Source organism: Streptomyces albireticuli (assembly GCF_002192455.1).
Lineage (GTDB): Bacteria > Actinomycetota > Actinomycetes > Streptomycetales > Streptomycetaceae > Streptomyces > Streptomyces albireticuli_B.
In genome coordinates this window covers 6871560-7102245 of the sequence record NZ_CP021744.1, presented here as the reverse complement: position 1 = coordinate 7102245, position 230686 = coordinate 6871560, and the positions used below count along the sequence as shown (strand labels likewise).

Sequence of the window (230686 nt, the reverse complement as noted above, 5' to 3'; positions counted from 1 at the left end):
GCCTGCGCGGCCTCGGCGTCCGCTTCACCCAGGAGCCCATGGAGATGGGCGCCGTCACCACGGCCGTCTTCGACGACACCTGCGGCAACCTGATCCAGATCGCCACACAGCCGCAGTAGGCGTCCGCCCTGGCACGAGGGCCCGGCCACCACGGCCGGGCCCTCGCCCGTCCCGGCCCTGACCCCGGTCTCCCGAAATTTTTTCGTCCGCCCGTCACATTCCTCCTTCGCCGTGGGTCATAGAGGCAGAGACCTGGGAGAGCACCTCCCGGGCGGACGCATTGGAGATGGTGAAGATGACCGTGGCGAGCACCCCCGTTCTGGTCACCGGCGGCACGGGCACGCTCGGCCGCCTCGTCGTGCCCCTCCTGCGGGAGGCCGGTCGCACCGTGCGGGTACTCAGCCGGCGTGGCGGCGATCCTGCTGACGGTGTCGAGCACGTGGCCGCCGACCTGCGCAAGGGCGAGGGAATCGACGCCGCGCTCAGCGGGGTCGACACCGTCCTGCACCTCGCGGGCGGCCCCAAGGGCGACGACGAGGCCACGCGACACCTGGTGCGGGCCGCGCAAGCCGCCGGTGTGAATCACTTGGTGTACATCTCGGTCATCGGGGCGGACAAGCTGCCGCTGGGCTACTTCAGGGCCAAGCTGGGCGCGGAGCGGGCAATATCGGACTCCGGGATTCCGTGGACGACGCTGCGGGCCGCCCAGTTCCACGACCTGGCCCTGACGGTCGTGGAGAAGATGGCGAAGCTGCCGGTGGTACCCGCCCCGGGCGGGCTCCGCTGGCAGCCGGTCGACGCGCGCGACGTCGCCGTACGCCTCGTGGAACTGGCCCTCGGCCGCCCGGCCGGCCTCGTGCCCGACCTCACCGGGCCGAAGGTGTACGGCCTGGACGACCTGAGCCGCGGCTATCTGGAGGCGCGCGGCAAGCACCGGATGACGCTGCCCGTCCGGATGCCGGGAAAGGTCGGCCGCGCCTACCGCGCGGGCGAGAACCTGACTCTGGAAGGCGCCTCGGTCGGACAGCGGACCTGGGAGGACTTCCTCGCCGAGCGGGTGGCAGCGGCCTAGTCGCGCGAGCGCCGGGGCCGGCGGGCGTCCGGGAGGTCAGTTCTTCGGGCTCTTCGGGCTCTTCAGGGTTTCAGGCCGTAGAAGTGCATCGGCGAGTTCGGCCTGAAGCCGATGCGGGGGTACACCGGCGCCCCCGCCGCCGTCGCGTGCAGGGTGGCACGTGTCAGGCCGGTGGCCCGGGCGCCCTCGTACAGGGCCTTGCGCGTCACCGCCTCTCCGTAGCCCCGGCGCTCCCATTCCGGGGCCGTGGCGACGAGCGCGACGAAGAGCCGGCCTTCCGCCTCCACCGCCCCGGCGCACGTCACCGGGACCCCGTCCCGTACGCCCAGGTAGGCATGCACCTGCTTCCTCCACAGCGTGGACCCGAGGAGCCCGTCGCGGCCGTCCTCCAGCGCGAATCCGTAAGCCCGCGAGTTCAGGTCCGCGTACGCCTGTAGCTGTTCGTCCGTGGTCACGCGCACGAAGGTCAGATCGGGGTGGGACGGCTCGGGGAGGGGAAGGAAGTCGCCGGCCATCCCGGTGCCGGGGAAGGCGTGGTCGAGGCCCGCCTTCTCCGCCGCCGCCGGCATTCCCGCGCGTGCCTCGTCGCTGAGGAGGTCCTCGAAGAGCCACAGGAACCCGGGGTGTTCCTTCGCGCGCATGATGTCCGCCGCCTGGCACAGGCGTTGCTCGAAGAGCGCCGTGTCCGCGTCGACATCGGTCAACGTGACGCAGTTCCAGAAGGCGAACCGGCAGTCGGCCCAGCGGACGGCGATTCCGGGAAGGTCCCGCACATCCGCGTCCGCGTCACGGTCGAGGACCATGGCCCGCCAGACCACGGCGAGCTGCTCCATCGATTCGATCGACTCCGTACGTTCCGTCATCAGACCTCCTGAACAGTGAAGTTATGCGAAAGTCTCCGCCGGCAGAGTCGAAAGAGCCGACCTGGAACAGCGTCAGTCCGGTCGCGTTACGGACCACACAGGACAGCCAAGTCACCTTATCCGACGGACCCTGAGTACCGTTCTTCAACTCTCCGTCTGCACAGCACTACTGAGACACCCATCCGGATCATGGCTGGGCCGGTCCGGCCCCCTCAGGTGGGCGATGCCCCGGTCCAGAGCGGCTTCCAGGTGGTCCAGGCCGCCCGTTGTCAGCAGGATCATCACGCCGCCCTGAACCCCGGCGAGAAGGGCGGCGGCCTCGCGGTCGGCGTCCAGTCCGGGGGGTATCTCGCCGATACCCTGCATATGGCGGATGCCCGAGGCGAGTTGGTCCTGCCACCGCTTCAGGAGTTCACAAGCCACGGCCCGCGCGGCCTCCGTGGCCGCTCCGATCCGGGACATGGCCGTGTGCAGCGGGCAGTTCTCGCCTTGCGCGCGGTAGCGCGCGACGACCTTGTCCCGCCACTGCCACCACGCGGCCCAGCTGGTCAGAGAACCCAGCTCCGGCTGCTGGTCCGCGATGACCCGGTCCGCCTCGTGGCGGGCCACGGCCAGCAGCAGTTCGTCCTTCCCGCTGGGGAAGTAGTGGAACAACTGGCTCTTGCTGGTCGCCGTGCGAGCCATCACATCCTCCAGCCGCAGGGAGAACACGCCCTGGTCGCGTATCTCCTCGGCGGCTCCCTCGACGATGCGCTGCTTGGTGGCGGCGCCCTTACGGGTCAAGGACACAGATCCTCCCGGTGTGAGTTGTCCCGCCCCTTGAACGCGAAGGGTACGCGGGACGGCGTGGGCCATGGCCGGTCAGGGCAGGAGGAGCAGCTTCCCGGTGGTCCCGCGCGACTCGATGTCCGCGTGGGCCTGTGCCGCGTCCGCCAGGACGTAGCGGCCGCCGATGCGCGGGGTGAGCTGCCCGCCGAGTACCAGGTCGAAGATCTCTCCGGTGCGGTGGAACAGGGCCTCGCGGGTGGGCACGTGGTGGTGCATCACCGGGTACGTCAGAAAGATGCTGTTGGGCAGGTCGGTCGGCCGGAGGGCCGGAACGCCCATGAAAGGGCCGTAGTACGCGTGCACCCCGTGCGGGCGCAGGGCGAGCTGTGAGGAGTGGAACGTCTCGGTGCCACCGCCGTCGTAGACGAAGTCCGCTCGGACAGGGCATGTTGGGTACCTGTTCAAGGCTGGCGTAACCCGGAAAAACCTCAGCCGCCGGCCTTTAGCAGTCACCCCAGACTTCTCCGTTGTGCGGCACCAGCCCCCGTCACACAGAAGGGGGGAGCTGTCCGCGTACCCATTCAGGGTCGGGGTTGACATGCGGCCGGCCCGCCACGACGACGGTCGGCACGGTCTCATTGCCCTCGTTGGCCGCCCTCACCACTGCCGCACCAGCCGGGTCGCGCCATATGTCGACCCAGTGCGCCTGGCGCGCGCTGCGGCCCAGCCGGATGCGCAGTCGCAGGCAGTACTTGCAGCCGGACCGCCAGAAGACGACCGGCCGGCCATCGACGGCGCTGCGGCGCTGCGCCTCCAGCGCACCGATCGGCCTCGGGAAGGCCAGGGGCGAGTTCACACCTGCGAGCGCCACGAACAGCGGCAGGATCGCTGCGGCCGCACCGGGGATCCCACTGAAGATCAGCCCGGCCGCAACGACTGAGCCGCAGAGCACAAGCAGTATCGGCAAGATCCAAGCACGTGTCATGAAGACCTAGGCTAACGATGGGACGAAGCACCCCTCGGACCGGGCTGCCCGCTGCTCACCTGGGCGTTCACCGTACGCCGGAGTGGTGCTCGGCCGCGGCGGTGAAGGCCTCGGCGCCTCAAGCTCACCGGCGGCCCACCGGGGCACCGACGCGGCATCGGCGGCCAGGACCCGCACTGTGCGTGCAGCGCCGGCTCCGGCCGAGTCCTCGGCGGCGGTGACATCCGGCGGCGATTCTCCCGCAAAGGACGCAAATCAGACCGTACGCTGCTCGATGTGACCGTACACGCTGACGAAGCGCCGCCGCCCCGGCGATGCGCGAGCGACGACGCGGCCGCCCGGTGTCGGGAACAGTGGGCGGGTGGGTCGGATGACCGCTGAAGCCCCCAGCCATGTCTACTACTTCGCGGTCGGAACGGGCGTGTGGCGTGGCACGTTCACGTTCCGGGTCACCTCGTGGCGGCGGTTCCTGGGGGCCCGGGGCCTTGGCGGGCTGAACCGGTTGCTCGTCGTCGCGATGTGCGGAACGCGGCTGGTCACCGGTGCGTCCCGGCTGGACTCGACGATCGTCGCGAGGCCGGACGCGGGCGACTTCGGCGAGGCCGACAACACGGTCAGGCTCTCCGCATTCGGTGTCCCCCTGTACCTGCTGCGGGAGCGCTACGTCCTGGACCCCGACGGCACCAGGGTCACCGTCCACGCCCACGAGCGGTTCGGACCCCTCCCGCGCGTCATGACGCGCACCTTCGCCTACCCCGCGGAGATCCGCGAGGCGGGCATGGCGTCCACGTACCACATGCCGCTGCTGGGGACGGCCTGGACCGCGACCTACCACGTGGGGGCCGACCGGCGCAGTCTCGCCGGGGAGCTGGTGTGCGACTGGGCGCGCGCGACGGAGCGGGCCCGGCGGGTGACCGGGGGTGGCGGCGGGACGGAAGGCCCCGAGTGACGACGCCCGGCGTCCCCTCCCCCGCCGAGAAGGTCGAGCGTGTCGCCCGCGAACTCGCGCTCCGCGTCGGGAGGTACGACGCGGAGCGCGACCACCGCGCCACGTTCGCCTACACCTACTACCGGCTCACCACCAGCCTGACCACGGCGCTGCGGACGGGCACCCCGCCGTTCGCGGAGCCGGACTGGGTGGCCGATCTGTCCGTCTCGCTGGCGTCGGCCTACTTCTCGGCGATGGACGCCACCGACACATGGCTGGCGGCGTTCCCCCGGAGCGGCGGCGAGGTCGCGCCGGGGGACCTCCCGGATGCCGTGCCACCGCCCTGGCGCGACGTCTACGCCGCCTCGTCCGTACGGCACTCCTACGTCCTGGAGGAGGTGCTCTTCTCGATGATGGCGCACATGTCCTACGACCTGCCCCTCGCGCTGCGGTCACTGGACGCCCGCGCGGGGAACCACCGGCACATCGGCGACTTCCACCGCATGAACGACCTGCTCGCCACGTGCGTCGACGAGGTCCAGGACGATCTGGCCGCCCGGTACTGCCGCGGCCTGCGCTCCCTGGACCGGCTGTTCACCCGCGACGACGAACTCTTCACGAACTACGGGATCCGCATGGCGCGCGGCCTGGCGTGGTTCAACTCCGACCGGCTCAGGGAGCCGACGTCGGCCGACGCCGCGACGGCGTCCATCAGCAGGTCCACGGCCGCCTTCATCACCCGCATCCGCTTCCCCGGCGACTGGAAACTCCGCGCAGTCTCCCGCCTGCTGCGCCTGCTGATCCCTCCCCGCCGGCAATGGCCCGCGCCGGGCACGCCGATCGGCTGATCAGGGAAAGTCGCCCAGAGCGGCCTGATGCGCTGTCAGCGTCGCAGTGAGACGCCGCCATGGCACCACCTGAGGAGGCGCCCCGGACGGTCCAGGGACGTCCAGGCTCTTCGGCCCATCAGGGCTGATCAACGAGGAGGCCGGTTCGTTCGGCGAGGAGGGCCGCCCGGAGGCGTCGCTGCACCCCGAGCTTGCGGAGCACGGCTCGTACGTGGTCCTGGACCGTGCCCAGGTGCAGTTGACGGCCGATGTCCGTGTTGGGCAGCCCCTGAGCGTGCAGGACCAGGACTTGCCGCTCCCGGGGCGAGAGCCGGCCGAGGGCGACGGTGGCCGCGGTCCGGCCGGCGTCCGAGAGGAAGGCGCTGACGACCGGTGCGCTGACGTCAGCGGACATCATGGGTCCATTCCTGCGCGAGGAAGCGCACCAAGGGGGCGAGGCGGTCGGGCGGCGTGTCCTTGCGTACGTACCCGGCCGCGCCCGCGGCCAGCGCCGTGGCCACGCGTTCGGGGGTGCTGGAGGCAGAGAGGACGCGGACGGCCGGGCACTCGGTCGACGAGGGAAGCCCCCCTGGCGTTCATGATCCACTTCGTGGTTGTCTCTGCCTCAGTGCCCCTTGAGGAGAGAAGGAACGACCATGAGACACCTCGTCCGCACCCTGGCCCTGACCGGAGCGACCGCCGCGACCGCCGCTCTGACGCTGCTCACCGCCCCCACCGCCCAGGCCGCGCCGTCCGACGGGCCGGCGTGCGTCACGGCCGCCGGGACGAAGTCCTTCGGGCGCGGCGAGATATCGATGTGCCCGCAGAGCGACGGCACCACGCGGGTCACCGGCTGGATCGAGGACCTGCTGCCCGGCAAGGGCTGGGGCGGCGCACCGGACGGGCGCTGCGCGGGCTGGTGGATCGAGATGGGCGCGAAGGGCGGCATGGTCGGCCCGCTGGTCTGCCCGCACTTCACGAGTTCGCACGAGACGACGTACAAGTTCGACTACACCTTCAAGCCCGCCGCTCCGGTGACAGGCGCGAGGCTGAACGCTTTCACGGCCTGACACGACCCGATGCCCGGGGCGGCGGCGAGGACCTGCTGCCCGGAGTCACCGCTGTCAGGATCCGCCTTCGCCTCCCGCGCCGAGTCTGTGGTCGAGTGCGGCACGGGCGGCCGGGCAGTTCCCGCGGATGACGTCGAGGAAGGCGTCCAGCACCGGGGAGCGTTCCCGGGTGGCGAAGGACAGGACCAGATCGGGCAGCGGCGTGCGCGGGGTCACCTCGCAGAACCACGTGCCACGTCGCGGGACCGACAGCATGCGGGAGGGCCCCAGGCCCACGCCCACACCACAGGCGGCGAGGCCGATGATCGTGTGGATGTCCCTCGCGACGCTCGCGCCGGCAAGGGCCGGGGAGTCCTTGCCCAGCAGGGTGCGCAGGGTCATGAGGGCGGTGGGCTCGTCCTCGGCCGGCGCCACGATCAGCTGCTGGCACCGCAGTTGGTCCACGCTCACCGACGGCCGACCGGCGAAGGGGTGCGTGCTGCTCACGACCGCGACCAGGTGGTCGTGCCCGATCGGCACGGACACCAGATGCTCGGTCCCGGTACCCCGTGGCCGGCCGAGGGTGATCGCCACGTCCAGTTCACCGGCGACGAGCGCGGCCGTGCTGCGGCTGGTCGCCATCTCGTGCAGCTCCAGCCGCACCGCGGGCCGTTCCCGGCCGAACCGGCAGAGGACGTCAGGCAGGGGTTCGAGCAGCGCCGAGGCGATGAATCCCAGGCGTAGCCGCCCCGTTTCGCCGCGCGCGGCCCGGGCCGCGTCGACCGAGGCGGCCGTGATCTCGTCGAGCGCCCTGCGCGCCCGGGCGAGGAACGCCGCGCCCGCGGCCGTGGGGAACACCCCCTGACGGGTGCGGTCGAACAACCGGGCGCCCACCTCGCGTTCCAGGTCGGCGATCTGCTTGGACAGCGGAGGCTGCGCGATGCCCAGGGCACCGGCGGCCCGGCCGAAGTGCCCGTGCTCGGCGAGAGCCAGGGCGTACCGCAAGTGCCGCGCCTCCATGCCACCCCTTCCGGCGATATCCCCTGAGTATCGCGGATCACCTTGTCAGATCTTTCACTGGATGACAGGGGCGCGGGTCACATGCAATTGCGGTCATGACCAAGTTCTCCCCCGCCCGCACCGTCCTCGTCCTCGTGCACGGCGCCTGGCACGGTTCCGGGCAGTGGGCGGCCACACAGCGCGCGCTCGCCGGAGCCGGCACCGCGAGCGTGGCCGTCGACCTGCCCGGTCACGGCTTCGACGCACCCCTGCCCACCGGATACCTCCTGCCCGGCCAGCCGGGCCTGTCGACCGAGAGGTCCCCGCTCGCCACCGTGACGATGGACGACTGCGCCGAGGCCGTGCTCCGCACGCTGCGTCAGGTCCGCCCGCACTACCGTCGTGTCGTGCTCGTGGCGCACAGCGCGGGCGGCGGCCCCGCGTCACTGGCCGCCGAACGGGCACCCGAACTCGTCGACGCCCTCGTCTACCTGTCGGCCTTCGTCCCCGCCGGACGGCCGCGGTTCTCCGACTACGTCGAGTCGCCCGAGAACGCCACGGCACGAGGACAGGGCCTCACCGTCGGCGACCCCGGGAAGCTGGGTGCCGTGCGGATCAACCCGTTCTCACCTGACCCCGCCTACGTCGAGGAACTGCGCCGGACCCATTACCAGGACACCCCGCCGGACCGCTTCGCCCGCTGGCGTTCGGCGCTGAGCACCGACCTGCCGCTGACGCTCGTCACCACGCCGGTCACGCTGACGTCCCCGCGGTGGGGACGGATACCCCGGACCTTCCTGCGCTGCGCGGACGACCGGGCGCTGACACCGGCCGTGCAGGACCTCATGGTCAGGGAAGCCGACCGGGCCGTGCCCGGCGAACCGTTCACCGTACGCACCCTCCCCGGCAGCCACACCCCGTTCGCCACCCGGCCCGACGAACTCGCCGCCGCCCTGCTGCCGTGAGCAGCGGGCCTCGCACCTTGCCGGGCGGCTTCTAGCCTCATCGGCCCGGTGCCGGCCGCCCGTCCGCGGACCCCGCACGGCCGCCGCACACCCGTCGACCGCACGCCATGACGGCGTGCGGTCGACGGTCGCTGCCCGGCCGTGTGTGTTCTGCCGACCGCGGTCAGTAGAACATGAACGTCGGGTACAGCCCGTTGAGGTACTGCGTGATGACCTCACCGGCACCGATCCCACCGCCGTTGGCGGCGTTGGCCACGTCGTAGACCGACCCGTAGTTGCCCATCCAGTGCCAGGTCTTGGGGGCGGCCTGGGCCCTGCTGCACTGCCTGAGCGCGATGCCTTCCTCGGCGGTGAGGACGGCGTCGTTCGCCGGCTTGTCGCAGACCGCTCGCGGGGTCTTGGGGGTGCTCGACACCGGGTCGTCCGCGGCGGCCGCCGGGGCCGCCAGGCCGATCAGCAGGGCAATGGGGGCCGCTGCGAGGGTGAGGGTTCGATGACGGTTCATGGTGACCTCCATGAGGGGATCAGATGTTCGACAAGCGCCCATCTGGACCCACAACCGTACGAGCGACCTTCGCCCCCGTCGCACCGGATGCACCATTCGAGTGACGACTGCCGCGCTGAGCAGCGAGAACATCCCGACACCCCCTCGGCATCACGCTTCCGCTCGACGTCCGCCCAGCAGCCCCGGCATAGCGTTCACCCTCACATCATTGCAACGAAACAGCGATTGACGTTGCGTTAGACATCAGATCATTGCAATGATTTCATGCCTCTGACCTGCATGAATGATGTTTGTGTGCAACGAAGATGTTGCTGGTTCCTTGAACGCAACGTAGCTTTTGCGTTGTCGGAAACGCCGACCGGAACCGAAGGAAGTCATCATGCAGAAGTTCGCCACCGCCGCCCCGATCGCCGCCGTCCTGGACATCCCCGCCGGGCGCATCCGCTTCATCGCCGCCGACCGGGCCGACACCACGGTCGAGGTCCTTCCGGCGGACGTCTCCAACGGCCGTGACGTGAAGGCCGCGGAGCAGGTCGAGGTCGTGTTCGCCGACGGTGTCCTGCGGGTGGAGGGTGCGCCGGTGAGGAACCGGGTCCTGGGTGGTTCGGGGTCGGTCGAGGTGACGGTGCAGCTGCCCGCCGGTTCCCGCGTCGAGGCGAAGGCGGCCGCGGCCGAGTTCCGGGGTGTCGGGCGGCTCGGCGACGTCGCCTTCGAGGGCGCGCAGGGCTCGGTGAAGATCGACGAGGCCGCGAGCGCCCGCCTCACGCTCCTGGCGGGCGACGTCGTGGTCGGCCGCCTGGGCGGCGACGCGCAGGTCAGCACCCAGAAGGGCGACATCCGTATCGCCGAGGCCGTCCGTGGCACGGTCGAACTGCGCACCGAGGCCGGCGGGATCTCGATCGACGCCGCCCGGGGCGTCTCCGCCTCCCTCGACGCAGGCACCACCTACGGCCGCATCCACAACGCCCTTCAGAACGCCGGGGGCGCCGCCGGCCTGACCATCCACGCGACCACCGCCTACGGCGACATCACCGCCCGCAGCCTGTAAATCCGCCCGCAGCCCGTACAGAACGTAGAGGAACACCACATGAGCACCACTCAGCACTACCAGGCGGCGGAGCAGCTCCTCCGCCGCCCCGCCCGCCCCGGCGAGCTCGTCATGGGCGACAAGGTCCGGCCGCAGTGGATCGACGGAGGCGCGCGCTTCTGGTACGGGGTGAGCAACGGCGTCGGAAGGCGGTTCGTGCTCGTCGACCCGGCGGAGGGCACCCGGGAGCCGGCCTTCGACCACACTCTTCTCGCCGCCGCACTGGCCGCCGCCTCCGGACAGCGGGTCGACCCCGAGGCCCTGCCGTTCCTGGCCGTCGAACTGGTGGGGGACGCCGTGGAGTTCCACGCGTTCGGCGAGTACTGGCGCTGCCGTCTGGACGGCTACGCCTGCGAGCGGGCCGGGTTCACGCCGCCGGGCAACCCGCTGGAGGTGCCCTCGCCCGACAAGAAGGTCGCGGTGTCCCGGCGCGGGTACGACCTGTGGGCACGCTCGCTGTCCGACGGCCGCGAGTGGCCGCTGACCACCGACGGCGAGCCCGGTCACCGGTACGGCTCCGGCCCCGACTGCACGAGCAACGGCACCCTGCTGCGCAAGATCGGCCTGCCGCACCTGCCGCCCGCGGTGGCCTGGTCGCCCGACTCGACGAAGGTGCTGGCGCACCGGACCGACGAGCGCGACGTCCGGCGGACACACCTCGTGGAGGCCGGGCCCGCCGACGGCGGCGCGCCCCTCCCGCGCACCCAGCGGTACGCCTACGCGGGGGACGAGCACATGCCGCTGGCCGAGCTGGTGGTGCTGGACGTCGCCGAGGACACGGTGGTCCGCGCGCGGGCCGAGCCGCTGCTCATGCCGATGATGTCGCCGATCACGAGCAAGTGGGCGTGGTGGGCCCCGGACGGCTCGGCGGTGTACTACCTGGGCCGGCCGCGCGACTCGCGCACACTCACCCTCCACCGGCTGGACCCGGCCACCGGTGAGGTCACCACGGTGCTGAGCGAGAGCGGGGCCACCCGTGTCGAGCCCAACCCCTGGATGTACGAGCCGCCGATCGTGCGCGTGCTGGACGGCGAGGTGCTGTGGTACTCGCAGCGGGACGGCTGGGGTCACCTCTACCGGTACGACCTGCGCACCGGCGCGCTGCTCGGGCAGGTCACCTCCGGCCCGTGGACGGTGCGGCAGATCCTGCGCGTCGACGAGGCCGAGCGGATGGTGTACTTCACCGCCACCGGGCTGGTCGACGAGGATCCGTACCGGCGCACGGTGTGCCGGGCCGGTCTGGACGGCTCCGGCTTCGCCAGGGTCACGGACGACGAACTGGACCACGTCGTCACCGTGCCGGAAGGCCAGGAGTACTTCATCGACTCCGCGTCCACCGTCGGCACCCCGCCGGTGACGACGGTCCGTGACTGGACCGGGCGGGTGCTGGTCGAGCTGGAGCGCGCCGACATCGGCAAGCTCACGGCCACCGGCTGGACGCCGCCGGAGCGGTTCCGCGTCAAGGCCGCCGACGGGGTGACGGACATCTACGGGGTGCTGTACCGGCCGCACGGCTTCGACCCCGCACGGCGCTACCCGGTGGTGGACAACGTCTACCCCGGCCCGCAGGTCAACCGGGTCGCCCCGTGCTTCGACCCCGGTGGAATGGGCCTCGACGCGGAACCCCTCGCGGCGCTGGGCTTCGTGGTGATAGCGGTCGACGGCCGAGGCACCCCGGGGCGGAGCAAGTCCTTCCATGATGCCTCCTACGGTCACTTGGCCGACGCGGGCGGCCTGGCCGACCACGTCGCGGCGCTGCGGCAGCTGGCCAGGACCCGGCCGTGGATGGACCTGGACCGGGTGGGCGCGTTCGGCCACTCCGGAGGCGGGTTCGCCGCCGCGCGGGCGATGCTGGACTTCCCCAAGGTGTACAAGGCCGGAGTCGCCCTTTCCGGCTCGCACGACGCCCCCTGCTTCAACCTGGGCTTCGTGGAGACCTACGACGGCGCCGGCAATCCGGAGGCCTGGGCCCGTACGTCCAACGTGGACCTCGCGGACCGGCTGGCGGGCAGGCTGCTGCTCGTCCACGGCGGGATGGACGACCAGGTGCACCCGGACCAGACGCTGCGGCTGGCCGACCGGTTCATCGCCGCCGACAAGGACTTCGAGCTGCTCATCGTCCCCGGCGCCGAGCACACGTTCATCGACTGCCTGGCCTACGTCCGCAAGCGCTGCTGGGACTTCCTGGTGCGCGAACTGATGGGCACTCAGCCGCCTGCCTACCGCCCCGCCCCCATCGCCATCGGCCCCGAGCTGCTCGGCGAGCTGTTCGCCTGAGCGCGCCGCCGGCCGGTGGGCCGTGCCGGCGGGCTCGCGCCGGAGCCTGCCGTCACGCCAGTCCCGCGAGGGCGGCGGCCAGAGGCGCCGGATCGGCGGGCCCCAGGTGCGGGGCGCGCAGGGAGCGGACGTCGAACCGGTTGCCGGGAGTCGCCGCGTCGGCCTCCTTTATCATCCGGTCCTGGAGGGCGAGCGGGATGCTGCGGTCGAGGGTGAAGCGCAGGTAACTGCGGGGTACGCGGCCCCACGTCGCCGGGTGGCCGCGGGCGTCGTCACGGATGAGCGAGGCCGATTCGTCCGGCTCGAAGGTGTTGAGCGCGTTGCGGAAGGCCGTGTCGCTGTAGTCCGCCGCGAAGGCGGCCTTCGCCTTGGCGACGAAGCCGGCGTCCGCCGAACGCCAGTTGTTACGGAGCACACCGGTTCGCTCGGGATCGCCGACGCTCGGGATGGTGGGGAGCAGCGTCGCCCTCCCCTCCGGCACCAGGAAGCAGTCGAGGACGCTGCGTATCCGGACGCAGCAGAACGCCGACAGGTACACCAGCCGGGCTATCGCGTCGGGCACCTGATTGCCCACTCTGGTGATCGTGGCGCCGCCCATGCTGTGGCCGACCAGGACGACCGGGCCCTGCCGGGCGAGGCGGCGCACGACGCCCGCGACGTGGCGGGCGTTGTCCTCAAGGGACGTCCTGGAGAGGACGGGTGACGGCGCGTTCGTGAACGCGGCCAGGTCCTGCGGTGCCTGGTAGGAGGGCGGGAAGTTCGCCTGTGCTCCGTGGCCGGGGAGGTCGACGGCGAGCGCGCGGTGGCCCTCCAGGGTGAGGGCGGCGATCAACGGGGCGAAGGCGTAGGCGTTGCTGTTGGCACCGTGCACGAGGAGGAAGGTGGGCCGCTTCCCGTGCGCGCCGCTTTCCTTCCCGACGCGCGCGCCGAGCAGACCGCCCGCGGCGGCGCCCGTACCGGCCGCGGCGGCCACCGCCCCGGCCCCCCGCAACAGCCGCCGCCGGCCGACTCCACGGGCCGGGGCGCACTCGGACGCCCCGCTGGGCGGGGAGGCGTTCACCGGCTCAGGCACGGGCTCGCCGTTCCGCGCCGCGCACGGCCTGCGCCCAGCCGAGGAGTACCGCGCCGACGGCGCCGACCGCCAGATCGGTCCACTGCGGCAGTCCCGCGCCCCTGAGGATGCCGGCCACGCCGAAGCCGGTGCTCCACAGCGCCTCGGTGAGGGCCGATCCGAAGCCCTGCACGAAGAGGATCGCTCCCAGGAGCCAGCGGGTGCGCTGCCAACCGCTGGGGGTGTGCTGCCTCGTGCGCGTCACGGTCATGCCGTTTCCTCCGGTCGTCCGTCAGGGATTCGATACGCTCGTATCGATACGAAAGTATCACTAGAATCGGAGGCATGCCCAGACAGGTGGATTACGACAGCCGGCGGCGTCAGATCGTGGCGGCGGCCTTCGCCCTCGTCAGCGAAGAGGGACTTGAGGGGATGACGATGCGCGACGTCGCGGCCCGGGCCGGTGTCTCGGTCGGAGCCGTACAGCGCTGCTTCACCGGCAAGGAAGAGCTGATGGCCTCCGTCGTGGAGGACATGAACGAGCGGGTCAGCGCCCGCGTGCAGGGCTGGATCGCGGACTCCGCCGACCCTGACTCGGCCACGACGATGCTGCGGCACACACTCGCCGGCATCATGCCGCACGACGGGACGACCCTGGCGGAGAACCGGGCCTGGCTCGCCTTCGCCGCCCACGCGGCCGTCACCCCCGCCCTGGCGGCCGTCCAGCGCGAACAGTACGACGGACTCGCGGAACTCGTCGCCCTGCTGCTCCGCACGGCGCAGGCGTCCGGCGACGTCCGCTCCGACGCCGACACCGACGGGGAGGCGGACGCCCTGATCGCCCTCGCCGACGGACTCAGCATGCAGGTCCTGATGGGCCGCCGCACCCCGGATGCCGCCCTGGCGACGCTCGACCGGCGACTCGCGGCGCTCAGGGCCGCCGCGCGGTGACCCGAGCACGGTGTCCGGCCGGAAGAACACCGGACCCGGACGAACACCGAGGACGCACACCGAAGGCGCATGACCGGGCGTCCCCTCCCGGGTTGATACGTGGGCGAGGAAGCGTAGCGTAGTAAGTACTGGGCGGCGACCCGACCGTTGCTCGGAGCAGCGTCGAAGGCCGCCGTGTCAGTACGGGACGACACAGCGTAGAGCCGATGCGCGCGATGTGCCGGGGGCCTGTCGAAGATGCTCGGGACCTGTTGAGAGCTTGCCCTCGCTGCGTGAGGCACCCCATAGCCGATCTCCAGGGACAACTCCCCGCACGGCCCCCGCTTTGCAGGGCGTCTCCTGCGGTGCTCCGGTGCGGGCCGCGGAGGCCCTCCCATGGAGGAGGGAGATCATGGCTGAATACGAGACCTACTGTGCGAGAGCCGACGAGGGGCGTGCCCGCTCACTCGCCTCGAGCACGTCGCCGTACACGATCGAGGTGGAGTTCCTCGGCGGTCTGAACCAGGCGCAGAAGGCCGCGTTCACCACCGCGGCGGACCGCTGGGTCAAGGTCATCGTCGGAGATCTGCCGGACGTGAACGTCAACGGCAGGATCATCGACGACCTCTTGATCCAGGCCGAGGGCTCGGCCATCGACGGACCGGGAGTCATCCTGGGTCAGGCGGGACCGGGCTTCCTCAGGCCGCCCGGTGGACCCGGGGAATTCCTTCCCGCGACGGGCATCATGTCCTTCGACAAGGACGACCTGGCCAGCATGCAGGCCAACGGGACACTGGTGGATGTGATCACCCATGAGATGGGGCACGTCATCGGCCTCATCACCTCACCCGCCCGGAAGAAGGGGCTGGTCAAGGGCATCGGTGGCGACAATCCCATCTTCCGCGGCCAGCAGGCCCAGGAGGAGTACCGGAGGCTGAGGGACGCGGACGAGCTCAAGCCGGTACCGGTGGAGAACGAAGGGGAGCCGGGCACCCGCGACGCGCACTGGCGGGAGAAGGTGTTCGCCAACGAGCTGATGACCGGCTTCGTCAAGCAAGCGCCCAATCCGCTGAGCCGTCTGTCGGTGGGGGCCCTGCAAGACCTCGGCTACGTGGTGGACCTGGAGGCCGCCGACGACTACAGCATGCCCAGCCTCCTGGCACTGGCCGAGGAGGGCGAGCTGCGGACGCACATCGCCCCCATCGACGTCGGCATCGTGCTGCCCACCATCCCGACCGTGCTGCCCTCGGACAGCCTGGTCACCGCGGCATGAGGGAAGCTCACCGATGAGCCGTGAGCGAAAGCGTCACGCGAGGAACGGGCGCGGGACCGCGCCGGAAGAAGGAGAACCGTACGTGGTCCTGCGGCCGGACGTCACCGTCCTGGGCGCCGAGGCGCTCGTCCCCCGTGACAACGTCGTACGGCCCGCGCCCAACCGGTTCGACCACGTCCTCGAACAGGACCAGCCGTACTGGTTCGACCGGGCCGAGCCGCACCCGCGACCCGACGGGACCCTGACCGCGGGAACACCCGTGGTCGTCCTCCGGGAGGAGGGCGAGCGGTGCCGAGTGGTCACCGGCAGCGGCCTGTACGTGTCGGTCGACCGTGCGAGCGTGGGGAGACTGCCTCACGAGGACGTGGGGAGGCCGCCTCACGAGGAGGGGTGACGCGACGTCGGACGGCCGGGGCGTCACACTCCGTCCGTTGGCGGCCGGCATCTCCTCGACTTACTGTGAAAACAGCTGTGGCGGCTGTGCATCGCGCTCTTCCCGGGCCGCGCAAAGGACGCCCCCGAGCGGATCCGCCGCTGGAAGGGTGGGTGTTCCCATGGCCTCCGTCTATGTCTCATGGTGGAACGTGGAGAACCTCTTCGACGAGGAGAACTCCCCACGGCGCAGCGAGAAACTCGCCCGCGTCCTGGCCGGCGACCTGCGGGGCTGGACGCCGGAGCTACGGGACCGGAAGATCAGCCGGCTGGCGTCGGTGATCGCGAAGATGAACGACGGCCAGGGCCCGGACCTGCTGGGCGTGTGCGAGATCGAGAACGAATTCGTCATGCGTGGCCTGATCGACGCGATCACGGTGCTGCTGCCGAACCGTTCCTACGACGTGGCGCATGCCGACACCTCGGACCAGCGGGGCATCGACGTCGCGTTCATCTTCGACTCGACGCTCTTCACGGCGCCCGCCGACGAACAGTTCCAGCACGTGGTGATGCGCCGCACCGGAACCCGGGAGCTCTTCCAGGTGAATTTCCGGACCGCTGACGGAGTCACATGGGCGGTGTTCGGCAACCACTGGCCCTCGCGCCGAGGCGGGCACCTGGAGTCGGAGGGGTACCGTGCGGTGGCCGGCGAGACGCTCTCCTTCTTCCACGAGCGGGTCCTGGAAGTACACGGCGTGAAGACCCCGGTGCTGGCCATGGGCGACTTCAACGACGAGCCGTTCGACGTCTCGCTGACGCGCCACGCGCTCAGCACACGTCAGCGCGCGAAGGTCATGAACGCCACCGAGGCGCCGCTGCTGTGGAACCTGATGTGGCCGGTGGAGGGCGTCGACGAACGCCGCGCCGAAGCCGGTGAGGCGGACGTCCGGCTGCCCTCGGGCACCCTGTACTTCGACGGCTTCGCCAACGTCTTCGACCAGTTCCTGGTCAACAAGAACATGCTCAAGGCCAACTCCGCCCTGCGTGCCGATCCGGACTCCGTTCACATCGTCACGCAGCCGCCCGACATGATCAGTACGGGGAAGTACCCCGAACCCGTGATCTTCGGCGGCATGGGGAAGCCGGTCAACAGGGACGGCTACTCCGACCATTACCCCATCGGCATGCGGGTTCACCTCGCCTGAGGCCCACCCCCCGCCCGCGGGATCACGTCCATCCGGATGTCGTCGGCCGCCCAGAGCACGAACCGCTCGACCGGGGTCACCACGTGTCCCGGCGCGGGCCGGAACCGGAAGCGCTTGAGCAGCAGGGCCAGGACCAGCTCGGCCTCGGCCATGGCCAGGCCGGCGCCCTCGCAACCGCGCGGCCCGATGCCGAAGGGGACGTACGCCAGCCTCGGCCGCCCGGCCTCCTCTTCCGGGGTGAAACGCTCGGGGACGAACTTCTCCGGCTCGGGCCAGTGGTCGGGGTTCATGTGGACGGCCCGGAACGGATAGAAGATCGTCGTCCCGGCCGGGATCTCGTAGTCGCCCACGACGACGGCCTCGGTGGCCTCCCGCGCCCCGTACGGGCCGGGCGGGTACAGCCGCATCGACTCCTTGAGGACCATGTCGAGGTAGGTGAGGCGCCGCAGGTCGGCGTACGCGGGCGCCGCACGGTCACCGAGCACGCGGTCCAGCTCGTCGGTGACGCGTTCCGCCACCTCGGGGTGGCGGCCCAGCAGGTGCAGCGTCCATGAGACGGCCACTCCGGTCGTGTGGTGGGCGGCCAGCATCGTCACCATGACGGTGTCACGGATCCGCGCGGGTCTTTCACCGGCCTCGATGAGCGCCCCGATGAGATCGCTCCGGTCCGTGCGGCCGCCGGGCCGGTGGGCCGCGACCACCTGGTCGACCGTCGCACGCAGCAAGGCCAGGGCCTCCTCCGCCCGCCGGGCCCGTTCCTCCCGCGTGCCCGGGACCGGCACCTGGTACAGCCGTCCCAGATGTTCGGTGAGCACGTCCTCGAACGCGGTGACGACGCCGTCCGGGTCCGTCACGTCACCGCCCATGGCGTACTCGCAGATCATCCGCAGGGACAGCCCGGTGAGGTCCTTCTGCAACTCGACGGGCCCGCGGCCGGCCTGTTCGGCCCAGCGGTCGGCGAGCGCTGTCGCCAGCGTGGTGAACCGCGGGAAGTGCCGCTCGTGGGAGGGCCGCCCGGCCAGCACCGACAGCAACAGCCGCCGCCAGGGGGTGTGCTCGTCGGCCGGCAGCACCTGGAGGTTGCCCGCCTCGCACAGCGGGTCCAGGAACTGGAACAGCCGCTCCGGCCGCTTGTCGATGCCGGCCGTGGCCTCCAGCAGCACGGGGTCGGCGATCGACACGGCCGTCTCCGCGCCCGGGAGCTGGAAGCGCACGACGGGCCCGTACTCGGCGTGCAGCCGCAACTGGTAGTGGTGGAGCCCGCCCGCCGCCGCGACGGCGCCGGTCCCGCCGTCCTCCTGGGGCTCGGGTCCGGGAATGTCCATGACCGTTCCTCCTCGCTGACAGCCCGGCGCGCAGGGCGACGACCGATGTCTCCCTGTGCACAACGACGGCCGGGCGCCGTGCGTGCCGGGCCCGTCGGCCGTTCCACCGTGCCGCGGCCGGGGGACCGCCGTCACCACACCACCCCAGGTGCAAAGCGGCCTCGGCCGCCGCGCCCCGGCCGGGGGAACGGGGGCGCCATCTGATCGTTTCCGTCAGCAACGCAAGTCCCGGATCGGGTGACCGACCACGCCAGGGTGAATCGCACAAACGCCGACCGGGCCCCGGCCCAGGATCTGCGGGCCGATTGACGGCGGCTCGAATTTCCGCGCGACGGAACGCCCCCTGGGGGCCGTGACGCCCCCGATCGGGGGTCGTTTTCCCGATCACTCGTCCGATCAGCACGTCAACGAGGAGGCGCGGTGCATCACCATCACGACCGTCACGAGAAGGCTCCGGAGGCGCCCTTGCGGTTCGAACACGCGGGATCCGCACGGACCGGCCGGACCGGCAAAACGACCTCCACGGGCAGGTGGGCATGAGTCTCCCGCCGCCTTCCGTCTGCCGCGTCGAGGTGATGGTCCTGCTGCACCGCGACGACGGCCGCGTCCTCCTGCGGCGCCGGCCCAGGGACCTCTACGGCGACGGGCCGCTCGTCCCGCCCACCGGACACCTCGCCTCGGGCGAGAGCGTCGTGGACACGGCGCTGCGCGAGGTCGTCCACGGGACGGGTGCCCGGGTACGCCGGCAGGATCTGGAGTTCTGCCACCTCATCCACCACCGCTCACCCACCGGGCTCGGCCGACTGGGCGTGATCTTCACCGCGCAGCAGTGGTCGGGCCGGCCGCACGGTGCGGCGTCCGGGGAGGGCCCGGCGCTGGTGTGGGCCGACCCGGCGCGCCCGCCCGCGGACTGCCCGCCGTACGCCGCCACCGTGCTGTCCCGGCTCCCCTCCGGCGCACTGCTGTCCACCCACGGCTGGAACAAGGAAACCGGAGGCACGGTATGACGCGGCGGACCACCGGCACACCGACCGGGCACGGGGCGCCGCGGGGTTCGGCGTCGGAACAGCTGCTGTTCGGCGGGCCACTGCTGTACGACAACGGCTGGGCCAGGCACGAGACGGCCTACTTCGACATGTCGCTGTGGGCGATGGCGAGGACCCTGCCGCGCCTGGTGCGTTCGACCGTACGCCTGGCCTGGCGGGCCGACCGCCGCGCGCTGAAGGTCGTGGGCGCCTCCGAGCTGGCCCGGGGTGCGGGCCAGGCGGTGGGACTCGTCGCGGTCAACAGCGTCCTGACCGCCGTCCTCGCCGCCGGGGGCATCGAGCACCGCCTGCGCGCCGCCGTCCCCGCGCTGATCGTGGTCACGCTCGCCGGGATGGTCAGCGCGCTGGCGACGTCGGCCTCGACGTCGGGCACCGGCCGGCTGGAGCCGAAGGTCGAACGGGTGGCGACCGAGCTGTACCTGGAACGGGTGGTCCGGGTCGAGCTGTCGGCGATCGAGGACGCGGACTTCCACCGGCTGCTGGACTCGGCCCAGTACGGGGCGGCCGCGTCACGGCGCATGATCGGCTACTGCACCGGCGTCATCGGCTCCCTGGTGTCCTTCGCCGCCGCGGCCGGTGTGCTCACCGTCCTCCACCCGGTGCTGCTGCCGCTCCTCGCCCTGACGACCGTGCCCCGCTCCTGGGCCGCCCTGCGGAACTCCCGGACCCGCTACGCGAGTTATCTGCGCTGGGTGCAGCACTCGCGGGCCGGGAGACTGCTGAGCCAGACCCTGATGCGCACCGGGCCCGCTCCGGAGATCCGTGTCCACGGTGTCGGCCCGTTCCTCGTGGAGCACTTCCGCAGCATGTCGGAGGACTCCGAGGCCGAGCAGTCCCGGCTGGCCGACAGCGCCGCCCGCGTCCGCCTGATCGCCTCCGTCCTCACCGGGGCCGCCGTGGTCGTGACCTACCTCGCCCTGATGGGGCTGCTGGTGGCCGGGGTGATGGACCTGTCGGTCGCGGGCACGGCCGTCCTGGCCACCCGGACCGGCGGACAGAGCCTGGCCACCCTCGTCCTCCAGGTCAACAACCTCTACGAGGAGTCCTGCTACGTGATGGATCTCGAGCGCCTCTACGAGGAGTCGGCCGAGCGCGCCATCCCCGAGGGCGGGCTCCCCGTGCCTCGTACACCGTCCCTGATCCGCTTCGAGAACGTCACCTTCCACTACCCGGACGACGACGCCGCGGACGCCGGCACCCTGCGGGAGCCCGAGCGGCCGGCCCTCAAGGGCGTGTCCCTCGACATCCCGATGGGCAAGATCGTGGCCTTCGTCGGGGAGAACGGCTCCGGCAAGACGACCGTGTCCAAACTGCTGGCCGGTCTCTACCAGCCGGACGACGGTCACATCCTGTGGGACGGGGTGCCCGCCGGGGACCTGGACCGGGAGCAGTTGTTCTCCCGGATCGGGATGGTCAGCCAGGACTTCCACCGGTGGCCCTTCACCTGCCGCATGAACGTGGCCATCGGCCGCACCGACCGCCCCCTGGACGAGAAGGCACTGGAAGCGGCGGCCGCCGACGCGGGCGCCGACAAGGTCGTCGAGGAACTGCCGCGCGGCTGGGACACCCTCCTGTCCAAGGGCTACAAAGGCGGACACCAGATCTCCGGCGGCCAGTGGCAGCGCCTGGGCATCGCCCGCGCCCGCTACCGGGACGCGCGGATCCTCATCGTCGACGAGCCGACCTCGGCCCTGGACGCACGGGCCGAGCTGGAGGTCTTCGAGCAGATCCGCGAACTCGCCGACGGCGGCCGCACGGTCGTCCTGATCACCCACCGGCTCGCCTCCGTACGGCACGCCGACGTCATCCACGTCCTGCACCGAGGTGAATTGTGTGAGAGCGGCACCTTCGAGAGCCTGCTGAGCACCCAGGGGATGTTCCACGAGCTGTACGAGCTCCAGCGGCGCCAGTTCCAGGACGCCCCCGTGCCGGGGCCGCGCCGGCCCGGCGAGGTGAGGAAGAGCGGCGGGCAGCTCTGACCGGAGCCCTGGCGGGAGGCTCCCTGCGACGGCATCGAGCCTCCCGCCGCTACGGGAACGGGCGGTCCGTCGAGGTCACAGCCGCACCTGGACGACGCCGAAGCAGGCTCCGCTGGCCAGGCCGATCAGTCCCACCAGGTCCCCCGGCTCCACCCGCTCGGACTCCTGGGCCGCGACCAGTTGCAGGGGCAGGGAGGCGGCTCCGCAGTTGCCGTGCTCGGCCACGGTGGCCAGGCAGCGGTCGGCGGGCAGGCAGAGCTTGGCCGACGTGTCGAGGAACTGGGGCATCGATATCTGGTGGAAGGCGATGAACGCGCTCGCGCGGACCGCCTCCATCTCGCGGTGCGCGAAGACCTCCAGCGCGAGGGGCAGGACGTCGAACGCGTCGTGCAGCAGGCTGCCGTTGAGCCGGACGGTGGTGTGCTCGTCGTCGGTGGAGCGGCCGTGCAGCGAGCCGCCCCCGGCCAGGGTGCAGGCTTCCCAGGCCGTGGAGTCCCCGCCGAAGGCCAGGGAGAGCACGCCGGGGTCGCGTTCCCCCGCGGGGCCGGCGGTCAGGACGAGGGCGGCGCCGGCGTCGGAGACGGTGTAGCCGGGCATGGCCCGCAGGAGTGCCTCGTGGTCGGGCAGGCGCCAGCGGGTGGTTTCCGTGAGCGTCTCGCCACAGGCGATCAGCACGGTGCGGTACCGGCCCACGGCGATGAAGGCGCATGCCGTCTCCACCGCGTTGAGCACGCTGTTGCAGGCGTTCTTGATGTCGAACACCGGGCAGACGAGGCCGAGTTTGGCGGCCACGATGTGCGCGGTCGCCGGTTCGAGGAGGTCGTGGCTGGTGGCGGCGAACAGCAGCAGGTCGACGTCGTCGGTGCCGGCACCCGCCGCTTCCAGCGCCTTGGCGGCGGCCGCCACCGCGAGGTCGGACGCCTGGACGCCCTCGTCGCGCACATGGACCCCGCGCACTCCGGTGAGGTCTTCCAGCAGCCCGACGGGAGGGACGTAGGCCCCGCCCGAGGCCGCGATCCGCTCCCGGATGGCGGCCATGGTCCGGTAGCGGGGCGGCAGGTGGACCGCTGCCGCCGCCAGACGGGCACGCCGGGTGTCAGACACGGCATCACCGTAGCCATTCCAAAGGTCAATTCAAGCTTCAAGCAGGTCAGTTCACTATATAGAGCTACAATTCGAGTGATCAGTAAAGATGTTGGGCATTCCTCCCGTGCCCCATCGGAGCGGTGCGGATCCTGCGGGGGGAATGGTGCATGTCATGGGACAGCGTGACCGCGCGGTGGCTGTGGTGGGTGCGGGCCTGCGGCTGCCCGGTGGGATCACCGACCTGGCCGGGCTGTGGGCGGCCCTGACCGAGGGCCGCGACCTGGTCGGCGAGGTCCCGGCGGACCGCTTCGACAAGACCCGCTTCGTGGACCCGGGGACCGTGCGCGCCGGGCGGAGCTACACGGCCGCCGGCGGGTTCCTCGACGACGTGGCGCGCTTCGACCCGGGCTACTTCGGCATCGCGCCCAAAGAGGCCCTGTTCGTCGACCCGCAGCAGCGGCTGCTGCTGGAGATGGCGGCCGAGGCGCTGGACGACGCCGGGATCCCCGCCGAGTCCCTCGCCGGCTCGGACACCTGCGTCTACATCGGCGTCTCCGACCCGGCCTACGGCCAGTTCGTCATGCTCCAGGAGAACCACACCAGCCCCTACGCCATGAGCGGCGGCACCCTGTCGATCGCCGCGAACCGCCTGTCGTACTGCTTCGACCTGCGCGGGCCGAGCATGGCGGTCGACACCGCCTGCTCCTCGGCCCTGGTGGCCCTCGACCGGGCCTGCCGGACGCTGCTGGACGGCACCAGCCGCACCGCCCTGGCCGGCGGGGTCAACGTGCTGGTCGGGCCCTACGCCTTCGCCGGCTTCTCGCACGCGGGCATGCTGTCGCGGCGCGGCCGGTGCGCGGCCTTCTCCGCCGACGCCGACGGCTTCGTGCGCGCCGAGGGCGGGGGCGTCGTCGTCCTCAAGCCGCTGGCCGACGCGCTGGCCGACGGCGACCGGATCCACGCGGTGATCGCCGGCACGGGCACCAACTGCGACGGCCGCACCCAGGGCATGGCCCTGCCCAGTTCCCACGCCCAGGAGGCGCTGCTGCGCGCGGTGTACGAGAGGGCGGGGGTGGAGCCGGACGACCTGGTGTACTTCGAGGCGCACGGCACGGGCACCCCGGCCGGTGACCCGGCGGAGGCGGCCGCCATCGGGCGCGCCCTGGGGCGGCGGCGGACGCGGGGGCCGCTGCCCATCGGCTCGGTCAAGTCCAACGTGGGCCACCTGGAACCGGCCGCCGGGATGCCGGGCCTGCTCAAGGCGCTGCTGGTGCTGCGGCACGGTACGGCCCCGGCGACGCTGCACGCCCGTCCGCTGAACCCCGCCATCGACTTCGCGGGGCTCGGCCTCGCCCCCACCGTCGAGCCCATCGGGCTGGACGTGGGCGAGCGGGCCGCGGTGGGCGTCAACTCCTTCGGTTTCGGCGGGGCCAACGCCCACGCCGTGCTCACCCCGCCGCCCGCCCCGCCGGAGGGCCACCGGCCGCGCACCGGGGCCACCCTGCCGGTGGTGGTCTCGGCCCGTTCGGCCGCGGCGCTGCGGGAGCTGGCCGGGCGGATCTCGGCCCGGTTGCGCGAGGCCGCCCCCGAGGAGTTCTACGACCTGGCCCGCACCAGCACGCTGCGCCGCAGCGCGCACCCGCACCGCGCGGCCGTCCTCGCCGACGGGCCGGAGCGTGCGGCGGAGGAGTTCGGCCGGCTCCTCGCCGGGACGCCCGCCGCCGGGGCGCTGGCGCGTACGGCCGACCGCTCCACGGTGGCCTACGTCTTCTCCGGCAACGCCTCGCAATGGCCGGGCATGGCCGCGGATCTGCTGGCCGCCGACGCCGTCTTCCGGGCCGCCGTGGAGGAGGCGGACGCCGCCCTGGTCCCGCACCTGGGCTGGTCGGTGGCGCGGGAGCTGGCCGCGCCGGACCCGGCGGCCTGGCGGCGCACCGAGATCGCCCAGCCCGTCCTGTTCGCCGTGCAGACCGGCCTGGCCGCGCTGTTCGCCGCGCAGGGGCTGCGTCCCTCGGCGGTGACCGGGCACAGCGTCGGTGAGGTGGCCGCCGCCCATGTGGCCGGAGCGCTGACCCTGGACGACGCGGCCCGGGTGATCGCCGAACGAAGCCGCGCCCAGGGGGTGACGGCGGGGTCCGGCCGGATGGCGGCCGTCGGGCTGTCCGAGGCGGAGGCCCTCGGGGCGCTGGCCCGTTACGAGGGTGCGCTGGAGCTGGCCGGGATCAACAGCGACCGGGACGTCACCGTCGCGGGCGACCCGCGGGCCCTGGCCGCCCTGGGCGCCGAACTGGGCGCCCGGGACGTCTTCTTCCGCGAGCTGGACCTCGACCACGCCTTCCACAGCCGGGCCATGGACCCGATCGCGGACCCGCTGCGTGCCGCGCTGGCCGGGCTGGCCCCGGCCGCGGCCCGGGTGCCGTTCGTCTCGACCGTCACCGGCACCCCGCTGCCGGGGGACGCGCTGACCGCCGGCTACTGGTGGCGCAACGTACGCGAGCCGGTCCGCTTCGCCGCGGCCGTCGCCCACGTCGTCGCGGAACACGCGGGCATCCTCCTGGAGATCGGCCCGCACCCGGTGCTCCGGCCCTATCTGCGGCGCGCCGGCGCCGCCTACGTCCCCACCCTGCGCCGGGCCGGCGACGGGCCGCGGGAAGTGGCCGCGGCCGTCGCCGAGCTGATCGCCACGGGTGCGGCCGTGGACTGGCCGGCGCACTTCCCCGTCCCGGGCCGGGTGGCCGACCTGCCGGCCTACCCGTGGCAGCGCGAGCGGTACTGGCACGGGGCCCCGCAGGACATGGTCGTGCGCACCAGCGGCACCGGCCGGCTCGACCATCCGCTGCTGGGCGAGCGGCTCCCGGCCCCCCACGCGCTGTGGGAGAGCGCCGTCGAGCCGCAGCTGACGCCCTGGCTGGGCGACCACCGGATCGCGCGGACGGTGCTGATGCCGGCCGCCGGGTACCTGGAGATGGCCCTGTCGGCCGGGCGACTGGCGCTGGGCCGCCCGGCGGAGGTGCGGCATCTTCAGATCTTCCGGCCACTGGCCCTGGGCTGGCCCGACCCGGAGGGCGTGCGCCTCCAGACGGCCGTGACCCCGGCCGACGGCGCGCTGACCATCAGCAGCGGCCAGGGCCGCGGCGACGCGTGCGAGCCGGTCGTACGGGCCGAGGTCCGCACCCTGCTCGGGGCGGCCCCCGCACCGCTGGACCCGGAGGCGCTGCGCGCGCGGTGCCCCCGTACGGTCGCCGCCGCGGACTTCTACCGCACCTGCCACCGCGTCGGCCTCGGTGTCGGACCGGCGTTCCAGCTGCTGGGCGAGGTGCACGTGGGCGAGGGCGAGCTGCTGGCCTCCTACCGGCACGAGGAGCCCGGCGCCCCGTACACCGTCCACCCCGTGGTGCTGGACGGCCCGCTCCAGGCCACGGTCGCGCTGGTCGAGGAGTGGATGGACAGCGGCCGGGCCTACCTGCCCTCGGTGTTCGGCGCGGTGCGGGTCTGGCGCACCCCCGCGCCGACGGGCTTCGCGCACCTGCGCCAACGCGCCCGCACCGAGAACGAGTTCTGCTGGGACATCACCTACGCCGACGAGGACGGCACCGTCACGGCACAGATCGAGGGCTGCCGCACCCGCCGGATGGACAACACCGACCACACACCGGTGACCGTCCAGCGCACCGTCCTGCGCGCCGCACCGCTCCCCCTGTCGCCCGCCGCCCCCTCCCCGCTGCCGCCGCCCGCCGCTCTGCTGGCGGCCGTCGAGGACCGCGTCTCCGCCGCGCGTGCGGCGCTGCGCGAGAGCGGCCACGACCGCTGCGCCGCCGCGACCGAGGAGGCCGGGGCCCACTGCTGGGCGGCCGCCCTCGCCGGGCTGCTCACCGACCCGGCCGCCACCTTCACCCCGGGCGAGCTCGTCGCCGGGGGGCTGCGGCCCCAGCACCGGCGGCTGGTCCGCCTGATGCTCCCGCTCGTGGCGCGCCACGGGCTGGCCGAGCCCGTGGACGGCGGCCGGTGGCGGCTCACCCGCACCGTGCCGCGCCCGGGCGAGCTGCTGCGGAGGCTGGTGGAGGACCACCCGGCCTGCGCCGCCGAAACCGTCCTGGTCAACCGGCAGCTGCGCCACCTGCCCGAAGTGCTGCGCGGCACCACCGCGGCGGCGGAACTCCTGCCTCCCGGGGACCCCATGGTCGAGCAGCTCCACGCGACCGCGCCCGCCCGCCGCTTCACCCACCGCGTCGCCATGGCGCTCGTGGCCGAGACCGTCCGGCGGTGGCCCGGGGACCGCCCGCTGCGGGTGCTGGAGGCCGGCGTCGGCACCCATGCCCTCACCGCGGCCCTGCTGCCCCTGCTCCCGGCCGACCGCACCCGTTTCACCTGCACCGATGCCACGGCGGCCGGTTTCGCCCGGGCCGGGCACCGCTTCGCCGCCCATGACTTCGTCGACCACCGCGTCCTCGCCCTGGACAGCGACCCGCTCTCCCAGGGCTTCCCCGACGGCGGCTTCGACCTGGTCGTCGCCGGGGACGCGCTGCACACCGCCACCGATCTGACGGCCACGCTGGGGCACGTCCGCAGCCTCCTCTCCCCCGGTGGTCTGCTGCTCGCCACCGAGCCGCACGACACCTGGCGTACGGCCCTCGTCCTCGGGGCGGCCGAGGCGTTCTGGCAGCGCGGCGACCACGCGCTGCGCCCGGAGAACCGGCTGCTCGCCCGGGAGAGGTGGCTGCCGCTGCTGGCCACGTGCGGCTTCACGGGCGCGGTCCGTACGGGTGTCGAGGACCGCTCCGTCCTGCTGGCGTCCGCCGACCGTCCGCCGGCGGACGGACCCGCGCCACCCGCGCCGGATCCGGGCGCCGCCTGGCTCGTCGCGACCGAGGGCCGCGACGAGGTCCCCCTCGCCCGGGCACTGGCCGAGCTGCTCGGCGACGCCCCTGTCGTCGCCGCCCCCGAGGACCCGGCCGCCTGGGACGCCGCCCTGCCCTCCGGGGATGCCGCGCCCGGCGTCGTCCTGTTGCTCTCCACGGACGCCTCCGCGGAGGCGGTCGCCCTGACGACCCGTCGCGCCGCCGTCCTTCGCGCGCTGAGCGCCGCCCGCTCCGGGGAGATCGGCGGGGTGTGGCTGGTCACCCGTCCCAGCGGGCTGTTCCCCGCGCCCGAGCGCCCCGCCCACCCGGCCGATGCCGCGGTGTGGGGCGCCGCCCGTGTCCTGGCCAACGAGCGCCCCGGCCTGTCCCTGCGCCGGATCTCCCTGGACCGCTCCGGCGCCCCTGCCGCGGACGCCCGCCGGCTGGCCCACGAGCTGCTCGCGCCGGGCGACGAGGACGAGATCGTCCTCACCCGGGGCGGCCGCTTCGTCCCCCGCCAGCTCCAGCGCCCGGCCGACCGTCCGGACGCCGTTCCCGGCCCCGCCTCGTACGTCCTGGAGGTGCGCGACCCCGGGCTCTCCCGCCGGCTCGTCTGGCGCCGGACCGCCTTGCCGCGGCCGGGCCCCGGCCAGATCCTCGTCGAGGTCCGGGCCGTCGGCCTCAACTACCGCGACCCGATGCGGGCCAACGGGCTGCTGCCGCCCGAGGCCGTCGAAGGCACCCCGCTCAGCCGCGGGCTGGGCACCGACTGCGCGGGCGTCGTCCGCGCCACGGGACCCGGGGTCACCACGCTCACGCCGGGTGACCGGGTGCTCGGGCCGATGCCCGCGTCACTGGCCTCGCACACCGTCACGCCGGCCGCCACGTCACTGCGCCTCCCGGACGGCATGAGCTACGCCGAGGCCGCGACCTTCCCGGTGGCGTTCCTGACCGTCCACCACACCCTCGCCGAGCAGGCCCGGACCTTCCCCGGAGAGACGGTCCTGGTGCACGGCAGTGCCGGGGCGGTGGGCCTGGCCGTCCTCCAGAGCGCCCGGCTTCTGGGCCTCCACGTCATCGCCACCGCGGGCACCGAGGCCAAGCGCGATCTGCTGCGCACCCTCGGCGCGGCCCACGTACTGGACTCGCGCAGCCTGGACTTCGTCCCACGGGTGCGGGAGCTGACCGGGGGCCGGGGCGTCGACATCGTCGTCAACTCCCTCAGCGGGGAGGCCATCGCGCACGGACTCGGCCTGTTGCGCCCCAACGGCCGCTTCATCGAGCTCGGCAAACGCGACATCTTCCTCAACAATCCGCTTCTGCTGCGCCCCTTCCACCACAGCCTCACCTTTCTCGGCTTCAACCTCGACAGTGTCATGTTCGACCCTCTGCGGTGCCCGCCCCTGCTGCGGGAGGTCGCGGACCGGATCGTCCGCGGCACCTACCGCCCGCTCCTCCACACCGTCCACCCCGCCGCCCGCGTGGACGAGGCGTTCCGGCTGCTCCAGCACTCGCAGCACACCGGCAAGGTGGTCGTCGCCTTCGACCCGCTGGACGAGCCCGTGCCCGTCGAGCCCGCCCTCGCCGTCCCCCTCCTGGACCCGGACGGCACCTACCTCGTCACCGGCGGGCTCGGCGGCTTCGGCGCCGCCACGGCCGGGTGGCTCGCCGACCGGGGCGCCCGGCACCTCGCGCTGGTCTCCCGGCGCGGGGCGGACGCGCCGGAGGCGGCCGAGACCCTCGCCCGGCTGGCCGAGCGCGGCGCCGATGCCACCGCCTACGCCGCCGACGTCACCGACGGGACGGCCATGCGGCGCGTCGTCGAGGCCGTCGACGCCACCGGGCACCGCCTGCGCGGCATCGTCCACTGCGCCATGCACCTCGACGACGCCCTGCTGGCCGACCTCTCCGACGAACGGTTCGCCGCCGTCCTCTCCCCCAAGATCGCCGGAGCGGACGTCCTGGAGCGCCTCACCGCCGACCGCGGTCCGGACGTCGGCCTGTTCCTGCTGTACTCCTCGGTCGTCGCGAGCATCGGCAACCCCGGACAGGCCCCTTACGCCGCCGCGAACGCCTACCTGGAGGCCCTGGCCCGCGCCCGCCGCCACGCCGGCCGCCCGGGCACCGCGATCGCCTGGGGCCCGATCTCCGGAACGGGGTACGTCGCCCGCAACGACCTGGGCGCCTCCATGGCCCACCTCGGCTTCGAACCCCTGGCTCCCACCGAGGCGTTCGCCGCCGCGGACCACCTCGTCGCCACGGGCACCGACGTCTCCGGCGTCGGCCGCTACCGCTGGGGCCGCGCCCGCCGTGCCCTCCCGGCCCTTGCGGCGCCGCGCTACGCCGCCCTCGTCCCGGCCGGTGCCGCGGAATCGGACGACTCGCGCGAAGAGTTCCTGCGCCACCTGGCCACGCTGTCCCCCGAGGATGCCGTGCACGCCGTCACGGAGGCCCTGACCCGCGTCTTCGCCACCGTCCTGCGCGCCGACCCGGCGGAGCTGGACGCGGACCGCCGGCTGGAGGAGTTCGGCCTGGACTCCCTGATGAGCACCGAATTCCTCCTGCGCACCCGCGAACATTTCGGCGTCCAGCTGTCCCCCACCGAACTCATCGGCGGCCCCCGCACGCTGGCGCAGTTCGCACGGCTGGTCCACGAGCGGCTGGGGGCGACCGGTACAGCGGACTGACCCTGGGCCTATGGCCGGGCGCGGAGGGGGAGTTGACGGCGTGCGTATGGTGGAGGGGAAACGCATCAACGCCCGCCCCGGGCTGTGAGCCGGGCGGGCCGGACGGGGGAAGAAAGGTGCGTGCCCGATGTCGATCGGGCTCCTCTCCACGATCGCCGCCGTGTTCTACGGGAGCACGGTCTCGGTCCTCGCTCTCACCGCGACCTTCGCCCGGCGCGGCGCGCTGCGGCGTGAGGCGCGCAGCACTCTTGCCGTTCTGGTGCCGGGGAGGGCGGATCCGCCGACCGGCAGCCAATAGGGCATCTGCTCACCTGTCGCGCATGCGGCGTGGGTCACGTCGGCGAGCCGCCCGCCCCCCGACCCCGCGTCTCTGTCGCCGGGGACGGGGCGGCCGCACGGTGCCGCCCGGTTCCCAGCGGACAGGAACATCGCGGACTATTTGCCGCGCACCTTGCGGCCCTTCGGCGGCTCGCATTCCTTCGCGGCCGCGATGAAGGGCTTGAGCGCGTCATGGAGCTTATTCAGCGAATCGGGCCCGAGCTCGATCTGGTAATACTGGACAGACGGGATCAATCTGGGCTCGAATTCGCTGCTTCCGTCCTCGTCATTCTTCGCGGCCCCGACGCGCACCTCCATACCCGGGACCGCGAACGTGTGCAGATGGACGTCCCCGGTCACGGTCGGGTCGAGATCGTCGTAAGCTTCGACCTTGACCCATGCGTCCTGGGTGATGGACTGGTCCCCTACCGTCAATGTTCTGCCTCCCTTCCGCACACCCGGCTCACCTTGCCGCGATTCGTCTACCTCAATAAACCTGGTGCCCATCAGCGCCCCTTCTCAAGAAGGACCAAAGCCTAACCGCTGCTGGGGAGTTGCACTCAATCGGGACGAGGCCGGGAGCGACGCGACGAACGGCCGGGCCCGCCTGCCGGCCGGCCGCATTCCCGGGTGCTCAGCAGTAGAGGCTGCCGCCCGGAGCCGCACCCAGCATCTGGGCGAATCGCTGGTAGCTGTTCACCCGGCTCTGCACCTGGGCGGGGTTGCGCCCGTCGCACTCCGCGGCGCCGTTGATGCTGCGGATGGTCTCCCCGAATCCACGGCTGTTGACCATCGCGTCGTGCGGCGTCATGGTGCCGGGACCGCGCTGGGTGTTCCAGTACCACAGGGCGGTTTTCCAGGAGACGGCCGCGTCGGTCTGGACGAGCGACGGGTTGTTCAGCAGGTTGATTCCGAGGGCGTCGCCCGCGGCCTTGTAGTTGAAGTTCCAGCTGAGCTGGAGCGGACCTCGGCCGTAATAGGCGGACTGGCCGGCCGGGCAGCCGTAGGGCTGGTTCCGGTCGCAGTAGTGGGGATAGTTCGCCGTGTTCTGCTCCACGATGTGGACCAGGCCCCCGGTCTCGTGGTCGACGTTGGCCAGGAAGGCCGCGGCCTCCTGCCGCTTGACCTGGTCACTGCCGGTGCCGGCGAATCCCGGGTACGCGGCCAGCGCCGCGATCAGCCCGTTGTACGTGTAGAAGGAGTTCCGCCCCGGGAACATCTGCTGGAACTGGGCCTCCGTCACGGGGAACTTCCCGGTCCCCGGGTTCCCGCCGCCCTGACAGGTGTACGGATCCCAGTACCACGTGCTGATGAGCGGGTCGTAGCCGGGATTGTCGTGCTCGGCGACGTAGTACTTACCGTCCGTGTACCGGACGACCGTGCCCGCCGGATACCAGGTTCCGGCCGTCCAGTTGGAAGCGTTGTCGCACGGGCCGGCGGCACTCGCCGTGCCGGTCGGTACGAGGAGGGCCGTACCGACCAGAGCCAGTACGGCCAGCAGCAAGGTGACGAAGCGGTTTCTTTTCACGGCGGCTCCTGTGGGGTCGGATCGCTGAGGTGACACTCGCTCGCTGAAAGCACGACGGGGCCGGCGGAAGACGCCTGCGGCCGTCGCTCTTGCGCAGTGAATAACTCTTCAACTTCGTTGTCAACGACATGTGTCATGGGCGGCCGAACCAGGCGCATTTGCCAACCGATTCCGGACAACTGTCGCGGCGAGGACTTGCGTCGATGTCCTCCCGCATGGCACTCATGGACCGAAAGCCGGACGCGTGCCGAAGAATTGCCGCCGTCCTTCGACTTCCTGACCGGCGAGCCGCGACGGCTCCCTGATGCCGGTTTCCGGGGCGCTCACTCCACTGGGTCCGTGGAGTACATCCGCCCGCCCACCACCCCTGAATGAGGAGAGACCAATGCGTGGAATCAGAGCTGTGCGCTCCGCGGCTGTCGTCCTGGCCGCCGCGGCCACCGGAATTGCCGTCGCCGCCGGACCGGCGGCCGCCGACGTTCCGATCGGCCAGCCGATGAACGGAAAGATGACCTACTACACCGACAAGGGATACGGCGCCTGCGGAACGGCCATCGACGCGGACTCCCAGGACCTGGTCGCGGTCTCGCCCTCGTGGTGGACCTCCGCCAATCCCAACAACGACCCTCTTTGCAAGGGCATATCAATCGAGGTCAGCTACAACGGCAAGACCATCAGGGTGCCGGTCAGGGACAAGTGCCTCTCCTGCGACCGCACCCACATCGACCTCGGCCGGCCGGCCTTCCAGAAACTGGCACCGCTCGACAGGGGCGTGGTCAACGGCATCACCTGGAAGTTCGTGCGCTGAGCCCCGGGTCCGTCGAGCCCCGGGCTCGCGCACCCGAACGCCGCTCGCGCCGAGAACACCGCTTATCCGTTGATTCCGCGTTCATCACCTCTTGACTGGACGCATCTACGGTCGCGTCATGAATGCCACCCTATTCCGCAACTCCCCCAGAAGGGGGCAAACACCACATAGATCCCGTGCAGGGCTCGTCGCCGTGCTCATGGCCGCCGTACTGCTGACCGGCGGGACGGAGGCGTCCGCCTTCGCCGCGCCGGCCGTCACGAAGCCGGCCCCGGCGACGGGCCTACGCATGGGTACCGACGGCCAGGACATGCCCGTGAGGCCGCTCCCCGAACGTACGGCCAAAGCGCTGCGGAACAGCGGGCCGAGCCCGCGCGTGGCAGCCGCGGCAGGGCCTGTCGACGCCCTTCAGGCGCTCGTCGACATCATCGGCTACCTGATCAAGCTCTTCGACAACCACAAGGCCAAGGACCAGGGCGCCTTCGTCCAGGGCATGATCAATGACTCGTGCGCGATGGTCCAGGGCCACTACAACGTACTGATGGTCAAGGAGGACGCCTCCTACGAACCCCGCTTCAACGGGGTGCGCTGGGAGGGCCGGCTGCACTACAACGCGTCCGGCTCCGCCACGTATCACTACTGGATCTTCGAATCCGGCACCTTCCGTCTGAAGAGCGACGGCGGATGGCGCAACTGGGGCTTCTGCGGGCACTACAACAGTGACGCCTCCGGCGTCACCTTCCAGCAGGAGCCCGGGAACAGCGTGAAGAAGCTGGACCAGCAGAGCAAGTGCGTCGACGTGCAGTCCAGCTCCACCAACAACGGCACCCCGATCCAGATGCACGACTGCAACGCCACCAACGCCCAGTGGTGGTACCGGGACGGAGCCGCGCTCAAGGTCGCCGGACTCGGCAACAAGTGCCTGGACGCGGGCGGAGGCGGCTGGACCGACAAGGTACAGCTGTGGGACTGCAACGGGACCGCGCCCCAGCAGTGGGACTACGTCGGCAACGGCTCCCTGCGCAACCGCAAATGGAACTACTGCCTGGACATCCCCAACGGGGACACCGCCAACGGCACCCGGCTCCAGCTGTGGCAGTGCAACGACACTTCCTCCCAGCAGTTCACCCTGCCTTAGCCGAAGACGAGACGAAGATGACGATCACAGCAGTCCGGCCCGCCGCGCGCTTCGCGCTGCTCGCCTGCACGACACTCGCCCTCGGCTTCGGCGGTGCCCTCCCGGCGCAGGCCGCGCCCGCCGGCCCGACGACCGCGACGCGCGCCGCCGCCGCGGACGACGAGGTGAACATCACCCAGGGGCAGCCCGGCTGGGGGCTCGACCAACGGCTGCGCGACCTCCACCAGCAGAACAGATCCAAGAGCCGGGGCGACTACGTCGGGAGTCTGATCAACGGCCTGGGCCCGGCCCTGAACGGCCACTACAACCTGCTCGTGACGGTCTCCGACGCCCGCTTCACACACGACCTCACCGGGTTCAAGTTCCGGGCACTGGTACGGAAGTCGAACGGCGTCTACTACAACGTCTGGGTATTCGACTCGGGCACCTTCCGGCTCCAGAGCGACGGCGGCTGGGCCAACTGGGGTCTCTACGGCCGCTGGGATCAGTCGGACGGAAACCTCACCTTCCACCGGGCGTCCGGCGGTGAGATCCGGGGCAAGGACGGCAAGTGCCTGGACATCGCCCATTCCCGGGCGGAGAACGGCACGGCCGTCCAGACCTACGACTGCAACAACAGCAACGCCCAGTGGTGGCGCCACGAAGGCTCGGCGCTGCGCGCCGGTGACCTGGGCAACTGGTGCCTGGACGCGGCGGGCGCGGCCACCGGCGCCCAGGCCCAGCTCTGGGCGTGCAACGGCACGCCGCCTCAGCAGTGGGCCTACGAGCAGGGTCAGCTGCGGAACGCCCAGTGGGGATACTGCCTGGACGTGCCCAACGGCAATACGGCCAACGGAAGCCGGCTCCAGATGTACCAGTGCAACGGGACCGACTCCCAGCGGTTCACGATCCCCGGGGACTGACCGCCCCGCCGGTGCCGGACCTGACCACGGGACCGCACGCGAACCTGCTGACCGAGTACTCGGTCAGCAGGCGCCGGTCCAGGCGGTGAGTGCGCCGGCCCTGTCGGCGTGGAGATCGCGGGGATCGGTCGCGCGGGTGGCCCAGGCGATGTGCCCGTCGGGCCGGATGAGGATCTCGCTCACGTCCGTCAGGTCCGGGTGGTCGCCGTGCCCCTGCGCGTCGACGCCGCGGGCACGGGCGGACGAGGCCGGGGTGGCGGCGGTGTGCGGGGGCTGCCCGCCGCCCAGGCCGAGCAGCACGAATCTGCCGTCGCGCAGCAACTCGTGGACCCGGGTCGGGCCCGCCGCCGTGGTGAGGCCGATGTCGGGCATGCGCCGGCCGCTGAGCGGATCGGCGTCCGGGGCGGTGGGGGGATAGACGGTGTCGAGGGCCGAGATGCGGCCGGCCAGGTGCCGGTTGACGTCCTCGATGTCCAGGAGCGTGTCGAGGAGCTCGCACAGGTGCCTCGCGGGGTCCGCGTACTGCTCGGTGAGGGGAAGTTCGACCAACAGGGTCTGGGCGCGGGTGCCGGTGGTGACGGCGTGTCCGACCGGGTGACGCTCGGCGTGGTAGGTGTCCAGCAGGCCGGGTGGTGCCCAGCCGCGAACCGTGGCGGCGAGTTTCCAGCCGAGGTTCATGGCGTCCTGGAGTCCGGTGTTCAGCCCCTGGGCGCCGACCGGGAAATGGATGTGCGCGGCGTCGCCGGCCAGCAGGACACGGCCGCTCCGGTACCGGGCGGCGAGGCGGGTGGTGTTGCCGAAGCGCGACAACCACCGCGGGTCGCCGATGCCGCAGTCGCTTCCGCACACGCGCACCAGTGAGGAGCGGAACTCCTCCGGCGTCACCGGCTCGGTGGAGGGCACCCGGATCCGGCGCGGGTCCATGACCACGTACCGGGTCAGCCCGGCCTCCAGGCGGGAGACGAGCACGCCGTTCCGCCGGGCCCGCTCATTGTGCGCGTGGTCGGCGACGGCGAAGTCCCCGACCACCGCGGTCATCGTCTCCCGCGTCCCCGGGAAGCCGATTCCGGCCGCCTGCCGGACGAAGCTGCGCCCGCCGTCGCAGCCGACCACGTACGCGGAACGGATCACGACGGGTCCGCCCGGGCCGGACACCTCGGTCTCGACTCCCCCGGCGTACTGCCGGAGGGCGACGGCCTCGTGTCCGCGACGGATCTCCACGCCCAGCTCCCGGGCCCTTTCGGCCAGCAGTGCCTCGGTCCGGGCCTGCGCGAGAAGCAGGGCGTAGGGGTGCCGGGTGTCGAGCGCGGTGAAGTCGAGCGGCCTCTTGAGACTGACGGCGAACTGCCAGCCCGGCACCGTACGGCCCGCGGCCAGGAAACGGCCGGCCAGCCCGCGCATGTCCATCAGCTCGATGCTGCGGGGGTGGAGGTTGAGCGCCCGTGACTCCCGGTGCGGCTTCGGGCGCTTGTCGATCACCAGGGTCCGTACGCTCGCGAGGGCCAGTTCGCACGCCAGCAGCAGCCCCGTCGGGCCGGCGCCCACGACGAGGACGCCGGTGTCCATGTCCGAGCCGGGGAACGTCACGCCCCCACCTTTCGGGGCGGGCCTCTCTCCGTCAAGGCGCCCTGCGGAAAGGGGAGTTCCCCGGATTGGCCGGGCGTGGGCTAGGCGGCGCCGCCGTGGCGTACTGGAATGTCGGAGGTCCGGCGGAAAGCCGTGGGAGGAGTCCGCTTGTGATCCACATGACCGAGACCCTGGCCGTGCAGACTGTCGAAGGGTTCCTCACGCCCGACGAGACCACCGAGCTCACCAAGGTGCTGGACGAGCACCTGGCGGCCACCGGCTGGGTTCCCGCGCGCCCCAGCCAGGGACTCACCCCGCCCGAGGCCGCGCAGGCCGTGATGGACGCCGGCCTGAAGCGCGCCCTGCCCGCCATCCGCCGGGCGTTCCCCTCCGCCACGGGCGTCGAACCGTGGCTGTACCACGACCTCAAGCCCGGTGACGAGATCCGTCCGCACGTCCACGGCGTGGGCGACCCGCGGGCCCGGCCGCAGCGGATCGCCCGGGTCGGCTTCGATCTCCAGGACGCCCGGCGTGGCGGTGAGTTCTACCTCGACACCTGCTCCGCCGACGCCCTCTGGAGTGACGTCACCGCGACGGGCAGCGACTACGCGCCCGGGACACGGTTCGTCCACGAGATCACCGCCCGCACCGGCCCGGTGAGACTGGCCGACACCCCGCACACCCGTTGGACGTGCGGCCCACCGCCCGGAACGACCGTCATCTACGGCATCCAGCTCGTCCACGGGGTCCGGCGGGTCGAGGAGGGCAGGGTACGCAAGCTCATCACCACTCTCCTGGCGTGAGCCCGCGCGGCATGGCGCGCGAGGGTCACGACGGCGTCCGGTTGCCCTGCCGGAGACCTCGCAGGCCCCGGTCCAGCTGAACGGCCGCCTCGTCGGCGGCGCTGTTCAGCAGTGTGCCGGGAGGCAGGGCCCGCAGCCAGGCGCGCGCCGCGTCTCCGAGGCGTTCGGGGACCTTGAGCACCGGCCGGTGGAACCCACGGACGCACGGCCCGGGGTTGAGCGGGCTGCCCGGGAAACACAGCAGTTCGGTGCCGTGCGGCGCGGGCGGCAGCGCCGCCCCGTTGGGCACCGGCAGTTCGAGCGCGACCCGGTCGGCCCTGGGGTCGCGAGGGGTCCGGCCGAGGGCGGCCCGCGCGTACGCCTCGTGCGGGTCACAGCCCGTACTCGCCCAGCTCATGTTGGACACGCCGCTGAGACGGCCGTTCACTTCGATCACCTTCAGCCGGCCGTCGTCCGTGACAGCGAAGTCGATCTGCCAGGGCCCCCAGGGCCCGAAGGCCTCCGTCATGTCGGCGACCGTCGCGGCCAGCTCACCCCGTGCACGGACGGGCAGCGCCGCGGGGGCGACCCTCACCCGTCGGCCCGGGTCGCAGTCACTGCCGAGACGGCCCAGGGAAGCCACCGGCCACGCCACCGTGGAGGACGGACCGGACAGGAACTCGACCGCGAACTCCTCCCCCACGACGGCCTCCTGGACCAGCACCGGATACGTCACCTCGGCGCCCGCCCGGCCGAGACCCGCCCCGTCCTCCGCGTAGTGGCGCCCCGAGCCGAACTCACTCCGTGCCTCCTTGACCAGGACAGGGAAGCCGAGCTCCTCCGCGGCCGCCTGCGATGCCCCGGCTTCCTCGCACACCACACCCCGGGGCACAGGCCATCCCCGCTCCCCCGCGAGCCGGTGCAGCGCCGCCTTGTCACTGGCCAGCCGCGCGAACGCCGCCGCGTGCACGGGCATACGACATCCCGTCCCCCGCACCCGCGGGGCGGCGTGCGCGTAGACGGGCAGGAACTGTTCCTGCCCGTGGCACCCCATGTTGGGCAAGGCGACATCGGCCCGGCAGGCGTCCAGCAGCCGCAGCAATTCATGCCCGTCCAAGACGGAGGGCAGCTCGGCGCACGTCACCTCGGGGCCGAGGAACGGGGCGGGATCGGCGCACCCCAGCACGGTGACCTCCGCACCACCGCGGCTGAGCGGCGCCACCACCCGGTCCGCACGAAACTCCCCCAGGACCACTACGCGCACCATCCACACCACCCCATCGGTATGCCGGACACCGCCTCGGCAGGCTCACGCATCCAGCTTCCTCCATCACCACGCCCTTGGGTCTGTCCCCCGGGGGCTCAACGTTCCACCCAGCGCGGTGTGTACGTGCGATCCCGGAGCGGGCTCCAGGTTCCAGCGGGTGGCAAGGGTGGCCAGGGCGAGGACGGTTTCGACGGTGACGCCGCCTTGACGTTCCTCGGCCGGGCAGCGCTGTCCTCGCCAGGTCACGGAGTGGTGAACAGAAGGGCGGTGTTGTGGCCGCCGAAGCCGTACGAGCAGCTGATGGCCGCGGACATGGTCGCCTTCCGGATGCCGTGGGCGACGATGTCGAGTTCGCGGTCGTTTCCCTGGTGCGTGAAGTTGGCGGTGGGCGGGATGGCCTGGTGGCGCAGCGCCAGGACGGTGTACGCGGCCTCCACGGCGCCGGCGGCTCCCAGCGTATGCCCGATCACGCTCTTGGGCCGCGGTGACCGGTGGCGGGCGGCCGGCGAAGGCTTCGTTGAGGGCAGCGGCCTCCGCGGCGTCGTTGAGCCGGGTGGATGTGCCGTGCGCGTTGATGTGCCCGATGTCCTGGGGTGCGCAGCCGGCGTCCCGGAGTGCGGAGTGCAGCGCCCGGACGATGCCGGAGCCGTCCGGGCGGGGGACGAGGGGATGGTGGGCGTCGGTGGACATGCCACAGCCGCGCAGCAGTGCCAGGGGGCGCCTGCCGCGGTCGTTCGCGCACGGCCCTGACCCGCGCGTTCTTCCGTGCGGCCGGACAGGACGCGCGATCGGGGAACGCGAGATGCACGGAACCGGCCTGCCCAGGGTCGGCCTTTCATCGTGGCGGGAGGCTCCCCGGGCCCGCCCCTCCGGCCGACCACGATGTGGTACCCGATCTCTCCCCTGCACCGTCGCGGGGCCGCTCGCGCGGCGTGGCGCCGGCTGGTCCATACGGTGCGGTCCCCGGGTGAGGGCGTGTCGTTGCCACGTCCGGCGCGTTGCCCCCAACGGACACCCGATCCCGGCCCTCGCCGGCCGCTGTTCGCTTCGGAGCCTTTTGTGAAGATCCCTCTCGCACGTCTCGCCGCTCTCGTGGCCTTGCCGCTGGCGGTGGTGGTGCCCGCGTCGGTGTCCGCGCAGGAGGCCGACCCGGTCCTGCCGCCTCTGCAACTGCGTGGCGGTACCCCGTTCGCGTACTGCCTGACCGATACCGCGGCCGAAGCCCTGCGCGGAGCCGGTTTCACCTTCGATGCGGTGGCCCCCGCCACCCTGGGGACCGAGAACGGCCACCAGTGCATGAAGGCGACCTTGGAAAACGGCCAGATCAACACCGATCTGACGGGCCTGACCGGGTCGGCGAAGGGCGGCTTCGCTCTCCGGAAGGGCGGCAAACGAGCCGAGTTCGCGGCCCTTCAGCTCCGCATGAAGCTCGACCGGACCGGGACGATCACCGCCGAACACCTCGGCAAGAGGATCGACACCCTCACCACCTCCGGCGAGGGGATCAAGACGTCCCTGACCCGGGTCAGCGCGGAGAACACCCCGGTGAACCTGGCACCGGCCGCCGCGGACGCGCTCACCGCCGAATTCGGCACCAGCCCCCTCTCCGCCGGCCAACAGCTCTTCTCCGGCACAGCCGGCTTCGACGTCCTCCAAGGCGTCACAGGCCTCCCCACCGGTAAGTAGTGCCGCCACCCCGACGCCTCCGGCATACCCGGGCGTGACGGCGGATCCGTCCGACCCCGCTCACACGGGCCGCAGCAGCACCCCACTGTCGAGCTCTCCGGCCACTCCTTGCCGGGCTTCGCTCGGAACAGGTCGACGTGGGAGAGGCCGACCAGCCAGGAGCCGGGCAACTTCGCCTTGAACGCCCGCCCCTTGACTCGGCCGGCGCCCCGATTCCAGCCACGCTGCCATGCGCGTCGGCGGCGAAGGTCATGTCGGACGTCGGCGCCGACCAGGTCAGGTGCCGCGAACCACACGCCGGGAACAGGGGAGCGCTGCCGCGCCACATCTCCTGCCGGGCCGGACCGGATACACGGCCAGTTACCGCCCCATGTGACAGGCTGGCCGATTCTCAAGCCATGATGTTGCCGGGACGTTAACACAGGGACAGGATCACTGATCGTATCGACCTGATCACTGATCCAGGAGCCGAGAAGTGATACGCCGAACCGCTCTCCGAACCCTCACCACCGTCGCGGTGACCGCGGCCCTCGCCCTGCCCCTCGCCCAGGGGGCCCGAGCAGCCACCCCGGACCCGCCCGCCCCGGCGACCGCTGCCACCGCTGCCACGATCAACGCGGGCGACGACAACCCCTTCCGCTGGATGGAACTGGACGGCCTGCGGGCCGACTTCCGGTTCATGTGTCCCGCGGGCCACTGCGTGGGCTTCTGGTCCCTGGTCCTGACGGACGACGTCGCGCAGCAGAAGTTCAGGGGCGGCGAATTCTTCGTCTACGCCCCGGCCACCGGTGAGTTCAGCTTCTTCCTCGACACGGACATCGCCGTGCGCACGGTCGTTCACCCCGGCCAGGTCCGCCTGGTCGACACCGACTTCATGCGCTCCCACCCGCGCGTCGAGGTCCGCTACGGCGACCCCGACCGCCCGGACCGGGCCCGCGTCGTCGCCTCGGCGACGACCCTGATGTAGCGGGCCGGCGGCCCCGCCCGACCCGGCGGCAGAGGCGTTCCCCGCCCGCCCGGCGGCCACCACGGCCATGGCCGGTGACGACCGCACCGCCGTCACCGTCCCGCATTCACCGCATCTTCTTCCGCCTCGCGACAGCGGCCTTCCTGCCGCCGGCGCGGCGCCGCAGGACGGCGCGGCCAACGCCGTGAACGGCACCGCCTCACAACAACCCCCTTCAACGCGTCGTGCTCTCGCATGCCCTCGTTCGACGAGGCTTCACCACAAGGGAGTTAGTGATTTCCATGTACAAACGTCCGAGATTTCTCACCTTCGCCGCCGCGGGTGCGGTCATATGCACCGCTGGATTCACACCGTCGGTCAGCCAGGCCGCCGGCGGCGGCGACGTGGTGACTAAGGGGTCCTACGCCGAAACCCACGGCCTGACCGCGGATGACATCAAGAACATCAACGCGCTGAACGAAAGGGCCATGGCTGTCGGTCAGCCCGACAAGCCTCCGACGGAAACACCTCCGAGCGCCGGCCCGCCCTCCCGGACCCCTGACTCGGACGACGACAGGGAAACCCCTCCCGCCGAGCCGCTCGACAGGATGCCTGACGCGTACCGGGCCTACGGAGGCAGGGCCACCACGGTCGTCAACAACTACATACGCAAGTGGCAGCAGGTCTACAGTCACCGCGACGGCAAGAAACAGCAAATGACCGAAGAGCAGCGGGAAATGCTGTCCTACGGCTGCGTCGGCGTCACCTGGGTGAATTCGGGACTCTACCCGACGAACAGATTGGCGTTCGCGTCCTTCGACGAGAACAAGTACAAGAACGATCTGACGAACACCAGCCCCCGGCCCGGTGAAACGCGGGCGGAGTTCGAGGGTCGCATCGCCAAGGGCAGCTTCGACGAGAGGAAGGGCTTCAAGCGGGCGCGTGATGTGGCGTCCGTCATGAACAAGGCCCTGGAGAACGCCCACGACGAGGGAACCTACATCAGCAACCTCAAGGCAGACCTCACGAACAAGAATGACGCCCTGCTTCACGAGGACAGCCGCTCGAACTTCTACTCGGCGCTGAGGAACACACCGTCCTTCAGGGAAAGGGACGGAGGCAACTACGACCCGTCCAAGATGAAGGCGGTGATCTACTCGAAGCACTTCTGGAGCGGACAGGACCAGCGGGGCTCCTCCGACAAGAGAAAGTACGGCGACGCGGAAGCCTTCCGCCCCGACCAGGGTACCGGCCTGGTCGACATGTCCAGGGACAGAAACATTCCGCGCAGTCCGACCAGTCCTGGCGAAGGCTGGGTCAACTTCGACTACGGCTGGTTCGGGGCTCAGACAGAAGCCGATGCCGACAAGACCACCTGGACCCATGGCGACCACTATCACGCACCCAATAGCGACCTGGGTCCCATGCACGTACACGAGAGCAAGTTCCGGAACTGGTCCGCCGGGTACGCTGACTTCGACCGTGGGGCCTACGTGATCACGTTCATACCCAAGAGCTGGAACACCGCCCCCGGCAAGGTGGAGCAAGGCTGGCCGTAAACTCCGGCTGGAGGTGGGGAACAGCTCCATACCCAGAGAGCCTTCACCTCCGAGCGATCGCCCCCTTTGCCGGGCGTACCAGCAGCGAATCCCCGGTGGGCGAAGCCGGGGATTCGCCGCGCCGAGCGGGGGTTCGCCGTGCCGAGCGGTGGTTCGCCGTCTGACGCACTCGCCCATGTATCGGTACGGCGCGTTCGAGGGGCCGCGACTACGGGTTCCCTCTTCTCGCTCACGCCCAGCCACGCGACCCGACGGCTCGGAGCCCAGCGGTGGCCCGCGCCCAAGTCCCACCCGGCCTCGGCGACGGCGTCGTCCTCGTCGAAGGCGACCTCGCCCCGCTCCAGGGCGGGGACCACAGCCTCATGCGGGCTCGGGCCAGGTCGCAGAAGGCGAATGGCTCAGCAATCTCGGTTGAGATCGGCCCGGCTATCAGAGACATTACGTCGTTGGGCCGAGGGCATGGCGAAGACCCGGGTCGACTTCCGCTCGGGCCCCGCCCGCCCCTTCGCCTGGATCACCGCACATTGACTGAACAGGAGCCACCCGTGGCTGACACTCGGCAGACCACCCCCGACGCTCGTGTCGAGGATCGAACCAGGCAGGGCGATCCGGATCGGTCCGCGGCCTTCGACGACGCGGCGATACGCCAGGCGCGCAACTCCGCCGCGTTCTGGGCCGCGACCGCAGACTCCCGCGGCCACGAGGTGATCCGCCGGCGCGGCTTCCTCGCCGTGCTCGGCGGCGAGCGTGCCGGGACACGTGTCCTGCTTCAGGAACCCGACCCCGCCGCGCACGAGCTCGCCGAGCTGACCGAGCTGGCCGGCCGGTCGACCGGACCGGTGGATGTCGAGGATCCCTTCAGTTCCACCGACCTGAGTCACCTGGGCATGCGCAACTGGCAGATGCCGATCATGGTGCGCCCGCCCGGCCCTGTCCCCGCACCCGCGATGGAGGTGATCCGGGCCCGGCGGACGCACGAGCTGCGGACCGCCGAGCAGATCGTGATCGAGGGCTTCGAGCTGACCAGGTTCACCCCCTACCGTCCCGGCGAGATGTTCCCCACGACACTGACCGAGCAGCCGGGCGTGGACGTCTTTCTCGCCGTCCTCGACGGCGAGGCGGTCGGAGCCGGTGTCACCGCCGTCCACGACGGGGTCGGCAGCCACTACTGGGTCGGCACGTCATCGGCACACCGCTCCCGCGGCGCCGGGCGGGCGGTCATGCTCGGCTCGCTCGCGCCCATGGCGGACCTTCCGGTGACACTCACCGCCTCACGGCTCGGACAGCCGCTGTACGAGTCGCTGGGCTTCACCGCCGTCACCTCGTCGACCTGGTGGTCTTCACAGTGACCACCGCCGAGGCGTGACTTGGCGCCCGCTCGCGGCGGCCTGCGCTCCGGTCGCTCGCCGCCGCGACAACGGGTAACCGCACTGACATCCGGGCGACTAGGCCGTACGAGGTACCTCTTATCACTCGCACGCTCCCCTGCCCTTCGCATCAGTAGCTTGGTGAGTACATGCCTGAATGGGGGGCATCGTCGGTTCGGGAGGGGCGTGTCATGCGCAGATTTTCCGTTGTCGCGGCAGCAGTCGCGGGAGCCATCGGCCTGACCCTGGGAAGCACCGCTGTGGCGGAGCAGCCACGGGCACGGCCGGCTGAGCGTTATCTGAACCTCCACCAGTGCGTCTACGTCGGCAGCGGCGGGCACTACACGAACGTGCTGCCGAACACGGCAAATACCGCCTTCAACACGGGCACCAACGCCTCCAGCACACCGGACACCGCACTCTCCTGCGGCCCGGGGGGCGGGGGCTGGAGCCCGGCGCCCGCCAACTCCGCGGTGAAGGCCTTCGATCTCACCGCCGGCCGGTACCTGAACGTCCATCAGTGCGTCTACTTCTCTGCCGGTCAGCACTACACAGCCGTGCTCCCGAACACCCCGAACGTCAACTTCAACACCGGCACCAACGTCTCCAACAGCGCCGACACGAAGCTGAACTGCGCTTCGGGCGGGGGCGGCTGGCGGCTTCTCCTGGCCAACTCCGCCGTCGAGTCGTTCGAACTCGCCGACAACCGGTACCTCAATCTGCACCAGTGCGTATGGACTTCGAGCGGGATGTACTACATGGGCCTCCTGCCCAACACCCCCAACGCCAACTTCAACACCGGCACCAACGCGTCACGCACGGCCGACACCGCGCTGTCCTGCCGTGCCGGCGGCGGAGGCTGGACTCTCGACCGCAGCAACTCGGCATATCGCCCCCTGGGCAGTTGAACCCGGTCCGGCGAGATCGCCGGATGCCGCCGGCAATGCCATGACCTCAGAGTGCCCAGCCCTGGGGGCGCGTCCGATCGGGAGCCACGGGCTTGGGCCACCGCCGGGAACCACCGCGGCACCACAGCCCGTGCCGGCGGCGGCCCCCGGCCCGCTTCCCGGAATCAGGGTCAGTGCCGCGCCGGCTGCGTCGCGCCGCAGAACTCGGCCTTGACCACGTCCTCCAGATCGGCGTCCCCCCAGTCGCCGTTGGCGTTGAACACCGCGGTGTGGCGGCCGTCGGGCGAGGACGCGGCCACGGAGAGGGAGCCGTTGACGCTGCCGCCGTGCTCCCAGATGTACCCGCCGCACGGCAGGGTGGTCCGGTAGAGACCCAGCCCGTAGGCCACGCCTTCCCCGGCCTCCTTCGCCGGCACCGGTACCGCGGCCAGGAGATCCTGCTGCTGTTTCCTGGGGAGCAGCTCACCGCCCAGCAGCGCACCGTAGAAGCGGTTGAGGTCCCCCACCGTGGAGATGACCTCCCCTGCCGACCAGATCCAGGAGGGATTGAGCTCGGTGGTGTCCCAGATCCTGGCACCCGGGCCACCATGGAGATCGCTGTACGCGCGGCCGTGCGGGCCGGGTATCTGCGGTGAGGTGCCCGGCAGAGAGGTGGCGCGCATGCCGAGCGGGCGCACGATGCGCCGTTCCACCTCACTCTCGTACGAGGCGCCGGTCACCTTCTCGATGACCATGCCCGCGAGGACGTAGTTGGTGTTGGAGTACTTCCAGTCCGTGCCGGGCTCGAAGGCCGGCGGGTGGGCGACGGCCGTGGCGACGAGGCCGGCGGGCTTGAAGATGTCGTACCGGTGCTCGGGCCAGTCGGTGGTGCCTATCCGCTCGAAGAACGCGTCGTCGAGGTAGTCGGACAGGCCACTGGTGTGGTTGAGCACCTGACGGAGTGTGATCCGGCTCCCGTCGTTGCCGTTGCCATGGACCACGCCGGGCAGGTGGCGCTCGATGCTGTCGTCGAGGCTCAGCCTGCCCTCGGACTCCAGTTGGAGAAGGACCACCGCGGTGAACGCCTTGGTGATGCTGCCGATGCGGAAACGGTCCTCGGGCAGCCGCTTGCGTCCGGTGTCGCGGTCCGCGACTCCCGCGGAGCCGTTCCATGTCCCGCCGGCGTCCCGTACCTGCCCGAGCACGCCGGGAATACCGGTCCGGACATGGGCCTCCAGTGCCCTCTGGGCGGCGGGGTGCCCGGGGCGAGAGGTGCCCGTGTCCGCGGAGGCCGTGGTCGTCAGCACTGTCGTGGTCATCATGGCGGCTGTCGCCACGGCGACCAGCGCCTTCCGCAGCGTTCTCGTTGCCATCCCGCTTCTCCTCATCCGTTTCCAACATGCCGGCAGACACCTCAACCAGTCACTAAGGTAAAGCTGACCTAAGTCGCGAATGTGACGGTGTGTTCGGGAACACACCGGGTCGGCGCTGCCCCTGGCCGGGCCGGGGTATCACGTCAGGGCAGCAGAGAAGTAGACGCCTTGGGGCGGGTCCGGTGGGTCTCCTGTTCCCAAGTACATGGGGCGGCTACCTGAGGTCGAGATAGCTGCTGGAGGGAGGGCTGTACTCGTTCGAGGGGTTTGGCTGCTCAACCCTGTTCGCTCACGCTTACGTTGGGGAATCGTGGTGTCCCGTCATTCCACTGGGAACAGGAGGAATCTTGACGTTATCGCGTACGCGGCGGGCGCTGGTTCTTGCCGGGCTGCTCGCGGCGCTGGCCTCCGTCGCACCGAGTTCAGGCGCCGTGGGCCGGGCCGCCGAACCCACGAAACGCGCCGCGGTCGGTCCGTTCCAGGTACGGAACCAGGGCACGGGCCGCTGCATGGGCATGCCGGCGGGCGACGACCGGATGCGGGTGTGGAACTGCACCAGCGAGCCGTACCAGCTCTGGGACCTGATCGCCGACGGCCGTGGCGCCTACCACATGGTCACTCGCAGGGACGGCCGTTGCCTGGCCGGCTATGCCCAAGGGCCCAGTGGCTGGGCGACGTGGCTGAGCGACTGCGACAGATCGTTCACCAACGTGGATCAGCTCTGGTACGTGGACCCCGCCCACAGCGCCGACCCCGCCCGGATCGCCAACCTCTTCGGCCGCGTCCTCGAACCCGACCGCGGATGGGGTGGGGCCAACGAATCCCCGGTGGTGACCAATGACAACCAGGGACTGCCCCATCAGAAATGGCCCCTGATCTACGGGCCGTGACACCGGCACGACTCCTGCCTGGGGTCTGCTCCCAAGGACTGTTGAGCGGGCCATCAGCGGAGCCGGGGCCGCTCGTTTACTTGCGCGCGGTCGGTCCCGGCAACGGAAGGTCCGCGGACGTTCCGAGGAGCTGGACACTGCCGCGCACGACGAGGTCGTCGAGGTCCAGGTGTGGGCGGATGACGCAGGAAGCCGGCGAGCCGCGGTGTCTGGATGGTCGCAAGGGGCCAGGGGCGCCCGAACCACTGGCCCCTGGTGCGTCACACCGGCAGAAGTTGCCACTGGCGAGTGCGGTGGCCGCCTTCCGCCCCGTGCTGCTTGATCGCCGCGCGGGCGTTGGTGTCGACCTGCAGGAACAGGCCGCTGTTCCTGTTCGCGATCTCGTACGCCCGCGGGGCAGCGTCGGTCTCGGATCCCACCGGGATCAGCTTCCACTGCTGGTGGCGCGCTTCGTCACCCTCGTAGGTGCCTTGCGTGACCACAGCGCCCGCCGCCTCCTGCGCTCCGGCGATCTCCAGGACCTTGCCGCTGCGCAGGTTCTCGAACTTGTAGAAGACTTCGCCGTTCTCCTGGCCCACCACGACCAGCCGCCACCGCTGGTAGCCCCTCGGGGCAGCGAGGAGCTGGTGGATCTCGGCCCCGTCCTTGGTGGACTCACGCGCGACCCCCATCCGCAACCTGCTGCGGACATTGGCCCAGGAGACCACCGTGCCCGAATCTGGCAGCCCGGCCGTCCTCACCGGGGTGGTGTTCTCGTCACCGGTGGGTGCTTCGGAGGCAGTACTCATCGTCTTCCCTTCACCGACTGCTACTTAAGGTTGCCGACCAGCTCCATAAGGTCACAGGCGTATTGGGTGGGCAAGATCACTTTCAGCTGGTCTTGCCGTGAACGTGTGACGAGATCCGGGTGATTCTTCTTGGCCCGCGGCAGCTCGGTGCGACGGTGCGTGCGCCGCTCGGGCTCATCGGCACAGATTTCGACTCGGCACCTCATCCCGTTCCTGCGGTGCGCGCCTGGGCCGGGCCTACGAGGCCGACCTCAGGCAAGACGATCCGGGCAAGGCGCTTCTTCGGCTCGGAAGTCCTGCCGTTGTGGTTGCTGAAGGCCGGGCTCCACGCCACCGGCACCTGGTCCGGTGGCGAGGGCGTCATCGGCGTCTACGAGGTCACCCGCGAGGAACCGGCCGCGCTCCAGTGCTGGTGAGGGTGCTTCGTGGCTGGTCAGATGTGAGCGCGGAGGAAATCCCGGACCTCGGTGTGGGTCATCGCCCCCGCGCCGCGTGCCGCCACCGCACCGTCCTTGAGCAGGACGACGGACGGTGCCCCGGTGACGCCGTACCGCTTGGTCGCCTCCGGGCACCGGGTGATGTCGATCTTGACGGCTGTCAGGAGATTCGCGTACTCCTCGGCGATCCGACCCACGACAAGGTCCATCGCCCGGCATGCCTCGATCGCCTTCGGCCACGTCCCGGAGAAGTAGGCGAGGACCGGGCCTTCGCTCATCCTGAAGACAAAGTTGACCTCCTCGTCCTCCAGTGGCTGATGAACGCGCCGTGGCATCGGAGCTCCTGACCTCGTGATCGACTTATCGGGCCACCATCATCGCCTGTGACACGCGCGTGGCACGCCAACCACTGCAAGCAGATCACCGGACAGCACGAGCCCTGCGGCGGGAGACACCGCCTCGCACCGATCGCGACCCGGCTCACCGCTTGGGCGGGCCCGCGCGTCCCGGTCGGGTGGCTCGGGGGCGATGAGTTCGCCCTGAGCCTCGTGCATCGCCGCCGGGGCAAGACGATCGAGACCCTCCGCGCGCCGGCCCTGGCATGGCCGGCTCCTGTCACACACGGGGGCCGGCAGATACCGGCCTGCCCGCCGCCTGCCGCTGGTCGCCCGCAGAGTCCGCTGCCGCGAACCGCCCACCGGCGCCGACCGGCTGACCGGCCGCCACCGGGATCCGGACGGCGCGCCGCCCCGCACCGAGTGGGCACAGCCCGGCCTTTCCATCTGGAGCACTCCGATGCCCAGGCCCTCGCCGCGACGACCCCCACACGTCACAGCTCGGGCCCTGGAGGCCCCACCGAGGACCTGGTCGCGCAGGTCCTCCAGCCACTTCCCGGCCTGCGGCCGTGACCACTCGCCCGGGGTCCCCGATGAGCAGCACCCGACGCGACATCGACCACGCCCTGTCCTGCCCGGACACGATTCCGGCTCCCGGCACCCGCTGGGGCACTGCCGTAGTCGATGCCGGGGGGGGAACCACAGATGCCGGCCGTGTGCCCTGCGGCTCAGGTGGCCGGAGGCGTCGCTGCCGGCGTGACCGGCAGTCAGCCGCGATCGGGGGCCGCACTACGGCCGGCCTGGCGTTGTGCGGCGAGACGTTCGGGCGAGCAGATCGCGGCGAACCCCGCCGTCCGCCCCCGGCAACCCGCGGCCGGCACCTGCTCGACGCGGCCTCGGCCCAAGCAGCTCACCGACACCATCCTGCGGGTGTGCGGCGCCGGCCGGGACCGGGTGCGGACTCTCGGCGTACAGCGACTCCGGCGTGAGATGACCGTCGACCTTGCTGAACTCCCACTCGACCGTCTCGTGGACCGCCGCCGGTGCCCCCTCCTCGAACGTGGTCACGAACCTGCCCCGGCGCAGGTCGGCTGCTTGCTCACGCAGGGAGTCCAGGCCGGGCGCGGGCTGCCTGGCCGAGCGGGGCTACTGGCCTCACACCCCGCCCCGGAGTGTGGTCCCTCAGCACATGGGCCCCGCGAAGTCAGCACCGAACCAGCACGGGCTCCCAGCCCGCATGGGACCTGCTGTTCAACCCTGGTCAACCCGCCGGCCGGTGGCCTCGCCGTCCCCCAGCCCCGTGCCTTGGTCGGCACGTTCCCGGATCACTTCTCCAGCCGGGACAGGTCGGGGGCACGGGCGCCCGCCGCTTCCGGGACCGCCTCGGTGATAGCCCGCACCTCTTCGGCGGACAGCCGTAGGTCGAGAGCCAGGACGTTCTCCTCCAGGTGTCCGCCTCGGCGCACGCCCGGAATGGGGATGACGGTGTCCCCCTGAGCCAGCACCCAGGCGAGGGCCAGCTGAGCCGGTGTGCAGCCGACACTCGCGGCGAGCGTCCGTACCCGTTCGGCCAGAGCGAGGTTGGTCGCGAGGTTCGCTCCCTGGAAGCGGGGCTGGTCGCGTCGGATGTCGTCGGCTGCCAGGGTGTGCACGGACGTGACAGCGCCGGTGAGGAGTCCACGGCCGAGTGGCGCGTACGGAACGAGAGCGACCCCCAACTTCCTGGCAGCGGGCAGGATGTCCTCTTCCAGGCCACGGGTGAACAGTGAGTACTCACTCTGCAAGGCGGCGATGGGCCCCGCCGCACACGCCCTGCGCAAGGTCCGGGAACTCACCTCCGACAGACCGAGATACCGGACCTTGCCCTCGGCCACGAGTTCCGTCATGCCGCCGACGGTCTCTTCGATCGGCACGTCCGGATCGCGCCGGTGCAGGTAGAACAGGTCCAGGTGGTCCACGCCCAGGCGGCGCAGCGATGCTTCGCAGGCCCGTCCGGCGTATTCCGGCGTCGAGTCGACCCGCCGGTCCTTGGGGCCTGGGCCGCGTACGACGCCGAACTTGGTGGCGAGGAAGGCGGTCTCGCGGCGGCCGGCTACGGCCCGGCCGACGAGCTTTTCGTTGGTGTACGGGCCGTACATGTCGGCCGTGTCGAGGAAGGTGACGCCGAGGTCCAGGGCCTTACGGATGGTGGCGATCGACTCGGCCTCGTCGGCGGCCCCGTAGAACTCCGACATGCCCATGCAGCCCAGGCCCATCGCTGATACCCATGGGCCGTCTCGGCCTAACCGTCTCACCGGCATCCGCCCTGGCCCCCTCGGTCTCCCGGTGTCAGCGTAATATCCGGCCGGATGCCGGCGGAGGGCCTGTTTCCGCCTACTGCCGGGCCGTCGCCCGCTCCTACCCTCGGCCCATGTTCCGAGACGCCGCGAACGGCTGGACGCAGCGGACCTTCACCTCCCCCGCGGACTTCCGGCTGCCGTACCAACGTGATCACGCGGCACTGGCCCGTCGGATACGTGAGGCGCTTCTCGACGGTCCCGGCTTCACCGTGGTGACCGGTACCCCCGTCGCATCCCTGGGTACCGCCGACGCGCAACGCTTCAGCGAGGCGATGCTCCGCCACCTCGGCGAGCCGCTACCGCAGGGCCATGGCACGGACACCGCCCTTGCCTGGCTGGTACGGGACGAAGGGGTCTCGGCGCACACGGACGACCGCCGGTTCCACGAGAACGCCTACACCTCCAAGTCGCGCGGCTACCTCCACCCGCACAACGACCAGGCGGTCAGGCCCTTCGGCCAGGACCCGGACTGGATCGCCCTTCTCACCCACCGCAGAGCCGCGCAGGGCGGCGCCTCCGTCCTGGTCGACGGCTGGACGGTGCATCACGTTCTGCGGGAGGAGTTCCCCGGCGAGCTCTCCCTGCTGAGCACCCCCTTCGCGTTCGACCGGCGCCATGTCACGCCGCCGGGGAAACCCTCGGTCGTCCGGGCACCGGTCTTCGACGTACGCGCCGACGGCCGCGTCCATGTCCGGTGCAACGCCAAACGGCTCGAAACCGCCGCCGAGCTGACCGGCAAACCCCTGTCACCCGCGAGACGCACGGCTGTCGACGCCCTCAAACAGGTCGTCGCCCGCCCGGAGCTGGGCCTCACGATCCTGCTGGAGGAGGGCGACTGCCTGATCACCGACGACCGCAGGATCCTGCACGGCCGTACCGCATACGAGGACCACAGTGACGTCACCCGACGACGCTGCCTGATTCGCGTCATGCTCCGTCGGCACGGCCTGGTCAACAAGGAATTCCGTGCCGGGGAGAAGAGAAGATGAACCTGGGGCCCCAGTGCGTGTCCGCGCCGATGGCACATCTGTAGCCGGCGCCGGACCACGCGGACGGTCGGAACTGTGACGGCGCGTCAACGTGCCCGCCGGGGGCGGAGCGGCGCCGTGCGGCCGCCCCGCCCCCGACGGCGGAGTTACCCGTGCTCTCCGGGCGTCCGGGCAGACGCGTTGTCAGCGCTTGAGCCCACCACTGGCGATGTCGTCGATTTTGTAGGTGAGGCCGACGACGTCCTTCTCGTGCATCTCAGGCGCGAGCGCGTAACGGTTCGCATCGAAAGTACCGTTGCGGATTCCCTTCTGAATCCGCGCGAGCTCCGCCTTGGCCTTGCTCAAGTGCTTCCCGGTCTGTTCGATCAGGGCCTTCCGGTCAGTCGCAGGCTTGGCCGGTGCGGTGCGGTGCGCTTGGGGACAGGCTTGGAAGCGGGCTCGGATGCCGCCTGAGCGGCGCCGGCGCCGAGGACGACGATGAACGCGCCCGCGCCGAGGGCGACGGCTGCGCGGGCGCCCGTGCGGGCCTTACGGATGGTTGTCTGCTTGGACACAAGTCTCCTTGATACTGGTGGCTGTTCGGCTCATAAGACCTGGTCGACGGTGAAGTCGAGCGAGGTCGCCGGAATCGGGATCGACATTACGATCGCAAGAGGACACAGGGTGTCCCATTGAACGGGCGGGCGAGTGCGCCGTGCCATGTCGCGCAGGTGGGAGAGGACTTCGGGGCCGGGACGTGCTCGACCGCGGCGCCGGCCGCCGTGGCCGTGGTGACCGTTCCCCGCACGTCGGTGACCAGGAACGACGGCATCATGTAGGCGGCGCCACCCGGGCCGGAGGCGTGGTCGTACATGCCGCCCGAGGGGAACGGGTTGCCGGTGAAGACGTTGTCGTACGGCTTGCCGCCGGCGCTGTCGTCCTTAGGCGGGATGTCAGGCCGTGGTGACGGGAGTCGAGGGGGTCCGCTCCTGGTCGGCGTCGGGTTCCGACGGGCGGACCTCGCGGGGCAGGGCGAACATCAGCAGCAGGGCGGCGGTGACGAGCCCGGCGACGTACAGGACGGTCTCGCCGACCGTGTCGGTGTAGGTGCGGGCATTGGCCTGCGCTCCTGCCTGCCGCAGGGCGTCGGCGACGCGCGGGTCCGTCTGCGCGGAGGTCAGGGCTGGAGCGGTGCAGCCGGCCGGGGTGCTGCCGGGGTCGGTCCGGGAGGTGCGGTCCCGGTGGCACCGGGTGAAGGCGGTCACCGTGCGGTCGGTCTGGTCGGGGGTGAGGGAGGTGGCGGCCAGGTCCTTGCGGAGCCGGTCGGTGACGTCCTCGTTCGCGGCGTGGCCGGGGAGCAGGCCGAAGAAGACGACGGCGACCAGCGCCGCTCCGAAGGCGCTGCCGAGCTGCCCGGCCGTGGCGGTGACGCCGGAGGCGGAGCCCGCGTCGCGGGCGGGGACGTCGGTGAGGACGGTGTCGGTCAGCGGGGCGACGATCATTCCCATGCCGAGTCCGAGAACGGCCATGGGCCAGGCCATCTGCCAGTACCCGATGGAGGGGCCCGCCGCGCCGGTCTGCCAGGCGAAGAGCAGCAGCCCGACGGCCATCAGGACGGCGCCGGCCTGGAGGACCGTACGGCCGAACTTCGGTACGAGCGCGCCCATGGCCAGGCCGGCGCCGAGCATGACGGCGGCGGAGAAGGGCAGTCCGGCGAGTCCCGCGCGCAGCGCGCTGTACCCGAGGCCGATCTGGAGGTAGAGCATCCAGGCCAGGAAGAACACGCTCAGGCTCAGCGTGATCAGCAGCTGCACGCCGATGCCCCCGCTGAAGCTGCGGGCCGCGAACAGGCCGGTGGGCATCAGCGGGCTGTCGTCGCAGCGCGTTTTGGCCCGCTGGTGTGCGACGAAGACGGCGAGCACGGCGGCGCCCGCGGCCATCATCACGAAGCCCCATACCGGCCAGTCCAGGGAACGGCCCTCGGTGAGCGGGTAGATGACCATCAGCAGGCCCAGCGCGGCCAGGCCCATGCCGATGAGGTCCAGGCGTGGCGGCCGCTCGGCCTTCGACTCGCCCATCGCGCGGGCCGCGATCAGCAGGGCGGTCAGGCCGATGGGCAGGTTGATCAGGAAGATCGGCCGCCAGGACAGGCCGAAGAGGTCGGCCTGGACGAGGACGCCGCCGAGGACCGGGCCCAGGATGGTGCCGACGGCGGTGATCGCGCCGTGGATGCCGAAGACCTTGGCCCGCTCGCCCTTGGGGAAGGCGACGTGCACGGTGGCCAGGACCTGCGGCACCATCAGGCCCGCCATCGCGCCTTGGGCGACGCGGGAGGCGATGAGCATGGGTGCGTTGACGGCTAGGCCGCACAGCAGTGAGGCCGCGGTGAACCCGGCGATGCCCAGCAGGAACAGGCGCTTGCGGCCGAAGATGTCACCGAGTCGTCCGCCGGTGATCAGCAGCAGGGCGAAGGTCAGCGCGTATCCGGCGATCGTCCACTGCACGGCGGTGCAGGAGGCGCCGAGGTCCTCCTGGAGGTGGGGGATGGCGACGTTGACGATGGTGACGTCGATGACGTCCATCAGGGTGCCGGCCAGCAGGGCGGTCAGGGCGAGCCAGCGGCGGGGATCCGGGGGTGCGTGGGAAGTGGCAGGGGAATTCATCGGGATGCTCCTGAAACGGGGTGGTGCGGTGCCGGGCCGGCGGCCGGTGCGGGGAGCGGAGTCCCCGCACCGGCCGGTCGGCTCAGCCGGTGCAGCAGTTCATCTCCCAGATCACGCCGAAGCGGTCCTGGACGATGCCGTAGACCGCGCCCCAGGGCTTGGGCTCCAGCGCCTCGTACACGGTGCCGCCCTCGGCGAGCTTGCCGAACGCCGCCTTCTGCTCGGCGAGGTCGGTGTGCTGGAGGCCGATGTGCAGGTTGTTGCCCGTGACCGGGCCGTTCTTGGCGGTCGGGTCACCGAAGCGGTCGGCGACGTTCAGGCCGCTGCCGTCGGGGAACCGCAGCGCGGAGTAGACGACGGTACGGTCCATGCCCGGCACGTCCGCCAGACCGGGGAGGTGCGAGGCAAGCATGCGGCGGTCGGTGAGCTCCTCGGCGCCGAGGGCGTCCACGTAGAAGGCGAGGGCGCCGAGCGCGTCGTCGCAGTAGATCATCGGGGTGGTGAAAAAGGTCTGCTCGGCCATGACTGTCTCCAGGTGGTGTCGGGAGGGGGACGCACGGGCCCGGCGGGCTCCGTGGCGATGAAAAAGACGTTAGGCCGCTAATAGGTCAATTCATGGCCTATTACGCGAAACGGCTGGTAGGTGGCCTGGCAGGCAGGCAATAGGCCAGGAAACGTCCTATTGGGATGGAAGGCTCCCGGGCATGAGTGACACCCCCGGCCGCCTGCTGCGGCTGCTCTCCCTGTTGCAGTCCCCGCGCGAATGGCCCGGCCACGAACTCGCCGAGCGCCTCGGCGTCAGCCCGCGCACGATCCGCCGCGACATCGACCGCCTGCGCGAGCTCGGCTACCCCGTGCACGCCACGCAGGGCAACACCGGCGGATACCGGCTCACCGCCGGCGCCGCCATACCGCCTCTCCTCCTGGACGACGACGAGGCCGTGGCCATCGCCATCGGCCTGCGCACGGCCGCCGCGGGCTCGGTCACCGGCATCGAGGAGACCTCCGTACGGGCCCTGGCCAAGCTGGAACAGGTGCTCCCCTCGCGCCTGCGCCGCCGCGTCACCGTGCTCCAGGAGGCCGCGGTCGCCGTCCCGCAGGGCGGCCCGAGCGCCGACGCCGAACACCTCGCCCTCCTCGCGGCCGCCTGTGTCACCCACGAGAAGGTCCGCTTCACCTACCGCGCCGCGAGCGGGCAGGAGACCCGCCGCCTGGCCGAGCCCCACAGCCTCGTCGCCGCCGGCCGCCGCTGGTACCTGGTCGCCCACGACTGCGACCGCGCCGACTGGCGTACGTTCCGGCTCGACCGCCTCGCCGACCCGCTGCGCACCGGCGCCCGCGTACCGCCGCGTGAACTGCCCGGCGGTGTGAACGCCGCCACCTGGGTGGCCGGCACGCTCAGCGGCACCGCCGGCCACCGCGCCCTGCTCCTCGTCCACGCACCGGCCGAGCAGGTCGCCGACCGCGTCCCGGCCACGCTCGGCGTCGTCGAGCCGGTCGGCGACGGCACTTGCCGGCTGCTGACCGGCGCGGACTCCCTGGAGTACCTCGCCTACCGCGTCGCCGTCCTCGGCTTCGACTTCGACGTCCTCGACCCGCCCGAACTCGGCTCACACCTGCGGACCTTGGGGGAACGCGTGCTGCGCGCCGCGCATACCGCCGAGCAGGCGGGAGACGCCAGGTGAACAGCCGACCGGGGCTCTTCGACGTGGCCGAGGTCATGCCGCCACCCACACCGGCCCCCGGATTCCAGGGCATCACCTTCCACGAACAGCGCGCCCGCACCCTGCTCAACAAGATCCCCGGGGCCCGCCCCGGCGGCATGGCGTGGACCCTCAATCCCTACCGCGGCTGCACCCACGCCTGCACCTACTGCTTCGCCCGCGACGGCCACGCCCGCCTCGGCTTCGACACCGGAGGAGGCTTCGACACCCAGGTCGTCGTCAAGACCAACGCCGCCGACGTCCTGCGCCGCGAACTGCGCGGCGGCAAGACCGGCGACGACTGGGTCATGGTCGGCACCTCCACCGACTGCTACCAGCGCGCCGAAGGCCACTACCGATTGATGCCCGGCATCCTGGGCGCGCTCGCGGAATACCGCGTCAACTTCACCACCACGACCAAGAGCGCCCTCCTGCGCCGCGACATCCCCCTCTACGCCGAAGCCGCGCGCGTCGCCAAGGTCCTGGTCATGACCTCGCTCGGCTCGCTCGACGAGCGCGTGTGGCGCGCCTTCGAACCCGGCGCCGCCCCACCGCGCGCCCGCCTCGCCACCATCGCCGCCCTGCGCGCGGCCGGTGTCCCCGCCGGGGTTCTCATCGCCCCGGTCATCCCCCACGCCGGCGACCGCCCCGCCGACCTCGACGCGCTCGTCGACGCCTGCGCCGAGGCCGGGGCCGTCACCGTCTACCCCGACATCATGCGGATCAGCCCCGGCGCCCGCGACTGGTTCCTCGACCGGTCCGCCGCCCACCTGCCGCCCCACCTCCACCAGCGCCTGGCCGCCTCGTACGCCGGCAGCCGCGCCATGCCCGCGTCGTACGTCCGCGAGGTCACGGCCCACCTCCACGCCCGCGCCGCCCTCCACGGACTGCCGCGCTGGGAGGACTACGTACGCGAGGCCGGCCGCCACACCGCGGACAGCGAAAACCCCCGCCTCCGGAACCGCTGAACGGTTCCGGAGGCGGGGGAATCAGCTGATCAGCCCTGCTTCAGATAGCAGTTGGACTCCCAGATCACGCCGTAGCGGTCCTGGACGATGCCGAAGACGGTGCCCCAGAACTTCTCCTCCAGCGGCTCCATGATCCTCCCGCCCTCGGCGAGCTTGCCGAACTCCGCCTTCTGGACGGCCGTGTCGGTGTGCTGGAGACCGACGTGCACGTTGTTGCCGACGACCGCGCCGCCGTCCTTCGCGTAGACACCCTCGTCGGACAGCTCGGCCACGTTCAGGCCGCTGCCGTCGGCGAACTGCAGCTTGGAGTACACCACCGTACGGTCCGCGCCGGGGACCTTGTCCATGCCCGGAACCTGCGACAGCAGCATCGTGCGCTCGGCGATCTCCTCGACGCCGAAGACCTCCCGGTAGAACGCGACGGCCTCGTAGCTGCTGTTGACGTACAGCATCGTGGTGAACCGCTGCATCGTTTCCTTCTGGGCCATGACTGGCTCCTTTCCTTGCCGGCAAAGCCGTTGATCACGGGGTCGGCAGGGAGGCTTCCCTGCGACACAACCCACGCTAGATGCCCAATAGGTCAGCAAATGTCCTATTGACTCCCGTCGGTGGACCCGCCAGAGCCACCCATTGACGCGGGCGATACGGATGGCACCGGCCCGGGCACGGAGTGGCGGGGGGGGATGCGACCTCATCGGGACCGCTACCGGCTCGTGAGGCTCGCGGACCGGGACGAGTCAACCGGGAAGCCGTGTCGGGCAGGGGGCGGTCGGTGGCGCGGCGCCTTGCGCGTGGCTCCGGTGCGCCCGCCAAGTGCTCTGGTGTGGTGTCCGGGGGTGGGTTCTGCTTGCTGTAGAGGTGGGCGTCCGGGTCCTGGCAGTGGTGCGGAGCCCGGCTGCGCCGACGGTGCGGGCGAGTCCTGTGCCGCACCTGACGACCGGCGAGGAGACCAGATGGCCACTGAGATCACCATCCCGAGGATCGACGTCCCCTTCGCCCCCTCGCGGACGAACCCATCGGAAGGCCGGCTGTACCCCGCCACGCTGGACTGGGCCCGCCGCTTCGGTCTGGTGACCACCGAAACAGCCGCGGGGCGCCTGAGGAGGTACCAGGTCGATGTGATGGTCTCCTACTACGCTCCCACCGTCGACGGCTGGCCCGCGCTGCGGCTGTTCACCGACTGGATGACCTGGGCAGCCCTGTTCGAAGACCAGATCGACGAAGCCACCGCGGGTCTGCGCCCCGGCCCCCTGGCCCCGGTACTGGACGACTTCCGCGCCGTCCTCCTCGACGAGTCCGGCTCCCGGGCCCGGCCGAACCCCGCCACGGAGGCCTTGGCCGACCTGTGGCGGCGCACCGCAGGTGACAGCCCGCCGTCATGGCGCCGGCGCTTCTACGAGCACATGTCCGAGGCGTTCCGCTGCCAGCTGCGCGCCTCGGTCCACCGGGCCACTCGAACACCGATGGACGTCGCCACCTGTAGGGAACTCCGCGGCAAGCTCGGCTGGGTCGCGTTCGCCCATGACCTTCAGCACCACACCCACCGCGTATGGCTCCCCGACACCGTGTATTGCAGCACCACGTATCAGACGCTGCTGTGGAGTGCGGCCGACGTCATCATGTGGACCAACGACCTCGTCAGCTACCCCAAGGAAGCGGCTTCCGGGGAGACGAGCAACCTGGCGCTCGCCCTTCAGACCCAGCGCCGTCTTGCCCCCCAGCAGGCGGTGGACCACGTCCACCGCCTGATCACCGACAGGATCCAGGATTTCCTCAAGGCCGGCCGGGAACTGCCCGGTCTTGCCCGTTCACTGCACCTGTCCGACGACGACCGGTCTGTTGCCGAGCAGTGCCTCGCGCACCTGCGCTCGCTCATCCGCGGATCCCATGACTGGCACATGAACTGCGAGCGATACCGCCCTGACAACGGTGCCGCAGCGGACCAGCACGCTTTCGACGACCTCTTCGGGGTCGCCCCCGATGACGCCAAAGACCCGACGTCGCCGTAACGACGCTCGTGTCGGGCGGATCCGCTTGCAGAGGGACTTCGCTGTAGGTGGCTGTAGGTGGCCCTTCGATGCCGTCATGAACCCCTTGGTCACGGCGATGGTTCGGGCCTTTGTCTGTTGATGCGATGTCAGATGTGGCCCGCTCCACGGGTGTCGTGATTTCGGTGACCCTCTCCGGTTGCTTGTCCGGTCAGCGCGAGGGCCGTGCGCTGAAGTACGGGCACAAGGGGGCGCAGGCAGTGCAGAGTCTTTCCGAGCCATAGTGCGGCTTCCTGCGGCGGGTACGTGGTGAGGTAGGTGTGGGCATCGCCGAGGGCGTCGGCGGCCTGGGCAGCGAATGCGTGGCCGTGGCTCCGAGCCGCGGCTGCCAGTCCGTGTACGGCGTAGCCGGTTTCCTCGGTGGTGGAGCCGTGCAGCCCCCATCCGCCGTCCGGGTTCTGTGTGGCCAGCAGGCTCTTCGCCGCCTGCGTGCACAGAGGTGCCGCCAGGGGGTGACCGATCCCCGCCGTGATCCGGGCCAGTTCACCGTGCGCGTAGGTCGGGGACAGGTGCCATTTGCACAGCGTCCGGCCTTCGGTAACCGCGTGGGTCAGCCAGCGCAGGACCTGCGTGAGACGGTCGTAGCGCCCGTCGAGGGCGAGGACGGCCGCCACGTGGATGTTGGTGCTGATCGAGGCGTCGTGCTCGAAGAGGAATGTGCGGTAGCACCCCTGGGAGGGTGCGTAGAGCACGTCGAGTCCCGTGGAGTCGGGAACCTGCCGGCCCATGGTCCGTGCGGCCAGCATGGCGCAGGCGGTGCTGTCGGCATCACCCGGGATGGTGAGCCCTACCCCGAGCGTGCCGACGGGGCACAGCAGACCGGAGGGGTGGCCCAGATCCTGACAGAGCATGTCCAGGGCTGCCGGATCCGAGCCGGGAGCGGCCTCCGGTGCGTGTTCGAACATGAGGGTCCACGCGGTGGTGAAGTGGGGGACCCGGTCCAGGTAGCCGACGGGGACAGGGCTGGTGTGCAGGTAGTGACGCAGCCGGTCGATGCGCTCGGGTGCCACTGTCTTGCCGCGGCGTTGCGCTTCGAGGAAGAAGAGAGCCGACGCACCGGGCGCGTTGGAGACGGAGCCGTTGGGCGCCTGAAAGGCTTCCAGGAAGGCACCGGCATCGATGTCCTCGTCACCGTAGACGCGTTCGGCGCAGTAGCCGGCGATGGACCGGCTCGGGTCGAGGAAATGGTCCCAGGCGCGCATCCGGCGCCATTTGAGGCGCTCACGGTCGATCACGGTGCGCACGGGCCCGGGGTGCGGGGGTACCGGCCATCCGCGGTGGGCGCAGAACCGGTCCAGAGCGTCCACCAGGGCGCCGAAGGTCAGGGTCTCCAGTACACCGGTGGGATCCGGGGGAACCAGGGTGGCCAGCGCCGAGAGGGCGGGCTCGGCCAGGGAGTGCTGGCCCGCGTGGTGCAGGGCGAGGGCGGCGGCGTAGGTCGAGAGGTAGGCGTCGTACCAGTTGACCCGGGGTGAGGCACCCCAGGTGGTAGGGGTCGTGCGGTGCTCGGTGAGCCATTGCACGCACCGGGGCTGCTGCGGCCCGTCGACCAGGGACACCGCGGCAATGTCATACACCGAAGGGGACAGCTCATCTGGTTGAGGAAACGTACCCGCCATGGTTCCTCCAGGAGTGGGGGGTCGGGCGTCTGTGGTGGCACTGCCGCGGAACCAGCGGATCTTCAGCTCGTCACTGCGGCTTCTCCCTGTTCGCCGGGCTGCTGATGCCGGTGGTCGTCCGGGCGATGGCGCACATCCGCAGCCCGCTGGGGTTCAGGGTCGGGCCGCCGATGGTGGGGCGGACACGCGTACCGGGCAGGGGTCGCAGGCGCCAACGGGTGGCGATGGTGGCCAGGGCGAGCACCATCTCGGAGGTGACGAACCGCTCGCCGATGCACTTGCGGGCTCCGCCGCCGAAGGGGATGTACGCCTCGCGCCTCGGCGGTCGGGGGTTTTCGGGTGCCCACCGGTCGGGGTCGAAGCGTTCGGGGTCGGGGTAAAGATCCGCGCGGTGGTGGAGGAGGTAGGGGCTGTAGACGATGGTCGTCCCGGCGGGGACGGGGTATCGGTCCAGGTGGGTGTCGGCCGTGCAGGTACGGGTGACACCCCAGGCGGAAGGCCACAGGCGCAGGGTCTCGGTGAGGATGCGGCCGGTCAGCTCCAGACGGGGCAGGTCGGCATGGGTGGCCGGGCGGCCGCCGAGGACGGCGTCGACCTCGGCATGCAGCCGTCTCTCGGTCTCGGGGTGCTGTCCCAGCAGGTGCAGCGCCCACGCCAGAGTGGAGGCGGCCGTCTCCGTCGCACCGAGAAAGAACGTGACGATCTGATCAATGACCTCGGTGTCGGTCAGCCGCTGTTCGGCGGGGCCGGGGACGGGGTCCTGGGCAGTCAGGAGCATCGACAGCAGATCTCCGTGGTCGGTGCCGGCGGCTTGGCGTTCGGAGACGAGGCGATGGAGTAGGCGGGGCAGGCGGGCCCGTGCCTGGTGGTAGCGGCGGTTGCCGAGGGTGGGCAGCCGGTCCATCGGAGGCGGTGTCGCCATCCGCACGGTCAAACCGCTGACAAGGGTGTTGAGGTCGCTGAGGGCTTGGGTGAGCAGGTCAGGCGGCACCGTCGTCGAGAACAGGGTGTCGACCGTGATCCTGACGGTGAGTTCCTGTAGGACGGCCAGCACGTCGAGGATCTGGCCGTCCTGCCAGGAACCGGTCGTCTCGGCGGCCCGGGCGGCGGCGGCCCGGGCGTAACCGGGGAGCCGGGCGGGGTGGAAGGCGGGCTGGAGAAGACGCCGCTGACGGCGGTGGTCACCGTACGGACAGGTAGCCAGGCCGTTGCCGGCGAACTCCCGGAGCCGTTCATAGACCGGTCCGCCTTTGTCGAAGGTCCGGTCATCGCGCAGGACATCGCAGGTGAGGTCCGGGTCGCAGACCACGAGCGCCCGCAGCGGGCCGAGGCGGACCTGTACGAGGTCCCCGCGTGCGGGCAGACGGGCCAGGAACCCAAGGGGGTCGCGCAGCAGCGGCACGAGATGCCCCAGCAGCGGTAACCCCTTGGCCGGCGTGGGGAACGGACTGGAGTTCATCATGTCGGCTCCGGGAGACTGAACCTGCTGAAGGGGTCCGGTGACGGCGACGTCCAGGGTTGGCGACCTCGGCGGCGAAGCGCGGGAAACAATCCGCTCCGGCTGCTTGTTCGGTATGGGCGGTGCGAAAGGGCGTGGTCGCAGCATGGCGGAGCAAGAGTCTCCTGACGGCCGGAAGACCCAGGTGCCGGAGGCAGGTTCATGAGGCCCTCGCGGTGGCGGCATCGGCGAGCTTCCTCAGACGGGCGGTGGCATGGGGTGGGAAGGGCGCGGTCTCCAGCGCGCACAGGGCCTGTGCCCGGAGGGTGCCGATCATTTCCTCCACCGCGTCCCGAGCGCCGGTGGCGGTGAGCAGCTCACGGATACGGTCGCCCCCGGCGTCATCCAGGCAGGGGGCGCCGAGCAGGGTGCGCAGGACGCTTCGCCGGCCGGCGTCGGCGCGCTGGAGCGCGAGGGCGACCAGGACGGTGTGCTTGCCCTCGCGCAGATCGTCCAGCGACGGCTTCCCGGTCACTTCGGGGGCGCCGAAGACGCCGAGGAGGTCGTCGCGCAGCTGGAAGGCCTCGCCGACGGGCAGGGCGTAGGCGCTCAGCGCCTCGCGCACGGCGAGCGGGGCTCCGGCGAGGGCGGCACCGATGTGCAGGGGGCGTTCCACGGTGTACTTGGCGGTCTTGTACCGCACGATGCGCAGCGCCCGCTCCACATCCGCGGAGGGGCGGCCGGCGGCGGTGACGTCCAGGTACTGGCCGTACATCACTTCGCTGCGCATGTCGTGGATCAGCGGCAGGACCGCGGCGAGCTGGGAGGGGGTGAGGCCGGCGGTGTGCAGGAGTTCATCGGACCAGGCCAGGGCGAGGTCGCCGACGAGGATCGCTCCGCTGACTCCGAGGTGCCGGGCGGCGGTGACGGTGCGGCCGGGCGCGTGGTGCCGGGCGAGGCGGTGGTGGACGGTGGGGGCGCCGCGGCGGCTGCCGCTGTGGTCCATGATGTCGTCGTGGATGAGGCAGAAGGCGTGGAACATCTCCAGTGACGCCGCCGTCCTGATCAGCCCCTCCGGGATACCGTGCCCGCCGGCGGCCTGCCAGCCGCTCACACACAGCAGGGGCCGCAACCGCTTCCCGCCGGCGGCCAGGAAATCACGCAGACACTCGGTCACCTCGGCGGGCATCCCCAGCTTCGCGGCGGCATTGGCCTTGCGCTCCAGGAAACCGTCGAGCACGACGGTGACCTGTCCGCGCACGGCAGCCGCGCCCGGCAGCTCGACGGCACCCGCGGTCATCTCGCCTCCTCCGGCGAAGTGACCGGGGCACTCCGGACAGGGTGCGAGGTCTCCTCCACCAGGAACACACGGATCCCCCCGGCACACGCCGGACCTCCCTCAGGCGCCGGAGCCGGCACCAGCCCCGAACGCCCCAGCAACCTCACCCCTGCGGACGCAACTGCGGTCCCCTGCGGCACGGTCATCGCCACACTCCGCTCTCGGACGCCGGGGCGCCCGATACGCCATGCCACCCGTCGGCCCGCGGACGGGAGTGGGCCCCGCGCCCAGCCCGGTACGCGGCACATGAAGGTTTTTGCACGCTTCCAGGAAAGACAATTGCCAGCAATCTGAACAGGTGCACCCAAGGGGCACATAAGCGATTCCCGGGGCGCCCTCATCGGCTACGCGCCCCCTCCCCCCGGCGCGCAACCGCCCAGGCGAAGGTCAGATCGATTGCGGCGTCGCGCGGACGCCCTCCCGTGGCACCGGTCGACGGCCATGCCGCCCGGAGCGATGAACGGCTCCGGCCCCCTCCCCTCCGGAATCTGGACGGATCACTGGCAGGGCCTGCTCACCCGCACGGAGACCACCGGCCCCTCGAACCGCCAAGCGCCCCGGCGCCGGCCGCGGCATGAGCGCCGGTGTACGTCCTCACGGCGCGGGGGACGAACGCGGCTCTGAGGGCCATCGGTACCGATCATGAGCAGCGAGATCGATCCTTCAAAACAAACCGCAGGTCAGTAGCCCCTCACCCGGGACTTCAGGTCCGTGTGCGCTGGTGGAGACGTAGCCGGAGGGACTCCGGCTGGAGGGTGGCCGTGACGGAGGGGCGGACGGGGGCGTCGGTGGCGGGCTCGACCCGCCAGCGGGCGATGATGGTGGCCAGTGCCAGGGGTGCCAGGGTCATGGCGAAGGTGTCACCGATGCATTTGCGGGCACCGGCTCCGAAGGGGATGCTGGCTTGGCGCGGCGGGTGGGGGGCGTGGCCGGCTCGCCACCGGTCGGGGTCGAAACGTTCGGGGTCGGGGAATGTATCCGCGCGGCGCTGGATGAGGTAGGGGCTGCAGATCAGGGTGGTGCCGGCGGGAAGTGGTTGTCCGGCCAGTTCGGTGTCGGTGCTGGTGATGCGGGTGAAGAGCCAGCCGGCCGGGTACAGGCGCAGGGTTTCGGTGATGACGTGTCCGGTCAGCTCCAGGCGGGGCAGGTCGTCCCAGGTCGCGGGCCGGTGGCCGAGCAGGGTGCTGGTCTCGGCGTGGAGCCGTTGCTGGATGTGCGGGTGGGTGGCGAGCAGGTGCAGCGCCCACGCCAGGGTGGTGGCGGTGGTTTCGGTCCCACCGATGAGCAGGCTGATGACCTGGTCGTAGATCTCGCTGTCGGTGAGCGGGCTGCCGTCCTGGTCGCGTGCTGCCAGCAGCACCGACAGCAGGTCCTCATGCTGGTCGCCGTCCTGCCGGTAGGCGTGGACCGCGTCAGTCACCGAGGTACGCAGCCGGGTGCGGGCCCGGTCGAAGCGGCGGTTGGCCGGGGTCGGCAGGCGGTTCAGGAGCGCCGGCATCATCATCTGCCGGTAGATGCCGTGCAGGAAGTCGGGCAGCGCCTCCACGACGGCCGCCGCGGCAGGGGCCACGCAATCGGCGATGAACAGGGTGCGCGACGTCGTGTGGCTGGTGAGCGTGTTCATCTGGGCGATCACATCGATCACTTCGCCGTCGCGCCACCGGCCGGTCAGGGTGTTGATCTGCTCGGTCATCGCGGGGGCGTAGCCGCGCAGGCGGTTCCGGCTGAAGGCCGGCTGCAACAGCCGCCGTTGTCGTCGATGGTCACGATACGGGCAGGTCGCCAGACCGTTGCCCACACCCAACCGGACCTTGTCCCAGAAGAAGCCGCCCTTGTCGAAGACGCGGTCGTTCAGCAGGACCTGATGGACCAGATCGGGATGACACACCACAAAGCCCCGACTGGGACCGATCCGGACCTGGACCAGATCACCATGGGCGGGCAGGCCGGCCAGGAAGGCCAGCGGTCCCTTGCGCAGCTGGAGAGCATGCCCGGCCACCGGCACCGCTCCCGGCGCGGTCGCCACGGTCCACCTCCCCGGATCCGAGGTAGTGGTCACGGCCCTCACCCTCCTACCGTCGCTTGACCGACACACTCGGTCTCCCACCGCTGCGCCCGCCGCCGTATCTTCCGGTTCAGCCTCGGCGTGGGCCCAGGCACGGCCGCCGGCCCGGTCGACCGGGCCGGCAGTGAGCCGAAGGACGGACTCGGCCAGGGGCTGTCCCTGCGACGGTCACCTGGATTCGGCGGCTGCCCGCGACCGCGGGTCGGCGACGGATTCATGATTCGCCCACCACCTCTGCGCGCCACTCCTGATGAAGCCTGTCGGCGTCAGGGAGGGCCGGATCGGTGACGAACACGGTTCGGGACTGTCCCTGATAGCTGATCATCAGAACGGAGACGGGACTTCCGAGCGGCAGCACGGTGATGGGGTCGATGGCGTGTACCGGATCACCCGCGAAACCCAGCTCATGCCGGATCGCGAAGTGGGAAGAGAACACCTCTGCCCGCTCGGGGGACAGCAGTGAACGAAATGACCTGTCCAGGAGGGAAGGCGGGATGTTCTCGGACAGCCGGCGGATCGCCTCCCGGCAGGGGGCCTGTTTCAGCAGTCCGGTAGCAGCGACCACCGACCGAAGCGACTGGCCGAGCGGCTCAATGTGGCCGGGTAGGTCGAGCCGCCCTCCAGTGGCACGATTGCCGGGGAGATCGACGACCGCTGGGCGGCGATTGTTGATCGCCAGCGTCACGGGCAAGCGGTTCCCCTCGTAGCCGGGGTGACGCTGGACCGCCCATCGCGACGCGACACGTGCCAGTGTGGCCAGAAAGGCGTCGTTGCTGCTCCCTCCGAAAGGGCCCGCGAGGTCACGCAGCAGCTTGGTCGGGACCCCCGCCCAGTGGAAGACCCGCTCGGTGGAATACCCGTAGCGGGGATGCGGCCACAAAGGGGACTTCTTCACAGACCGGGCCAGAAGCGCAGCCGCTTGGGCATAGTGGCGCGGGGAGGGCCGCGATGGAACACACAGGGTGCGTACGGTCGCGGAAGACGACGCGGCATCGACCGCGGGGTGGGCGAAGAGAACCTCCAGGGTGCGTATGATCCCGCCGCCGTCCTGCAGGCCGTGATTGATCAGGTACACGATGGCGTAATGGCCCGGGGTATGTCCGTGCAGCAACGTCATGGTCCAAGGTGGCCTGCCCTCGGTGAACGGTGCGTGATGCAGTTCCCGGACCGCGTCGTAGATGTCCGCGCCGATGGGGACTTCGTGTACGCGGAGATGGTGGTCAAGCTCTGGGCTCTGTGAGCACCAGACCGCAGCCGTACCCTGGCCCCGCATGGTGAGCGAGAGGGCCGGAAGCCGGTCCAGACGCTGTCGGAGGTGTGCGGCGAGTCGGTCCAGCGAGGGGGCCTGCCCGGTCAGATGGATCACAAGCCCGACACTCTTCGAAGGGTCGTGATACATGAGGGCGTCCAGCGGGGACGGGCGTGCACCAGAGCTCACTGGTTGCCTCTTTCTGCGAGAGCTGATGACTTTGCCAAGCGTGGCGGCGGGCAGCCGTGGGGATCTGCTGTGCCCCAAGCAACTCGACGTTCGCCACCGACACGCGCCGAAGGCGGATCCTTCAGGTCGGCCGCCGCGTCGGCACCGGATGGGCGATCAGATCGGTGACATGGGTGAGGAGGTGTCCCAGCGGCCTGCGCGCTCAGTCGGACAGGCCGGATACCGGATGGCTTGCGTCTGCGAGATCAGCGCGGCGACCATCGGCAGCGGCGCCTTCTGCCAAAGCTCCTAGCCGGCAGGCGGTGCGCAGCAGGGCTCTGGTCTTGCCTTCCGCTGTCGTCTCAGGAGGCATCCACTGAGGGTTCCGTCGTGGCGTTCCGTAAAGGCCAGGCCGGGGCTCCGGCCGAGCCGCCCGTCGTGCGGCAGGGAGAAGTCTCGTGCCGACTCCGCCGCCGCCCGCGGCACCGTCTTGTCCAGGCTGCCGCCGACGGCACGGGCACACGCCGACATCAATGCGGAGCGGACGGACTTGCCGCCGCTGCCGATCAGCTGGCCATCGGTGTCCCACTGCCCGATGCGACAGCACGCCACGGCCCCTGCCCCGGCCGTGATTTCGGCAACGGCTCCTCGGGGCACAGCGCCGCTGATGACCTGGCATACCGACATTCCGGTCTCCCTTCAGCCCGGCGACCGGCAACTGCCGCTCGCTCAGCCCGGAGAACAGGCCTGTCCACCCCGGCTCAGACGGCGTGACCACCCCGTACGCCCCATACGGCATTGTGCTGCCACCTGCAAGGGCAGCTCGCCCCGGGTGATTCTGTCCGGTGCGGCCGGAGGCTACACCTGTCGGCGGTCGTGACCACGAAGTGGACCGACGGCATGCCTCCTCGGGCACTGCCCAACCGCAGCTCGAAGCGCGAGACGCGCAGCGTGCTCCTCCCCCAGGGTGATCCCGCCACTCACGTCATGGTGCTGTGTTCGGGCTCCGCTGCCGCCACGTTCGAGACCTTCGTCAACGAACATGGCGCACCGCATGCGCCGGCCCGGCACGCGGCCGGCCGCGCTCTACAGCGTGAACACCGGCAAGGATTCCAGGCCCCGCATGAGTCGCGTACGCCGCCACTGGAGTTCGCCGGGCGGGACCGCGAGGCGGAGCCCGGGAAACCGGGTCAGAAGTGCACGGAGGGCGATCTCCGCCTCGGCCAGGGCAAGGGGTGCTCCCAGGCAACGGTGGATTCCGTGGCCGAACGCCAGGTGACCTCTGGCGTCGCGGTCGGCGTCGGGGCAGCCGGGAGCCGGATACCGGGCGGGGTCTCGATTCGCCGCTGCGGGCGAGATGAGCACAGGGACGCCGGCGGGGATTTCGGTGTCGCCGAGTGCGATCGCTTCCGTGCTGTATCGGAAGGTGGCGATTCCGACCGGTGAGTCATAGCGCAGCAGTTCATCCAGCATGCCGCCGATCCGGGCGGGGCTACTTCTCGCGTTGCTGAGGAGGGTGGGGTGTTGGAGGAGCGCCAGGGCGGCGTTGCCGATGAAGTTCGTGGTGGTTTCGTGACCGGCGACGAGGAGCAGCACGGCGAGGGAAACCAACTCGTCCTCACTGAGCTGTTCGCCTTCCTCCCGGACGGTGATGAGGTCGTGCAGCAGGCTGTCGTCCGGGGCGCGGCGCTTGGCCTCGATGAGGTCGGCCATGTAGCCGGCCACGGCGTGGGAGGCCGCGTCGATCCGTTGGGGCTGCCCGGCGGCGAAGAGGTCGTTCGACCAGGTCCGCACCTGGGATCGGTCGGTCTCGGGCACGCCGAGCATCTGGCAGATCACCGTCACCGGCAGCGGGACGGCCAGACCGGTCACAAGGTCCGCCTCACCATTCCTCGGGAGAGCGTCGAGGAGGTCGTCGGCAGTGTGCTGGATGTACGGGCGCAGGCGGGCGACCGCGCCGGTGGTGAACGCTTTGGTCACCAAGCGGCGCAGCCGGGTGTGCTCGGGCGGGTCGGTGGCGAGCATGGTGTGGGCCACCGCGGGGTGCAGGGTGCGGCCGGAGGTACGGCCTGCGAAGAACCGGGCGGTGTCCTTGGACAGGCGCGGGTCGGTGAAGGCTGTCTTCGCTTCGGCGTAGCCGGTCACGAGGTAGCCGGACCGGGTTCCGGAGCCGGTGACCACCTTGCTCACCGGGGCTGCCGCCCGGAGTTCGTCGTAGAAGGGGTAGGGGTTCCGGAGGAACTCCGGGGTCGACAGCGGGTCGCTCATGGTGTGGGGACGGCTTTCTTGTGGGGACAGACTCGGTGGTGGTCGCGCGCACGACGTCGCTGTCGCGCATGCCTGGGCGACGAGCAGCAGCCATTCTGTCTCGGCTCGCAGGTCGCCTTCTCGTTCGTCGGTGCCGGGTGCGGGCCGGGCGAGGTCGCCGTTCGGTTTCGGACCCCGGTGCTTGGCTCTGGCGGCATCTTTGAGCGCGGCCGCATCCATGGTGGCGTTCTTCCCCCGGGGCGTGTCGGATTTCGGCCGGTGAAGGCAGAACCGACTCGGCGGGTGGGTCGGCCGAAGCCCCCGGAACAGATGCCGACGCGGCTTCGCCATCGGCCGGCAGACAGCGAGGGGCTTCTTGACCGCCCCGTGATCGCGGTGATCAGCACGCGCCCACGCGACGGTGCCCGGCAGGTAACGCGATCGTGCCCGATGTGAGAGAAGCCGGGATCGGTGTGAGACTGGGAACGGAAGGGGTGATCCCCGTGCCGGACCCACCACACGCGTCCGCCGGCCCCGACACCGCCGTCGACGAGAACCGGCTGGAAGAGCTGATCGTCGAGGCGCAGACGGCCCTGCCGTTCGAACTGCCCGACCTGGCGAACCGGTGCGCCTCGGCCCTCGGCCTGGGCACCGCGCTGATCTACCTTGTCGACCTCCAGCAACAGCTGCTGATCCCGCTCGACGAGGCATTGGAGCCACTTCCGGTGGACCGTTCGCTGGCCGGCTGGGCGTACCGCACGGTCACTCCGCGAGTGGCCGACGCCGACGACGACGTGGTGGTCTGGATGCCCTTGGTCGACGGTGCGGAACGGCTGGGCGTGCTGGCGGTGCGCACCCCCTGGCTCGACGGGGTGCGGATGCGCCGCAGCCGGATGCTGGCCTTCCTGTTCGCCATGCTGATCACCTCCAAGCGCGCCTACAGCGACTGGCTCGCCGCCCGCGCCCGCACCGCGACCATGCGGCTGCCCACCGAGATGCTGCGGGCCTTCCTGCCGTCCCACACCATCGGCAGCAGCAGGTGCGTCTCGACCGCGGTCCTGGAGCCGGCGTACGACGTCGCCGGCGACGCCTTCGACCACTCGGTGGTCAAGGACGTGCTGCACACCATGATCCTCGACTCCATGGGGCACGATCTGAACTCCGGCCTGACCACGTCGGTCGCCATGGCGGCGGCGCGGAACGCCCGCCGCGGCGGTGGCGACCTGGCCGACGTCGTCGGCTCCGTGGACCAGGCGCTCGCCCAGTGGCTGCCCGACCAGTTCTGCACCGGCGTGCTGTGCCGGCTCGACGCGCTCACCGGGGAGCTGCGCTGGGTCAACTGCGGTCATCCCCCGCCGCTGCTGATCCGGGACGAGCGGGTGCTCGGCGGAGTGCTGGACAGCCCTCCGCAGCCGCCGATCGGCCTGGCCGGCCAATTCGCACCGTCGGCCCGGCAGGTCCACGAGACGACGCTGGAACCGGGCGACTGCGTCCTGCTCTACACCGACGGCGTCGTGGAAGCCCGCGACGCCGAGGGGGCGGAGTTCGGCCTTGACCGGTTCACCGACTTCATCATCCGCTCCTCCGCGGCCGGCCAGCGTCCGGCCGAAGTCCTGCGGCTGCTCATCCACGCCGTCCTCGACTACCAGCGCAACCAGCTGCGGGACGACGCGACCATCCTGCTCTTCGAATGGCGCCCGCAGTACTGGTAGCGCGGTACCGAGCTGAGCGTCCGAGCGGGCCCCACCGAACTGCCCGGCCCGTGCGGCGGTCCATGCCCTCCGGTTCGATCGAGTCGACCCTCACCCGGGCGTGGCTGAGCCGCCGACGATGTCGTCGGCGTGCACCGGCAGGCCGGAGGACAGTGGTCATGCCGGCCGTTTCGCATCGGTGGGGAGCAGGTAGTTGGGCCCGTCGACGTAGTACTTGTTGATGTCCACAGCGCCCGAGCGGTCCTTGCTGAACAGCGTTCCGGCGGTGACCATCGCCTTGACCGGCAGCCGGGGCGCCTTGAGCACCCGGGCGCGCAGCACCGCGGCCGGTCCCGCGGGAAGCCGGTCGACGGCTTCGGTGAGCCGGTCCCGGAGGAACCCCAGCCAGGTGTCCAACGGGCCCCGGCCGCGTTCGGCCAGTTCGAAGGCAAGGGCGGCCGCACACAGATGAACGGGCACGGTCGTGAACAGGTCTGCCAGCGGGCCGTCGTCGGTGACGAGGACCCGGGGGTCGGCGAAGCCCAGCAGGCCGGCGGCTGCCGCCTCGCCGAGCCGTGCGGCGAGGCGCGCAGGGTGCACGCGTGGCCCGTCGTTGTCCTTGAGCAGCAGCCGCATCCGGGGGAGGCCGCCGTGGCCGTCGAGGACGATCGAGGTGTTCTGCTGGTGCGATTCCAGCGCGATGCCGTAGGAGAAGAGGGTGGTGTGCCAGTCCAGCAGCAGCCGGAGGTAGGCGTCGAGCAGCGCGGCCGCCGAGCCCCCGTAGTGGCATTCGGCGAGCACGTCGACGACGGTACGGCCGTCGGGGCAGGTGGCCAGCAGGGCGGCGACCGGAACCACATGGGCGTCGCCGAGCCCGGACGGGTAGCGGCGGACGAGCGCGGCGAGCAGTTCGTGGCCGGCGCCGAGGTGGGTACGTTCATCGGTGAGCAGCACGGCGTCGGCGAAGCGGGGCTCGCGGGCCGCGATCTCCGCCACCAGCCGCTGCCCGCACTCTCCGTTGGGCAGGACACCTGGTTTGATGGTGCGCCGGTTGAGCAGTCCCAAGGTGGACGTGGCCAGAGGAAGTTTGATGTGGACGCCGGGGTCGTCGACAACAGCGACGGTCCGCATGGACAGCGTGGGGACCACGGCCGGCCACGTCGTCTCGGCGAGCCGCGCGCTGCCGCCGAGGCCGGCGGCGGTGACGGCCTCGGCGAGGGGGCCCTCGGCGGTGAGCGGGTGGACGGGCAGCGCGAGGTACCCGTCGCCGGGCCGGGCCAGGCCGAGGGAGGCGGGGGCCGGCCACCAGCGCGGCAGCCGGGCCCGCGGTCCGAGGGCCAGCGCGTCACGCGGCAGAACGAGCCAGCGCAGGCCGAACACCGCCCGGAATTCCGGTGCGTATGCGAGGAGTTGGCGCTCGCCGAGACCGTGGCGTACCCGACCGGTGGGGTAGACCGGATGGTCCCGGAAGGCGGCCAGCGCCTCGAAGGCGAGGGAACCCCGCACCCCCGTCCACTCCTCCACGGGCCCGTGCTCCTCGGCCAGCCTCGCGACCACTCGCGGCCGCTCCCGACACTGCAACCGGGCCATGGTCACAGCCTGGTCGCATTCGGTACGGAAGGCGTCGAAACCCGGCAGATCCCGCTCGGCCACGCCCTCGCGCAGCCGGTCCAGTACGGCGCCGAGGCCGGGGACCGGGCGAACCCGGATCTCGCACTGGAAGCCGTCGGGGCGTACGGGGATGTCCGCCCCGGGAAGGACGAGCCAGTCGCCGTCGGGCCGTCGCTCGACGACTGCCCCGGGGCGCAGGTCGTACGGGTCTTCCCGCAGCAGGGCGCCGAGGGCCCGGGCGAGGATCTCGTCCTCCTCCGCCGTCACACGATCTCCCAGCGATGGGCGGCGAGGAACGCCGCCACGACACGTCCGATCCGGTCCTGGTCGGGCCCGGTGGCCCGTATGACGCCGAGGTGGTCGCGGTCGGAGTGGTGAAGGGGGTGCTCCTCGCCGATCCTGCGCTGCGGCCGGTAGACCAGCCGCACCCCGTCCCGGTCCCACTCCACGGGCCCCGGTGCGGACGTGAGGGTTCCGGCGCGCTGGGCATGCACGGTCTCGATACGGAGCAGCCGCCCCGCTCGCCGTGCGCCGAGGCCGGCCGGGAGCAGGTGGCCGAGATGGGCGCCGAGGACGTGCTCGAACAAGGGGATGCCGAGCGCCTCGGCGAGACCGAGGTCGGCCTGGTCGCCGGCGGAGCGGTAGTTGACCTCGATCACGCGGACCCGCTCGCCTTGGACCACGAACTCGGTGTGGCAGGCGCCGAACCCGACACCGAGGGCCTCGAGCCGTGCGACGACCTGCTCCACGTGCGTCCGGGGCGGAGCGGGCAGCAGATCGGCGCGCCGCAGGACGAAGTGCGGTGGCACGACATCCACTTCATGGAAGGAACCGAGGATGTGCAGGGCGCGTCCGTCCCCCAGGGTCTCCAGGGTGTGCAACGGCCCCGGCAGGTACTCCTCGGCGACCAGGGGCAGGCCGGGCCGCCGGGCCCACACGTCCCGGCAGTGGCGGAGCAGTTCCGCGCGGTCCTCGACCAGCTCGGCGTCCTCACTGGCCACCCCTTCGCGGGGTTTGACCACACAGGGGAAGGGCGGCCGGACATCCTCCGCGTCCCCGGGCCGGGTCAGCTCCGCGCTCCATACGGTCTCCAGCCCCGCCTCGGCGAGGGCCCACCGCATCTGCGCCTTGTTCTTGGTGAGCAGCGCGGCCCGCCATTCCTTGCCCGGCAGGCCGAACCACTCGGCGGCGAGCGCCGCTTGCACCTGGAGGTGGTCACTGTTGGTGAACACGGCCTCCGGCCGGCGGTCGAGCGCCGTGATGCGGGCGATCACCTCGCGGAAGTCGCGTACCTCGCAGGGGACGATGTCGATCCGGGGCCACGCGTCCCCGCCGCGCCCCTCGTAGGCCCGCCGGTGCGCTTCGGGTGCGTCGGTGAGCAGCGTGACGTCGAGCCCCAGCCGGGCGGCAGCCGGGAGGTAACCCTCGGTGACGGAGTCGGTCGGGGGCAGCGCCAGCAAATACAGCACGAGGGAACTGTAGAACCGGCGCCCTCCATGTCAATCCCTCTACCCGGTCGACTAGTTGGCCGGACGCATGCCGCGCCGACCTGGTCCGTTCGCCCCGTAACCTCCGCCGCGTCTCGCCGTTAGGCGAACAGTATGAGGAGCAGATCATTCAGCTCCATGACCCGCCGCTCAAGGAGACCCCATGTCCGTACGGTCCTGGTTCGGCACCGCGATCCTCGCCGCCGCCACGGTGCTGTCCTGCACGCAAGCCGCCTCGGCCCACGGGGAGCACGACGCCCGTGCACCGCATGCGACGCGCCTCTCCACCCAGAACGCGAACGCCAATGTCTTCCCGCCCTCCATCGGCGCGAGGGCTTTTCTGTACGACGCCGAGACCGGCAAGCCGCTCAGGGGTAAGCGTGTGGAGTTCACGACCCCCGACGGCAGCGAGATCTGCCGCGCCGTCACCAGCGCCGAGGGCGAGGCCGCGTGCGTCGGACCCCTCCGTCTTGGCACGGCGAGCGTCGGCACTCTGACCAACGGCTACGTCGCCGCCTTCCGAGGTGACGAGCAGTACGGGGCGTCGCACGCGTTCGGCACGGTGGGCCTACTGGTCCGCCCCTGAGACACTTTCCCGCCGTCAGTCATCGCATGGCCTGCGAGGAGTATCCTCTCTACCGCTCCGACTGCGACCACCTCGGTGTCGTCCCGACCACCGGGACCAACGCGCATCGCATCGAACGTGCCGTGGCAGCCTTCCTCGCCATCCAGCGTTGGGAGATCACATGACCTCACCCTGACGTATGTGCTGGTCCGATCCACCCGGCGGTGACAAGGTCCGAAAGACCGGAAGGAGCCAGCCCGTTGATGGACACACCGGTTGCGGTCGCGGGGCCCTCCGTGTGGCAGGGCGCGACGCTGAAGGAACGGGACTGGCTGATTCCGGTGCCTCGTCCACTGCCTGGGGGCGCCACGGGTGACGCGCCTCCGGGCCAGAAGGGTGCCGATCCCGCGGCCCGGGCCGCGCAGTACCTGAACCGCGGTCCCGGCCTGGCGGTGGTACGCGGCCTCGGTCTTGACACGTTGACCGATGAAGAGTGCGTCGCGGTGTGCGGGCGGTTCATGGCACCGCTGGGCGACGTGCGCCCTGTGAACCCGGACCACCCGGGTGACAACCTGGTGACGGCCGCGGCCGCCGCCCCCGCGCCCCCGGCACGCGCGCACCACCCCGGGGAAGACCTCGCCCTGCACACCGACCGGGCGAAATTCCCCGGACCTCCACGGCTGCTGGGCATGCTGTGCATCCGCCCGGCGCGACACGGCGGCGAATCGGTGCTGGTGAGCGGCCACGCCGTACACAACGCACTGCTCAGGTCCCGGCCGGATGTCCTTCCTGACCTCTACCAGGACTTCCACTTCGGCCGCGGGCCGGACTTCGAACACATCTACCCCGTCTTCCGGCGCAGCGCCGGCAGCCTGCACGTGCAGTACAACCGGTACTGGATCACCCGCGGCCACCGAGAGCACGGAATCCCGCTGTCCCCCGCTCAGGTTGCCGCTCTGAACGCCTTTGACGAGGTCCTGGCGGACCCTCGCATGGCCCTGCGCGTGCGGCTCCGCCGCGGTGACCTGCTGCTGGTGGACAACACGGCCGTCCTCCACGGCAGGACTTCGTTCGCCGACCCGCCCCCACCGCACGCCGGCCGCTGCCTGGTGCGGGTATGGGCCGACTGATCTGTTCTTCAACCCGCCGAACCGAGTCGAGCGATCCGCGGGGTCCGCAGCGCCCCTTCATGGGAACTACCCTCACACCCCCCGAAGTGTGGTCTCCCACCACATAGGCCCCTGACTTGCACCTTCCTACGGTGTGGCGATGCAATGACGCGCCCCTCGCCCACCCCGAAGTGATGACCATGGCAACCCTTAACTCGCTCCCCCGCATCGTCGTCGCGAGCCTCATCGGGATCATCATCGAGTGGTACGACAACCCCTCCGGGCAGGGCTAGGACCTGCCGTTTTCCTCAAAATGGGCGCCAAAGTCAGCACCGAACCAGCACCGGGTCTCAGCCCATACTCAGCAGGCGCCTTGTGGGTGATGTAACGCGCCTCGACGGTATTCGACAAGGGTGACGGTATGTGGTGCGCAGCTTTGCGCCGTACCGTGGTCATGCTCGCGGTAACCCTTCTGTTCACCGGGGCAGGCGGCACGATCTCGGCCTACGCCGCACCGCAGGACTCAGTACAAGGACAACCTGGACCGCCAGGTGCGGTTGAGTTTCCTGGGGTGAACCAGGGCGTTGAAGACCGTGTCCAGAATGGCGGCCGCCAGATCTTCAAGGGACTGGAGGGCGGAGTCGGCCGCCTTGCTTTCCGGCATCCTCCGGCGGCCGACTGGCGATCGAGCTCGGCCAAGGCGGACCTTCGGGCCGGAATCAGAAGGCGGGCGCCCTCGGCACACAGGGAGCCGCCGGGGCTGAGGGGTCCAGGGCCCGCTTGACCAATCCGATCGCACGCGGGCTGTACGACATGCTCAGATGGGCGGAGAAGTCGACGACGCAGCCCTCCTGCAAGGTGATGTTCTGCACCGTCGCTCCGGGGCCCGCCGTCATGAACGTGCTCTGCCAGGGGGTGGTGATCTCGTCGTACTTCGTGCCGACCACGGTGTAGTCGATCCCCGGAACGGTGTCCCCGTCGGCGTTGAGCTCCTTGATGAAGTCGGATTTCTCGTACTGCTGGATGCCCGCCTTCCCCAAGGGCTTCTCCCCGAGGCCCAGCATGTGGAGCTTGTCGGCGAGAGTCTCGATGCCGCTCAGGGTGGTGCCGTGGTTGGTCGCGCCGAGCTGGACGATCTTCTTGACCTTGTTCTTCGAGGAGTCGGTCGGGTTCGCGCCTCCGTCGGCCTTGAGATACCAGCGGGACAGGGTCCCGCCCTGGGAGTGGCCGACAAGGTCCACCTGGCCGGAGCCGCTGGCGGCGAGCACCTTGTCCACGAAGGCGGCCAGCTCCTTGGAGGACTTCTTGATGTCTCCGTAACCCTTGACGGTGGGAGCGAGAGCCACTCCGGCGTCGTCGGTGTCGCCGTAGTCGAGGGCGTAGACGCAGTAGCCCTGGGCCTTCAACTCGGGGGACATCCGGGCCCAGTTGTTGTAGCGGTTCTCGTAGGTCCCGTGCACCAGGACGACCGGACGCGGGTGGGCGGCGCCGGGACGGCAGTTCCAGTCATTGGCGCCCGGCGGATCGATGTCGAGGTGGAGGATGGAATGGACCATAGCGGGAAGGAAATTGTCCTGCTCAGGGCCGGTCTCCGCGGCCGCGGACGTGGAGGTGGCCAAGACCGTCGCCGCGGCGGTGGCACAGACGGCGGTGACATATTTCGGTATGTGCAAGACGGCTCCTGAGAAGTGTGGAACTCGGGCCACGCGCGATGTTTCCCGTGGGTGCCGACCGAAGAGGGAACCTCGGGTGGCCTCCTCCGGCGTCCCCACCGGATGACGCACCGTCAAACCTCGGCCCTGGTAACGCCTGAGGAGAATCCCGGACCGTCGGACACGTACCCCGGGTAGCTTTACGGGCCCCCAGTATGCACGCGAGGCGGGAGGTTCTGAAGGGAGGAAACACAAACCTCGAAGGGGGTAGGCGGGGCTGCCGACAAAGCCCCTGTCCGGGGTCGTGCGGGCCGCGAGCGACCTCGACGCCCCCGGCACGCCCCGGAGCTGAGCTCGGCGGAGAACGCCTGGGTCGTGGCCCCGCCCCTGTCATACCTCGTCGGCGGCGTCCTTCGACCTCTACCGGTGGGCTCTCCCGATCTCAACCCCGGGGGCCGCCTGCCTGCGGAGCGCCCGGCGCCTCGTACGGGAGCCGGCCGCGGTGGTGCTGCTCAGCGCGAGCGAGGCCCTGCACGGCGCCACCGCCCTCCTCGGCGGGCAGCCCCGCTTGCGGTTCATCCACGAGACCGTCACCACGGAGGACGCGCCGGTACGGCCGCTCGGCCGGCTCGCCCTCCGAAGCGAGCGGCAGGTGATCGCGCTGTACCCGACGGCAGCCGTACGGGATCGGTTCGCCGGCGCCTTCCCTCGCGTGGCCGGGCGGGTGCGGGCCTGCGCGGTCGACGACGGTAACCGGCTCACCGGGGCCGAGCGGGACGGCGCCCGCACCGCGTTGGGCATCCCTGAGACCGCCCCGGCGGTGTGCCTGGCCGGCGGCTGGTGGCCCTACAAGGACATCACCACCATCGGCGCCGCCCTGGCCCGGCTCACGAAGCCGCCGCACCTGGTGGTCACCGGCAGCCCACTCGACGAGGACCTGCTCGCCCGCGTCGCCACCGACGGCCGACTGGCCCACTGGCAGCCCGGTACGGGGTTGGACCGCGCCTTCCCGCTCGGCGGCCCCCTCACTCACCGGCTCCTGCACGGCGACCCCCGCAAGATCGTCCTCGCCGGGTCCGGCACCACGGCGGCCTCCGGCAACCACCGCACCCCCGGGCACAAGCCCGACCCGGACACCCTGGCCTGCGTGCACCACTGCACATGGCGCGCGGGTGTCCTGGGCGACTCGCGGCGCCGCGTGGAGAACTTCGCCTTCGGCGCCTGGGCCGAGCACTCCCCGGCCGTACGGGACGAGGCCGGACGACCGCTGGACCACACCGACCGGCACCACGGGCGGATCGACGTCGCCGACCCCCGCCTCGGCTTCCTCCGTGTCACCCTCGACGGCCTGCCGGCCGGGTGGGCGACCGAGGCCCGCGGCATCGTCACCCGATGACGCCCACCTGCCGCGAACACCCACCAGTAGCCGACACTGGTCGGCGAGAACGGAAGCCGGGCCAGGTAGAGAGAAGGGAGGCGGCCGTGCCGGAGCGCGAGCCGACGGCGGTGCTGCTGGTGGGCATCACCGGCGCCGGCAAGACCATGCTCGCCCAGGCCAGCGCGAACCACCTTGGCCGGGGTTCGCCGCATGCGGCAGGGGACGTTCGGCCGCGGGTACCGGTCCCCGAGGCTGGGCTCGGGGTAGAGACGCGGAGGGCCCCGTACGGAGCCGGGAGGCCGGGGATTCACGTGCGGGGCCGCGCTCACGGGGTGGGGGCCGTCAGACTCCGGTCAAGGTGTATGTACCCGTGCCGTCCTGCCTGCCGCTGGAGTACTGGCGGATGAGCTCACCGTCCGCGTACCGGTCGTGGCCCAGCATGGAGCCGGTGTACTTGTTCTGCAGACCGATCTTCGAGCTGCCGGGTACGTCGCGGTAGATGTAGAACCTCTGGAGGTCGTCCTCCCCGCAGGTGGCCGTCGTCAGGTAGGCCTGTTCCAGGTTGGCGATGTTCGCCGGGATGGTCGCGCAACCGCCGTTGCCCCAGTTCCACAGGGACGCCTCGATGACCCCGTTGTTCTCCGTCACATTGCACAGCCGCCAGTTGTCCAGGTGGGCACTTGTCCAATTGGATTGGCGCAGGCGGATGCCGTCGTTGGCCAGGCGCGGTGCGCTCCAGTTCAGGGGCTTGCCGGGGACGTCGATCTTGTAGGCGCCGGGTTGGCAGTTCAGGGCGGCGCGCGGGGTGGGCTTGGCGGCCTGGGTGGCCTTCATGTTCTGGGCGGCCTTGGCGGCTGTTGCGGCGTTGCCGGCATCGCGCTTGGCCTGGTCGGCCCTGGCCGAGGGGACGGGACCTGCCGGGTGCTTCGCGGTGGCGGCGGGGGAGCCGCAGTCCAACAGGCCCTGGGCCTTGGCCATGATGCTGTTGGCGGGGACCTTGTCCTCGCAGCGCACCGCGCCTTCTTCGAGGGCGGTGTAGGTGGTGTAGCTGCCGCTGTCAGGGCCCTCGGTCCACTTCAGTGCCCAACTGCCGTCGCCCTGTTGGATGCGGTTGCAGTTGAGGCTGCCGTAGGTGCCGGTGACCTTCTTGGTGCCCTTGTAGAGGCCGTAGTAGCCGGGCTCGAAGAAGTTCCAGGAGACGGAGTTCGACTCGCTGCTGGTGGAGGAGTAGTTGACCTGCACGTTCAGGCCCAGGCTCGCCCCGACGCTGCCGAGGGCCTCGACGGCGAAGCTTCCCTGAACGGTGCCGTTGAGGCCGACAGAAACCGAGATGGTGGTCTGGGTGCTGGTGGTGACGGTATGGCTGCCGGTGGAGCCCTGGGTGACGTACCAGCCCTTGAAGTGGGTGATCGTCGGGGTGACTTCGGTCGTCTTGATGACCGGGTGGCGTCTGCCGAGATCGGCTGCTGTACAGGTCTGGCCGGGCTGGACCGTCTGCCCGGGGGCGGCCGGGGTGGCGGCGGCCGGGGCGGCGGCCAGGCCCACGGTGGCCGTCGCGGTGGCTATGAGCGCTCCGATGCCTCTGCTCAGGCGGGTTTTTGTGCGACGCATCGTTGCCTTCCCCCTGTGTGTGATCTGTGAGGTGAGTGTGAGTGAAACTAGCGCCGCCGGGGGCAGCAGGTCTGTACCGCAACTGGCCAAATACGATCACGAACTGTCGCGTTCTCGGTTGGCATGAACGGGAGTTGACCGGTTCCATGCCTTCGGTGCGCCCGCAACGGGCCACCGGAGGAAGGGACCACCTCTTGAAACACGTCAGACGCGGCCTGGCAGCGATAGCCTCGCTCGCCCTCACCGCAGCCCTGTGCGCCGTGGGCGCCCAACCGGCCGCCGCCCAACCGCCCACGAGCCGTACAGTCCCCCAGGGCCACGGCGACTGTACGGAAACCGGGCGCGACCTCCGGCGCGAGGGCATGGCCTGGACCTGCGTCAAGACGGGACCGGCCACCGCCTCCGCCCTCGCCGCCGTGCCCGCCGCAGCCCCCCGGGGGGCCCGTGCCAACCCGGGGGCGGACCTCTGCCTCAAGATGGACCCCGACCCGAACAAGCCCATCGAGCCCATCGCCTCGAACCGCAAGGCGTACTGCACCCGGTACCTGGCCGAGTACGTGACCCTTGGCGAGGACAGCAAGGTGAACGGTGAGGCCCATGTCATGGTCTTCGCCGCAGCGGCCATGAACTCCCTGCCCAATGCACAGTGGAAGGAGGACATCAGGATCTATGTCACTGACATGACGCCCAATATCGCCGCTGTGACGATGGCTCTGAGCGCCACGTGCAGCGGCCAGTGCACGGCGGGGGAACCGGCCTGGGGCGGCGCGCCCGTGCTCCTGAAGAACGGCCAGGGCAGGGAGGACGGAAGCCTCTCCTACAGCTCGTCGGTCGGCAAGGGCTTCGACACGATCGTCCAGCCCTCCTACCACGTGAACGGGACCATTAAAACCGTCAACGGCGGTGGGAGGCCGGTGAACAGGTTCCTGGACTGGACCGGCCCCAAGGTGCGCTGTGACGACAAGGTCTCACCGGAGGCCGGATCGCCGCCCGGATGCATTGTCGACGGGCACACGGCCAACGTGACACTCCACCGGTCGCTCTACAAGGGGGCGGCCGTCGCCTACGAGTGGGCGCAGAAGAAACTCACGGGCAAATTCGGCACCCCCGGGCACCTGCTGAACCGGTGGCATGTTGACCCGCTCGACCCGGAGGCCAAGAACAGGCGGGCCCTGACCTGTGACCGTGGGAAGTACAAGTTCCCCCGGGGCGCCACGGGCATCCCCAACGACTCGTGTGACGAGTACCCGTTCGCCAAGTCGACGCAGGGCGGCAACGAGGGTGAACTGTGTATCGACATCACCCCGCGCGAGGTCGGCGGGGTGTGGGACGTGGCGAACGTGACCGTCGACCGGGGCACCCCGCCCAACGCGCCCTGTATCCGGGCCCATGTCGACGAAAAGGACAACTCCGCTGCGGGTTCCGAGTTCGGGAGGGCGGTGACGTCCGACCGCATCATGCAGGGCGAGGCGTTCGAGGTCATCATCGACGCGTAGGCGGCGGATCTGCCTCCCCGGGCACCCGGGGAGGCAGACCAGGAGCCGGCCAGGTTCCGTCTGACGGGTCATGTGCGCCCGGTACCGTCAGGGCCCGGTGACGGGCACCCGCAGCGTGTTGGCGGGCCCCGCAGATCGTCGAGTCCACGCTCGCCATTGACCAGTCGATTCGCCCCTGCGTATCACTGAGATCTCCCCGTCCCACATGCCTGGGAACGAGTTCTCCCCTCGGTTCGTCACCGGCCCATCAGACAGGCCCTAGGGAGTCGATCCGCCCGCGGTGCCGGGCGCCGGTGCTGTATTCGCTCGCCAGGAAGCGCGCCCCGAGGACCGTCTCCATGTTCGCCTCGACCAGATCCTGCAAATGACGCTCACGCACAGCGCTGCGCGTGGCGATCTCCACCACGCCCTGCTCACCGTTTTCATGACGCCTCGCGTGCTGCGGACGATCTCCCAGAGCGGACCCCCTGGGAACCCTCGCGACCGTCCGGCCGGCACATCCTCCGTACCGCCCGGCCTGTCGCCAAATGTCGAAGTTCAACGCTCCGTAGTCAGCGCCAAATCAGCACGGGAGTCAGCACCGATCAACAAGTAATCTCAAATCAGGGCAATCGATTTCTTGAGCTCTCTGGGCTTTCCGCATACGAGTTGGGCTCCTGACGCCACCCCTCACTCCTCGGCATGGCTGCCACCCTCACACCCCGCCCCCGAACTGTGGACCCCCACAACATAGGTCTCCAACCTGCGACTTCCTACGGTATGGCGACGCAATGACGCGCCCACCCCCACCCGGAAGTGATGACCATGGCCACCCCCAACTCGCTCCCCCGCATCGTCGTCGCGAGCCTCATCGGCACCACCGTCGAGTGGTACGACTTCTTCCTCTACGGATCCGCCGCCGCGCTCGTCTTCAACAAGCTCTTCTTCCCCGGCTCCGATCCGCTCGTCGGCACCCTGCTCTCCTTCCTGACCTATGCCGTGGGCTTTGTCGCGCGGCCCGTCGGGGCGTTGGTGTTCGGGCATTTCGGGGATCGGCTCGGGCGGAAGAAGTTGTTGGTGGTGAGCCTGCTGATGATGGGGGGTGCGACGTGCGGGATCGGGGTGTTGCCTACGCATGCTGCCGTGGGGGTGTTGGCGCCTGTGTTGCTGACGGGGTTGCGGTTGGTGCAGGGGTTTGCGTTGGGGGGTGAGTGGGGTGGGGCCGTGTTGCTGGTGTCCGAGCACGGGGACGCCCGGCGGCGGGGGTTCTGGGCGGCGTGGCCGCAGACCGGGGCGCCGGCCGGGCAGTTGCTCGCCACCGGGGTGCTGTCCGCGCTGACGGGGGTGCTGTCGGACGGGGACTTCGAGGCGTGGGGGTGGCGGGTGCCGTTCCTGTTGTCCGGGGTGCTGGTGATGGTGGGTCTGTGGATACGGTTGTCCGTCGACGAGTCGCCGGTGTTCAAGGCCGCGCTCGCCCGGGCCGAGGCGCAGCAGGAGGAGGGCGTCGCCGAGCGGCCGCCGCTCGTCGCCGTGCTGCGTGATCACTGGCGCGACGTGCTCGTCGCCATGGGTGCCCGGATGGCCGAGAACATCAGCTACTACGTGATCACCGCCTTCATCCTCGTCTACGCGACCGAGCGGAGGCACCTCGCCCAGCAGACCGCCCTCAACGCGGTGCTGATCGGCTCCGCCGCGCACTTCGCCGTCATCCCCGCGTGGGGCGCGCTGTCGGACCGGGTCGGCCGCCGGCCCGTCTACATGGTGGGCGCGGCGGGCGTCGGCGTCTGGGCGTTCCCGTTCTTCGCGCTCGTGGACTCCGGGAGTTTCGGCGGGCTCGTGACCGCTGTCACGGTCGGGCTGGTCCTCCACGGTGCGATGTACGCGCCGCAGGCGGCCTTCTTCTCGGAGATGTTCGCGACACGGATGCGGTATTCGGGCGCCTCGATCGGGGCCCAGTTCGCGTCCGTGGCCGCCGGGGCGCCGGCCCCGCTGATCGCCACGGCGCTGCTCGCCGAGTACGACAGCGGGTCGCCGGTCGCCCTGTACGTCATCGCGGCCGCGGTGCTGACGCTCGTGGCCGTGGTGTGCGCCCAGGAGACCCGGCACCGCGACCTCGGGGAGGCGGACGACGACGCCGGCCGGGCGGCTCCCGCCCGTACCGGCGGCGGCTCCTCAGTCACCGAGCGCCGTTGACAGCCCGTGCAGCCGCAGCGCCAGCTGGATCTCCAGGGCCCGGGCGGGTGTCTGCCAGTCCGGGCCCAGCAGGCGGCCGACCCGGTCCAGCCGCTGCGCGACCGTGTTGACGTGCACGTGCAACGCGTCCTTGGTGCGTGCCGGGCTCATCCCGCCGGCGAAGTAGGCGTCGAGGGTGCGGACGAGCGCGGTGCCGCGCCGCGTGTCGTAGTCGACGACCGGGCCGATCGTCCGGGTGATGAACTCCCCCACGCGGGCCCCGTCGTGGCCGTGTGCGGCGCCGGTCAGCAGCAGGCCCAGGAAGCCGAAGTCCTCGGCGGCCGCGCCGTCGCCGCCGCGCCCGAGGACGCGCAGGGCCTCCAGGCAGCGGCGGGCCTCGGCGTAGGCGGTGGCGACGGCTCCGGGGTGGCTGTCCGGAGCGGGTACGGGCCCGGCGGCGCCGACCGTGACGGGGGCGTGGACGGCCGCGCCGAGGCGCTGGGCGAGGTGCCGCGCCGTGCGGGTCGCGTCGTCGTACGGGCCGTGGGGCAGGAGCAGTACGGTGCCGCCGTCGCGCGCGGCGGCCAGGCCGTGCCGGGTGGCGGCCAGGTGGGAGGCGGCGGACCACAGGCGCCGGCGGTCGGCCGGGGCGTCGGCGTGCTCGTCCGCCGTGCGGGCGGCGAGGACGAGGTGCGGCGTGTCGAGTGCGGCGCGCAGCCGGGCGGCGCGTTCGCGGAGGAGGCGGGGGTCGCGGTCGGGGGCGTCGATCAGGTCGTCCAGGAGCTCGCCGCGTACGCGCTGCTCGGCCTCGTCCGCCGAGCGGAAGGCGAGCCGCAGGAGCGAGGTGACCATCGCGGCCCGCTCCAGGGTGCGCCGGTCCACCGGGTCGAGGCGGGGCCGGCCGCGCAGCCGGAGGGCGCCCAGCAGCTCGCCGCCCGCGGACACGGCGGCGATCCAGCCGTCGTCGTCGCGGACGGCGCGCCCGTCCGCGCGGGAGCGTTCCACGGCGGGCGCCGGGCAGTCCTCGGTCTCCAGGAACTCGACGTGCCCGGCGAGGACCTCGGTGACCGCCCGCGCCACGTCGTGGACGCCGCCGCCCCGCAGGACGAGTTCGGTGAGCCTGTCGTGGATGCCGGCGGCGCGTTCGATCGTGGCACTGCGGTCGCGGGCGGTGGCGTTGGCCGTCTCCAGCTCGGCGAGCGCCGAGCGGGTCTCGGCGAGGAGGTTGGCCGTGTCGATGGCCACGGCCGCGTGGGCCGCGAAGGAGGCGAGCAGGGCGATCTGCTGCCGGTCGAACACCCTGGCCCGCCGGTCGGCCGCGAACAGGACGCCGATGACGCCGCTGCCGAGCTCCAGCGGGACGCCGAGGATCGCGACGAGCCCCTCGTCCCGCACCCCGGAGTCGATGGTCCGGGTGTGCTGGAAGCGGAGGTCGTCCAGATAGCTCTCGGTGACGTACGGGCGGGCCGTCTGCGCCACGAGCCCGCCCAGCCCCTCCCCCATCCCGAGCCGCAGCTGCTGGAAGCGGGCGGACACCGAGCCGTCGGTGACCCGCATGTACGTGTCCCCCGCGGCCGGGTCGTTGAGCGTGAGGTACGCCGCGTCGGCGCCCAGCAAGGAGCGGGCGCGCCGCACGATGGCGAGGAGGACCGCGTCGAGGTCGCGCAGCCCCGCCAGGTCGTGGGCGGTGGCGAAGAGGGCGGACAGTTCCGCCTCGCGCCGTCTGCGGTCCTCCAGTTCGGCCCGGACGCGCAGGGCGAGGAGCTTGGCGTGCTCCACGGCGGCGAGGAGGTCCGGCGACGCCCCCTCGGCGCGGGCGCGCAGCACGGGACGCTCGTACGCCTCGGCGGGGGCGCCGTGCGCGAGGAGCGCGAGGTAGGCGGCGAAGGGGCCGTCGCCGGTGCGGTCGTCGGTTCCGGGCACAGGAGACACCGGAGGCGCAGGAGACGCTGGAGGCACTTGGGACATAGGAGGCACAGGAGGCACAGGAGGTGTGGACATGGGCACAGGATCCCCGTCACCGAATGCCGCTTCCACATACTTTCCCGGGAGTTCGTGGGGTCCGCGGTGGCCCCTGGGACAGGAGCCCTCAGTGCGCCGTCCAGCCGCCGTCCATGACGAGGCTGGTCCCGGTGATGAAGGAGGCGTGCGGACCGCAGAGGTAGGCGACGGCCTCCGCCACCTCTTCCGGCTCGACGAGCCGCTTGTGCGCCGAGTCGGCCAGCAGCACCTCGCCGAGCACGCGTTCCACGGGCAGCGAGTGGGCCGCCGCCTGCTCCGCGAGCTGCCGCTCGACCAGGGGCGTACGCACGTAACCCGGGCTCACGCAGTTGGAGGTGACCCCGTGGCCGGCGCCTTCGAGGGCGGCGGTCTTGGACAGCCCTTCGAGGCCGTGCTTCGCGGCGACGTAGGCGGACTTGTAGGGCGAGGCGCGCAGCCCGTGCACGGAGGAGATGTTGACGACGCGGCCCCAGCCCCGCTCGTACATGTGCGGCAGCGCGCCCCTGAGCAGGCGGAAGGGCGCCTCCAGCATGAGCGTGAGGACATTGTGGAAGACGTCGGGCGGGAAGTCCTCGATGGGGCGTACGCACTGGATGCCGGCGTTGTTGACGAGGATGTCGGTGCCGGCCGCGGCCCGTTCGGCCGCGTCGAGGTCCGTGAGGTCGAGGGCGACGGGCTCGACGGTGCCGGCCAGGCACTCCGCCCGGGCCGCGACCCGCGCGAGACCGGGCTCGTCACGGTCCAGGGCCCGGACGCGCGCTCCCGCGGCGGCGAGCCGGAGGGCGCAGGCCGCGCCTATGCCGCCGGCGGCGCCGGTGACAAGGGCGGTACGGCCCTGGAGGCCCGGGGACGGGCAGGAGGCCGGGGCGGGAAAAGGGGCGGAGGGCGAGGGGGGCGGGGTGGTGGGGCCGGTGGGGGTGGTCATGCCCGCACCCTAGGCGCGCGGCCCGCGGCGGGCCGATGGGTCACGGCCCCACAGGACGCGCCGGTCGTATGGCGGGTGCCGACATGTGTGCCGGGTACGGCGGAGGGCTCTCCCCGCGGCGGGCGAGCCGGGAAGGGGCCGCGGGAAGAGCCGAGGTCTGCTCCGGTGCACGCCGGTCACCGCCGGCGTGCGGGGGTTCCGTCCGGTCAGCCGAGGATGTGCACCTCGGTGCTGTTGGTGCCCGTCCGGCTCTTCTTCACCGCCACCAGGTCCTGGCGGCCGTCGCGGTTCCAGTCGGCGACGGAGAACTCGAAGGTGTTGTCGGTCTCGTGGAGCGCCGTGCCGGTCTGAAGGGCGAACCGCTGGAAGCCACTGCCGCCCGACAGGACGTGCACCTCGGTGCTGTTGGTACCGGTCCGGCTCTTCTTGATCGCCACCAGATCGGGACGGCCGTCGCGGTCCCAGTCGGCGGCCGCGAAGTCGAAGGTGTCGTCGGTCTCGTGCAACGCCGTGCCGGTCTGAAGGGCGAACCGCTGGAACCCGCTGCCGCCCGACAGGACGTGCACCTCCGTGCTGTTGGTACCGGTCCGGCTCTTCTTCACCGCCACCAGATCGGGACGGCCGTCACGGTCCCAGTCGGCGGCCGCGAAGTCGAAGGTCCCGTCGGTTTCATGGAGTGCTGTACCGCTCTGGAATATGAAGCGCTGGAAGTTGCTGGCACCGGAGAGGATGTGCACCTCCGTGCTGTTGGTGCCCGTCCGGCTCTTCTTGATCGCCACCAGGTCGGGACGGCCGTCACGGTCCCAGTCCGCCAGCGCGAAGTCGAAGGTCCCGTCGGTCTCGTGGAGCGCGGTGCCGGTCTGGAGCACGAACCGCTGGAAGTTGCTCGCCCCGGAGAGGACGTGCACCTCCGTGCTGTTCGTGCCGGTTCTGCTCTTCTTCACCGCCACCAGGTCGGGACGGCCGTCACGGTCCCAGTCGGCGGTCGCGGTGGCGAAGGTGTCGTCGGTCTCGTGGAGCGCCGTACCGGTTTGCAGGATGAAGTTACGGAACGCCGCGGCGCCCGCCTGGGACGTCGTCGCCTTGCCCTGCGGGTGATCCTGACCGGCGGCGACGGCGCCGCCAGGGGCGGCGAGGATCGCCCCCAGGACGACCGGGGCGAGTGCGGCGATGGCCTTCATGGTGCGCACAGGAATGCCTCCCTGACACATGCTCCCGAGAAGTTCCCGGGAAGCCCGACCGATGCTAGGGGCCCCTCCGTACCCCGGGGATCGGGCGCCTCACCGACGGCCGGAATCCACGGTTGAAGGACCGATTCCCGCCCAACGTTCAAGATCCACATCGTTGACTTTCCTTCAAATGCAAGGAGATGGCGGCAAGTGTGGGGGCGGACTTCAACGCACCGCCCCATCCGGGCCATTGGCGCGCGCCCGCCCCGTCCGGCACTCTGCCTGGAACTGCGCCTTGCCCTGAACGTGACCGGCGGTACCGAGGGATCGTTGCCCCGGGTGCCCGGGCGTGTCAGCGGGCGTACGGGGCGGGCGTGTTCGACGAGACGGGGTGGAGCGGGTGCGGCGGCACCGGGTGTTGCGAGTCCTCATGGGCGGCGTGCTGTCGGCCGCGGCCCTGGCACTGTGGTGGCTGAGCGATCCGTCGCTCCTCGCGGGCGCCGTGATCCTCGGCGTCGTCAGCGCCCTCACGCTGCTGGCGACCGCGCTGGCGGCGGCATGGCCCGCCGGGACACTCTCCGCCACGCTCCGGCGGCCGGCCGGCACGCGGCACGACGCGGCGGAGGAACTCGCCCGGCGGCTCCGCAGGGAATACGAGGAGGAGACGCTGCTCCGGCGGCTGTACGAATCGGCGCTGCCCGTGGTGTGGTCACCGGTGGCGGGAGCGCCCTCGTCGCCCTCCCGCCCCGGCGCGGGGAGCGGACCGCCGGTCTTCCGCTCGAACCAGCTGGACGACCTGGCCACCGTCTTCCGCCGCATGGAGGCACCACGGCTCGTGGTCGTCGGCCCGCCGGGCTCGGGCAAGTCGACCTTCGCCCAACTGCTCTCGCTGGCACTGCTCGAAGGCCGGGAGGCGGGGAGCGGCGAGCCCGTCCCCGTCCTGCTGCCGCTCGCCTCCTTCGACCCCTCGCACACCAGCCTGCGGGGCTGGCTGTACGACGGGATCGCCACCGCCCACCCGGGCCTGACCCGCTCCCGGTCGTACGGGCCCCTCATCGCGCGGACCCTTCTGGACAGCGGACAGGTGCTGCCCGTCCTCGACGGCCTGGACGAGCTCCCGCTCCAAGCACAGCTTTCGGCGTTGCTCGCGCTGCGGACGGACTTTCCCGGGGACGCCCCTCTGGTCATCACCTGCCGCACCCGTGAGTACGACAGCCTCACGGCCGCGACGGCACCACTGGCGGGCGTCACGGTGATCGGGCCCGCCCCCGTCCCTCTCGACGAGGCGCTCGGCATGCTGCGCCGGGCCACCCCGCCCGGCCGGGACGGATGGGGCGGATGGCGCTGGACGGCCATCGCCGAGCATGTGCGACACCACCCCGTCGGGCCGGTGGCCCGCGCTCTGACGAGCCCTTTGACGGTGTCCCTCGCGGCGACCGTCTACGCCCACCCCGGCACCGACCCCGCCGAGCTCGCCGACCCCGCCCGTTTCCCCAGCGTCGCCGCCGTCGAGGAGCACCTCCTCGCCCGGTTCGTCCCGGCGGCCTTCGCGCGTCCCGAGCACCAGGTCCCCCACCGGCCGGGGTGGGACCCGGAGAAGGCCCGGCATTACCTCGCCTACCTGGCCCGCCGCCTCCGTGACCAGCCGAGGGCGGGAGGCGCGGTCTGGTGGGAGTCGCGCCGGCCGGTCCGGCCGGCGGGCGGACGGTGGATCCGGGCCCTGGCGTGGACCGCGTCCGTGGTGTTCGCGGGTCTGGCACCGTGGCTGGCGTGGCGGACGCTCCCGGGAACCGGCGGGTCGGGCACACCTCTCGAAAAGGCGTGGTGGGGCGTCGTCCTCGCCGCTTCCCTGGTCTCCCTGTGGTACGCGTGGGCCGCGGTACGACGGCGTCGCTCCGGCGGCGCGGTACGACAGGGGTACCACCGGGTCTCGGTGGGAGGGTATTACCGCAGGGTCGCGGGCCCGCAGGTGTTCCCCCACAGTCGGCGGCGCCGCCCATGGGCCGGCGGCGCATGGCCCCGGGCGTCCCTCCGGAGCGGGCGGCGCGTCGCCCTCGTCCGCGGCGCCGGTGCCGCCGCGCTGGTGGGCGTGACCGGGGCCGTCTGGGCGTTCTGCGCGCCGGACGCCCTGGCCGACCCGGGGCCGGGCCTCCTGTCCCTCGGTCTGTTCTGTGCCGTCCTGGCGTCGGCCTCCTCGCTCTGGCCGTCCTCCCTCCTGTCCCGGGGCGTGCTCGCCGCGCGCGGCCGGCTGCCGTGGCGGCTCCGGTCCTTCCTCGCCGACGCCCACCGCCTCGGTGTGCTCCGGCGGGCCGGCGCCACCTACCAGTTCCGGCACGCCCGGCTCCAGGAGCACCTGGCGGGGGTGCCCGTGCCCGCCGAAGCGGCCGTGAGCGCCGAGCGTCTGTCCCCCTGGCGGCAGCCGTCGGCGACACCCGCCCCTCGGCACAAGCCGCCGGGCGCCCGGCCCCGCGGCACACCCTTCGCCGCGTCCCCGGCCGCGCAACCCGCGCAGCCCGCGCAATCCGCGGAACGTGTGGAACCCGACGAGCCCCGCCGCCTCACCGCCCAGCTGGCCGAGCAGGCCCCGCCCGGCCGGGAGGTCCCCCTGCACGTGCAGGTCACGCGGGGCACCACGGAAGAGGGCGTGCCGCTGCGGCCGTTCGCGATCCCGGCCGGGGGCGCCCGGCTGCTCGTCACCGTGCACGCCCCGGGTCTCCAGGCGCTGGGCGACCTCCAGCAGGAGCTGACCGTCCTGCCCGGCCGGGACTCGGACGTCCTGCACTTCGGGCTGCGGACCACGGCCCCCGGGCTCCACGCCGTGACCGTACGGGCCTTCCGCGGCGGGTCGCTCCTCGGCGAGCTGCGGCTCCAGATCTCCGTGCGGCCCGGTACGCCCGCCCGGGACGGGCCGGCCCACGGCGCCCCGCTCAGCACCGCGTTCGACCCGGGCGAGGTGAGCCTCCAGGTCCACAAGGAGGCGGACGGCTCGTACAGCTTCCAGCTCCTCGGCGAGACCGCGTACGCGCCCGAGTCCTTCCGGCTCCTGGCCGGGGACTCCCGCGGCGCGACGGAGCGGATCTACGACGAGCTGCGGCGCACGGCCGCCGCGGCCGGGCCCGGCGGTGGGCTCGACACGGACCGGGCGCGCCGGCGGCTGCGCAATCTGGGGGTGCAGCTGTGGGCCAGTGCCGTGCCCGACGCGGTGCGGCGGCAGTTCTGGGACGAGGCCGGGCGGGTCACCGCGCTGACCGTGCTCGGCGAGCACGACGTCGTGCCCTGGGAGCTGCTGTATCCGCTGGACGGCGGGCGGGAGGGCGAGGGTTTCCTCGCGGAGTGGCTGCCGGTGGTGCGGCGGGTCTTCGGGCAGGACAGGGTCCGCGAGCTGTCCCTGTCGCGCGCGGCGTTCGTCGTGCCGCCGGGTTCGCCGCCCGAGGCGGAGCGCGAGGTGGCGGCCCTCCGGGCCAGGCTGGGTTCCGCCGTGGCCTACGGCGGGACCCTGACGCACGGCGCCGCCGTGAGCACGCTGATCGACAAGGGGCTGACGGGGCTGCTGCACTTCGCCTGCCACAACGCCTTCACCAGCGGCGGCTCCCATGTCGCGATGGCGGACGGGCCCTTCGACCCGGTCGACCTCGCCTACGCCACCCAGTCCGGCGCGCTGCGCGCCACCCATCCGCTGGTGTTCTTCAACGCGTGCCGGAGCGCCGGGCAGATCGACTGGTTCTCCTCCGGCATGGGCTGGGCGCCGCAGTTCCTCAAGGCCGGGGCCGGGGCGTTCGTGGGCACCCTGTGGCCGGTGCGCTCGGACTCCGCCCTGACGTTCGCCGGCGCCTTCTACGACCATCTGCTCACCGACGGCCAGACGCTGGGCCAGGCCTCGCTGAACGCCCGCCGGGCCATCCGCGACCAGGGCGGGGACCCGACCTGGCTGGCCTACGCCATGTACGGGAGCCCGGCCGCCCGGGCCTCCACACCATGAGAACGACCACGAGAACGACGACAGCAGCGATCGAGAGAGCGGGAGAGGCATGAGCGAGCCGGTTTTCGTCATCCACGGCGTCGGCAACCGCGACGCGCGGGCGTTCGCCGCGACGGTCGCCGCCGTACGGGCCGCCGTGGGCGGGGACATGGAGCTGGTGCCGGTCCACTGGGGTGACCTCGGCGCGGACGACCGCTTCGTGGACCTGGCGCTCCCGCACCGGGCCGGCGGGCTCCGGGACGCTCCCGGATCCGGGCCGGTCCCGGCACACGAGCCGGCCGGCGCGTCGCCCGAGGACTTGCTGGCCGCGCTGTCCGCGCCGTCCGATCCACCGGGCGGGACCGGGCCGGCGCGTACCGGGGGCCTGCCCGAGCCCGTACGGGACGCGGTCCGCGAGGGCCTGGACCGCGCCGAGGACTCCGGGCTCCGCGGCGGCCCCGCGGACCCGGGCGGGCCGGACGGCGAACACGTGCTGGCCGCGCTCGCCGAAGCCTGGCCCTCGACGCGCTGGCTGTCGCTCACCGACGACCCGGTGCTCCTGAGGGAGGCGGGTACGGCCGTCGCCCGCGCCGTCACCGACGCCGCCGCCCAGGAGACGGACCCTTCCTGGGACGGCCTGCGTGGCCCGGGTCCCGGGTCCGACGGCCTGCGCGGCCTGGTGCGGCGCAGGCTCGCGGACCTGGACCGGGTGGCCGGCGCCGCGATGCAGGCGCTCGCCGGGAGGGTCAACCACGGGCTGCGCACCCGCTTCGGGCCGGGCACCACCCGGTTCCTGGGCGACGTACTGGTGTACCAGCGCCACCGCGAGCGCATCCACGCCCGCGTACGGGAGCGGATCGCCGAGGTCGACCCCGCGCTGGGGAGCGGCCCCGAGCGCCCGGTGCGCGTCGTGGCGCACAGCCTCGGCGGGGTGATCGCGGTGGACATGGCCACGGCGCGGGCGCCGCTGTGGACGTCGTCCCTGCTCACCTTCGGTTCCCAGGCCGCGTACTTCCACCTCTGCGACCCGCGCGGCGGCCGCCTCCCCGCCTACGCGGGCGGCGGGCCCGTCCCGCTGCCGCCGTCCCTCGCCCGCTGGACGAACCTGTGGCAGCCGCTCGACGTGCTGGCCTTCGCCGCCTCCCGCGTCTTCACGCTCGACGACGGCACTCCCCCGGTCGACGTGCCCCTCGCGCACTCCGCGTCCGCGGGGCTGTGGACCCACTCCGTCTACTGGGACCTGCCGGAACTGGCCCACGCCATCCGCGCCGCGATGCTGCCACCGGCGTGAAGCGGGCGCGCCCGGCCCCCCGTCCGCCCTGGTGGCCCTATGAGCGCCGCGCGCAGACTTGTGCCATGGAACTCATGGTGTCGGTCAAGGGCGGCGAGGTGTGGGCGGACGACTCCGGAGGAGACGGCCCGCCGCTGGTCCTGCTGCATCCCGGGATCGGTGACTCCGCCCTCTGGGACCCGGTCGTCCCGCGCTTCGCGCACCGGCACCGGGTGATCCGCTACGACACCCGGGGCTACGGGCGGTCCCCGGCGCCCACGGCCGCGTATTCGCTGGTCGAGGACCTGATCGCGGTCCTCGACCGCTTCGAGGTGGACCGGGCCGTGCTGGTGGGCTCCAGCATGGGCGGCGTCACGGCGGTGAGCCTCGCGCTCGGTCACCCGGAACGGGTCGCCGCGCTCGTGCTGCTGTGTCCGGGTGTCACCGGCTACCCGGGGCTCGCCTCGGCCGCGCTGACGACCGAGATCGAGAGGCTGGCCGAGGCGGGGGACGTCGACGGCCTGGTGGCCCTGGCGATGCGCACCTGGGCGGCGGCCGGCACGGGCGACGACACCGTGGCGGCCGCGCAGGTGCGGGCGGCCGTCCCCGCGTGGTTCTCGAACTACCCCCATCAGGTGCCCGATCCGCCCTCCTTCGACCGGCTCGGCGAGCTGGCCACGCCGTGTGTGCTGGCGCTCGGGGAGCTGGACCAGCCCGAGGTCGTCCGGTGCAACGAGGAGATGGCCGCCCGCATCCCGGGCTGCCGGCTGGTGCGGCTGCCCGGCTGCGACCATCTGCCGATGCTGCGCGCCCCGGAGACGGTCGCCGGGCTGGTGCTGGAGGTGTGCGACAAGGTGCGGTGAGCGGGGCGCCCGGCACCTCGGCGGACCCCGTGTCCGGATGTGACAGGAAACCGTCATTGCGGCCATGACCTTCAGCCCCGACGATGGACGCATGCCCACTACGCACCGTGTCGTCATCGCGGTCTTCCCCGACGTCGACCTCCTCGACGTCACCGGCCCCGCCGAGGTGTTCGCCCTCGCCGGCCGGGAGACCGGAGGCCGCGCCCGCTACGACGTCCGGCTCGCCGCGCCGCGGGCGGGCGAGGTCCGGACGTCCGCGGGGGTGCGGCTGTGCGCCGACCTGTCGTTCGCGGAGGTCGGCGCGCGGGTGGACACCCTCCTGGTGCCGGGCGCGGTCGACCGGGGCGACTCCGGCCCGGTGGCCCGCGTCGACCCGGAGGTCGTGGAGTGGGTACGGGCCACCGCGCCGCACGCCCGGCGGGTGGCGTCGGTGTGCGTGGGCGCCCATGTGCTGGCGGCGGCCGGCCTGCTGGACGGGCGGACGGCGACCACGCACTGGTCGACCGCCGCCCAGCTGGCCGCCGACCACCCCGCCGTCACGGTCGACCCGGACCCGATCTTCGTCCGCGCCGACCGGGGCCGCCTCTGGACCGGGGCGGGGATCAGCGCCTGCCTGGACCTCTCCCTGGCCCTGGTGGCCGAGGACCACGGTGAGGAGGTGGCGCTCGCGGTGGCCCGGCAGCTGGTGATGTACCTCAAGCGGCAGGGCGGGCAGAGCCAGTTCTCCGTGCCGCTGGCCGGCGCCGCCACCTCCCGGCGCGACATCGACGAGCTGCGCCTGTGGATCGCCGACCACCTCGGCGAGGACCTCTCGGCGGGGGCCCTGGCGGCCCGGATGTGCCTGAGCGAACGGCACTTCGCGCGGGTCTTCACCCAGGAGACCGGCACCAGCCCGGCCGCCTACGTCGAAGCCGCCCGGGTCGAGGCGGCGCGCCGCCTGCTGGAGGGCACCGACCACCCGCTCGACCGGGTCGCGGCCACCGCCGGGCTCGGCTCGGTGGAGACCCTGCACCGGGCGTTCCGGCGGCAGCTCGCCACCACGCCCGCCGCGTACCGCCGCCGCTTCCGTACGACGACCGCCTGATCCCCCGGGGTCCCGTACGCCTGGAACCACGCCTCGAACGCGGGCTCCGGCCGGCCGCGCGGCTTCGCCGTGCCCGGATTCCCGCCGCCCGTTCACGTCCGCGTCCGACCGACTCCTTTTTCCCTCTGAGTTTCCCTCTTACCCACCCCTGGAAAGGACCTCCCATGACCGTCTCCACCCCCTCCGCCACGCTCCGCGCCGTCTCCGGCCTGGACGACCGGCTGCCCCGGCTGGGCGCGTCGACGCTGATCATGATCGACTTCCAGAACACCTACCGCTCCGGCGTGATGGCGCTCGACGGCGCCGAGGAGGCCCTGGCCGCCGGCGCCCGGCTGCTGGCGCGGGCCCGGGCCGCGGGGACGCCCGTCGTCCACGTCCTCCACGACGGCGGCGAGGGCTCGCCGTACGACATCCGCGCCGAGATCGGCCGCATCAGCGACGAGGTCGCCCCGGTGGAGGGCGAGGCCGTCGTCGTCAAGCGCTTCCCGAACTCCTTCCACGACACCGAGCTGGTGAAGACGCTGACGGAGCTCGGTGTCGGCGCGGGTGACGACCTCGTCCTGGCCGGCTTCATGACGCACATGTGCGTCACGTTCACCGCCGAGGGCGCCTTCAACCTCGGCTACCGGCCCACGGTCGTCGCCGAGGCCACGGCCACCCGCGCGCTCGCGGCCCCGGACGGCACCGTCGTCCCCGCGGCCGCTCTCAAGGCCGGCGCCCTGACGACCGTCACCGATCTGTTCGGTACGGTCGCGCCGACGGTCGACGCCCTTCCGGCGTGACCCGGGCCGGGCGGTGGGATCTCCCCGGAACTCAGGGGTCCCACCGCCCGGGACACGGCGCTCCCTCAACCCGCCGGGGTGGTCACCTTCTTGCCCTGGTCGTCCACGGCGAACCAGAGTCCCTGCTTGCCCTGGCCCTCGGTGTCCCCGGGCTTCTTGTCGCCGGTGAACCAGTAGACCGGCCAGCAGTCCACCGCCAGTTGCTTCGTCCCGTCCGGGCGCGTCACGGTGGTGATCAGCTTCTCCGGTACGCCGCGCACCGCGCTCTTCTCGACCGGCTTCGCCGGCTTCCAGGTGTCCAGGCAGGCGCCGTCGCAGGCGAACTTCATGGGCCAGGCGCTGTCCTTGTCGAAGCGGTAGAGGGTGCGCCCCTGCCCGTCGACGAGGATCTTGCCGAGGGTCCGGTCGGCGCCGACGGAGACGCCCTCGGCGGCCGGTTCCGCCTCATCCGCGGGTTTCGGGGCGTCGCTCGGGGCGGCGGAGGGTTTCGGGGCGTCCTGTCCGCCGGCCGGCTTCCCGCCGGCCTTCTTGCCGTCGGGGGCGAACGCGTTCCAGGTGCCGCCGACCCCCTGGCCCTTGGTGTCGCCGGGGGCGGTGTCCTTGACGTAGCGGTAGACGGGCCAGCCGGCGAGGGTGAGCTGCCGGGTGCCGTCGGCGCGTTCCACCTCGCCGAGCGCGGCGCCGATGCCGGAGGTGGCGCTCGCGTCGTCGGCGGGCACCGGCGGCCACGCCTTGGCGCAGTCGCCGTCGCAGCGGGAGGCGGACGGGCCGGCGGTGTCCTTGTCGAAGCGGTAGAGGGTCCGGCCCTTGGCGTCCGCGACGACGGAACCGATGCCGGGGGCGTCGCGCACGGCGAGCCGCCCGGCCTTGGCGTCCGCCCCCTCGGAGCCGGGCGCGGAGGGGTCCGCCGACGAGGACCCGCCCGAGCCGTACCCGTCGTCGATCTTCGAGCTGTTCCCGGCGGGGGCCTTGCCGTAGTCGTCCGTCGCGGACGAGCCGCCCCCGCCCTCGCAGGCCGCCGTCAGCAGCATGACCGTGATCGCCGCCGAGGCGAGGGAGACGTGACGCTTGTTCATGGGCTGTCCTTTGCTCGTGACCCGGCGGTGGTCCGCCGTTGCCGTGGGATTACGGGGTGGGCCCGCCGTGCGCTCAACGGGCCCGGGAATTTGTCACCGGATGACAGAAACCGCGCGCCGGAACGGGCGACGAGGCCCCGGTGACAAGGACTTCGGTGGCGGAACGGCCTCACGGCCGCTCAGCCGGCGGCCTCGACGCGCAGGGCGAGGGCGGGACAGCGCCGCACCGCCCGGAGGGCCCGCGGGCGCATCCGCGCGGGTACGGGCATGACGGCCCGCTCCGGGTAGCCGTCCGGGCCCAGGCGCAGCAGGCCGGGCAGCAGGTCCGCGCACAGCCCGTGGCCCCGGCACAGGGTCCAGTCGACGAGCAGGTGTTCCGCCGGGGGCCGCGCGGCGCCGACGCCGCGTACCGGAAGCGAGCCGAGCGGGCCGGGCGCCGCCCGCGCCCCGTCGGCGGGCAGCGGCAGCGCGCCGAGGGTCTGGCGGCCGCAGCCGTGGCCCAGGGCGTGGGCGGCGAACTCCTCGCCGAAGACCGTGAGGGCGGAGGAGACGAACCGGGTGCTGCCGTCGGGGTGTCCGCACGCCCCGCGCCGCTCCACGGCGGACATCCGGGCGCGCGCGGCGTCCAGGGCGCCCTGTCCGCCCCCCGCCGCGGCGTCGGCGAGGGCCTCGGCGAGCGCCGGCAGGCCGAGGGCGCAGGGGCCGCACTGGCCCGCCGACTGCGCGGCCAGCCAGCGGGTCACGCGGACGGTCTCGCCGACCGGGCAGGTGGTCTCCGGCAGCGGCAGCACGGCGCCGGCGCCGAGGACGCCGCCGGCCGCGGCGAGGGAGTCGCGGGAGACGGTGGCGGCGCGTACCGCGTCGGGCGGCAGCCAGCCGCCGTGGTAGCCGCCGATCAGCACGCCCTGCCCGGGCGCGGTGCCGCAGAGTTCCAGGACGTACGGCAGGGGGACCCCGGTCGGCGTCTCCACGGCGTGGGTGCCGGCCACGGTGAGCATCACGGTGCCGGGTTCGGTCGGCAGCCCGGCGGCGCCGTAGCCGGCCGCGCCGAGCCGTGCGGCGAGGGCGAGCTGGGCGAAGGTCTCGGTGTTGGACAGCAGGGTGGGCAGGCCGCCGAGGCCGCTGTCGCTGGTGCGGACGCGGCGCCCGGAGGGCAGCGCGGGGCCGCCGTCGATGCCGCGGACGAGCGCGCTGCTCTCGCCGGTGACGAAGCGTTCGGGCAGCAGGGTGACGTCGACGGCCGGGCCGGCGGGCCCGGCCGGGTCCCGTTCGGCGATCGCCCGGTTCACGGACCGTTCGACGTCCGGCCGGGTGACGCCGACGGCCACCCGGTGCGCGCCGAGTGCCCCGGCCGCGAGCACGGCGCCGTCGAGGACCAGGTGCGGCGCGTAGAGCAGCAGCGCGGTGTCCTTGAGGCAGCCGGGCTCGCCCTCGCTGCCGTTGACGACGACGGCCGCGCCGGTGCCCCGGTGCCGCTGGGCGTCGGCCACGGCCCGCAGTTTGCGGGCGAAGAGGAATCCGGCGCCGCCCCGCCCGCGCAGGCCGATGTCCTCGGCGAGCCCGGCGAGTTCGTGCGGGCCGAGGGCCGGGGCGGGGCCGTGCGCGGCCAGGTGGGCCTCGCGGTCCATCCACGCCGTCTCGTCGAGCCCGGCCAGCAGCCGGGGCGGTCCGACGGTGGCGAGGGTGGGGACGGCGCGGTTCACCGCCGTGCTCCGCGCGCCTCGCGCAGCCGGGCCCGCCGGCGCAGCGTGAGGGCGGTGCCGACGCCGGTCACGCACAGCGCGTACCCCGCCGTCGCCCAGCCGGCCGCGGGCCGCCCGGCGTGGAGGCCGTGCACCAGGGCGGCGCCCCAGGCCGGGTAGGCCGCCATGTGCAGGGCCCGCCACCGGCGGGAGCGGCCGACGCCGGAGAAGGCGCTGCGCACCGCGCCGGTGACCGCGACGGCGACGAAGAGGTAACCGGCGAGCGTACCGAGTCCGATGAGCAGGGGGTGCCCGGAGTCGGTGAACGGGACGGCGGCGGCCGTCGTACTGGTACGGTCCTCGGCAATCTTCACCCACACGTGCAGGGCGAGAAAGCCGAGCCCGGCCACGGCCAGTCCGCGGTGCACGCCCTGGGCGAGGAGCCGGTGGGCCGAGCCCAGCAGCCGTCGGTCGGTCGCGGCCAGCCCCCACAGCACGGTGGAGGTGAGCGAGACGAGCGCGAGTACGCCCGCGCCGAAGTCGAGGAATTCCCGGGCCCGTTCGGCCACGCCGGAACGGGCGGCGACGGCGAGGAACAGCAGGATCGCCGCGGGCAGCGCGGGGCGCGCGGAGGGCCGGGTCTGCGGCAGGGCCCGCGGCCGGGGCGAGGGCTTGGCGGGCGGCCGGGCCGGCGGACCGGCCGGGGGTCCGGCGGACGGACGCGGCCGTGCGGCCCGGCGTCGGATTCCGGTACGCGTCCGGTGGCCGGTTCGCGGGCGGGACAGAAGTGTTTGCGTTCGCGACTTATGCATCTGGTTCTCCGACGGGCGGCCGGCCGGGGTCCCGGCGACCGTCCGTGTTCCTGAGAAATCCGGAAATCCCTCGCATCGGCGGTGTCCGCCGGCAGGGCGATCGTCGAATTCACTCGATGTGACCGGCCGGCCACTCATGGTCCGGCGGCTGAATGTGCAGAAGCATCGCCCAACTTCACCGGAACTTCATAAGGTTTATCGCGCTGTGACAAATTCACGCCCGGCTGTCCCCACGGCAGTGGTCGGCTGCGGATGATGCCCACTCAGGCGAGAGGCCGCCGACGGCTTTCCCGGCCCTCCCGCCCGGTACGGAAGTCCGGAGGTAGACGATGTGCGAAATGCTGAACCGCATCTGGTCACGGCCGCGCGGTGAGTGGACCCGGGTCCTGAGAAAGGAACTTCCCGCGGTCGCCGCCTCGGTGGCGGAGGAACTCCAGCGCGGCACGCCCGCGTTCTCGGCGGTGTCGCAGCGCATCGGTACGGAGGCGACGCGGGCCGCCGTGGAGCAGGCGCTGCTGCGGGCGCTGGGGCTGGGGCAGGTGCCGGGGGCGGACCCGGAGCGCATACCGCCGGGGACGGGCCCGCGACCGCGGCGAAAACCGGCGCAGGTGGTCACCGCCATGCCGGCCACCCGGGCCCGGCAGGCCCTGTTCGCCGCGCTCACCGACGACCGGCACGTACCGGGCGAGGTCCTGGCCGAGCTGGCGGGCCAGGCCGGGTGGCCGCTCCCCCGCCGGGTGCGCGCCGTCGTCCTCGGTACCCCCAACGAGGCGCTGACGTCCCACCCGTCACCGCACTCGTCACCGCACCCGTCGTCCCACTCGCTGCCGCATCCGCTGTCCCACGCGGCTCCTCAGCCGGGCCCGCAGCTGGTGCCCCAGCTGGCGCCCGCGCTCGCGGCGGCCCTCGGCCACGGCCTGCCCGGCACCGTCGAGGCCGACCTGTGCCTGCTGGTCCCGGACCCGGGGCTGCCGGGGCGCGCGGCGCTGGAGGCGGCGCTGGGCTGCCGGGTGGCGGCCGTCGGGCACTCGGTGCCGGTCGCGGACGCCGCCGCCTCGCTGCGCTGGGCGCGCCGGCTGCTGGCCGTCGCCGCGGCCCTGGGCGGCCCGGCGGAGCGGGTCGTGTGCGTCGACGACCACCTCTCCGAACTGCTGATGCTCCAGGACGAGTCCCTGGCCCGGGCCCTCTCCGCGCGGTGGCTGCGCCCGCTGGAGGATCTGACGCCGCGGCAGAGCGAGCGGCTGGAGGTGACGCTGCTGGCCTGGCTGGAGAGCGGTGGCGCGCCGGAGGCGGCCCGGACCCTGAAGGTGCACCCGCAGACGGTGCGCTACCGGCTCCGTCAGATCGAGAAGCTCTTCGGGCCGGCGATGCGCGAGCCGCACACGCGCTTCGAGCTGGAGCTGGCGCTGCGCGGCCGGCGCCTGCTGGCCCGTACCCGGCAGCTGAGGTCACGGGCGCCGGGTGCCGCGCGGGCCCTCGGCGCCGCGGTCCATCCCCTGGGGCCGGCGGGAAGGGCCCGCGTCAACGGGCTGTGAGACACGGGGCGCGGCGGCCCCCGACCCGGCTGTCGGGGGCCGCCGCCTTCCCGGCGCCGGGCGGCATGGGTGGGGGGAGCACCCGGGGCCGGGGGTTCGCGGGGGACCGGCGTCACGGGGCGCCGGTCCGTTCTCCTGTCAGCAGGTGCGGCCGCTGTTGACGCAGGAGGCCGCCTGGGCCATCAGGCGGTCGGACATCACGTTGATGAAGTCGCCGTGGTCCGTGACCGGCTTGTGCAGCTGCTCGGGGAAGCTGTCCACGGCGAAGGGCACGCCCGCCGGGACGTCGTAGGTGATGCGCTGGACCAGTTGCGGAACGGCCCGGAAGCCGCGCGGGCAGGAGCCGTCCGGGCGGGCGAAGGCGACGTGGGTGCGGTGGTTGGCGCTGTCGGTGTTCCGGCCGTCCCAGCAGTTCTGGAAGGCGAAGGTGCGGACGACGTCGGCGCCCCGCGGGCAGATCGGGTATTTGTCCTTGAGCTGCCGGTTCTCGAAGCCCTCGCAGCTCCATGAGGCATTCGCGTTGGCCACTCCGTTGGTGAGCGCCTTGGCGTCCCCGGTGATGATGCGCAGGAAGCGCGGCATGGCGGTCACCTTGGAGACCGGGCTGCCCTTGAATTGCAGGGTCACGGAAGCGGGCCGGAGCACGGTTCCCATGTTCCCGTCGTGTCCGCCGCCCGGGGCATTCGCGTCGGGTGCCGCTTTTCCGTCCAGGACGCGTAGTACGGGCCAGTAGTGACTGGACTTGTCCCCGTTGGTGCAGGTCGTTCCCGCGGCCGCGAGACTCGCGTCGGTGGAGAAGGCGTCCGTGGATTTGTTGCCCACATAGTCGTGCATGTGGTGGGCGCCGTTGCGCACCCCCGGGGTGACGATGACGTTGTCGGGGTTGAAGTGCCCGTTCTCGTTGCGACCGCACACGGAGGTGAAGGTGCCGGTGGAGCCGCCGGGGCGGGCGCGCGGTCCGTTCCGCTGCGGGGCGGTCCTGATGTCGGCGAAGTCGGCGCGGGAGGGGCCGCCCGGCTTGCCCCGCGGGCCGAGCCGGGGGGCCAGGTCGCGGGAGGAGTCGTCCGCGGCGGCGGTGCTGACCTGCCGGGTGCGGCAGCCGCTGAGTGCCGCCGGTTCCACGGCCGCGGGGGCAGGGCCGTTACCGTCCGTCTTGAGGGAGTCGTTGATCTCGCCTATGGTCCCGGCGCGCTTCGTCTTCAGCTCGTCGAGCACCGCGTCGGGGGCGTCCTGGCCTGCCGTCATGCGCTCGTAGGCCCGGGCCACTTGGGCGTCGAGTTCGGAGAGGCCACGGGAGACCGCCGTCCGCGCCGGCGCGGGGACGTCGCGGAGGCGGTCGCCGACGTCGGGGCACTCCAGGGTCGTCGCCTCGGTGGCGGCAGCGCCGCCCGTATCGCGGGAGGTCCGCCCCGCGTCCTGGCCGCCGGTGTCGCGGGAGGCGCCGGCGGAGGCGTGCTGGGCGATCACCGCCGTTCCGCCGCCGCCGAGCAGCAGGGCCGCGGCGGCCACCACCGCCCGGGTCCTCAACTGCGAGCGTTTGTGGGCCTGTCGCATCATGTGGGGTCACTTCTTTTCGTCGTTGCCAGGGTGGGGGAAGTCGACGAGTCCGGTGTTCTCCAGGACGGTGATGTGGTCGAGGACGACCGTGTTGGCGCGGGTCGCCAGTTCTCGCACCATGGCGTTGGCGGTGCGGTCGCGGACGAGCGCCACCAGCGCGAACACCTTGCCGTGGGCGGCGCGCACCAGGTTGGCGAACAGCCGCTCGAAGGTGCTTCCCCGGGCGGCGTTCAGCTGGTCGAGCCAGCCCCGCTGGTCGGCGTTGGGCCGCTCCGGCATGGTCACGTCGAGGGCGCGGCCCACCTCGACGGAGCGCCGGTCCAGTTCGGTGTGGCCGTCGACGAGGTGGTCGCCGGCCATGCGCACCGCGTCCTTGGTGCCGCGCTCCTGGGCGAGCCTCCCCGCGGGCTTCTCCCACAGCCCGGCGAGCCGGACCCTGCGCACGAAGTCCCGGTCCAGCGGGGTCAGCGGCCCGAAGGGCGTCGCCGTGGTCCCCTGGCCGTCGTCGCTCCAGGTGGTGCGGGCGTCGGCCGCGGCGGGCCCGGCGCCGCCGAAGAGGTGGACCGGGATCAGGAGGGCCAGGAGCGTGGCCGCCAGGGAGAAGACGACGAGCCCGGTGCCGAGGGCCCGCTGGGAGAACGGGCGCGGCAGACCCGGGGAGCGCGCGTAACGGGGGAAACGAACGGATCGCATGGCACCTTCTTCGACTTCTGCGACTTCCGCGACCTCTTCGGTCGCCTGCCGGAATGCCCACGGACGCTAGCCCCCGGCGGCGCGGTGCGGACGAGCGTTCGCGGCCCCTGACAAACCTCTGCCGAAGTGCCGCTCTCTCCCACCGGACGCTGCTACCGTGCCGCGCCGGCCCGCCGCGCGCGTGCTCCCCACCGCGCGGTTCCTCGCCGCGGAATCGCGGATTCCTCGATTCCGCCATCTTTCCGAGGGGCGGCGCCGCCTCAAGACCTCCGCCCGGCGTGGCGTTCCGGACATCCGGCGCCCCCGGACTCCCCCGGCCGAGGCTCCCCCAGAAGATCGCGAGGCTTGCCCGGTGTCCGGTACACGCCCCTCACGGGCACTTACGGCCTGTTGGCGGATTTCCGTCTTGCTTTGCCCGTCCGTTACTCACGATGACCGCACCACTACTCACGAGTAGGCATCATGGCGATCAAGAAAGGGACCGCTGACCACCCGAGCGGTCCACCGTCGAAAGCAGACTCACGTGACCAGTCAAGTACAGCGCCCCCTGACGGCCTACCAACGGGACGTCTGGGCCGCGAGCGCGCAGGATCCGGACTCGCCGCAGTTCAACTGCGTCCTCCACGAGCGCCTGCGGGGCAGCGTCGACCACGAGCGGTTAGCCGCGTGCGCGGAGCGCGCGCTGGAGCGCCACGAAACGTTTCGGCTGCGGTTCGGCGAGCGCGCGGGGACCCCCTTCCAGTGGGCGGAGCCCGAGGGCGTCCGCGTGGACAGGGTCGACTTCGGCCAGGACCCCGACCCGGGCGCGGCGTGCGCCGCGTGGATGCGGCGTTCACTCACGGAGGCCCTGCCGCCCGCCGGCGGCCCCCTGGTCCGGGCCACCCTGCTCGTGGAGGGCCCCGGCGTCACCCATCTGCACGTCAAGGCGCACCACCTCGTCACCGACGGCTGGACCTTCCACCGGCTGGGCGGCGAGATACTCGACGACTACGCGCGGACGGCGGCGGGCGGCGGGAGCGAGGCCCCCTCGTCCTCCTACCTCGCGGTCCTCGACGAGGAAGCCGCCTACCGCGCCGGCGCGGACGCCGAACGGGACCGCGCCTTCCACCGGGAGGCGCTCACCGGCGTGACGCCGGCCCTCTTCGCCCGCACCCCGGACGGATCGGCGCGCGGGCGTCACGCGTTCACCGTCGACGGCGCCCTCGCCGGGAAGGTGCGCGCCGCCGGCCTCTCCCCGTTCGCGTACCTCGCCGCCATGCTCGGTACGTACCTGACGCGCCTGCACCGCGCCGAGGAGGCCGTGCTCGGCGTCCCCCTCCTCAACCGCCCGGGCCCCTGGCGGGACGTCCTCGGCCAGTTCGCCAACACTCTGCCGCTGCGGATCCCGGCGGGCGGCGGGCGTACGGTACGTGAGCTGGCCGCCGCGGCCCAGGACGCGACCCGCGCGCTCCAGCGGCACCAGCGGCTGCCGCTCGGCGACGTCCTCCGCGAACTGCCCGCCTCCCCCGACGGCCCCCGCAGGCTGTTCGACGTGACGCTCTCCTACATGCGCTGGCCGCGGCCGGCCGTACTGCCCGGGATCGAGCGGCGTACGGCCCTGCTGGCGCCCTCCCACGAACAGGACGCCCTGGGCGTCTTCGTCTCCGCCTTCGACGACACGGCCGGCCTCCACGTCGACCTGGACTACGCCCGCGACGTCTTCGACGACGACCTCCCCGTCGAGTCGGTCGCCCGCCACCTCACGACGCTCCTCCGCAACGGCGTGGACATGCTGGACGAGCCCGTGTCCACCGTGCCGATGCTGGAGGCCGCCGAGTTCGCGGACCTCACCGCGGCCCGCGCCCACGGCCCCCGCGTGCCGTACGCCGACGAGGCCACCCTGCACGGTCTGTTCGAGGCCCGGGCCGCCCGGATCCCCGGTGCGACGGCTGTCACCGGCGCCGCCGGGGAGACCCTGACCTACGCCGAGCTCGACGAGCGGGCCAACCGCGTCGCCCGCGCCCTGCGCGCCGAGGGCGTCGGCCCGGACGACCGCGTCGCCGTGCTGACCGAGCGCGGGCCGCTGCTGCTCGTGGCGCTGCTGGGCACGCTGAAGTCCGGTGGCGCCTATGTGCCGGTGGACCGCGGCTACCCGGCCGAGCGCGTGCGGTTCCTGCTGGCGGACAGCCGCGCCAAGGTGGTGATCGTCGACGCTGACGCGCCCGTCCCCGAGGTCGCCGAGGGCACGGTCGTACGCCGTGTCGAGGACCTGCTGCGCGCGGACGGTGCCCCGCTCGCGCCGCTCGCCACCTCCCGCGACCTGGCCTACGTCATCTACACCTCCGGCTCGACCGGCCGCCCCAAGGGTGTGATGGTGGAGCACCACAGCGTCGTCAACCGCCTGGCGTGGATGCAGGGCCGCTATCCGCTCGGGCCGGACGACGTCCTGCTCCAGAAGACCCCGGTCTCCTTCGACGTCTCGGTGTGGGAGCTGTTCTGGTGGGCGGTCGAGGGCGCGGGCGTGGCGCTGCTGGCGCCCGGAGGCCAGCAGGACCCGGAGGAGATCCTGCGGACCGTCCGCGAGCGGCGGGTCAGCGTCGCGCACTTCGTGCCCTCGATGCTCGGCCCGTTCCTCGACCTCCTCCAGGGGGACCCGGAGGCCGTGCGGGAACTGGGTTCCCTGCGCTACGTCTTCGCCAGCGGCGAAGCCCTGCCCGCCGCGCGCGTCGAGCAGTTCAACCGCGTCTTCGGCCCCGGCTCCCCGGTGCGGCTGGTGAACCTCTACGGCCCCACCGAGGCCACCGTCGACGTCTCGTACCACGACTGCCCCCGCGAAGGGGACGTGACGCGGGTGCCCATCGGCCGGCCGATCGACAACACCCGGCTGTACGTGCTGGACGACGCCGGCCTGCCGCAGCCCACCGGTGTCGCCGGTGAGCTGTGCGCCGGCGGCGCCGGTGTCGCCCGGGGGTACCTGGGCCGCCCGGAGCTGACCGCCGAGAGGTTCCGCGAGGACCCGTTCGTCCCGGGCGGCCGGATGTACCGCACCGGTGACCTCGCCCGCTGGCTGGCGGACGGCACCCTGGAGTACCTCGGGCGCCTCGACGGCCAGGTGAAGATCCGGGGCAACCGCGTCGAACCCGGCGAGGTGGCGGCCGCCCTGCGCGCGGTGCCCGGCGTCCGCGACGCCCTCGTCGTCGACCGCACCACCGAGGCCCGCGGCACCTACCTCACCGGCTACTACGTGGCCGACGCCGGCATCGACCCGGCGGCGCTGCGGGAACGGCTCGGCCGGACGCTGCCGGCGTACATGGTCCCGGCCCACTTCGTCCGCATCGACGCCGTCCCGCTGACCCCCAACGGCAAGGCCGACCGCCGCGCGCTGCCCGCGCCGGACGACACCCCGCGCGCGGCCCCGGGGCTGAAGGCGCGGAACCACGCCGAGGCGGTCCTGGCCGAGGTCTGGGCCCACGTGCTGGGCGTGGCGGACGTCGGCGTCCACGACGACTACTTCGCGCTCGGCGGCGACTCGATCCTGATGCTCAGGGTACGGGCCGAGGCCGAGGCGCGGGGGCTGCGCTTCTCGCTCACCGACCTCGTCAGGAACCCCACGGTCGCCGGCCTCGCCGCCCGCGCCGGGAGTGCGGTGACGCCCGCGGCCGAGGCCGCCCCGGCGCCGTTCGGGCTCGTGTCCAGGATCGACCGGGCCCGGCTGGAGGGCGCCGAGGACGCCTGGCCGCTCAGCCGGCTCCAGCTCGGCCTGCTCTACCACAGCCGCCGGGACGAGTCCTCCGCCATGTACAAGGACGTGTTCCTGTACCGCCTCGAACTCCCCTGGGACGAGGAGGCGTTCCGCCGGTCGTACGCCCGGCTCGCGGCCCGCCATCCGGCGCTGCGCTCCCGCTTCGACCTGGCGGGCTGCTCCGAGCCGCTCCAGGTCGTCCGCCCCCGGGCGGAAGGCGGCCTGGACGTCGTGGACCTGCGCTCCCTCGACGCGGCCGCGGCCGACGCCGAGGTTCACGCGCACGTCGAGGAACGCCGCCGCCACGGCTACGACTTCGGCCGGGGGCCGCTCCACCTCTTCCGGGCCCACGTCCGGCCCGGGACGGTCGACCTCGTCCTCAGCTTCCACCACGCGCTCCTCGACGGCGGCAGCGTGGCGAGCCTCCTCCAGGAGCTCCTCCAGGACTACGCGCACGGTCTCGGCCTGGGCATCGGGCCCGTCGACACCGCGCCCCTGCCGCCGGCGGCGGCGGCGCACGTGCGGGAGGAGCGGGCCGCCCTGGCCTCCGAGGAGGCGCGGCGCTACTGGCAGGAGAAGCTGGCCGGCCGCGAGCCCCTTCAGATCGAGGCGTTCCGGCCGCACCGCCCGCACACCGGCGGCGGGCCCGTGTCCCGCTTCGCCGACCTGCCCGACGACCTGGCCGCCCGGCTGCGGGCGTTCGCCGCCGGGCACGGCCTGCCCGTGAAGTCGGTGCTCCTCGCCACGCACTGCCTGACGCTCGGCGTCTTCGCCGGCACCCACGACGTGACCACCGGACTGGTCACCCACGGACGGCCCGAGCTCGCCCGTGCCGAGCGCGTCGCCGGGCTCTTCCTGAACACGGTGCCCCTGCGCCTGGACACCGGCCGGGACAGCCTGCTGGACGTGGCGCGGGAGGCCTTCCGGCAGGAGCAGGAGGGGCACGCCCACCGCCGCTACCCGCTGAGCGCCGTCCAGGAGGACCACGGCGGCCCCGTCCTGGACACCGCCTTCAACTACGTGCACTTCCACCAGCTCGCCGAGGTCCTGGGCCTGCCCGGCGTGCGCCTGCGGGAGTTCCGCACCTGGGAGGAGACCAGCTTCCGGCTCCTGGTGAACGCGGTCACCGACCCCGACGGCGGGCGCGTACGGCTGCGGATCGACGGTGACGGCGAGACGTTCTCCGCCGAGCGGGCGGACCTCTACGCCCGGGTGTTCCCGCGCGTCCTGCGGAAGCTGCTGGAGGAACCGCGCGCCGAGCCCGACCTCGCCTTCCTCGCCGGCCGGCCGGTCCTCGCGAAGGCCGTGGACCACCCCACCGTCGTCGAGCTCTTCACCCGGCGGGCGGCACACGCCCCGCGGGCGACCGCGCTGGTGCGGGGCGGGGAGCGGTGGAGCTACGGACGGCTGGCCGAGGCCGCCGGGCACGTGGCGGGCCGGCTGCGCGCGCTCGGCGCCCCGCCCGGCGCCCGGATCGGCATCGCCATGGACCGCTCGCCGGAGATGATCGCCGTGCTGCTGGGCGTGCTGGGCTCCGGCTGCGCCGTGGTGCCGCTGGACGTCGGCTACCCGGCCCGGCGGCTGGCCGCGATGCTGGAGACGGCCCGGCCCTTCCGGGTCGTCGCCCACGCCCCGTACGCCCACCTCGCCGGCGACCCGGCGCTGGTGCTGCCCGCCGAGCACCTCACCGAGGGGCCCGGGTCCTTCGCGGAACCGTTCGCGGACGCGCCCCGGACCGACGCCGACAGCGCCGCCTACGTCCTGTTCACCTCCGGCTCCACCGGCACGCCCAAGGGCGTGACGATGCCGCACCGCTCCCTGGCCGGCCTCGTCGCCTGGCAGAACGGGACCGCGAGCGGCGCCGTGGGCGGGTCGACCCTCCAGTACGCGCCGCTGAGCTTCGACGTCTCCTTCCAGGAGATCTTCTCCACCCTGTGCTCCGGCGGCACCCTGCACCTGGTGAGCGACGCCGAGCGGCGCGACATCCCCCGGCTGCTGCGGCTCCTCGACCGCGAGGGCGTCGAGCGGGTCTTCCTCCCCTACGTCGCGCTCCAGCAGCTGGCCGAGACCTCGGCCGCCCTGGGGCTCGTCCCCCGCGCGCTGCGCGTGCTGGTCTCCTCCGGCGAACAGCTGCGCGTCACCCAGGAGATCCGCACGCTGTGCGCCGCGCTGCCCGGCGCCGTCCTGGAGAACCAGTACGGGCCCACCGAGACGCACGTCGCCACCGCCTTCACCATGACCGGCGACCCGGCGACGTTCCCCGCGCTGCCGCCGATCGGCCGTCCCGTCGCCGGGGCCGAGGCACATGTGCTGGACGACCGGATGCGCCCGGTGCCCGCCGGGGCGCGCGGGGTGATCCACCTCGGCGGCGGCTGCCTGGCCGACGGCTACGAGGGGCGCCCGGACCTGACCAAGGAGCGCTTCGTCCCGCACCCCTTCGCCGGCCCCGGGCGGCGGCTCTACGACACCGGCGACCTCGGCCTGGTGCTGCCCGACGGCACGCTCGCGTACGCCGGCCGGGCCGACTCCCAGGTCAAGGTGCGTGGCTTCCGCGTCGAGCCCGCGGAGGTGGAGCTCGCCCTCACCGGCCTGGCCACGCGCTACCCGGCGCTGCGCGACGCGGCCGTCGTGGCCCGGCGGCGCGCCGACGGCGACGCCTTCCTCGCGGCCTTCCTCGTCGGCGACGGCTCGGCCGCAGACCTGGCCGGGATCCGCGAGCACCTGCGCGCCACGCTGCCCGGCCACATGGTCCCCGCGCACCTCCAGTGGGTGGCGTCGCTGCCGCTGACCCCCAGCGGCAAGCGCGACGACGCCGCGCTGCGCCGGGCCCCGCTCACGGCGCCCGCCGAGGCGGCCGCGGCGGGCGGCGTGCCGCGCGACGCCTACGAGCGGGCGCTCGCCGAGATGTTCGCGGACCTGCTGGGACTGCCCGCCGTCGGCGTCCGCGACAGCCTCTTCGACCTGGGCGGCACCTCGCTCACCGCCATGCGGCTCGTCGTCCGGATCGAGCAGCGCTACGGCGTCGGCGTCCCGCTGTCCGGGTTCGTGGCCGCGCCGACCGTGGCCGCCCTCGCGGCGCGACTGCGGGCCGGCGACGCGGTCGCCGCGTACGACCCCGTGGTGCCGATCCGCGCCGAGGGCACCCGCCGCCCGCTGTTCATGGTCCACCCCATGGGCGGCAACGTGCTGTGCTACGTCCCCTTCGCCCGGAACCTGCCGGACGACCAGCCGCTGTACGCCCTCCAGGCGGCGGGCGCGGACCCCGGCACCACCCCGCTGCGCACCGTCGAGGAGCTCGCGGCCCGCTACATCGCCGCGCTGCGCGAGGTGCAGCCCCGAGGCCCGTACGCCGTGGGCGGCTGGTCCTTCGGCGGCTTCGTCGCCTTCGAGATCGCCCGGCAGCTGCGGGCGGCGGGCGAGGAGGTGTCCCGGCTGGTGCTGCTGGACACCACCGCCCTGGACCGGGGCGCCCGCGCCCGGCACGACGACGACGCGCTGCTGCGGTGGTTCTTCTGGGAGCTGCTCCTGCTGGAGCGCGGCGGCGACTCCCCGATGGAGGCCATCCCGGACGAACTGGTCTCCCTGGAGGAGAAGTTCGACTTCATCGCCCGGCTGGCCACCGACGCGGGCGTCCTCCCCGCGGGCAGCTCGGGCGCCGTCATACGCCGTCTCTTCGGCGTCTACCGGGCCAACTGGCGGGCGGCGCTGGACTACCGGCCGGGCGTCCAGGACCAGGACCTCACGCTCGTCCGGGCCGTGCGGCCGCTGCCGGAGGTACTCACCGCCATGCACGGCGCCGCGGGCAGCCGCCACCAGGACCGGACCAACGGCTGGCGCGACATGACCAGCGGGCTGCTCCGCGTCGTCGACGTGGCCGGCGACCATCTCACGATCATGGAGGAACCGTACGTGGAACACGTGGCCAGGACCGTCGCGGAACTGATCGGGACCGGTACCGCCGGCTCCCCCGAGGGGCGGTGACGTCATGACGGCACACCCCCGCACCGGCGCACCCGTCAAGGCCCTCGTCATCGGCGCCGGCATCGGCGGCCTGGCCTGCGCCGTCGCCCTCCGCCGGGCCGGCGTCGAGGTCGAGGTGCACGAGCGCGCCGGCGAGCTCCGCGCGGCCGGCTCCGGCCTCTCCGTGATGAGCAACGCCGTCGCCGCGCTGGCCACGCTCGGCATCGACCTCGGCCTGGAGAAGCGCGGCCAGGTCGTGGAGTCGTTCGTCGTCCTGGACCACACCGGCGCGGAGATACGGGACATCCCCTTCAAGGAGGTCTGCGACAAGGTCGGCGCGCCCAGCGTCTGCCTGAGCCGCTCGGACCTCCAGGAGGCCCTGCTCGACGCGGCCGGTGGCGTCCCCGTCCACCTGGGCTCGGCCGCCGTCGGCTACGAGACCGGCGACACAGGCGTCACCGTCCGTTTCGAGGACGGGAGTTCGGCCCGCGGCGACCTCCTGATCGGCGCCGACGGTTTCCACTCGGCGGTGCGCGCGCAGCTCGTCGGCGGCTCCGAACCCTCCGAGGACAGCGGCTATGTGTGCTGGCTCGGCATCGTGCCCTTCGACCACCCGGCGCTCACCCCGGGTTCCGTGCGCCACTACTGGGGCAGCGGGCAGCGGTTCGGCCTCATCGACATCGGCCACGGCCGCTATTACTGGTGGGGCACGAAGAACATGCCGGCCGCCCGCTCGCACGCCTGGGACGGCGCCAAGGAGGAGATCACCCGGGCGTACGAGGGGTGGGCCGACGAGGTGCGGGCGGTGATCGAGGCCACCCCGGCGGAGGACGTCATCGCCGTGCCCTCCCGCGACCGCGCCTTCCTGGAGCGCTGGGGCGACGGGCCCGTGACCCTGCTCGGCGACGCCGCCCACCCCATGCTGACCACGCTCGGCCAGGGTTCGGCCATGGCCGTCGAGGACGCGGCCGTCCTCGCGCACACCCTCGCCGAGCCCGGGGCCCTCGACGACCTGCCGCTCGCCCTGCGCACGTACGAGGAACGCCGCCGCGACCGCACCCGGGCCATGGTCGCCGCCTCCCGGTCGATGAGCGACCTCGAACAGGCCGACACACCGGGCCTGCGGAAGGTCCGGGACGACTACTTCCGGCTGACGCCCCGTGAGGAGCTCGCCCGGCAGAACGAGGAGGCCCTCACCTTCCCCGGCGTCCCGGCGCCGGAGCCGCGCGTGCGGCGCCCGCTGAGCCCGCTGGAGCGCTGGTACTGGACGGCCGACCGGACCTCACCGCTCAGCGGTGTCATCCGGGCCCGGCTGCACGGCCCCGCGCCGCTGCCGCTGCTGCGCCGCGCCCTCGACGTCGTCCAGGCCCGGCACCCCCTGCTGCGGGTCGCGATCACCGGTGACGAGGCGGGGGCGGAGCCCGCCTTCCGGCCGCTGACCGGGCGGCAGATCCCGCTGCGCCACGTCCTGGTGTCCCCGGAGGACCCGTCGGCCGACACCCGGTGGGAGCGCGAGATCGAGGAGCACGAGCTCGCCGAGGGCATCGACTGGCGCAGGGGGCCGCTGGTGCGCGCCACCGTGATCACCCGGGAGACGGCCGCCGACGACCCCGAGGCCGTCCACGACCTGCTGCTCACCGCCTCGCACTGCGTCGCCGACGGCATGACGGGCCTGGCCGTCCTCAAGGAGTGGATCGGGACCGCCGCGCTCCTCGCCGCCGGCGAGGAACCGTCCCGCGCCTCGCTGCGGGCGCTGCCCGCGGCGGAGGACCTGCTCCCCGCCCGGCACCGGGGCACCGAGGGTGCCGCCCGGCTCACGGACATGCTGGAGCGCGACGAACGGGAGGCCGCGCGGCTGCGACCGCGCCGGGTGGTGGCCGACGAGCCCGTGCCCTTCGAACAGCGGCGCACCCGGTGGGTGCGCAGGTCCCTGGACGCGCGGCAGCTGGAGGCGCTGACGCGGGCCTGCAAGCGGCACGGCACCACGGTGCACGGGGCGCTCGCCGCCGCCATGGTGACCGCCGTCGCCCGGGAGGCCGGCACCACCGGGCCCGCGTACTTCTCGATCGGCTCCCCCGTCGACTTCCGCGCCGAGCTGGAGCCCGCCGTCTCCCCCGGCGAGGCGGGCTCCTACGCGGCCACCCTGCCGTCCCGCGTCCTCCACCGGCCGGACGGGCCGCTGTGGCCGATGGCCAAGGACGTCGTCCGGGAGCTGGCGGAGCGCCGCAGGCGCGAGGAGCACCTCGCCATGGTCAACCTGCTGGACCGGGTGGGGCCGCGGTCCTCGGCCGACGGCGAGTCGTTCATGCGGTACATGGACGAGCGGGGGCCGCTCAACCTGTGCCTGTCCAACCTCGGCCGCTACGACTTCCCCGACCTGGCCGGCCCCTGGCGCGTGTCCGGCACCCAGGTCGTCGCGGCCGTCTCGGTGACGGGCGCCGTCGTGGCGACCGCCGTCACCGGCCACGGGCGCCTCGCGTGGAACTTCAGCTACGTGGACGGGCTCGTCCCGGCCGCACGCGCGCGGCGGCTCGCCGACGAGTCCGTGCGCGTCGTCCTGTCCGCCCTCCACGACTGACCCACGCCCTCGCGCCACGCGTCTCGCACACAAGAACTCGCAACAAGGAGAGAGCAGTTGATCCGACAGTCGAAGCCCACCCCTCCGGCCGGCCGCGCCGTCGTCCTCACCGGAGCCTCCTCCGGGCTCGGCAAGGAGTGCGCGCTCCACCTGGAGCGGCGCGGCTTCCGTGTCTTCGCCGGTGTCCGCAGGACGGAGGACGCCGAGAAGCTGCGCGCCGAGGCGTCCTCCTCACGGCTGCGGCCGGTGATCCTGGACGTGACCGACGAGGAGTCCGTACGGACGGCGGCGGCCGAGGTCGCCGACGCCACGGGCGGGCAGGGCGTGTGGGCGGTGGTGAACAACGCCGGTACGTGCGTGTCGGCGCCGCTGGAGTGCGTCACGCCCGAGCGGCTCCGGGCGCAGCTGGACACCAATGTCGTCGGGGCGGTCGCCGTCACCCAGGCCTTCCTTCCGCAGCTGCGGCGCACCCGGGGGCGCGTCGTCAACGTCTCCTCGGGCCTGGGCGCCCTCGCGGTGCCCTACCTCGGCGCCTACGCGACGGGGCAGTTCGCCAAGGAGGGCATGAGCGACGCCCTCCGGCGCGAGCTGCGCCCGTTCGGCGTCTCGGTGTCGGTGGTGCGCCCGGGCGCGATCGCGACGCCGATCTGGGACAAGGTGCGGGAGGCCGGCGAGGAGCTCCTGGACCGGGCGCCCGAGGAGGTCGCCGGCCTCTACCGGGCGTCGTTCGCGCGCTTCCTGGACATGAACGAGGAGCGGGCGCGGACGAGTGGCACCCGGCCCGAGGACTTCGCGCGTACGGTCTTCCGGGCCCTGACCGCCCCCCGGGCCAGGACCCGCTACCACGTCGGCGCCGACGCCCGGGCGGCCGCGGCGCTGTCCCGGCTGCTGCCGGACGCCGCGCTGGACCGCGCGTTCGCCAGGCTCACCGGGTGACGGCGGCCGGCCCGGACGGCCGCCGGGCACCGTCCCGCGCGGCCGTCAGGCGCCCTTGGTGAACGCGGCGACCTGAGCGAGCAGCGGGCCGTCGACCAGGAACGCGAGATGCTCCTCGCACAGCACGAAGGTGTTGACGGCGCCGCTGAGCACGGTGCTCGTGAAGGGGTTGATGATCTCGTCGCAGGGCGAGTACCAGGTGCGGTAGCCGACGGGCCCGGGGGTCTCGTCACCCGCCGTCAGGCTGCCGAGGAACTCCGAGCCGGGGTCATCTCCTTGCACGACGGGGACATGACCGTGCAGAGGGCGGAGACCTTCGTGCCGTGGTGGGCGCCCGCGAGGGAGGCGACCCGGCCGACGTTCGCCGTGCCGCCCAGTTGTTTGATGTACCACATCGTGACCATGCCGCCCATGGAGTGGTTGACGATGTCGACCTTCTTCGCCCCGGTGTCGCGCTTCACCTTGTCGACGAAGTCGGCCAGGCCCTGCGCGGTCGTCCGGTTCGAGACGTTGAAGTCGTAGGAGTAGGTGAACAGTTCGGACTTGTCGTACCCGGCCTTCTCGAACGCCGACTTCGCGGGCTCCCAGATGACGCCGCTGCCGAGGTAGCCGTGCACGAACACGACCGGCGCGCGGGGCGTCGCGGCCGCCGCGGTGCCGGTCTGCCCGGCCAGGACCGAACCGGCCAGCGCCGCCGTCACGGCCAGCGCTCTCGTGATCCTTCGCATGTGTGCCTCCGTCGGGGATCGTCTACGGAATCGACTGCCGGGAGCATGCGGCCGGGGCCCGTCCCCGCGAATCGGCGAAATCGCCAGGGTGTTCCGGCCGGTACGGCACGCGCCGGCCCGCCCACTCCCCAAGGGGGTTTACTTACAGGTAACTTGTTCGTCATCCCTTGAACGGCGCCCCCGTCCGAGCGAGGAGGAACAGGTGCGCGATCCCGCACGTCGGATGCACCTCCGCTGCTCCGTGGCGCTCGCCCGGGCCGCGGAGCGCGCCGAGGACCAGCCCACGCGCACGGCACGGCTGGCGTCGGCCGCGTGCCACGCCCGGCGCGCCGGACTGCCGCGCCGGGCCACGGCCCTGGACGCGCTCGCCCTCCAGCGGACCGCCGAGACCACCTGGGCGGCCGGCGACCGGGCGGGCTTCCTCGCCGCGGCGCGGCGCCTCGGGGCGCACGGCGGGGTGCCGGGCCCGGTCCGGGACTACCACCGCGGAGCCGCGGCGGCGATGTGCGGCGACGGGCGGCTGTCGGCCGCCCTGCTCCGCACGGCCTGCCGGGCCGCTCCCGAGGACGACCCGCACGCCCTCCTGTACGCGTCCCGCGCCGCGATGGTGCTCGGCCGGCTGTCGCAGGCGCGGGCGCTGGCGACCTCCGCGCTGACCCGGGCCGGCCGGCACCCCGCCGCCGTGCCGAGACTCCTCACGCACCTCGCCCTGGTCGAGCTCGTCGCCGACCGGTACGCGCGCGCCGAATCGCACGCCCTGCGGGGCCTGGACGCCGCGCTCGCCGCCGGCCGGCCCGACCTCGCGGCACACCTGCGGGGCGTGCTCGCCATGGCCGCCTCGGTCCGCGGCGACGGGACCGGCTGCCGGGCCCACGCGCGGGCGGCCCTCGCGACGGCGCGGACCCACGGCCTGATGGTCCCGGCCGTGCTGGCGACCTGGAGCCTGGGCCTGCTCGACCTCGCGCACAATCTGCCCGAGGAGGCGGTGGAGCGGCTGCGGCCGCTCGTCCTCGGCACGTCCTCGGTGCACCACTTCGCCTGGCGGCAGCGCGTGATCCCGTACTTCGTGGAGGCCGTCGCCCTGGCCGCCCCCGCGCTCCCCGCGGTGGGCCGGCGGCGGGCCGTCCGCCAGGCGCGGGCGACGCTGCGCTGCTTCGAGGAGTGGGCGGAGGCGAGCGCCGACCGGCAGGGCCGCGCCACGGCGCTGCGCTGCCGCGCCCTGCTCGCCGCCCCCGGCGCCGCGGACCCGGCCTTCGACCGGGCCCTCGCCCTCATGGAGGGCTCCGGGAGCGAGTTCGCGCAGGCCCGCACCAGCCTGCTGACCGGCATGTCCCTCCGGCGGCGGCGCAGACCGGGCGAGGCCTGCGCCCATCTCCGGGGCGCCATGCTCCGCTTCGAGGCGTGCGGCGCGGACGTATGGGTGGAACGGGCCAGGGACGAGATGCGGGCGGCCGGGCGCGCGGAGCCGGAGACCCGGCCGCGGGCGCTGGCCTCGCTCACCCCGCAGCAGCTCCGGGTGGCCCGGCACGTCGCCGAGGGCCGCACCAACCGGGAGGTCGCCGCGCTGCTCACGCTCAGCCACCGGACCGTCGACCACCACCTGCGCAACGTCTTCGCGACGCTCGGCATCCGCTCCCGGGTCCAGCTGGTGCACGCCCTGGCGCCGGGCGGCGATCCGCCGGGCGCCTGAGGCGGTCAGGCGCAGGCGGCCCCCAGACGGGCGGCGGTCCGGAAGGCGTCGCCGCACCAGCCGTTCCGGTAGGGGTACCGCGGGGTGTCGGCGCGCGTGTCCCGGAAGGACGCCAGCACCTCCGCGGCCTCGTCGAGGGTGTGCTCCTCGCGGCCGAGGAGTTCACGGACGGCGACGAGCGCCTCGACGCAGTGCAGCGAGCGCGCGCCGAGCCACTCCTCGACGGCCGCCATGCCGCCCGCCTCGTGCTCGCCCCGGAGGATGTCCGTGGTGTGGTCGAAGGCCGCGACCAGCTGCGCGTACGTGCCGTCCTCCTCCGGATGGAAGCCCGGGGCGAGGGCGGTGACCAGGCGCGTCAGCCGGCCCTCGCGGTCCTCGGCGAGGGCCGCGTGGTCCTTGGCGAACTCGTCCCAGTCGGCCTCGGCCGCGTGCCAGAGGAGGTAACTGAGGCCGACGGGCTCGTCCGCCTCGGCCAGCACCCGCTCCAGGAGCGGGTACGGGACACGGACGTGCTCGGCGAGCAGCACGGCGTCGTAGAGGTCCTTGGCCTCGGGGTGCATGTCCGTCACCAGCCACAGGAGCTTCCACACGAGCGAGAGCTCCGGGCTCGCCGCCGGCATCGGCACGCCGGGGAGCACCTCGGTCCGTACGGGCGGGGCGGGCAGGGTCTCGTTGAAGACGAAGTCGAGCTGGACGGTGCCGGGCGGCACACCGTCCCCGACGGCCGTCCAGGGCAGGACGAGGCGTCGGCCCGGCACCCGGTCGTACGTCCAGATCTCGTCGCTCACCGCGCCCGCCGCGTCGAACCGCACCGGGCTCCCGGCCTCCCGCGAGCGCTCCTCGGCGGCCCGGGCGATCTCCTCCAGCATGGTGTCGGTACGGGCGTCGCCGAGCTGCCAGGTGTCGGGCACGACGACGAAGTCCAGGTCGCCCGGCTCCCGGGCGGCGTCCCCGAACCACGCCTTGAGCAGCACGCTCCCGCGCAGCACCAGGTGCTCCGCCCACGGGGAGCCCGCGACCGCCGCGAGGGTGAGGTCGAGGGCGCGGCGCCGGGCGGCGTACCAGGCGTCGCCCGTGCCCGGGTCGGTGAACTCGGGCTCGCTCAGCCGCATGCCCAGCGCGTGGTGGTTGGCCGCCGGGTCGTACACGGGGTGCTGGAGCACCCCTTCGCCCGGGACGGGGAGGAGCGTCGCCGGAAGGTCCCGCTCCGCCCGGGTCTCCTCGTCCGGCGGCGACTGGGGGACGACCATGTCGGCGTCCCACGGTCCGTACCGGAACCGCTCCCACGGTGTCGTCGTCATGCGCCCGTCCCCTCTCCGTCGTCGCCGGTGCCGCCCGTGCCGTCCGTCTCGTCGATCCAGCCCGCGTCGAGCGACTCGTCGCTGTCGTGGACGACGAACTCCCGCTCCTCGGAGACGAGGGTGTGCCCGCCGGCCCGCACGGCCGCCACCAGGGCGTCCAGCCGGGCCCCGGCCGTCCGGCGGCCGACCGCGCGGCAGCGCTGGGTGACGAACCGCTCGGCGCGGCCGTCGGCGCGCACCCGGCGGGCGTTGCGCGACAGGTGCGCGCGGTGGGCGGCGGCGAGACCCGCCAGCGCCGCGAGGTCCGTGTCCGGCGTGAGCAGCAGCTTGAGGTGGTGCTCGAAGTAGTAGCGCGCCCCGAGCACCGCCGCCTCGGCGTCGGTCTCCGGCACCCCGTCGGCCCACGGGGCCGCCTCGATCTTCGTCCGTACGACCGTGAACCCGGCGCCGTCCAGCCCCCGGGCGGCGCCTTCCACCGCCTCCCGTACTTCCGGCAGCGCCCCGGACCGGCGCAGCGTGAGCATCGGCTGGCTGGGGGTGCGGCCGCGGTCCAGCAGGATGTCGGTGAACTTCATCCCGTGGCCGGCCGCGTACCGCTGGAGGGCCTGGTCGGCCCCGGCGGTCGCGGTGGGACGGACGGTCAGATGGGCCTCGAAGTCACCGGCGAAGGCCGGTATCGGGGCAGGGGCGGGTGCGGTGGTGCTCGGTATCACCGGCACATGATCGCAGGCCGGCGGGGCGGGCTCCCGGAATTTCCCCGCCGGCTGCCCCTAGAGTGCCCGTGTGAAGATCATCGACCTGGAGCCCGGTGACCCCCGGCTCATATCCGACCTGTTCCCCGTCCTCCACCAGCTCCGCCCGCACCTCACCGAGGACCTCCTCCGTGACGTCTACGCCGAGGGCCACGCGCAGGGCCTGAGGTTCACGGCCGCGTACACCGACGACGGCCGGTGCGTCGGTGCCTCCGGCTGGCGCGTCGTCGTCAACACCAGCACGCTGCGCTCGCTGTACGTCGACGACCTGGTGACCTCCGCCGACGCGCGCTCGGGCGGTGTCGGGCACACGCTGCTCGCCCACCTGGAGGAGCACGCCCGTGAGGCGGGCGCCCACGTGTTCGTGCTGGACTCGGGTACCCACCGCACCGACGCGCACCGTTTCTACCTGCGTGAGCGGATGGCCATCGCCGCGTTCCACTTCACCAAGGACCTGAAGCCGAAGGGCTGAGCCGGGGCGACGGGACGGCGGCCGGGGTGTTCCTCCACCCCGGCCGCCGTCTTCCGCCGCCGCTGTCAGGACGCGGGCGTCGGGCCCTGCATGTGCTTGCTGATGTACTGGATGAGACCGCCCTGTTCCATGTTCGGCACGTAGGTGTGGGCGTCGTGCTGCCCGCCGGGTATCTCGTGCAGCATCGTGTGGACGGGCCCCTTCCCGTACTGCGCGCGGAACTGCTTGACCTGGCTCATCACCGACGCCGGTTCGGCGGTGCCGACCTGGAAGGCGAGGTAGACGCCCGGCTTGCCGCTGTCGGCCAGGCGCTCGGCGAGCACCTGGGGGTTGTTCTCCCGCTTCTCCTTCTCGTGCCCGGCCCAGAGCGGGGAGTCCGGCACGATGTCCGGGCCCGAGGCGATGGCGGCCTTGAACTTGTCCGGGTGCTTCAGCACGGCCTTCATGCCGGCGAAGCCGCCCGAGGACGAGCCCATGAAGGCCCAGCCGTCACGGGACTTGATGGTGCGGAAGTTGGCCTTGACCAGGTCCGGGACGTCCTCCGTCAGCCAGGTGCCCATCTTCTCGTGACCCGGGATGTCACTGCCGTCGCGGTAGAACTTCTTGTCCGGGTTGAGCGCGGGCATCACCACGATGAAGGGCAGGCTCTTGCCCTCCTGGGACCACTTGGCGATGCTCGACTGGAGCTTGAGGTCGGTGCCCATCCAGTAGTTCTGCTGGGCCCCCTCGCCGCCGGGGAGCGCGACCAGGACCGGGAAGCCGCTCTTGGCGTACTTCGGGTCCTTGTACTCCTTGGGCGCCCACACCCACACCTTGCCGGTGAAGCCCGACTTCGCGCCGTGCAGCGTGGTCCTGGCGATCTTGGTGCCGTCCCCCAGCGTGGTCTCGACCCGCAGATCGGCCTCGGGGCCCGTCGGCATCAGCGTCCCGGCGTTCGCGGGCGCCGCGGTGGCGCCCTTGTCGTCCCCGAAGCTGATGGGGTCGCCCTTGTCGGAGAAGACGTCGAAGTAGGTGAGGACCGGCCAGGCGGCCACGCCCAGGACCACCGCGGCGACCACCGCGAGGGACCATTTCCTCGCCCGTGACGTACGGCCGGCGCGGCGCGCTCGGTAGGTCCTGCGGGACGAGTGGGGCATGGCGGAACTCCAGGGTGGTTCCGGCCGGTGCGGGGAGCGCCGGTCCGAGCGGGATGATCTGCCTCTAGGGAGAGCAGCACACCGCGGGGAGTTCCTTCTGTCATGGAATGCTCATATTGCGTGGCCGGGAACGGGACCGGACGGGCCCGGTCCGCGAGGAGGCGGCTCCCCGCGGACCGGCCCGTCAGGTGGGGCCGGCGCGGCCCGGGCGACGGAGGGCCGTCACCCCTTGCGCGGGCCGGCGTCGCCGTTGACCGGCTTGAGCGGCTGCTGCGGGTCGTAGCCGGGGAAGGGCCGGTCGAAGAGCCAGTTGTAGAGCATCTCCCGGCACACCTGCGGCTGGAACGCCGGCACCTGGTGTCCGGAGTCGGGGATGCTGACCTGCGTCAGCGTCCCGTGCCGGCGGACGAAACCCTTCGGGTTCCCCTGCGCCTGGGTCCAGATCAGCCGGGGGGCGTTGCGCCACTCCGCGTGCTCCTGAGCCCCCTTCCGCCGCATCAGGTCGTCGAGGATCTCCTCGGTGCTCTGATAGCCGCAGGCGGTGTCGAAGTTCCCGGTGTACAGCAGGGTCTTGCAGCCCTTGTCGGCGAGCTCGGTGTAGAGGTGGGAGGCGTCCGCCATGTTGTCCTTCACCAGCGCCTCGGCCACCGGCCCGTCGTTGTCGGCGCACTGCCAGGTGACGTCCGTGTGGACGTGCAGGGCCTTCTTCACGGCCTCGCTGTCCAGGTAGGCGCGCAGCGCCCCCATGGGCAGGTCGTCCCAGCGCCGCACGTCGTAGAGGTCGAAGTTCCCGCCGTAGGCCAGGACCTTGGCCACCAGGTCGTTGCCGAGCTTGGTGGCCCTCTTCATCTTCCGCTCGCCGAGGGTGGCCTGGAAGACGGCGTAGTCCTCGTACAGGGACTCCTTCTGGCTGATGCCGAGGAAGCCGGTGGTGTAGGCGTAGTCGATGAGGACGCGCAGCGACAGCTCGGGCTTGATCCAGCCGTTGCCGACGGAGATCCCCTGGAGGTCGAGGTGCTCCCCCTCGTGCCGGCGGTTCCGCTCGTCGATCTCCAGGGCGATCGCCGGTACGTACTTCCCGGCGTAGCTCTCCCCGCAGACGTACAGCGGACATCGCAGGTACTCCGGGTGCATGGCGAAGAACTTCTGGAGACCCTCCCAGAACATCCGGGCGAGGGCCTTCTCGTCCTTGACCTGTTCGCCGGCGTCGGAATAGCTGTACCCGGTGCCGAGGGGCTGGTCCCAGTAGATGACGTGCGCTTCCTGGTTCCAGGTGTTGGAGGTCACCGAGACCGTCCCGGCGGCGTCGTCGCCGATGGACAGCGGACCGTTCTCCAGGAACAGCCCCAGCAGCGAGGAGGCGCCGGGCCCTCCGTTGAGCCAGATCAGCAGCGGCGTGCTGGTGATGAGCGCCTGCTGGTCCGCGGCCGCGACATGGGGGTTGCAGGTCTGGCTCTCGAAGAACCAGTAGAAGAGGTGGTTCTCGGTCCCCGGGTTCTCCGTGCTGTCGATGTGCGCGTATCCGGAGTAGGAACGCGCCTTCCTGGTGTCCTTGGTGTGGAAGTCGATGCTCAGGGTGTTGGGGATGTTCGCCGGGATCGAGGTGACGAGGTCGTCGTGGGGCATGGTTCACCTATCCGTTTCGGCGGCGGGGTCAGGGGGCCAGGGGGCGGCGGCGCTGGGACCTCGTGAGGTACGAGTGGCTGAACATCCCGGCCGTACGCTCCGGGTCCTCCAGGACACCGATGCGCTGCCCCTGGAGGAGCTGCACCGCGGGGAAACGGCCCTTCTCGAAGAGCAGGATGTTCAGCGACCCGCCGTACTTGAAGTTCCCGATCTGCTCCCCCTTCTTCACCGGGACCGCCTTCTCGATCGGGCCCCTGAACTTCTTCAGGAAGTTCACGGAGGCGATCGAGTTGAGGCCGACGGGAACCATGCCGACGTACCCCTCGCCGTCCACCTTTCCGGCGGCGTCCAGGTACTTGGTCCTGATGACGAGGTATCCCCGGCGGAAGTCGTCGAACATCGAGTAGTCGTACCCGTAGCCGACGTTGCCCTTGTCGAGCAGTCCGGGGAAGTCCCGCATCCCGTAGTACACGCCCGGGAGGTTCTCGCTCGCCTCCACCACGTCGCCCGTCACCGGGGAGTGGTACCAGTGGTAGCTGTCGGGCATCAGGATGCACGACACCGCCGTGCCGCCGATGAACCTCTCGGCGTAACTGGAATTGCCCAGCAGCTGCGCGACGTTCATGGTCACCGTCTTGACCGGGATCGGCGTGTCCTCGGTCAGCTCATCGACGATCATGTTGATGACGCAGTCGGCGGGGGCCACCACCACGCTGTCGTCGCCCTCGGCGTCGATGTGCCGGGGTTCCTTGAGCTGCCGGACGAAGAAGTCGTTGAAGGTCTTCCACTCCTCCTTCTTGTACTCGCCCATGCGCTTCTTGCCGAGTTCCCTGACCCACTTCTCGATGAGCTGCTGCGCCGCCGGCCCCTCCTCGTCCATCTGCTTGCCTTGCAGATGCGTGAAGTCGGCGGTCATCTCGTACCCTGGGCCGCAGGTCACGAAGACCATGCCGTAGTCGTTCTCGTAGTTGAGCCAGCTGAACTTCTCGATGTAGTCCAGCCCGTCGTTGACCCCCGACCGCCACTTGTACCACTCCTCGAAGAAGTCGCACAGGAACCGGATGTCCTTGTTCTTCCAGTCGCAGCGCACTTCTTCCGGGGTGTCGTCCGGGTACGGGACCACGTTCGCGACCGCCGCGTCGTAAAGGGTCCGGAAACCCTCGTGGTTGGTCTCGTACCACAGGGTGATCTTCTTGAGGAACTCGCCGAGGTCCTTGGAGAACCGTTCGCCGTTCTGCGCCACTTCGCCTTCTCCTTCTGTGTCGAGGGGCCCCGGCGCCGGTGGGAGGGACTTCAGCTGTCCGCCGGCGTCGGGAACGGCCGCGTGGTGACCGGCGACCGTCCTGTACGCCGCCGCCCAATCTGTCGCGTCCGCGGGGCCGGGCGCGACCACGCGAAATGGCCACGGGGCGTCACGCACACCAGAGGCATCAGGGGCCCCTCCATTGCCCGGCTTTCCCATGGCGGCGGTGCTTTCCGGCCGGGCTCCGACGGCCGGCCCCGCCTCGGCGACGGTGCCCCCACCGGTCCGGCCACGGGCTCGTAAAGCCTGGTCGGACCCGGTGCCGGGGAGTCATGGGGGCGGGCGTACGCTCCGATCATGGACGGGCGTAGCGCACTGAAGCGCCGTATTCGAATCTGGCTGATCGTCTTCATCGTCGGTCTCGTACTGAGCGGACTGACGGCGTTTCCGTTGGTCACCGAAGTGCGGTGGATGGAGGAGGTGCTGGGTTCCGGCGCCTCCCCGGTCCCCGAGCACCTGCCGGGGCTGATGGAGTGGGTGGTCAGGGTCCGCGAGGGCCTGGACGCGACCGACGCGAAGTATCCGTTCGTGCTGTACGGCACGGACTGGCTGGCCTTCGCGCATCTGGTCATCGCGGTGGCGTTCTACGGCCCGTACCGGGACCCCGTGCGCAACATCTGGGTCATCGAGTTCGGCGTGATCGCGTGTGCCGGGATCGTTCCGCTCGCCCTGATCTGCGGCTCGGTCCGGGGGATCCCGTTCTACTGGCAGCTGGTCGACATGTCGTTCGGGGTCTTCGGGGTGATCCCGCTGCTGGTGGTCCGGCGGCTGATCAAACGGCTGGAAGCGTACGAACTGGCGGCGTGAGGTGAGGCTGGGCCGGTGGGGTGCCCTGCGGGCGGCGTTTTCCCCAGCCCCGCCCCTTCCCGATACCGGGGCTCCGCCCCGGACCCCGGTCCTCAATCGCCGGACGGGCTGAAATCAGCCCGTCCGGCGATTGAGGACACCGCGCGGAGCGCGGAAAAGGGGGCCCGGGGGCTCGCCCCCGCCACGCGGCGGAGCCGCACATCGGATGCAGCGGGAAGGGGCGGGGCTGGGGAAAAAACCCCGCGCAGCGGCAACCCGCACCCCACCCGCCGTCACGACACCGCAGGCCTGATCAACCCCGACTCGTACGCCAGCGTCACCGCCTGCGCCCGACTCGTCAGATCCAGCTTCGTCATGATCCGGTTGATGTGCGTCTTGACCGTGGAGATGCTGACGGTCAGCCGCGTCGCGATCTCCGGGTTCGTCAGCCCCTTCGCCACCAGCCCCAGGATGTCCCGCTCGCGCCGCGTCAGCGGATCCAGCAGACCCGCCACCTCCTCGGAGCCGCCTTCGGGGACGCCCCCGGAGGCCACCGACGCCGAATGCCGCGTGGTGTAGGCCTCGATGAGCCGCCGCGTCACCGTCGGCGCGAACAGCATGTCGCCCGCCGCGACCGTGCGGATCGCGGTGAACAGCCTCTCCGGCGGGGTGTCCTTCAGCAGGAAGCCGCCGGCACCGGCCCGCAGCGCCGCGTAGACGTACTCGTCGAGGTCGTAGGTGGTCAGGATGAGGATGCGGGGGCGGGGGTCGGGCGCCTCGGCGAGGATCCGTCCGGTGGCGGTGACGCCGTCGGCGCCGCGCAGCCGGATGTCCATGAGGACGACGTCGGGGCGGTGTTCGGCGGCCATGGCCACGGCCTCCTCGCCGCTCTCGGCCTGCCCGCACACCTCCAGGTCGGGTGTGGCCCGCAGCAGGGCGGCCAGGCCCGCACGGATCAGGATCTCGTCGTCGACGACGAGGACACGGGTCCTCCGCTGGGTCATGGCCCTGTTTCCTCTCCCCCGCCCCGCCCGGTGCCGGCCGGGTCCGTTCCCGCGCGCGGCCGTCCGGTACCGGTGTCCGCGCGGTACGCACCGGCCGGCGGGGCCGGCAGCGGCAGTGTCAGCAGCACCTCGTACCCCCCTTGCCGCCGCGGCCCCGCGGCGAACGTACCGCCGTACAGCTTGGCGCGCTCCCGCATCCCCAGCAATCCCTGGCCGCCACCGGGCAGCCGTTCCGCGCCGGACCCGCCTCCGTCGTCGTCGACGCGGACGACGAGCAGGTCCCTGGCGTAGTGCAGCGCCACGGTCGCGCGGGCGGCGGGGGCGTGCTTGAGGACGTTGGTCAGCGCCTCCTGGACGATCCGGTACGTGGACAGGTCGCCGCCGGGCGGCAAGGGGCGGGCGACGCCGGTGACGGAGAGGTCCGCGTCGACACCCGCCGCGCGCACCCGCTCCACCAGCTCGGGCAGGTCCGACAGGCCGGGCGTCGAGCCCTCCGGTGGTGCCACGGGGGCCTCCGGGCCGTTGCCGTCGGCGGGCGGCAGGCGCAGGACCTGGAGGAGGCCGCGCATCTCCTCCAGGGACTGCCGGGCGGTGTCGGCCACGGTGCCCACGGCCGTGCGGGCGGTGTCGGGCTCGGTGTCGAACACGTAGCGGGCGAGGCCGCTCTGGATGGCGATCACGGACAGGTGGTGGGCGACGACGTCGTGGAGTTCGCGCGCGATGCGCATGCGCTCCTCGGTCACCTCGTGGCGGGCCCGGGCGGCCTGTTCGAGCTGGAGGCGGCGGGTGAGGACGCGCAGCTGGCCGTTGCGCTCGGCCAGCCGGCGCGCGCCTGCGCCGAAGGCCCAGGCCAGGCCGAGGACCAGCACCGTCTGCGCGGTGGCCACGACGACGGAGAGGACGTGGGCGGAGAGCCCTGCGTACTCCCACACGCAGGCGGTCAGCAGCGCCCCGGGCAGGACCTGACGGGTCGGCAGTTCGGTGGCGACGGTGAAGAAGGCCAGCATGGGCGGCCACACATTGGCCGAGGGCTGGTAGCCGCCGGCGGAGTAGAGGACCAGCCCCGCGCAGGAGACGGCCAGGACCGTACGGGGCGCGGCGCGGCGGAAGGCCAGGGGCAGGCCCGTCACCGCGCTCAGCGCGATCGCCCACGCGTCGAAAGGGGGCCATGGGGCGCCGGGGTGGTACTGGAGCGCGAAGGTGATCGTCAGAGCCGTCATGGTGACGGCGATGACCACGTCGACGAGACGCCGTTGGACCGGCCCTGTCCCTAAGCGCATTGGCGCAGCGTACCGGCGCGGGTCCGCAGGGGCGTCGGGCCGGGGTACGACGGTGCGGACCCGCGGCTCCACCCCTGGGGTGACGTACGGGACCGGGTCCGGGCGGTTCTCCACCCTGGGGCCGACGCGGCGGCGCGGCGGCGCCCCGGCAGGCCCCCGCGTACGTACGGCACCGGGTTGACGACCGGCTCCGAGCCCCCCGGCTAGATTCGCCGTCGAAACGTCCGAGGCACGACAAGGACCCCGCGCCGGGGGCCCGGCACCCGCCGGTCTCCCGGACCGCGACAGGAAAGGGATCACCATGTCACTGCGCAGGCGCACGAGGATCGGGCTGGCCGCGGCCGCGGCGGTCGCCGGACTGACGACGGCGGTCGTCCCGGCCACGGCGGCCGGCACCGCCGAGACCTCCGGAACGGCGGCCGCGGCTCCCGCCAACTGTCCCAAGCTGTACTTCTGCGGCTACCCCAAGGCCAACTACCAGGGCACGGCATGGAAGATCACCAAGTGCAACGTCTACTACGAGATACCGGACGGCTGGAACAGCGGCGGCTCCTGGTACAACAACCAGAGCAAGGGCACCGTCGCCCGCATGTACGACAAGAACAAGAAGCTCATCTACTCGACCCCGCCGGCGGCCTCCGGCGACCCGACGGGCAACTGGGGACCCGTGTGGTACGTCAAGGCCTGCTGATCCAGGTCTGACGGGGCCACACGTTCCGTCTCGCGGTGAGGAGAACGGGGGACCGCGGGGCGGTAGGGCGGCGTGCTCGGGGGCACGCCGCCCGACGGCTGCCGCCGCCTCCTCCGCGGGATCCTCTTCGGCGATCGTCGTGGGTGCGTCCTGCGACACCGGAGGCTCCGGTGACACCAGCGGCGCCGGCGATTCGGGTAGCTCATCCAGCGGTTACAGCAGTTGTTCCTCCTGTAGTTCGTGCTCCAGTTGCGGCAGCGGCGGCTGCTCCTGAGGGAGGGCGCCGGCCCGCCGCGACGGCTCCTGGACGCGTTCAGGACTTCGGCTCCCTCACGGCCGTGCCGAAGCCCTGGCAGTCGCCGCCGGGCGCCGACAGACTGGCGTCCGGCAGCGTCCTCCTCCCGAAAGGCGGCCCCTCATGCCGGATTCCGTGCCCGGTTCCACACCCGGTTCCGCGTCCGATCCCACGCCCGCGGCCACGGCCGGGGGCGGGTCCGGGGCGCCCGGCCTCGCCGACCTCCTGGCCGCCATGCCGCTCGCGTCGCACCTGGGCGTGACCCTCGACGAGGCGACGCCGGAGGCCGCGCGCGGCAGCCTCGCCTGGTCCGCCGAGCTGTGCACCGTCGGCGGCGTCCTGCACGGCGGTGCCCTGATGACCCTGGCGGACGCCGTCGGCGCGGTGTGCGCCTACCTCAACCTCCCCGCGGGAGCGGGCACATCGACGGTGGAGTCCAAGACCAACTTCCTGCGCGCGGTCCGCTCGGGTGGCGTGCACGCCACCGCCCGCCCGCTGCACGTCGGCGGGACCGTCGTGGTGGTGCAGACCGACCTGCGGGACGACGAGGGCCGGCTCGTCGGACAGACCACGCAGACCCAGCTCGTCCTGACGCCGAAGGGCCGGCCCTGACCTGAGCCGACCGGGACCGCCGACCGCCTTGCCTCGCCCGCCCGTTGCGCCGGCTCACTTCACGAGAGCACCGGACATCTCGCCCAAGGAGCCGGCCGGGCCGAGACGTCCGGCGGCACGGCCGGGTGGTCCAGGGCGGGGTCGTGCGAGAGTATCGCCTGTTCCGTGCGCTGGAGCTGCGGCGAGGGCCGGACGCCCAATTCGTCCGCGAGATGGCGCCACATGCGGCGATAGGTCTCCAGGGCATCGGCCTGCCGGCCGGAGCGATAGAAGGCGATCATCAGCAGTTCGCAATAGCGCTCGTGCAAAGGATGGGCAAGATGCGTCTCGTACAACTCGGCCAGTATCGTGGCGTGGTTGCCATTCTCCAGTTCGGCGCCGAAAAGGAGCTCCAAGGCGCGCAGGCGGTACGCCTCGTAACGCGCGGCGGCCCTTCTGCACGCCGGGGTCCTCGCGGCGTCGCCGAACGCGGGGCCGCGCCACATGGCGAGCGCTTCCCGTAACAGCCGCACCGAATCACCGGGGGAATTGTTTTTCCCCGCCTCGATACTGTTGATCTTCTTGACGAATTCGGCGGCGTCGAGCTCGCCCTCGCCGAGGGCGAGCCGGTAGCCGGAGGGGTGGACGGTCAGCCGCGGCTCCGTGCGCTCCGGCTCCAGCGCCCTGAGCCTGCGGCGGAGCCTGCTGATATGGGCGTACAGGGTGTTGGGCTGGACGTCCCACATAGACTCGCCCCACATCCGCCGCATCAGCGCCTCGCTGGACACGCTTTCCCCCTCGCCGACGAGCAAGGTCTGGAGGAGTGTCCGCTGGAGTTCCCCGGAAATCTCGATCTTCTGCCCCGGGACATTTATTTCCAGTGCGCCCAACACGGAGAATATCAGCACAGCGATTCCTGCTCTCTGTGACGATGATAGGGAGGTGCGAGCCGCCCGACGAACGATGGCGCAGGAGAGCGTCGGGGCGGTCGGCCCGGCCATCGAGCCACCATGACGAAGTATATGGGCCACGGCCGCCAAGCGGACTGCCCCCGTCGGTGAATGCCCGTTCGTCACTCACGCACTCGCAAGGAAGCGGCACACACAGGAGCCGAAGGAATTCCCTGCGCTCCCGTCACATCGATTCCTACCCACTCGTCAGAACGGAATCACGCCAATCGGTCCACCACTCCGGTCACCGAGGGAATCATCTGCCACAGCTGGTCCCTGGTGCCGGAGTCCGTCCACTGATCCGTCTCCGCGCCCTCGTCCGAGCTCACGGCCTTGATGCCCAGGAGTTTCGCGCTGTTGACGTTGACCAGGGTGTGGAACCCGGTGCCCTGCGGCCGTGCCAGCCATGCCTGTTCGGCGCCGCCGCCACAGGTCGTCTGGACGCCGCGGGCACCGTTCTCGGTGCTCGCGCCCTCGATGGACAGGCACTTCCCCGTGTACACGTTGGTCAGCGTGACCGCGCCGCCCGCGGCGGTGCCGACCTGCCACTTCTGGTCCAGGGCCGCGCCGGAGCAGGTCAGCTGGACGACCTTCGCCCCGTCGTCCGGGCTCCGCCCCTCGATCCCCAGGCACTTACCGCTGTTGACATTGACGAGCGTCGTCTCCCGCACCGGGTCGGACCGCTGGATGAACTCGGCGCCGGGCTGGCGCGCGCAGTCCCACTGCCGCAGCGGCGCCCCGTCCTCCAGGGAGGAGCCGGTGACCTCGACGCATTTGCGCGGGGACGCGGTCGCCGGCTGGAGCCAGGCGTTGTTCCCGGCGTCCGCCAGGCCGAAGTCGGCTCCCGGCCGGCCCTCGCAGTTCCCCTGCCGGATCGCGGCGCCGTTCAGCGGGCTGGAGTTCTCCACCTCCAGGCACTTGCCGCTGTAGGCGTTGACGATGTTGACGGTTCCGCCGCCGGCCTCGGACGCCCGTACGTACCAGAGGGCCCGGGGGCTGCCGACGCAGCGCTGCTGCCGCACGGCCTCGCCCTCCGCCGCGGAGGCGACCTCCAGGCACTTGCCGCTGTGCGCGGACAGGATGTTGATCTCCTGCCGCGGGGCGGCCCGCGCCGGGCCGGTGTGCCCAGGCGCGAGGGCGAGCAGCACCGCGGCGGCCAGGAGCGTGACGAGCGCGCGCGACCGGACGACGAGCGGCGTCGGGGAGAGTGACGGCATGGCGGGCCCCCTGCTCGGCGGGTGAGGGATCAAGGGTGCAGGGCGGTCCAGGTGGCGGCGTCGACGACGCCGGTCCCGGTGAGGCCGAACTGCCTCTGGAGGGTCTTCACGGACGCCTCGGTGACCTCTTCGAACACGCCGTTCACGGTGACGTTCTGGAACCGGTACACCTCGTTGAGGATGCACTGGAGATGGCGCACGGCCTCACCCCCGCTCCCCTTCTGCACCGAGGGATGGCCGCCCAGGAACATGCACAGGCGCCATTCGGCGACGGGGGCGGGGGTGGCGGAAGCGGTGGTCGTGGCGGTGACGGTCAGGGCGGTGGCGGCGAGGACCGCCGCCACGATGTGGTGTCGTCCCGGTCGCGGCACCCGTGCCGGTCTCGGTCTCGGTCTCATGCCTCTCCCCTCAGACCCACGGACAGTTCGGCAGTCCCGGAAACGGGTGCGCCACCCCCGCCGGCACCTTCACCGCCTCACCCGGCACCGCTCCCCACCCCTTGATCTTGGGCAGATCGGCCACCTGGTCGCCCTGCACGTAGTACCAGTAGTTGTTCCCCTTCGTGTCCTTCGGCCCGAGGGTGTAGCACGTGAACCATGAGGGGGACAGCTTGAGCCAGCCGGTGATCACGGCGCCGAAGTCCGCCTTGCCGTAGACGTCCGACGGCTCGTTGTCGCAGTACAGCGCCTTGTTGAAGACATTGCCGATGGCGTCCCGCAGGACGACCCCCTCGCGGAGCCCGCAGACTCCCGCCGCGGCGGCCGGCGGCGCGGGGCCGAGCAGCACGGACCCCGACACCAGCGCGCAGGTCACGGCCGCGGCCGCGCCGCCACGGCCGCGCCGCCAGGGGCGGAGGGCCGGGGCGCCCGGTGAGTGCCGTCTCAAGCGAAGCTCCTCTCGCGTACCGCGAAGCGGGGGCGGCTCCTACGAACCCTCACGGACCCTCACGATCCTCATAAAGGTGCCGAGGGCGAGGAGCCTTCGGTCCAGGGGCACTCGGGCATGCCCGCCACCGGATGGCTCGGTGCCCTGACCGCGACCGCGGGCATGTAGCCCCATGCCTTCGACGCGGGGCTGGCCAGCACGCGGTCGCCCTGCGTGTAGTACCAGCGGTTGTCACCGAGGTAGTCACTGCCCTTCTTCCAGCACACGATCCAGCTCGGGGAGAACTCCATGCGCCCGATCACGGAGCTGGTGGAGCGCGACTGGATGCGGATCCACCCGGGCTCCAGCTCGCACCAGAAGTCGCCGGTGAAGCTCCTCCCGGTCCAGTCCACATGCGCTTCGCCGGGGCGCGCCCGGCACGGCGCCGGGCCGGCCGCCGACGCCGGCGCGGGGACGGCGAGGGCCAGCGCGGCGGTGGTCACGGCCACAGGAACCGCGCACCGGCGCAACAGGCGTCCGGAGCCTCCGGGCAATGCGCTCACTCCCCCATGTCGGAACCGCCGGGCGCACACCGTGTCCGGGCCGGCGGCGTGGCCGGGCCCGTGCGTCGGAGTATCGGGCCGCTCCCGGCGGCACGTTAAGCGATTTTCGGCCGCGCGCCGCCGCGGCGGTCCGCCGGAACACCGTCGTCCCAGGTCGCCCGCGCCCAGGGGATCGTCCCGCCCGAGGAAATGACCGAGTCCCGCGCTCCGCCCCTCCGGGGGCGGCGGTCCGGGGCCCCGGGAACCTCAGGAGCGAGCGGGCGCCCCCGGCACGTCGACGGGCTTGCACCGCCGGCCGTGCCGGGATGACGATGCACCTCGTGATCCGTCAAGCCAGAAGAGAAGAGATCCCGCGTCTGCGGGACATCGAGCGGGCCGCCGGAAGGCTGTTCTCCGAGATCGACATGACAGCGATCGCGGACGACGAGCCGCCGTCCCCGGAAGTGCTCCGGCAGTACATCGACGACGACCGCGCCTGGGTGCACACGGACGACCGGGACGTTCCCGTCGGCTATGTCGTCGTCGACCTCGTCGACGGCTGCGCGCACATCGAGCAGATCTCCGTGGACCCCGCGCACGGCAGGCAGCGCATCGGTGCGGGCCTCATCGAACACGTCGGCGGCTGGGCGAAGGAGCGGGGCGCCCCGGCGCTCACGCTGACCACCTTCACCGAGGTGGCGTGGAACGGCCCGTACTACGAGCGGTGCGGCTTCGGTCCCGTCCCGGACGCGGAGCTCACGCCGGGCCTCCGCGAGATCCGCGAGGCGGAGGCGGTCCACGGCCTGGACCGCTGGCCGCGCGTCTGCATGCGCCGGGCGCTGTAGCCGTAGCCCGTACATCGCCCGGTACCGGCGTCCGTGCCGGGTGCCGGGGCGGCACCCGTACGCCCCACCGTGCGCGCCGGACACGCCCGATCGTGTGGTCGCCGTCCCCGCACGGTGGTGCGGCCCCGGCGCGCCCGGTCACTCTGCGACCGTTGCGGCCAGTGGCCGGGGCGGCGACCTAACCGGCGACCGGCACCCGGAACCCGAGGAACCGACCCATGGCCCTGCTCTCCGCGCTGTTCGCCCTCCTGGCGGCCGTGGGCAACGCCACGGGCACGGTGCTCCAGCGCGTGGCCGCGCGGACCGTGCCGCCGGGCGACGCCTTCAGCGTCCGGCTCGTCCGGCACCTGCTGCGCAGCCCGGCGTGGCTCGGCGGCATCGCCGTCATCGTCGGCGCGGCGGCGTGCCAGGCGCTGGCCCTGACGCTCGGTTCGCTGTCGCTCGTCCAGCCGCTCCTCGTGCTCGAACTCCCCTTCACCCTCCTCATCGCCAGCGCGCTGTCCCGGCGGCGGCTGCCCGCGGCCGGCTGGGCGGCGTCCGTCATGGTCGCCGGCGGGCTCGGGCTCGCGCTGGCCGCGGCCGCGCCCGGCGGCGGGCGCAGCACCGCCTCCGCCGGCCTGTGGGCGCTGACCCTGTTCGCCACCGCCGGCGCCATGGCGCTCTGTGTACTGGCCGCCCTGCCCCGCCCGCGCGGCAAGGCCCGCGCGGCCCTGTTCAGCTCCGCCTCCGCGATCAGCTACGCCCTGACCGCCACGCTGATGAAGTCCGCCACGGGTGTCTTCGAGCGGCACGGCGCCGGGGCCTTCCTCACCGCCTGGCAGACCTACGCGTTCGTGGCCGCCGGGGCGTGCGCGCTCTTCCTCCTGGCCAACGCCATGGAGTCCGGCCCGCTGGTGGCCTCCCAGCCGGCCCTCACGCTGGGCGAGGGGCTGGTCAGCCTGGCGCTGGGGATCCTGGTGTACGGGGAGAGGGTGCGGGCGGGGTGGTGGCTGGTGCCGGAGGGGGTGGGGGCGGTGCTGGTGACGTGGGGGGTGCTGATTCTTCCGCGGGTGGATTTGGGTGAGGAGGAGTCGGGGGGGTGAGGGGGGGTGGGCCGGTGCGGGTGCGGGTGCGGGGCGCCTGCGGCGGGCCTTTTCCCCGGCCCCGCCCCTTCCCGTACCGGAGGCTTCGCCCCCGGACCCCCGTTTCCGCGCTTCGCGCGGCATCCTCAAACGCCGGACGGGCTGAATTTCAGCCCGTCCGGGGGCACCTCCCAGCGGTAGCTGGGGGAGTTTGAGGACATTCGGGAAGGGGCGGGATGGGGAAAAGGCCCGCCGCAGGCGCACCCCGCGCCCCCACCCGCTACCGGAACCGCGGATGCCACACCTCCCCCACCACCCCCTCCCCATCGACCACCACGACATCCGGCCACCTGTCGAACGCCGAGCACGGATGCGACACACCAAGATCGACCTCGTCACCCACCCGCAGACCGTCCACGTCCGTGAGCGTCAGATGGTGGTCGAAGATCTGGACCGCCGTGCCGGTCACCGCGCGGGCCGGTTCGCCCGGGGTGCGGGCGCCGAGGAGGACGGGCAGGCCGGCGTCGTAGGGGAGTTCGCGTTTGCCGGCGCCCACGACGGCCCGTCCGGGTTCGGGGGTGGAGAGGACGACCGCGCGGACGGTCAGTGCCGCCTCCAGCCCGGGGAAGGGCGATACGTGCCGGTAGGTGCCGTGGTCGTGGGTGACGTAACAGCCCGAGCGCAGGACGAACAGCGGTGCCGGGGCGTCCGGGCGCGCGGTCAGCTCCCGGTAGGCGTCGACGGCCCGGTCGGGGAACGCGGAGCCGCCCATGCTGAGGACGGGCCGCCCGGTCCGGATCAGCGGGGCCAGGCCGTGGAGGACCTCGGCCGTCCGGCGGCAGTGCGCGTCGACGTCGGCGAGGGTGTCCGCGTCCCGGCGGTTGGGGCGGACGCCCTCGTAGCCGGCGACACCGGCGAGCAGCAGTCCCGGGGAGGCGCCGGGGTCGGCGACGGCCTCGCCGAGGGCATGGGCCTCCGCGGGGTCCCGGACCCCGGTCCGCCCTCCCGGTGTGCCCACGTCGATCAGGATCCGGAGGGGTTCGGCGACGCCGCGCAGCGCCTCGCGGGCCAGGTCGAGGCCGGCCCGGGAGTCGACGAGGCCGTAGAGCTCCAGGCCGGGCACGGTGTCGAGCCACCGCCGCAGGGTGGCGAGGCCGGGGGCGTCCACCACCTCGTTGGCGATCAGGATGCGGCGGACGCCCCACTCCAGGGCGATGCCGGCCTGCCGCACGGTGGCGACGGTGACGCCCCAGGCGCCGGCGGCCAGCTGCCGCTCCACGATCGGGCGGGTCATGGTCGTCTTGATGTGCGGGGCGAGTTCGACGCCCTGGTCACGGCACCAGGCGGCCATGAGCTCCACGTTGTGTTCCAGCGCGCGCAGGTCCAGCCGCAGCTCGGGCAGCACGGGTTCGTGGTTCATGGGGCCTCCGGACGTACGTTCGCGTGTGCTCTGCGTGTGCTCTATATCGGATGGAGCGTAGAGCATCCTCGACAGCGGACGTCCACTATGCTGGATGCCGCGCCTTCTTTACTAGACGCAGCAGACGCACCAGACGCATCCGCAGACGAAAGAGGATCCAGGTGACCGCCGACGACACCCGGCCCGCCCCCGGGCGGGCACCCCAGGAGGCCGGGATCGGCGGGCACCTCCGCCGCGCGCGCCTGGAGAAGGGCCACACGCTGGAGCGGCTGGCCGAGCTGACGGGGCTGTCGCGCAGCTACCTCAGCAACGTCGAGCGCGATGTCAACAGCCCCACCATCAACACGCTGCGCACGATCGTCGACGCCCTGGGCGTCTCCCTCAGCCGGCTCTTCCGGGAGATCGACGGCGGGCGGCGCGTGGTGACCCGGCCCGACCAGCGGGTGGAGCTCACCCGCGCCGGGGTGGAGGGCGTCACCTACACGCTGCTCAACCCCGACCCCGCCGGCCGCCTGGAGATGATGCTCCTGGAGGTGGCGCCGGGGGCGTCCTCCGGGGACCGCCCCCACACCCACGCGGGCGAGGAGGCCGGCCTCCTGCTCAGCGGCGAGCTCGACTACTGGGTCGACGGCGTCCACTACCACCTGACGCCGGGCGACACCGTCAGCTTCCCGTCGACCACCCCGCACCGCTATCACAACCCCGGTGCGGTCCCGGCGGTCTGCGTCTGGTCGGAGACGCCGCCCGGCTTCTGAACGCCCGTCCCGCGGCTAGGCCTTCCGGCTCCGCAGCACCTCCACGGCCTTGTCGAAGGCCGAGTCGCGGCCGGCCCGGAACTCCTCCTCGGTGAAGACCGGCACCTCCATGCGGGCGCTCGGCGGGATGCCGGGCCCGTCGTAGGACCGGCCCGAGCGGTTCAGGAACTCCTCGTTGGGCAGCCAGGCGGCCATGCCGTCGGGCAGTACGCGCGTCATGACGTCCGAGAACACGCCCTGCGTGTGCTGCCCGATCCGGACCGTACCGCCCGGCCGGTCCATGAGCGCCTGGGTGAAGGTCTCACCGGCGCTGACGGTCGAGCCGCCGATCAGCACGGCGACCGGGCCGGTGTACCGGGGGGCCTTCGCCGGCGTGACGTACAGCGGCTGCGGGCGCGTGTGCCGGGTCGCGTCGGCGGGGTCGTTGCGGGCCCGCTTGGAGTAGGCGAGGTACGGGGTGTCGGTGAGCCGCCCCGCGATGCGCAGCCCCATGGCGTCGGAACCGCCGCCGTTGACCCGCAGATCGATGATCAGACCGCGCAGGCTCCTGACGCGCTCGCGGGTGAACACCGCGTCCAGCGCCCGGTCCAGCTCGGCCAGCTGGGTGGCGTACGGGGCGCCCTCCGCCGCGTAGCCGCCGAATCCGGAGATACGCAGATAGCCCTGCCCGTCCGGCAGGTCGGCGTAGGTGATCCGGCCGTTGGCGAACTCGTGCGTCTTCCGCCCCTTGAGGTCGCGTTCCAGGATGTGGGCCTTGGCGCGCTTGTCCAGGTCCGGGCCGGGCATCTCCGTGCCGGGGCGCGTCCGGGCGAAGACCTTCCCGCCGTCCTGGACGGCGACGTGCGCGTCGTTCAGCGGCGCGACCATCTTGCCGAACAGCGCGAAGAGTTCCTCCTTGGGCGTGTCGACGCGCACCTTCGGGCGGTACTGGTCGCGCACCTTGTGCCAGTCGATGCCCTTGGCGGCGAAGAAGGGGTAGTTCTCCTCGAAGGACTGCCAGAAGACGTCGAAGGAGGCGAGCGAGTCCTTCTCGTCCACCGGGTGGCCACAGGACTCGGGCAGCGCCGCCACGCGCCGCAGGCCGCGGTCGCCGACCGCGCCGTCCGCGTGGAGGCTGGCCCGGTCGCCGCCCGGCCGGGCGCGCACGGTGAGGACGACCCCGCCGCCGGTGGTGTAGGAGGCGACCGGTCCGGCGCCGGTGCCCGTCCGCTCGGCCGAGTCGCTCTTCATGCAGCTCACCGCGGTGGTCTGGTACTCCTGGAGGTGTCCGTCCGAGAGGACCAGCACGGTGCCGTAACCGTCCATGCGCCAGACGCCGTCGGTGGCCGGGCGCGGGGTACCGGCGGGGGCCGCCGTGGCACCGGTGGCGGTCAGTACGGTCCCGCCGGCGAGGGCCAGCGCCATGACCGCCGTGACGGCCTTGGCCGGTGAACTCTTGCGTCGCACGATCTGTCCTTCCCTGTACGTGACGCGGTACGTCACGTTCTCCGTGGGGTCCACGATCGCCGAGGCGCCCCGGCCGGGAACATCCCGCTGTCCGGCCGATCGACGGGGGGCTGTCCCCCCGTACCGGTAGCACCCTGGTACGACAGCGCGGTGGGTGCCCTGGTGGGCCCGATGGGGCGTTGGGATGATGACGGGATGAATCCCACCACCCCCGGCACGGCCGGATCGCCCCGTACGGCTCGCGCACCCCGGGCGCGCCGTCGGCCGGCCCTGGGCCTCGCCACACTGCTCGCGGCCACGGTCCTGCTCACCGCTTGCGGTACGGCGCACTCGTCGGACGCGCCCGCCGCGGAGCCCGCCCGGCCGGCCGCGGCGCCCTCGCCCGCCGTGTCGCTCCCCTCCATACCCCCGCTCACGGTCGACGGTTCCGCGCCGTCCCCCTCGGCAGCGTCGTCGTCACCGGTCTGCCCCGGGTCGGGTGTGTCCCTCGCGGCCGAGGAGGCGAACGCCGCGATGGGCCTGCGGGTGATGACCCTCAGGCTGACCAACTGCGGTACGACCACCCGGGTGCTCAACGGCTATCCGGACGTACGCGTCCTCGACGCCGGCCGGAAGCCGCTCGCCGTGGACGTGCGGCACGGCGCGTCGGACATCATGACCGACGGCGGCTTCGACGCCGGCCCCGTGCGCGTCGCCCTGCGGCCCGGCGAGCAGGCGGTGACGGGGCTGGTGTGGCGGAACACCGTGACGGACGGGACGCCGGCCAACGGGGCCTATGTGTCGCTCGCCCCGTCCGCCGGGGCGGACCGGCTCACGGTGCCGTCGCTGATCGACCTGGGGACGACGGGCAAGCTCGGGGTCAGCGCCTGGGCCCGCGGCTGACCGTCCGCGCACGGGCCGGGCGCCGCCCCGCGGCGGTCAGGTGGTGCCGCGGATGCCCGGGTACGGCCTCGGCTACGCGCGGGTCGCCGTCGTCACGTGTGCCACGCAGGAGGCCTCCACCAGTCCCCGACGGTCGCGGGACTCCTGTTCCTCGCGCAGCGCGCGCACCTGCTCCGGGCCGAGGACACCGGCCGCCGTCCCCGCCGCGCAGGCCGGTTCCACGAGCAGGGGCCACGCCTCGGCGAACGTCGTGAAGACCAGGCGCACCGTGCTCGTGGCGCGGTCGGTGAAGCCCGCGCGCCGCAGAAGGGTCTCGTGGCGGGCGCCGGCGCGGCCGTCGGCCAGGGCCCTGGTGAAGGCCTCGGTGGCGGGGCCGGTCGTGGCGGCGTGGCCGGAGGCGACGGCGAGCGTGGCGAAGTCGGGGTCGGCCAGGACGACGCGGCCGCCGGGGCGGAGCACCCGGCGGGCCTCCTCCAGGGCGTGCCCGGCGTCGGGGAGGTGGATGAGGAGCCGCTCCGCGCGGTACCAGCCGAGGCGCCCGTCCGGGAAGGGCAGGGCCATGGCGTCACCGACGAGACAGGCGCTCCCGCCGAAGCGGGTGCGGGCCGTCCGCACCAGGGAGTTGCTGCGGTCCACCCCGATGACGGACAGGCCCGCCGCGCGGAGCTCCGCGACCGCGTGGCCGGTGCCGCATCCGACGTCGACGCCGTGTCCCGGCGGCCGGCCGAGTCGTTGGGCGATGTGGGCGCGCAGGGCCGTGACGGGCGCGGAGCGCTCGGCCAGCTCCAGATACGCCTCGTACGCCCCCGGGCTCGGGGCCTTGTCCACGTCGCTGAAGTGCCGGGCCGTCAAAGACATGCAGCGGACTGTACGCAGGTCGAGGGCTCGCACCTGGTCGAAACAGAGGAAACCGCGAGAATGTACCCCGCCACGGTGACCGGAGACCGGCTGTGCCTCCGGGAGTTGACGTCCGAGGACCTTCCCGTGCTGACCCGCCTGTACGGCGACCCGCGGGTCACGCGCTATCTGCGCTTCGACTCCCTGGACGCCGACGAGGCCGCCGCGAAGTACGAGGAGCGCCGCAGGACGGCGTTCGACGCTCCCCGTACCCGGTACGAGATGGCCGTGACCACGCTGGGCGGCTCCACCATGATCGGGACGGTCGGGATGACGCTGGAGCCCCCGCACCACCTCTCCGGCTGGCTCAACGAGCTCGTCCTCGTACCGGAGGTGTGGTCCCGGGGCTACGGCAGCGAGGCCCTGCGGCTGATGATCGGCCTCGGCTTCGAGCGGCTGGGGCTGCACCGCATCTGGGGGCTGCGCCGCCACGACCACCCCGTCACGCACGGCACCATCACCGAGGCGGGCATGTCACAGGAGGGCAGGATGCGCGACTGGGTCCGTACCGGCGGGCGCTGGCACGACGTCGTGACCTACTCCGTCCTCCGGCACGAGTGGGACACCCGGTGCCGGAGCGTCACCAGCGCACGGCGGTGAAGTCGACCTCCTGCTCCGGGATCGTCCGCGTCCGCACCGTCAGCTCCCTCATCCGGCGGGCCATCTCGGGGGCGGGGAGCCGCTTGCGGTCGCCGTGGCCCGGCAGCAGCCATTCGAAGCGCAGCCGGTCGACGTTCCGGTGCAGGGAGGCGCTGAGCTCGGCCATCGAGTACCAGGTGACGCTCTCCACCACCTCCACGTCGCCCGTCGTGCGGGACCAGTACAGGCTGTCGCCGCTGAAGCAGTAGCGCTCGTCGGCGACGTACAGCACGCTGCCGAGGGTGTGTCCCGGCAGCGGGTAGGCGACCACGCCGTCGCCGATCACGGCCGGTTCCGTGCCGCGCAGCACCCGGTCGGCGTCCGGGGCCGCCTCCAGGTCCCCCTCGTGGATCCAGAGGCGGGCGCCGAAGCGGTCGGCGTAGGCGCGGCCGTGCGCGGCGTGGTCGTAGTGGGTGAGGAGGACGTCGGTGACGGGCCCCAGTGCTTCGTAGCGCGCGGCGAGCGCGGTGCTCCACCGAGGGGTGTCGATCATCATCATGGTGCCGGACGGGCGGCGCAGGAGGTAGGAGTTGGCGCCGGCGTTGTGGGTGGAGTTGTGTCCGCACAGGTGGACGTGGGCGTCCAGGGCGAGCGGGAAGGGGTCCTGTCCGGGGTCGAGCCGCCCGGCCCCGGGGCGGATCGAGCGGGTGTGGCAGGCGTTGGCCGCGGCGTACATCTGCCGGAGCTCCGCCGCGTCGCGCGGCTGCCGGACGACCTCCGCGCGGCCGCCGATCTCCTCGATGAGTCCTGGGGCGAGCTGGCGGGCGACGTCGCAGTTGGTGCACCTGGAGTCGACGTACCACTCGTGCGTTCCCGGGGCCGTTCGCCCTTCCTCGGGCAGGCCTGACGGGGCGTCGTGCATGGTGGGCTCCTTTCGGGTGCGCCCGGCTCGGCGGGCCGCGCGCACACCTCCAGAGATATCCCCCGTGGTCCGGAAAGAGGAAGGGGAGCCGGGACTTGTACTTCACCGCGAGGCTCTCTCTGCGCGCGCGGGCCGATGCATGTGAAATGCCCCGTTTTGTCCAGCGATGTTGTCCGGGCGGCCCTCAGAACGCGATCGGGTAGCGGTGGGCCGGCGGGTGGTCGATCGCCAGCCCGGGCCGCCACGCCGTGAGGGCCTGCGCCGAGGGGACGAAGAGGGGGCCGGGCAGCGCGTCCGGCTGGAACCACTGCCACCGCGCCACGAGATGGGGCTCGGCGGCGACCGGCTCACCCTCGTACGCGGTGACGAGCACGGCGGCCGTCAGCCGGCTGACGCCCCCGGCGTCGTCGAGCAGCAGCGCCGTCACCTCGGCGTCCGCCGGGGCGGCGGCCAGCGAGGTCTCCTCGCGGAGCTCGCGCACGGCGGCCGCCTGGAGGGACTCCCCCGGCTCGACCGAGCCCCCGGGCAGCTCCCAGACACCGGCGTGGTGGTGCCCCAGCAGGATCCGCTCGCGGGGGTCGACGACGATCACGCCGACGCCGATGGCCGCGTGCGCGACCGGAGGCTTGGGGCCACGGGGACGGCTGGTCACGGTGTGGGTCATGGTGGGTGGATTCCTCTCCTGTTCGAACGGCTACCGCGTCCTCGCGGCGTTCGCATGGCGGTCATGACGGTGAGGCAGGACACCTCCCCGCCGGCTCCGGATCGGACGGACGATCGGGAAAACGACCCCCGATCGGGCGAGTCACGGCCACCGAAGGGCGTTTTCCCGCACGGGAATTCGAGGGTGAGCCGAGCGGCCCGCACTCCCGGGGGCGGACGCCCGGCGGGACTTGTGCGATTCACCCGAGCGTGGCCGCTCACCCGATCCGGGGGTTGCGTTGCTCCCGGGAACGGCCGGACAGGGGTCGCACACCTGTGTCCAGCGCACCTCTCCCGGCTCCGCTTTGCCACCGGAGAGGTTCTGCGTGGCGGCGGCGCGCCGACACCGCCCTACCGCGCGCGACGCGCCCGGAGGGTGTCCCGGAGGGTGTCCCGGAGCCCCGCCGCCAACGGCCATTTCCAGCGGTACTGAAGTGCCCATGTCCGGGTCTAGTGTCCATTTTTGACGAAGCGTCATGGTGCGCGTTCCGACGAGAGGCAGGCCATGAGATCCAGAAGAGAAGTGCTCCGGGCGGCGACGGCCGCGGTGGGCGTCGCGGCCGTGGGAGCGATCGGCGGCGGGACGGCCTTCGCGGCGGGCACGGCGTCGCCACGGCGGTCGTTCAGCTCCGTCGGTACGCCCCTCAACACCTTCCACGACGCCTCCGGGCGTGTGACCGTGTCCGTCTTCTCCCATTACGGCAACCCTCCCCAGTCGCACTGGACCGACAAGACGACCCTCGTCGGCGACGGCGAGATGATCGCCATCGGCGGCGGCGCCACGGCGACGGACGGCAACCCCGGGGCGCTGCTGACCGCCTCCTACCCCACCGACGACCTGTCGGGCTGGACCGTCGGTTCCAAGGAGCACCTCCAGGGCCACCCGCACACCCTCGCCTCGTACGTCATCGGCCTCAAGATCGCCGGCCTGAGCCGCGCCCAGCTCCTGCGGTCCGTCTACGTGTCACGCGCGGACAGCGGCACCGCCCCGCACCCGGAGGCCGAGGCGGGCATCCCCTCGTCGAACGACTACGTCCTGGTGGGCGGCGGCTTCCGGGTGGACTGGCACGGCGCCGGGAACCTCGCCACGGCCTCGTTCCCCTCGACGGAGTTCTCCTGGAAGGCCCGGTCGAAGGACCACGGGCAGTCGGACCCCGCCAACATCAGGGCGTACGCCATCGCCCTGCGGCGTGACCTCCCGGTCGGGCGGGTCCTGTCGTCCGTCACCCGCGCCGACTCCGGCCAGACCGCGCACCCGGCCGCCGTCGCCTCGGTGACACCGGGGTACGCGCTGACGGGCGGGGGTGGCGACGTGCACTGGCGGGGCGCCGGCAATCTGCTGTGGCGCCTCGAACCGGCCACCTCGCAGACGCCCAGCTTCGCCGCGGCGTCGAAGGACCACCTCTGGTCCGACCCGTCCTCGATCACTGCCTACGCCCTGGGCATCCGCGTCGTCTGAGCTCCGCGCGCCCCAGCTCATCCAGCGGCCCCGAAGAGCTGGGTCCAGTACGTGCCGGCGGAGCCTCCCGTGGCGTAGCCGACGCCGAGGTGGGTGAAGTCCGGTTTGAGGATGTTGGCACGGTGTCCGGGGCTGTTCATCCAGCCCCGGACCACCTCGGCGGGGGTGCGCTGGCCGCACGCGATGTTCTCGCCGATGCCCCGGTGCGCGGACCCGGCGGCCGCGGCCCTGTCCCAGGGCTCGCCGCCTTCCGGGGTGGTGTGGGAGTAGAAGCCCCGGCCGGCCATGTCGGCGCTGTGGCCCTGGGCGGCCGTGGTCAGCCGCGCGTCGGCGGCCAGCGGGCGCAGGCCGGCCGCCCCGCGCTCGGCGTTGGTGAGGGCGAGCACCTCCGCCGCCGCCCGCTCCAGACCGGCCCGGGTGAACGGCTCCGCCCACACCACCGTCCAGTACGCGTCGCCCGACCCGGCGTGGACGGCGTGGCCGACGCCGAGGTGGACGAACGCCGGGTCGCCGACGGGGGCGCGGCGCTCGGTGCCGCGCAGGCAGTACTCCAGGAACTCGGCGGGTGTGCGGGGGCCGGACACCAGGTGTTCGGCGAGCGTGAGGTAGGCGTAGCCGCCCGCCGTGATCCGCTGGAACAGCGAGGTCCCGGCCGCGCTCTCCATGCCGAGGCGGCCGTGCGCGGCCATGTCCACGGCGTGGGCGCGGGCGGCCGCCGACAGCCTCGGGTCGGCCGTGACGGGCCGGGCGCCGGCCCGGGACCGCTCCGCGTTGACGAGCGCGAGGAGGCCGTCCGCTTCGGCGGATCCGGGCCCGTGGGACGGGGTCACGGGTGTGCGGGGCGCCGGCACCCGGGGCGTGGGGCCGTACGGGGCGGCTCCGCCTCGCGGGCCGGCGGCCGGCGCGGGGGCGTCCTCCTCGACGACGTCGAGGCCGAAGTCGCGGGCCACGCCGGCCAGGCCCTCCGCGTACCCCTGCCCGAGGGCGCGGAGCTTCCACCCGGTCCCCCGGCGGTACAGTTCGGCGAGCAGCAGCGCGGTCTCCCGCGCCGGGCGCGGCGGTGTGAACCGGGCCAGCACCGCGCCCCCGGGGCCGGTGACCGTCATCACCGGTACGGGCAGCGCCGCGAGCGGTGTGCCGGGGTCGGCGGGGCTGACGACGACCGTCACCTTGGCGGCGCCCCGGCGCAGCCGCGCGGGGTCGACGGTGACGGTGTCCTCGCGCAGCCGGGCGCCCGGGGCCGCCGGCTGGTTGAAGAAGACGAAGTCGCCGTCCCCGGCGGTCCGGCCGTCCTCGCCGGTGACGATCACCGACAGATCGAACGGGCCGGGCACCCGTATGGAGAGCGTGCCCCCCGGCATCGCCCGGTTCCCGCCGGCCACCAAGTCACTCATCGCCGCACCACCCACCGCCGCTCGTCCGCACTTCCCGGGAGAACGCGCGGCGGTACGGGACGGTTCCGCGAGCCGGCCGGCGCGGGGCCGCGGAGGGCTTTGTAGGAATCGAACAGGCGTGGCAGGGTCAGCGCTGGCGTCGGTGCCCGCTGTGGTGGCGCCCGGGAGAGGCGAGGATGAGGCCCGTGCATGATCTCCTGAACCCCGCCGACCCCGCCTTCGCCCGCGACCCGTACCCCTACTACGCGCGGCTGCGCGCCGAGGGGCGCCCCGCGACGCGGGTCGCGCTGGCCAACGGCACCCACGCCTGGCTGGTCACCGGCTACCGGCAGGCCCGGGAGGTCCTGGCGGACGCGCGGTTCTCGAACGTGCCGCCGAGCGGCGCGGGCCGCCCCCGGCCCGACTCCCCGGCCCGGCGGGCCCGCGCGTGCCTGGCCCGGCACATGCTCAACTCCGACGCCCCCGACCACACCCGGCTGCGCCGGCTGACCACGGCGGCGTTCACCCCGCGCCGGGTCGACGCCCTGCGCTCCCGGATCGAGGAGCTGACCGACGGGCTGGTCGCGGAGGTGGCCGGGCGGCTGGCGGCGGACGGCACCGTCGACCTCGTGGACGCCTTCGCGTTCCCGCTGCCGGTGCTGGTCATCGGCGAGGTCCTGGGCGTGCCGGAGGCGGACCGCGCGGATCTGCGGGCCTGGACCTACCGGGTGGGGTCGCCCGCCGACGCCCTGGCGGAGGGCGAGGTGGACGAGGCGTGGGTGCGCCTGCACGCCTACTTCACCGGACTGATCGCGCGGAAGCGGCGGGAGCCGGGCGAGGACCTCTTCAGCGCGCTGGTCCGGGACACGGACGAGGGCGGCCTGGACGACGGCGAGCTGCTCGCCATGGCGTTCCTGCTGCTCTTCGCCGGCTACGAGACGACCATGAACCTGCTCGCCTCGGCGTCGCTGCTGCTGCTCACCCACCCCGGCGAGCTGGCCGCCGCGCGGGACGGCGGGCCGGAGCGGTGGGCCGCCGTGGTGGAGGAGACGCTGCGGCACGCGAGCCCGCTGGAGGGCACCACGTGGCGGCGGGCGGCGGAGGAGGTGGACCTCGGCGAGGGCACGGTCGTACCGGCGGGGGCGTCGGTGCTGGTGGTCCTGGCGGCGGCCAGCCGGGATCCGGACCGTTTCGCCGTGCCGGACGCGTTTCTGCCCGACCGCTATCTGGCGGACGGCGGGACCGGGCGGGCCGCGCCGCACCTGGCGTTCGGGCACGGGGCCCACTTCTGCCTGGGGTCGCGGCTGGCCCGGCTGGAGGGGGCGGTGGCGCTGCCGCGGCTGTTCGAGGCGCTGCCGGGGCTCGAACTGGCGGCGGATCCCTCGGGGTTGCCGTACCGGCCGGGGTTGCTGGTGCGGGGGCCCCGGCGGGTTCCGGTGCGGGTGCCGTAGCGGGTGGGGGTTCCCCGCCCCGCCCTGCCCCTTCCCTTCCCGAACCAGGTCCTCAAACGCCGGACGGGCTGGGATCAGCCCGCCCGGCGGCCGGCGTCACGCCTCCGGCAGGAAGTCCGTCAGGCGGACCCCCGTGCCCTCCTTCTCCGCCGCTTCGCGGACCAGGTCCGCCAGGGCCAGGTCCAGGATGCCCAGGCCGAAGGGGGAGAAGACCGTGACCTTGTGCGGGTCGCGGGGGTGGGGGCGGCCCGTGGCGAGGGTGTCGCCCAGGGCCGCCGTGATGAAGTCGCGGTTCCCGGCGCGCTGTTCCGCGAGGTGGAGGGAGGTCGAGGCGCGGCACACGTGGTCCGCGTCGTCGACGACGTTCACGCTGCCGAGGATCGACTCGGGCGTGAGGTCCCGCAGGGAGAGGTGCAGGACCAGCGTGCCCGGCCGGCAGTGGTCGAGGCCCGTGTGCGGGGTGGACGCGGTCGTGGCGACGGAGACGAGGCGGTGCGCCGCCAGGGCGTCGTCGGCCGAGTCGGCGAACTCGACGGCCAGGCCGGTCGCGTGGGCCTCGGCGAAGGCCTCGGCGCGGGCCCGGTCGAGGTCGAAGAGGCGGACGGTGCGGAGGTCCGGGGCGACGACCCGCAGGAAGCGCAGGACCTCGGCGTTGATGACTCCGCAGCCGATGAGGGAGACGCCGGTGTCCGGGGTCTCGCCCGGCATGGTCCGGGCGGCCAGGGCGGCGCTCGCCGCGGTGCGGCGGGCGGAGATGGTGGAGCCCTCGATCAGCGCCTCGGGCTGCCCGGTGCTCAGGGAGTTGAGGATGATCGCGGCGGAGGCGCGCTGGAGCCCGGACGCCACGTTGCCGGGGAAGGAGGAGATCCACTTCATCCCGGCGACCTGGGCGCCGCCGCCCAGGTAGGCGGGGAGGCCGATGATCCGGTTCGTGTCGTCGGCCGGGAAGCGGAGGAAGACGGAGTGCGGTACGGCCGTGTCGCCGACGGCGTGTGCGACGTAGGCGTCGCGGACGGCGTCGAGCACCTCGTGCTCCTTGCCGTCCAGGGTGCGGCGGACGGTGTGGTTGCCTATGACGAGCATGAGATCTTCTCCCTTGTCGAGATCGCCGGAAGGTCCGCCGGAAGGCCGTGCGGCTGGGGGAGCCGGCCGAAGTTCTCGGAGACCCAGGCGTCGTTGTAGATGGTGTTGAGGTAGCGCTCGCCGCGGTCGGGCAGGACGATCGCGCAGGTCGACCCGTCCGGGATGACGTGGCGCAGGCTGTCCAGGGCGCTGACGACCGCGCCGGACGAGCCGCCGGCGAGGATCGCCTCCGTCGCGGCCAGCCGGCGGCATCCGATGACGCAGTCCAGGTCGCCGACGTGGACGACCGAGTCGGCGAGGTCCGGTGTGTGCAGCGGGGGCCGGGTCGCGGCGCCGTGCCCCGGGAGGAGCCGGGGGACCGCGGGCGGGTGGGGGTCGAAGATGGCGCTGCCCAGCGCGTCCACGGCGACGATCTTCACGGGGAGCCGGTGCGCGCGGATGTAGTCCGCGCAGCCGCGGAGGGTGCCGCAGGAGCTCGCCGAGCAGATGAGGTAGTCCAGGCCGCCGGGCAGCGCCTCGTGGATCTCCCGCATGGTGGTCCGGTGCGCGAGGGCGTTGAGGGTGTTGCCGTACTGGTTGGGCCAGTAGGCGCCGGGGACGGTCAGGGTCAGCTCGCGTACGCGGCGCACGCGGGCGGGCAGGTAGTCGCCGGACTCCCGGTCGGGCTCGGTGACCATCTCCACCTCGGCGCCGAGGGCGCGCATGATGTCGATGTTCTGCTTGTTCGCCCTGGGGTCGACGACGCAGATGAAGCGCAGGCCGTAGTACCGGCAGACCTGGGCGAGGCCGATGCCCAGGTTGCCGGAGCTGGACTCCACGACCACCGACTCGCCGGGTACGAGGTCGCCGCCGCGGATGAGGTCGCCCAGCATGCTCAGGGCGGGCCGGTCCTTGATGCTGCCGGCCGGGTTGAAGCCTTCGAGCTTCGCGAACACGCGGATCGGGCTGTCCGGGAAGAGCCTGACGAGTTCGACGAGAGGCGTCGCGCCTATGGTCGACAGGATGCCGGGTTCCCCGGTCAGCACTGCGCGTCCGTCGGCTCGGTCAGGCTCTTGGGCCGCATGTCGGTCCAGTTCGCCTCGATGTGGGCCACGCAGGCCGCGTGGCCGTCCTCGCCGAACGCGACCGTCCAGCCGGCCGGGACCTCGGCGAAGGCGGGCCAGAGCGAGTGCTGGCCCTCCGCGTTGGTCAGGACGAGGAACGTCGCGTCGGCGTCGTCGAACGGGTTCACAGCTGGTCTCCTTCGGGGGTCGTGGCAGTCAGGGGGCGCGCGCCGGTCGCGGTGGCGGGGGACATCAGGCCGATGGGGAGCTCCGGGCGGTCGCCGGCGGCCCGCAGGACGTCGGTCAGGACCGCGCAGAAGCGTTCGACGGTCTCCCGGTCGAACAGTTCGTCGGCGTACTCGACATGTCCGCTCACACCGTCGACGCCGGGCGTCTCGGTCAGCAGGAGGGCGAAGTCGATGCGCGCCGTGACGTGGTCCACGTCGACCGGTGCCACGGTCAGCCCCGGGAGTTCCAGGGCGGATCCGGCGTAGTTCTGGAGGACGAGCATGGTCTGGAACAGCGGGTGGCGCCCGGGGTGCCGGGGCGGGTCGCAGGCGTCGACCATGCCGGTGAAGGGGTACTCCTGGTGCTCGTAGGCGGCGAAGTCGGCGTCCCTGGCCCGGCGGAGGAGGTCCGTGAAGGCGGGGTCGCCCGAGGTGTCGAGCCGCAGGACCAGGTAGTTGGTGAAGAGGCCGACGAGGTCGTCGAGGGCCTCGTCGACCCGGCCGGCGATCGGGGTGCCGACGGGGACGTCGGTGCCGGCGCCGGCCAGGGTCAGGGCGGTGGCCAGGGCCGTGTGCAGCACCATGAACAGGGTGGCGTCCTGCTTGGCGGCCAGCTCCTGGAGGCCGCGGTGGACCTCCGGGGCGATCTCGAAGGGGACGGTCGCGCCCCGGTGGGTGGGGCGCTCCGGCCGCGGCCGGTCCAGGGGAGGGTCACCTCCGCCGGGAGGCCGGCCAGCGCTTCGTTCCAGAAGGCGTGTCCGCGCGCGGCGAGGCTCTCCGGGTCGGAGGCGTCGCCCAGCAGTTCCCGCAGCCAGAGGGTGTAGTCGGCGTACTGGAGGGCGAGGGGCTCCCGGCGGGGGCCGGTGCCCGCGCGCCGGGCGGCGTACGCGGCGGCGAGGTCGCCGAGCAGCACGCCGACCGACCAGCCGTCGCCCGCGATGTGGTGCCACACCAGCACGAGGACGTGCTCGTTCTCGGAGACCCGGAACAGCGCGGCCCGGAAGGGCGGTTCGGTCCGCAGGTCGAAGGCGTGGTGGGCGGCGTCGCGGACCAGGTCGGCCAGTCCGGCCTCGGTGGTGGTGACGACCGGCAGGGTGACGCGGGCGTCCTCGGGCGGGAGCACGCGCTGGTACCGGTCACCGTCGGGGCCGGGGAAGAGCGTCCGCAGCGCCTCGTGCCGGTGGACGACGTCCGTCAGCGCCGCCTCCAGGGCCGCCCGGTCGGTGTCACCGACGAGCCGGAGGGCGACCGGCATGTTCTTCAGGGCGCTGGAGGCCGCCCCCTCGCCCAGTCCGATCCGGACGATGCGGTCCTGGGCCGGGGAGAGCGGGACGCGCTCGGGGCGCTCGTACGGCCTCGGCGCGGGCCGGGCCTCGGTGCGCCGTGCCGCGACCAGTCCGGCCAGCTCGGCCACGGTGGGGGCGCCGAAGAGGTCGCGGAGGGTCAGCTCCGCGCCCAGCGCCGTCCGGATCCGGCTGACCAGCCGGGTGGCGAGCAGCGAGTGGCCGCCGAGGTCGAAGAAGCTGTCGTCGGTGCCCACGGACGCGAGGCCGAGGACGTCGGCGAACGCGCCGCGGAGGAGTTCCTCGACGGGGGTGCGCGCGGCGCGTCCGGCCGGGGCGGCGGCGGGGGCGGGCTCGGGCAGGGCCTTGCGGTCCAGCTTGCCGTTCACCGTCACGGGCAGGTCGTCGAGGGTGACGTAGGCCGCCGGGACCATGAACGCCGGCAGGAGCTCGGCGAGGTGGCGCTTCAGGTCGGGCACGGCCGTGGCCGGGTCCCGGTGCCGGGCGCGCAGGGGGGTGCTGACGTGCGCGGCGGGGTCGGGGTCGGCCTCCGGGTGGGAGTAGGCGGCCACCGGGCCGGTGGTACCGGCGGGCAGGAAGGCGATGTCGAAGGTGTCGTGCCGGGCGGGCGACCAGGTGGCGACGGGCCGCAGGCCGAGTGCCTCGCCCAGCCGGCAGAGCGCCTCCGGGTCGGCCCCCGGGCCCTGGACGGGTGTCGCGGGCACGTCGCCGGGGCGGCCGAGCGCGGCCAGGGCGGAGAACTCGGCCAGCACACGGCCGTTGGGCACGCCGGTGATCCGCAGTCCGGTGCCTCCGGTGGCCAGCCGGGCCGCGAGGGCGGCGACGCCGTCGGCGCCCGACCCGCCGGTGGCGAGCCGCTCCCAGGGCAGTTCCTCCAGTCCGTCCACCGGCAGGGGCACGGTCTCCGCCGCGGGCCCGGCCGTGCCGGACGTCTTGCGGAGCACCGCCTCGTAGCGGTGGCGGGTCAGCTCGTTGTGGTGCAGGCCGCGCTTGAGGCGGATGTCGACGCCGGTGACGCGGTCGTCGGCGGCGGCCAGGGCGGTGAAGAACTCCGGGGCCACCAGGAGCTCGGGTTCGGCGTCGACCGCGAGGTCGAGCGCGTCGGCCCGGCCGGAGGCGTCGTCGGCCGGCCGGTGGCCCGCCACGCCCGCCTGGAGGGCGCGCCGCGTCCGCAGGTTGCGTACGTCGCCGACGTAGAGGGCGCCGCCCGGCGCGAGCAGGCCGAGGCACTTGCCGAGGACCTCGGAGAGGTAGCCGGCGTCGGGGAAGTACTGCGCCACGGAGTTGATCACGATGGTGTCGAAGAAGTCCGCGGGCAGCCCGTCGACGTCGTCGGCGGGCCGGCAGCGCAGTTCGGTCTTCCCGGCGAGCTCGGGGTCGGCGGCGACGTGGGCGGTCAGCCTCGCCACGGCGGCCGGGGAGAAGTCGGTGCCCCAGTACGTCTCGCAGTGTCCGGCGAGCCGGGACAGGAGCAGGCCGGCGCCGACGCCGATCTCCAGCACGCGGCGCGGCCGCAGCTCGGCGATCCGGGCCACCGTGGCGTCCCGCCACTCCCGCATCTGCTCCACCGGGATGGGCTCGCCGTCGTAGGTGCTGTCCCAGCCGCGGAAGTCCTCGCCCCAGGGCGCCGGCCCGGAGGCCGCGTACACCTGGTCGTGGATGTCCCGCCATTCGTCGACGAGTCCCCCGTCGGCGGCGCCGGCCCCGGTGGCGGGGACGACGTAGGCGACCAGGCGCACGTCGCCCGGGGTCTCCTCGCGGGCCACGACCGCGGCCCGGCCGACCGAGGGGTGTTCCAGGAGGCGTGCCTCGACCTCGCCGAGCTCGACCCGGTGGCCGCGGACCTTCACCTGCTCGTCCGCGCGGCCCCGGAAGACCAGCTGTCCGCCGGGCGTCCAGGCCGCGACGTCGCCGGTGCGGTACATCCGCTCGCCGGGGGCGCCGAACGGGCAGGCGACGAAGCGTCCCGCCGTCAGGCCGGGCCGGTTCAGGTAGCCGTGGGCGAGGCCGGGGCCCGCCAGGTACAGGTCACCGGTCACGCCCGGCGGCACCGGGCGCAGCCGGGCGTCCAGGACGTACACGCGGGCGTCGGCGATCGGGCGGCCGATGGGGACCGGCCCGGTGCCCACGGCCTCCGCCGACAGGGCGCCGCTCATGGTGGCGCACACGGTGGCCTCGGTGGGCCCGTAGGCGTTGACCATCAGCCGGCCGGGGGCCCACCGCGCGACCAGGGGCGCCGGGCAGGTCTCGCCCGCCGTCACGACGGTGCGCAGGGTCCCGAGCGTGGACTCGGCGCCCGCGGGCACGGCCTCCAGCGCCGAGGGGGTGATCGTGAGGTGGGTGACCCGGCGTTCCGCGAGGGTACCGGCGAGCGCCTCGCCGGCCAGCGGGCCCTCGGTGCCGGGCAGCACCAGGGTGCCGCCGGCGGCCAGGGCCATGAGGAGGTCCCAGACGGAGGCGTCGAAGCTGGGCGAGGCGAGCTGGAGGACCCTGCTGGTCCCGTCGACCGCGAGGTTCGCGGCCTGTGCGGCGGCGAGGGCGGGCAGGCCCTTGTGCGGGACGACGACGCCCTTGGGGCGGCCGGTGGAGCCCGAGGTGTAGATGACGTACGCGGGGTCGTCCGGGCGCGGGGGCCGTACGGGCGCCTCCGGTGCGGCGGCGGTCGCGGGGTCGTCGAGGAGCCAGTGCTCCACGCCGGTCCCGGGGAGCGCCTTCGCGGTCGGGCCGTCCGTCAGCAGCAGCTTCGGGGCGGCGTCGGAGAGCATGAAGCGGATCCGGGCGTCCGGGTATCCGGGGTCCACGGGCAGGTAGGCGGCGCCGGCCTTGAGAACGCCCAGCACCGCGGCGACCAGGCCGGCGGAGCGCGGCAGGGCGAGCGCCACGAGGTCCCCGGGGCCCACGCCGGCGGCGGCGAGGCGCCGTGCCAGCAGGCCGGCGCGGGCGTCCAGTTCGGCGTAGGCCGTCTCCTCGCCACCGTGGTCGACCGCCACCGCCTCGGGGGTACGGGCGGCCCGGGCTTCGAAGAGGCCGGGCAGGGTCGCCGGGCCGGCCGGCTCCACGGCGGTGTCGTTCCAGCCGTCGAGCACGTCGTGGCGCTCCCGCGCGGAGAGCGGGTCCAGCAGCCCCACGGGGGCGCCGGGGTCGGCGACGGCCTGCTCCAGGACCCGCAGCAGGCGGGCGGCGAGCCCTTCGACCGTGGCGCGGTCGAACAGTTCGGTGGCGTACTCCACGACTCCGTCCAGGCCCGCCGGGCGGCCGGCGGCGTCCTCCCGCTCGTCCAGGGAGAAGAAGAGGTCGAGCCGTGAGGTGCCGGTGCCCGCCCATTCCATGCGGGTGCGCAGGCCGGGCAGGTCGATCTCGGCGCGCCGGTTGTTCTGGAGCACGAGCGCGACCTGGAAGAGCGGGTGACGGGCGGCCGAGCGTTCCGGGGCGAGGGTCTCCACGAGGTGCTCGAACGGCACGTCCTGGTGGGCGTACGCGGCGAGCGCCGAGCGCCGTACGCGGCCGAGGAGTTCGGTGAACGTCGGGTCGCCGGAGAGGTCGGCGCGCAGGACGAGGGTGTTGACGAAGAAGCCCACCAGCCCGTCGAGCGCGTCGTCGAGCCGGCCGGCGACGCCGAAGCCGACGGGGACGTCCTCGCCCGCGCCGAGCCGGGACAGCAGGGCGGCCAGCCCCGCCTGGAGCACCATGGAGGGGGTGGCGCCGTGCTCGCGGGCCAGCCGGTGCAGGCCCTCGTGGAGCTCGGGGCCCACCTCGAACGGGACGTACCCGCCCCGGTGGGACGCGACGGCGGGCCGGGGCCGGTCGTAGGGCAGGGCGAGTTCCTCGGGTGCCCCGGCCAGTTCGTCGCGCCAGTAGGCCACCTGGCGGGACATCACGCTGTCCGGGTCGTCCTCGGCGCCGAGCAGTTCGCGCTGCCAGAGGGTGTAGTCGGCGTACTGGACGGGCAGTTCGGCCCAGCCGGGGCCGTGTCCGGCGCGCCGGGCGCGGTAGGCCTCGGACAGGTCGCGGGTCAGCGGGCCCAGTGACCAGCCGTCGCCGGCGACGTGGTGCAGGACGCACAGCAGGACGTGCTCCCGCTCGGAGACCCGCAGCAGGGTCGTGCGGACCGGGGGTTCGCAGGACAGGTCGAACCCGTGCCGGGCCGCGGCCGCGATCTCCGCCTCCAGGCCGTCCTCGGCGACGGGCACGGCGGTCAGGCCGGGCCACGCCCCGGCCGGGTCGAGCACCAGCTGCCGGGGGACGCCCGCGGTCTCGGGGAAGACGGTGCGCAGGCTCTCGTGCCGGCCGATCACGTCGCGGAGGGCCGCTTCCAGGGCGGGCACGTCCAGCTCGCCCGACAGCCGCACGGCGACGGGCATGTTGTAGGTGGCGCCGGGGCCCTCCAGCTTGTGGAGGAACCACAGCCGCCGCTGGGCGTACGACAGCGGGACCGGCTCGGGGCGGGGCCGGCGCGCCAGCGCGGGGCGGGCCGCCGCGGCGGTGTCCAGGCGGGTGGCCAGGCCGGCGGGCGTGGGTGCCTCGAAGACGTCCCGTACGGGCAGTTCGGCGCCGAAGGCGGTGCGGACGCGGGAGGCCAGCCGGGTGGCCAGGAGCGAGTGGCCGCCGAGGTCGAAGAAGCTGTCGTCGGCGCCGACGGTGTCCAGGCCGAGGATCTCGGCGAAGAGGCCGCAGAGCATCTCCTCGGCCAGGGTGCGCGGCGGCCGTGAGGCGGTCGCGGTGACGGCGGTGAGGTCCGGGGCGGGCAACGCCTTGCGGTCGGTCTTGCCGTGCGTGGTGAGCGGCAGGGCGGGCAGGACCGTCACGACGGCCGGGACCATGTAGCCGGGCAGCAGTCCGGTCAGGTGGGCTCGGACGGCGGCCGGGTCGGTGGCACCGGTGACGTAGCCGCACAGCTGGGGCCGCCCGGCGGGGTCGTGGACGAGGGAGGCGGCGGCGTCGGTGACGCCGGGCGCGCCGCGCAGGGCCGCCTCGATCTCGCCGAGTTCGACGCGGTGGCCGCGGACCTTGATCTGGAAGTCGCGGCGGCCGAGGAACTCCAGCTGCCCGTCGGCCCGCCACCGCACCTGGTCGCCGGTGCGGTACATGCGCTCGCCGGGTGCCGGGGCGTAGGGGTCGGCCACGAACACGGCGGCGGTGCGCACCGGGTCGGCCACGTAGCCGCGCCCGACGCCGCGCCCGGCGACGTACAGCTCACCGGGGACGCCGACGGGGACCGGGCGCAGCCGCTCGTCCAGGACGTAGAAGCGGGTGTTGCGCACGGGCTTGCCGATGGGGGTGCGGGCGCCGGTGACGGGCCCGGTGAGCACCGCGTGGGCCACGTCGTCCGAACACTCCGTGGGCCCGTAGGCGTTGACGACCGGTACGTCCGGGTAGCGGGCGAACCAGCGGTCGCACAGCTCGGGCGGCAGTTCCTCGCCGGTGACCATCAGCCAGCGCAGGTCCGGGAGGTCCGGGGCGCGCAGCCCGGCGTCCCAGGCGTCGAGCGCGGTGCGCAGCAGGGAGGGGACGACCTCCAGGACGGTGATGTCCTCGTCCGCCACGACGCCGAACAGGGCCTCGGGGTCGGCGGCGGTGGCGTGGTCGACGACGCGGGCGCGGCCGCCGATGGCCAGCGGGGCGAGCATCTGCCAGACGGCGACGTCGAAGGTGAGCGGGGCGTTCTGGACGACGGAGTCCTCGGCGGTCAGCCTGAGGTCGGCGACCTTCGCGGAGAGGTGGTTGGCCATGCCGCCGCGGTGGACCATGGCGCCCTTCGGGCGGCCGGTCGAACCGGACGTGAAGATCACATAGGCGAGGTCCAGGGGGGACGCCGGGGCCACCTCCCAGGTCCGTGCCGGGTCCTCGTCGGCGGCGGCGCGCAGCGGCAGCACCGACACCTGGGCGCCGGACGCGGCCACCACCCGCGCGGCCAGGGGCTCCAGCCCCGCCTCCACCAGCAGGACGCGCACGCCGCCGTCGGCGACCACGCCTCCGGAGCGGCCGTCGGGGGCGGCGGGGTCCAGCGGGACGAACGCGCCCGCGGCGCCCAGCACGCCGAGGACGCCCGCGACGAACCCGGTGCCGGGGCCGGCCAGCAGGCCGACCACCCGGCCGCGCTCCCACTCCGGGAGCTCCCGCAGCCGGGCCGTCACGCCGGCGGCCCGCGCGGCCAGGGCCGCGTAGCTCACCTCGCCCGAGCCGTCGACCACGGCGACGTGGCCGGGCCGGGCCTCCGCGAGTTCCCGGACGCACTCCACCACATCGCCCACGCCGCCCTCGCGGACGGTGTCGTTCCAGCCTTCCAGGACGTCGTGGCGCTCCCGGGCGGACAACACCTCCAGGCCGCCCACGGGCGTGCCCGGCGCGGCCACGGCCTGCTCCAGGACGCGTGTGAGGCGGCCGGCCAGCGCCACGGCCGTGGGGTGGTCGAAGAGTTCGGCGGCGTACTCCAGGGTGCCGTCCAGGCCGGCCGGGGCGCCGTCCGCGCCCAGCCGTTCGGCGAGCGAGAAGGACAGGTCGAAGCGGGAGGTGCCGGTGCCCGGCCACTCCGGCCGGGCCCGCAGGCCGGGGAAGGCGAACTCGGCCTGCTGGTGCCGGAGCAGCAGCGCCACCTGGAACAGGGGGTGGCGGGCGGCGGAGGGGGCCGGGGCGAGGGCCGCGACCAGGTGCGCGTAGGGCACGTCCTGGTGCCCGTAGGCCTCCTGGGCGCGCTCGCGCACCCGGCCCAGCAGCTCGGTGAACGTGGGGTCGCCGGAGACGTCGGTGCGCAGGACGAGGGTGTTGGCGAAGAGGCCGACCAGGTCGTCCAGGGCTTCGTCCGGCCGTCCGGTCACGTCGAAGCCGACGGGGATGTCCTCGCCGGCGCCCGTGCGGGAGAGCATCGCGGCGAGGCCGGCCTGGAGGACCAGGAACAGGGTCGTGCCGTGTTCACGGGCGAGGCGTCGCAGACCGGCGTGCAGCTCGGGGCCGAGCGCGAAGGACACGTGTCCGCCGCGGTAGGACGCGACGGCCGGGCGCGGCCGGTCGTGGGGCAGCGCCAGCTCCTCCGGCGCGCCGTCCAGCGCCTGCCGCCAGTAGGCGCCCTGCCGGGCCGGCAGGCCGTCGGGGTCGTCCTCGGCGCCGAGCAGCTCGCGCTGCCACAGGGTGTAGTCGGTGTACCGCAGGGGGAGTTCGGCCCAGTCCGGCGCCCCGCCCGCGCGCCGGGCCGCGTAGGCGGTGGACAGGTCGCGGGCCAGCGGGCCCAGCGACCAGCCGTCGCCGGCGATCCGGTGCAGCGTGACGACGAGGACGTGCTGCCGCTCGGACAGCCGCAGGAGCGTCGACCGCAGGGGCGGTTCGCAGGACAGGTCGAAGGCGTACCGCGCCGCGGCCTCGGTCTCCGCCGCCAGGGCGTCCTCGGGGACGGGCACGACCTTCATGCCGGGCCAGGCCTCGACCGGGTCCAGGACGACCTGCCGGGGGACGCCCGCGGTCTCGGGGAAGACGGTCCGCAGGCTCTCGTGCCGGCCGACCACGTCGCGGAGGGCCGCCTCCAGGGCGTCGGTGTCCAGTTCTCCCGTGAGCCGTAGCGCGAAGGGAAGGTTGTACGTGGCGCCGGGGCCCTCCAGCTTGTGCAGGAACCACAGCCGCTGCTGCGCGAACGACAACGGGATCATGAAGCATCTCCTTCTCGGAACATCCTGCGGAGCACCGGCCGCGCGGGTGCGGCCGCGCGGGCCGGCCGGGTCGCCAGCGCCGCCAGCGCCGCGGGGGTCGGCGCCTCGAACACCTCCCGCGTCGACAGCTCCGCGCCGAGGGCGCGGCCGGCCCGGGCGGCCAGCCGGGTGGCCTGGAGCGAGTCGCCGCCCAGGGTGAAGAAGTCGTCGTGGGGACCGACCTGACCGAGCCCCAGGACCTCGGCGAAGAGCGGGCACAGCGTCGTCACCGCGTCCGCCTCCCCGGCGGACGGTGCCGCGTCGCCGACGCGCCCGTCCGGGTCGTGCGCCATGCGCTCCAGCAGCGCGCACCACGCGTCGAGCAGCCCTTGGGCGGTCGTCGCGTCGAAGCGGTTGGCGTCGTACTTGAGGTAGAGACGGAAGCCGTCGGTCTCCTGGAAGACCTCCGCCTCCAGCTCGAACTCGCCTTCCTGGCGGACGCCTTCGAACGTCCGGATGCCGAGCTCGCCGGGGCCGGTCGCCGCGTCGTCGGCGAACAGCGCGGCCTCTTCGAAGTTCTGGTACGAGAGGCTGGTGCGGACCAGCGGCGAGCGGGTCCCGTCGCGCCGCACGCCGAGGGCGCGGACGATCGCCGGGAACGGGTAGGCGGCGTGTTCGAGGCCGCCCAGCACCGCGCGCCGCACCGACGTGAGGAGGTTCCCGTAGGTGTCGTCGCCGCCGACGGCGCAGCGGATCGGCAGCAGGTTCACGAAGTGGCCGACGACGTCGCGGAAGCGGGCGTCGGGGCGGCCGGCGGCCGGGAGGCCGACGACGAGGTCGGACTCCCCCGTCACCCGGTGCAGGAACGCCGCGTACGAGGCGAGGAAGACCACGGCCAGGCCGGCCCGGTGCTCACGGGCGCGGGCGGTGAGCGCCGCGGACAGCTCGGGCGTGAGCTTCGCGGCCACCTCCTCGCCGCGCGGCGTGGCCGCCGGGTCGAAGGGCCGGTCACCCGGCAGGGCGAGCGCCTTGCGGGGCGCGCGCAGCTCGTGGGTCCAGTAGGCGAGGTGCGCCTCGCCCTCGGGGCCGGCGAGCATCCCGGCCTCCCAGGCCGTGAACTCGGCGTACCCGGCGCTCTCGGCGGGCCCCGTAAGGGCCTCCGGGGCCCCTCCGGACCGTACGGCGGCACGGTAGGCCTCGGTCAGCGAGCGGACGAGGAGCCCGGCCGAGATCCCGTCGACGACGATGTGGTGCGCCGTGATCAGCAGGACGCGGCGCGCCTCCTCCGTGCCGTCCGGCGTCACGAAGGTCAGGAGGTGCGCGCGGACGAGGGGTCCGTCCGCGAGGTCGAAGGGGGCGGTCACCTTCGCGCGGACCTGGGCGGCCCGCTCGGTGTGCGACCCCGCGACGAGCTCGGCGCGTTCGAGGGGGATGCGGCGCGACCGGTCGGTCTCCATGTACGGCACGCCGTCGTCCTCGCGGAAGACCGCGCCGAGCACGGGGTGCCTGGCGGTCAGGGAGCCGACGGCCGCGTCGAGCGCGCGCTCGTCGAGCGCGCCGCGCACCTCGAAGGCGAGGGGCACGTGGTAGGCCGTCGTGTCCGGGGAGATCCGCTGGGTGAGCCAGAGGCCCAGCTGGGCCTGGGACAGGCCGGACCGCTCGGGTCCGGGCGCCTGGGCCGGCTCGTCGGCGGGCTCGGGCGTCCCTTCCTCCGCCGGGGCGGGCAGCAGGCTCGTGACGAGCGCCTCCACCCGGGCGGTGCCGGTGCCGAGGAAGTGCTCGGCGAGCTCCTCGACGCTCTCCACGTCGAAGAGGAGCGTGGTGGGCACCTCGCCGAGGTCCTCGCGCAGGGCGTTGGTGAGCTGGAGAACGAGGATGGAGTCCATGCCGTAGTCGGCGAGGGGCACCGACGGGGCGATCTTCTCCGCGGGGACCCTCAGGGTGGCGGCGGCCTTGTCGCGGAGGTAGCCGACCATGGCCTCGGTGCGGGTGCCGGCGGCGGGGCCGTTCGTATCGGCTCGGTCCTGGGAGCCCGCGGTGGCCGCGCGGCTGTCCGGGCCGGCCTCGGCGCGCGTGCCCGTGGCTGCCGCGGTGCTGCTCGTACCGGCCTCCGTGCGGGATCCCACGGTGGCGGGGCCGTTCGCATCAGCTCGGTCCTGGGAGCCCGCGGCGGCCGCGCGGCTGTCCGGGCCGGCCTCGGCGCGCGTGCCCGCGGCTGCCGCGGTGCTGCTCGTACCGGCCTCCGTGCGGGATCCCACGGTGGCGGGGCCGTTCGTATCGGCTCGGTGCCAGGTACCCGCGGTGGTGACACGGCTGTCCGGACCGGCCTCCGTGCGCGTGCCCGGGGCAGCGGCGGGCCTGTCCGTACCCACTCGGGCGTGGGAGCCCGCCGTGGCGGTCCGGTGGTTCTCCGGAGCGGGCGCGGGGACGCGTACCGCCTCCGGTGCCGGAGGCGCGGTGACGGGCGGTGCCGTCGTCGCGGCCTCCGCGCGGGAAGACTTCGGGGTCGCGCCGCCACGCGGCTCCCCCGCCGTCCCGGACGGCGCCCCGGGCGTACGGCCCGTGACGCGCTGCCGGGCGATGCCGTCGCTCCGCGCGGCGATGATCTGCTGGCCGAGCTCACGCGCTTCCGGCAGGACCATGACGACGGACGGGAAGCCCTCGCCCTCCAGCACCTCGCGCCAGCTCTCGGGCGACAGCGCGGGCGAGCCGGGGACGCGCAGCGAGGTGTCCTCGAAGAGCCACCAGCCTTCCAGCAGCCCGAAGGTGAGGTGCCCGAAGATCTCGAACGCCGAGAGCTCGTTCAGCAGGAGCCAGCCACCGTCCCGGAGGGCGGCCTTCGCGTTGCGGAGGGTGTTCCGGGTGTCGCGGGTGGCGTGCAGGACGTTGGCGGCGATGACGAGGTCGTAGCTTCCGGGGTCGATGCCCTGGCCCGCGAGGGGCTGTTCGGCGTCCAGCCGGGTGCACGTCAGGTACGGCACGCCGGGCCCGTACGAGGCGCGCGCGTGGTTGAGGAACGCCTTGGACAGGTCGGTGTAGGTGTACGTCTCGATGTGCTCGGTGTAGGGGCGCAGCGCGGTGAACATCCCGGCGCTCGTCCCTCCGGTGCCGGCGCCGATCTCCAGGATCCGCAGCCGTGCGCCGGGGTCCGCGGCGAGCCGCTCGGAGACGATCGCGACGGCGGCGTCGCACATGGCGCGGTTGTAGGTGTCGGCCACCTGGTTGTTCCGGTAGCAGCCCTCGACGAGTTCGACGGAGCCGCGCGGGAACATCACGTCCGTGGGCCGTACCTCGCCGGTGAGGACGGCGGGCAGGGCGCGGAGCATGGTGTCGACGAGCTCCAGCTCGGCCTTCCTGTCGGGTTCGGCCGACCAGGCCGCCCGGCGCTCGTCCCACTCGCGGGTGACCTCGTCGAGCGAGGGGGCCGAGTCGGGCACGGCGCGGAGTGAGTGCTCCAGCCAGGGCGTGTAGCGCTCGTGGATGCCGGCGCGGGCGCGGAGCGCCGTGACGTCGGCGTGCGGGTCGCCGGGGGCGGGGGCGGCGCCGAGGGCGTCGAGGTGGGCGCGGAGCATCCTGGCGAGGAGCGGGTCCCGCTCCTCGGCCCGCCACGCGGCGACCGCGTCCAGGGCCTTCCGGTGGGCCGGCTCCAGGGGGCGGGCGGTGACCGCGCCGGGTGCGACGGGTGACGGGGTGCGCGGGTAGACCGTGGCGCGGGTGGCCGGGTCGACGGCCTCCAGCACGTCGGGCTTCGTCATCTTGACGAAGCTCAGCTGGTCCTGCGGGCCGCCGAGGAGCGTGTCGAGGGCCGCCATGGCCTCGGGGGGCTCGATCGACAGGAGGCCCGAGCGGGTCATGCGCTCCCGGTAGAAGTCGGAGGCGACGCTGCCGAGGCTCCCCCACCAGCCCCAGTTCATCACCTTCACGGGGAAGTCCCGGTGCCGGGCCAGGAGGTGGGCGTAGGAGTCGCCGAAGACGCAGCCGGCCGCGTAGTTGCCCTGGCCGGCGGCGGTCGCGAACGACTGGATCGAGGAGAAGAACAGGGCGAAGTCGAGTGCCTCGTCCGCGAAGACCTCGGCCATGGCGACGGTCGCGTCGACCTTCGCCGCGAGGCTCGCGCGGAACGTGGCCTCGTCCATGGTGGCCAGGGTCTGGTCGCGGAGGACGAGCGCGGCCTGGACGACGCCGTGGATCCGGCCGTGGCGGGCCGTGATCTCGGCGTGGGCGCGGCGGAGGGCGGCGGGGTCCGTGGCGTCGGCGGAGAGGTAACTCACCTCGCCGCGGCCGCGGATGCCGCGCAGCTTCGCGTCGACGGAGGCGTCGTGCGCGCGGCGGCCGAGCCAGACGACCTTCGCGCCGTGCCGCTCGACGACGTGCTGGGTCCACGCCGTGCCGAGGCCGCCCGCGCCGCCGATGACGACGTAGACGCCGCCCTCGCGGTACGGGGCCGCGGGCCGAGGGCCGGCCGCGCAGGGGGCGAGCCGGCGGGCGAGCCACTGGCCGGCGCGCCGGACCCAGGTGTCGCCGCCCGAGTGGGCGGGGAGCGCCGTGAGGTCCGCGGGCCAGTCGGTGCCGTCGAGGTCGACGCGCCGGACCGTCCAGTGGGTGTACTCGCGGCCGAGCGAGCCGAACAGGCCGTGGAGGCCGGCGTGGGCGGGGCGGACGTCCTCGTGGGCGTGGGTGGCGAGGGCCCGGTGGGTCACCAGGGTGATGCCGAGGGGGCGCGCGTCGTGCCCGGTGCGCACCAGGGCCTTGATCATGCGGAAGGCGGCGATGACGCCGTCCTCCTGGGCGGCGACGAAGCCGGCGGCGTCGTCCGGTGCGAGCTCCGTGCCGGGGGCGAGCCACAGGAGGTGGTCGACCGGGCCGGCGGCCTCGACGGCGCGGGCGACCTCGTCGGCGGGGGCGCCGGGCGCGAGGCTCCAGTGCTCGGCGAGCGGGTGGGTGACGGTGAGGGCGGCGCGCTGCTCGGCGGTGCCGCCGACGACGAGGACCCGCTGCCTGCGGCACGGCACGGCCGCCCCGAGCGTCCCGGCGGGGACGGCGTCCCAGACGGGCGTGTGGAGCGCGGGCACCGGCTCGGCCACCCGGCGCGACGCGTAGCCGGTCATCCGGACGTGGACCTCGCCGTCGGCGCCGAGGAGGTCGATGTCGAGCCGGCTGAGCGGGCTCACCTCCTCGCGGTCGTCCGCGACGCGGACGACGGCCCACATCGAGGCCGCGCAGGGCGCGAACAGCTCCAGCCGCCCGAGCGCGAACGGCACCGTGGTGTCCCGGGGCGACCCGTCGCCGGTGAGGTGCAGTGCGATCGACGCCTGGACGGCCGAGTCCATCAGGGAGGGGTGCAGGACGTACGGGGCGCCGGCGCGCTCGGCGGCGGCCGGCACGGTGAGCCTGGCGAGGACGACGCCCGGGCCGGCGTACGCCTCGTCGATGGCGCGGAGGGTGTCCCCGTGGTGGATGCCCATGGCGTGGAGCGCCTCGGCGACGCGCGCGGCGGGCACGGCGGTGGGGCACTCCGCCCGCAGGGCCGCGAGGTCGGCACGCGCCGGGCGCGGTGCGCCGGCGGCCGTGACGGTGCCTTCGCAGAAGACGACGGGCTCGGCGGCCCGGGAGGCGACCTGGAAGGTGAGGGCGCCGTCGTCCGCGGGCCTCACCAGGACGTCGACGTCCTGGGGGCCGTCCTCGACGACGAGCGGGCGCACCCAGGTGACGTTCCGGATCCGCAGGGCCGTCGTGGCGCCGGCGCCGAGCGCGCGGGCCGCGGTCTCGCGCGCCATCTCCAGGTAGGCGACGCCGGGGAGGATCCGCTTCCCGTGCACGGTGTGGTCGCGGAGGAGGGCCTCCGCACCGGTGAGCGTGGTCGTGGCGCGCAGGGCGCCGGGCTCGCCGGACACGGGGGCGGTGGTGTGGACGAGGGGGTGCGCCGGGGCGGGCGGCGCGGCGGCGCGACCGGCCGGCGGGGGCGTGGGCGCGGCCCAGTGGCTCTCGCGGGCGAACGGGTAGGTGGGCAGCGGTACGCGCAGGTGGGCGCCCGCCGGGAACAGCCGGTCGTAGTCGAGCGCGGCGCCCTGGACGTAGAGCCCGGCGAGGGCGGTGAGGTCCGTGCGGTAGGTGTGATCCGTGCCGCTCGGTGTGGCGCAGCGGCGCAGGCACTCCTCGCCCCGGTCCAGGTCGGCGGTGGTGGTGCCGGTGTGCTTCCTGCGGGAGGCCGCGGCCTCGCCGGTGAACGCCCGCGGGCCGTCGACGCCTTCGCCGAGGACGCTCAGGAGCTCGGCGCGGTCGCGGACGACGCAGGCGAAGCGGTGGGTGAAGTGCTCCCTGCCGGTGAGGAGGGTCCAGGCGGTGTCACCGGTGTCGAGGGCGGTCTCGCGGCGGCAGTGCTCGGCGAGGCCGGCGACCTGCCGGGCGAGCTGCTCCCGGGAGTGCGCGGAGAGGACGACGAGGTGGGCGGGGCGCGGCGCGGGGACGCGGTGCGCGGCCGGGGCCTCTTCGAGGACGAGGTGGGCGTTGGTGCCGCTCGCGCCGAAGGAGCTGACGACGCCGAGGCGCGGGCCGCCGCCGGGCGTCTCCCACGGGTGGGTGCGGGTGCTCGGGTAGAAGGGGCTGCCGTCGAGGGGGACGGCCTCGTTCGCCGTCTCGAAGTGGAGCGAGGCGGGGATCTGTCCGTGCCGCATCGCGAGGAGGACCTTGAGGACGCCGGCGACGCCGGCCGCGAACTGGGTGTGGCCGAGGTTGGTCTTGACCGAACCGATGGCGCAGTAGCCGGACTTGTCGGTGCCGGCGCGGAACGCCCGGGTGAGCGCCCGGAACTCGATGGGGTCGCCGAGCTTCGTCCCGGTGCCGTGGGCCTCGACGAGCCCGATCCGCTCGACGTCGACGCCGAAGGACTCGTAGACGTCGCGGAGCAGGCGCTCCTGCGACACGGAGCTGGGCGCCGTGATGCCGTTGGTCGCGCCGTCGTGGTTGACGCCGGACCCGCGGATCACGCCGTGGATGTGGTCGCCGTCGGCGACGGCGTCGGACAGCCGCTTCAGGACGAGGACGCCGGCTCCCTCACCGGGCACGAAGCCGTCGGCGCGGTGGTCGAAGGTGTGGCAGCGGCCGGCCGGCGACAGCATTCCGGCGCGCCCGGCGAGCTCGTACAGCCGCGGTGTGGCCTGGACGAAGACGCCGCCGGCGAGGGCCATCCCGGTCTCGCCCGACCACAGGTCCTTGCAGGCGAGGTCGATGGCGACGAGCGAGCTCGAACAGGAGGTGTCGACCGCGATCGCGGGGCCCTTGAGGTCGAGGAAGTACGCGACGCGGCCGGGGACGAAGGAGGCGGTGTTGCCCCAGAACGCCTGGGCGGGCGCGTCCTCGCCGACGACCTCCTGGTAGTCGCCGTCCCAGCAGCCGACGTAGACGCCGCAGCGGCTGTCGCCGGTCCGGCCGGCGTATCCGGCGTCCTCCAGGGCCTTCCAGGACTCCTCCAGGAGGAGCCGCTGCTGCGGGTCCATGACGGCGGCCTCGACACCGGAGATGTTGAAGAACATCGGGTCGAAGGCGTCGATCCGGTCGAGGAACCCGCCGCGCGTGCAGCGGTCCGACGCGTCGTCACCGGCGCCCGCGAGGTCCCAGCGGGCCGCCTCGGTGACGAGTTCGTCGCCGTCGGCGAGGTGCCGCCACAGCTCGTCGAGGGAGTCGGCGCCGGCGAACCGGCCGCTCATCCCGACGACGGCGATCGGCTCCCGCGCGCCGGACGGCGGTCGGGGGACGTCGCGCGGGGGCTTTGGGGCGGGCGCGGTGGTGCCGGCCGCGGCCGCCGGGGGCGCGATGCTGTCGCCGTGGTCGGCGAGCAGGTGCGCGGTGAGGCGGTCGGCCGAGCTGTGGTCGAAGAGGACGCTCGTCGGAAGGGACAGCGAGAGCGCTTCGTTGAGCTCGTGCACGATGCGGACGGCGAGGATGGAGTCGACGCCGTAGTCGGCGAAGGCGAGCTTGCCGTCGAGGGCGTCCTCGTCCATGGCGAGCGCGGCCGCGATCCTCTCGCGGACGACCCGCGGCACGTACGCGTCCGGCGTCTCCCGCGGCCCGGTGGGCGGTGCGGGTACGGCCGGCCGGACGGGCTCCGCCGGCACCGTCGCCGCGCTCCCGGCGGGGGCCGGGGCCGGGTGGTTCCCGGCGGCCGGCTCCAGGTCGCCGATCCAGAACCGGTCGCGGGCGAAGGGGTACGTCGGCAGGGAGATCCGCCGGGCGGCGGGGCCGTGGAGGGCGCGCCAGTCGAGGTCCACGCCGCCGGCCCACAGGGCGGCGAGCTTGTCGAGCTTCCCGGCGGCGGCCCAGCGGGCCACGAGGAGCTCCTGGAGGTCGGGGTCGGCGGCGATCTCTGCGGCGGCGCCCCGGGCGGCGCCGGCGGTGCCGAGGTGGAGGCCCGGCACCGGCTCGCCCGTGCCGGGGTACGCGCGCAGGACGCGGCGCAGCTCGGATATGGAGGCGACGACCACGGCGAGGCGCTCCTTCATCGCCTCGCGGCCGGTGCGGAGGGTGTGGGCGAGGTCGGACAGGCGGACGGTCCGGTGGCCGGCCTCCTCGCGGTCGAGGAAGTCCGCCAGGCGCGCGGCGGCCTCATGGAGCCGCTCCGGCGTCCGTGCGGAGAGGACGACGACCTGCTCGGTGCCGTCCGCCGCCTCGGTGTCACCCGCGTCGCCGTACTCCTCCAGGATCACGTGCGCGTTCGAGCCGCCGGCGCCGAAGGACGAGACCGCCGCGATCCGCGGGCCGCGCTCGGGCTGCCAGGGGGCGAGTTCGCGCTGGACGAAGAACGGCGTCCGGCCGAGGTCGGTGTTCGGGTTCGGCTCCTCGGCGTGCAGGCTCGGCACGAGCTGCCCGTGGCGGAGCTGGAGGACGGCCTTGGTGAGGCCGGCGACGCCGGCCGCGGCCTCCAGGTGGCCGATCGACGACTTCACCGAACCGATCGCGCAGAACTGCCTGTCGTCGGTGTCCTGCGCGAACGCGGTGGTGAGGCCCTTCACCTCGATCGGGTCGCCCAGCTCCGTGCCGGTGCCGTGCGCCTCCACGTAGCTCACGTCGCGGGCGGAGACACCGGCCCGGTCCAGGGCGTCGCGGACCAGCTCGGCCTGGGCGCCCGGGTCCGGGACGGTGTAACCGTGGGAGCGCCCGCCGTGGTTGACACTCGTCCCCCGGATCACCGCGAGCACGCGGTCGCCGTCGGCGACGGCGCGGGAGAGCGGCTTCAGCAGCACGCAGCCGACGCCCTCGCCGGGGACGAAGCCGTCGCCGCCGGCGCCGAAGCTCCGGCAGCGCCCGTCGGACGACAGCATCGTGGAGCGGCAGAGCTCGGTGTAGTCGAGGGGGTGCGTGTAGAGGTTCACCCCGCCGGCGAGGGCGACCTCGCAGGATCCCCGGTGGAGGTTCTCGCACGCCTCGTGGATCGCGGTGAGCGACGCCGAGCACATGGTGTCGACCGTCAGGCTGGGGCCGCGCAGGTCGAGGACGTACGAGGTGCGCGCGCTGACCGACGCGAAGGACAGGCCGGGCACCACGGTCCCGCCCGAGGGCAGCAGACCGGCGCCGTGCCGGGCGTGGCCCGACTTGGTGACGCCCGCGAAGACGCCGACCCGCCGGCCGTGGCGGCGCGCGAGCTCCGCGGGCGTGTAGCCCGCGTCCTCCAGGACCTCCCAGGACGCCTGGAGGAACAGCCGCTCCTGCGGGTCCATCGCGTAGGCGTCACGCGGCGCGATCTTGAAGAAGAGGGGGTCGAAGGCCGCGAAGTCGTCGACGAAACCGCCCCACTTGCTGTAGCTGCGGCCGGTCGCCACCGCCTTCTCACGGTCCGGTTCGAAGAAGCCGTCCAGCGGCCAGCGGTCGGCCGGGACCTCGCGGACGCAGTCGCGCCCGGCCTTGAGGTTCTCCCAGAACTCGGCGACGTTCCCGGCGCCCGGGTAGCGGCCGCTCATCCCGATGACGGCGACGGGCTCGCGTGGCGCGGGCGCCGCCGGTACGGCGGCGACGGGGCCGGCGGGGCGCGCGGCCGGGGCGGTGCCCGGCTCCGCGGTCCGCGGCGCGTGTTCCGCCGCGAGGTGTTCGGCGACGGCGCGCAGCGTCGGCCGTTCGTAGAAGAGTGTCTTCGAGACGTCGTCGCCGTACACGGCGGAAAGCTCCTTGTTCAACTGCACCACCATGATCGAGTCGAGTCCCAGGGCGCCCAGCGGCGCGTCGGCGTCGACGGTGCCGGGGGCGGAACCGGTGACGCGGGCGAAGAGGTCCACGAGGAGGCGGACGGTGGCCCGCGCGGAGGCGGCCGGGGCCGTCCTCTCCTCGGTCGCGCGGGGCCGGTCGACGGCGGTCCGGGGCCCGGCCGGCACCTGTGCCGTGTCGCCGTGGTGCACCCACACCCGGTCGCCGCCGAGGCGCCACGCGTCCAGGAGGGCGGCGATGCCGTCGGCCGACTCCATGGGCACCAGGCCGCGGTCGCGCCGGAGGGCGGCGCGCGCCGCGTCGTCGACGGTCATCCCGCCGTCCTTCCACAGCGGCCAGGCCAGGGACAGCGTCCGCCCGGACCGCTCCCCCGCCGCGACGCGCGCGGTGCGCAGCGCGGCGAACTCGTCGAGGAACGCGTTCGCGGTGGCGTACGCGCCCTGGCCGCGGTTGCCGGTGACGGCCGCGCCGGACGAGAAGGTGAGGAAGAACTCCAGCGGCGCCGCCCCGGTGGCCCGGTCGAGGTGGACCGTTCCGGCGACCTTCGGCGCGAGGATCCGGTCCCACTCCTCCGGTGTCTGCCGCGCGAGCGCCGCGTCGTGGAGCACCCCGGCGGAGTGCACGACGCCGTGGACCTCGCCGGAGTCCTCGCGGACCCGGGCGACCAGGTGGCGCACCTCTTCCCAGCGGGAGACGTCCGCCCGCTCGTAGCGGGCTTCGGCGCCCAGGGCCCGCAGCTCGCCGAGGAGCGCGTCGGCGCGTCCGTCCCGCGGCCGCCGCCCGACGAGGACGAGCACCGGGCGCGCCACGTCGCGGGCGATGCGCCGCGCGACGACGGCGCCGATGCCTCCCGCGCCACCCGTGATCAGGTAGACGCCGCCCGCGCGCCACGGTGTGTCCGCCGCGCCGCCCGTGCGGGGCGCGGCCGGGGTCCAGTCGCGCACGGCGCGTTCGCCGTCGCGATAGCGGACGACGGTGTCCTCGCCGGCGCGCCGCGCGTTCTCCGCGACGAGCGCGGCGACGGCGTCGCCCGTGGGGGTGCCGTCGAGGCCGATGACCTGCCCGGCGATCCGGGGGTGCTCCAGGGTGAGGGTGCGCAGGAGGCCGGCGAGGGCCGTGCCGACGGTGTCGTCGCCGCCCGACGGCGTGACGACCTGCACGAGCGTCGTGCCGTCGCGCTCCTCCGCGATCACCTCGCGGAAGGCCTCGAAGACCTGCCGCGAGAGGTCGGTGAACCGGCTGTCGAGGCGCCGCGCCGTCGTGGTGACGGTGACACAGCCGACACCGGGGACGCGCCGCTCGACGTCGGGCCGCGCCTGGGCGAGGGCGCCGCAGAGGATCACGACGCGGTGGGCGTACGGGCGTTCGTCCGCACCGCCCGTGACGAGAGGCGCGGGTGTCCATGCGGGGACGAGGAGCACGGTGCCGGTGGCCACCGCCTGCCCGTCGACGGAGACCCGCGGCCCAGTGGGCTGCCCCGGCCCGCCGTCGTGACGCCGGTCGACGGGGGTGCCGGTCAAGGTCCGGGTGGCGGCGGGCACAGCCCCGGCGGGCACAGCCCCGGCGGGCACAGCCCCGGCGGGCACAGCCCCGGCGGGCACAGCCCCGGCGGGCACAGCCCCGGCGGGCACAGCCCCGGCGGGCACAGCCCCGGCGGGCACAGCCCCGGCGGGCACAGCCCGGCGGGCACAGCCCCGGCGGGCACAGCCCCGGCGGGCACAGCCCCGGCGGGCACAGCCCCGGCGGGCACAGCCCCGGCGGGCACAGCCCCGGCGGCATCCGGCGCGGGCGCCGTGCCGCCGGCTGCCAGGGTGCCCGTGGCTCCCGAGGACCCCGCGGCTGCCGGGCCTTCCGGGATCCAGTGGCGCTCGTACGCGAACGGGTACACCGGCAGGTGGGCCCGCTTCGGCGGCCGGGTCCCGTGGAGGGAGCGCCAGTCGACGGCCTCGCCCTCGGTCCAGCGGGCCAGGAGCGACGCGAGGTCGCCGCCCGCCGTGGCACCGGGGCGCGCGTCCGGTACGGGCGACTGCGCGGTGGGGCCGCCGTCGTGGGCGACCCGGCCCCGCGCGCCGCCGGTGACGCGCTCGTCACCGGCGAGGAACTCCCGGAGCCTCCCGGCGAGTTCGCCGCGCGAGGCGACCACCCAGCCGACGCGCTCGGCCATGGCCACGCGGCCGGCCTGGAGGGTCCACGCGATCGAGTGGAGCCCGGCGGGCGCGTCCGTCTTCTCCAGGTACGCGAGGAGGTCCCGCGCCCGCTCGTGGAGCTGCTCGGCCGTGCGGGCCGACAGCGGGATCAGCGCCTCGGCGCCGTCCGCGTGGCCGTGGTCGCGGCCGTTCCCGTGGGTGGCATCCACAGCCTCGTACTCCTTGTGCGTGTCGTCACCTTGGTGGTCACCGCTCTCCTCGTACTCCTCGACCACGACGTGGCAGTTCGCGCCGCCGAAGCCGAAGCTGCTCACGCCCGCCCGGCGCGGGGCGGGGGCGCCCTCGCGGTCGCGCGGCCGCCGCCAGGGCTCCGTCTCCCGCACGACGCGGAACGGGCCGCCGTCGAGCTCGATGTACGGGTTGAGCTCGCGGCAGTTGAGCGTCGCGGGCAGGGCGCGGTGCCGCATCGCCAGCAGCACCTTCAGCAGGCCGGCGATGCCCGCCGCCGCCTCCAGGTGGCCGATGTTCGTCTTCACCGAGCCGAGCCCGCACGTGCCCCGGCCGGTGGCCCCCAGCCCGCGGAACGCGGTGGTGAGCGCGCGCACCTCGACCGGGTCGCCGAGGGCGGTGCCGGTGCCGTGCGCCTCGATGTAGCCGACGGTGTCGGGGTCGATGTCGCCCATGGCGGCGGTGACCAGCTCCGCCTGCGCGTCCGCGTTGGGCGCGGTCAGCGAGTTGGCGCGCCCGCCGTGGTTCTCGGCGCTGCCGACGAGCACGCCCAGGACGGCGTCGCCGTCCCGCTCGGCCGCGGCGAGCGGCTTGAGGACGACCGCGCCGACGCCCTCGCCCCGCACATAGCCGTCCGCGTCGCTCGCGAAGGTCTTGCACCGGCCGTCCGGGCTCAGCATCCCGGCCCGGTGCGCGCTCACGAACGTGTCGACGCTCAGGAGGAGGTTCACGCCACCGGCGATCGCGGCGTCGCAGGCTCCCGACCGGATGGCCTCCATCGCGCGGTGGACGGCGACGAGCGAGCTCGAACAGGCGGTGTCCACCGGCTCGCTGGGGCCGCGCACGTCGAGGACGTACGAGATCCGGTTGGCGAGCATCGAGTGCGCGTTGCCCGTCGAGGTGAAGGCGTCCGGCGCGACGCCGTGGGTGGTGAGCAGCGTCGCGTAGTCGTTGCCCGAGACGCCGAGGAAGACGCCGGTGTTCGCCGGCAGGGCGGCGGGGGTGTACGCGCTGTGCTCGACGGCGTTCCAGACCGTCTCCAGGGCCAGGCGGTGCTGCGGGTCCATCAGCCCGGCCTCGCGCGGGTAGATCCGGAAGAACCCCGCGTCGAACCCTTCGGCGCCGTCGAGGACACCCGCGCGCTTCGGGAAGTCGGCGTCGGCGACGACCCGGGCGTAGGCCGCGCCGTAGCGGTGGGCGGGGAAGTCCGTGACGGAGTCCTTCCCTTCGGCCAGGTTCGCCCAGTACGTGTCCAGGTCGGGCGCGCCGGGGAAACGGCCCGCCGCGCCGACGACCGCGATGGGCATCGGCGCGCCGGCGGCCGGGGCCGCGGGGCGGGGCCGGGTGCCGGTGGCGGCGGCGGTCCGGGGGGCGCCGGCGGCGGGGAGCGACCGGGCGTACGCCGCGCGGACGGGCCCCTCGAACTCCTCGGCGAGGTGGCGGCCGAGCGCGCCGAGCGTCCGCAGGTCGAAGAAGACCGCGGGGCTCAGGGTCACCCCGAAGCGCTCGCGCACCCGCTCGGAGAAGGTGACGAGCGAGATCGAGTCGAAGCCGAAGGCGTCGAACGTCGTGCGGTCGTCCAGCTCGTCGGGGGCGAACTTCAGGATCGCGGAGGCGAGTTCGCGCAGCTCGGCGACGGCGAACGGGACGATCCCGGTGCCGGTGGCCGTGTCCCGTACGGGCGCCGGCGCGGGCCGTGGCTCCGGTACGGGCACCGGCCGCTCCTCCCTCTTCATGTCCGCTTCCCTTTCCTTTCGCGGGGGTTCGCCGTCGTCGCACCGCACTCCCGTGAGCTCCCCGAGGGCCAGGCCGTCGCGGTCCAGGAGCCGTACGCGGCCGCGGGGGCCGTCGGTCTCGAAGAGCGCGTACGCCACGTCGGCGGGGGCGCCGGAGACCTGGATCTCCTCGATCCCGGACGGGGCCGTCCGGGCCCAGTGCGGCGCGTGCGCGCGCTTGGCCACGAGCCGGAGGCCCTGGGCCACGGCCGTGAGGACGTGCGGCGCGAGGGTGAGGTGGCGCGCGCTGTGGTCCTGCCGGAGCCGCGGCGCGGTGAGCGCGAGGACCAGCCGGCCGTCGGGCAGCCAGGAGGCGTTCCGGACGCCGGAGTACAGCGGGTCGTGGTCGAGGCCGCCCTCGGCGAGCTCGGCGAGGAACTCCTCCCCGGACAGGGTGTCCACGGCGTCCCGGCCGGGCGTGCCGGCCGGGAGACCCTCCCCCGGGCCCGGCCGCCCGCCGCCCCGGTGGACGTCGAACTCGGCGACGACCGTGCGCGCGCCGGTCGCGTCCTCGGCGGTCACGACGCCGGAGGCCGTCCCGGCGCCCGTGACGGCGAGGGCCGTGACCAGGCGGGTGGTGGACGCCCACGGCACCGGGCCGGGCAGCCGCAGGTCGCGGACGACCGGTGCGGCGGCGAACCCGGAGGCCTTGGCGGCGGCCAGGGCCAGATCGGCGGCGAACGTCGGGGCGACGTCGCGTTCCTTGTCGTGCCGGTGGCCGTAGTCGAGGAGGTCGTCGAGGTGGACGTCGAGGACGTAGCGCAGCCCGTCGATGTCGGACGCGTTGCGGCCGAGGAAGGGGTGGAGCTTCTCGCGGAGCGCGAGCGGCGCGGTCACGGACGGCGCCTCCGGCTCCTCCTCCGCCCAGCAGCGCACCCGCTCGAAGGGGTAGGCGGGCAGGGGGACGCGCCGGGGCGGGCGCGGGCCGGTCAGCTCGCTCCAGTCGACGCTCCTCCCCTTCAGCCAGGTCGCCGCGAGCGCGCGGGCCGTGCCCGTGCGCGGGTCGTGGCTCGCGAGCACGGCGTCGGTGTCCCGGTCGCCCGCGAGGTAGCGGTCGACGGCGGCGAGGGCGGCGCTCCTGTCGCCGGCGAGGAACGCCCAGCGGCGCGGCAGTTCGTTCTTGCCCACCCGGAGGGTGTGCGCGATCGACGGCAGCGTGTCCTCCGCCGCCCCGGCCAGGTAGGCGCGGAAGCGGGTGAGGGAGGTGGCGAGGGCGGCGTCGGTCATGGCCGAGAACACGAAGAGCTGTGCGCCGCCGTCGTGCGCGTACGCCTCGCGGCCGGTGCCCCGGTACTCCTCGACGACGATGTGCGAGTTCATCCCGCCCGCGCCGATCGAGGTGATGCCGGCCCGCCGGGGGTGGACGGTCTCGCGCCCGCCGTCCGTGGTGACGGCCGGCTTCCAGTCGGCGAGTTCGCGCTGGACGCGGAAGGGGGTGTCCGCGAAGGCGATGTCGGGGTTGAGCTCGGAGCTGTGCAGGGACGGGGCGAGCTTGCCCTCCCGGAGCTGGAGGACCACCTTGGCGAAGCCGATCATGCCGGCGGCCGCCAGGAGGTGGCCCGCGTTCGACTTGACCGAGCCGAGGGCGCAGAACCCGGTGTCCCGCGTGTGCTTCCCGAAGGCGGTGGTCAGTGCCTTGACCTCGATCGGGTCGCCGAGCGAGGTGCCCGAGCCGTGGCCCTCGACGTAGCTGATCGTCCGGGCGTCGACCCCGGCGTCGTCCAGGGCCTTCTCGACGGCGCGCGCCTGCATGTGCGGGTTGGGGACGGTGAAGCCGTTGCGCACGCCCGCGTTGGTGAGCGCGGTGCCCTTGATGACGGCGTGGATGTGGTCGCCGTCGCGCTCGGCGTCGGCGAGCGGCTTCAGGACGACCGCGCCGACGCCCTCGCCGAGGATCGTCCCGTCGGCGCCGAGGCCGAAGCTGCGGATGACGTCGGAGGTCGCCGTGGTGAAGTGCTCCTGCGAGGAGGTGATGAGGTTGTACGGGTGCAGGAGGAGGTTGACGCCGCCGGCGACGGCCATCCGGCACTCGCCCGCCCGGAGCATCTGCACGGCCTGGTGGACGCAGGTCGAGGACGCCGAGCACATGGTGTCCAGGAAGATGGACGGCCCCGTGAGCCCGTAGAAGTACGACAGCATGTTGGGGAGCGTCCCCGTGTAGCTGCCGGTGGCCGGGGAGCCCCGGGTCAGGCTGTTCTGGAAGCCGTAGAGGTTGTAGTGGTTGCTCATCGTCCCGGCGAGGACGGCGACGTCGCCCTGGTACTGCCGCTGGATGGTCTCCCGCGAGTAGCCCGCGTCCTCCAGCGCCTCGACGCCGGCCTGGAGGAACAGCCGGACCTCCGGCGACATCCGCTCCGCCTCGCGCTTGGAGACGCGGAAGTAGCGGGGGTCGAACTTGTCGATGTCGCGCAGGAACGTCCCGGTGCGGATGGCGCTCTTGCCGGGGACGGAGCGGTCGGGGCTGTGGACGGCGTCGTGGTCCCAGCGGTCGCGCGGGACCTCCTCGAAGGTGTGGCGGCCCTCTTCGAGGAGCGACCACAGTTCGTCGAGGGTGTCCGCTCCGGGGTACCTGCCGGAGATGCCGATGACGGCGATGTCGTGGCGGTCGTCGCGGGACGCCACGGGGGCGGGGGCCGGGACGGGGGCGGTCATGGGCACGGGCGCGGCCGGCGTCCGCTGTGCGGCGGGGGCCGTGCCGAGGACGGTCGCCAGCCGCTCCCGGTGCGCTTCCACGAAGTAGCCCGCGACGCCCTCGATGTTCACGTACTCGAAGAAGAGGGTCTTCGAGAGCGGCCCGAAGCGCTCCTCCAGGCGAGCGGTCATCTCCAGGATGCTGAGGGAGTCGATGCCGTACTCGATGAGGTTGACCGTCGCCTCCATGGTGGCGGGGTCGCGGTGGATCACCTCGCCGAGGAGCTCCTTCAGGAGGTCCTCGGTCCGCTCCTGGAGCGCGCCGCCGAGCGCGGGCGCGGCCCCGGCGGGGACGGTGCCGGCGGGCTCCGGGGACGGGCCGGACGGCAGGTGGGCGAGGGTCGCGTCCGCTCCGTAGGCGACGACGACGTGTTCCGGGGCGTCGTCCAGGACGCGGCCGAGCACCCGGAGGCCCTCCTCGGTGGGGAGGGGTTCCCAGCCGCGCTGCGCCCGCATCGACTCGCGCGTCAGGTCGTCGACGGTCATCCCGCCGTCCGCCCAGAGCGGCCAGCTCACGGCGGCCGTGCGGCCCGTGCGCTCACCGGCGTCGACGAGCGCCTGCCGGTGGTGCGCGAAGGCGTCGAGGAAGGCGTTGGCCGCCGCGTAGTCCGCCTGCCCGGCGTTGCCGTAGACGCCCGCGACGGAGGAGAAGACGACGAAGAAGTCGAGCGCGAGGGCGCGCGTCGCCGCGTCCAGGTTGAGGACGCCGCGCACCTTCGGCTCCAGCACCGCGGGGAGGTCGGCGGCGTCCTTGCGGAGCACGTAGGCGTCGCGGAGGACGCCGGCGGCGTGGACGATCCCGTCGATCGCCCCGTGCTCGCGGGTGAGGTCGCGGACGGCGCGGGCGACGTCCTCGGCGCTGCCGGTGTCGGCGGGGAGGTAGTGGGCGTCGACGCCGGCCGCCCGCAGCGCGGCCAGGGCCTCCTCGCTCGCGGGGCCGGGGGCCGAGCGCCCGCTGAGGACGACGGTCACGCCGGGGTGCCGGGCGAAGTAGCGGGCGACGTGCCGGCCCAGGCCGCCGAGGCCGCCCGTCACCCAGTACACGCCGCCTTCCTTCAGCGGCGGCACTTCGGGGCCCGCCCCGAGCGCGAGGTCGGCGGGCAGCCACGCCTGGCGCGCGCCGTCGGCCGTGCGGCGGACCTCGGTGCCGGTCTCCCGGTCGGCGGCCTCTGCGCGCAGGACGTCGGCGATCCGCCCGGGGTCCATAGTGTCGAGGCCGGCGACGCGGACGACGCGCCCCGAGACCAGGGGGTTCTCCAGGGCCACGGTGGCGAGGAGGCCGGTGAGCGGCGCGTGGAAGTGCCGGGGCACGCGGTCGTCGACGAGCACGACGAAGCGGTGCGGCGTCCTCGGGCGGGCCGCCAGGACCTGCTGGACCCGTGCGAGGACGAGGCCGAGCACGGTGTCGACGCCGTCGGCGAGGCGGCCGGGCGTGAGGTCGGGGAGGTGGGTGAGCGTCAGGCCGGGGGTGCCCTCGATGCCGGGGGTGCGGGCCGCGGCCTTCCCGGTGAGGAACGCGTGCACGGTCTCCGTGCCCGCTTCGGTCCCGGTGGCGGGCGGCGCGTCCGTCCACCCGCACGTGGCCGTGACGACGCGCGGCCCGGCGGGCTCCGTCCTCGAGGTGCCGGTCCGCTGGACGAGCCCGCGCAGCCGCACGCCGATGACGCCTTCCGTGTCGCAGAGGTCGATGTCGAACACGGCGGCCGTGCCGCCGCCCGGCCGCCGGCGGACCACGGCCCAGGCCACGGCCGCGCACGGGCGGTGCACGTCGATCCGTTCCAGCGCGAACGGCATGGTCGGTCCCGCCGGGCTCCGGTCGGCCGCCATGAGGACGAGCGAGGCCTGGAAGGCCGCGTCCAGCACGCTCGGGGGCAGGACGCAGCCGGCGTCCGGGGCAGGGGCCTGGATACGCGCGAGGAGCTGCCCGTCGCCGAGGTGGATCTCGCTCAGGCCGCGCAGGGCGGGCCCGTAGTCGAGTCCCTGGTCCCGGAAGGCGGCGTAGGCGTCCTCGGGGGCGCGGGAGGTGCGGCAGGCGGCGCGGAGCGCGCCGAGGCCGAGGGTCTCCGGCTCCTCGGGCGGGAGGAGTTCGGCGGTGCCCCGGCCGTGGACCACGGCCGTCGCGGCGTCGCCCGCGGTGGTGGTCACCTCGAACGCGAGCTCTCCGGCCGCCTCCCCCGTCCTGGGCGTCAGGCCGACGTGCACGTCCACGGGCGCGGCACCGGCGACGAGCGGGCGCGGCCACACGACCTCGCGGAGCCGGACGGCCGGGAGCTCCCCGGCCGGCGCGCCGGCGGGGTGCCCGGTGGCGTCCGCCACCGCCGCGCGGGCCATCTCCAGGTAGGCGACGGCGGGCAGGACACGCGCGCCGCCCACCCGGTGTGCCGAGAGGAACGGCTCGTCGCCGGTGAACGTGGAGGTGTAGCGCTGTCCGGTGAGGCCGGAGGTGTTGCGGTGGAGGAGCGGGTGGAGGCCGGGGGCGCCCTGCCCGGGGTCCGCCGCCGGGGACGTGAACCAGTGGCGTTCGCGGGCGAAGGGGTAGGCGGGGAGCCGGACGCGGCGCGGACCGGCGGCCCCGGCGGCGCGGGGCGGCTCCGGCAGGTCGGCCGTCCCACCGCGCGCCCAGCGCGCGGCCGTCTCCAGCAGCGCGGCCGCGTCCTCGGCGGGCGCGTCCCCGGCCCGTACGGCCGCGCCGGGGTGGGCCTCGGCCCCGGCGAGCGTGCCGGCCAGGAAGGCTTCGAGGGCGTCGGTGAGTTCGGGCACGGAGGAGACGACGAACGCGACGCGGGCGGGCATCGGCTCCCGGCCGGCCCGCAGGGTGTACGCGATGTCGGCGAGGTCCTGGCGGGGCCGGATCCCGGCCGCGGCGTCGCCGGGCTGCGGCGGGCGGAGGTGGGCGAGGAGGCCCTCGGCCACGGCGCGCAGCCGGTCCGGTGTCTTCGCCGAGAGGGGGACGAGGTGCGGGCCCGCGGGGGCGGCGGGCTCCGCCGAGCCGTCCGCCGGGTGCTCCAGGTGTTCCTCCAGCACGACATGGGCGTTGGTGCCGCCGAAGCCGAAGGAGCTGACGCCCGCGCGGCGCGGCGCGGGACGCCCGTCCGCCCCGGCGGGCGGCTCGGGCCAGGGCTGGGTGTCGCGGACGATGTGGAAGGGGCTGCCGTCGAGCTTGATGAGCTTGTTGCGGACCTCGAAGTTGACGGTCGCGGGGAGCTTCCGGCCCGCGAGGGCGCCGATCACCTTGGCCATCCCGGCGACGCCGGCGGCCCCTTCGAGGTGCCCGATGTTGGTCTTGACCGAGCCGATCCCGCAGGACTCCGGCTCCGGGCGGGTGCCCTGCGCCTCGTGGAGCGCGTGGAAGGCGCGCTTGAGCGCGATGATCTCGATCGGGTCGCCGACCGGGGTGCCGGGGCCGTGCGCCTCGACGTACGTCACGGTCTCCGGCCGGATGCCGGCGCGGGTGTAGAGCCCTTCGACGAGGCTCGCCTGCGCGGCCGGGTTGGTGACCGTCAGGGAGCTCGTGCGGCCGCCGTGGTTGGTGGCGACGCCCTTGATGACGGCGTGGACCTGGTCGCGGTCGGCGAGCGCCCGCGCGAGGGGCTTCAGGAGCAGCACCGCGCCGCCCTCGCCGCGGACGTAGCCGTCGGCGCCCTGGTCGAAGGCCCGGCACTCGCCGGTGCGGGAGAGCATGCTCGCCTGGCTGAACGCGACGAAGTGCTTCGGGGACCAGCAGAGGTTCACCCCGCCGGCCAGGGCCACGGAGCAGTCGCCGTTGCGGAGGGCCGAGACGGCCTCGTAGACGGACACCAGCGAGCTGGAGCAGGCGGTGTCGTTGGTGATGCTGGGGCCTTGGAGGTCGAGGAAGTACGAGACCCGGTTGGAGATGATCGAATAGGCCGTGCCGGTGGGGAAGTAGGCGTCGGTCCTGGCCTTCCCGCGCTCCATCAGTTCGGCGTAGTCGGCGTGGCAGACGCCCATGAAGACGCCCGTCCGCGTGCCCGCGAACTCGCTCGCGCGGTATCCGGCGTCCTCCACGGCCCGCCAGGCGAGTTCGAGGGCGAACCGCTGCTGGGGGTCCATGGTCTCCGCCTCGCGCGGGGAGATCTGGAAGAAGGAGGCGTCGAAGCGGTCGGCGTCCTCGATGAAGCCGCCCCAGACGCTGCTGGTCTTCTCGGCGCCGCGCCGGGGGTCGCCGAAGTACCGCTCCTTGGACCAGCGCTCGGCCGGTACCTCGGAGATGAGCGAGCGGCCGGCGACGAGGTGCCGCCAGAGCTCCTCCAGGGTGTCCGCGCCGGGAAGGCGCAGGGCGAGCCCGATGATCGCGATGTCGCCGGTGTCCTCCGGGGCGTTCGCCGGGTTCTCCGGTGCGCTCGCCGGGTTCCCCGGTGTCTCCGGGTCTTCCGGGCTCCCCGGGGCTGTGAACGTGCTCATCGCATTCCTCCGGCGCGCGGCAGGACCCGTCGGTTGTCGACGACCGTCCGTACCTTCAGATCGGCTTCCGGCGAGGCGTCCGGCCGTGCCGTGTCCCTCACGAACTGCTGGTCGAGGAGCGCGGTGGAGAGCAGGTAGACGAACGCCTGGTCCTCCTTGGTGCTGATCTCCTCGGCGGGGGTGGTCATGATCTTCGCGACCAGCTTCCGGGCGAAGACGGGGTCGGCCCAGCCGAGCTTCTCCAGCTCGGTCCCGGAGAGGACCAGTTCCAGGTAGTCCGGCCGCCGGTCCTTGAACACGGCGCTGCCGGGCGCGCGGTAGGGCTGTTTGCGGCGGGCCAGGCTGGAGGCGGGCAGCTCGCCGCGGAAGGCCTTCTTCAGGATGGCCTTCTCCTCGGACCCGTCGTCGAAGCGGAGGTTCACGGAGGCGGCGGCCCGCACCACGGCGGGGTCGAGGAAGGGGCACCGGTTCTCGACGCCGTGCGCCAGGCCCATGCGCTCCCCCTGGGTGGAGAGGAGGTAGCCGGCGAGGAGCGTCTTGTATTCGAGCCACTGCGCCTTCCGCACGGCGCTCAGGTCCGCGTAGCCGGGCGCGGTGCGCACCGTTTCGAGGATGCCGGCGAAGGGGTCGACGCCGCGGTCCTTGAGCAGGCGGGCGGCGAACCGGCCGTTCTGGTAGCGGAGTTCGTGCGAGAAGAGGCCCGGGAGGCGTTCCTCGGAGAACTGCTGGAAGAGGCCCGCCATGTGCTTCCGGTGCGCGGGCCCGAAGTGGGCGAGCTCGGGGTGGAGGCGGGCGAGGCCCGTCTCGCGCTCCTCGCCGGACAGCTCGTGCCACGAGGCGCGCAGCATCGTCTCGCGGAACAGCGAATAGCCGAGGAACGCCTCGTCGGCGCCCTCACCGCTCAGGACGGTCTTGACCCCGGAGTCCCGCACGTGGCGGGAGAGGAGGTACATCGGGACGAACGCGGTCCGGAAGGCCGGGACCTCGGCGTGGTGGACGGCCGCAGGGAAGTGCTCCGCGATGTCGGCGGCCGTCACCGTGACGGAGGAGTGGCGGGTGCCCAGGTGCGAGGCCACGACCCGCTGGCTGTCGGACTCGTCGAACTCCGCGTTCTCGAACGCGACGGAGAACGTCCGCACCTCGTGCGGGGAGAGGTCGGTCGCCAGCTTCGTGACGACGGAGGAGTCGAGGCCGCCGCTGAGGTAGACGCCGACCTCGACGTCACTGCGCAGGCGCAGCTCGACGCTCGCGCGCAGCGTCTCGCGGACGAACGCGGCGGCGTCCTCCTCGGATCCCTCGAACGGCGGGGCCGTGAGGTCGAGTTCCTCGTACGTGCGCAGGGTGCGGCGGCCGCCCCGGACGGTGAGGACGCCGCCCATGGGGAGCTGCCGGACGCCCTCGAAGGGGGTGCGGTCGGGCAGCGGTGTCCACACGGCGAAGACGGAGGCGAGCTCGCGCGGGTCGAGCGTGAACCGGAAGCCGGGGAAGGCGCGGAAGGCCTTCATCTCCGACGCGAAGAGGAGGGCGCCGTCGTGCTCGGTGTAGAAGAGCGGGCGCTTGCCGTAGCGGTCGCGGGCCAGGAAGAGGTCGCCCGTGACCGCGTCCCTGACGGCGAAGGCGAAGGCGCCGTTGAAGCGGGTGAGGCACTCCGGCCCCCACTGGATCCAGGCCTGGAGGACGACCTCGGTGTCGCAGTGCGTGCGGAACGGGCGGCCGAGGGCCCGCAGCTCCTCCCGCAGTTCGAGGTGGTTGTAGAGCTCGCCGTTGAAGGAGATCCAGTAGCGCTCCGCCGGGTCGGACATCGGCTGCGAGCCGGAGGCGAGGTCGACGATCGCCAGCCGGACCGTGCCCATCGCGAAGCCGTCGTCGAGGTAGTAGCCCGCCTCGTCCGGGCCGCGGTGCCGGATGAGCGACAGCATCGAGGTGACGACGCCGGGCATGGCGCCGGGGTCCAGCGACGGCGCGAGGAAGCCGGCTATCCCGCACATGAGGCGTCCCCCCGCCCGGCGCCCTGTCCGGCGAGCTTCCGGGCCACGAAGGCGTCGATCGCGTCGAGGGAGACGAAGACGTCGGTGAGGATCTCCTCGTCGGTGACGCCGATCGAGAACTCCTCCTCCAGGAAGCTCATGAGCTGGATGTATCCGAAGGAGTCCATGACCCCCGCCTTGAAGAGGTCGGTCCCGCCGGTCACCTCGCCGCCGAATTCGACGAGGAAGCGGTCCTCGATGAACTGGCGGATCCTGTCTGTTCTGTCCATGTCTCAAGTCCTGGTTCCGAGGAGGGGGGTCCGGTCGGCGGACCGGCGGATCTTCTGCACCATGCGGAGGAGGGCCTGGCCGCCCACTTCCTCGCATTCCGTCCGGGGGTCGAGGGCCAGCAGGTGGCGGACGCTGTCGGTCCATCGCACCGGCTCGACGAGCTGGTCGCTCAGCAGCCGGACGACGGCCCCCTGCCCGTAGGGGCGGCCCGTCACATTGGCGATCACGGGGGTCGCCGGCTCGCGGAACGTGAATTCCCGCAGGTAGTTCTCGAATTCGGCGCGCACCGGCTCCATGTAGCGTGAATGGAACGGCGCGCTGACGCGCAGCGGTGCGAAGCGGATGTCCCGGCGGGCGAACACGTCGTGGGCCGCGCGGAGCACCTCGGCCGGGGCGGCGACGACGATCTGCGTGTCGGTGTTGAATCCGGCCACGTCGACGCCCTCGACGCCGTCCTGCGCGAGGATCTCCCGCAGGCGCGGGGCCGGCACGTCCATGACCGCGGTCATTCCGCCGCCGGACGCCGCGGCCATCAGTTCCCCGCGCCGCTTGACGAGCCGCAGGCCGGTCTCGAAGTCGAGGACGCCCGCCGCCAGGAGCGCGTTGTATTCACCGAGGCTGTGGCCGAGGTAATGGTCGGCGCGCCGCTCCTCCCGGTGCTCGCGCTCGAACATCCGCAGCGCGTTGACGGTGTAGAGGGCGGGCTGGGTGTATTCCGTGCGCGAGAGCACGTCGTCCGGGTCGTCGCGGCAGAGCGCGGGGAGGTCGTATCCCAGGAGATCACAGGCGAACTGGGTGAGGCCGGGATAGCGGTCGAAGACGTCCGCGCCCATTCCTCGGAACTGCGCTCCCTGTCCGGGGAAGAGAATCGCGAACGACATGGCGCCTCTCAGCTCGATTCCGGCTTCCCCGCGGCGCGGTTCGGCCGGGCGGGGACTTCCGACGCCGTGATCATGCGACGGCCTCCTTGCGGGGCCCTGGTGCGGCCGCTGGCAGGATCTTGCGAAGCTCTGTAGTTCCCTTGTCACAACTCTTGCGGGACGCTTGCCGATTGCTTGCCAATTGCTGGTTTGGCAGCCTTGGAACGGCCTGTCCGTTATGCCAAGATCACGTTCTGGAGGGGTTCGGCGACAGGACGTCGCCCGGCCCGTCCGCCGGCACAGCCGCTTCGCGCGAGAACCGAGAACGATGAGGACCATATGCACGCACTCCGGACGCCGAGCCCGTCGCCGCTGCCGCAGCGGGCGGACCCGGCCGGACCGCTGCTGCGGGTGCTCGGCCCCATGTCGGCGCGGTTCGACGGGCAGGACCTGCCGCTCGGCCCGCCGCGCCGGCGGGCCCTGCTCGCCCTGCTGCTCATCCGGCTGGGCCGGGTCGTCCCCACCGAGCTGATCGTCGACGAGCTGTGGGGGGACGAGCCGCCGCGCCAGCCCGTCGCCACGCTCCAGAGCCACATCTCCCACCTGCGCCGGGTCCTGGACCCGGCGGCCGGACCTGACGCACCCTCGGTGCTGCGCTACCGCGCGCCCGGCTATGTGCTCCAGCTCGCCCCGGAACAGGTGGACTTCTGCCGTTTCGAGGACCTCGTGTCCAGCGGGCGCCGGCTCCTGGAACAGCGGGATCCGCTGACCGCGCGGGACCGGCTCGCCGATGCCCTGGAGCTGTGGCACGGCGCCCCGTACACGGAGTTCTCCGCCCACCCGCCGCTGGCCGACGAGACCGCCCGGCTGGAGCAGGTCCGGCTGGCCGCGCTGGAGTCCTTCGCCGAGGCCCGGCTCGCCCTGGGCGCGGACGAGGAGGTGGCGGCCGACCTGGACCGGGAGGTGCGCAACCACCCGATGCGCGAGCGGCTCGTCGGCCACCTGATGACCGCGCTGACCCGCCTGGGGCGGCAGGCGGAGGCGCTGGAGGTGTACGAGCGGACGCGCAGCCACCTCGTCGAGGAGTTCGGCGTGGACACCGCCGTGGAGCTCCAGCGGGTGCGCACCGCCATCCTGCGGCAGGAGTTGTGCGACGACGGGCCGGGCGACCGGGCCGCGCCGCCCGCTGCCACCACTCCCGCCGCCCCCTTCGTCTCCGCCACTCCTCCCTTCTCCGCTTCCCCCGCCGCTCCCGCTTCCGCCGCGGCCGCACGGACGCCGGAGCCGGTCCGGCCGGCGCCCGATCCCGGGCCGGCCCCGCAGTCCGGCACGGACCCCGCGGACCCCTCGGCGCCCTGGCCGTTCACCGGCCGGGACCAGGAGCTGCGCCGCCTGGCGACGGCGGCGGCCGGGGCCCTCACCGGCCACGGGCACGTGGTCTCCGTGCTCGGCCCCGCCGGGGTCGGCAAGACCCGCTTACTGATGGAGCTCGCCCCGCGCCTGGAGGCCGCGGACGAGCACCTCGAAGTGGTCTGGAGCCACTGCTTCCCCGGTGAGGGGGTCCCGCCCTACTGGCTGTGGACACAGGTCCTGCGCAGGCTGTCGGCCACCCGGCCGGAGGCCTTCCGCGCGGCGACGGCGCCGTTCGGCGCGCTGCTCGCCCCGCTGATGCCCGAGCGGTCGGCCGGGCCGGGCGCCCCGCAGGGCGCCGAGGTCGACTGGGCGCAGGCCCGGTTCCTCACCCACGACGCGGTCTGCGAGGTCCTCCTGGCCCTCGCCGCCGAGAACCCGCTGGTGCTGCTCCTGGAGGACCTGCACTGGGCGGACACCGCCTCCCTGGACCTGCTGAGGCTGCTCGGCGTCCGCCGCCTGGGGCACCCGCTGAGCATCGTGCTGACGGCCCGTGACTTCGAGATCGAGTCCGACGCCACCATGCGCCGGCTGCTGTCCGAGGTCGTCCGCGGCCCCCGCAGCGAGACCCTGCGGCTCGACGGGCTGCCCCGGCAGGCCGTCGCGACCCTGGTCGAGGCGCAGGCCGGGCCGGGCGTGGGCGCCGAGGTCGTCGAGGCGCTGCACCGGCGGAGCAAGGGCAACCCGTACTTCGTCATGCAGCTCCTCTCCCTCCTCGGCGACATCCGGCACCTGCACGACCCCGGCGCCTCGACCGTCCTCCTGGCCCGGGTCCCGACGGGCGTCCGCGAGGCGCTGCGGCAGCGGTTCGCCGCGCTGCCCGAGCCGGTCGTGCGGGTGCTGCGGCTGTGCGCGGTCATCGGCACCGAGGTGGACACCGACCTGCTGCACCGCACCGCCACCGAGGACGAACCGGTGGCCGAGGCGATGGAGTCGGCGATCCGGGCCGGGCTGCTCGGCGAGGACCCGCACCATCCGGGCCGGCTGCACTTCGCCCACGCGCTGGTGCAGGAGACGCTCGCCGAGGAGCCCGCCCGCGAGGAGCGGCACCGGCTGCACGCGAGGGTCGCCGAGGCGCTGTGCGCCCGCGGGCGCGGGCAGATGGGCGACGAGGAGATCGAGCGGCTGGCCCACCACTCCTGGCACGCCAAGGACGCGCTGGCGCCCGGCGAGACGCTGCCCCGGCTGCTGCGCGCCGCCGAGCGGGCCGAGCACCACCTGGCGTACGAGCAGGTCGAGACCTGGCTGCGGCGGGCGGTGCACCTGGCCGGCTTCCTGCCCGCCGACGACCCCTCGGCCCCGGGCCTGGAGCAGCGGCTGCACATCCAGCTCGGACAGGTGCTGGCCACCATCCGCGGCTACGGCGACGCCGAGGCCGAGGCGGCGCTGGGCCGGGGCCGCGCCCTGAGCGCGGTCACGCACAGCCCCGAGGACCCGTCGGTGCTGTGGGCGCTGTGCGCGGCGCTCCTGGTCACCGGCCGCTACGACGACTCCCGGCAGTTCTCCGGGCTGCTGCGGGACCTCGCCGGGCGGACCCGGCAGCCGGTGGCGGTGCTCGGCGCGGCGTACGGGGAGGGCATCGTGCTGCACGTGCGCGGCCGGCTGCCCGAGGCGCTGGCGGAGCTGGAGCACGGCGTCGAGATGGCGGATCGTTTCGCCCGGGAGGGGCACTCGCTGGCCCGGACGTTCCAGCACGACCCGCGCGTCTCCTGCCGCTCGTACGACACGTTCACCCACTGGCTCCTGGGCGACCGGCGGACGGCGTCCCGGCGCCGCCACGAGCTGCTGCGGCTGACCGAGTACGAGAGCCGGCCCTCGGACCGGGCCTTCGCGCTGTACGTGGACGCCGTCGTGGCCGCCTGGGAGGGGGACGTCGACACGGCGCTCGGCTCCGGCAGCGAGGGTGCCCGGGTGGCGGGCGAGCACGGGCTGCTCTACTGGAAGGCGATGCTGAGCCTGCCGGCCGGGTGGGCCCTGACGCACTCCGGCCGCGCGGCCGAGGGCCTGGCGCTGATGCGCACGTCGCTGGACGAACTGTGCCCGTCCCGGACGCATCTGCGTCTTCCGTTGCACCTGGGGCTGCTGGGGCAGGCGCAGTTCCACGCCGGCCACCGGGAGGAGGCGGCGGACACGCTCCGCAGGATGCTCGCCGTCGTCGAGCGCCGCCGCGAGTACGTCTACCTCGACCCGGCGCTGCCCGCCACCCGGCTGCTGCACGAACTGGTGGGCCGGGGCGCGGCGGAGGCGGTGCTGCGAGGGTGCTGAGGGCGGGGCCGCCGGGGCGCCCGTACCGGCCTCAGGGGCTCATACGGGGGTTCCGGTGCCGTCGCCCTGGTCGGGCCACTCGTGCGGGTCGACGTCGTCGTCGGCCTTGCGGCGCACCTCTTCCAGGCGCGCGCGGGTCTCCCGCTCCCCCGTCCGGCCGGGTGTCCGGCCGGGCGGGGAGGCGGCGGTCCCGCCGTGCCCGCCCGGTTCCGCGCGGGCCTTCGCCCCTTCCTCGCGGCCGTGGTGGCCCGCGAACGCGCCCTTGATCCTGTCGCGCATCGACATGGCGCACCTACACGAACGGCACGTTGACGCAGGCGAGTCGGGCGCCGGCGGTCCCCGCCTTGCCGGGGGCGGTGTCGGTCGCGCGCTCGTGCACGACGACGGAGCGGGCCTCGCCGGCCCGGACCCGCCAGCGCACGGACGTCGCCGAGCGGCCGTTGCCGCGCGCGTCCGTGGTCTGGTCCAGCCACGCCTCGTTGCGCGCGTTGGCGTAGGCGGGGTCGACGGAGGGCTGCACCGGGTCCTTGACGTTCTGGTAGTGCCCGCCGCCGGAGGTCGCCGAGTCGGTGCCGCAGGCTTTCTGGTGGACGTGGGCGCCGAAGGTCCGTTTGGCCTGGACCCCCTTCAGCCGGAGTTCGAACCAGCTGCCGTGGTCGCTCGTCCGCTCCCGCACTTCCACATGGCTGCCGATCGGTACGGACCTGGGGTCGTACGTCACGGCTCCCTGCCCGGAACCGGCGGTCGCCCGGAAGGTCTCGACCACGGTCACCGCGCCGTGCTGGGTGCCCACGGGGCCGGTGCTGTCGGTGGTGCTCAGGGTGCTCATGCCCGGCGTCAGGGCCAGCGACGCGGCGAGCACCGTCGTCATGAAGGCCATCTCGGCCCCTCCTCAGTCAGGTATCAGGCCGTACCAGCACATGTTCACCCAGAATGCCCGGGGCCACGACCGTCGCGCCGCCGATCGTGCGGTGAGGGCGCGGTGACCGGCGCGCGGCGTCCGGCGCCACGCCTCGGTACCGCGCCGGTGCCGCACCGGCCGCGGCCCCCGGCCGGGCCGGCGGCGGCGCGGACGTGACGTCAGCCGTTGCTCGCCGGCTGCGGCTTCGCCTCGCTCGGCCGGACGATCACGAAGCCCTCGCCCTCCAGCTTGAGCTGGACGGCCTCGCCGGAGCCGCCGCGCAGCATGGAGCCCAGGCTCTGCGAGCGGTGCAGGGACGTCTGGAGGTGGGCGGACCAGCCGACGACGGCGTCGGTGTCGACGAACACCGGGGCGTGCGCGGAGACGGGGATGACGATGGGGTTGCCCTCGCACATCACACCGAGCTTGCCGTGGCCGGTGAAGACGCTGTTGAAGAGGCCGCCGCCGGTCATGCCCGCGCCCTTCACGACCTTGATCTCGTAGGAGAGCGTGGGGTCGAAGCACAGCACGTTGCGGCCGTTGACGGTCAGGCTCTCGCCGGGCGCGATGTCGATGATGAAGCAGTTGGCCGCCTCGTGCGCCAACCACACCTCGCCCTGGCCCCGCACCGCCATCAGGGCCAGGCCCTCACCGGTCATGGCGCGCTTGAGGAACTTGCCCACGCCCTGGCCCAGCTTCTCGAACTGGAGGTTGCCGCGGAAGGCGATCATCGACCCCTGGCGGGCGTAGCACTCGCCGTTCACGGCGTAGACGATGGACTTGGCGTTCTGGAGGCTCATGCCCGCCGTGGTGGCGGGCATGACCATGTTCTCGGTGGCGAAGAGGTCGCTATGCATGGGGGCATGATGGCCGCAACCCGCTCCCACCTGCAACGATCATGCGATTTTCCGGGCGGCGCCCCTCGTCGGGCCGGTGGCGTTCCGGCGGCGCCCGGCCGGGGCGGACCGAGAACGGGCAGGGGTGGACCGGAGTCCGGCTGAGCGAGATCCGGCCTATCCGCGGCATATGCGGAGCGGCGCCCCGTACGCGGCCCCGGCCGGTGCGGGCGGAGCCGTACGGCGGGCGGGCTTCAGGAGCGTTCACGCCCTACGCCCCTGGCAGGAGGCCGTTGTTCCGGATACCGGTCACGGGGCGTGCGGGGCCGAGGGTGCGGAGGGGGCGCGGAAGGGTGGCGACCGACCGCGACGAACGGGGCCGGAGGGACGGATGGGGGCGGCGTGAAAGCATCGACCTGACCATCCGCTTTACCTTGCCTATATTGCTCCATGACCATCTCTTGACTAGCCTCGCCGCAGAACGGACGGGCAGTCAGCACGGCAGCACACACGCAGCACCCAGGCAAGGGAAGACCCCGGGGGACGCCGTCGCGAGCGGCGCCGCACCCGGGGACACCAGGTCATGAAACGCCGGTGCCGGCCACGGACTTCGACGACAGCGGCCGCAACGGCGTACCCACGCAACCCAGTTTCCCGGAGGGTACCGTGAACCACCCCGCTCGGCTACGCACCGCCATAGCTGCGGACGGCACCACACCGCTCATCGGCGTCTTCGACATGTTCTCCGCCTCCGTCGCGGCCCGGCACTACGACGGGATGTTCGTCTCCGGCTTCGGCTTCGCCGCGTCCCACTACGGCCTGCCGGACATCGGCTTCATCGCCTGGCCGGACATCGTCGCCTTCGTCCAGCGGCTGCGCCTGGCCTTCCCGGCCCAGCACCTCCTGGTCGACATCGACGACGGCTACGTGGACCCCGAGACCGCCTGCCACACCGTGCAGCAGCTGGAGGCCGCCGGGGCGTCCGGCGTGATCCTGGAGGACCAGCAGCGGCCCCGGCGCTGCGGGCACGTGGACGGCAAGCGGATCCTGCCCCTGTCCGAGTACCTGGACAAGCTCGACATGGTCCTCGACTCCCGCCGCGACCTCGTGGTCGTCGCCCGCACCGACGCCACGGAGGAGGCGGAGATCCTCCGCCGGGCCAAGGCACTCGCGGCGACCGACGCGGACGTCCTGCTGGTCGACGGCGTGCGCAGCACCGACTGGATCCGCAAGGTCCGCGACGTCATCGGCGACAAGCCGCTGCTGTTCAACCAGATCGCCGGCGGCAAGTCGCCGCGGCTCTCGCTGCCGGAGCTCGGCGCGCTCGGCGTGGACGTGGCGATCTACAGCACGCCCTGCCTGTTCGCCGCGCAGTCCGCGATGGACACCGCCCTCGCGGAGCTGAAGGCCGACGAGGGCCGGCTGCCCGTGCACACGGAGGCAAGCGTCGGGGTCGCGGAGTGCCTGGCCCTGCTGGAGCGCAACATCAGCCGCCACCACGGGCGCGCCGGCCGGGCCGCCGAGGCCCCGGTCGCCGTGCGCTGACCCCGGCCCGCCGCTCCCCCGCCCCGGCGCACCCTTGGTGATCAGCGCAACCCCGCCGGGCGGCCCCTCCCCCGGGGCCCGCCCGGTGGGGCCCGCCCGCCGCCGAGGTCCGCGCCCGAGCCCGTAAAATGGCCGGACCTGCGCAGAAGCACAGGGATGGACTCACTCCGGACCGCCCCTCCGGAGTCAAAGGAAACCTTTCATCGTGACCGCGAGACACCACGACGCCGCCGAAGCCGACCGGGCCCGCCTCGGGCTGCGGGCCGACTGCGGGAGCTGCTTCGGCCTGTGCTGCGTCGCCCTGCCCTTCTCGGCGTCCTCGGACTTCGCGGCGACCAAGCCCGCCGGGCAGCCGTGCGGCAACCTCCAGCAGGACTTCCGCTGCGGCATCCACGCGAAGCTGCGCACCAGCGGCTACACCGGCTGCACCGTCTACGACTGCTTCGGCGCCGGGCAGAAGGTCTCCCAGGTCACCTTCGGCGGCCGGGACTGGCGCGCGGACCGGGACACCGCCCGGGAGATGTTCGAGTCCTTCCCCGTGATGCGGCAGCTCCACGAGCTGCTCTGGTACCTGACCGAGGCGCTCGCCCTGGCACCGGCCCGCCCGGTCCACGGCGACCTGCGCCGGGCGCTCGCGGAGACCGAGCGCCTCACCCTGCACAACCCCGCCGCCCTGCGGGAGGTCGACGTCGCGGAGCACCGGCACGGCGTGAACACGCTGCTGCTGCGGACGAGCGAGCTCGTCCGGGCCGGGGTCAAGGGCAAGAAGAAGAACCACCGGGGCGCCGATCTCATGGGCGCCCGGCTGCGGGGCGCGAACCTCCAGGGCGCCAGCCTGCGCGGCGCCTATCTGATAGCCGCCGATCTCAAGGGCGCCGATCTGCGGCTGGCCGACCTCATCGGGGCCGACCTGCGCGACGCCGACCTGTCGGGCGCCGACCTGACCGGCAGCATCTTCCTCACCCAGATGCAGGTGAACGCGGCCCGGGGCGACGCCGCCACCCGGCTGCCGTCCTCGCTGACGCGTCCGCCGCACTGGAGCGCGTGACCCGTCCGGCCGTCCACCGGCGGGCGCGGCCGATCCGCGCCCGCCGGGCCGGTCACACCACGTTGACGGCGGTCCAGGCGGCCTCCACCGCGCGGTACGGGGCGCCGCCGGTGCCGTAGAGGTCGGCGGCGGCCCTGAGGGTGGCTGCCCGGGCCGCCTTGTAGTTGGTCGTGGAGGTCATGTACACGGTCAGCGCCCGGAACCAGATCCGCTCCGCGGCGGCCCGCCCGATGCCCGCGACCGGTCTGCCGTCGTGGGTCGGGCTGTCGTAGGCCACGCCGCCGATCACCTTGGGGCCGCTGCCCTCGGACAGCAGGTAGAAGAAGTGCTCGGCGGGGCCCGCGGCGTCGCGGGGGAACGTCGAGCCGATGCCGGGGTACCAGGAGTCCTTGGCGTGGCCGTCCTTGGAGGGCCGGTCCAGGTGGCGCGCCGCCGTCAGGGTGCCGTCGGGTCCGGTGCGCTCGGCGACGAGGTAGTCGCCCGGGTCGGCCGCGTTGTCCGCGAAGAACTCCGCCGAGACGCCGAAGATGTCGCTCGTGGCCACGGCGAGGGCGGCGGACTCACCGCTGTACGGGCTGAGGCCGGCCGTGGCGGCGACGAGCACCTGGGTCAGCATGTACCCGGCGGCGTCGATCCTGGTCGGCGGCCAGGCGGGGTCGGCGCCGTCGCCGTAGGCCAGGCAGGAGTCGCGCCAGATGACGTTCTGGTAGCGGTCGCCGTAGTGGACACGGCTGCACCCGCCCCGCCCGTCGGGGCGGACCCCGCCCTTCCGGCCGTGGACGGTGAGGTAGTAGTCCCACACCACGGCGTTGACGTAGTGGGCGTCGACCGCGGCGGCCTGCGGGCCGCCCTCGCACCAGACGTTGTCGTCGTCGGTCACCAGGGTGCCGGTGCCGGTGGTGGCGCCCGCGAGGTCGTACGTCCGGTGGTCGCCGCGCCGGGTGTCGGCCAGCAGATAGCGGCCGGTGGCGGGGTCGTAGGTGGTGTCGAGCGTGACCTTGCCGACGGTGGAGCCGCAGCCGGTGCCCGTGGCGGGTATGCCGGCGGGGCGGGCGGCGGCGTCCGCCGGGGCGGCGTACGGGCCGGCGAGCACGGCCACCGCGAGGACGACGGCGCACGCGAGGGCCGCCGGTGAGTGACGGGCGCGGCGGCGCGGCGCTCGCGGGACTCTTGGGGTTCTTGGGGCTCGCCGGAAGGGGTCGCGGAGCGGGCTGCGGGTGGGGGTGCGGGCCATGACGGCTCCATGTCGGCTTCGGCCGTGGGGACGGCGGGCGGCTGAGCGAGGGGCGGGGGCGCGGGGAGGGGCGCCTCCGAGCGTGCCATCACCGCCGCCGGATTGTCAGGGCCTCGACAAACACTCGACTCCCCGGTGGGCGATTCGTCGAAATATCACCCGAATGCGGGAATGCACGCAAAGTAATGGCCAAATTACCCTAGGTGCATGCCTGAGTGGGGTCGCGCTCTGTCGCAGTCCGTCTCGCGCGGCGCGACCGCCGTGCTGATCGCCCTGCTCCTGCTGACCCCCGGCGGGGAGGCCGCCACCGCCGCGGGCGGCGGCGAGCGTGAAGCGGGCTCGGTGTCCCGGGAGTTCGCGCCCGCCGACGAATACGCCTCCGAGACCGATGTCTCCGCCGCGGCCGCGACGCGGGAGGGGAGGCGTCCCGGCAGGCGGGGCCGCCCGCCCGCGCGGCCGCCCGGCGGCCGCGCGGGGCCCTGCCCCCGCGCGTCGTCCGCGCCGCGGCCTGGGGCTCCCCCGCCGTCCGGCACCCCCGCGCTGCACACCGTCCTGCGCTGCTGAGGAGCGCCCCCGGAGCCAGCCCGTCCACCGGCCCGTGCGGGGCCGTGCCGCGGGCTGCCTCCGGCCGGGCCAGGCCACTCCCGGCCTGTCCCTCGCGCCCCTCGCACACCAGCTGGACGAGACCAGAGAGAGGCCACCATGCCACTCGACCCCGCACGTGCCCTGAGCGCCTACCTGCGCGCCCAGGCCTACCGCGAACACAGCCCCGAGCCCCCTGCCCCGGCCCGCCGCCCCGCGGCGCCCGCGAAGACCGCCGTGCCCACCGCAGCCGCGACCGCGGAGACCGCCGCCGCGCGGACGCCGGACGCCACGGCGGCGCGGCCCGTCCAGGTCGTCCGCCGCCCGCCGGGAGCGCTCACCCGGCTCCTGCGGCTCCTGCGGCAGAAGGCCCCCGTCGCCCCGGCCGTGGCTCCCGCCTCCCCCGCGCCCTCCCCGGGCACCCGGCGGGCGGGCCCCGGCAGCGGGTGATGTTGAATGCCCACATGATCGGCATCGAGGTGCTCAGCGTCTTCTGCGGACCCGGCGGACAGGGCGGCAACACCCTCGCCGTGGTGCGCGACGGCGCGGCGGTGCCCGGCGGGCGCGCGCGGCGGGAGCTCGCCGCCGCGCTCGGTCACAGCGAGACCGTGTTCGTCGACGACGCCCGGCGCGGCGTCGTCGACATCTGGACGCCCAGCGCCCGGCTCCCCTTCGCCGGGCACCCGCTCGTCGGCACCGGCCGGCTGCTGGACGTCCAGGTGCTCCACCCGCCCGCCGGAGCCGTCCCGGTGCGCCGGGACGGCGAGTTCACCTGGGTGCGCGCCGATCCCGCGTGGGCGACCGGGCGGCGCACCCACCGGTACGGGTCACCGGCCGCCGTCGACGCGCTGCCGGCACCCCCGGACGGCGAGGGCTGGCTGTACGCGTGGGCGTGGGAGGACGAGGCCGCCGGGAAGGTACGGGCCCGCGGCTTCCCGCGCCGCGGCGACGGCATCGCCGAGGACGAGGCCACGGGCGCCGCGGCGCTGGCCCTCACCCATGAGCTCGGCCGCGCCCTGGACATCCGCCAGGGCCGTGGCTCGCGGATCCGCACCCGTCCGCTCGCCGACGGAAGCGTCGAAGTCGGCGGCCGCGTAAGAGTGCTGAGGGGCCGGGCGGCGGAGGCGGGGGAAGACCCCACCGCGCCGTGAGGGGCGCGTCGGGCCGATGGCATGCTGTGCAGCGTGAACGGCCCTCGTATCGATCTGACCCTCGCCCCTGAGCTGCGCCTCTTCGCCCCCGCCGACCGGCGCGGCGCACGCGTGCCGCTCGTCACGGACGGCTCCTCCACGCTCGGCCACGTCGTCGAGTCCTTCGGCGTCCCGCTCACGGAGGCGGGCGAGATCCTCGTCGACGGCCGCCCCGTGACGGTCTCGCACATCCCCGCGGCCGGGGAGTCCGTCGAGGTGCGGGCGGTGGCCCGGCCGCAGGAGGTGCCGGGCGCGCCGCTGCGCTTCCTGCTCGACGTGCACCTGGGCACGCTCGCGCGCCGGCTCCGGCTGCTGGGCGTGGACGCCGCCTACGAGAGCGAGGACATCGGGGACGCGGCGCTGGCCGCGCTGTCGGCCGCCGAGCGCCGGGTGATGCTCTCGCGCGACCGCGGGCTGCTGCGGCGCCGGGAGATCTGGGCGGGCGCGTACGTCTACAGCGACAAGCCGGACGAGCAGCTGCGGGACGTCCTGGGCCGCTTCGCGCCCCGCCTCGCGCCGTGGACCCGCTGCACCAACTGCAACGGGCCGCTGCGCGACGCGGAGAAGGAGGCGGTGGGCGAGCACCTGGAGGACGGGACGCGCGCCACGTACGACGTGTTCGCGCAGTGCTCCGTCTGCGACCGCGTGTACTGGCGCGGGGCGCACCACGCGCGGCTGGAGGCGATCGTCGAGGGCGCGGTGCGGGAATTCGGGGCGGGGGCTTCTTCCCCTGCCGGCCCCCTCCCGTAACCGGGGGCTTCGCCCCGGTCCCCCCTTTTTCCGCGCTCCGCGTGGTGTCCTCACCCGCCGGACGGGCTGGAATCAGCCCGTGCCCATCGCGTAGGTGAGGCGGTGCAGTTGTTCGCGGTGGGGGGTGGCGGGGAGGTGATCCAGGTGCGCGCGGGCCTTCTCCACGTAGGACTCCAGGACCCCGGTGGCCGCCTCGACCGCGCCGAGCTCGTGGAGCAGGGCGGTCAGCCGGCCGCGCGCCCGCGCGCTGTGGGCGGCGCGGGCGAAGAGCCGGCGCAGCCGCCGGGCCTGGCGGGGGACGGCCCGGTCCACGGCCAGCAGCAGCGGTAGCGTCGGGCGGCCGTTGCGGAGGTCGCTGGAGAGCGGTTTGCCCGCGCCGCGCACGGTCTCGGCGTCCCGGTAGGGCAGCAGGTCGTCGCGCATCTGGAAGGCGACGCCCAGGGTCTCGCCGTAGACCGTGAGGGCGGCGGTGGTCTTCTCGTCCGCGCCGGAGAGCAGCGCCGCGGTGCGGCAGGTGGCGCTGAGCAGGGCGGCGGTCTTCATGGTCACCATGGCGAGGTAGGCGTCGAGCCCGCAGCCGAGGTCGCGGCGCAGCCGCTCCTCCAGGAGCTGGCCCCGGCAGATCTCCACCCCCGTGTGGCCCGCGAGGGCGATGATGTCCAGCAGCAGGCGCGGGGCGATGTCGTGCCGGTGGCACTCGGCGACCTCGGCGAACGAGCGGCACAGCAGGGCGTCCCCGGCCAGCAGCGCCTGTCCGGTGCCGTAACGGGCGTGCACGGAGGGGCGGCCGCGGCGCTCGGCGTCGCCGTCGATGAGGTCGTCGTGGACCAGGCTCGCGGTGTGGTGGCTCTCCAGCGCGGCGGCGACCGCCGCCGCCTGCGCGAGGTCGCCGTCGAGCGCCGCCACGCACAGCAGGAACAGGCGGGGGCGGAGCAGCTTGCCGTGCGGCAGCAGGGCGTAGCGCGCGAGGCCGTCCAGGGCGTCGTCGTCCCGGGGCCAGAGGTCCTGGACGCGGCTGGTGTAGTAACCGGAGAACACGACGGCCGGGGTCCTGCCGGTCGTGGGGGTTGGATCGAGGTTCACGGATCCTCGCGAGGTGCGGTGCGGAAGCGGGCACCGGGAGGCGTGCCCGGCGCTCCACCCTTCCAGCTCCGGGCGCGGGCCCACGCCTCCAACACGGGTGCCGCCCGGTTTTTGACGCGTTCCGGTGACGGGGCGCGGGAGCGGACACACCGCGGCCGTGCTGGACGGCCGGGGGCCCGGGGCGTGGCTAGGGTGTGCGCCATGCCTGCTCGTCCACCCGTTCTGCACGTGCGCGACGTGCACAAGTCCTACCGCGCCCGCCCCGTGCTGCGCGGCGTCTCCCTGGCCCTCGAACCCGGCACGCTGGCGGGGGTCGTCGGCGAGAACGGGGCGGGCAAGACCACGCTGCTGCGGATCCTGTCCGGGCAGCTGGCGGCGGACCGCGGCGAGGCGGTGGTCCGGGGGACGCTGGGGCACTGTCCCCAGGAGGCGGTGCTGAACGACTTCCTGACCGTGGCACAGCACCTGCGGTACTTCCAGGTCGCCTACGGTCTGCCGGACACCCGCCGGGCGGAGGAGCTGCTGGAGGAGCTGCGGTTCGGGGAGTACCGGAACACCCGGACGGGTGAACTGAGCGGCGGCACCCGGCAGAAGCTGAACCTGACGCTGGCCCTGATGCACGACCCCGACGTGCTGCTGCTGGACGAGCCGTACCAGGGCTTCGACTGGGAGACGTACCTGCGGTTCTGGCAGGTGGCGGGGCGGCTGCGGGAGCGGGGGCGGTGCGTGCTGGTGGTGTCGCACCTCGCCTGGGACACCGGGCGGCTGGACGTGCTGTACCGGCTGCGCGACGGCGCGGCGGGGCCGTGGCGGCCTGCCCCGGTGCCCGAACCCTCGTGCGGGGACCCGGCGGTGGCGGTGGGTGCGGGCCGGTGAGGCGGGCGTGGCGGCGGCTCACGACGGCGGTGGGCTTCGCGCTGCTGGAGCACGCGCGGAACCGGTTCGCGCTGGTCCTGGTGGTCTTCTACATCCCGTTCTGGCTGTCGATGGTGCACTGGTTCGTCGATTCGGCGCCCAGCCGCTTCCTGCTGCGCGCCACCGGGCGGACGGTGACGGTCGACGCCGGCCGGCTGACCATGATCTCCGGGGCGCTCAACGCCGTCACGCTGATCGTCGGCTTCATGATGTTCATGAGCACGTTCAAGTCGCTGGCCTTCGACCGGCGGCTGGCCCTGGCCGGCTTCCCCCGGGTCCCGCTGCTGGTGGCGAAGGTGGCCGCGCTGGTGCTGGCGTCGGCGGCCACCGCGGCGTACGCGACCGCGGTGATCTGCTGGTACTGGGATCCCGTGCGGCCCGTGCTGCTGGCGGCGGGGCTGTTCAGCGCGGCGGTCGGCTACGGCGGGATCGGGATCCTGCTCGGGGCGTTCCTGCGCCATGAGCTGGAGGGGATGTTCGTCATCATCATGACGAGCCTGCTGGACACGATGCTCCAGAACCCGGTCAGCAATCCGGGGGCGAGCAAGGACGGTGTGCAGTTGCTGCCGGAGTACGGGCCGACGCAGGTGAGCGTGGCCGCGGGCTTCTCGGGGACGGTGCCGTACGGGCATCTGCTGCTGGGGCCGCTGTGGTTCGCGGTGATGTGGCTGGCGGCGACGGCGGCCTTCGGGCTGCGCACCCGCAGCCATCTGCCGAAGGCACCGCCGGTGCCCGCGCCCGCGCCCGGCCGGGGCTGATCCGGTCCGGCCGGGGCGGGCGCGGTGCGGGTGGTCAGGCCCCGGGGGCGCCCTCGACCCAGATGACGGAGGCGGTCAGGCCGTCGACGCGCCAGCCGTCGGCGGTCCGCACGGCGGTGTAGTCGTAGTGGGCGCCGCCGACGAAGAGCGCTCCGGTGGTGCCGTCCTCGGCGGGGTGCGGGACGTGGGTGGCGTGGGCGTTGGCGCGCCCGGCGGCCCGGTCGCCGTCGACGGTGACGACGGGGTTGGTGACGAGGTGGTGGGTGCGGGCCCAGGCCCGCTTGGGCGCGCCGAGGAACTCGGACAGGCCCGCCGTGCCCCGGTGGACGCCGTTGGGCAGTTCCAGGCGGACGTCCTCGGTGAACAGCGAGCGGTACCACGTCTCGTCGTTCCGGCCGGGGTCGGTGCTGTCGAGGCCCGCGGCGAAGCGGTCGAGGAGGGTGGTGAGCGCGGCGTGGTCGGTGAGGGTCCGCGTGTCGCGGCGCAGTTCGGCGATCTCGTGGGCGAGGTCGGTCATGGGGAGCTCCTTGGGGTGGGGAGGCGGTGAGGGGGCGGGCCGTGGCCGGAAGCCGGGCGTCAGAGCGGGAGGAAGGCGTCCAGCTCCGGGTCGTGGGCGAGGACGAGGCCGGTGTGCACTTCGTAGAACCAGCCGTGCAGGCGCAGGGTCCCGGCGGCCACCCGCTCGGCGACGCCCGGGTAGGCGCGCAGCCGCTCCAGCTGGGCGCGGACGTTGCGCTGGGCGGCGGCGTGCGCGCCGGGGTCCTGGTCGTGGCCGTGGGCGCCGAGGCCGTCGGGCAGCTGGGTGGCGAGCCAGCCCGCGACGGCGGGGAGGGCGCTGAGGTCCTCGCCGCGGGCGCGGGCGCCGACGGCTCCGCAGTGCGAGTGGCCGCAGACGATGATGTCGGGGACGCCGAGGACGTCGAGGGCGTACTCGATGGTGGCGCACTCGCCGGTGGGGTGCCCGGTGTAGGCGGGCACGGCGTTGCCCGCGGTGCGGAGTTCGAAGAGGTCGCCGGGGCGGGCGCCGGTGATCAGCGAGGGGATCACCCGGGAGTCGGAGCAGGTCACGAAGAGGGCCGCGGGTGACTGCCCGGCGGCCAGCCGGCCGAACTCGGCGCGGTGGTGGCCGTGCTGGGCGATGCGGCGTCCGAGGGTGCGGGCGTGCTCGATGAAGGGCTGCATGGGCTTCCGGTGGGTGGGAGTGGGGTCGGGGTCGGGGCGGGTCCGAGGGGTCCGGCCGGCGCCGGGCGGTGGGGTGGCCGGGGAGCGCGGCCCCGCCCGCCGCGCCGGGTCCCGCCGGTGCCGGCCCGCTCCCGTCCGGGCGGGGTCCGGGCGGGGCGCGGGCGGGGTACGGGCGGCGTCGGTACGTGGTGCGGACGCGGTGCCGGCCGGCCGGAACGGGCGGGCCGGCGGCGTCCGTCAGGCCGCTCCGGCGGGCCGGCGCGGGCCGGGGACGACGGGCGGCAGCGGGGCGGCGGGCCCTTCGCCCGTACCCGCCCGGGAGGCCGCGCGGGCGGCGGCGAGGGCGGTGACGCGGCCGGCCGGGACCGGCACCTCGCGTTCCATGAGGCACTCCTCCACGAAGGCCAGGGCGCGCAGGTGGTACGAGCGCGCCGCCCAGCCGAGGCTGATGTTGTGCCCGGCGTTGGGCTGGCGGTCGAAGACGGCCCGCGGCGCGGCGCTCAGCAGGCGGCGCATGGAGGCGAGGGTCTCGTCGTCGTGGTGCCACCACCCCTCGTGCTCGGCGAAGGTGAAGCGGACCGGCACCCTCACCCGGGCGGCGAGGCGGGGGAACTCCTCCGCCCAGCGGCGGGCCTCGCCGGCCTCGCGCGGCGGCATGGGCGTCACCAGCGGCTTGGCGTGGCGGAAGGTGCCCGGCGGGTAGAGGCCGAGCTTGCCCCAGTGCAGGGGCCAGGTCTTCAGCCCGTGGAAGTCCTGGAACTGGCGTACGTCGACGGCGTAGCGGTGGCTGATGCCGGAGATGTCCAGGCCGATGAGGCCGGCCCCGCGGTCGTCGGCGGCGGCGTGCAGGGCGAGCTTGCCGCCGTAGGAGTGGGCCATGAGGAAGGTGCCCGCGCCGGTGTCGTGGGCGGCGGCGAACCCGTCCAGGGCCGCGTGCAGGATGTGGGACTGCTCGGCGAGGGTCTGGCCCTCGGGGAAGCGGGCCGCGGAGAGCCCGTAGCCGGGGCGGTCGACGGCGAGGACGGTGAAGCCCAGCCGGGCGCCGAGGGTCATCAGCGACTGGGTGGGGTGGGTCTGGCCGTGGAAGTAGCCGGCGCGCATGCCGCCGCCGTGCACCGCCACGACGAGGGCCCGCGGGGGCGTGTGCCGGGGCTCGATGAGCAGGCCCGACAGTGAGGTGCCGGCCGCGTCCAGGACGATGTCGCGCACGTCCGGGACGGTGGATTGGATCAGCTGTGTCATGTGGTGCGTACTCCAGTTGGTCCAGCGCCCGGATGACGGCATCGGGGCGGCGTGCGGGAACGGTCTCGGGGTCCGGCGGTCCGGCGGTCCGTCAGTCGATGCCGCGGAAGATGTGCGGCTCCGGTGTGGTGTCCTCGTCCTCACCGGCGAGGAGCACCCGGCCGGCGGCCTCGTGGAACAGGACGCGGTCGGCGGTGTCGGCGGGTCGGGTGGCGGTGTCGGTGATCGTCACTGGGCGCTCCCGGGGAGGTTCGTGGCCGGCGTGGGGTGGGTGACCAGGCGCAGCGCGGCGCGGCGGGCGCGGGCGCGCAGGGTGGCGCGGCGGGCGGGGCGTTCCTTGCGGCGGACGCGCGGGTGCGCGGCGTGCTGGTCGGGTGCGGGCACGGTGTCTCCTCGGTTCGGACGCGTGACGGGCGGGCCGGGTCGGACGCTGGTCGGGCGGTGGGCACGCGCGGACAGCGGCGGGAGCCCTGGCCGGTCTACCGGTCCGGGCTCCCGCCGCTGTCCGCTGTGCTGTTCGGTTGTGGGGCGGCGCGTCGGTGGCGGCCCCGGAAGGGCGCCCCGAACGCCGCGGACCCGGCGGCCGAGGGGGCCGCCGGGTCCGTCACCGGGGGTGTGGTCCGCGCGGGTGCGCGGTGTGAGCCTTCGGCCCGCGGGAGTGCTGTTCCCGCCGGCCGTGCGGCTTACTTGCCGTAGGGGCGGCGGGCGCGCTGCTCGCGCAGGCCGTCGGCCCACCAGCCGAGCTGGTCCAGCAGCGCCTTGGCGGCGCCGGCCGGGCCGGACTGGTCCTTGGGCTCGCCGTTCTCGTCGAACTGCTCCCAGGCCATGTGGAAGCTGACGGCGTCGCGGATGGTGACCGCGTGCAGCTCGGCGAAGATCGGGCGCAGCTGCTCGGCGGAGCGCAGGCCGCCGGCGAGGCCGCCGTAGGAGACGAAGCCGACCGGCTTGCCCTGCCACTGCGTGTAGTGCCAGTCGATCAGGCTCTTGAGCGAGGCCGGGAAGCTGTGGTTGTACTCCGGCGTGACGACGACGAAGGCGTCGGCCTGCTCCAGTCGCGGCGTGACCTTCGAGAGGGCCTCGACGACCTCGGCGGAGGGCTGCTGCGAGAGGACGTAGGGCAGCTCGTGGTCGGCGAGGTCGATGACGTCGACCTCGAAGTCGTCGCGCAGACCGGCCTGCTTGACGAACCAGTTCGCCACCGTCGGGCCGAAGCGGCCTTCGCGGACGCTGGCCACGATGACGGCGAGCTTCAGGGGCGCGGTGCTAGCGGACAAGATGTGCTCCTTCGGGTGGTGCGGAAATGCGGGTGACGGAAAAGCGGAAAGGCCATGGCCGGGGGGATTCGGTGGAGGTGGGATAAAGCCTCCACCGCCGCCCCCCGGTCAGGTCAAGCCAGGAGGGAAGAGTTGACAGGGAATTGTCGTTACCGTGTGTTTCACGCGGTGGTGCGGAGAGCGGCCAGGTAGGCCTCCTCCGACTGCGCGCCGGTGAAGGTGGGGCCGTTCTCGAAGAGGAGGACCGGTATCGCGCGGACGTTGCCGCGGCGTACGCGCTCCAGGCCGGCCCGCACCTCGTCGGCGCCCTCCGCGGGGTCCTCGCCGGTCCGCACGCCCGTCTCGTCGGCGAGGCGGGCGAGGACGGCGGGGTCGCTGATGTTCACGGCGTCCGTGAAGTAGGCCCGGAACAGCCGCTCGGCGAGCTCCTCGGCCTTCCCCTGGCCGGCGGCCAGGACGAGGTGGCGGTGGGCTTCGAGGGTGGCGGTGTGCACGGCGTTCTCGTAGTCCAGGACCAGCCCGTCGTGCGCGGCGTGTGCCGCCACCCGGGCGGTCTCGGCGCGCACGCCGCCGCCGAACTTGCGCTCCAGGGCGGCGAGGAGCGGCTCGCCCGCGGGCGACGCGTCCGGGTCGAGCTGGTAGGGGTGGAAGCGGACCTCCAGCTCACCGCCCTCGTCGCGGAAGCGGCGCGCGGCCCGGGCGAAGCGCGTGTAGCCGATGTAGGAGTGGGCGCAGATGATGTCGAGGACGATGTCGACGCGGCGGGGCGTGGGACGGTCGCTCACGGTGGTCATGGTTCCTTAGGGCCTTGGGGGTGTGACGGTACGGGCCGGTCCCGGCGGGGGCGTCAGGGACGCCCGGCCGTGGCCCGGGGGGCGGCCTGCGGGGCCGCGGGGGCGGTGCCGGTGTCCTTGGATCCCGTGCGCAGGAGCAGCAGGACGACGGCCACGGTGACGCCCAGCGCGCCCGCGGCGAGGTAGACGCCGTCGATGCCGAGCGGGCCGGTGACGGGCTGGCTCAGGGCCGGGGAGAGGAACTGGCCCAGGAACATGCAGGAGGTGACGCCGCCCATGACCCGGCCGCGGAGGGCGACGGGGGTGCGGGAGGCCAGCCAGGTGTTGAAGTTGGGGATCAGCAGTCCGACGCCGGAGCCGAGGACCACCAGGCCCACGAGGACCAGCGGGACGGCCGAGGTCGCGCCGATGGCGAGGAAGCCGGTGGCGAGCAGGGCGAAGGTGGCCACGGCCACCTGCTTGAAGCCGAACCGCTTGTTGATCTTCCCGTAGTTGAGCCCGACCAGGGCGTTGGCCAGGCTCATCAGGGCGATCGCGAGGCCGGCGCCGCTGGCCCCGATGCCGCCGATGTCCTCCAGGTAGAAGGGCAGCTGGGAGGGGACCAGGTAGAACATGACCTGGGAGATCAGGACCAGGGCGTAGATGCCGTAGGCCAGCTTCGGGAAGCGGGCGCCGGCGGCGTCGCCGGCCGCGCCGGGGGCCGTCGCCGTCCGGGGCGGTTCGACGACGAAGCGCAGGACGAGCAGGGTCAGCGGCATGGCCACCAGGTAGATCGCGAACGGGCCGCGCCAGTCGATGTCGGCCAGCACGCCGCCCAGCGAGAGGAAGGCCACGCCGCCGAAGCCCATGAAGCCGGCCTGGAGGCCCAGCACCCGCGAGCGGGACTCCCCGGGGTAGTGGTCGGTGACGAGTGTGGTGGTGGCGGTCATGATGCCGGCCACCGCGACGCCCAGCAGGAGCCGGCCGGCGAGTATCGCGTAGAGGTTGTCGAGCACCAGGCCGGAGCCGCCGGCGAAGCCGAACAGGCCGACGGAGGCGGACAGTACGGGCTTGCGGCCCACCCGGTCCACCAGCGTGCCCACCAGGGGCGCGCCCAGGGCGATCATCAGCGCGGGGACGGTGAGGACCATGCGGACCAGGAAGTCGGCGTTGTCCACGGAGGAGAAGTGCTTCTCCATCGCGGGCAGGGACGGCGCGATGATGGCGCCGGCCATGGTCGTGAGCATGCTGGACAGCAGCAGGGTGATCAGGAGCGGGCGCGAACCGGCCGGCTGCCGTGGCCGCTCCGCTCGCACGGTGTCGTTCGTATGGGTCACCACGGTTGGTCTCCTCTGTGTTTCCCGCCGCGCCCGCGCTCCCCCGGCCGGCCGGCTGCCGCGTCGCCCGGACGGTTCTCGGCGGCCGGCCGGTGGCCGGGGTCGGGTCGACGCCTGTTTCTTTTCATCGGTGTTGCGGAGCGGCCGGCCGCGCCTCCGGGAAAGGGAATTGCCCGGGCGCCGGGCCGCCTGCGGACCATATTCGCGGAACTTTTCGGTCCGTTCGGCCGGTCACCCCGGATTTGTCGCGGATCGGACAGAGGTTTCACTTCTTCCTGTGGCGATCCCGGATTTCCCGCCGTCCGGCGCCGGGGATCGGTCGGGGGCGTGCCGTCCGGGCCGGGCCGGTGCTCCGGTCCAGATGGAATCTCCAGGTCCGGAACCGCCGGCCGGCGGCGGTGCGCACCGCCCTGCCCGCGTAGTGCCCGCCGATGTCGAAGGGGGCGCGCGCCGGGGTGGTGGCGTGGTGGACGTGGACGGCGATCAGGTCCAGCCGGACGTCGGCCTCGTCGCCGTCCAGGGCGGTGGTGCGGGTGAGGCGGTCAGGCGGCGCCGGAGGGGCGCCGGTTCAGGACCGCTCCCCCGGGCCGGTCGGCCGGGTGCGCCAGCTGCGCGGGCCCGGGGACCGGTCGGTGCGCTCGTGGCGCCCCCAGCGGGCGGTGGCCCGGTAGTGCCGGGCCAGGTCGTCGGGCTCGGTGCCGGCCGTGGCCGTGACCGCGAGGAGCACGGCCGTGAGCGCGGCCAGCTCCTCGGGGCCGGCGTGGCCCTTCTCGACGCGGATGAGGGGATCGGTGATGCTCATGGGTGCCTCCGGCACTGCGGTCAGGGCGCGGTCGGTACGGTCACTGCGGCGGGTTGCCGTGCTTGCGCGAGGGCAGGTCGGCGTGCTTGCCGCGCAGCATGGCCAGCGAGCGGATGAGCACCTGGCGGGTCTCGCCGGGGTCGATGACGTCGTCGACCAGGCCGCGCTCGGCGGCGTAGTACGGGTGCATCAGCTCGGCCTTGTACTCCTTGATCTTCTGCTGCCGGACCGCCTCGGGGTCGTCGGAGCCGTTGATCTCGCGCCGGAAGATGACGTTGGCGGCGCCCTCGGCGCCCATGACGGCGATCTCGTTGCTGGGCCAGGCGAGGGCCAGGTCGGCGCCGATGGAACGGGAGTCCATGACGATGTAGGCGCCGCCGTAGGCCTTGCGCAGGACCAGGGAGATCCGCGGGACGGTGGCGTTGCAGTAGGCGTAGAGCAGCTTGGCGCCGCGGCGGATGATGCCGTTGTGCTCCTGGTCGACGCCGGGCAGGAAACCGGGCACGTCGACGAGGGTGACCAGCGGGATGTTGAAGGCGTCGCAGAACTGGACGAAGCGGGCCGCCTTCTCGCTGGACTCGATGTCCAGCACACCGGCGTACGAGGCGGGCTGGTTGGCGACGATGCCGACGACGTGGCCGTCGAGGCGGGCCAGGGCGCAGACGATGTTGGTGGCCCAGGCCGGGTGGATCTCGAAGTACTCGGCGTCGTCGACGATCTCCTCGATGACCGAGCGGATGTCGTAGCTGCGGCCCGGGTCGTCGGGGACGAGGTCGAGGAGCGCCTCGGTGCGCCGGTCGGCCGGGTCCTGGCCGGGCGTCGCGGGCGGCAGCTCGCGGTTGTTGGCGGGCAGCAGGGAGAGCAGGAAGCGCACGTCCTCCAGGCAGCTCTCCTCGTCGTCGTAGGCGAAGTGGGAGACACCCGAGGTCGCGGAGTGGACGTCGGCGCCGCCGAGGCCGTTCTGGCTGATCTCCTCACCGGTGACGGCGCGGACGACGTCGGGGCCGGTGATGAACATCTGGGAGGTCTCGCGGACCATGAAGACGAAGTCGGTCAGCGCCGGGCTGTAGGCCGCGCCGCCCGCGCAGGGGCCGAGCATCACGGAGATCTGCGGGATGACGCCGGAGGCCTTGGTGTTGCGCTGGAAGATGCCGCCGTAACCGGCGAGCGCCGAGACGCCCTCCTGGATACGGGCGCCGGCACCGTCGTTGAGCGAGACGAGCGGCGCCCCGGCGGCGAGCGCCATGTCCATGATCTTGTGGATCTTGGTGGCGTGGGCCTCGCCCAGCGCGCCGCCGAAGATCCGGAAGTCATGGGCGTAGACGAACACGGTCCGGCCGTGGACCGTGCCCCAGCCGGTGATCACACCGTCGGTGTAGGGCTTCTTGTTCTCCAGGCCGAAGCCGCTGGCGCGGTGCCGGCGGAGCGGCTCCACCTCGGTGAAGGAGCCCTCGTCCAGGAGGAGGGCGATGCGCTCACGGGCCGTCAGCTTGCCCTTGGCGTGCTGGCGTTCGGTGGCGGCGGGGTCGGGGCCCTCGTGGACCTCGTCCCTGATGAGGTTCAGTTCCTCGACGCGTTCGCGCAGGGTCCACTCGCGCGGGTGGTCCACCTGGTTCGGCGTGGTCTTTCCTGCGACAGGCATGGGATCTCGCTTCCGGAGGAGGTGGTCAGAGGGCCGGGCCGGCGTCGGCCCGTACGTCCGGGGCGGCGGCGCCCGGCAGGAGGGCCCGGGCCGGCAGCCGGCGCACGGTGGTGGTGACGGGCGGGTCGCCCAGGAGGGCGGCGGCCGCGTGGTGGCGGGGGCCGCCGGGGATGTCCAGGAGGGTCCAGCCCGCCGGGCGGCGGGCCGGGTCGGCGCCGAGGTAGTCGGCGGCGGGGCTGCGGCCGAGGCCGGTGCCGAGGCCCTTGAGGAAGGCCTCCTTACGGGTCCACAGCTGCCCGAAGGCGGCCTGGCGGTCCGGCGGGGGCAGCGCGTCGAGCTCCTCGCGCTCCTGCGCGTGCAGGGCGGGGGTGCAGACCGCGACCGTCTGGGGCCGGGGCAGCCGCTCCACGTCCACGCCGACCGTACGGCCGGCCACGCCCACCAGGACCATGCCGTGGCTGTGGGAGAGGGAGAAGTGCAGCGGCGGATCCGGGTGGGCGACGGCGGGTCTGCCGTGCGTCCCCTGGCAGCCGGGGCAGGGTTCGCGGACGAAGGTCACGTCCTGGGGCGGCCGGCCCAGATAGGCCCCGAGCAGCCGGCGCAGCGCGATGTGCGCGGTGGCGTAGGTGGCCGCGTCGGAGGGCCGGATGAAGGAGGCGGTGCGCTTGCGCTCGGCCGCGTCCAGCTCGGAGGTGTCCAGCCGGTCGCGCACCGTGTCCGGCCCCGGGGTGGCGATCAGCCACAGGTCGAGCCGGTCCTGTCCGACCACCGTCGGGGCGGGGGCGGTGGCGGTGGCCGTCATACCGTGGCCGCGGGCGCCGCGGACCGCTGGGAGGGGCCGTCCCCGGGGCCGAGCTGCCGGGCCAGGCAGTCGACGAGCTCGGCGGCGCTGTTGGCGCGCAGCAGCGACTGGAGCCTGAGCTCCACGCCGAGGGCCGCCTCCATCCGGGCCTGGAGCTCCATGCCGTTGATGGAGCCCACGCCCAGGCTGTTCATGGGCCGCCCGGTGGTGTCGACGCTCTCGGGGGCGACGCCCAGCACCCGGCCGATCTCCTGGCGCACGTAGGCGTCCAGGATCCGGGAGCGCTCGGCGTAGTCGGAGCGGGCCAGGACGGCGAGGTCCGGCACGGTCACCGGGGCGTCCTCGGCGGCCTCCAGGTCGAACGCGAAGGCCTCGTCGAAGTCGACGTCGAACTCCGGATCGTAGTCGAGGCCGAGGGCGAACGAGTCCCAGTCGTAGGTGTTCTGGTACGTGCTCATGGGTCTCCCAAACTGCGGAAGGGGCGGAACGGACATGGCGAAGGGGGCCGGCAGGGCCGGTGGCGGATGCCTCAGCGGGTGGGCCGGGACCGGCGCGCCACTCCGGTGAGGGCGACCAGCAGGCCGGCCAGGCCGACGGCGGTCACCAGCCACATCGCGGGCCGGTAGGCGGCCATGGCCTCCTGCGGGGAGGCGCCGGCGGGCGCCTCGTTCGCCGCGAGGAGGGCGGCGGTCGCGGCGACCATCAGGGCGGCGCCGAGCTGGACGGCCGTCTGGTAGGCGCCGCCCGCCTCACCGCGCCGCTCGGGCGGGAAGCCCGAGACGGCCTGCATGTTGAGGGCCGCGAAGGAGGCGACGAAGCCCGCCCCGACCAGCAGCATGGTCGGCAGGATGTCGGTGACGTAGTCCGGGGAGGCGGGCAGCCGCAGGTAGAGGGCGTAGCCGGCCAGCGGGGCGAGGGCGCCGGCGGCGATCAGCCGGGGGGTGCCGAAGCGGCGTACGAGCCGTCCGGAGGCCAGCGCGGTGACGGCCAGGGGCAGGCTCGCCGGGAGGATGGCCAGCGCCGTCCGCATCGGCCCGTAGTCCAGCACGGTGCGGGTCTGGAAGGTGACGACGAACAGCAGGCCCAGGTAGGAGCCGTTGAGGCAGGCGGCGCCGAGCGCCGAGCGCAGCATGGTGCGCTCCGTCAGGACGGCGGGGCGGATCAGGGGCCGGTCGGTGGTGCGCTCGATCCAGAGGAACGCGCCGAGGAGCACCGCGGTCGCGGCCAGCGGCACGAGGGTGCGCGCGTCGCCGAGTCCGTGGTGGGGCAGGCCGGAGAGGGCGTACACCAGGGAGCTCAGGGCGGCCAGCAGGGTGGTGGCGCCCGCGAGGTCGTAGCGGCGCGGCGTGGTGGTGTCCGCGGGCGGGTCGGCGGGCACGAGGCGCAGGCAGAAGACGAAGAGGAGCAGGACCACGGGGGCCGGGAAGAGGAAGGTCAGGCGCCAGCTGACGGTGGTCAGGGCGCCGGAGAGGAGCAGCCCGGCGGTGAAGCCGCTGGCCCCGGCCAGGGTGTAGACGGAGACGGCGCGGTCGCGTTCGCGGCCCTCGGGGAAGGCGGTGGCGAGGATGGCCAGGCCGGTGGGTGCCGTCAGGGCGGCGCAGAAGCCCTTGACGAACCGGGTGGCGATCAGCACCGCCGGGTCGCCGGTCAGGGCGGCGACGAGGGAGGCGGCCGCGAAGGCGAGCAGCGCGACGAGGTACATGCGGCGCCGGCCGAGGTGGGTGACGACGCGGGCGCCGAAGAGCATCAGGGCGCCGAAGCCGAGGGCGAAGCCGCTCATCGTCCACTGCGCGGTGGTGGCGGCCAGGCCGAGGTCGTCACCGATCGAGGGCAGGGCCACGACGGCCACGGACACCTCGAGGGCGTCGATGAGCATGTTGCCGGCGAGGACCAGCAGGAGGCCCCACAGGCGGGGGCTCCACCGGTCGGAGGGCGCCGCGGCGACGGGGAAGGGGAGGGTCGACGAGCGGTTCATGGTCCTTTTCCGAAACCCTGTGGGAAAGAAGGAAAGAGGGCGGGGCGGGGGAACGGGCGGGGGGCCGGCCGCAGGGGGATGCGGCCGGCCCCGCCGGTTGCGCGCCGGGCGCGCGGGCGCCCGAGGGGCCGGGGAGCGCCCTGGCGTGCCCTGGGGTGACGGCTCAGCCGAGGAGCGTGCCGCCGGTGGCGTCGAGGAAGGCGCCGGTGATCCAGCGGGCGTCGTCGGTGGCCAGGAAGGCGACGACGTCGGCGACGTCCTGCGGCTCGCCGACCCGGTTGAAGGCGGACAGGGCCGCCATCTGGTCGACGACCTCGGGGATGTCGAACGCCGGGTTGCCGTTGCGGGTGATGCCCGGGGCGACGCTGTTGATGGTGATGTTGCGCGGGCCCAGGAGCTTGGCGAAGTGCAGGGCGAGCTGCTCGACGGCGCCCTTGGTCATCGCGTAGGCGATCTCCTCGGGGTTGGCCACCTTGGTGAGGCCGGAGGAGATGTTGATGATGCGGCCGCCGCTCGGCATGTTCTTCAGGGCGCGCTGGATGATGAAGAACGGCGCCTTGGCGTTGACCGCGTAGAGGCGGTCGAACTGCTCCGGGGTGGTGTCCTCGGCCGCGACGCCGCCCATGACGCCGGCGTTGTTGACGAGGATGTTCAGCTCGGTGGAGCCGGTGCGGTCCTTCAGGCCCTGCTCCAGGCCGAGGAACAGCTCGTGGACGTCGCCGGTGACGCCCAGTTCGGCACGGATCGCGAAGGCGCGGCCGCCGTCCTTCTCGATGGTGGCGACGACGTCCTCGGCCGCCTCCTTGCCGTTGGTGTAGTGGACGGCGACGAGCGCGCCTTCCCGTGCCAGCCGGATCGCGGTGGCGCGGCCCATGCCGCGGCTGGAACCGGTGACGAGCGCGGTCTTGCCGTTGAGCCTGCCCATGGCGGTACTCCTGTCGGTCACTGAAGCTTCGGTCACTGAAGCTGAGGGTGCTGATGCGGGTGCGGGTGCGGCGGTGGGTGCCGCGGCGAGCAGCGCCGGGTCGCCGAACCAGCGGGTGAGGGCCGTGGTGAGGCCGGTGAGGTCCGCGTGGCCGTCGGTGGCCGCCCAGACCACGTGTCCGTCGGGGCGCACCAGGAGCGCGTCGGTCCCCTCGGGCCACTCCTCCGGGCGCACGGTCGCCCGTTCGCCGGCCACCACGGTGGCGCCGACGGTGCGGACGAGCGAGGACCAGGGCTCCGCGGTGGCGGCGAACCGGGCCCCGCCCGTGAGGTCCAGGAGCAGGCCCTTGCCGGTGCGCAGCAGGGAGGTGGTGGTGGCGGGTCCGCCGGCGGTCTCCAGCGGCCGGTGCGGCAGCCGGGCGCCGAGCAGCGGGTGGGTGCCCTCCGCCACGTCGTAGCGGACGTCGAGCCCGGAGACCATGCCGGCGAGGTGGGTGCGGACGCCTTCGTCCGCGATCAGCTCGGCCAGCACCTCGCGGGCGGCCTCGACCTCGCCGCCGCCGAGCAGCAGCAGGGCCTGTGCCTGGATGTTGCTCAGGGTGCGGCGGCCGACGGCGTGGCGCTCGCTGTGGTAGCTGTCCAGGAGCCCGTCGGGGCCCCGGCCGGCGACCTGGGCGGCCAGCTTCCAGCCGAGGTTGACGGCGTCCTGGAGGCCGAGGTTGAGGGCCTGCCCGCCGATCGGCATCTGCTGGTGGGCGGCGTCGCCGGCGAGGAAGAGCCGGTAGTCCCGGTAGGTCGCCGCCTGACGGGAGCCGTCGGTGAAGGCGTTGACCCACAGCGGGGTGCCCGAGCCGATGTCCTCGCCGGTGACGCGCCGCCAGGCGCCGACGATCTCGGCGAAGTCGAGGTCGCCGGTGCGGGGCCCGTCCTCGCGGTCGAACTCGCAGACCATGACGCGGGTGACGCCGTCGGGCCGGCGGGCGGCGATGGCGAGGCCCCCGGGCAGCCGCTGGAAGCGGCGCGCGGGGATGTCGATGCCCGCGACGTCGGCGCGCAGCAGCTCACGGGTGGCGACGGTGCCGGGGAAGTCGAAGCCGCCCAGGGCGCGGACCGCGCTGTCCTCGCCGTCACAGCCGACCAGGCACTTGGCGCGCAGGTGGACGGTGCCGTCGGGGCCCTCGACCTCGGCGCCGGCGTAGTCCCCGGTGATGTCCAGGGCACGCAGCCGGTGGCCGCGCAGGACGACCGCGCCGAGGCCGGTCGCCCACTCCTGGAGCAGTTCCTCGGTGCGGATCTGCGGGACCTTCCACTGCCCCGGGTGAGGGCTGGGAAGGGTGAGGTCGAGGGGGATGCCGCCGAAGTGGCCCATGGTCTCGCCGGGTACGGTGCCGAGCTTCTCCAGCAGGCCCCGGCTGTCGAGGATCTCCATGGTGCGGGCGTGCAGGGTGGTGGCCCGCGATGCGGTGCTGGGCTCGGTGCGCTGCTCGACGACGATGACGTCCGCGCCGGCGAGCCGGAGCTCGCCGGCGAGCATCAGTCCCACGGGCCCCGCACCGACCACGATCACCTGGGTTTCGGTGAAGGGGTGGTCGGCCATGGTCAGCGCTGCTGCTCGGCGTGGGCCTTGGCGTGGTTCAGCGTCGCGGTGCTGTTGGTGCTCAGGGCGGTGTGGACGTAGGCCCTGGCCTCGGCGACACCGGCGTCCGGACCGAGGATCTTGGTGATGTTCTCGGTGTTGAGGGTGACGGTGTGCTGGGAGGAGGCCGCGACGCCGTCCTCGTTCTCGGCGAACGTCCAGTAGCCGGTGTGCAGCGTCATGAGCGCCGGCAGGGTGACCTGCTTGTAGGCGATCTTGTGGCTGGGGAAGGTGACCCGGTAGGACTTGGTGGTGTGGGTCGAGCCGTCCTTGGCGCGGGTGTCCATCTCCAGGCTCTGGAGCCCGGGGGTGTCCTCCTCCAGCCGGACGGTGGCCACGTGCGGGAGGCGCTCGGACCACAGGTGCGCCTCGTTGATGAAGTCGTAGACGTCCTTGGCCGAGCCGTTGATCTGGACGGTGTCCTCGAAGGAGAAGGTCACCTCCTCGGCGGCGTGGGCGAGTTCGACGTTGCTCTTCAGCGCGGCGAGCTCGGAGCGCGAGTTGCGGTCGACGGCCTCGTCGATCCACGCCAGCGACTCGGGGGCCTCGTCGACGGCGGTGTAGTCGTGCAGCAGCCGGACCCGGGAGGTGCCCTCGGAGAGCGGCTCGATGATCCAGGTGCCGCCCATGGTGGCGACCGGCGGGGTGGAGACCTCCTGGCGGAAGGTGATGCGCAGGGCCTCGGGGTCCAGCGTGCGGCGGCTGGTCCAGTTCTTGGGCTCGCCGTTGGCGGTGGCCCAGATGCGGATGCGCTCGGTGTTCTCGCCCTGCTCCAGGTGGTCGACGTAGATGGTGGGCGGGAAGATGCGCGGCCAGTTCGCGACGTCGGCGATCAGGCGGTAGACGGCGGCGGCCGGGGCCGAGACGGTGATCTCGTGCTCCACCTCACGCAGCGGGGACTGCGGCATGTCCGGAACTCCTTGGTGTGTGCCAGTCGGTGGCGGGTCGGTCGGAACGGTGTTTGCGGAGCGGCGTGGCTCTAGAAGTTGCCGAGGCCGCCGCAGACGTTGAGGGCCTGCGCGGTGATGGAGGCCGCGGTGTCGGAGGCGAGGTAACCGACCAGGCCGGCGACCTCCTCCGGGGTGGAGTAGCGGCCGAGCGGGATCTTCGACTGGAACTTCTGGAGGATCGCGTCCTCGGTGGCGTCGTAGGCGGCGGCGTAGCCCTGGCGGACGCGCTGGGCCATCGGCGTCTCGACGTAGCCGGGGCAGACGGCGTTCACGGTGATGCCGGTCGGGGCGAGCTCGTTGCCCAGGGCCTTGGTGAAGCCGACGACGCCGTGCTTGGAGGCGGAGTACGGGGCGCCCAGGACGACACCCTGCTTGCCGGCGGTCGAGGCGATGTTGATGATGCGGCCGCGGTCCTTGTTGCGCAGGCCACCGGTGGTGAGAACCTCGCGGGTGAGGCGGAAGACGCTGTTGAGGTTGGTGTCGATGACGTCGTGCCACAGCTCGTCGTCGATGTCGGCCGTGACGCCGCCGCCGCTGCGGCCGGCGTTGTTGACCAGGACGTCGACGGTGCCGAAGCGGTCGACGGCGGCCTGGACGAAGGCGCGGGCGTCCTCGGTGGAACGGACGTCGAGGGTGGTGCCGTCGACGTCGAGGCCCTCGGCCTGGAGCTGCTTGACGGTCTCGGCGACGTTGTCGGCGTTGCGGGCGCCGATGAAGACCTGGTGGTTCTGCGAGGCCAGCAGGCGGGCGACGGCGAGGCCGATGCCGCTGGTGCCGCCGGTAACGAGAGCGACGCGAGGGGTGCTGGTCATGGGGTGCTGCTCCTGAGGTGTCGAAGTCGTGGGTGCCGGGTGGTGTGCCCGGGAGGGGCGGGCGCCGTGGTCCGGGGGTGGCCCGTGGCCACGGCGCCCGCGGGGAGGGGCCGTACGCCGGCCGGGAAGGGCGGCCTGCGTACGGCCCCGCCGGGGGGGGTCAGACGCCGACGGCGTCCTTCAGCAGGGCGTTGACGGTGGCGACGAGGGCGCGCGGGGTGCGGTTCTCGGCGAGGGTGTCGTCGTCGAAGGAGACGCCGTACTCGCGCTCGATGCGGCCGCCGGTCTCCAGCAGCGCCAGCGACTCGTAGCCGAGCTCCTCGAAGTCGGTGTCGAGGATGTCGCTGTCGAGGTCGACGCCCTCGTCGGCGCCGGCGCCCTCGAGGAGGATGCGCTTGAGGTCGTCGATGGTGAATTCCTGGGACATGCCGGTCCTTTCACAGATGTTTCGGTGCCGCCGGGCGGCGGTCCGGAAAAGAAGGGGGGTGCGCCCGCCGCGGCCCTCCGAGCGGGGGTACGAGGGCCGCGGCGGACGCGGGTCCGCCGGGCTAGTCCGCGGCGCGGACGACGACGGCGGAGTTGAAGCCGCCGTAGCCGCGGGCGAGGACCAGGGCGGCGCGCACGGGAGCCGGGCGGGCCGTACCGGTGACCAGGTCGATGTCGTACTCGGGAGAGAGCGTGACGTTGGTGGTGGGCGGGATCAGGCCCTCGCGCATGGCCAGCACCGCGGCGACGACGTCCACCGGCGCGGCGCCGGAGTACAGGCGGCCGGTCATCGTCTTGGGGGCGGTGACCGGGACCCGGCCGGGGCCGAAGACGGCGCTGATGGCGTCGGCCTCGATGCGGTCCAGCTCCGGGGTGCCGGCGGCGTCGGCGAAGACGACGTCGATGTCGCCCGCCTCCAGGCCCGCGTCGGCCAGCGCTGCCTCGATGGCGCGGCGCAGGCCGGGCTCACGGCCGCTGCCGGGCTTCGGGTCGAAGGTCGCGCCGTAACCGGCGATCTCACCGTAGATGTTGGTGGCGCCGCGGCCGCGGGCGGCCTCCGCGTCCTCCAGGATGAGCAGGGCGCCGCCCTCGCCGGGCACGTAGCCGTTGGCGTCGGGGTCGAAGGGGAGGTAGGCCCGCTCCGGGTTCTCGTCCGTGCTCATCAGGCCGCCGGCGAGCTGGGCGACCCAGCCCCAGGGGCAGATGGAGGCGTCGAAGCCGCCGGAGAAGATGAGCTTGCTGCCCTTGCGGATCTGCCGGCGGGCCTGGGCGATGGCGTCGAGGCCGCCCGCCTGGTCGCTGACGACGACGCCGCTGGGGCCCCGCATGCCGTTGCGGATGGAGATCTGGCCGCTGTTGACCGCGTAGAACCAGGCGAAGGACTGGTAGGCGGAGACGTACTGGCTGCCCTGGCCCCACAGCTTCTTGAGCTCGTTCTGGCCGAACTCGAAGCCGCCGGAGGCGCTGGCGGTGACGACGCCCATGTCGAACTCGGGGATGTCGCCGGGCTTGACGCCGGCGTCCTCGAAGGCGCAGTCGGCGGCGACGAGCGCGAGCCGCGTCATGCGGTCGGTCTGCGGGATCAGCCTGCTGGGCAGGTGGTCCTCGGCGGTGAAGTCGTGGATCTCACCGGCCAGCTTGGACGGGTACTGCGCGGCGTCGAAGCGGGTGACGGGGCCGATCGCGTTCTTGCCGACGCGGGTGGCGGCCCAGTAGTCGTCCACGCCCAGGCCGTTGGGGGTGGCGACGCCGATGCCGGTGATGACTACCTTGGCGGTCACGCCAGGCTCCTTTCGGGACGGGCCAGGACCATGGCGCTCTGGAATCCGCCGAAGCCGCTGCCCACGGTCAGTACGGCGTCGGTGGTGTGCTCCCGGGCGGTGAGCGGGACGTAGTCCAGGTCGCACTCGGGGTCCGGGGTGTGCAGGTTCGCGGTGGGCGGCACCACGTTGTTCTCCATCGCCAGCACGGAGGCGGCGATCTCGATCGAGCCGATGGCGCCGAGCGAGTGGCCGACCATGGACTTGATGGAGCTGACCGGGGTGCGGTACGCGTGGTCGCCGAGGCTCAGCTTGAACGCGGCCGTCTCGTGGCGGTCGTTCTGCTTGGTGCCCGAGCCGTGCGCGTTGATGTAGTCGATGCCCTCGGGGTTCATCCGGGCCTCGTCCAGGGCGACCTTGATGGCCTCGGCCATCTCCCGGCCGTCGGGGCGCAGGCCCGTCATGTGGAAGGCGTTGCAGCGCGAGGCGTAGCCGGCGATCTCGGCGTAGATGCGGGCGCCGCGCTTGCGGGCGCTCTCCAGCTCCTCCAGGACGAAGCAGGCGGAGCCCTCGCCCAGGACGAAGCCGTTGCGGGTGCCGTCGAACGGCCGCGAGGCGTGCTCGGGGTCGTCGTTGCGCGGCGTGGTGGCCTTGATCGCGTCGAAGCAGGCCATGGTGATCGGCGAGATCGGGGCGTCCGTCGCGCCGGTGATCATCACATCGGCGGTGCCCTCGCGGATGAGCTCGACGGCGTGGCCGACGGAGTCGATGCCGGAGGTGCAGCCCGTGGAGACCACGGTGGCCGGGCCCTCGGCGCCGGTCGCCCAGGCGACCTCGGCGGCGAACGAGCTGGGCACGAAGTGGTTGTAGAGGTGCTGCGGGGTGTACTTGTGGTCGACGAGGTCCAGCCGGCCGCCGTCGCTGACGACGCGGTACTCGTTGTCCAGGCCGGTGGTGGCGCCGACCGCGCTGCCGATGGTGACACCGGTGCGGTACGGGTCGAGGCCGGCCAGGTCCAGGCCGCTGTCGGCCAGGGCCTCGCGGGCGGTGACGACGCCGAACTGTGCGGCGCGGTCCATCCGCCGGATCTCCTGCGGGCTCAGACCGTGCAGCTCGGGGTCGAAGTCCGCCTCGGCGGCGACCTTGGAGCGGAACGGCGAGGGGTCGAAGAACGTGATCCCCCGCGTGGCCGTGCGGCCCTCGCTCAGCAGGCTCCAGAAGTTCTTGGTACCGATACCACCCGGTGCCAGCACTCCGATTCCAGTGATTACTACCCGGCGCCCCACTAGAGGTCGCCTCCCCTCGTGTCGTCCGTCAGGTGGTCGGTCGGCTTCACTTGGCTGCCGTCCAGTCGTAGAAGCGGGTGGCCATGGCGTCCTTCGGCGACCGCCAGGTCGCCGGGTCGTAGGCCTGGATGAACGGCTTGAGGTCCTCGCTGATCCCGACGAAGCGCGGGTCGGACTTGGCCTCCTCGATGAGCTCGCCGCCGTTGTCCGTGTCGAAGTCCTGGAGGTGGAAGTACAGGCCGCGGTAGGAGAACAGCTGACGGCGCCTGGTGCCCATGCGGTGCGGCATCTCGGTGGCGTCGAAGTCACCGAAGAGCTTGGCTACGTCGACGCTGTGGCCGGGGTCCATACGGGCCACGATCAGGGTGCTGTGCATGGTGGTTCTCTCTCTTCGGGAAGCGGTTTCGGGAAGAAGAAGCGTGGGACCGGCCGGTCAGCGGCCGGTGCGGTAGAGACGCAGGAAGTCCTCGACGCCCTGGGCGACGAGCACGGCGGTGTGCTCCTCGGCCAGCGGCAGGGCGCCGTGGAAGGACGCCTGGACGACCGCGAGGGTGGTCAGCTGGACGAAGCGGACGGCGGCGCGGTCGGCGTCGTCGATGTCCAGCAGGCCGGAGTCGGCCACCGCGCGCAGGCGGTGGGCGAGGTCGGACTGCGCCTGGCGGGGGCCCGCCGTCTGCCACTTCTCGGGCACTCCGGCGGGCAGTTCGGTGATCTCCGCGGCGAGGTGCCGGACGATCGCGAAGTGCTCGGGGAAGGCGTCCAGGGCGGACAGCCAGGCGTGGGCGAGGTCGGTGAGCTCCGTGCCCAGGTCGACCGACTCCCCCGGGCCGGGCCTGGCGACGGCCACGTCGGCCAGATGGGCGGCGACGGAGGCCGAGGAGTCCAGGAGGACGGACAGCAGCAGCTGCCCGGTGTCCCCGGCACAGGCGCGTACCTCGTCCTGGCTCACGCCCGCGGACGCGGCGATCGCCTCGGCCGTGGTGCGCTGCCAGCCCTGGCGGGCGAGGAGGGCGCGGGCGGCCCGTGCGACGGCCTGCCGCTCCGCTGCCGTGGGCACGGCGGCGGTCGTGTCGGGTGCGGCGTCGGGGGTGGACGTCATGGCGGTCTCCGGGGGTACGGGGCGGGGTGCTCGGGTCTCGGGCGCGTCAGACGCGGGCCTCGCCGAACCAGCGCTCCAGGGCCATGGGCAGGTCGTGGTGGCTGCCCGGCGCGGCCCAGGCGACGTAGCCGTCGGGGCGCACCAGGACGGCGGCGGTGCCCTCCAGCGGGTGGCCGGCCGGCACGCCGTGCGGCGCGGCGGTGACGATGTCGATGCGGTCGGAGAAGCCGGCGGCGCGGGCGCGCAGCGTGGCGTTGTCCTCCAGGTCCAGCAGCAGGCCGCGGCCGGCGTGCAGGAGCTCGGTGCTGGAGGTCTTGCGGTCGGGCGTGACCAGCTCCAGGCGCGGCATGCGCTTGCCCAGGAGCGGGTGGTCGCCGCGGCCGACGTTGTAGCTGATCTCCAGGCCGCTGACCATGCCGGCCAGGTGACGGCTGACCGGCTCGTAGGCGATGAGCTCGTTGAGCACGTCGCGCAGCGGCTGGACCTCCGGGCCGGAGAGGAAGAGCAGGCCCTGGGCGCGGGTGTTCATCAGCAGGCGCCGGCCCACCGGGTGGCGCTCGTCGTGGTAGGTGTCGAGCAGCGACTCCGGGGACCGGCCGCTCACGACCGCGGCGAGCTTCCAGCCGAGGTTGACCGCGTCCTGGATGCTGGTGTTCATGCCCTGGCCGCCGGCGGGCAGGTGGATGTGGGCGGCGTCGCCGGCCAGGATGACCCGGCCGCGCCGGTACTCGGTGACCTGGCGGGTCGCGTCGCCGAAGGAGGAGACCCACTCCGCCTCGGCGTGCGAGATGTCGGTGCCGGTCAGGCGCTGCCAGGCGGCGGCGACCTCCTCGAAGGAGGGCGGCGTGGTGCGCCGCTGCGGCGGGGTGCCGCGCTCGCAGACGATGATGCGGGTGGTGCCGCCGGGCAGCGGGCCGACCATCACCATGCCGCCGGGCAGGGTCTCACCGATCATGCGCGGTTCGAGGTCGACGCCGCGGATGTCGGCGAGGAACATCTCCAGGGTGGCCCCGGTGCCCGGGAAGTCGAAGCCGGCCGCCTTGCGGATGAGGCTGCGGCCGCCGTCACAGCCGATCAGGTAGCGGGCGGTGAGGGTGTGGACGCCCTCGGGGCCGCGGACCTCGACGGCGACGTGGTCGCCCTCGTCGGTGAAGGAGAGCACCTCGTGGCTGCGCCGCAGGTCGGTGCCCAGCTCGGTGACCCACTCCTCCAGCACGGTCTCGGTGTGCGACTGCGGGATGGACTTGGCCGCCTGCTGCGCGCCCTCCAGCACCGCGAAGTCGACCGGCAGGCCGCCGAAGTGGCCCTGGTTGCTGGTCTCGATGTCACCGAAGCGGGAGAGCAGCCCGCGCTGGTCGAAGATCTCCATGGTGCGGGCGGTGAAGCCCAGTCCACGGGACTCCCCCGTGCGCTTCGGCAGCTTCTCCAGGACGATGACCTCCACTCCCGCGAGCCGCAGTTCACCGGCGAGCATGAGCCCGGCCGGACCGGCGCCCGCGATTATCACGGCAGCGTCCATGGACCTCTCCTTGGGTGTGAATATTCCTTCGAGGGGGCCGCGTCGGCGGCCGGATGAAAATGCAGCGCCCGAAGGCCGGTGCAACCGGCCGCGCAAACAGTTCGGTGACGCTGGTAAAGAGCTTCTTCGTTTTCCTCGTCCGGAGTCAAGGTGCCTTGATCCAGGTTTTCGTGAGGAAATGTCAGAGCCTTGCAAGATCCGCACCAGGGATGGGTGACGGGGACATATCAGCAGGTGAGAAGCGTTTCTTGGCCCTGCGGCCACCGGCTTTTCGACAGCTCTGCGGATACTGGACAACAGCTTCTTCGCCCGCACCCCCACCCGTCAAGGGGCTGATGTTCAGGGGAGTGTGAAGCTGTGTCAAGGAAGCGAAAATTCCATCAGGTACATACAAAGGGGCCCCGTCTTCCTTGCCCGTACGACCCGGCGTAATTATGTTTCGCCGGTACCGCCATTTCCTTTTCGAAGGGGACGGGCGGACGAACACGAGCCATGGGGGACACGAAGATGAACATGAATCGGGAACCGGTCCGCGCGCTGTGCCGAGGGGCGGGCTGCGCCCGGCGCGGCGCCACGGAGGCCGGCGGGCCCGCGGCCCGGCCGGCCACGGCCGGAGCGGTGCTGTGCGAGGTCTGCCGGGAGCGCCTGGTGCGTGAGCTGGCCGGGCTGCCGGGGCTGTACGAGGAGTGCGGCCGGCTGCTGGGCGGCTCGGAGCGGTCCCAGGAGAAGGTCTCGGGCGGGCCGCTGCCCGGCATGCCCTTCAACGCGGCGGCGTCCGAGGCCCGTTCGGCGATCCTGGGCGTGCTGGGCTCCTGGTCGGGGCTGGTGGCGGACGAGCGGCGGCTGCGCGCGACCCCGCCGCGGGAGGCCGCGCCGCTGGCGCGCTTCCTCCTGCTGCACGCGGGCTGGCTGACCGGCCACCCGGCGGCCGACGCCCTCTCCCGGGAGGTCGCCAAGGCGGTGCGGCGCGCGCGTCATGTGATCGAGCCGGCGGCGCCGCGCCGGGTCGCGGTCGGCCCCTGTGTGGAGGCGGGCTGCCGGGGCGGTCTGACGGCGACGCTCCGCCCCGGGGACACCAGCCCCACCGCCATCACCTGTGACACCGACCCCGCGCACCACTGGCCCGGCAGCCAGTGGCTCGGGCTCGGCCGCCGCATCGCGGCGGCCCGGCGGGAGGAGGGAGCGGCCCGGGTGCGCTGGCTGGGCGCGGGGGACATCGCCCGGCTGTGGGACATCGCGCCGGGCAGCGTCTACCGCTACGCGAGCGAGCGCGGCTGGCGCAGGCTGAGCCGGTCGGGCCGTACGTACTACCACGAGGCGGACGTCCAGGAGACGCTGGAGTCACGGGCGGGGACGGCGAAGGCGGGCTGAGCTCAAGCGCCGGCCGGGCTGAGATCCAGCCCGGCCGGCGCTTGAGGCCACCGCGCGGAGCGCGGAAGGGGGCGCGGGGGCGTCGGCCCCCGGTTCGGGAAGGGGCGGGCAGGGGAAAAAGAATCCGCCCCGGCACCCGCACAGGGCACCGGGGCGGACAGCGGACCACAAGGTCACAGAGTCACGGTCTCCACCAGCAAAGTCCTCGGCAACTCCCGCCGCACCAGACTCAGTTCCTCACTCGACAGCGAAGCCGTCGTCACCACCAGGCACCGCAGCCCCTTCAGAGCCGCGAGCCCCTCCCCCGCCATCTCACGGAAGGCCGGCGCGCCCAGGCGCGCCACCGTGACCCTCTCCTCCCGTATCAGCGTGGCCAGTTCACGCGGCCCGAGGCCCCGCGGGGCGATGAGCAGCTGCGCGCCGGCCATCAGCGGCGCCCACAGGCCCAGCGCCGACCCGCCGTCCGGGCCGTACGCGCTGAGGGCGACGTCGCCGGGGCGTGCGGGCAGGAAGCGGGCGTCCTCGGCCAGGGCGGTGAGCGCCTTGTGCGGCACGCACACCCCCCAGGGCGCGGAGGCGGGGCCGGTGACGGGCAGCAGGTAGGCCGGCCCGTGCGCCGGGACGCCGGTCGCCGGCGGCACGGCCCCGAGCGGGGCGGGCACCGTGGTGGGGCCCAGGAGCAGGGTGGGGATCGTCTCGTTCCAGTCGCCGGCGAACAGCTCCTGGGTGACGACGGCGCGGGCGCCGGTGTTGCGCAGCAGCGCCGCGCGGTCGCCGCCCCGGGGGTGTTCCCCGGGGCCGAGGGCGAGGTAGGCGCCGCCGGCCTTGAGGACGGCCAGCAGCGCGGTGACCTGCCGGGCGGAGGGTTCGAGGCACACCGCGACCGTGTCGCCCTCGCGGACGCCGAGGGCGCGCAGGCGGTGCGCCAGGTGGTTGGCCCGCCGGTCGAGCGCCGTGTAGGTGAGCGTGGCGTCATGGGCGCGGACGGCGGTGCGGTGCGGGAAGGCGGCCGCCTGCCGCGCGACCGTGCCGTGCACCGTGTCCGCCAGGAGAGCCGTGGCCTGAGGTGCGTACGGGGAGCCGGGCGGCGCGGTGGCCACGGGCACCGGGGCCGAGGGGGCCGGGAGCGTGGGGGCGGGCATGACCGGTCAGTCCTTGATCTCGCAGATGACGGCGCCGGAAGAGACGGAGGCACCGACCTCGGCGGTGATGCCCTTGACCGTGCCCGCGCGGTGCGCGTTCAGCGGCTGCTCCATCTTCATCGCTTCCAGGACCACGATCAGATCACCCTCGGCGACCTCCTGGCCCTCCTCGACCGCGACCTTCACGATCGTGCCCTGCATCGGCGAGGCCAGCGCGTCACCCGACGCCGCCGAACCCGCCTTCTTCGCCGCACGCCGCTTCGGCTTCGCCCCACCCGCCGCAGCCGTCCGCGCGATCGTCATCCCCAGCGAGGACGGCAGCGACACCTCCAGGCGCTTGCCACCGACCTCGACCACCACCGTCTCGCGGCCCGGGGCCTCCTCCTCGTCCTCCACCACCGCACCCGCGAACGGAGGAATCGTGTTCTCGAACTCCGTCTCGATCCACCGCGTGTGGACCTTGAACGGATCCGAAGCGAACGCCTCGTCCGTCACCACGGCACGGTGGAAGGGGATCGCGGTCGCCATGCCCTCGACCGTGAACTCACCCAGCGCACGCGCCGCCCGCTGGAGGGCCTGCTCACGGCTGGCACCCGTCACGATCAGCTTCGCCAGCAGCGAGTCCCACGCCGGACCGATCACCGAACCCGACTCCACCCCCGCGTCCAGCCGCACACCCGGACCCGACGGCGCGTCGAAACGCGTCACCGTCCCCGGAGCCGGCAGGAAGTTACGCCCCGGGTCCTCACCATTGATACGGAACTCGAACGAGTGCCCGCGCACCGCCGGATCCCCGTACCCCAGCTCCTCACCATCGGCGATCCGGAACATCTCCCGCACCAGATCGATACCCGTGACCTCCTCGGTCACCGGGTGCTCGACCTGAAGACGCGTGTTGACCTCCAGGAACGAGATCGTCCCGTCCTGCCCCACCAGGAACTCACACGTCCCCGCACCCTCGTACCCGGCCTCCTTCAAAATGGCCTTCGACGCACGGTAGAGCTCCGCGTTCTGCTCATCCGACAGGAACGGGGCCGGGGCCTCCTCCACCAGCTTCTGGTGCCGGCGCTGGAGCGAGCAGTCACGCGTGGAGACCACCACCACATTGCCGTGCTTGTCCGCCAGGCACTGCGTCTCCACATGCCGCGGACGGTCCAGGTAACGCTCCACGAAGCACTCGCCCCGCCCGAACGCGGCCACCGCCTCACGCACCGCCGAGTCGTAGAGCTCGGGCACCTCCTCCAGCGTGCGGGCCACCTTCAGACCACGCCCGCCACCACCGAACGCCGCCTTGATCGCGATCGGCAGACCATGCTCCCGCGCGAACGCCACGACCTCCTCCGCACCCGACACCGGATCCGGCGTACCGGCCACCAAAGGAGCACCCGCCCGCTGCGCGATATGACGGGCCGCCACCTTGTCACCCAGATCCCGGATCGCCTGTGGCGGCGGACCGATCCACGTCAGCCCCGCATCCAGCACCGCCTGCGCGAATTCGGCGTTCTCGGACAGGAATCCGTACCCCGGGTGAACGGCGTCCGCACCCGACTCCGCGGCCGCGGCGAGGACCTTGGCCACGTCCAGGTAACTCGTCGCCGGGGTGTCACCGCCCAGCGCGTACGCCTCGTCGGCCGCACGGACGTGCAACGCGTCACGGTCCGGGTCGGCGTAGACCGCCACACTTTCGATCCCGGCGTCCCGGCACGCACGAGCGACGCGGACAGCGATTTCGCCTCGGTTGGCGATGAGCACCTTACGCACGATGTTTCTCTTCTCCAGAGGTGATCCGTCGGTGGGCACAGGCACAACGAATACGGGGATTGGATTCGGATGATGGGGTCAGCGACTCAAGAGGCACTCGAGGGACACCGACATAAAGGTTCCTCGCCCTGGACCCCACGGATCAAGGTGTTGCGGTTCAGGCTTTGGTGAATTTCCACCGGGGCGCGTCAACTCCGCGCGAGGCCGGCGCCGCCGTCCCGGAACGCCTGCCAGTCGACGTCCGCGCCGCGGACGTGGGCCTGGGCCAGGGCGGCCGTGAGCGTGCGGACCTCGGGGCGGGCGCGGCGCAGGGTGGGGACGAGGGCGGCGTCCTCGGGGGTGGTCAGGCAGGACTTCGCGAGCCCCGTCAGCGGGGCATCGGGGCCGATCTCCACGAAGGTGGTCACGCCCTGGTCCTCCAGCGTGCGCACGGCGTCCGCGAAGCGGACGGCGCCGCGGACGTGGCGCACCCAGTAGCCGGGGGTGCGGATGTCGTCGCCCGCCGGGAGGCCGGTCAGGGTGGAGACGAGCGGGATCTCCGGCTCGCCGAAGGCGGTGTCCTCGATCAGGGCGTGGAAGGGCGCGAGGACGTCCTCCATCAGCGGGGAGTGGAAGGCGTGGCTGACGGGCAGCGCACGGGTCTTGCGGCCCTCGGCCTTGAGCAGGGCGGCGATCTCCTCGACGGCCGCGCGCTCGCCGGCCAGGACGACGGAGTTGGGTCCGTTGACGGCGGCGACACCCACGGTGGCGGTGCGGCCTTCGAGCAGGGGGAGGACGTCCGCCTCGGAGGCGAGGACGGCGACCATGACCCCGCCCTCGGGCAGGGCCTGCATCAGCCGGCCGCGGCCGGCCACCAGGCGGGCGGCGTCGTCCAGGGTCAGCACGCCGGCGGCGTGCGCGGCGGCGATCTCGCCGATGGAGTGCCCGGCCAGGACGTCGGGGCGCAGTCCGAAGCTCTCCAGCAGCCGGAAGAGGGCCACCTCGACGGCGAAGGTGGCGGGCTGGGTGTACTCGGTGCGGGCCAGGCGGGCCGGGTCCGGGTCGTCGACGATCTCGCGCAGCGGGTGCGGCAGGTGCGCGTCGAGGGCGGCGCAGACCTCCTCGAAGGCGTCGGCGTAGGCGGGGAAGGCGCGGTGGAGTTCGGCGCCCATGCCGGGGCGCTGGGCGCCCTGGCCGGTGAAGAGGTAGGCCAGGCGGCCGGTGCCGGCGCGGCCGGTGACGGTGCCGGCGGCGGGGGCGCCCTCGATCAGGGCGTCCAGGGCGCGGACGGCCTCGTCCCGGTCGGCGGCGAGGACGACGGCGCGGTGCGCGCCGGGCGCGTCCGGGGCGGGTGCCTCTCCGGTGCGCAGGAGGTGCTCGCGCAGCCGGCCGGCGCGGTCCCGCAGCGCCTGCTCGCCGTCGGCGGACAGCACCAGCGGCCCGCTGAGCGGGGTGGCGGCGGCTTCTTCGGCGGGAGTCTCTTCGGTCGCGGCGGCGGAGGCCGTGGCGGTGGTGGCGTTCATGGAAGTTTCGCCTCGCGGAGGTTTGTCGGAGAATTCCGGATGCGGGCCGGCGGCGCGCACGTCGACGGCGGCGGCCCGGTGCGGCGATCGCGCGGATCTAGGCGCGGTGGCGTGGGCGGCCCTGCCGTGCGGGGCGGGATACCGGCGGCATTTCCTGCCGGTCACCGGCGGACGGCGGTCGCGGTCGTGGAATTCGTGGCTGTACGAAGAGCTTCTTCAGCGCGAAACGAAACGTCAAGGTATCCCCCATCAGACCTTGGTGAAACTTCGTCAGAATCGCGTCAACGCGCGATTTCCGATTGCGGCGGCCGGGCCGCCGTGAGCGTTCTGTCAGGCGTGCCCGAAGCGGAATCCGACACCGCGGACGGTGATGATCCAGCTGGCGGAGCCGAGCTTTCCGCGCAGGCTGCTGACGTGGGTGTCGATGGTGCGGCCGGGCCGCGACCAGGAGTCGTCCCAGACCTGGGTCATGAGCTGCTTGCGCGAGACGACCTTCTCGGGCCGGGACGCGAGGAGGTGGAGCAGGTCGAACTCCTTGCGGGTCACCTCGACGGGCCGCCCGTCCAGGCGGATCTCGCGGGTGCCGGCGTCGATCGTCAGCGGGCCGCTGGTGATGACCTGGGCGGCCGGGGCCTCCGGGCGGACCCGGCGCATGACCGCCTCGATCCGGGCCATCAGTTCGCGGAAGCCGTAGGGCTTGACGACGTAGTCGTCGGCGCCGGCCTGGAGGCCGAGGACCCGGTCGAGCTCGCTGGCGCGGGCCGTGACGGCGATCAGCGGGATGTCGCTGGCGACCCGGATCGCGCGGCAGACCTCCAGCCCGTCCAGGTCGGGCAGTTCCAGGTCGAGGAGGACCAGGTCCGCGCCGCGGTAGGCCTGGAGGGCCTTGCTGCCGGTGCCGACCGTGTCGGTCTCGTAGCCGTGGCGGCGGAGCCCCTGGGTGAGGGACTCGGCGGCCCGGACGTCGCTCTCGATGACCAGCACCCGGAGCGCTTCCCCCGGGCGGGGCTGAGGGAGGGGCGCGGGCGCGGCCGGGGACGCCGTCCGCGGCCTGGGGACTCTTGATGCGCGTATGTGGGGGTCGAGAAGGCTGGTGGCTTGCTGGTTCATCCGCTGCTCCTGCACGTCCGCGCGGCGGTGGGCCGCGAGTCGACCGTTCAACCTGAGATTACAAACCGGCTTGTCGGTTTGTCAAAGCTTTGAGCTTCTGCGCCCTCCGGACACACAAGAGGTATTTCAGACACTCTCCCCGGCGCCCGCACCGGGGGGTCACAAGCCCCCAACGGCCCGGCCGTGACGCTCGCTCGACCACGTTGTCGCACGTCACGGAGGCGTCGCCGCGGGGGGCGCCGAACATCCGAAGCGGGCACGGTACGCGACACGCGACCCACACACAGTCGTTTTCGTCGGTCCGCACAACTAGAAATAAAACCAGTTAGTTGGTTTCATGTCTCCCATGATGTTGTGCCACCCCTCACACCTCCCCCCACGCCGGACGCGTGGGTCACGGGCCGCCGCCTCCGCGCGGCCTGCCATCGTTGTCATGAGCTGCCGCAGGAGCCCCCGGTGACCAAACAGGAAAGGGCCATCAACACCCGGCACGCGCTGATCCGCTCCGCGGCCCAGGCGTTCGACCAGCACGGGTACACCCGGGCGAAGCTGTCGGGCATCAGCGCGGGAGCGGGGGTCAGTTCGGGCGCGCTGCACTTCCACTTCGACACCAAGGCGGCCATGGCCGCGGCCGTCGAGGCGGAGGCCGCCCGCACCCTGCACGCGGTCGCCCGCACCGTGCACCGCCGGAGCACGGGCGCCCTGCAAGCCCTGATCGACGCCTCCCACCTCTTCGCCCAGCAACTGCGCTGGGACATCGTGGTGCGGGCGGGCTTCCGCCTCAACGGCCGCACCCCGCAGGCACCCGACGCCGATCTGCGGGGGCAGTGGGCGGCCTGCGTGCGCCGGGCCCTGCAACAGGCCGCGGACGAAGGCGCGCTCCTGCCGGGAGCGGCCCAGGAGGACATGACCGCCACGATCGTGGGAGCCACCACGGGCTTCGAGGCGCTCGCCCGGCACGACCGCGCCTGGCTCTCCCGGCCCACCGTCACCGGGCTGTGGCAGGCGCTGCTGCCCTCCCTGGCCACGCCCGAGGCGCTCACCCGCCTCCAGCCGGCCGGGACGGAGGCGGTCACCGAGGCAGCCGGGGACGGGGGCGCGCCGGAGTCCGGCGCGCGCCTGGCACTGCCCACGACCACCTGATCCGCCGGTCCTTCCTCTTTCCGGGGGTGGCGTGCGCGCAGGCGCGTACGAGAGGAAGGGCCGCCACGGACCGTCCCGCCCGTGACGCCCCGAGGGGCGCGGGCGACACCGCACACGAGAAGCGCACAACGGCCCCAGGGCCACGGGAAGTCGGACCCGTGACCCTGGGGCCCCGTCGCGTCCGGCGCGTGGCGGAGGCTGGCTGATTCCCGCGTCCACCGGCCCACCCGGCCGGATTCCTCGCGGTGGCACACCCAAGCAAAACCGACGCACCGGTTTCCGTCAATGCCCAAAATCGGGCACTCGACGCCCATTAGCACATCTCCGTACGTCACGGGGACGTCGGCCACCCTTGACAAACAGGCTGGCCGGTTTGTTAACGTCCGAGGCGTCGGACAGCGTCGCACCGAGCACCGCCCGGTGCGGCGAAACCTTCCGGCAGGCGTGCGCTCGCGCCCTAGAAGACCCGGCTCCCGTAGCCGGGTCCGGGCACATTCACGAGGGGGAATCGTGGACACCTTTATCCGCCCCACAAGTCAGTCGGGGGCCGGACTGCTGGAAGCCATGGTGGGGGAAGGCTTCATGGCGGCGCTACGGGACGGACTCAGCAGGTCCCTGCCCGTCACCCAGCACCCCGCGCACCCGGCACGGCACATGGGCGGCGCGGCGCGGGTTCCCGCCCAGCGGCGCCCGGCGGCCGTACCGGCGAAGGCCGGGAACACCAAGGACCCGGAGTGCGTGGACACCGAGGCCGTCCTGCGCCGCTTCACGGTCGCCCTGCCGACGGCCCTGGCCGGCTCGCCGGCCACCCGGCCCGGTCTGCGGACCGCGCTCCTGGACTGGGCGCGCCTCACCCTGGCGGGCTCACGCCCGCCGGCCACCTGGCGGTCCGGGGGGACCGGGCGGGAGGACGCCGGGGAAGAGGGCCCGACGGCCGAGGAGGCCTGGGCCGTGCTGCTGGAGTGCGCCCTGCGCGAGGCCCGTGAGGGCGCCCACGGCGACAGCGCGCTCGCGGCGCGCCGCGCCTCCTGGGTGATACGCGTCCTGGGCGCGGCGGACGGCACCGGAGCCGCCCACCCGTACCCCGCGGCGGAGGCCGAACAGCTCTGGCGCGAACGGCGCCGTCTCGCCCGCGAGTTGCACGACCAGCTCGCGGCGCCCCTCTCCCGGGCCCTGCGCCACCTCGAACCGCGCGCCGCGGGCGAGCCGGCCGTGGCCGGGGACGCGCCGGACGGTGCCGCGGACGAGGGGAGCCGGCGGGACCTGGCACAGGCGCGCCGGCTGGTGCGCGAGGCCCTGGGACACAGCCGCACCCTCGCGGGTGACCTGCGGGAGCGGACCACGCTGCCGCCGCTGGCCGAGGCCCTGCGGGAGTTCGCCGCCGAGAACGCGCCCGCGCACACCGAGGTGACGGTCACCAGCACGGGGGACGAGGGCCTGGTCTCGGACGCCTCGCGCCGGGAGCTCTTCCTGGCCCTGCGCGAATGCCTGGCCAACAGCCTCGCGCACGCCGGTCCCGGCCGGATCGAGGTCACCACCCGGGTCACCCGCCGCTGGGCGCACGCCCGCGTCGAGGACCACGGCACGGGGTTCGACCTCACGGCCACCGACGACCGGCGGGGTCAGGGGCTGCGCTCGATGACCGAGCGGATCGAGGACATCGGCGGCCGGCTGACCCTGGAGACCGCGCCGGGCGAGGGCACGCGCGTCAACATCCACGTACCGCTGGCCGTCCGCCCGCAGCCCCACCCCTGACGGGGGCTCCGGGCGGCGCGCCGCCCGGGGAACGCGCGGGGCACGGGGTGGGCCGGGGCGGAGCAGCAGGGGGGCAGATGACACGCGGGACGGAAGACAGCGCGGAACACCGACGGGACCGGCGGCGCGGAACGCGACACCGGGCCTCCGGAGACACACACGGCGGGAACGACGGCCGCCGGGGGCGGAACCGCCTACTTCTTGTTCCCCGCCGCCCTTTCGGCCGGTTCCTCGGCCGCCTCGTCGGCGCGCTGGGCCTGGTAGGCCTCCCAGACCCGGGCGCCCCGGTCCGGGGCGGTGTCCAGGCCGCGCAGCGCGCCGGGCACGGCGATCGCCGGCAGGAAGTAGTCGTAGAGGCCGGCGATCTTCGACTCCAGGCTCTCGCCGTCCTCCAGCGCGGTGGAGACGATCTCGATGCCCGTCCACGCGCCCACGAACAGCTTCGCGCCCTGCCGGACGTCGACGTGCGGCAGCAGCTCCCCCTGGTCCTTGGCCCCGGCGAGCTGGCCCGCGATGAAGTCGATCCAGCCCTCCCACGAAGTGCCGAACAGGTCCCGGGCCTTGCGGTCCGCCGACAGCCTGATCGACGCGCTCAGCAGCGGCTCCCCGGGCAGTCGGTGGGCCAGCACCATCCCGACGTCCACCCACTCCTGGAGCCTGGACTCCTGCGGCAGCACGCCCTCCGTGGTCAGCGCCTCGTCCAGCACTCCACGGGCCAGCTCCTCCTTGGACGCGAAGTGGAAGTACAGCGCGCCCTTGGTCACGCCGGCCCGCGCGAGGATCTCGGCGATCGTCGCCGACTCGTACCCGAACTCGTCGAAGACGGCACCGGCCGCTTCCAGAATCATGCGGCGGGTCTGGATCGCCCGTGCCTGTTTCGCCACCGGGACACCTCCTGTGTCGCTGTCACTGGGCACACCGCCCCGGCCACCAGCGCGGGCGGGCCGCCGTTCGTCTCTCCATCAACCGATTGAAAACCAAACCGGATAGTACGTATCTTATCACCGGTCGGCACGACGACCGGTGGCCCAGGTACCGCTTGTCTCGAAGGGGATAACTCCGTGTCCTACGCACTCCTCAGCCCCAACCCCGGCCTGACCCACCGCACCGGCGCCCCCGAGGCCCCCGGCACCACCGGCACCCACGTCTCCGGCACCCCTCGCGTCCCGGACCGCGTCCTCGCCCCCGTGCACCTCGGGGTCGCCAAGGAACTGGTCCACCTCAGCTACGACGACGCCGTCCTGTGCACCAGCCGGCAGCGCCTCGGCGCCCACCGCTTCGCCGTCACCGCCGCCTGGCCCGCGGGGACCAGCGTCCCCCGTCCCGGCCACGGCACACGTCACGACACCCGCGTCGTCGCCCAGACCATACGCCAGGCGGCGCTGCTCATCGCCCACGCCGAATACGGCGCGCCGCTCGCCCACGCCGTGCTGCTCCGCACCTTCGACTTCGCTGTCGACCCCGCCTGGCCGGGGTCCCCGGACCGGCCCACGGCGCTGGACATCGAGGTGACCGCCGAGGAGACCGGCCACCGCGCCGGCCGCCCGACCGGCGTCCACCTCCGGATGACCGTCAGCAGCGCCGGCCGCGCCGTCGGCACCGCCGACACCGCCTTCGACTGGATCCCCCCCGCGGTCTACCGCCGGCTGCGCGGCGATCACGCCAGTGCCGTGGACGTCCAGCCACCGCTCCCGGCGCCCGTACCGGTGGACCCCGCGGCTCTCGGCCGCACCGGCCCGCACCAGATCACCCTCGGCCCCACGGACCGGCCGGACCGCTGGGTGCTGCGCACCGACTTCTCGGACACCGTCCTCTACGACCACCCGGTCGACCACGTCCCCGGGCTCGCCCTCATCGAGGCCGCCCAGCAGGCGGCCGCCCTCGTCACCGCCCCGCACACCTTTCTGCCCGCCGACACCCGGACCACGTTCGACCGCTACGTGGAGTTCGACCGGCCCTGCCACCTCACCGCCCGCACGACCGGGACCCCCGGCACCCTCACGGTCGAGGTCACCGGCCACCAGGACGGCGAGCGCGTCTTCCAAACGACCGTCACCGGCCCGTTCCACCCCTGACGGCGGCGGCCCACCGGCCGCGTCCCGCGCGCGGCCGGGGCTCCCGGCGGGGAACCGGGCGGATCCGGGGCACGGACGAGACCGCTGCCCCATGCGCCCGGGACCTGCGCGACGGACCCTGGAAAGGACGCCGTCCACCGTGAGGAGGGGCCGCCATGACCGGACGCGACCGGACACCCCGGGTCGGCCCCGACATGCTGCCGGCCTACGGCGTGTGCGCGCTCACCCTGCTCAGCGGCCTGCTGTGGGTCGCGATGACGCTGACCCACCTCGACGCCCCCGGGCTCGCGGACGTCAAGGTCCACTTCGTGGTCGGCAATCTCCTGCTGGGCCTCGGTCTGGCCCTGTCCGGCACCTTCCTCCTCGCCCGCGGCCCGGGGCGGGCGCTGGGGTGGCTGCTGCTCTCGGGCGGCTGCGCCTCGGCCGTCACCGAGGCCGTGTGGGTGGTCATCGGCGTCACCCGCCCCGGGCCACCGGCCGGCACCGCCGCCGCGCTGGTCGCGGTGGTCTGCGACGCCCTGTCCGTGTTCGTGATCTACGCGCTGCCGCTGTGGCTCCCGGACGAGCGGCTGCCCCGGCCCGGGGGCAAGGCGCTGGCGGCCGCACTGGCCCTGGTCTCCCTGATCCAGCGGTACGACTTCGCGGCCGTGGAGTCCTCCCGGTTCGGGGCGGTGAACCCGCTGCGCCGCGGCGTCTGGGCCGGCCTGGAGTCCTGGCTGCTCTCCTGGGCCGGCTGGCTGCTCGAATGGGGCCCGGTCCTCATCGCCCTTCCCCTGGCGGTGATGGCGGTGCGCTGGTACCGCTCCCCCGGGCCGCACCCGGGCTACCTGCTCCTCGTCCTGCCCTACCTGCTGTGGCTGACGATGGTCTACGCCGGCGGCTACGACCTGCTGCCCGAGCGGCTGTGGCACCTCGTCTACATCGTCGGCGGCGCCGTGTGGCCGGTGGCCCTGGGGTATGTGCACACCCGGAACCGGTCCTGGTACCTGGACCGGGCCGCGCGCCGGGTGCTGACCGCCTTCCTCCTCACCTGCGGCCTCGTCGTCGTCTACGCCGCGGGCGCGCTCGTGCTGTCCCACTTCACCCTCGGCCCGCTCGCCCCCGGCTCCCTCCTCGTGGGCTCCCTGCTCCTGCTGCTCGGCACCTCGCTGCGGCCCCTCGCCCGCCGGGCGGCACGCCTGGTCGACCACTGGTACTACGGGGAGCGCGCCCAGCCCTACCAGGCCGTACAGGAGCTGGCGGAGCGACTGGGCCGGGCCGTGGAGCCCGAGGACGCCCCCCGCCTGCTGTGCACGACCGTCACCGAGACCGTGGGCCTCCCCGGCGCCCGGCTGCTCGTCCGCACCCGGGACGGCGCCCGGCAACTCGCCGGCCTCGGCTGCTCGCACCCCGACGACGAGCTCTTCCCGCTCGTGTACCGGGGAGAGGCCGTCGGCCACCTGTACGCGTCGCCCCGCTCCGGCGAACTGGCCCTCGACAACCAGGACCGGGAGGCCCTGCGGATCCTCGCCGACCACGCCGCCCCCGCCATCGCCTCGCTGCGCCTGTACCAGGACCTCCGGTCCAGCCGTGAGCGGGTGG

General features: G+C 73.1%; 173 protein-coding genes and 5 pseudogenes (2 of these 178 only partly in view). 71 read left to right on the top strand and 107 right to left on the bottom strand.

The genetic code is table 11. The features are described from left to right. Positions 1-119: the final stretch of a VOC family protein gene (locus tag SMD11_RS30595; RefSeq protein WP_087929525.1), read on the top strand. Its footprint begins 274 nt before the window's first position; 119 of the gene's 393 nt are visible here — the last part of the coding sequence; its start codon lies beyond the left edge, outside the window; its stop codon occupies positions 117-119. 176 nt (positions 120-295) lie between these two features. Continuing rightward, the gene (locus tag SMD11_RS30590; RefSeq protein ID WP_087930825.1) at positions 296-1072 is read left to right on the top strand and encodes an NAD(P)H-binding protein; all 777 of its coding nucleotides are present in this window, start codon (positions 296-298) and stop codon (positions 1070-1072) included. A 62-nt stretch (positions 1073-1134) separates the two neighbouring features. Here SMD11_RS30590 and SMD11_RS30585 read toward each other — a convergent pair whose 3' ends face one another. From SMD11_RS30585 to SMD11_RS30570, 4 genes are all read right to left on the bottom strand, one after another. After that, positions 1135-1935: a GNAT family N-acetyltransferase gene (locus tag SMD11_RS30585; RefSeq protein WP_087929524.1), complete on the bottom strand. Its 801-nt coding sequence runs from the start codon at positions 1933-1935 to the stop codon at positions 1135-1137. 144 nt (positions 1936-2079) lie between these two features. Next, positions 2080-2724: a TetR/AcrR family transcriptional regulator gene (locus tag SMD11_RS30580; protein WP_087929523.1), complete on the bottom strand. Its 645-nt coding sequence runs from the start codon at positions 2722-2724 to the stop codon at positions 2080-2082. 72 nt (positions 2725-2796) lie between these two features. Then, entirely contained in the window at positions 2797-3168 is a 372-nt protein-coding gene (locus SMD11_RS30575; RefSeq protein WP_234366236.1) for a zinc-binding dehydrogenase, read from the bottom strand. Between the two features lie 82 nt (positions 3169-3250). Further along, positions 3251-3688: a glutaredoxin domain-containing protein gene (locus SMD11_RS30570; RefSeq protein WP_087929522.1), complete on the bottom strand. Its 438-nt coding sequence runs from the start codon at positions 3686-3688 to the stop codon at positions 3251-3253. Between the two features lie 370 nt (positions 3689-4058). Here SMD11_RS30570 and SMD11_RS30565 point away from each other — a divergent pair, with 370 nt between their 5' ends. Both SMD11_RS30565 and SMD11_RS30560 read left to right on the top strand, forming a co-directional pair. After that, entirely contained in the window at positions 4059-4637 is a 579-nt protein-coding gene (locus SMD11_RS30565; protein WP_087929521.1) for a hypothetical protein, read from the top strand. Then, positions 4634-5464, top strand: a complete 831-nt coding sequence (locus SMD11_RS30560) for a DUF5995 family protein (protein WP_087929520.1) — start codon at positions 4634-4636, stop codon at positions 5462-5464. The genes SMD11_RS30565 and SMD11_RS30560 overlap by 4 nt, the downstream gene beginning before the upstream one ends. A gap of 118 nt (positions 5465-5582) precedes the next feature. On the opposite strand, the gene SMD11_RS30555 is transcribed toward SMD11_RS30560, so the two are convergent. Further along, complete coding sequence (locus SMD11_RS30555) at positions 5583-5861, bottom strand: response regulator transcription factor (RefSeq protein ID WP_087929519.1); 279 nt, start codon at positions 5859-5861, stop codon at positions 5583-5585. Between the two features lie 238 nt (positions 5862-6099). Here SMD11_RS30555 and SMD11_RS30550 point away from each other — a divergent pair, with 238 nt between their 5' ends. Next, positions 6100-6513 (top strand): hypothetical protein, encoded by a 414-nt coding sequence (locus tag SMD11_RS30550; protein WP_087929518.1) that lies wholly within the window; start codon positions 6100-6102, stop codon positions 6511-6513. A gap of 54 nt (positions 6514-6567) precedes the next feature. Here SMD11_RS30550 and SMD11_RS30545 read toward each other — a convergent pair whose 3' ends face one another. Then, complete coding sequence (locus SMD11_RS30545) at positions 6568-7512, bottom strand: LysR family transcriptional regulator (RefSeq protein ID WP_087929517.1); 945 nt, start codon at positions 7510-7512, stop codon at positions 6568-6570. 95 nt (positions 7513-7607) lie between these two features. On the opposite strand from SMD11_RS30545, the gene SMD11_RS30540 reads away from it, so the two are divergent. Next, complete coding sequence (locus tag SMD11_RS30540) at positions 7608-8456, top strand: alpha/beta fold hydrolase (protein ID WP_087929516.1); 849 nt, start codon at positions 7608-7610, stop codon at positions 8454-8456. A gap of 163 nt (positions 8457-8619) precedes the next feature. Here SMD11_RS30540 and SMD11_RS30535 read toward each other — a convergent pair whose 3' ends face one another. Beyond that, positions 8620-8961 (bottom strand): hypothetical protein, encoded by a 342-nt coding sequence (locus SMD11_RS30535; protein ID WP_234366235.1) that lies wholly within the window; start codon positions 8959-8961, stop codon positions 8620-8622. A 379-nt stretch (positions 8962-9340) separates the two neighbouring features. Here SMD11_RS30535 and SMD11_RS30530 point away from each other — a divergent pair, with 379 nt between their 5' ends. Both SMD11_RS30530 and SMD11_RS30525 read left to right on the top strand, forming a co-directional pair. After that, on the top strand, positions 9341-10009 hold the full coding sequence (locus tag SMD11_RS30530) for a DUF4097 family beta strand repeat-containing protein (RefSeq protein ID WP_087929515.1): 669 nt from the start codon (positions 9341-9343) through the stop codon (positions 10007-10009). Positions 10010-10048: 39 nt separating this feature from the next. Further along, positions 10049-12325 carry a S9 family peptidase gene (locus SMD11_RS30525; RefSeq protein WP_087929514.1) on the top strand — a complete coding sequence of 759 codons (2277 nt, stop codon included), beginning with the start codon at positions 10049-10051 and terminating at the stop codon, positions 12323-12325. 52 nt (positions 12326-12377) lie between these two features. Here the strand turns inward: SMD11_RS30525 and SMD11_RS30520 are convergent, their stop codons facing one another. Both SMD11_RS30520 and SMD11_RS30515 read right to left on the bottom strand, forming a co-directional pair. After that, a complete protein-coding gene (locus SMD11_RS30520) occupies positions 12378-13397 on the bottom strand; it encodes an alpha/beta hydrolase (RefSeq protein WP_234366234.1) in 1020 nt (339 codons plus the stop codon). Next, positions 13390-13647, bottom strand: a complete 258-nt coding sequence (locus SMD11_RS30515) for a hypothetical protein (protein ID WP_087929513.1) — start codon at positions 13645-13647, stop codon at positions 13390-13392. Before SMD11_RS30515 ends, SMD11_RS30520 begins: the two co-directional genes overlap by 8 nt. A 74-nt stretch (positions 13648-13721) precedes the next feature. Between SMD11_RS30515 and SMD11_RS30510 the strand changes: the two genes are divergently transcribed. From SMD11_RS30510 to SMD11_RS30495, 4 genes are all read left to right on the top strand, one after another. Next, a complete protein-coding gene (locus SMD11_RS30510; RefSeq protein WP_087929512.1) occupies positions 13722-14327 on the top strand; it encodes a TetR/AcrR family transcriptional regulator in 606 nt (201 codons plus the stop codon). A 391-nt stretch (positions 14328-14718) separates the two neighbouring features. Continuing rightward, positions 14719-15579 carry a leishmanolysin-related zinc metalloendopeptidase gene (locus SMD11_RS30505; protein WP_087929511.1) on the top strand — a complete coding sequence of 287 codons (861 nt, stop codon included), beginning with the start codon at positions 14719-14721 and terminating at the stop codon, positions 15577-15579. An 82-nt stretch (positions 15580-15661) separates the two neighbouring features. Continuing rightward, positions 15662-15973: a hypothetical protein gene (locus tag SMD11_RS30500; RefSeq protein WP_087929510.1), complete on the top strand. Its 312-nt coding sequence runs from the start codon at positions 15662-15664 to the stop codon at positions 15971-15973. 160 nt (positions 15974-16133) lie between these two features. Beyond that, entirely contained in the window at positions 16134-17156 is a 1023-nt protein-coding gene (locus SMD11_RS30495; RefSeq protein WP_087929509.1) for an endonuclease/exonuclease/phosphatase, read from the top strand. Here the strand turns inward: SMD11_RS30495 and SMD11_RS30490 are convergent. Continuing rightward, entirely contained in the window at positions 17144-18481 is a 1338-nt protein-coding gene (locus SMD11_RS30490) for a cytochrome P450 (RefSeq protein ID WP_087929508.1), read from the bottom strand. The genes SMD11_RS30495 and SMD11_RS30490 overlap by 13 nt on opposite strands. Positions 18482-19017: 536 nt before the next feature. Here SMD11_RS30490 and SMD11_RS30485 point away from each other — a divergent pair. Both SMD11_RS30485 and SMD11_RS30480 read left to right on the top strand, forming a co-directional pair. Continuing rightward, positions 19018-19488, top strand: a complete 471-nt coding sequence (locus tag SMD11_RS30485) for an NUDIX domain-containing protein (RefSeq protein WP_087929507.1) — start codon at positions 19018-19020, stop codon at positions 19486-19488. Then, the gene (locus SMD11_RS30480; protein WP_087929506.1) at positions 19485-21506 is read left to right on the top strand and encodes an ABC transporter ATP-binding protein; all 2022 of its coding nucleotides are present in this window, start codon (positions 19485-19487) and stop codon (positions 21504-21506) included. The genes SMD11_RS30485 and SMD11_RS30480 overlap by 4 nt, the downstream gene beginning before the upstream one ends. A 75-nt stretch (positions 21507-21581) precedes the next feature. Here SMD11_RS30480 and SMD11_RS30475 read toward each other — a convergent pair whose 3' ends face one another. After that, positions 21582-22610: a 3-oxoacyl-ACP synthase III family protein gene (locus tag SMD11_RS30475; protein ID WP_087929505.1), complete on the bottom strand. Its 1029-nt coding sequence runs from the start codon at positions 22608-22610 to the stop codon at positions 21582-21584. A 154-nt stretch (positions 22611-22764) separates the two neighbouring features. Between SMD11_RS30475 and SMD11_RS30470 the strand changes: the two genes are divergently transcribed. After that, on the top strand, positions 22765-30117 hold the full coding sequence (locus tag SMD11_RS30470) for a type I polyketide synthase (RefSeq protein ID WP_087929504.1): 7353 nt from the start codon (positions 22765-22767) through the stop codon (positions 30115-30117). Between the two features lie 127 nt (positions 30118-30244). Further along, positions 30245-30415: a hypothetical protein gene (locus SMD11_RS36025; RefSeq protein WP_199843989.1), complete on the top strand. Its 171-nt coding sequence runs from the start codon at positions 30245-30247 to the stop codon at positions 30413-30415. Positions 30416-30552: 137 nt separating this feature from the next. Here SMD11_RS36025 and SMD11_RS30465 read toward each other — a convergent pair whose 3' ends face one another. After that, positions 30553-30942, bottom strand: a complete 390-nt coding sequence (locus tag SMD11_RS30465; RefSeq protein ID WP_159395405.1) for a hypothetical protein — start codon at positions 30940-30942, stop codon at positions 30553-30555. Between the two features lie 127 nt (positions 30943-31069). After that, positions 31070-31963 (bottom strand): glycoside hydrolase family 19 protein, encoded by an 894-nt coding sequence (locus tag SMD11_RS30460; RefSeq protein WP_199843988.1) that lies wholly within the window; start codon positions 31961-31963, stop codon positions 31070-31072. 385 nt (positions 31964-32348) lie between these two features. Between SMD11_RS30460 and SMD11_RS30455 the strand changes: the two genes are divergently transcribed. From SMD11_RS30455 to SMD11_RS30445, 3 genes are all read left to right on the top strand, one after another. Next, the gene (locus SMD11_RS30455; protein WP_087929502.1) at positions 32349-32771 is read left to right on the top strand and encodes a cysteine/serine endopeptidase inhibitor; all 423 of its coding nucleotides are present in this window, start codon (positions 32349-32351) and stop codon (positions 32769-32771) included. Positions 32772-32970: 199 nt separating this feature from the next. Beyond that, positions 32971-33909, top strand: coding sequence for a ricin-type beta-trefoil lectin domain protein (locus SMD11_RS30450; RefSeq protein WP_234366233.1), 939 nt, complete (start codon positions 32971-32973; stop codon positions 33907-33909). Between the two features lie 17 nt (positions 33910-33926). Then, positions 33927-34811, top strand: a complete 885-nt coding sequence (locus SMD11_RS30445; RefSeq protein ID WP_159395403.1) for a ricin-type beta-trefoil lectin domain protein — start codon at positions 33927-33929, stop codon at positions 34809-34811. Between the two features lie 63 nt (positions 34812-34874). Here SMD11_RS30445 and SMD11_RS30440 read toward each other — a convergent pair whose 3' ends face one another. Then, the gene (locus tag SMD11_RS30440; RefSeq protein WP_087930821.1) at positions 34875-36377 is read right to left on the bottom strand and encodes an FAD-dependent monooxygenase; all 1503 of its coding nucleotides are present in this window, start codon (positions 36375-36377) and stop codon (positions 34875-34877) included. Positions 36378-36547: 170 nt separating this feature from the next. Here SMD11_RS30440 and SMD11_RS30435 point away from each other — a divergent pair, with 170 nt between their 5' ends. Continuing rightward, positions 36548-37180: a hypothetical protein gene (locus SMD11_RS30435; protein ID WP_087929499.1), complete on the top strand. Its 633-nt coding sequence runs from the start codon at positions 36548-36550 to the stop codon at positions 37178-37180. 25 nt (positions 37181-37205) lie between these two features. On the opposite strand, the gene SMD11_RS30430 is transcribed toward SMD11_RS30435, so the two are convergent. The 3 genes and pseudogenes from SMD11_RS30430 to SMD11_RS36915 all read right to left on the bottom strand — a co-directional run. Then, on the bottom strand, positions 37206-38426 hold the full coding sequence (locus SMD11_RS30430; RefSeq protein WP_159395402.1) for an ATP-grasp domain-containing protein: 1221 nt from the start codon (positions 38424-38426) through the stop codon (positions 37206-37208). Between the two features lie 242 nt (positions 38427-38668). Next, complete coding sequence (locus tag SMD11_RS36920; protein ID WP_267896872.1) at positions 38669-38896, bottom strand: hypothetical protein; 228 nt, start codon at positions 38894-38896, stop codon at positions 38669-38671. An 85-nt stretch (positions 38897-38981) separates the two neighbouring features. Further along, positions 38982-39116 (bottom strand): annotated as a pseudogene (locus tag SMD11_RS36915) (3-oxoacyl-ACP synthase); the annotation flags it as partial. A gap of 369 nt (positions 39117-39485) precedes the next feature. Between SMD11_RS36915 and SMD11_RS30420 the strand changes: the two are divergent. The 5 genes from SMD11_RS30420 (at position 39486) to SMD11_RS30400 (ending at position 44892) form a co-directional block, all read left to right on the top strand. Continuing rightward, a complete protein-coding gene (locus SMD11_RS30420; protein ID WP_087929497.1) occupies positions 39486-40112 on the top strand; it encodes a hypothetical protein in 627 nt (208 codons plus the stop codon). A 475-nt stretch (positions 40113-40587) separates the two neighbouring features. Next, positions 40588-41079: a hypothetical protein gene (locus SMD11_RS30415; protein ID WP_087929496.1), complete on the top strand. Its 492-nt coding sequence runs from the start codon at positions 40588-40590 to the stop codon at positions 41077-41079. A 281-nt stretch (positions 41080-41360) separates the two neighbouring features. After that, on the top strand, positions 41361-42617 hold the full coding sequence (locus SMD11_RS30410; protein WP_087929495.1) for a protein-glutamine gamma-glutamyltransferase: 1257 nt from the start codon (positions 41361-41363) through the stop codon (positions 42615-42617). Between the two features lie 545 nt (positions 42618-43162). Beyond that, entirely contained in the window at positions 43163-43966 is an 804-nt protein-coding gene (locus tag SMD11_RS30405; RefSeq protein ID WP_234366232.1) for a GNAT family N-acetyltransferase, read from the top strand. Between the two features lie 209 nt (positions 43967-44175). Continuing rightward, positions 44176-44892: a hypothetical protein gene (locus SMD11_RS30400; RefSeq protein ID WP_159395401.1), complete on the top strand. Its 717-nt coding sequence runs from the start codon at positions 44176-44178 to the stop codon at positions 44890-44892. 170 nt (positions 44893-45062) lie between these two features. Here SMD11_RS30400 and SMD11_RS30395 read toward each other — a convergent pair whose 3' ends face one another. Beyond that, a complete protein-coding gene (locus tag SMD11_RS30395; protein ID WP_087929493.1) occupies positions 45063-46244 on the bottom strand; it encodes a serine hydrolase domain-containing protein in 1182 nt (393 codons plus the stop codon). A 347-nt stretch (positions 46245-46591) separates the two neighbouring features. Between SMD11_RS30395 and SMD11_RS30390 the strand changes: the two genes are divergently transcribed. After that, positions 46592-47134, top strand: coding sequence for an RICIN domain-containing protein (locus tag SMD11_RS30390; RefSeq protein ID WP_159395400.1), 543 nt, complete (start codon positions 46592-46594; stop codon positions 47132-47134). A gap of 260 nt (positions 47135-47394) precedes the next feature. Here the strand turns inward: SMD11_RS30390 and SMD11_RS30385 are convergent. The 4 genes and pseudogenes from SMD11_RS30385 to SMD11_RS30370 all read right to left on the bottom strand — a co-directional run. Then, positions 47395-47871 (bottom strand): annotated as a pseudogene (locus SMD11_RS30385) (RICIN domain-containing protein); the annotation flags it as partial. Positions 47872-48355: 484 nt separating this feature from the next. Continuing rightward, positions 48356-48694, bottom strand: a complete 339-nt coding sequence (locus tag SMD11_RS30380; protein WP_087929490.1) for a thioredoxin family protein — start codon at positions 48692-48694, stop codon at positions 48356-48358. Positions 48695-49483: 789 nt separating this feature from the next. After that, complete coding sequence (locus SMD11_RS37395) at positions 49484-49801, bottom strand: hypothetical protein (protein WP_418952542.1); 318 nt, start codon at positions 49799-49801, stop codon at positions 49484-49486. Positions 49802-50019: 218 nt separating this feature from the next. After that, the gene (locus tag SMD11_RS30370) at positions 50020-50949 is read right to left on the bottom strand and encodes an aldo/keto reductase (protein WP_234366231.1); all 930 of its coding nucleotides are present in this window, start codon (positions 50947-50949) and stop codon (positions 50020-50022) included. A gap of 155 nt (positions 50950-51104) precedes the next feature. Between SMD11_RS30370 and SMD11_RS30365 the strand changes: the two genes are divergently transcribed. Next, positions 51105-52022 carry a TauD/TfdA family dioxygenase gene (locus SMD11_RS30365; RefSeq protein ID WP_159395399.1) on the top strand — a complete coding sequence of 306 codons (918 nt, stop codon included), beginning with the start codon at positions 51105-51107 and terminating at the stop codon, positions 52020-52022. A 183-nt stretch (positions 52023-52205) separates the two neighbouring features. On the opposite strand, the gene SMD11_RS35595 is transcribed toward SMD11_RS30365, so the two are convergent. The 4 genes from SMD11_RS35595 to SMD11_RS30350 all read right to left on the bottom strand — a co-directional run bounded on the left by SMD11_RS35595 (position 52206) and on the right by SMD11_RS30350 (position 55187). Next, complete coding sequence (locus SMD11_RS35595) at positions 52206-52367, bottom strand: hypothetical protein (RefSeq protein ID WP_159395398.1); 162 nt, start codon at positions 52365-52367, stop codon at positions 52206-52208. Positions 52368-52387: 20 nt separating this feature from the next. Next, a complete protein-coding gene (locus SMD11_RS35590) occupies positions 52388-52576 on the bottom strand; it encodes a hypothetical protein (RefSeq protein WP_159395397.1) in 189 nt (62 codons plus the stop codon). A gap of 378 nt (positions 52577-52954) precedes the next feature. Beyond that, positions 52955-54664 carry an MFS transporter gene (locus SMD11_RS30355; RefSeq protein ID WP_087929487.1) on the bottom strand — a complete coding sequence of 570 codons (1710 nt, stop codon included), beginning with the start codon at positions 54662-54664 and terminating at the stop codon, positions 52955-52957. A gap of 82 nt (positions 54665-54746) precedes the next feature. Beyond that, positions 54747-55187: a VOC family protein gene (locus SMD11_RS30350; protein ID WP_087929486.1), complete on the bottom strand. Its 441-nt coding sequence runs from the start codon at positions 55185-55187 to the stop codon at positions 54747-54749. Between the two features lie 181 nt (positions 55188-55368). Between SMD11_RS30350 and SMD11_RS30345 the strand changes: the two genes are divergently transcribed. Both SMD11_RS30345 and SMD11_RS30340 read left to right on the top strand, forming a co-directional pair. Continuing rightward, positions 55369-56349 carry a helix-turn-helix transcriptional regulator gene (locus tag SMD11_RS30345; protein WP_087929485.1) on the top strand — a complete coding sequence of 327 codons (981 nt, stop codon included), beginning with the start codon at positions 55369-55371 and terminating at the stop codon, positions 56347-56349. Further along, positions 56346-57335 (top strand): radical SAM protein, encoded by a 990-nt coding sequence (locus tag SMD11_RS30340; protein ID WP_087929484.1) that lies wholly within the window; start codon positions 56346-56348, stop codon positions 57333-57335. Before SMD11_RS30345 ends, SMD11_RS30340 begins: the two co-directional genes overlap by 4 nt. 29 nt (positions 57336-57364) lie before the next feature. Here the strand turns inward: SMD11_RS30340 and SMD11_RS30335 are convergent, their stop codons facing one another. Continuing rightward, positions 57365-57823 (bottom strand): VOC family protein, encoded by a 459-nt coding sequence (locus SMD11_RS30335; RefSeq protein ID WP_159395396.1) that lies wholly within the window; start codon positions 57821-57823, stop codon positions 57365-57367. A gap of 465 nt (positions 57824-58288) precedes the next feature. On the opposite strand from SMD11_RS30335, the gene SMD11_RS30330 reads away from it, so the two are divergent. Continuing rightward, the gene (locus tag SMD11_RS30330; RefSeq protein WP_087929482.1) at positions 58289-59344 is read left to right on the top strand and encodes a terpene synthase family protein; all 1056 of its coding nucleotides are present in this window, start codon (positions 58289-58291) and stop codon (positions 59342-59344) included. A gap of 128 nt (positions 59345-59472) precedes the next feature. On the opposite strand, the gene SMD11_RS30325 is transcribed toward SMD11_RS30330, so the two are convergent. From SMD11_RS30325 to SMD11_RS30300, 6 genes are all read right to left on the bottom strand, one after another. Then, complete coding sequence (locus SMD11_RS30325; RefSeq protein ID WP_087929481.1) at positions 59473-60942, bottom strand: hypothetical protein; 1470 nt, start codon at positions 60940-60942, stop codon at positions 59473-59475. Positions 60943-61072: 130 nt separating this feature from the next. Continuing rightward, positions 61073-62464, bottom strand: a complete 1392-nt coding sequence (locus tag SMD11_RS30320) for a cytochrome P450 (protein ID WP_087929480.1) — start codon at positions 62462-62464, stop codon at positions 61073-61075. A 196-nt stretch (positions 62465-62660) separates the two neighbouring features. Continuing rightward, positions 62661-63740 (bottom strand): polyprenyl synthetase family protein, encoded by a 1080-nt coding sequence (locus tag SMD11_RS30315; protein WP_087929479.1) that lies wholly within the window; start codon positions 63738-63740, stop codon positions 62661-62663. A gap of 742 nt (positions 63741-64482) precedes the next feature. Further along, entirely contained in the window at positions 64483-65838 is a 1356-nt protein-coding gene (locus tag SMD11_RS30310) for a cytochrome P450 (protein WP_087929478.1), read from the bottom strand. Positions 65839-66058: 220 nt separating this feature from the next. After that, positions 66059-67210 (bottom strand): wax ester/triacylglycerol synthase domain-containing protein, encoded by a 1152-nt coding sequence (locus tag SMD11_RS30305; RefSeq protein WP_159395394.1) that lies wholly within the window; start codon positions 67208-67210, stop codon positions 66059-66061. Positions 67211-68347: 1137 nt separating this feature from the next. Next, positions 68348-69748 carry a cytochrome P450 family protein gene (locus SMD11_RS30300; RefSeq protein ID WP_418952494.1) on the bottom strand — a complete coding sequence of 467 codons (1401 nt, stop codon included), beginning with the start codon at positions 69746-69748 and terminating at the stop codon, positions 68348-68350. A 263-nt stretch (positions 69749-70011) separates the two neighbouring features. On the opposite strand from SMD11_RS30300, the gene SMD11_RS30295 reads away from it, so the two are divergent. Then, positions 70012-71220, top strand: a complete 1209-nt coding sequence (locus SMD11_RS30295) for a PP2C family protein-serine/threonine phosphatase (RefSeq protein ID WP_234366230.1) — start codon at positions 70012-70014, stop codon at positions 71218-71220. A gap of 156 nt (positions 71221-71376) precedes the next feature. Here SMD11_RS30295 and SMD11_RS30290 read toward each other — a convergent pair whose 3' ends face one another. Together SMD11_RS30290 and SMD11_RS30285 are read right to left on the bottom strand one after the other, a co-directional pair. Then, positions 71377-73077 (bottom strand): IucA/IucC family protein, encoded by a 1701-nt coding sequence (locus SMD11_RS30290; protein ID WP_234366229.1) that lies wholly within the window; start codon positions 73075-73077, stop codon positions 71377-71379. Then, positions 73074-74279: an ATP-grasp domain-containing protein gene (locus tag SMD11_RS30285; RefSeq protein WP_087929474.1), complete on the bottom strand. Its 1206-nt coding sequence runs from the start codon at positions 74277-74279 to the stop codon at positions 73074-73076. Before SMD11_RS30285 ends, SMD11_RS30290 begins: the two co-directional genes overlap by 4 nt. A gap of 181 nt (positions 74280-74460) precedes the next feature. Between SMD11_RS30285 and SMD11_RS30280 the strand changes: the two genes are divergently transcribed. Next, the gene (locus SMD11_RS30280) at positions 74461-74883 is read left to right on the top strand and encodes a hypothetical protein (protein WP_087929473.1); all 423 of its coding nucleotides are present in this window, start codon (positions 74461-74463) and stop codon (positions 74881-74883) included. Positions 74884-75125: 242 nt separating this feature from the next. Beyond that, complete coding sequence (locus SMD11_RS30275) at positions 75126-75992, top strand: TauD/TfdA family dioxygenase (protein ID WP_087929472.1); 867 nt, start codon at positions 75126-75128, stop codon at positions 75990-75992. A 698-nt stretch (positions 75993-76690) separates the two neighbouring features. Here the strand turns inward: SMD11_RS30275 and SMD11_RS30270 are convergent. After that, positions 76691-77527 (bottom strand): esterase/lipase family protein, encoded by an 837-nt coding sequence (locus SMD11_RS30270; RefSeq protein WP_087929471.1) that lies wholly within the window; start codon positions 77525-77527, stop codon positions 76691-76693. A gap of 598 nt (positions 77528-78125) precedes the next feature. Here SMD11_RS30270 and SMD11_RS36020 point away from each other — a divergent pair. Next, positions 78126-79019, top strand: a complete 894-nt coding sequence (locus tag SMD11_RS36020; RefSeq protein ID WP_199843987.1) for a hypothetical protein — start codon at positions 78126-78128, stop codon at positions 79017-79019. 324 nt (positions 79020-79343) lie between these two features. Here SMD11_RS36020 and SMD11_RS30260 read toward each other — a convergent pair whose 3' ends face one another. After that, a complete protein-coding gene (locus SMD11_RS30260) occupies positions 79344-80612 on the bottom strand; it encodes a hypothetical protein (RefSeq protein WP_199843986.1) in 1269 nt (422 codons plus the stop codon). Between the two features lie 194 nt (positions 80613-80806). On the opposite strand from SMD11_RS30260, the gene SMD11_RS30255 reads away from it, so the two are divergent. Then, positions 80807-82108: a NucA/NucB deoxyribonuclease domain-containing protein gene (locus SMD11_RS30255; RefSeq protein ID WP_087929469.1), complete on the top strand. Its 1302-nt coding sequence runs from the start codon at positions 80807-80809 to the stop codon at positions 82106-82108. 76 nt (positions 82109-82184) lie between these two features. Here the strand turns inward: SMD11_RS30255 and SMD11_RS35065 are convergent. Both SMD11_RS35065 and SMD11_RS30250 read right to left on the bottom strand, forming a co-directional pair. Next, positions 82185-82295: pseudogene (locus tag SMD11_RS35065) on the bottom strand (IS5/IS1182 family transposase); the annotation flags it as partial. 60 nt (positions 82296-82355) lie between these two features. Next, positions 82356-82514, bottom strand: coding sequence for a hypothetical protein (locus tag SMD11_RS30250; protein WP_199843985.1), 159 nt, complete (start codon positions 82512-82514; stop codon positions 82356-82358). A 392-nt stretch (positions 82515-82906) separates the two neighbouring features. Between SMD11_RS30250 and SMD11_RS30245 the strand changes: the two genes are divergently transcribed. Continuing rightward, complete coding sequence (locus SMD11_RS30245; RefSeq protein WP_087929468.1) at positions 82907-84280, top strand: MFS transporter; 1374 nt, start codon at positions 82907-82909, stop codon at positions 84278-84280. Here the strand turns inward: SMD11_RS30245 and SMD11_RS30240 are convergent. The 3 genes from SMD11_RS30240 to SMD11_RS30230 all read right to left on the bottom strand — a co-directional run bounded on the left by SMD11_RS30240 (position 84260) and on the right by SMD11_RS30230 (position 88366). Beyond that, positions 84260-86227, bottom strand: coding sequence for a helix-turn-helix domain-containing protein (locus SMD11_RS30240; protein ID WP_087929467.1), 1968 nt, complete (start codon positions 86225-86227; stop codon positions 84260-84262). The genes SMD11_RS30245 and SMD11_RS30240 overlap by 21 nt on opposite strands. A gap of 121 nt (positions 86228-86348) precedes the next feature. Further along, positions 86349-87185, bottom strand: a complete 837-nt coding sequence (locus SMD11_RS30235; RefSeq protein WP_087929466.1) for a 3-hydroxybutyrate dehydrogenase — start codon at positions 87183-87185, stop codon at positions 86349-86351. Between the two features lie 206 nt (positions 87186-87391). Further along, positions 87392-88366 (bottom strand): FG-GAP repeat domain-containing protein, encoded by a 975-nt coding sequence (locus SMD11_RS30230; RefSeq protein ID WP_234366494.1) that lies wholly within the window; start codon positions 88364-88366, stop codon positions 87392-87394. A gap of 403 nt (positions 88367-88769) precedes the next feature. Between SMD11_RS30230 and SMD11_RS30225 the strand changes: the two genes are divergently transcribed. The 5 genes from SMD11_RS30225 (at position 88770) to SMD11_RS30205 (ending at position 96311) form a co-directional block, all read left to right on the top strand. Continuing rightward, positions 88770-92333, top strand: a complete 3564-nt coding sequence (locus SMD11_RS30225) for a CHAT domain-containing protein (RefSeq protein WP_159395393.1) — start codon at positions 88770-88772, stop codon at positions 92331-92333. Positions 92334-92382: 49 nt separating this feature from the next. After that, the gene (locus SMD11_RS30220) at positions 92383-93603 is read left to right on the top strand and encodes a hypothetical protein (RefSeq protein WP_087929463.1); all 1221 of its coding nucleotides are present in this window, start codon (positions 92383-92385) and stop codon (positions 93601-93603) included. 65 nt (positions 93604-93668) lie between these two features. Continuing rightward, the gene (locus tag SMD11_RS30215) at positions 93669-94445 is read left to right on the top strand and encodes an alpha/beta fold hydrolase (RefSeq protein ID WP_087929462.1); all 777 of its coding nucleotides are present in this window, start codon (positions 93669-93671) and stop codon (positions 94443-94445) included. Positions 94446-94536: 91 nt separating this feature from the next. Next, a complete protein-coding gene (locus SMD11_RS30210; RefSeq protein ID WP_087930816.1) occupies positions 94537-95529 on the top strand; it encodes a GlxA family transcriptional regulator in 993 nt (330 codons plus the stop codon). Between the two features lie 164 nt (positions 95530-95693). After that, positions 95694-96311, top strand: a complete 618-nt coding sequence (locus SMD11_RS30205; RefSeq protein ID WP_087929461.1) for an isochorismatase family protein — start codon at positions 95694-95696, stop codon at positions 96309-96311. A gap of 65 nt (positions 96312-96376) precedes the next feature. On the opposite strand, the gene SMD11_RS30200 is transcribed toward SMD11_RS30205, so the two are convergent. From SMD11_RS30200 to SMD11_RS30190, 3 genes are all read right to left on the bottom strand, one after another. Continuing rightward, positions 96377-97387: an SCO0930 family lipoprotein gene (locus SMD11_RS30200; RefSeq protein ID WP_087929460.1), complete on the bottom strand. Its 1011-nt coding sequence runs from the start codon at positions 97385-97387 to the stop codon at positions 96377-96379. Between the two features lie 179 nt (positions 97388-97566). After that, positions 97567-99090: an NADH-ubiquinone oxidoreductase-F iron-sulfur binding region domain-containing protein gene (locus SMD11_RS30195; protein ID WP_324614785.1), complete on the bottom strand. Its 1524-nt coding sequence runs from the start codon at positions 99088-99090 to the stop codon at positions 97567-97569. Continuing rightward, a complete protein-coding gene (locus tag SMD11_RS30190) occupies positions 99087-99638 on the bottom strand; it encodes a hypothetical protein (RefSeq protein ID WP_234366227.1) in 552 nt (183 codons plus the stop codon). Before SMD11_RS30190 ends, SMD11_RS30195 begins: the two co-directional genes overlap by 4 nt. Before the next feature lie 581 nt (positions 99639-100219). On the opposite strand from SMD11_RS30190, the gene SMD11_RS30185 reads away from it, so the two are divergent. After that, a complete protein-coding gene (locus tag SMD11_RS30185) occupies positions 100220-101416 on the top strand; it encodes a PucR family transcriptional regulator (protein ID WP_324614784.1) in 1197 nt (398 codons plus the stop codon). A gap of 138 nt (positions 101417-101554) precedes the next feature. Here the strand turns inward: SMD11_RS30185 and SMD11_RS30180 are convergent, their stop codons facing one another. Beyond that, a complete protein-coding gene (locus tag SMD11_RS30180; protein WP_087929458.1) occupies positions 101555-102973 on the bottom strand; it encodes a DUF1996 domain-containing protein in 1419 nt (472 codons plus the stop codon). A 6-nt stretch (positions 102974-102979) separates the two neighbouring features. Further along, positions 102980-103666 carry a DUF4142 domain-containing protein gene (locus SMD11_RS30175; RefSeq protein ID WP_087929457.1) on the bottom strand — a complete coding sequence of 229 codons (687 nt, stop codon included), beginning with the start codon at positions 103664-103666 and terminating at the stop codon, positions 102980-102982. 523 nt (positions 103667-104189) lie between these two features. Here SMD11_RS30175 and SMD11_RS30170 point away from each other — a divergent pair. From SMD11_RS30170 to SMD11_RS30160, 3 genes are read left to right on the top strand one after another with little or no spacing between them, the layout of a single operon-like run. After that, entirely contained in the window at positions 104190-111368 is a 7179-nt protein-coding gene (locus SMD11_RS30170; protein ID WP_234366226.1) for an amino acid adenylation domain-containing protein, read from the top strand. 4 nt (positions 111369-111372) lie between these two features. Then, positions 111373-113925 (top strand): FAD-dependent monooxygenase, encoded by a 2553-nt coding sequence (locus tag SMD11_RS37135; RefSeq protein WP_087929456.1) that lies wholly within the window; start codon positions 111373-111375, stop codon positions 113923-113925. A 57-nt stretch (positions 113926-113982) separates the two neighbouring features. Next, positions 113983-114861, top strand: a complete 879-nt coding sequence (locus SMD11_RS30160) for an SDR family oxidoreductase (RefSeq protein ID WP_087929455.1) — start codon at positions 113983-113985, stop codon at positions 114859-114861. Positions 114862-114906: 45 nt separating this feature from the next. On the opposite strand, the pseudogene SMD11_RS30155 reads toward SMD11_RS30160, so the two are convergent. After that, positions 114907-115589: pseudogene (locus tag SMD11_RS30155) on the bottom strand (esterase/lipase family protein). A gap of 202 nt (positions 115590-115791) precedes the next feature. Between SMD11_RS30155 and SMD11_RS30150 the strand changes: the two are divergent. Then, positions 115792-117279 (top strand): helix-turn-helix transcriptional regulator, encoded by a 1488-nt coding sequence (locus SMD11_RS30150; RefSeq protein WP_159395392.1) that lies wholly within the window; start codon positions 115792-115794, stop codon positions 117277-117279. Positions 117280-117284: 5 nt separating this feature from the next. On the opposite strand, the gene SMD11_RS30145 is transcribed toward SMD11_RS30150, so the two are convergent. Next, positions 117285-118580: a nucleotidyl transferase AbiEii/AbiGii toxin family protein gene (locus tag SMD11_RS30145; RefSeq protein WP_199843984.1), complete on the bottom strand. Its 1296-nt coding sequence runs from the start codon at positions 118578-118580 to the stop codon at positions 117285-117287. Continuing rightward, positions 118577-119293 carry a hypothetical protein gene (locus SMD11_RS30140; RefSeq protein WP_234366223.1) on the bottom strand — a complete coding sequence of 239 codons (717 nt, stop codon included), beginning with the start codon at positions 119291-119293 and terminating at the stop codon, positions 118577-118579. Before SMD11_RS30140 ends, SMD11_RS30145 begins: the two co-directional genes overlap by 4 nt. A 70-nt stretch (positions 119294-119363) precedes the next feature. On the opposite strand from SMD11_RS30140, the gene SMD11_RS30135 reads away from it, so the two are divergent. Continuing rightward, positions 119364-119804 (top strand): GNAT family N-acetyltransferase, encoded by a 441-nt coding sequence (locus tag SMD11_RS30135; protein ID WP_087929452.1) that lies wholly within the window; start codon positions 119364-119366, stop codon positions 119802-119804. Positions 119805-119869: 65 nt separating this feature from the next. On the opposite strand, the gene SMD11_RS30130 is transcribed toward SMD11_RS30135, so the two are convergent. The 3 genes from SMD11_RS30130 to SMD11_RS30120 form a co-directional block, all read right to left on the bottom strand. Next, positions 119870-120940: an alpha/beta hydrolase gene (locus SMD11_RS30130; protein ID WP_087929451.1), complete on the bottom strand. Its 1071-nt coding sequence runs from the start codon at positions 120938-120940 to the stop codon at positions 119870-119872. A gap of 222 nt (positions 120941-121162) precedes the next feature. Next, entirely contained in the window at positions 121163-122566 is a 1404-nt protein-coding gene (locus SMD11_RS30125; protein WP_087929450.1) for a S10 family serine carboxypeptidase-like protein, read from the bottom strand. Between the two features lie 28 nt (positions 122567-122594). Then, complete coding sequence (locus tag SMD11_RS30120; RefSeq protein WP_234366222.1) at positions 122595-123809, bottom strand: phosphatidylserine decarboxylase; 1215 nt, start codon at positions 123807-123809, stop codon at positions 122595-122597. 357 nt (positions 123810-124166) lie between these two features. Here SMD11_RS30120 and SMD11_RS30115 point away from each other — a divergent pair, with 357 nt between their 5' ends. After that, entirely contained in the window at positions 124167-124676 is a 510-nt protein-coding gene (locus tag SMD11_RS30115; protein WP_087929448.1) for a hypothetical protein, read from the top strand. Positions 124677-124948: 272 nt separating this feature from the next. Here SMD11_RS30115 and SMD11_RS30110 read toward each other — a convergent pair whose 3' ends face one another. Together SMD11_RS30110 and SMD11_RS30105 are read right to left on the bottom strand one after the other, a co-directional pair. Continuing rightward, a complete protein-coding gene (locus SMD11_RS30110) occupies positions 124949-125659 on the bottom strand; it encodes a response regulator (protein WP_087929447.1) in 711 nt (236 codons plus the stop codon). Continuing rightward, the gene (locus tag SMD11_RS30105; RefSeq protein WP_159395391.1) at positions 125656-126939 is read right to left on the bottom strand and encodes a sensor histidine kinase; all 1284 of its coding nucleotides are present in this window, start codon (positions 126937-126939) and stop codon (positions 125656-125658) included. The genes SMD11_RS30110 and SMD11_RS30105 overlap by 4 nt, the downstream gene beginning before the upstream one ends. 301 nt (positions 126940-127240) lie before the next feature. Here SMD11_RS30105 and SMD11_RS30100 point away from each other — a divergent pair, with 301 nt between their 5' ends. After that, the gene (locus tag SMD11_RS30100) at positions 127241-127630 is read left to right on the top strand and encodes a peptidase inhibitor family I36 protein (RefSeq protein WP_087929445.1); all 390 of its coding nucleotides are present in this window, start codon (positions 127241-127243) and stop codon (positions 127628-127630) included. A gap of 418 nt (positions 127631-128048) precedes the next feature. Then, complete coding sequence (locus SMD11_RS30095; protein WP_087929444.1) at positions 128049-128537, top strand: PaaI family thioesterase; 489 nt, start codon at positions 128049-128051, stop codon at positions 128535-128537. Positions 128538-128596: 59 nt separating this feature from the next. Here SMD11_RS30095 and SMD11_RS30090 read toward each other — a convergent pair whose 3' ends face one another. The 5 genes from SMD11_RS30090 to SMD11_RS30070 form a co-directional block, all read right to left on the bottom strand. Then, positions 128597-129424, bottom strand: coding sequence for an AfsR/SARP family transcriptional regulator (locus tag SMD11_RS30090; RefSeq protein WP_087929443.1), 828 nt, complete (start codon positions 129422-129424; stop codon positions 128597-128599). Positions 129425-129684: 260 nt separating this feature from the next. Beyond that, positions 129685-130683: an RICIN domain-containing protein gene (locus tag SMD11_RS30085; RefSeq protein WP_087929442.1), complete on the bottom strand. Its 999-nt coding sequence runs from the start codon at positions 130681-130683 to the stop codon at positions 129685-129687. Positions 130684-130712: 29 nt separating this feature from the next. Beyond that, a complete protein-coding gene (locus SMD11_RS30080; protein WP_087929441.1) occupies positions 130713-131081 on the bottom strand; it encodes a peptidoglycan-binding domain-containing protein in 369 nt (122 codons plus the stop codon). A 10-nt stretch (positions 131082-131091) separates the two neighbouring features. After that, positions 131092-131568, bottom strand: coding sequence for a hypothetical protein (locus SMD11_RS30075; protein WP_087929440.1), 477 nt, complete (start codon positions 131566-131568; stop codon positions 131092-131094). 68 nt (positions 131569-131636) lie between these two features. Then, positions 131637-132050 (bottom strand): hypothetical protein, encoded by a 414-nt coding sequence (locus SMD11_RS30070; protein ID WP_159395390.1) that lies wholly within the window; start codon positions 132048-132050, stop codon positions 131637-131639. A gap of 371 nt (positions 132051-132421) precedes the next feature. Here SMD11_RS30070 and SMD11_RS30065 point away from each other — a divergent pair, with 371 nt between their 5' ends. Together SMD11_RS30065 and SMD11_RS30060 are read left to right on the top strand one after the other, a co-directional pair. Next, a complete protein-coding gene (locus SMD11_RS30065) occupies positions 132422-132934 on the top strand; it encodes a GNAT family N-acetyltransferase (protein ID WP_087929438.1) in 513 nt (170 codons plus the stop codon). Between the two features lie 218 nt (positions 132935-133152). Beyond that, positions 133153-134016 carry a DMT family transporter gene (locus SMD11_RS30060; RefSeq protein WP_087929437.1) on the top strand — a complete coding sequence of 288 codons (864 nt, stop codon included), beginning with the start codon at positions 133153-133155 and terminating at the stop codon, positions 134014-134016. Positions 134017-134275: 259 nt separating this feature from the next. Here the strand turns inward: SMD11_RS30060 and SMD11_RS30055 are convergent, their stop codons facing one another. After that, positions 134276-135415: an alanine racemase gene (locus SMD11_RS30055; protein ID WP_087929436.1), complete on the bottom strand. Its 1140-nt coding sequence runs from the start codon at positions 135413-135415 to the stop codon at positions 134276-134278. 161 nt (positions 135416-135576) lie between these two features. Between SMD11_RS30055 and SMD11_RS30050 the strand changes: the two genes are divergently transcribed. Beyond that, a complete protein-coding gene (locus SMD11_RS30050; RefSeq protein ID WP_199843983.1) occupies positions 135577-136170 on the top strand; it encodes a cupin domain-containing protein in 594 nt (197 codons plus the stop codon). A 15-nt stretch (positions 136171-136185) separates the two neighbouring features. Here SMD11_RS30050 and SMD11_RS30045 read toward each other — a convergent pair whose 3' ends face one another. Beyond that, on the bottom strand, positions 136186-137574 hold the full coding sequence (locus SMD11_RS30045) for a S41 family peptidase (protein WP_087930812.1): 1389 nt from the start codon (positions 137572-137574) through the stop codon (positions 136186-136188). A gap of 237 nt (positions 137575-137811) precedes the next feature. Between SMD11_RS30045 and SMD11_RS30040 the strand changes: the two genes are divergently transcribed. After that, entirely contained in the window at positions 137812-138498 is a 687-nt protein-coding gene (locus SMD11_RS30040; protein WP_159395389.1) for a DUF4232 domain-containing protein, read from the top strand. A 72-nt stretch (positions 138499-138570) separates the two neighbouring features. Here SMD11_RS30040 and SMD11_RS36910 read toward each other — a convergent pair whose 3' ends face one another. Then, positions 138571-139356: a methyltransferase domain-containing protein gene (locus SMD11_RS36910; RefSeq protein WP_087929433.1), complete on the bottom strand. Its 786-nt coding sequence runs from the start codon at positions 139354-139356 to the stop codon at positions 138571-138573. A gap of 60 nt (positions 139357-139416) precedes the next feature. Between SMD11_RS36910 and SMD11_RS30030 the strand changes: the two genes are divergently transcribed. Then, positions 139417-139995, top strand: coding sequence for a GNAT family N-acetyltransferase (locus SMD11_RS30030; protein ID WP_087929432.1), 579 nt, complete (start codon positions 139417-139419; stop codon positions 139993-139995). On the opposite strand, the gene SMD11_RS30025 is transcribed toward SMD11_RS30030, so the two are convergent. Both SMD11_RS30025 and SMD11_RS30020 read right to left on the bottom strand, forming a co-directional pair. Continuing rightward, entirely contained in the window at positions 139976-140896 is a 921-nt protein-coding gene (locus SMD11_RS30025; protein WP_087929431.1) for an MBL fold metallo-hydrolase, read from the bottom strand. The two genes, SMD11_RS30030 and SMD11_RS30025, sit on opposite strands and share 20 nt — an antisense overlap. A 184-nt stretch (positions 140897-141080) precedes the next feature. Continuing rightward, a complete protein-coding gene (locus SMD11_RS30020) occupies positions 141081-141560 on the bottom strand; it encodes a nucleotide triphosphate diphosphatase NUDT15 (protein WP_087929430.1) in 480 nt (159 codons plus the stop codon). A gap of 543 nt (positions 141561-142103) precedes the next feature. Here SMD11_RS30020 and SMD11_RS30015 point away from each other — a divergent pair. Further along, on the top strand, positions 142104-143057 hold the full coding sequence (locus SMD11_RS30015; RefSeq protein ID WP_159395388.1) for a hypothetical protein: 954 nt from the start codon (positions 142104-142106) through the stop codon (positions 143055-143057). Positions 143058-143074: 17 nt separating this feature from the next. Here SMD11_RS30015 and SMD11_RS30010 read toward each other — a convergent pair whose 3' ends face one another. Next, entirely contained in the window at positions 143075-144451 is a 1377-nt protein-coding gene (locus SMD11_RS30010; protein WP_087929428.1) for a CAP domain-containing protein, read from the bottom strand. Positions 144452-144627: 176 nt separating this feature from the next. Between SMD11_RS30010 and SMD11_RS30005 the strand changes: the two genes are divergently transcribed. Then, positions 144628-145881 carry a cytochrome P450 family protein gene (locus tag SMD11_RS30005; protein ID WP_418952493.1) on the top strand — a complete coding sequence of 418 codons (1254 nt, stop codon included), beginning with the start codon at positions 144628-144630 and terminating at the stop codon, positions 145879-145881. 96 nt (positions 145882-145977) lie between these two features. Here SMD11_RS30005 and sbnB read toward each other — a convergent pair whose 3' ends face one another. The 9 genes and pseudogenes from sbnB to SMD11_RS29955 form a co-directional block, all read right to left on the bottom strand. After that, positions 145978-146964 (bottom strand): 2,3-diaminopropionate biosynthesis protein SbnB, encoded by a 987-nt coding sequence (sbnB, locus tag SMD11_RS30000; protein WP_087929426.1) that lies wholly within the window; start codon positions 146962-146964, stop codon positions 145978-145980. Continuing rightward, the gene (gene sbnA / locus SMD11_RS29995) at positions 146952-147989 is read right to left on the bottom strand and encodes a 2,3-diaminopropionate biosynthesis protein SbnA (protein ID WP_199843982.1); all 1038 of its coding nucleotides are present in this window, start codon (positions 147987-147989) and stop codon (positions 146952-146954) included. Before sbnA ends, sbnB begins: the two co-directional genes overlap by 13 nt. Beyond that, entirely contained in the window at positions 147983-148195 is a 213-nt protein-coding gene (locus SMD11_RS29990) for an MbtH family protein (protein WP_087929425.1), read from the bottom strand. Before SMD11_RS29990 ends, sbnA begins: the two co-directional genes overlap by 7 nt. Beyond that, positions 148192-157175: pseudogene (locus tag SMD11_RS29980) on the bottom strand (amino acid adenylation domain-containing protein). The gene SMD11_RS29990 and the pseudogene SMD11_RS29980 overlap by 4 nt, the downstream one beginning before the upstream one ends. Further along, a complete protein-coding gene (locus SMD11_RS36905) occupies positions 157172-168868 on the bottom strand; it encodes an SDR family NAD(P)-dependent oxidoreductase (RefSeq protein WP_199843981.1) in 11697 nt (3898 codons plus the stop codon). Before SMD11_RS36905 ends, SMD11_RS29980 begins: the two are co-directional and overlap by 4 nt. Continuing rightward, on the bottom strand, positions 168865-178611 hold the full coding sequence (locus tag SMD11_RS29970) for an SDR family NAD(P)-dependent oxidoreductase (RefSeq protein WP_199843980.1): 9747 nt from the start codon (positions 178609-178611) through the stop codon (positions 168865-168867). The genes SMD11_RS36905 and SMD11_RS29970 overlap by 4 nt, the downstream gene beginning before the upstream one ends. Beyond that, positions 178608-180599 carry an asparagine synthase (glutamine-hydrolyzing) gene (gene asnB / locus SMD11_RS29965; protein WP_087929422.1) on the bottom strand — a complete coding sequence of 664 codons (1992 nt, stop codon included), beginning with the start codon at positions 180597-180599 and terminating at the stop codon, positions 178608-178610. Before asnB ends, SMD11_RS29970 begins: the two co-directional genes overlap by 4 nt. Next, positions 180587-180868 carry an acyl carrier protein gene (locus SMD11_RS29960; protein WP_087929421.1) on the bottom strand — a complete coding sequence of 94 codons (282 nt, stop codon included), beginning with the start codon at positions 180866-180868 and terminating at the stop codon, positions 180587-180589. Before SMD11_RS29960 ends, asnB begins: the two co-directional genes overlap by 13 nt. Positions 180869-180871: 3 nt before the next feature. Next, positions 180872-181750, bottom strand: a complete 879-nt coding sequence (locus SMD11_RS29955; RefSeq protein WP_087929420.1) for an ACP S-malonyltransferase — start codon at positions 181748-181750, stop codon at positions 180872-180874. Between the two features lie 318 nt (positions 181751-182068). On the opposite strand from SMD11_RS29955, the gene SMD11_RS29950 reads away from it, so the two are divergent. Beyond that, positions 182069-185404 (top strand): BTAD domain-containing putative transcriptional regulator, encoded by a 3336-nt coding sequence (locus SMD11_RS29950; protein WP_087929419.1) that lies wholly within the window; start codon positions 182069-182071, stop codon positions 185402-185404. 39 nt (positions 185405-185443) lie between these two features. Here SMD11_RS29950 and SMD11_RS29945 read toward each other — a convergent pair whose 3' ends face one another. From SMD11_RS29945 to SMD11_RS29935, 3 genes are all read right to left on the bottom strand, one after another. Continuing rightward, on the bottom strand, positions 185444-185683 hold the full coding sequence (locus tag SMD11_RS29945) for a hypothetical protein (protein WP_234366221.1): 240 nt from the start codon (positions 185681-185683) through the stop codon (positions 185444-185446). 13 nt (positions 185684-185696) lie between these two features. After that, the gene (locus SMD11_RS29940) at positions 185697-186284 is read right to left on the bottom strand and encodes a superoxide dismutase family protein (protein ID WP_234366220.1); all 588 of its coding nucleotides are present in this window, start codon (positions 186282-186284) and stop codon (positions 185697-185699) included. Positions 186285-186484: 200 nt separating this feature from the next. Beyond that, positions 186485-187162: an AIM24 family protein gene (locus tag SMD11_RS29935; RefSeq protein WP_087929417.1), complete on the bottom strand. Its 678-nt coding sequence runs from the start codon at positions 187160-187162 to the stop codon at positions 186485-186487. A gap of 645 nt (positions 187163-187807) precedes the next feature. Here SMD11_RS29935 and SMD11_RS29930 point away from each other — a divergent pair. Further along, complete coding sequence (locus SMD11_RS29930; protein ID WP_087930808.1) at positions 187808-188686, top strand: isocitrate lyase/PEP mutase family protein; 879 nt, start codon at positions 187808-187810, stop codon at positions 188684-188686. Positions 188687-188891: 205 nt separating this feature from the next. After that, positions 188892-189734 carry a pentapeptide repeat-containing protein gene (locus SMD11_RS29925; protein WP_087929416.1) on the top strand — a complete coding sequence of 281 codons (843 nt, stop codon included), beginning with the start codon at positions 188892-188894 and terminating at the stop codon, positions 189732-189734. 52 nt (positions 189735-189786) lie between these two features. On the opposite strand, the gene SMD11_RS29920 is transcribed toward SMD11_RS29925, so the two are convergent. After that, on the bottom strand, positions 189787-190968 hold the full coding sequence (locus SMD11_RS29920) for a M4 family metallopeptidase (RefSeq protein WP_087929415.1): 1182 nt from the start codon (positions 190966-190968) through the stop codon (positions 189787-189789). A gap of 207 nt (positions 190969-191175) precedes the next feature. Here SMD11_RS29920 and SMD11_RS29915 point away from each other — a divergent pair, with 207 nt between their 5' ends. From SMD11_RS29915 to SMD11_RS29900, 4 genes are all read left to right on the top strand, one after another. After that, entirely contained in the window at positions 191176-191532 is a 357-nt protein-coding gene (locus SMD11_RS29915; protein ID WP_087929414.1) for a hypothetical protein, read from the top strand. 138 nt (positions 191533-191670) lie between these two features. Continuing rightward, complete coding sequence (locus SMD11_RS29910) at positions 191671-192000, top strand: hypothetical protein (protein ID WP_087929413.1); 330 nt, start codon at positions 191671-191673, stop codon at positions 191998-192000. A gap of 14 nt (positions 192001-192014) precedes the next feature. Continuing rightward, positions 192015-192701 (top strand): PhzF family phenazine biosynthesis protein, encoded by a 687-nt coding sequence (locus tag SMD11_RS29905; RefSeq protein ID WP_087929412.1) that lies wholly within the window; start codon positions 192015-192017, stop codon positions 192699-192701. A gap of 33 nt (positions 192702-192734) precedes the next feature. Beyond that, positions 192735-193490: a Mut7-C RNAse domain-containing protein gene (locus tag SMD11_RS29900; RefSeq protein ID WP_087930807.1), complete on the top strand. Its 756-nt coding sequence runs from the start codon at positions 192735-192737 to the stop codon at positions 193488-193490. 72 nt (positions 193491-193562) lie between these two features. Here SMD11_RS29900 and SMD11_RS29895 read toward each other — a convergent pair whose 3' ends face one another. Further along, positions 193563-194573, bottom strand: a complete 1011-nt coding sequence (locus SMD11_RS29895) for a polyprenyl synthetase family protein (protein WP_159395385.1) — start codon at positions 194571-194573, stop codon at positions 193563-193565. A 201-nt stretch (positions 194574-194774) separates the two neighbouring features. On the opposite strand from SMD11_RS29895, the gene SMD11_RS29890 reads away from it, so the two are divergent. Beyond that, a complete protein-coding gene (locus SMD11_RS29890; RefSeq protein ID WP_087929410.1) occupies positions 194775-195449 on the top strand; it encodes an ABC transporter ATP-binding protein in 675 nt (224 codons plus the stop codon). After that, a complete protein-coding gene (locus SMD11_RS29885) occupies positions 195446-196246 on the top strand; it encodes a hypothetical protein (protein ID WP_087929409.1) in 801 nt (266 codons plus the stop codon). The genes SMD11_RS29890 and SMD11_RS29885 overlap by 4 nt, the downstream gene beginning before the upstream one ends. Positions 196247-196280: 34 nt before the next feature. On the opposite strand, the gene SMD11_RS29880 is transcribed toward SMD11_RS29885, so the two are convergent. The 22 genes from SMD11_RS29880 to SMD11_RS29785 all read right to left on the bottom strand — a co-directional run bounded on the left by SMD11_RS29880 (position 196281) and on the right by SMD11_RS29785 (position 217246). Further along, complete coding sequence (locus tag SMD11_RS29880) at positions 196281-196763, bottom strand: nuclear transport factor 2 family protein (protein WP_087929408.1); 483 nt, start codon at positions 196761-196763, stop codon at positions 196281-196283. A 59-nt stretch (positions 196764-196822) separates the two neighbouring features. Further along, positions 196823-197428, bottom strand: a complete 606-nt coding sequence (locus SMD11_RS29875) for a carbonic anhydrase (protein WP_087929407.1) — start codon at positions 197426-197428, stop codon at positions 196823-196825. Between the two features lie 237 nt (positions 197429-197665). Continuing rightward, positions 197666-198670 (bottom strand): alpha/beta fold hydrolase, encoded by a 1005-nt coding sequence (locus tag SMD11_RS29870; protein ID WP_199843979.1) that lies wholly within the window; start codon positions 198668-198670, stop codon positions 197666-197668. Between the two features lie 91 nt (positions 198671-198761). Continuing rightward, a complete protein-coding gene (locus SMD11_RS35585; protein ID WP_159395384.1) occupies positions 198762-198902 on the bottom strand; it encodes a hypothetical protein in 141 nt (46 codons plus the stop codon). Next, a complete protein-coding gene (locus tag SMD11_RS35580) occupies positions 198899-199054 on the bottom strand; it encodes a hypothetical protein (RefSeq protein ID WP_159395383.1) in 156 nt (51 codons plus the stop codon). Before SMD11_RS35580 ends, SMD11_RS35585 begins: the two co-directional genes overlap by 4 nt. A 299-nt stretch (positions 199055-199353) precedes the next feature. Then, positions 199354-199944 (bottom strand): NADPH-dependent FMN reductase, encoded by a 591-nt coding sequence (locus SMD11_RS29865; RefSeq protein ID WP_234366219.1) that lies wholly within the window; start codon positions 199942-199944, stop codon positions 199354-199356. Positions 199945-200105: 161 nt separating this feature from the next. Further along, positions 200106-200738, bottom strand: coding sequence for a DsbA family oxidoreductase (locus SMD11_RS29860; RefSeq protein ID WP_087929405.1), 633 nt, complete (start codon positions 200736-200738; stop codon positions 200106-200108). 53 nt (positions 200739-200791) lie between these two features. After that, positions 200792-202057: an MFS transporter gene (locus SMD11_RS29855; protein WP_087929404.1), complete on the bottom strand. Its 1266-nt coding sequence runs from the start codon at positions 202055-202057 to the stop codon at positions 200792-200794. Between the two features lie 565 nt (positions 202058-202622). Next, positions 202623-202856, bottom strand: coding sequence for an acyl-CoA carboxylase epsilon subunit (locus SMD11_RS29850; protein ID WP_087929403.1), 234 nt, complete (start codon positions 202854-202856; stop codon positions 202623-202625). A 40-nt stretch (positions 202857-202896) separates the two neighbouring features. After that, positions 202897-204498, bottom strand: coding sequence for an acyl-CoA carboxylase subunit beta (locus tag SMD11_RS29845; RefSeq protein ID WP_087929402.1), 1602 nt, complete (start codon positions 204496-204498; stop codon positions 202897-202899). Between the two features lie 25 nt (positions 204499-204523). Further along, positions 204524-205300, bottom strand: a complete 777-nt coding sequence (locus SMD11_RS29840) for a 4'-phosphopantetheinyl transferase family protein (RefSeq protein ID WP_087929401.1) — start codon at positions 205298-205300, stop codon at positions 204524-204526. Beyond that, positions 205297-205758 (bottom strand): acyl carrier protein, encoded by a 462-nt coding sequence (locus SMD11_RS29835; RefSeq protein WP_159395382.1) that lies wholly within the window; start codon positions 205756-205758, stop codon positions 205297-205299. The genes SMD11_RS29840 and SMD11_RS29835 overlap by 4 nt, the downstream gene beginning before the upstream one ends. 71 nt (positions 205759-205829) lie before the next feature. Then, complete coding sequence (locus tag SMD11_RS29830; RefSeq protein WP_087929399.1) at positions 205830-207275, bottom strand: MFS transporter; 1446 nt, start codon at positions 207273-207275, stop codon at positions 205830-205832. A gap of 163 nt (positions 207276-207438) precedes the next feature. After that, positions 207439-209796: an SDR family oxidoreductase gene (locus SMD11_RS29825; protein WP_087929398.1), complete on the bottom strand. Its 2358-nt coding sequence runs from the start codon at positions 209794-209796 to the stop codon at positions 207439-207441. A gap of 2 nt (positions 209797-209798) precedes the next feature. Beyond that, entirely contained in the window at positions 209799-210743 is a 945-nt protein-coding gene (locus SMD11_RS29820; RefSeq protein WP_087929397.1) for an aromatase/cyclase, read from the bottom strand. Positions 210744-210814: 71 nt separating this feature from the next. Continuing rightward, on the bottom strand, positions 210815-211597 hold the full coding sequence (gene fabG, locus SMD11_RS29815; protein ID WP_087929396.1) for a 3-oxoacyl-ACP reductase FabG: 783 nt from the start codon (positions 211595-211597) through the stop codon (positions 210815-210817). Positions 211598-211757: 160 nt separating this feature from the next. Further along, positions 211758-212024 (bottom strand): acyl carrier protein, encoded by a 267-nt coding sequence (locus SMD11_RS29810; protein WP_087929395.1) that lies wholly within the window; start codon positions 212022-212024, stop codon positions 211758-211760. Positions 212025-212145: 121 nt separating this feature from the next. Then, a complete protein-coding gene (locus tag SMD11_RS29805; RefSeq protein WP_087929394.1) occupies positions 212146-213363 on the bottom strand; it encodes a ketosynthase chain-length factor in 1218 nt (405 codons plus the stop codon). Next, a complete protein-coding gene (locus SMD11_RS29800) occupies positions 213360-214628 on the bottom strand; it encodes a beta-ketoacyl-[acyl-carrier-protein] synthase family protein (protein ID WP_087929393.1) in 1269 nt (422 codons plus the stop codon). Before SMD11_RS29800 ends, SMD11_RS29805 begins: the two co-directional genes overlap by 4 nt. A gap of 46 nt (positions 214629-214674) precedes the next feature. After that, positions 214675-215004, bottom strand: coding sequence for a TcmI family type II polyketide cyclase (locus SMD11_RS29795; RefSeq protein ID WP_087929392.1), 330 nt, complete (start codon positions 215002-215004; stop codon positions 214675-214677). 57 nt (positions 215005-215061) lie between these two features. Next, the gene (locus SMD11_RS29790; protein ID WP_087929391.1) at positions 215062-215727 is read right to left on the bottom strand and encodes a TetR/AcrR family transcriptional regulator C-terminal domain-containing protein; all 666 of its coding nucleotides are present in this window, start codon (positions 215725-215727) and stop codon (positions 215062-215064) included. A 46-nt stretch (positions 215728-215773) separates the two neighbouring features. Continuing rightward, positions 215774-217246, bottom strand: a complete 1473-nt coding sequence (locus SMD11_RS29785; protein WP_087929390.1) for an FAD-dependent monooxygenase — start codon at positions 217244-217246, stop codon at positions 215774-215776. 513 nt (positions 217247-217759) lie between these two features. On the opposite strand from SMD11_RS29785, the gene SMD11_RS36010 reads away from it, so the two are divergent. After that, entirely contained in the window at positions 217760-218617 is an 858-nt protein-coding gene (locus SMD11_RS36010; RefSeq protein WP_199843978.1) for a hypothetical protein, read from the top strand. Between the two features lie 173 nt (positions 218618-218790). On the opposite strand, the gene SMD11_RS29775 is transcribed toward SMD11_RS36010, so the two are convergent. The 4 genes from SMD11_RS29775 to SMD11_RS29760 all read right to left on the bottom strand — a co-directional run bounded on the left by SMD11_RS29775 (position 218791) and on the right by SMD11_RS29760 (position 224132). Continuing rightward, complete coding sequence (locus SMD11_RS29775; RefSeq protein WP_087929389.1) at positions 218791-219759, bottom strand: AMP-binding protein; 969 nt, start codon at positions 219757-219759, stop codon at positions 218791-218793. Between the two features lie 6 nt (positions 219760-219765). Then, positions 219766-221520, bottom strand: a complete 1755-nt coding sequence (locus SMD11_RS29770; protein WP_087926558.1) for an acetyl/propionyl/methylcrotonyl-CoA carboxylase subunit alpha — start codon at positions 221518-221520, stop codon at positions 219766-219768. Positions 221521-221708: 188 nt separating this feature from the next. Continuing rightward, a complete protein-coding gene (locus SMD11_RS29765) occupies positions 221709-223022 on the bottom strand; it encodes an acyltransferase domain-containing protein (protein WP_087929388.1) in 1314 nt (437 codons plus the stop codon). Positions 223023-223352: 330 nt separating this feature from the next. Further along, positions 223353-224132 carry a response regulator transcription factor gene (locus tag SMD11_RS29760; protein WP_087929387.1) on the bottom strand — a complete coding sequence of 260 codons (780 nt, stop codon included), beginning with the start codon at positions 224130-224132 and terminating at the stop codon, positions 223353-223355. Between the two features lie 456 nt (positions 224133-224588). Between SMD11_RS29760 and SMD11_RS29755 the strand changes: the two genes are divergently transcribed. Together SMD11_RS29755 and SMD11_RS29750 are read left to right on the top strand one after the other, a co-directional pair. Continuing rightward, a complete protein-coding gene (locus tag SMD11_RS29755; protein WP_087929386.1) occupies positions 224589-225275 on the top strand; it encodes a ScbR family autoregulator-binding transcription factor in 687 nt (228 codons plus the stop codon). Between the two features lie 510 nt (positions 225276-225785). Continuing rightward, positions 225786-227030 carry an ATP-binding protein gene (locus tag SMD11_RS29750; protein WP_159395381.1) on the top strand — a complete coding sequence of 415 codons (1245 nt, stop codon included), beginning with the start codon at positions 225786-225788 and terminating at the stop codon, positions 227028-227030. A 194-nt stretch (positions 227031-227224) separates the two neighbouring features. Here SMD11_RS29750 and SMD11_RS29745 read toward each other — a convergent pair whose 3' ends face one another. Next, a complete protein-coding gene (locus tag SMD11_RS29745) occupies positions 227225-227914 on the bottom strand; it encodes a ScbR family autoregulator-binding transcription factor (RefSeq protein WP_087929384.1) in 690 nt (229 codons plus the stop codon). A gap of 177 nt (positions 227915-228091) precedes the next feature. Here SMD11_RS29745 and SMD11_RS29740 point away from each other — a divergent pair, with 177 nt between their 5' ends. Then, a complete protein-coding gene (locus tag SMD11_RS29740; protein ID WP_087929383.1) occupies positions 228092-229105 on the top strand; it encodes a ScbA/BarX family gamma-butyrolactone biosynthesis protein in 1014 nt (337 codons plus the stop codon). 155 nt (positions 229106-229260) lie between these two features. Beyond that, on the top strand, positions 229261-230686 hold the 5' portion of the coding sequence (locus SMD11_RS29735) for a sensor histidine kinase (protein WP_087929382.1). It continues 632 nt past the right edge of the window; the window shows 1426 of its 2058 coding nt (coding positions 1-1426); the start codon lies at positions 229261-229263; its stop codon lies beyond the right edge, outside the window.

Excerpts from the sequence above, each read along its gene's own strand:
- SMD11_RS30065 (WP_087929438.1), top strand. The coding sequence starts at position 132,422 with ATGCACCTCGTGATCCGTCAAGCCAGAAGAGAAGAGATCCCGCGTCTG.
- SMD11_RS30110 (WP_087929447.1), bottom strand. The coding sequence starts at position 125,659 with ATGACCCAGCGGAGGACCCGTGTCCTCGTCGTCGACGACGAGATCCTG.
- SMD11_RS29935 (WP_087929417.1), bottom strand. The coding sequence starts at position 187,162 with ATGCATAGCGACCTCTTCGCCACCGAGAACATGGTCATGCCCGCCACC.
- SMD11_RS30230 (WP_234366494.1), bottom strand. The coding sequence starts at position 88,366 with ATGAAGGCCATCGCCGCACTCGCCCCGGTCGTCCTGGGGGCGATCCTC.
- SMD11_RS30440 (WP_087930821.1), bottom strand. The coding sequence starts at position 36,377 with ATGGACACCGGCGTCCTCGTCGTGGGCGCCGGCCCGACGGGGCTGCTG.
- SMD11_RS30525 (WP_087929514.1), top strand. The coding sequence starts at position 10,049 with ATGAGCACCACTCAGCACTACCAGGCGGCGGAGCAGCTCCTCCGCCGC.
- SMD11_RS30495 (WP_087929509.1), top strand. The coding sequence starts at position 16,134 with ATGGCCTCCGTCTATGTCTCATGGTGGAACGTGGAGAACCTCTTCGAC.
- SMD11_RS30125 (WP_087929450.1), bottom strand. The coding sequence starts at position 122,566 with ATGCCCCACGACGACCTCGTCACCTCGATCCCGGCGAACATCCCCAAC.
- SMD11_RS30200 (WP_087929460.1), bottom strand. The coding sequence starts at position 97,387 with ATGAACAAGCGTCACGTCTCCCTCGCCTCGGCGGCGATCACGGTCATG.
- SMD11_RS29775 (WP_087929389.1), bottom strand. The coding sequence starts at position 219,759 with ATGCCCGCCCCCACGCTCCCGGCCCCCTCGGCCCCGGTGCCCGTGGCC.
- SMD11_RS29955 (WP_087929420.1), bottom strand. The coding sequence starts at position 181,750 with ATGTCGTTCGCGATTCTCTTCCCCGGACAGGGAGCGCAGTTCCGAGGA.
- SMD11_RS29950 (WP_087929419.1), top strand. The coding sequence starts at position 182,069 with ATGCACGCACTCCGGACGCCGAGCCCGTCGCCGCTGCCGCAGCGGGCG.
- SMD11_RS30245 (WP_087929468.1), top strand. The coding sequence starts at position 82,907 with ATGACCATGGCCACCCCCAACTCGCTCCCCCGCATCGTCGTCGCGAGC.
- SMD11_RS36910 (WP_087929433.1), bottom strand. The coding sequence starts at position 139,356 with ATGTCTTTGACGGCCCGGCACTTCAGCGACGTGGACAAGGCCCCGAGC.
- SMD11_RS30105 (WP_159395391.1), bottom strand. The coding sequence starts at position 126,939 with ATGCGCTTAGGGACAGGGCCGGTCCAACGGCGTCTCGTCGACGTGGTC.
- SMD11_RS30410 (WP_087929495.1), top strand. The coding sequence starts at position 41,361 with ATGTACAAACGTCCGAGATTTCTCACCTTCGCCGCCGCGGGTGCGGTC.
- SMD11_RS30465 (WP_159395405.1), bottom strand. The coding sequence starts at position 30,942 with ATGGGCACCAGGTTTATTGAGGTAGACGAATCGCGGCAAGGTGAGCCG.
- SMD11_RS30335 (WP_159395396.1), bottom strand. The coding sequence starts at position 57,823 with ATGGCCCAGAAGGAAACGATGCAGCGGTTCACCACGATGCTGTACGTC.
- SMD11_RS30400 (WP_159395401.1), top strand. The coding sequence starts at position 44,176 with ATGCGCAGATTTTCCGTTGTCGCGGCAGCAGTCGCGGGAGCCATCGGC.
- SMD11_RS30270 (WP_087929471.1), bottom strand. The coding sequence starts at position 77,527 with ATGGTCCATTCCATCCTCCACCTCGACATCGATCCGCCGGGCGCCAAT.
- SMD11_RS30450 (WP_234366233.1), top strand. The coding sequence starts at position 32,971 with ATGGCCGCCGTACTGCTGACCGGCGGGACGGAGGCGTCCGCCTTCGCC.
- SMD11_RS30445 (WP_159395403.1), top strand. The coding sequence starts at position 33,927 with ATGACGATCACAGCAGTCCGGCCCGCCGCGCGCTTCGCGCTGCTCGCC.
- SMD11_RS30060 (WP_087929437.1), top strand. The coding sequence starts at position 133,153 with ATGGCCCTGCTCTCCGCGCTGTTCGCCCTCCTGGCGGCCGTGGGCAAC.
- SMD11_RS30555 (WP_087929519.1), bottom strand. The coding sequence starts at position 5,861 with ATGATGTCCGCTGACGTCAGCGCACCGGTCGTCAGCGCCTTCCTCTCG.
- SMD11_RS30010 (WP_087929428.1), bottom strand. The coding sequence starts at position 144,451 with ATGAGTGACTTGGTGGCCGGCGGGAACCGGGCGATGCCGGGGGGCACG.
- SMD11_RS29860 (WP_087929405.1), bottom strand. The coding sequence starts at position 200,738 with ATGACCACCGTGAGCGACCGTCCCACGCCCCGCCGCGTCGACATCGTC.
- SMD11_RS30215 (WP_087929462.1), top strand. The coding sequence starts at position 93,669 with ATGGAACTCATGGTGTCGGTCAAGGGCGGCGAGGTGTGGGCGGACGAC.
- SMD11_RS30530 (WP_087929515.1), top strand. The coding sequence starts at position 9,341 with ATGCAGAAGTTCGCCACCGCCGCCCCGATCGCCGCCGTCCTGGACATC.
- SMD11_RS30205 (WP_087929461.1), top strand. The coding sequence starts at position 95,694 with ATGACCGTCTCCACCCCCTCCGCCACGCTCCGCGCCGTCTCCGGCCTG.
- SMD11_RS30180 (WP_087929458.1), bottom strand. The coding sequence starts at position 102,973 with ATGATGCGACAGGCCCACAAACGCTCGCAGTTGAGGACCCGGGCGGTG.
- SMD11_RS30590 (WP_087930825.1), top strand. The coding sequence starts at position 296 with ATGACCGTGGCGAGCACCCCCGTTCTGGTCACCGGCGGCACGGGCACG.
- SMD11_RS30320 (WP_087929480.1), bottom strand. The coding sequence starts at position 62,464 with ATGATGAACTCCAGTCCGTTCCCCACGCCGGCCAAGGGGTTACCGCTG.
- SMD11_RS30145 (WP_199843984.1), bottom strand. The coding sequence starts at position 118,580 with ATGACGACGACACCGTGGGAGCGGTTCCGGTACGGACCGTGGGACGCC.
- SMD11_RS30015 (WP_159395388.1), top strand. The coding sequence starts at position 142,104 with ATGAGATCCAGAAGAGAAGTGCTCCGGGCGGCGACGGCCGCGGTGGGC.
- SMD11_RS30095 (WP_087929444.1), top strand. The coding sequence starts at position 128,049 with ATGCCGGATTCCGTGCCCGGTTCCACACCCGGTTCCGCGTCCGATCCC.
- SMD11_RS29830 (WP_087929399.1), bottom strand. The coding sequence starts at position 207,275 with ATGAACCGCTCGTCGACCCTCCCCTTCCCCGTCGCCGCGGCGCCCTCC.
- SMD11_RS30485 (WP_087929507.1), top strand. The coding sequence starts at position 19,018 with ATGAGTCTCCCGCCGCCTTCCGTCTGCCGCGTCGAGGTGATGGTCCTG.
- SMD11_RS30210 (WP_087930816.1), top strand. The coding sequence starts at position 94,537 with ATGCCCACTACGCACCGTGTCGTCATCGCGGTCTTCCCCGACGTCGAC.
- SMD11_RS30570 (WP_087929522.1), bottom strand. The coding sequence starts at position 3,688 with ATGACACGTGCTTGGATCTTGCCGATACTGCTTGTGCTCTGCGGCTCA.
- SMD11_RS30330 (WP_087929482.1), top strand. The coding sequence starts at position 58,289 with ATGGCCACTGAGATCACCATCCCGAGGATCGACGTCCCCTTCGCCCCC.
- SMD11_RS29850 (WP_087929403.1), bottom strand. The coding sequence starts at position 202,856 with ATGAGCATCACCGATCCCCTCATCCGCGTCGAGAAGGGCCACGCCGGC.
- SMD11_RS30550 (WP_087929518.1), top strand. The coding sequence starts at position 6,100 with ATGAGACACCTCGTCCGCACCCTGGCCCTGACCGGAGCGACCGCCGCG.
- SMD11_RS29765 (WP_087929388.1), bottom strand. The coding sequence starts at position 223,022 with ATGAACGCCACCACCGCCACGGCCTCCGCCGCCGCGACCGAAGAGACT.
- SMD11_RS30490 (WP_087929508.1), bottom strand. The coding sequence starts at position 18,481 with ATGGACATTCCCGGACCCGAGCCCCAGGAGGACGGCGGGACCGGCGCC.
- SMD11_RS29790 (WP_087929391.1), bottom strand. The coding sequence starts at position 215,727 with ATGACGTCCACCCCCGACGCCGCACCCGACACGACCGCCGCCGTGCCC.
- SMD11_RS30315 (WP_087929479.1), bottom strand. The coding sequence starts at position 63,740 with ATGACCGCGGGTGCCGTCGAGCTGCCGGGCGCGGCTGCCGTGCGCGGA.
- SMD11_RS29880 (WP_087929408.1), bottom strand. The coding sequence starts at position 196,763 with ATGACCGACCTCGCCCACGAGATCGCCGAACTGCGCCGCGACACGCGG.
- SMD11_RS30455 (WP_087929502.1), top strand. The coding sequence starts at position 32,349 with ATGCGTGGAATCAGAGCTGTGCGCTCCGCGGCTGTCGTCCTGGCCGCC.
- SMD11_RS29840 (WP_087929401.1), bottom strand. The coding sequence starts at position 205,300 with ATGACGGCCACCGCCACCGCCCCCGCCCCGACGGTGGTCGGACAGGAC.
- SMD11_RS30515 (WP_087929513.1), bottom strand. The coding sequence starts at position 13,647 with ATGACCGTGACGCGCACGAGGCAGCACACCCCCAGCGGTTGGCAGCGC.
- SMD11_RS36025 (WP_199843989.1), top strand. The coding sequence starts at position 30,245 with ATGTCGATCGGGCTCCTCTCCACGATCGCCGCCGTGTTCTACGGGAGC.
- SMD11_RS29825 (WP_087929398.1), bottom strand. The coding sequence starts at position 209,796 with ATGGCCGACCACCCCTTCACCGAAACCCAGGTGATCGTGGTCGGTGCG.
- sbnB (WP_087929426.1), bottom strand. The coding sequence starts at position 146,964 with ATGCTCGTCATAGGCAACCACACCGTCCGCCGCACCCTGGACGGCAAG.
- SMD11_RS29875 (WP_087929407.1), bottom strand. The coding sequence starts at position 197,428 with ATGCAGCCCTTCATCGAGCACGCCCGCACCCTCGGACGCCGCATCGCC.
- SMD11_RS30175 (WP_087929457.1), bottom strand. The coding sequence starts at position 103,666 with ATGCGATCCGTTCGTTTCCCCCGTTACGCGCGCTCCCCGGGTCTGCCG.
- SMD11_RS30535 (WP_234366235.1), bottom strand. The coding sequence starts at position 8,961 with ATGAACCGTCATCGAACCCTCACCCTCGCAGCGGCCCCCATTGCCCTG.
- SMD11_RS29910 (WP_087929413.1), top strand. The coding sequence starts at position 191,671 with ATGCCACTCGACCCCGCACGTGCCCTGAGCGCCTACCTGCGCGCCCAG.
- SMD11_RS29760 (WP_087929387.1), bottom strand. The coding sequence starts at position 224,132 with ATGAACCAGCAAGCCACCAGCCTTCTCGACCCCCACATACGCGCATCA.
- SMD11_RS30235 (WP_087929466.1), bottom strand. The coding sequence starts at position 87,185 with ATGACCACCCCCACCGGCCCCACCACCCCGCCCCCCTCGCCCTCCGCC.
- SMD11_RS30470 (WP_087929504.1), top strand. The coding sequence starts at position 22,765 with ATGGGACAGCGTGACCGCGCGGTGGCTGTGGTGGGTGCGGGCCTGCGG.
- SMD11_RS30185 (WP_324614784.1), top strand. The coding sequence starts at position 100,220 with ATGCTGAACCGCATCTGGTCACGGCCGCGCGGTGAGTGGACCCGGGTC.
- SMD11_RS30045 (WP_087930812.1), bottom strand. The coding sequence starts at position 137,574 with ATGGCGCTGGCCCTCGCCGGCGGGACCGTACTGACCGCCACCGGTGCC.
- SMD11_RS30025 (WP_087929431.1), bottom strand. The coding sequence starts at position 140,896 with ATGCACGACGCCCCGTCAGGCCTGCCCGAGGAAGGGCGAACGGCCCCG.
- SMD11_RS30480 (WP_087929506.1), top strand. The coding sequence starts at position 19,485 with ATGACGCGGCGGACCACCGGCACACCGACCGGGCACGGGGCGCCGCGG.
- SMD11_RS29945 (WP_234366221.1), bottom strand. The coding sequence starts at position 185,683 with ATGCGCGACAGGATCAAGGGCGCGTTCGCGGGCCACCACGGCCGCGAG.
- SMD11_RS30345 (WP_087929485.1), top strand. The coding sequence starts at position 55,369 with ATGAGTGACACCCCCGGCCGCCTGCTGCGGCTGCTCTCCCTGTTGCAG.
- SMD11_RS30100 (WP_087929445.1), top strand. The coding sequence starts at position 127,241 with ATGTCACTGCGCAGGCGCACGAGGATCGGGCTGGCCGCGGCCGCGGCG.
- SMD11_RS29845 (WP_087929402.1), bottom strand. The coding sequence starts at position 204,498 with ATGCCTGTCGCAGGAAAGACCACGCCGAACCAGGTGGACCACCCGCGC.
- SMD11_RS30540 (WP_087929516.1), top strand. The coding sequence starts at position 7,608 with ATGACCAAGTTCTCCCCCGCCCGCACCGTCCTCGTCCTCGTGCACGGC.
- SMD11_RS29835 (WP_159395382.1), bottom strand. The coding sequence starts at position 205,758 with ATGAGCACGTACCAGAACACCTACGACTGGGACTCGTTCGCCCTCGGC.
- SMD11_RS30005 (WP_418952493.1), top strand. The coding sequence starts at position 144,628 with ATGAGGCCCGTGCATGATCTCCTGAACCCCGCCGACCCCGCCTTCGCC.
- SMD11_RS30350 (WP_087929486.1), bottom strand. The coding sequence starts at position 55,187 with ATGGCCGAGCAGACCTTTTTCACCACCCCGATGATCTACTGCGACGAC.
- SMD11_RS30280 (WP_087929473.1), top strand. The coding sequence starts at position 74,461 with ATGTCCGTACGGTCCTGGTTCGGCACCGCGATCCTCGCCGCCGCCACG.
- SMD11_RS30355 (WP_087929487.1), bottom strand. The coding sequence starts at position 54,664 with ATGAATTCCCCTGCCACTTCCCACGCACCCCCGGATCCCCGCCGCTGG.
- asnB (WP_087929422.1), bottom strand. The coding sequence starts at position 180,599 with ATGTGCGGGATAGCCGGCTTCCTCGCGCCGTCGCTGGACCCCGGCGCC.
- SMD11_RS30080 (WP_087929441.1), bottom strand. The coding sequence starts at position 131,081 with ATGAGACCGAGACCGAGACCGGCACGGGTGCCGCGACCGGGACGACAC.
- SMD11_RS30395 (WP_087929493.1), bottom strand. The coding sequence starts at position 46,244 with ATGGCAACGAGAACGCTGCGGAAGGCGCTGGTCGCCGTGGCGACAGCC.
- SMD11_RS30365 (WP_159395399.1), top strand. The coding sequence starts at position 51,105 with ATGTTCCGAGACGCCGCGAACGGCTGGACGCAGCGGACCTTCACCTCC.
- SMD11_RS30545 (WP_087929517.1), bottom strand. The coding sequence starts at position 7,512 with ATGGAGGCGCGGCACTTGCGGTACGCCCTGGCTCTCGCCGAGCACGGG.
- SMD11_RS30020 (WP_087929430.1), bottom strand. The coding sequence starts at position 141,560 with ATGACCCACACCGTGACCAGCCGTCCCCGTGGCCCCAAGCCTCCGGTC.
- SMD11_RS29870 (WP_199843979.1), bottom strand. The coding sequence starts at position 198,670 with ATGACACAGCTGATCCAATCCACCGTCCCGGACGTGCGCGACATCGTC.
- SMD11_RS30115 (WP_087929448.1), top strand. The coding sequence starts at position 124,167 with ATGGACGGGCGTAGCGCACTGAAGCGCCGTATTCGAATCTGGCTGATC.
- SMD11_RS29795 (WP_087929392.1), bottom strand. The coding sequence starts at position 215,004 with ATGCACAGCACCCTGATCGTGGCCCGTATGGACCCCGGCCACAGCGTC.
- SMD11_RS30565 (WP_087929521.1), top strand. The coding sequence starts at position 4,059 with ATGACCGCTGAAGCCCCCAGCCATGTCTACTACTTCGCGGTCGGAACG.
- SMD11_RS30380 (WP_087929490.1), bottom strand. The coding sequence starts at position 48,694 with ATGCCACGGCGCGTTCATCAGCCACTGGAGGACGAGGAGGTCAACTTT.
- SMD11_RS30055 (WP_087929436.1), bottom strand. The coding sequence starts at position 135,415 with ATGAACCACGAACCCGTGCTGCCCGAGCTGCGGCTGGACCTGCGCGCG.
- SMD11_RS29970 (WP_199843980.1), bottom strand. The coding sequence starts at position 178,611 with ATGAGCACGTTCACAGCCCCGGGGAGCCCGGAAGACCCGGAGACACCG.
- SMD11_RS30085 (WP_087929442.1), bottom strand. The coding sequence starts at position 130,683 with ATGCCGTCACTCTCCCCGACGCCGCTCGTCGTCCGGTCGCGCGCGCTC.
- SMD11_RS30220 (WP_087929463.1), top strand. The coding sequence starts at position 92,383 with ATGAGCGAGCCGGTTTTCGTCATCCACGGCGTCGGCAACCGCGACGCG.
- fabG (WP_087929396.1), bottom strand. The coding sequence starts at position 211,597 with ATGACCAGCACCCCTCGCGTCGCTCTCGTTACCGGCGGCACCAGCGGC.
- SMD11_RS30585 (WP_087929524.1), bottom strand. The coding sequence starts at position 1,935 with ATGACGGAACGTACGGAGTCGATCGAATCGATGGAGCAGCTCGCCGTG.
- SMD11_RS29905 (WP_087929412.1), top strand. The coding sequence starts at position 192,015 with ATGATCGGCATCGAGGTGCTCAGCGTCTTCTGCGGACCCGGCGGACAG.
- SMD11_RS36010 (WP_199843978.1), top strand. The coding sequence starts at position 217,760 with ATGAATCGGGAACCGGTCCGCGCGCTGTGCCGAGGGGCGGGCTGCGCC.
- SMD11_RS29940 (WP_234366220.1), bottom strand. The coding sequence starts at position 186,284 with ATGGCCTTCATGACGACGGTGCTCGCCGCGTCGCTGGCCCTGACGCCG.
- SMD11_RS30510 (WP_087929512.1), top strand. The coding sequence starts at position 13,722 with ATGCCCAGACAGGTGGATTACGACAGCCGGCGGCGTCAGATCGTGGCG.
- SMD11_RS30260 (WP_199843986.1), bottom strand. The coding sequence starts at position 80,612 with ATGCGTCGCACAAAAACCCGCCTGAGCAGAGGCATCGGAGCGCTCATA.
- SMD11_RS30275 (WP_087929472.1), top strand. The coding sequence starts at position 75,126 with ATGGACACACCGGTTGCGGTCGCGGGGCCCTCCGTGTGGCAGGGCGCG.
- SMD11_RS29820 (WP_087929397.1), bottom strand. The coding sequence starts at position 210,743 with ATGCCGCAGTCCCCGCTGCGTGAGGTGGAGCACGAGATCACCGTCTCG.
- SMD11_RS29890 (WP_087929410.1), top strand. The coding sequence starts at position 194,775 with ATGCCTGCTCGTCCACCCGTTCTGCACGTGCGCGACGTGCACAAGTCC.
- SMD11_RS30430 (WP_159395402.1), bottom strand. The coding sequence starts at position 38,426 with ATGGTGCGCGTAGTGGTCCTGGGGGAGTTTCGTGCGGACCGGGTGGTG.
- SMD11_RS30130 (WP_087929451.1), bottom strand. The coding sequence starts at position 120,940 with ATGCCCCACTCGTCCCGCAGGACCTACCGAGCGCGCCGCGCCGGCCGT.
- SMD11_RS29915 (WP_087929414.1), top strand. The coding sequence starts at position 191,176 with ATGCCTGAGTGGGGTCGCGCTCTGTCGCAGTCCGTCTCGCGCGGCGCG.
- SMD11_RS30240 (WP_087929467.1), bottom strand. The coding sequence starts at position 86,227 with ATGTCCCAAGTGCCTCCAGCGTCTCCTGCGCCTCCGGTGTCTCCTGTG.
- SMD11_RS30040 (WP_159395389.1), top strand. The coding sequence starts at position 137,812 with ATGAATCCCACCACCCCCGGCACGGCCGGATCGCCCCGTACGGCTCGC.
- SMD11_RS29920 (WP_087929415.1), bottom strand. The coding sequence starts at position 190,968 with ATGGCCCGCACCCCCACCCGCAGCCCGCTCCGCGACCCCTTCCGGCGA.
- SMD11_RS37135 (WP_087929456.1), top strand. The coding sequence starts at position 111,373 with ATGACGGCACACCCCCGCACCGGCGCACCCGTCAAGGCCCTCGTCATC.
- SMD11_RS30030 (WP_087929432.1), top strand. The coding sequence starts at position 139,417 with ATGTACCCCGCCACGGTGACCGGAGACCGGCTGTGCCTCCGGGAGTTG.
- SMD11_RS30370 (WP_234366231.1), bottom strand. The coding sequence starts at position 50,949 with ATGGGCCTGGGCTGCATGGGCATGTCGGAGTTCTACGGGGCCGCCGAC.
- SMD11_RS30505 (WP_087929511.1), top strand. The coding sequence starts at position 14,719 with ATGGCTGAATACGAGACCTACTGTGCGAGAGCCGACGAGGGGCGTGCC.
- SMD11_RS29810 (WP_087929395.1), bottom strand. The coding sequence starts at position 212,024 with ATGTCCCAGGAATTCACCATCGACGACCTCAAGCGCATCCTCCTCGAG.
- SMD11_RS29785 (WP_087929390.1), bottom strand. The coding sequence starts at position 217,246 with ATGGACGCTGCCGTGATAATCGCGGGCGCCGGTCCGGCCGGGCTCATG.
- SMD11_RS30300 (WP_418952494.1), bottom strand. The coding sequence starts at position 69,748 with ATGGATGCGGCCGCGCTCAAAGATGCCGCCAGAGCCAAGCACCGGGGT.
- SMD11_RS29960 (WP_087929421.1), bottom strand. The coding sequence starts at position 180,868 with ATGGACAGAACAGACAGGATCCGCCAGTTCATCGAGGACCGCTTCCTC.